The sequence below is a fragment of the Nitrospira sp. genome (genome assembly GCA_024760545.1).
GTDB lineage: Bacteria > Nitrospirota > Nitrospiria > Nitrospirales > Nitrospiraceae > Nitrospira_D.
The window spans coordinates 346,029-573,498 of record CP060501.1; the positions used below are offsets into that span (position 1 = coordinate 346,029).

The 227,470-nt window shown below is 56.2% G+C and carries 230 protein-coding genes, 1 tRNA gene and 2 pseudogenes (2 of these 233 only partly in view); 117 read left to right on the forward strand and 116 right to left on the reverse strand.

What is annotated here, in order from left to right:
* Positions 1-1,026: the 3' portion of a hypothetical protein gene (locus tag H8K03_01590; protein UVT20638.1), read on the forward strand. The gene continues 450 nt to the left of window position 1, outside the view; 1,026 of the gene's 1,476 nt are visible here — the last part of the coding sequence; the start codon falls outside the window, past its left edge; the stop codon is at positions 1,024-1,026.
* Positions 1,027-1,076: 50 nt separating this feature from the next.
* On the opposite strand, the gene H8K03_01595 is transcribed toward H8K03_01590, so the two are convergent.
* The 5 genes from H8K03_01595 to H8K03_01615 all read right to left on the reverse strand — a co-directional run bounded on the left by H8K03_01595 (position 1,077) and on the right by H8K03_01615 (position 3,256).
* Positions 1,077-1,271, reverse strand: coding sequence for a hypothetical protein (locus H8K03_01595; GenBank protein ID UVT20639.1), 195 nt, complete (start codon positions 1,269-1,271; stop codon positions 1,077-1,079).
* Between the two features lie 262 nt (positions 1,272-1,533).
* The gene (locus H8K03_01600; GenBank protein UVT20640.1) at positions 1,534-1,806 is read right to left on the reverse strand and encodes a helix-turn-helix transcriptional regulator; all 273 of its coding nucleotides are present in this window, start codon (positions 1,804-1,806) and stop codon (positions 1,534-1,536) included.
* Positions 1,803-2,087: a type II toxin-antitoxin system mRNA interferase toxin, RelE/StbE family gene (locus H8K03_01605; GenBank protein ID UVT20641.1), complete on the reverse strand. Its 285-nt coding sequence runs from the start codon at positions 2,085-2,087 to the stop codon at positions 1,803-1,805. Before H8K03_01605 ends, H8K03_01600 begins: the two co-directional genes overlap by 4 nt.
* A gap of 123 nt (positions 2,088-2,210) precedes the next feature.
* Positions 2,211-2,399 (reverse strand): type II toxin-antitoxin system HicB family antitoxin, encoded by a 189-nt coding sequence (locus H8K03_01610; GenBank protein ID UVT20642.1) that lies wholly within the window; start codon positions 2,397-2,399, stop codon positions 2,211-2,213.
* A gap of 170 nt (positions 2,400-2,569) precedes the next feature.
* Positions 2,570-3,256 carry a hypothetical protein gene (locus H8K03_01615; protein ID UVT20643.1) on the reverse strand — a complete coding sequence of 229 codons (687 nt, stop codon included), beginning with the start codon at positions 3,254-3,256 and terminating at the stop codon, positions 2,570-2,572.
* A gap of 128 nt (positions 3,257-3,384) precedes the next feature.
* On the opposite strand from H8K03_01615, the gene H8K03_01620 reads away from it, so the two are divergent.
* The 4 genes from H8K03_01620 to H8K03_01635 all read left to right on the forward strand — a co-directional run bounded on the left by H8K03_01620 (position 3,385) and on the right by H8K03_01635 (position 4,999).
* Positions 3,385-3,783, forward strand: coding sequence for a YjbQ family protein (locus H8K03_01620; protein UVT20644.1), 399 nt, complete (start codon positions 3,385-3,387; stop codon positions 3,781-3,783).
* A 177-nt stretch (positions 3,784-3,960) separates the two neighbouring features.
* Positions 3,961-4,212 carry a DUF433 domain-containing protein gene (locus H8K03_01625; protein UVT20645.1) on the forward strand — a complete coding sequence of 84 codons (252 nt, stop codon included), beginning with the start codon at positions 3,961-3,963 and terminating at the stop codon, positions 4,210-4,212.
* 3 nt (positions 4,213-4,215) lie between these two features.
* Positions 4,216-4,572: a DUF5615 family PIN-like protein gene (locus H8K03_01630; GenBank protein ID UVT20646.1), complete on the forward strand. Its 357-nt coding sequence runs from the start codon at positions 4,216-4,218 to the stop codon at positions 4,570-4,572.
* A 136-nt stretch (positions 4,573-4,708) separates the two neighbouring features.
* Positions 4,709-4,999 (forward strand): BrnA antitoxin family protein, encoded by a 291-nt coding sequence (locus H8K03_01635; GenBank protein UVT20647.1) that lies wholly within the window; start codon positions 4,709-4,711, stop codon positions 4,997-4,999.
* Between the two features lie 86 nt (positions 5,000-5,085).
* Here the strand turns inward: H8K03_01635 and H8K03_01640 are convergent, their stop codons facing one another.
* The gene (locus H8K03_01640; GenBank protein ID UVT20648.1) at positions 5,086-5,772 is read right to left on the reverse strand and encodes a zinc metallopeptidase; all 687 of its coding nucleotides are present in this window, start codon (positions 5,770-5,772) and stop codon (positions 5,086-5,088) included.
* Positions 5,773-5,922: 150 nt separating this feature from the next.
* Between H8K03_01640 and H8K03_01645 the strand changes: the two genes are divergently transcribed.
* The 3 genes from H8K03_01645 (at position 5,923) to H8K03_01655 (ending at position 8,180) form a co-directional block, all read left to right on the forward strand.
* Positions 5,923-6,675 carry a dienelactone hydrolase family protein gene (locus H8K03_01645; protein UVT20649.1) on the forward strand — a complete coding sequence of 251 codons (753 nt, stop codon included), beginning with the start codon at positions 5,923-5,925 and terminating at the stop codon, positions 6,673-6,675.
* 5 nt (positions 6,676-6,680) lie between these two features.
* Positions 6,681-6,911 (forward strand): hypothetical protein, encoded by a 231-nt coding sequence (locus H8K03_01650; protein UVT20650.1) that lies wholly within the window; start codon positions 6,681-6,683, stop codon positions 6,909-6,911.
* A 75-nt stretch (positions 6,912-6,986) separates the two neighbouring features.
* Entirely contained in the window at positions 6,987-8,180 is a 1,194-nt protein-coding gene (locus tag H8K03_01655) for a geranylgeranyl reductase family protein (GenBank protein ID UVT20651.1), read from the forward strand.
* Between the two features lie 42 nt (positions 8,181-8,222).
* On the opposite strand, the gene H8K03_01660 is transcribed toward H8K03_01655, so the two are convergent.
* Positions 8,223-8,951, reverse strand: coding sequence for an outer membrane beta-barrel protein (locus H8K03_01660; GenBank protein UVT20652.1), 729 nt, complete (start codon positions 8,949-8,951; stop codon positions 8,223-8,225).
* 270 nt (positions 8,952-9,221) lie between these two features.
* Here H8K03_01660 and lepB point away from each other — a divergent pair, with 270 nt between their 5' ends.
* The 7 genes from lepB (at position 9,222) to H8K03_01695 (ending at position 15,361) form a co-directional block, all read left to right on the forward strand.
* Positions 9,222-10,172: a signal peptidase I gene (lepB, locus tag H8K03_01665; GenBank protein ID UVT20653.1), complete on the forward strand. Its 951-nt coding sequence runs from the start codon at positions 9,222-9,224 to the stop codon at positions 10,170-10,172.
* A 190-nt stretch (positions 10,173-10,362) separates the two neighbouring features.
* Positions 10,363-12,693: a SpoIIE family protein phosphatase gene (locus H8K03_01670; protein UVT20654.1), complete on the forward strand. Its 2,331-nt coding sequence runs from the start codon at positions 10,363-10,365 to the stop codon at positions 12,691-12,693.
* A 97-nt stretch (positions 12,694-12,790) separates the two neighbouring features.
* Positions 12,791-13,135 (forward strand): STAS domain-containing protein, encoded by a 345-nt coding sequence (locus H8K03_01675; protein UVT20655.1) that lies wholly within the window; start codon positions 12,791-12,793, stop codon positions 13,133-13,135.
* 201 nt (positions 13,136-13,336) lie between these two features.
* Entirely contained in the window at positions 13,337-13,720 is a 384-nt protein-coding gene (locus tag H8K03_01680; GenBank protein ID UVT20656.1) for an STAS domain-containing protein, read from the forward strand.
* 93 nt (positions 13,721-13,813) lie between these two features.
* On the forward strand, positions 13,814-14,386 hold the full coding sequence (locus H8K03_01685; GenBank protein UVT20657.1) for a hypothetical protein: 573 nt from the start codon (positions 13,814-13,816) through the stop codon (positions 14,384-14,386).
* A gap of 8 nt (positions 14,387-14,394) precedes the next feature.
* Positions 14,395-14,829: a hypothetical protein gene (locus H8K03_01690; GenBank protein UVT20658.1), complete on the forward strand. Its 435-nt coding sequence runs from the start codon at positions 14,395-14,397 to the stop codon at positions 14,827-14,829.
* Between the two features lie 211 nt (positions 14,830-15,040).
* Complete coding sequence (locus H8K03_01695) at positions 15,041-15,361, forward strand: hypothetical protein (GenBank protein ID UVT20659.1); 321 nt, start codon at positions 15,041-15,043, stop codon at positions 15,359-15,361.
* Positions 15,362-15,465: 104 nt separating this feature from the next.
* On the opposite strand, the gene H8K03_01700 is transcribed toward H8K03_01695, so the two are convergent.
* Positions 15,466-15,678, reverse strand: a complete 213-nt coding sequence (locus H8K03_01700; protein UVT20660.1) for a hypothetical protein — start codon at positions 15,676-15,678, stop codon at positions 15,466-15,468.
* Here H8K03_01700 and H8K03_01705 point away from each other — a divergent pair.
* The 5 genes from H8K03_01705 (at position 15,670) to H8K03_01725 (ending at position 22,353) form a co-directional block, all read left to right on the forward strand.
* Positions 15,670-17,400, forward strand: coding sequence for a DEAD/DEAH box helicase (locus H8K03_01705; protein ID UVT20661.1), 1,731 nt, complete (start codon positions 15,670-15,672; stop codon positions 17,398-17,400). The genes H8K03_01700 and H8K03_01705 overlap by 9 nt on opposite strands.
* Positions 17,401-17,458: 58 nt before the next feature.
* Complete coding sequence (locus tag H8K03_01710) at positions 17,459-18,718, forward strand: FAD-dependent oxidoreductase (GenBank protein UVT20662.1); 1,260 nt, start codon at positions 17,459-17,461, stop codon at positions 18,716-18,718.
* Positions 18,719-18,795: 77 nt separating this feature from the next.
* The gene (locus H8K03_01715; protein ID UVT20663.1) at positions 18,796-20,772 is read left to right on the forward strand and encodes an oligopeptide transporter, OPT family; all 1,977 of its coding nucleotides are present in this window, start codon (positions 18,796-18,798) and stop codon (positions 20,770-20,772) included.
* 37 nt (positions 20,773-20,809) lie between these two features.
* Positions 20,810-21,946: a ribulose 1,5-bisphosphate carboxylase large subunit gene (locus H8K03_01720; protein ID UVT20664.1), complete on the forward strand. Its 1,137-nt coding sequence runs from the start codon at positions 20,810-20,812 to the stop codon at positions 21,944-21,946.
* A 101-nt stretch (positions 21,947-22,047) separates the two neighbouring features.
* Entirely contained in the window at positions 22,048-22,353 is a 306-nt protein-coding gene (locus H8K03_01725) for a DUF1232 domain-containing protein (GenBank protein ID UVT20665.1), read from the forward strand.
* 32 nt (positions 22,354-22,385) lie between these two features.
* On the opposite strand, the gene H8K03_01730 is transcribed toward H8K03_01725, so the two are convergent.
* The 5 genes from H8K03_01730 to hrpB all read right to left on the reverse strand — a co-directional run bounded on the left by H8K03_01730 (position 22,386) and on the right by hrpB (position 26,385).
* Positions 22,386-22,568 (reverse strand): hypothetical protein, encoded by a 183-nt coding sequence (locus tag H8K03_01730; protein ID UVT20666.1) that lies wholly within the window; start codon positions 22,566-22,568, stop codon positions 22,386-22,388.
* Positions 22,569-22,626: 58 nt separating this feature from the next.
* On the reverse strand, positions 22,627-22,938 hold the full coding sequence (locus H8K03_01735) for a hypothetical protein (protein UVT20667.1): 312 nt from the start codon (positions 22,936-22,938) through the stop codon (positions 22,627-22,629).
* A gap of 158 nt (positions 22,939-23,096) precedes the next feature.
* Positions 23,097-23,399 (reverse strand): hypothetical protein, encoded by a 303-nt coding sequence (locus tag H8K03_01740; protein UVT20668.1) that lies wholly within the window; start codon positions 23,397-23,399, stop codon positions 23,097-23,099.
* Positions 23,400-23,405: 6 nt separating this feature from the next.
* Positions 23,406-23,663, reverse strand: coding sequence for a hypothetical protein (locus H8K03_01745; protein UVT20669.1), 258 nt, complete (start codon positions 23,661-23,663; stop codon positions 23,406-23,408).
* 202 nt (positions 23,664-23,865) lie between these two features.
* Positions 23,866-26,385 (reverse strand): ATP-dependent helicase HrpB, encoded by a 2,520-nt coding sequence (gene hrpB / locus H8K03_01750; GenBank protein UVT20670.1) that lies wholly within the window; start codon positions 26,383-26,385, stop codon positions 23,866-23,868.
* 93 nt (positions 26,386-26,478) lie between these two features.
* Between hrpB and H8K03_01755 the strand changes: the two genes are divergently transcribed.
* The 3 genes from H8K03_01755 to H8K03_01765 all read left to right on the forward strand — a co-directional run bounded on the left by H8K03_01755 (position 26,479) and on the right by H8K03_01765 (position 29,739).
* Positions 26,479-26,676: a hypothetical protein gene (locus H8K03_01755; protein ID UVT20671.1), complete on the forward strand. Its 198-nt coding sequence runs from the start codon at positions 26,479-26,481 to the stop codon at positions 26,674-26,676.
* A gap of 109 nt (positions 26,677-26,785) precedes the next feature.
* Positions 26,786-28,252, forward strand: coding sequence for a glucose-6-phosphate dehydrogenase (gene zwf / locus H8K03_01760; GenBank protein UVT20672.1), 1,467 nt, complete (start codon positions 26,786-26,788; stop codon positions 28,250-28,252).
* A 47-nt stretch (positions 28,253-28,299) separates the two neighbouring features.
* Positions 28,300-29,739 carry an MFS transporter gene (locus H8K03_01765; GenBank protein ID UVT20673.1) on the forward strand — a complete coding sequence of 480 codons (1,440 nt, stop codon included), beginning with the start codon at positions 28,300-28,302 and terminating at the stop codon, positions 29,737-29,739.
* Positions 29,740-29,775: 36 nt separating this feature from the next.
* Here H8K03_01765 and H8K03_01770 read toward each other — a convergent pair whose 3' ends face one another.
* Positions 29,776-30,549: a TerC family protein gene (locus tag H8K03_01770; GenBank protein UVT20674.1), complete on the reverse strand. Its 774-nt coding sequence runs from the start codon at positions 30,547-30,549 to the stop codon at positions 29,776-29,778.
* 589 nt (positions 30,550-31,138) lie between these two features.
* Here H8K03_01770 and H8K03_01775 point away from each other — a divergent pair.
* Together H8K03_01775 and H8K03_01780 are read left to right on the forward strand one after the other, a co-directional pair.
* On the forward strand, positions 31,139-32,218 hold the full coding sequence (locus tag H8K03_01775; GenBank protein UVT20675.1) for a sigma-54-dependent Fis family transcriptional regulator: 1,080 nt from the start codon (positions 31,139-31,141) through the stop codon (positions 32,216-32,218).
* Positions 32,219-32,828: 610 nt separating this feature from the next.
* Positions 32,829-33,059: a hypothetical protein gene (locus H8K03_01780; GenBank protein ID UVT20676.1), complete on the forward strand. Its 231-nt coding sequence runs from the start codon at positions 32,829-32,831 to the stop codon at positions 33,057-33,059.
* Between the two features lie 247 nt (positions 33,060-33,306).
* Here the strand turns inward: H8K03_01780 and H8K03_01785 are convergent, their stop codons facing one another.
* Positions 33,307-34,143, reverse strand: a complete 837-nt coding sequence (locus tag H8K03_01785) for a hypothetical protein (GenBank protein UVT20677.1) — start codon at positions 34,141-34,143, stop codon at positions 33,307-33,309.
* A gap of 140 nt (positions 34,144-34,283) precedes the next feature.
* On the opposite strand from H8K03_01785, the gene H8K03_01790 reads away from it, so the two are divergent.
* From H8K03_01790 to H8K03_01815, 6 genes are all read left to right on the forward strand, one after another.
* Complete coding sequence (locus tag H8K03_01790; protein ID UVT20678.1) at positions 34,284-34,592, forward strand: hypothetical protein; 309 nt, start codon at positions 34,284-34,286, stop codon at positions 34,590-34,592.
* A 21-nt stretch (positions 34,593-34,613) separates the two neighbouring features.
* The gene (locus tag H8K03_01795; GenBank protein ID UVT20679.1) at positions 34,614-34,814 is read left to right on the forward strand and encodes a hypothetical protein; all 201 of its coding nucleotides are present in this window, start codon (positions 34,614-34,616) and stop codon (positions 34,812-34,814) included.
* A 421-nt stretch (positions 34,815-35,235) separates the two neighbouring features.
* The gene (locus tag H8K03_01800) at positions 35,236-35,769 is read left to right on the forward strand and encodes a hemerythrin domain-containing protein (GenBank protein ID UVT20680.1); all 534 of its coding nucleotides are present in this window, start codon (positions 35,236-35,238) and stop codon (positions 35,767-35,769) included.
* A 42-nt stretch (positions 35,770-35,811) separates the two neighbouring features.
* Entirely contained in the window at positions 35,812-37,413 is a 1,602-nt protein-coding gene (locus tag H8K03_01805; GenBank protein ID UVT20681.1) for a peptide chain release factor 3, read from the forward strand.
* A 258-nt stretch (positions 37,414-37,671) separates the two neighbouring features.
* Positions 37,672-38,961, forward strand: coding sequence for a sel1 repeat family protein (locus H8K03_01810; protein ID UVT20682.1), 1,290 nt, complete (start codon positions 37,672-37,674; stop codon positions 38,959-38,961).
* A gap of 281 nt (positions 38,962-39,242) precedes the next feature.
* Positions 39,243-39,476 (forward strand): DUF202 domain-containing protein, encoded by a 234-nt coding sequence (locus H8K03_01815; protein UVT20683.1) that lies wholly within the window; start codon positions 39,243-39,245, stop codon positions 39,474-39,476.
* Positions 39,477-39,486: 10 nt separating this feature from the next.
* Here H8K03_01815 and H8K03_01820 read toward each other — a convergent pair whose 3' ends face one another.
* The 6 genes from H8K03_01820 to H8K03_01845 all read right to left on the reverse strand — a co-directional run bounded on the left by H8K03_01820 (position 39,487) and on the right by H8K03_01845 (position 45,843).
* Complete coding sequence (locus H8K03_01820; GenBank protein ID UVT20684.1) at positions 39,487-40,083, reverse strand: VOC family protein; 597 nt, start codon at positions 40,081-40,083, stop codon at positions 39,487-39,489.
* Between the two features lie 13 nt (positions 40,084-40,096).
* Entirely contained in the window at positions 40,097-41,629 is a 1,533-nt protein-coding gene (locus H8K03_01825) for an aldehyde dehydrogenase family protein (GenBank protein UVT20685.1), read from the reverse strand.
* The gene (locus H8K03_01830; GenBank protein UVT20686.1) at positions 41,626-42,714 is read right to left on the reverse strand and encodes a saccharopine dehydrogenase NADP-binding domain-containing protein; all 1,089 of its coding nucleotides are present in this window, start codon (positions 42,712-42,714) and stop codon (positions 41,626-41,628) included. Before H8K03_01830 ends, H8K03_01825 begins: the two co-directional genes overlap by 4 nt.
* Before the next feature lie 76 nt (positions 42,715-42,790).
* Complete coding sequence (locus tag H8K03_01835) at positions 42,791-43,111, reverse strand: hypothetical protein (GenBank protein ID UVT20687.1); 321 nt, start codon at positions 43,109-43,111, stop codon at positions 42,791-42,793.
* A gap of 133 nt (positions 43,112-43,244) precedes the next feature.
* Positions 43,245-44,117 carry a nuclear transport factor 2 family protein gene (locus H8K03_01840; GenBank protein ID UVT20688.1) on the reverse strand — a complete coding sequence of 291 codons (873 nt, stop codon included), beginning with the start codon at positions 44,115-44,117 and terminating at the stop codon, positions 43,245-43,247.
* A 190-nt stretch (positions 44,118-44,307) separates the two neighbouring features.
* Positions 44,308-45,843 (reverse strand): FAD-dependent oxidoreductase, encoded by a 1,536-nt coding sequence (locus H8K03_01845; protein ID UVT20689.1) that lies wholly within the window; start codon positions 45,841-45,843, stop codon positions 44,308-44,310.
* A 228-nt stretch (positions 45,844-46,071) separates the two neighbouring features.
* Here H8K03_01845 and H8K03_01850 point away from each other — a divergent pair, with 228 nt between their 5' ends.
* The gene (locus H8K03_01850; protein UVT20690.1) at positions 46,072-46,905 is read left to right on the forward strand and encodes an aldo/keto reductase; all 834 of its coding nucleotides are present in this window, start codon (positions 46,072-46,074) and stop codon (positions 46,903-46,905) included.
* Between the two features lie 21 nt (positions 46,906-46,926).
* A complete protein-coding gene (locus H8K03_01855; protein UVT20691.1) occupies positions 46,927-47,301 on the forward strand; it encodes a DUF488 domain-containing protein in 375 nt (124 codons plus the stop codon).
* 173 nt (positions 47,302-47,474) lie between these two features.
* Here H8K03_01855 and H8K03_01860 read toward each other — a convergent pair whose 3' ends face one another.
* Positions 47,475-49,109, reverse strand: coding sequence for a peroxidase (locus H8K03_01860; protein UVT20692.1), 1,635 nt, complete (start codon positions 49,107-49,109; stop codon positions 47,475-47,477).
* Between the two features lie 287 nt (positions 49,110-49,396).
* Between H8K03_01860 and H8K03_01865 the strand changes: the two genes are divergently transcribed.
* On the forward strand, positions 49,397-50,641 hold the full coding sequence (locus H8K03_01865) for a TIGR03862 family flavoprotein (protein ID UVT20693.1): 1,245 nt from the start codon (positions 49,397-49,399) through the stop codon (positions 50,639-50,641).
* 31 nt (positions 50,642-50,672) lie between these two features.
* On the opposite strand, the gene H8K03_01870 is transcribed toward H8K03_01865, so the two are convergent.
* The gene (locus H8K03_01870; GenBank protein ID UVT20694.1) at positions 50,673-51,383 is read right to left on the reverse strand and encodes a hypothetical protein; all 711 of its coding nucleotides are present in this window, start codon (positions 51,381-51,383) and stop codon (positions 50,673-50,675) included.
* Positions 51,384-51,604: 221 nt separating this feature from the next.
* On the opposite strand from H8K03_01870, the gene H8K03_01875 reads away from it, so the two are divergent.
* Positions 51,605-52,195: a hypothetical protein gene (locus tag H8K03_01875; GenBank protein UVT20695.1), complete on the forward strand. Its 591-nt coding sequence runs from the start codon at positions 51,605-51,607 to the stop codon at positions 52,193-52,195.
* 6 nt (positions 52,196-52,201) lie between these two features.
* Here H8K03_01875 and H8K03_01880 read toward each other — a convergent pair whose 3' ends face one another.
* Together H8K03_01880 and H8K03_01885 are read right to left on the reverse strand one after the other, a co-directional pair.
* On the reverse strand, positions 52,202-53,173 hold the full coding sequence (locus H8K03_01880; protein ID UVT20696.1) for an acetyl-CoA carboxylase carboxyltransferase subunit alpha: 972 nt from the start codon (positions 53,171-53,173) through the stop codon (positions 52,202-52,204).
* Positions 53,174-53,230: 57 nt separating this feature from the next.
* Positions 53,231-56,695: a DNA polymerase III subunit alpha gene (locus H8K03_01885; protein UVT20697.1), complete on the reverse strand. Its 3,465-nt coding sequence runs from the start codon at positions 56,693-56,695 to the stop codon at positions 53,231-53,233.
* A gap of 312 nt (positions 56,696-57,007) precedes the next feature.
* Between H8K03_01885 and H8K03_01890 the strand changes: the two genes are divergently transcribed.
* From H8K03_01890 to H8K03_01910, 5 genes are all read left to right on the forward strand, one after another.
* Positions 57,008-57,433 (forward strand): OsmC family protein, encoded by a 426-nt coding sequence (locus H8K03_01890; protein UVT20698.1) that lies wholly within the window; start codon positions 57,008-57,010, stop codon positions 57,431-57,433.
* Positions 57,434-57,438: 5 nt separating this feature from the next.
* Positions 57,439-58,140 (forward strand): HAD family hydrolase, encoded by a 702-nt coding sequence (locus tag H8K03_01895; protein ID UVT20699.1) that lies wholly within the window; start codon positions 57,439-57,441, stop codon positions 58,138-58,140.
* A gap of 57 nt (positions 58,141-58,197) precedes the next feature.
* Positions 58,198-59,457: a sulfite dehydrogenase gene (gene soxC / locus H8K03_01900; GenBank protein ID UVT20700.1), complete on the forward strand. Its 1,260-nt coding sequence runs from the start codon at positions 58,198-58,200 to the stop codon at positions 59,455-59,457.
* A gap of 28 nt (positions 59,458-59,485) precedes the next feature.
* Complete coding sequence (locus H8K03_01905) at positions 59,486-60,022, forward strand: cytochrome c (GenBank protein UVT22347.1); 537 nt, start codon at positions 59,486-59,488, stop codon at positions 60,020-60,022.
* A gap of 145 nt (positions 60,023-60,167) precedes the next feature.
* Positions 60,168-60,887 carry an SDR family oxidoreductase gene (locus tag H8K03_01910; GenBank protein UVT20701.1) on the forward strand — a complete coding sequence of 240 codons (720 nt, stop codon included), beginning with the start codon at positions 60,168-60,170 and terminating at the stop codon, positions 60,885-60,887.
* A 92-nt stretch (positions 60,888-60,979) separates the two neighbouring features.
* Here H8K03_01910 and H8K03_01915 read toward each other — a convergent pair whose 3' ends face one another.
* Positions 60,980-61,465 carry a hypothetical protein gene (locus tag H8K03_01915; GenBank protein UVT20702.1) on the reverse strand — a complete coding sequence of 162 codons (486 nt, stop codon included), beginning with the start codon at positions 61,463-61,465 and terminating at the stop codon, positions 60,980-60,982.
* A 333-nt stretch (positions 61,466-61,798) separates the two neighbouring features.
* Between H8K03_01915 and purH the strand changes: the two genes are divergently transcribed.
* From purH to H8K03_01930, 3 genes are all read left to right on the forward strand, one after another.
* A complete protein-coding gene (gene purH / locus H8K03_01920) occupies positions 61,799-63,352 on the forward strand; it encodes a bifunctional phosphoribosylaminoimidazolecarboxamide formyltransferase/IMP cyclohydrolase (protein ID UVT20703.1) in 1,554 nt (517 codons plus the stop codon).
* A gap of 191 nt (positions 63,353-63,543) precedes the next feature.
* Entirely contained in the window at positions 63,544-64,815 is a 1,272-nt protein-coding gene (gene purD, locus H8K03_01925) for a phosphoribosylamine--glycine ligase (GenBank protein UVT20704.1), read from the forward strand.
* Between the two features lie 297 nt (positions 64,816-65,112).
* The gene (locus H8K03_01930; GenBank protein ID UVT20705.1) at positions 65,113-65,535 is read left to right on the forward strand and encodes a hypothetical protein; all 423 of its coding nucleotides are present in this window, start codon (positions 65,113-65,115) and stop codon (positions 65,533-65,535) included.
* A gap of 17 nt (positions 65,536-65,552) precedes the next feature.
* Here H8K03_01930 and H8K03_01935 read toward each other — a convergent pair whose 3' ends face one another.
* The 4 genes from H8K03_01935 to rsmD are packed head-to-tail and all read right to left on the reverse strand — an operon-like array spanning position 65,553 to position 68,203.
* Positions 65,553-65,912 carry a hypothetical protein gene (locus tag H8K03_01935; protein UVT20706.1) on the reverse strand — a complete coding sequence of 120 codons (360 nt, stop codon included), beginning with the start codon at positions 65,910-65,912 and terminating at the stop codon, positions 65,553-65,555.
* A 46-nt stretch (positions 65,913-65,958) separates the two neighbouring features.
* Positions 65,959-67,152, reverse strand: coding sequence for a pyridoxal phosphate-dependent aminotransferase (locus H8K03_01940; protein ID UVT20707.1), 1,194 nt, complete (start codon positions 67,150-67,152; stop codon positions 65,959-65,961).
* Complete coding sequence (gene coaD / locus H8K03_01945; GenBank protein UVT20708.1) at positions 67,149-67,637, reverse strand: pantetheine-phosphate adenylyltransferase; 489 nt, start codon at positions 67,635-67,637, stop codon at positions 67,149-67,151. The genes H8K03_01940 and coaD overlap by 4 nt, the downstream gene beginning before the upstream one ends.
* Positions 67,634-68,203, reverse strand: a complete 570-nt coding sequence (rsmD, locus tag H8K03_01950) for a 16S rRNA (guanine(966)-N(2))-methyltransferase RsmD (GenBank protein UVT20709.1) — start codon at positions 68,201-68,203, stop codon at positions 67,634-67,636. Before rsmD ends, coaD begins: the two co-directional genes overlap by 4 nt.
* Positions 68,204-68,840: 637 nt before the next feature.
* Between rsmD and radC the strand changes: the two genes are divergently transcribed.
* A complete protein-coding gene (gene radC / locus H8K03_01955) occupies positions 68,841-69,563 on the forward strand; it encodes a DNA repair protein RadC (protein UVT20710.1) in 723 nt (240 codons plus the stop codon).
* A gap of 82 nt (positions 69,564-69,645) precedes the next feature.
* A complete protein-coding gene (locus H8K03_01960; GenBank protein ID UVT20711.1) occupies positions 69,646-71,748 on the forward strand; it encodes an elongation factor G in 2,103 nt (700 codons plus the stop codon).
* A gap of 5 nt (positions 71,749-71,753) precedes the next feature.
* On the opposite strand, the gene H8K03_01965 is transcribed toward H8K03_01960, so the two are convergent.
* The gene (locus H8K03_01965) at positions 71,754-73,139 is read right to left on the reverse strand and encodes a Do family serine endopeptidase (GenBank protein ID UVT20712.1); all 1,386 of its coding nucleotides are present in this window, start codon (positions 73,137-73,139) and stop codon (positions 71,754-71,756) included.
* Between the two features lie 42 nt (positions 73,140-73,181).
* Positions 73,182-73,829: a TrkA C-terminal domain-containing protein gene (locus H8K03_01970; GenBank protein ID UVT20713.1), complete on the reverse strand. Its 648-nt coding sequence runs from the start codon at positions 73,827-73,829 to the stop codon at positions 73,182-73,184.
* A 205-nt stretch (positions 73,830-74,034) separates the two neighbouring features.
* Between H8K03_01970 and H8K03_01975 the strand changes: the two genes are divergently transcribed.
* The 4 genes from H8K03_01975 to ilvD all read left to right on the forward strand — a co-directional run bounded on the left by H8K03_01975 (position 74,035) and on the right by ilvD (position 78,532).
* The gene (locus tag H8K03_01975; protein UVT20714.1) at positions 74,035-74,970 is read left to right on the forward strand and encodes an adenine nucleotide alpha hydrolase family protein; all 936 of its coding nucleotides are present in this window, start codon (positions 74,035-74,037) and stop codon (positions 74,968-74,970) included.
* 82 nt (positions 74,971-75,052) lie between these two features.
* Positions 75,053-76,114 (forward strand): DnaJ domain-containing protein, encoded by a 1,062-nt coding sequence (locus H8K03_01980; protein UVT20715.1) that lies wholly within the window; start codon positions 75,053-75,055, stop codon positions 76,112-76,114.
* 112 nt (positions 76,115-76,226) lie between these two features.
* Positions 76,227-76,841, forward strand: a complete 615-nt coding sequence (locus tag H8K03_01985; GenBank protein UVT20716.1) for a periplasmic heavy metal sensor — start codon at positions 76,227-76,229, stop codon at positions 76,839-76,841.
* Positions 76,842-76,858: 17 nt separating this feature from the next.
* Positions 76,859-78,532 carry a dihydroxy-acid dehydratase gene (gene ilvD / locus H8K03_01990; protein ID UVT20717.1) on the forward strand — a complete coding sequence of 558 codons (1,674 nt, stop codon included), beginning with the start codon at positions 76,859-76,861 and terminating at the stop codon, positions 78,530-78,532.
* A gap of 212 nt (positions 78,533-78,744) precedes the next feature.
* Here ilvD and H8K03_01995 read toward each other — a convergent pair whose 3' ends face one another.
* From H8K03_01995 to H8K03_02035, 9 genes and pseudogenes are all read right to left on the reverse strand, one after another.
* Complete coding sequence (locus H8K03_01995) at positions 78,745-79,506, reverse strand: ABC transporter permease (GenBank protein UVT20718.1); 762 nt, start codon at positions 79,504-79,506, stop codon at positions 78,745-78,747.
* Entirely contained in the window at positions 79,506-80,471 is a 966-nt protein-coding gene (locus H8K03_02000; GenBank protein ID UVT20719.1) for an ABC transporter ATP-binding protein, read from the reverse strand. Before H8K03_02000 ends, H8K03_01995 begins: the two co-directional genes overlap by 1 nt.
* Before the next feature lie 12 nt (positions 80,472-80,483).
* On the reverse strand, positions 80,484-81,419 hold the full coding sequence (locus tag H8K03_02005) for a hypothetical protein (GenBank protein UVT20720.1): 936 nt from the start codon (positions 81,417-81,419) through the stop codon (positions 80,484-80,486).
* 552 nt (positions 81,420-81,971) lie between these two features.
* Positions 81,972-82,130, reverse strand: a pseudogene (locus H8K03_02010) (prepilin-type N-terminal cleavage/methylation domain-containing protein).
* A gap of 337 nt (positions 82,131-82,467) precedes the next feature.
* Positions 82,468-84,177: a tetratricopeptide repeat protein gene (locus H8K03_02015; GenBank protein UVT20721.1), complete on the reverse strand. Its 1,710-nt coding sequence runs from the start codon at positions 84,175-84,177 to the stop codon at positions 82,468-82,470.
* A gap of 213 nt (positions 84,178-84,390) precedes the next feature.
* The gene (gene dnaB / locus H8K03_02020; GenBank protein UVT20722.1) at positions 84,391-85,743 is read right to left on the reverse strand and encodes a replicative DNA helicase; all 1,353 of its coding nucleotides are present in this window, start codon (positions 85,741-85,743) and stop codon (positions 84,391-84,393) included.
* On the reverse strand, positions 85,740-87,128 hold the full coding sequence (gene hisZ, locus H8K03_02025; protein ID UVT20723.1) for an ATP phosphoribosyltransferase regulatory subunit: 1,389 nt from the start codon (positions 87,126-87,128) through the stop codon (positions 85,740-85,742). The genes dnaB and hisZ overlap by 4 nt, the downstream gene beginning before the upstream one ends.
* Before the next feature lie 22 nt (positions 87,129-87,150).
* The gene (locus H8K03_02030) at positions 87,151-88,734 is read right to left on the reverse strand and encodes a phosphoglycerate dehydrogenase (protein ID UVT22348.1); all 1,584 of its coding nucleotides are present in this window, start codon (positions 88,732-88,734) and stop codon (positions 87,151-87,153) included.
* 32 nt (positions 88,735-88,766) lie between these two features.
* Entirely contained in the window at positions 88,767-89,909 is a 1,143-nt protein-coding gene (locus tag H8K03_02035; GenBank protein UVT20724.1) for an alanine--glyoxylate aminotransferase family protein, read from the reverse strand.
* A gap of 269 nt (positions 89,910-90,178) precedes the next feature.
* Between H8K03_02035 and H8K03_02040 the strand changes: the two genes are divergently transcribed.
* On the forward strand, positions 90,179-91,453 hold the full coding sequence (locus H8K03_02040; protein UVT20725.1) for a transglycosylase SLT domain-containing protein: 1,275 nt from the start codon (positions 90,179-90,181) through the stop codon (positions 91,451-91,453).
* 58 nt (positions 91,454-91,511) lie between these two features.
* Here H8K03_02040 and H8K03_02045 read toward each other — a convergent pair whose 3' ends face one another.
* A complete protein-coding gene (locus H8K03_02045; protein UVT20726.1) occupies positions 91,512-92,288 on the reverse strand; it encodes a tetratricopeptide repeat protein in 777 nt (258 codons plus the stop codon).
* Positions 92,289-92,441: 153 nt separating this feature from the next.
* Here H8K03_02045 and bioF point away from each other — a divergent pair, with 153 nt between their 5' ends.
* The 3 genes from bioF to H8K03_02060 all read left to right on the forward strand — a co-directional run bounded on the left by bioF (position 92,442) and on the right by H8K03_02060 (position 95,983).
* On the forward strand, positions 92,442-93,602 hold the full coding sequence (gene bioF, locus H8K03_02050) for an 8-amino-7-oxononanoate synthase (protein ID UVT20727.1): 1,161 nt from the start codon (positions 92,442-92,444) through the stop codon (positions 93,600-93,602).
* Positions 93,603-93,721: 119 nt separating this feature from the next.
* Positions 93,722-94,780 (forward strand): type IV pilus twitching motility protein PilT, encoded by a 1,059-nt coding sequence (locus H8K03_02055; GenBank protein ID UVT20728.1) that lies wholly within the window; start codon positions 93,722-93,724, stop codon positions 94,778-94,780.
* A 27-nt stretch (positions 94,781-94,807) separates the two neighbouring features.
* Complete coding sequence (locus tag H8K03_02060; GenBank protein UVT20729.1) at positions 94,808-95,983, forward strand: PilT/PilU family type 4a pilus ATPase; 1,176 nt, start codon at positions 94,808-94,810, stop codon at positions 95,981-95,983.
* A gap of 15 nt (positions 95,984-95,998) precedes the next feature.
* Here the strand turns inward: H8K03_02060 and H8K03_02065 are convergent, their stop codons facing one another.
* The 3 genes from H8K03_02065 to H8K03_02075 all read right to left on the reverse strand — a co-directional run bounded on the left by H8K03_02065 (position 95,999) and on the right by H8K03_02075 (position 97,900).
* A complete protein-coding gene (locus H8K03_02065; protein UVT20730.1) occupies positions 95,999-96,373 on the reverse strand; it encodes a hypothetical protein in 375 nt (124 codons plus the stop codon).
* 217 nt (positions 96,374-96,590) lie between these two features.
* Complete coding sequence (locus H8K03_02070) at positions 96,591-97,454, reverse strand: SUMF1/EgtB/PvdO family nonheme iron enzyme (protein ID UVT20731.1); 864 nt, start codon at positions 97,452-97,454, stop codon at positions 96,591-96,593.
* Between the two features lie 35 nt (positions 97,455-97,489).
* Positions 97,490-97,900 carry a DUF937 domain-containing protein gene (locus tag H8K03_02075; GenBank protein UVT20732.1) on the reverse strand — a complete coding sequence of 137 codons (411 nt, stop codon included), beginning with the start codon at positions 97,898-97,900 and terminating at the stop codon, positions 97,490-97,492.
* 247 nt (positions 97,901-98,147) lie between these two features.
* On the opposite strand from H8K03_02075, the gene H8K03_02080 reads away from it, so the two are divergent.
* The 4 genes from H8K03_02080 (at position 98,148) to H8K03_02095 (ending at position 100,894) form a co-directional block, all read left to right on the forward strand.
* Positions 98,148-98,810: an outer membrane beta-barrel protein gene (locus tag H8K03_02080; GenBank protein UVT20733.1), complete on the forward strand. Its 663-nt coding sequence runs from the start codon at positions 98,148-98,150 to the stop codon at positions 98,808-98,810.
* A 13-nt stretch (positions 98,811-98,823) separates the two neighbouring features.
* On the forward strand, positions 98,824-99,555 hold the full coding sequence (locus H8K03_02085; protein UVT20734.1) for a Slp family lipoprotein: 732 nt from the start codon (positions 98,824-98,826) through the stop codon (positions 99,553-99,555).
* A gap of 48 nt (positions 99,556-99,603) precedes the next feature.
* Positions 99,604-100,338, forward strand: a complete 735-nt coding sequence (locus tag H8K03_02090) for an intradiol ring-cleavage dioxygenase (protein UVT20735.1) — start codon at positions 99,604-99,606, stop codon at positions 100,336-100,338.
* A 190-nt stretch (positions 100,339-100,528) separates the two neighbouring features.
* Positions 100,529-100,894, forward strand: coding sequence for a hypothetical protein (locus H8K03_02095; GenBank protein UVT20736.1), 366 nt, complete (start codon positions 100,529-100,531; stop codon positions 100,892-100,894).
* 178 nt (positions 100,895-101,072) lie between these two features.
* Here H8K03_02095 and H8K03_02100 read toward each other — a convergent pair whose 3' ends face one another.
* Positions 101,073-102,305, reverse strand: coding sequence for a HEAT repeat domain-containing protein (locus H8K03_02100; protein ID UVT20737.1), 1,233 nt, complete (start codon positions 102,303-102,305; stop codon positions 101,073-101,075).
* 45 nt (positions 102,306-102,350) lie between these two features.
* Positions 102,351-102,722, reverse strand: a complete 372-nt coding sequence (locus tag H8K03_02105; protein ID UVT20738.1) for a hypothetical protein — start codon at positions 102,720-102,722, stop codon at positions 102,351-102,353.
* Between the two features lie 45 nt (positions 102,723-102,767).
* Here H8K03_02105 and H8K03_02110 point away from each other — a divergent pair, with 45 nt between their 5' ends.
* Positions 102,768-104,171, forward strand: coding sequence for a tetratricopeptide repeat protein (locus tag H8K03_02110; protein ID UVT20739.1), 1,404 nt, complete (start codon positions 102,768-102,770; stop codon positions 104,169-104,171).
* A gap of 20 nt (positions 104,172-104,191) precedes the next feature.
* Here the strand turns inward: H8K03_02110 and H8K03_02115 are convergent, their stop codons facing one another.
* The 3 genes from H8K03_02115 to H8K03_02125 all read right to left on the reverse strand — a co-directional run bounded on the left by H8K03_02115 (position 104,192) and on the right by H8K03_02125 (position 107,198).
* The gene (locus H8K03_02115; protein UVT20740.1) at positions 104,192-105,037 is read right to left on the reverse strand and encodes a D-alanyl-D-alanine carboxypeptidase; all 846 of its coding nucleotides are present in this window, start codon (positions 105,035-105,037) and stop codon (positions 104,192-104,194) included.
* Positions 105,038-105,047: 10 nt separating this feature from the next.
* A complete protein-coding gene (locus H8K03_02120; protein UVT20741.1) occupies positions 105,048-105,827 on the reverse strand; it encodes a DUF4412 domain-containing protein in 780 nt (259 codons plus the stop codon).
* A gap of 303 nt (positions 105,828-106,130) precedes the next feature.
* On the reverse strand, positions 106,131-107,198 hold the full coding sequence (locus tag H8K03_02125) for a P-loop NTPase (GenBank protein UVT20742.1): 1,068 nt from the start codon (positions 107,196-107,198) through the stop codon (positions 106,131-106,133).
* 50 nt (positions 107,199-107,248) lie between these two features.
* Here H8K03_02125 and H8K03_02130 point away from each other — a divergent pair, with 50 nt between their 5' ends.
* Both H8K03_02130 and pyk read left to right on the forward strand, forming a co-directional pair.
* Positions 107,249-107,398 (forward strand): hypothetical protein, encoded by a 150-nt coding sequence (locus H8K03_02130; GenBank protein UVT20743.1) that lies wholly within the window; start codon positions 107,249-107,251, stop codon positions 107,396-107,398.
* A 111-nt stretch (positions 107,399-107,509) separates the two neighbouring features.
* Entirely contained in the window at positions 107,510-108,958 is a 1,449-nt protein-coding gene (gene pyk, locus H8K03_02135) for a pyruvate kinase (protein UVT22349.1), read from the forward strand.
* 16 nt (positions 108,959-108,974) lie between these two features.
* Here the strand turns inward: pyk and H8K03_02140 are convergent, their stop codons facing one another.
* Complete coding sequence (locus tag H8K03_02140; GenBank protein ID UVT20744.1) at positions 108,975-111,302, reverse strand: 6-phosphofructokinase; 2,328 nt, start codon at positions 111,300-111,302, stop codon at positions 108,975-108,977.
* A gap of 483 nt (positions 111,303-111,785) precedes the next feature.
* On the opposite strand from H8K03_02140, the gene H8K03_02145 reads away from it, so the two are divergent.
* Together H8K03_02145 and H8K03_02150 are read left to right on the forward strand one after the other, a co-directional pair.
* Positions 111,786-113,261: a B12-binding domain-containing radical SAM protein gene (locus tag H8K03_02145; protein UVT20745.1), complete on the forward strand. Its 1,476-nt coding sequence runs from the start codon at positions 111,786-111,788 to the stop codon at positions 113,259-113,261.
* A gap of 46 nt (positions 113,262-113,307) precedes the next feature.
* Entirely contained in the window at positions 113,308-113,724 is a 417-nt protein-coding gene (locus H8K03_02150) for a hypothetical protein (GenBank protein ID UVT20746.1), read from the forward strand.
* Positions 113,725-113,742: 18 nt separating this feature from the next.
* Here H8K03_02150 and mtnA read toward each other — a convergent pair whose 3' ends face one another.
* From mtnA to ccsA, 37 genes are all read right to left on the reverse strand, one after another.
* Positions 113,743-114,774: an S-methyl-5-thioribose-1-phosphate isomerase gene (gene mtnA, locus H8K03_02155; GenBank protein UVT20747.1), complete on the reverse strand. Its 1,032-nt coding sequence runs from the start codon at positions 114,772-114,774 to the stop codon at positions 113,743-113,745.
* 41 nt (positions 114,775-114,815) lie between these two features.
* Entirely contained in the window at positions 114,816-115,982 is a 1,167-nt protein-coding gene (locus tag H8K03_02160; protein UVT20748.1) for an undecaprenyl/decaprenyl-phosphate alpha-N-acetylglucosaminyl 1-phosphate transferase, read from the reverse strand.
* On the reverse strand, positions 115,979-117,040 hold the full coding sequence (locus H8K03_02165) for a DegT/DnrJ/EryC1/StrS family aminotransferase (GenBank protein UVT20749.1): 1,062 nt from the start codon (positions 117,038-117,040) through the stop codon (positions 115,979-115,981). The genes H8K03_02160 and H8K03_02165 overlap by 4 nt, the downstream gene beginning before the upstream one ends.
* Before the next feature lie 14 nt (positions 117,041-117,054).
* Entirely contained in the window at positions 117,055-117,702 is a 648-nt protein-coding gene (locus tag H8K03_02170) for a PIG-L family deacetylase (GenBank protein UVT20750.1), read from the reverse strand.
* Between the two features lie 11 nt (positions 117,703-117,713).
* Positions 117,714-118,421: a WbqC family protein gene (locus tag H8K03_02175; GenBank protein ID UVT20751.1), complete on the reverse strand. Its 708-nt coding sequence runs from the start codon at positions 118,419-118,421 to the stop codon at positions 117,714-117,716.
* A 15-nt stretch (positions 118,422-118,436) separates the two neighbouring features.
* On the reverse strand, positions 118,437-120,020 hold the full coding sequence (locus H8K03_02180; GenBank protein ID UVT20752.1) for a hypothetical protein: 1,584 nt from the start codon (positions 120,018-120,020) through the stop codon (positions 118,437-118,439).
* Entirely contained in the window at positions 120,013-121,200 is a 1,188-nt protein-coding gene (locus H8K03_02185) for a glycosyltransferase family 4 protein (protein UVT20753.1), read from the reverse strand. Before H8K03_02185 ends, H8K03_02180 begins: the two co-directional genes overlap by 8 nt.
* A 10-nt stretch (positions 121,201-121,210) precedes the next feature.
* A complete protein-coding gene (locus H8K03_02190) occupies positions 121,211-122,434 on the reverse strand; it encodes a glycosyltransferase family 4 protein (GenBank protein ID UVT20754.1) in 1,224 nt (407 codons plus the stop codon).
* Positions 122,431-124,362, reverse strand: coding sequence for an asparagine synthase (glutamine-hydrolyzing) (gene asnB / locus H8K03_02195; protein ID UVT20755.1), 1,932 nt, complete (start codon positions 124,360-124,362; stop codon positions 122,431-122,433). Before asnB ends, H8K03_02190 begins: the two co-directional genes overlap by 4 nt.
* Before the next feature lie 4 nt (positions 124,363-124,366).
* Positions 124,367-124,618 (reverse strand): hypothetical protein, encoded by a 252-nt coding sequence (locus H8K03_02200; GenBank protein UVT20756.1) that lies wholly within the window; start codon positions 124,616-124,618, stop codon positions 124,367-124,369.
* A complete protein-coding gene (locus H8K03_02205) occupies positions 124,615-125,505 on the reverse strand; it encodes a class I SAM-dependent methyltransferase (GenBank protein UVT20757.1) in 891 nt (296 codons plus the stop codon). The genes H8K03_02200 and H8K03_02205 overlap by 4 nt, the downstream gene beginning before the upstream one ends.
* Complete coding sequence (locus H8K03_02210; protein UVT20758.1) at positions 125,502-126,677, reverse strand: glycosyltransferase family 4 protein; 1,176 nt, start codon at positions 126,675-126,677, stop codon at positions 125,502-125,504. The genes H8K03_02205 and H8K03_02210 overlap by 4 nt, the downstream gene beginning before the upstream one ends.
* On the reverse strand, positions 126,674-127,519 hold the full coding sequence (locus H8K03_02215; protein UVT20759.1) for a class I SAM-dependent methyltransferase: 846 nt from the start codon (positions 127,517-127,519) through the stop codon (positions 126,674-126,676). Before H8K03_02215 ends, H8K03_02210 begins: the two co-directional genes overlap by 4 nt.
* Positions 127,516-128,808 carry a glycosyltransferase family 39 protein gene (locus H8K03_02220; GenBank protein UVT20760.1) on the reverse strand — a complete coding sequence of 431 codons (1,293 nt, stop codon included), beginning with the start codon at positions 128,806-128,808 and terminating at the stop codon, positions 127,516-127,518. Before H8K03_02220 ends, H8K03_02215 begins: the two co-directional genes overlap by 4 nt.
* A gap of 35 nt (positions 128,809-128,843) precedes the next feature.
* Positions 128,844-129,584, reverse strand: a complete 741-nt coding sequence (locus H8K03_02225; protein ID UVT20761.1) for a class I SAM-dependent methyltransferase — start codon at positions 129,582-129,584, stop codon at positions 128,844-128,846.
* A gap of 11 nt (positions 129,585-129,595) precedes the next feature.
* Positions 129,596-130,579, reverse strand: coding sequence for a glycosyltransferase family 2 protein (locus tag H8K03_02230; protein UVT20762.1), 984 nt, complete (start codon positions 130,577-130,579; stop codon positions 129,596-129,598).
* Positions 130,576-132,048, reverse strand: coding sequence for an oligosaccharide flippase family protein (locus H8K03_02235; GenBank protein ID UVT20763.1), 1,473 nt, complete (start codon positions 132,046-132,048; stop codon positions 130,576-130,578). Before H8K03_02235 ends, H8K03_02230 begins: the two co-directional genes overlap by 4 nt.
* Positions 132,049-132,090: 42 nt before the next feature.
* Complete coding sequence (locus H8K03_02240; protein ID UVT20764.1) at positions 132,091-133,302, reverse strand: glycosyltransferase family 4 protein; 1,212 nt, start codon at positions 133,300-133,302, stop codon at positions 132,091-132,093.
* Complete coding sequence (locus H8K03_02245) at positions 133,256-134,443, reverse strand: glycosyltransferase family 4 protein (protein ID UVT20765.1); 1,188 nt, start codon at positions 134,441-134,443, stop codon at positions 133,256-133,258. Before H8K03_02245 ends, H8K03_02240 begins: the two co-directional genes overlap by 47 nt.
* Positions 134,440-135,822: an O-antigen ligase family protein gene (locus H8K03_02250; protein UVT20766.1), complete on the reverse strand. Its 1,383-nt coding sequence runs from the start codon at positions 135,820-135,822 to the stop codon at positions 134,440-134,442. Before H8K03_02250 ends, H8K03_02245 begins: the two co-directional genes overlap by 4 nt.
* Before the next feature lie 24 nt (positions 135,823-135,846).
* Positions 135,847-137,985, reverse strand: a complete 2,139-nt coding sequence (locus H8K03_02255) for a polysaccharide biosynthesis tyrosine autokinase (GenBank protein UVT20767.1) — start codon at positions 137,983-137,985, stop codon at positions 135,847-135,849.
* Between the two features lie 27 nt (positions 137,986-138,012).
* Positions 138,013-138,801: an SLBB domain-containing protein gene (locus H8K03_02260; protein UVT20768.1), complete on the reverse strand. Its 789-nt coding sequence runs from the start codon at positions 138,799-138,801 to the stop codon at positions 138,013-138,015.
* A 10-nt stretch (positions 138,802-138,811) separates the two neighbouring features.
* Positions 138,812-139,765, reverse strand: a complete 954-nt coding sequence (locus H8K03_02265) for an HD domain-containing protein (protein UVT20769.1) — start codon at positions 139,763-139,765, stop codon at positions 138,812-138,814.
* Positions 139,766-139,804: 39 nt separating this feature from the next.
* Positions 139,805-139,981: a hypothetical protein gene (locus H8K03_02270; protein ID UVT20770.1), complete on the reverse strand. Its 177-nt coding sequence runs from the start codon at positions 139,979-139,981 to the stop codon at positions 139,805-139,807.
* 229 nt (positions 139,982-140,210) lie between these two features.
* Positions 140,211-142,727, reverse strand: a complete 2,517-nt coding sequence (locus H8K03_02275; protein ID UVT20771.1) for a DNA internalization-related competence protein ComEC/Rec2 — start codon at positions 142,725-142,727, stop codon at positions 140,211-140,213.
* 29 nt (positions 142,728-142,756) lie between these two features.
* On the reverse strand, positions 142,757-144,106 hold the full coding sequence (locus tag H8K03_02280; GenBank protein ID UVT22350.1) for a phosphoglucosamine mutase: 1,350 nt from the start codon (positions 144,104-144,106) through the stop codon (positions 142,757-142,759).
* Positions 144,099-144,908 carry a dihydropteroate synthase gene (gene folP, locus H8K03_02285; protein ID UVT22351.1) on the reverse strand — a complete coding sequence of 270 codons (810 nt, stop codon included), beginning with the start codon at positions 144,906-144,908 and terminating at the stop codon, positions 144,099-144,101. The genes H8K03_02280 and folP overlap by 8 nt, the downstream gene beginning before the upstream one ends.
* Positions 144,909-145,143: 235 nt before the next feature.
* Positions 145,144-146,973, reverse strand: a complete 1,830-nt coding sequence (locus H8K03_02290; GenBank protein UVT22352.1) for an ATP-dependent metallopeptidase FtsH/Yme1/Tma family protein — start codon at positions 146,971-146,973, stop codon at positions 145,144-145,146.
* Positions 146,974-147,054: 81 nt separating this feature from the next.
* Positions 147,055-147,600 (reverse strand): hypoxanthine phosphoribosyltransferase, encoded by a 546-nt coding sequence (gene hpt / locus H8K03_02295; GenBank protein UVT20772.1) that lies wholly within the window; start codon positions 147,598-147,600, stop codon positions 147,055-147,057.
* Positions 147,601-147,618: 18 nt separating this feature from the next.
* Entirely contained in the window at positions 147,619-149,055 is a 1,437-nt protein-coding gene (tilS, locus tag H8K03_02300) for a tRNA lysidine(34) synthetase TilS (GenBank protein UVT20773.1), read from the reverse strand.
* 16 nt (positions 149,056-149,071) lie between these two features.
* Entirely contained in the window at positions 149,072-150,019 is a 948-nt protein-coding gene (locus tag H8K03_02305; protein ID UVT20774.1) for a bifunctional riboflavin kinase/FAD synthetase, read from the reverse strand.
* 6 nt (positions 150,020-150,025) lie between these two features.
* Complete coding sequence (hemB, locus tag H8K03_02310) at positions 150,026-150,997, reverse strand: porphobilinogen synthase (GenBank protein UVT20775.1); 972 nt, start codon at positions 150,995-150,997, stop codon at positions 150,026-150,028.
* Positions 150,998-151,005: 8 nt separating this feature from the next.
* Positions 151,006-151,398 carry a CBS domain-containing protein gene (locus H8K03_02315; GenBank protein UVT20776.1) on the reverse strand — a complete coding sequence of 131 codons (393 nt, stop codon included), beginning with the start codon at positions 151,396-151,398 and terminating at the stop codon, positions 151,006-151,008.
* A gap of 46 nt (positions 151,399-151,444) precedes the next feature.
* Positions 151,445-153,007, reverse strand: a complete 1,563-nt coding sequence (cobA, locus tag H8K03_02320) for a uroporphyrinogen-III C-methyltransferase (protein ID UVT20777.1) — start codon at positions 153,005-153,007, stop codon at positions 151,445-151,447.
* A gap of 5 nt (positions 153,008-153,012) precedes the next feature.
* A complete protein-coding gene (gene hemC, locus H8K03_02325; GenBank protein ID UVT20778.1) occupies positions 153,013-153,960 on the reverse strand; it encodes a hydroxymethylbilane synthase in 948 nt (315 codons plus the stop codon).
* 29 nt (positions 153,961-153,989) lie between these two features.
* Positions 153,990-155,381, reverse strand: a complete 1,392-nt coding sequence (locus H8K03_02330) for a glutamyl-tRNA reductase (protein ID UVT20779.1) — start codon at positions 155,379-155,381, stop codon at positions 153,990-153,992.
* A gap of 18 nt (positions 155,382-155,399) precedes the next feature.
* Positions 155,400-156,203: a cytochrome c biogenesis protein CcsA gene (gene ccsA, locus H8K03_02335; GenBank protein ID UVT20780.1), complete on the reverse strand. Its 804-nt coding sequence runs from the start codon at positions 156,201-156,203 to the stop codon at positions 155,400-155,402.
* Between the two features lie 101 nt (positions 156,204-156,304).
* On the opposite strand from ccsA, the gene H8K03_02340 reads away from it, so the two are divergent.
* Positions 156,305-157,018 carry a 16S rRNA (cytidine(1402)-2'-O)-methyltransferase gene (locus H8K03_02340; GenBank protein UVT20781.1) on the forward strand — a complete coding sequence of 238 codons (714 nt, stop codon included), beginning with the start codon at positions 156,305-156,307 and terminating at the stop codon, positions 157,016-157,018.
* Positions 157,019-157,032: 14 nt separating this feature from the next.
* On the opposite strand, the gene H8K03_02345 is transcribed toward H8K03_02340, so the two are convergent.
* From H8K03_02345 to H8K03_02355, 3 genes are all read right to left on the reverse strand, one after another.
* The gene (locus tag H8K03_02345; protein ID UVT20782.1) at positions 157,033-157,293 is read right to left on the reverse strand and encodes a sulfurtransferase TusA family protein; all 261 of its coding nucleotides are present in this window, start codon (positions 157,291-157,293) and stop codon (positions 157,033-157,035) included.
* Positions 157,294-157,428: 135 nt separating this feature from the next.
* A complete protein-coding gene (locus tag H8K03_02350; protein UVT20783.1) occupies positions 157,429-158,193 on the reverse strand; it encodes a hypothetical protein in 765 nt (254 codons plus the stop codon).
* A 268-nt stretch (positions 158,194-158,461) separates the two neighbouring features.
* Positions 158,462-158,548, reverse strand: a tRNA-Leu gene (locus tag H8K03_02355).
* A gap of 160 nt (positions 158,549-158,708) precedes the next feature.
* Here H8K03_02355 and H8K03_02360 point away from each other — a divergent pair.
* From H8K03_02360 to alr, 12 genes are all read left to right on the forward strand, one after another.
* Complete coding sequence (locus tag H8K03_02360; GenBank protein UVT20784.1) at positions 158,709-158,990, forward strand: Fe(2+)-trafficking protein; 282 nt, start codon at positions 158,709-158,711, stop codon at positions 158,988-158,990.
* A 148-nt stretch (positions 158,991-159,138) separates the two neighbouring features.
* Positions 159,139-159,594 carry a bifunctional nuclease family protein gene (locus H8K03_02365; GenBank protein UVT20785.1) on the forward strand — a complete coding sequence of 152 codons (456 nt, stop codon included), beginning with the start codon at positions 159,139-159,141 and terminating at the stop codon, positions 159,592-159,594.
* Positions 159,595-159,610: 16 nt separating this feature from the next.
* Positions 159,611-160,099, forward strand: a complete 489-nt coding sequence (locus H8K03_02370) for a bifunctional nuclease family protein (protein UVT20786.1) — start codon at positions 159,611-159,613, stop codon at positions 160,097-160,099.
* A 44-nt stretch (positions 160,100-160,143) separates the two neighbouring features.
* Entirely contained in the window at positions 160,144-160,572 is a 429-nt protein-coding gene (gene rplM, locus H8K03_02375) for a 50S ribosomal protein L13 (GenBank protein ID UVT20787.1), read from the forward strand.
* Between the two features lie 33 nt (positions 160,573-160,605).
* On the forward strand, positions 160,606-160,998 hold the full coding sequence (gene rpsI, locus H8K03_02380; GenBank protein UVT20788.1) for a 30S ribosomal protein S9: 393 nt from the start codon (positions 160,606-160,608) through the stop codon (positions 160,996-160,998).
* Positions 160,999-161,098: 100 nt separating this feature from the next.
* Positions 161,099-162,151, forward strand: a complete 1,053-nt coding sequence (locus tag H8K03_02385; protein UVT20789.1) for an N-acetyl-gamma-glutamyl-phosphate reductase — start codon at positions 161,099-161,101, stop codon at positions 162,149-162,151.
* Positions 162,152-162,207: 56 nt separating this feature from the next.
* Complete coding sequence (gene argJ / locus H8K03_02390) at positions 162,208-163,413, forward strand: bifunctional glutamate N-acetyltransferase/amino-acid acetyltransferase ArgJ (protein ID UVT22353.1); 1,206 nt, start codon at positions 162,208-162,210, stop codon at positions 163,411-163,413.
* A 211-nt stretch (positions 163,414-163,624) separates the two neighbouring features.
* Positions 163,625-164,398, forward strand: coding sequence for a 30S ribosomal protein S2 (rpsB, locus tag H8K03_02395; GenBank protein UVT20790.1), 774 nt, complete (start codon positions 163,625-163,627; stop codon positions 164,396-164,398).
* 62 nt (positions 164,399-164,460) lie between these two features.
* Positions 164,461-165,057, forward strand: coding sequence for a translation elongation factor Ts (gene tsf / locus H8K03_02400; protein ID UVT20791.1), 597 nt, complete (start codon positions 164,461-164,463; stop codon positions 165,055-165,057).
* On the forward strand, positions 165,054-165,779 hold the full coding sequence (locus H8K03_02405) for a UMP kinase (protein ID UVT20792.1): 726 nt from the start codon (positions 165,054-165,056) through the stop codon (positions 165,777-165,779). The genes tsf and H8K03_02405 overlap by 4 nt, the downstream gene beginning before the upstream one ends.
* A gap of 20 nt (positions 165,780-165,799) precedes the next feature.
* Positions 165,800-166,363: a ribosome recycling factor gene (gene frr / locus H8K03_02410; protein UVT20793.1), complete on the forward strand. Its 564-nt coding sequence runs from the start codon at positions 165,800-165,802 to the stop codon at positions 166,361-166,363.
* A gap of 29 nt (positions 166,364-166,392) precedes the next feature.
* Positions 166,393-167,526, forward strand: a complete 1,134-nt coding sequence (gene alr, locus H8K03_02415; GenBank protein UVT20794.1) for an alanine racemase — start codon at positions 166,393-166,395, stop codon at positions 167,524-167,526.
* A 76-nt stretch (positions 167,527-167,602) separates the two neighbouring features.
* On the opposite strand, the gene H8K03_02420 is transcribed toward alr, so the two are convergent.
* The 5 genes from H8K03_02420 to H8K03_02440 all read right to left on the reverse strand — a co-directional run bounded on the left by H8K03_02420 (position 167,603) and on the right by H8K03_02440 (position 173,943).
* Positions 167,603-169,102 carry an outer membrane protein transport protein gene (locus H8K03_02420; GenBank protein UVT20795.1) on the reverse strand — a complete coding sequence of 500 codons (1,500 nt, stop codon included), beginning with the start codon at positions 169,100-169,102 and terminating at the stop codon, positions 167,603-167,605.
* Positions 169,053-171,911 (reverse strand): response regulator, encoded by a 2,859-nt coding sequence (locus tag H8K03_02425; protein ID UVT20796.1) that lies wholly within the window; start codon positions 171,909-171,911, stop codon positions 169,053-169,055. The genes H8K03_02420 and H8K03_02425 overlap by 50 nt, the downstream gene beginning before the upstream one ends.
* Before the next feature lie 285 nt (positions 171,912-172,196).
* The gene (locus H8K03_02430) at positions 172,197-172,505 is read right to left on the reverse strand and encodes an MTH1187 family thiamine-binding protein (GenBank protein ID UVT22354.1); all 309 of its coding nucleotides are present in this window, start codon (positions 172,503-172,505) and stop codon (positions 172,197-172,199) included.
* 8 nt (positions 172,506-172,513) lie between these two features.
* Positions 172,514-173,176, reverse strand: coding sequence for a bifunctional precorrin-2 dehydrogenase/sirohydrochlorin ferrochelatase (locus H8K03_02435; protein ID UVT20797.1), 663 nt, complete (start codon positions 173,174-173,176; stop codon positions 172,514-172,516).
* 221 nt (positions 173,177-173,397) lie between these two features.
* The gene (locus tag H8K03_02440; GenBank protein ID UVT20798.1) at positions 173,398-173,943 is read right to left on the reverse strand and encodes an HNH endonuclease; all 546 of its coding nucleotides are present in this window, start codon (positions 173,941-173,943) and stop codon (positions 173,398-173,400) included.
* 155 nt (positions 173,944-174,098) lie between these two features.
* Here H8K03_02440 and H8K03_02445 point away from each other — a divergent pair, with 155 nt between their 5' ends.
* On the forward strand, positions 174,099-174,431 hold the full coding sequence (locus H8K03_02445; GenBank protein ID UVT20799.1) for a Rieske 2Fe-2S domain-containing protein: 333 nt from the start codon (positions 174,099-174,101) through the stop codon (positions 174,429-174,431).
* A 51-nt stretch (positions 174,432-174,482) separates the two neighbouring features.
* On the opposite strand, the gene H8K03_02450 is transcribed toward H8K03_02445, so the two are convergent.
* Positions 174,483-174,965 carry a hypothetical protein gene (locus tag H8K03_02450; protein UVT20800.1) on the reverse strand — a complete coding sequence of 161 codons (483 nt, stop codon included), beginning with the start codon at positions 174,963-174,965 and terminating at the stop codon, positions 174,483-174,485.
* Positions 174,966-175,153: 188 nt separating this feature from the next.
* On the opposite strand from H8K03_02450, the gene H8K03_02455 reads away from it, so the two are divergent.
* From H8K03_02455 to H8K03_02465, 3 genes are all read left to right on the forward strand, one after another.
* The gene (locus H8K03_02455; protein UVT20801.1) at positions 175,154-175,597 is read left to right on the forward strand and encodes a gamma-glutamylcyclotransferase; all 444 of its coding nucleotides are present in this window, start codon (positions 175,154-175,156) and stop codon (positions 175,595-175,597) included.
* A gap of 110 nt (positions 175,598-175,707) precedes the next feature.
* Positions 175,708-176,034: a (2Fe-2S) ferredoxin domain-containing protein gene (locus H8K03_02460; protein ID UVT20802.1), complete on the forward strand. Its 327-nt coding sequence runs from the start codon at positions 175,708-175,710 to the stop codon at positions 176,032-176,034.
* Positions 176,035-176,159: 125 nt separating this feature from the next.
* Positions 176,160-176,672, forward strand: coding sequence for a MogA/MoaB family molybdenum cofactor biosynthesis protein (locus tag H8K03_02465; GenBank protein ID UVT20803.1), 513 nt, complete (start codon positions 176,160-176,162; stop codon positions 176,670-176,672).
* A 210-nt stretch (positions 176,673-176,882) separates the two neighbouring features.
* Here H8K03_02465 and H8K03_02470 read toward each other — a convergent pair whose 3' ends face one another.
* The 3 genes from H8K03_02470 to H8K03_02480 form a co-directional block, all read right to left on the reverse strand.
* The gene (locus H8K03_02470; protein UVT20804.1) at positions 176,883-177,317 is read right to left on the reverse strand and encodes a CBS domain-containing protein; all 435 of its coding nucleotides are present in this window, start codon (positions 177,315-177,317) and stop codon (positions 176,883-176,885) included.
* Positions 177,318-177,507: 190 nt separating this feature from the next.
* Entirely contained in the window at positions 177,508-178,536 is a 1,029-nt protein-coding gene (locus H8K03_02475) for a zinc-binding dehydrogenase (protein UVT20805.1), read from the reverse strand.
* Positions 178,537-178,736: 200 nt separating this feature from the next.
* Positions 178,737-179,666 carry a PhzF family phenazine biosynthesis protein gene (locus H8K03_02480; GenBank protein UVT20806.1) on the reverse strand — a complete coding sequence of 310 codons (930 nt, stop codon included), beginning with the start codon at positions 179,664-179,666 and terminating at the stop codon, positions 178,737-178,739.
* A gap of 131 nt (positions 179,667-179,797) precedes the next feature.
* Between H8K03_02480 and H8K03_02485 the strand changes: the two genes are divergently transcribed.
* Entirely contained in the window at positions 179,798-180,052 is a 255-nt protein-coding gene (locus tag H8K03_02485) for a hypothetical protein (GenBank protein ID UVT20807.1), read from the forward strand.
* Between the two features lie 3 nt (positions 180,053-180,055).
* Here H8K03_02485 and H8K03_02490 read toward each other — a convergent pair whose 3' ends face one another.
* Complete coding sequence (locus H8K03_02490) at positions 180,056-182,005, reverse strand: radical SAM protein (protein ID UVT20808.1); 1,950 nt, start codon at positions 182,003-182,005, stop codon at positions 180,056-180,058.
* A 19-nt stretch (positions 182,006-182,024) separates the two neighbouring features.
* Entirely contained in the window at positions 182,025-183,923 is a 1,899-nt protein-coding gene (locus H8K03_02495; protein UVT20809.1) for a radical SAM protein, read from the reverse strand.
* Positions 183,924-184,745: 822 nt separating this feature from the next.
* On the opposite strand from H8K03_02495, the gene H8K03_02500 reads away from it, so the two are divergent.
* The 6 genes from H8K03_02500 (at position 184,746) to H8K03_02525 (ending at position 190,840) form a co-directional block, all read left to right on the forward strand.
* Positions 184,746-187,259, forward strand: coding sequence for a response regulator (locus H8K03_02500; protein UVT20810.1), 2,514 nt, complete (start codon positions 184,746-184,748; stop codon positions 187,257-187,259).
* A 144-nt stretch (positions 187,260-187,403) separates the two neighbouring features.
* Positions 187,404-187,967 carry a GAF domain-containing protein gene (locus H8K03_02505; GenBank protein UVT20811.1) on the forward strand — a complete coding sequence of 188 codons (564 nt, stop codon included), beginning with the start codon at positions 187,404-187,406 and terminating at the stop codon, positions 187,965-187,967.
* Positions 187,968-188,368: 401 nt separating this feature from the next.
* The gene (locus tag H8K03_02510; protein UVT20812.1) at positions 188,369-188,920 is read left to right on the forward strand and encodes a hypothetical protein; all 552 of its coding nucleotides are present in this window, start codon (positions 188,369-188,371) and stop codon (positions 188,918-188,920) included.
* Complete coding sequence (locus H8K03_02515; GenBank protein ID UVT20813.1) at positions 188,913-189,458, forward strand: hypothetical protein; 546 nt, start codon at positions 188,913-188,915, stop codon at positions 189,456-189,458. Before H8K03_02510 ends, H8K03_02515 begins: the two co-directional genes overlap by 8 nt.
* Before the next feature lie 69 nt (positions 189,459-189,527).
* Positions 189,528-190,373: a hypothetical protein gene (locus tag H8K03_02520; GenBank protein ID UVT20814.1), complete on the forward strand. Its 846-nt coding sequence runs from the start codon at positions 189,528-189,530 to the stop codon at positions 190,371-190,373.
* A gap of 98 nt (positions 190,374-190,471) precedes the next feature.
* Positions 190,472-190,840, forward strand: coding sequence for a DUF4160 domain-containing protein (locus H8K03_02525; protein UVT20815.1), 369 nt, complete (start codon positions 190,472-190,474; stop codon positions 190,838-190,840).
* A gap of 226 nt (positions 190,841-191,066) precedes the next feature.
* Here the strand turns inward: H8K03_02525 and H8K03_02530 are convergent, their stop codons facing one another.
* From H8K03_02530 to H8K03_02540, 3 genes are all read right to left on the reverse strand, one after another.
* Positions 191,067-191,774 carry an outer membrane beta-barrel protein gene (locus H8K03_02530; GenBank protein UVT20816.1) on the reverse strand — a complete coding sequence of 236 codons (708 nt, stop codon included), beginning with the start codon at positions 191,772-191,774 and terminating at the stop codon, positions 191,067-191,069.
* A 936-nt stretch (positions 191,775-192,710) separates the two neighbouring features.
* Positions 192,711-193,259 (reverse strand): Slp family lipoprotein, encoded by a 549-nt coding sequence (locus tag H8K03_02535; protein UVT20817.1) that lies wholly within the window; start codon positions 193,257-193,259, stop codon positions 192,711-192,713.
* Between the two features lie 1,257 nt (positions 193,260-194,516).
* Positions 194,517-194,912, reverse strand: coding sequence for a hypothetical protein (locus H8K03_02540; GenBank protein ID UVT20818.1), 396 nt, complete (start codon positions 194,910-194,912; stop codon positions 194,517-194,519).
* A 586-nt stretch (positions 194,913-195,498) separates the two neighbouring features.
* On the opposite strand from H8K03_02540, the gene H8K03_02545 reads away from it, so the two are divergent.
* A complete protein-coding gene (locus tag H8K03_02545) occupies positions 195,499-196,443 on the forward strand; it encodes a PilZ domain-containing protein (protein UVT20819.1) in 945 nt (314 codons plus the stop codon).
* A 49-nt stretch (positions 196,444-196,492) separates the two neighbouring features.
* Here the strand turns inward: H8K03_02545 and H8K03_02550 are convergent, their stop codons facing one another.
* A complete protein-coding gene (locus H8K03_02550) occupies positions 196,493-196,981 on the reverse strand; it encodes a VOC family protein (GenBank protein UVT20820.1) in 489 nt (162 codons plus the stop codon).
* Between the two features lie 293 nt (positions 196,982-197,274).
* On the opposite strand from H8K03_02550, the gene H8K03_02555 reads away from it, so the two are divergent.
* From H8K03_02555 to H8K03_02570, 4 genes are all read left to right on the forward strand, one after another.
* Positions 197,275-197,727 carry a phage tail protein gene (locus H8K03_02555; protein ID UVT20821.1) on the forward strand — a complete coding sequence of 151 codons (453 nt, stop codon included), beginning with the start codon at positions 197,275-197,277 and terminating at the stop codon, positions 197,725-197,727.
* Between the two features lie 31 nt (positions 197,728-197,758).
* Complete coding sequence (locus H8K03_02560) at positions 197,759-198,211, forward strand: phage tail protein (GenBank protein UVT20822.1); 453 nt, start codon at positions 197,759-197,761, stop codon at positions 198,209-198,211.
* 141 nt (positions 198,212-198,352) lie between these two features.
* The gene (locus H8K03_02565; GenBank protein ID UVT20823.1) at positions 198,353-199,099 is read left to right on the forward strand and encodes a hypothetical protein; all 747 of its coding nucleotides are present in this window, start codon (positions 198,353-198,355) and stop codon (positions 199,097-199,099) included.
* A 96-nt stretch (positions 199,100-199,195) separates the two neighbouring features.
* Positions 199,196-199,663 (forward strand): CreA family protein, encoded by a 468-nt coding sequence (locus H8K03_02570; protein UVT20824.1) that lies wholly within the window; start codon positions 199,196-199,198, stop codon positions 199,661-199,663.
* 100 nt (positions 199,664-199,763) lie between these two features.
* Here H8K03_02570 and H8K03_02575 read toward each other — a convergent pair whose 3' ends face one another.
* Positions 199,764-200,228 (reverse strand): hypothetical protein, encoded by a 465-nt coding sequence (locus tag H8K03_02575; GenBank protein ID UVT20825.1) that lies wholly within the window; start codon positions 200,226-200,228, stop codon positions 199,764-199,766.
* Positions 200,229-200,482: 254 nt separating this feature from the next.
* Between H8K03_02575 and H8K03_02580 the strand changes: the two genes are divergently transcribed.
* The 5 genes from H8K03_02580 (at position 200,483) to H8K03_02600 (ending at position 202,591) form a co-directional block, all read left to right on the forward strand.
* Complete coding sequence (locus H8K03_02580; GenBank protein ID UVT20826.1) at positions 200,483-200,656, forward strand: hypothetical protein; 174 nt, start codon at positions 200,483-200,485, stop codon at positions 200,654-200,656.
* A 249-nt stretch (positions 200,657-200,905) separates the two neighbouring features.
* Positions 200,906-201,418 (forward strand): sel1 repeat family protein, encoded by a 513-nt coding sequence (locus H8K03_02585; GenBank protein UVT20827.1) that lies wholly within the window; start codon positions 200,906-200,908, stop codon positions 201,416-201,418.
* Between the two features lie 27 nt (positions 201,419-201,445).
* Complete coding sequence (locus tag H8K03_02590) at positions 201,446-201,658, forward strand: DUF2132 domain-containing protein (GenBank protein ID UVT22355.1); 213 nt, start codon at positions 201,446-201,448, stop codon at positions 201,656-201,658.
* 14 nt (positions 201,659-201,672) lie between these two features.
* Positions 201,673-202,212 carry a YaeQ family protein gene (locus H8K03_02595; protein UVT20828.1) on the forward strand — a complete coding sequence of 180 codons (540 nt, stop codon included), beginning with the start codon at positions 201,673-201,675 and terminating at the stop codon, positions 202,210-202,212.
* Between the two features lie 205 nt (positions 202,213-202,417).
* On the forward strand, positions 202,418-202,591 hold the full coding sequence (locus tag H8K03_02600) for a hypothetical protein (GenBank protein UVT20829.1): 174 nt from the start codon (positions 202,418-202,420) through the stop codon (positions 202,589-202,591).
* A gap of 57 nt (positions 202,592-202,648) precedes the next feature.
* Here H8K03_02600 and H8K03_02605 read toward each other — a convergent pair whose 3' ends face one another.
* A complete protein-coding gene (locus H8K03_02605; GenBank protein UVT20830.1) occupies positions 202,649-202,912 on the reverse strand; it encodes a carbonic anhydrase family protein in 264 nt (87 codons plus the stop codon).
* A gap of 95 nt (positions 202,913-203,007) precedes the next feature.
* Between H8K03_02605 and H8K03_02610 the strand changes: the two genes are divergently transcribed.
* From H8K03_02610 to H8K03_02640, 7 genes are all read left to right on the forward strand, one after another.
* Positions 203,008-203,586: a TetR/AcrR family transcriptional regulator gene (locus H8K03_02610; protein ID UVT20831.1), complete on the forward strand. Its 579-nt coding sequence runs from the start codon at positions 203,008-203,010 to the stop codon at positions 203,584-203,586.
* A gap of 70 nt (positions 203,587-203,656) precedes the next feature.
* On the forward strand, positions 203,657-204,361 hold the full coding sequence (locus tag H8K03_02615) for an NAD(P)-binding domain-containing protein (protein UVT20832.1): 705 nt from the start codon (positions 203,657-203,659) through the stop codon (positions 204,359-204,361).
* Entirely contained in the window at positions 204,358-204,825 is a 468-nt protein-coding gene (locus H8K03_02620; protein ID UVT20833.1) for a RidA family protein, read from the forward strand. The genes H8K03_02615 and H8K03_02620 overlap by 4 nt, the downstream gene beginning before the upstream one ends.
* Before the next feature lie 54 nt (positions 204,826-204,879).
* Positions 204,880-205,275, forward strand: coding sequence for a translation initiation factor (locus H8K03_02625; protein ID UVT20834.1), 396 nt, complete (start codon positions 204,880-204,882; stop codon positions 205,273-205,275).
* 149 nt (positions 205,276-205,424) lie between these two features.
* Positions 205,425-206,717 carry an NAD(P)-binding protein gene (locus H8K03_02630; GenBank protein UVT20835.1) on the forward strand — a complete coding sequence of 431 codons (1,293 nt, stop codon included), beginning with the start codon at positions 205,425-205,427 and terminating at the stop codon, positions 206,715-206,717.
* Positions 206,718-206,790: 73 nt separating this feature from the next.
* Complete coding sequence (locus H8K03_02635; GenBank protein ID UVT20836.1) at positions 206,791-207,291, forward strand: hypothetical protein; 501 nt, start codon at positions 206,791-206,793, stop codon at positions 207,289-207,291.
* 28 nt (positions 207,292-207,319) lie between these two features.
* The gene (locus tag H8K03_02640) at positions 207,320-207,781 is read left to right on the forward strand and encodes an isoprenylcysteine carboxylmethyltransferase family protein (GenBank protein UVT20837.1); all 462 of its coding nucleotides are present in this window, start codon (positions 207,320-207,322) and stop codon (positions 207,779-207,781) included.
* A 71-nt stretch (positions 207,782-207,852) separates the two neighbouring features.
* On the opposite strand, the gene tmpT is transcribed toward H8K03_02640, so the two are convergent.
* Positions 207,853-208,491 carry a thiopurine S-methyltransferase gene (gene tmpT, locus H8K03_02645; protein UVT20838.1) on the reverse strand — a complete coding sequence of 213 codons (639 nt, stop codon included), beginning with the start codon at positions 208,489-208,491 and terminating at the stop codon, positions 207,853-207,855.
* A gap of 161 nt (positions 208,492-208,652) precedes the next feature.
* Between tmpT and H8K03_02650 the strand changes: the two are divergent.
* A pseudogene (locus tag H8K03_02650) lies at positions 208,653-209,015 on the forward strand (glyoxalase).
* A 61-nt stretch (positions 209,016-209,076) separates the two neighbouring features.
* Here H8K03_02650 and H8K03_02655 read toward each other — a convergent pair.
* Positions 209,077-209,889 (reverse strand): hypothetical protein, encoded by an 813-nt coding sequence (locus H8K03_02655; protein UVT20839.1) that lies wholly within the window; start codon positions 209,887-209,889, stop codon positions 209,077-209,079.
* Between the two features lie 1,270 nt (positions 209,890-211,159).
* Between H8K03_02655 and H8K03_02660 the strand changes: the two genes are divergently transcribed.
* The 4 genes from H8K03_02660 (at position 211,160) to H8K03_02675 (ending at position 216,761) form a co-directional block, all read left to right on the forward strand.
* Entirely contained in the window at positions 211,160-212,935 is a 1,776-nt protein-coding gene (locus H8K03_02660; GenBank protein UVT20840.1) for a tetratricopeptide repeat protein, read from the forward strand.
* A 187-nt stretch (positions 212,936-213,122) separates the two neighbouring features.
* The gene (locus H8K03_02665; GenBank protein ID UVT20841.1) at positions 213,123-213,941 is read left to right on the forward strand and encodes a YggS family pyridoxal phosphate-dependent enzyme; all 819 of its coding nucleotides are present in this window, start codon (positions 213,123-213,125) and stop codon (positions 213,939-213,941) included.
* A 94-nt stretch (positions 213,942-214,035) separates the two neighbouring features.
* Entirely contained in the window at positions 214,036-214,788 is a 753-nt protein-coding gene (locus tag H8K03_02670) for an SDR family oxidoreductase (GenBank protein UVT20842.1), read from the forward strand.
* An 8-nt stretch (positions 214,789-214,796) separates the two neighbouring features.
* On the forward strand, positions 214,797-216,761 hold the full coding sequence (locus H8K03_02675; GenBank protein UVT20843.1) for a serine hydrolase: 1,965 nt from the start codon (positions 214,797-214,799) through the stop codon (positions 216,759-216,761).
* A 41-nt stretch (positions 216,762-216,802) separates the two neighbouring features.
* Here H8K03_02675 and H8K03_02680 read toward each other — a convergent pair whose 3' ends face one another.
* On the reverse strand, positions 216,803-217,036 hold the full coding sequence (locus H8K03_02680) for a hypothetical protein (GenBank protein UVT20844.1): 234 nt from the start codon (positions 217,034-217,036) through the stop codon (positions 216,803-216,805).
* Between H8K03_02680 and H8K03_02685 the strand changes: the two genes are divergently transcribed.
* Both H8K03_02685 and H8K03_02690 read left to right on the forward strand, forming a co-directional pair.
* Complete coding sequence (locus tag H8K03_02685) at positions 217,035-217,787, forward strand: class I SAM-dependent methyltransferase (protein ID UVT20845.1); 753 nt, start codon at positions 217,035-217,037, stop codon at positions 217,785-217,787. The two genes, H8K03_02680 and H8K03_02685, sit on opposite strands and share 2 nt — an antisense overlap.
* 35 nt (positions 217,788-217,822) lie before the next feature.
* The gene (locus H8K03_02690) at positions 217,823-218,539 is read left to right on the forward strand and encodes a VIT family protein (GenBank protein UVT20846.1); all 717 of its coding nucleotides are present in this window, start codon (positions 217,823-217,825) and stop codon (positions 218,537-218,539) included.
* 706 nt (positions 218,540-219,245) lie between these two features.
* On the opposite strand, the gene H8K03_02695 is transcribed toward H8K03_02690, so the two are convergent.
* The gene (locus tag H8K03_02695) at positions 219,246-219,602 is read right to left on the reverse strand and encodes a hypothetical protein (GenBank protein UVT20847.1); all 357 of its coding nucleotides are present in this window, start codon (positions 219,600-219,602) and stop codon (positions 219,246-219,248) included.
* Between the two features lie 281 nt (positions 219,603-219,883).
* Between H8K03_02695 and H8K03_02700 the strand changes: the two genes are divergently transcribed.
* Positions 219,884-220,291 (forward strand): PilZ domain-containing protein, encoded by a 408-nt coding sequence (locus H8K03_02700; protein UVT20848.1) that lies wholly within the window; start codon positions 219,884-219,886, stop codon positions 220,289-220,291.
* 47 nt (positions 220,292-220,338) lie between these two features.
* On the opposite strand, the gene H8K03_02705 is transcribed toward H8K03_02700, so the two are convergent.
* From H8K03_02705 to H8K03_02715, 3 genes are read right to left on the reverse strand one after another with little or no spacing between them, the layout of a single operon-like run.
* Complete coding sequence (locus H8K03_02705) at positions 220,339-220,659, reverse strand: hypothetical protein (protein ID UVT20849.1); 321 nt, start codon at positions 220,657-220,659, stop codon at positions 220,339-220,341.
* Between the two features lie 51 nt (positions 220,660-220,710).
* A complete protein-coding gene (locus tag H8K03_02710) occupies positions 220,711-221,076 on the reverse strand; it encodes a cupin (GenBank protein UVT20850.1) in 366 nt (121 codons plus the stop codon).
* Between the two features lie 47 nt (positions 221,077-221,123).
* Positions 221,124-221,807 (reverse strand): inorganic pyrophosphatase, encoded by a 684-nt coding sequence (locus tag H8K03_02715; GenBank protein UVT22356.1) that lies wholly within the window; start codon positions 221,805-221,807, stop codon positions 221,124-221,126.
* 964 nt (positions 221,808-222,771) lie between these two features.
* Here H8K03_02715 and H8K03_02720 point away from each other — a divergent pair.
* The 4 genes from H8K03_02720 to H8K03_02735 all read left to right on the forward strand — a co-directional run bounded on the left by H8K03_02720 (position 222,772) and on the right by H8K03_02735 (position 224,989).
* The gene (locus tag H8K03_02720; protein ID UVT20851.1) at positions 222,772-222,981 is read left to right on the forward strand and encodes a hypothetical protein; all 210 of its coding nucleotides are present in this window, start codon (positions 222,772-222,774) and stop codon (positions 222,979-222,981) included.
* A gap of 151 nt (positions 222,982-223,132) precedes the next feature.
* Positions 223,133-223,468, forward strand: coding sequence for an HNH nuclease family protein (locus tag H8K03_02725; GenBank protein ID UVT20852.1), 336 nt, complete (start codon positions 223,133-223,135; stop codon positions 223,466-223,468).
* A gap of 345 nt (positions 223,469-223,813) precedes the next feature.
* Positions 223,814-224,542, forward strand: coding sequence for an MBL fold metallo-hydrolase (locus H8K03_02730; protein ID UVT20853.1), 729 nt, complete (start codon positions 223,814-223,816; stop codon positions 224,540-224,542).
* Positions 224,543-224,620: 78 nt separating this feature from the next.
* Positions 224,621-224,989, forward strand: coding sequence for a VOC family protein (locus tag H8K03_02735; GenBank protein UVT20854.1), 369 nt, complete (start codon positions 224,621-224,623; stop codon positions 224,987-224,989).
* 40 nt (positions 224,990-225,029) lie between these two features.
* Here the strand turns inward: H8K03_02735 and H8K03_02740 are convergent, their stop codons facing one another.
* Entirely contained in the window at positions 225,030-225,851 is an 822-nt protein-coding gene (locus H8K03_02740) for a methyltransferase domain-containing protein (GenBank protein ID UVT20855.1), read from the reverse strand.
* 200 nt (positions 225,852-226,051) lie between these two features.
* Between H8K03_02740 and H8K03_02745 the strand changes: the two genes are divergently transcribed.
* Both H8K03_02745 and H8K03_02750 read left to right on the forward strand, forming a co-directional pair.
* Positions 226,052-227,056, forward strand: coding sequence for an AraC family transcriptional regulator (locus H8K03_02745; protein ID UVT20856.1), 1,005 nt, complete (start codon positions 226,052-226,054; stop codon positions 227,054-227,056).
* A gap of 383 nt (positions 227,057-227,439) precedes the next feature.
* Positions 227,440-227,470: the beginning of a hypothetical protein gene (locus H8K03_02750; protein ID UVT20857.1), read on the forward strand. 419 nt of this gene lie beyond the right edge of the window; the window shows 31 of its 450 coding nt (coding positions 1-31); the start codon lies at positions 227,440-227,442; the stop codon falls past the right edge of the window.

Here is a 227,470-nt window from a genome sequence, read left to right on the forward strand (position 1 = left end):
GTAGCAGTCGGTACTAATAGCCTCTCAACCTATATCGCACGTGTCTGTTGGAATACCAAAAACTGGATACAGCCTAGTGGAGATGCATCTGAATCGGAAGCGGATGGAACATATGCCTCAGAGAATGGTTTCGGTCATGAAGAGTGGTTATTCAACTTTCAATGGATGATAGACGGATGGAAGCATGGTTTCCTCCAGCCTATTAACAGATCGATCCAGAAACTGAAGGGCTCTAATATAAACTTACGACTATTTACCATAACGGCTGATAGGAATAGACAATATATAGGGGAGATCAATCGCTGCACGGTCTTGAATGACGCGCAAGCTTCGGATGCCGTAAGAATATACAAAAAGAGCGGATGGTTGAGCCAAATGCGGCGACAGATTCATGCAGTATCCGGCGATACCTCCGCTCTCCAATGTTCACCACTTGAGTTGTTCAATATCCGTTTCAAACCCGAGGATGCTACGCTGTACGCCCCTCCTATCCCCGTAAAAAATAACGACTATGTGAACAGGCTGAACCGGTATTCCCTGGTATCGCTAACAGGCAGAAGAGCTTCGGTGGAAAAGCAATGGAGAGGACGAGTTGGATCCACGAAAGACAAGCCCACAGGCAAGCAAAAAAGGACTGGGCGTGGAGATACGCTCGTGGACTTAGTCCACAACGAACTGCAAAATGAGCTGGCCTCCTTATTAAAAACAAAATACGGTAGGAAGGCCGTTGTCGTTGAAGAAAACTTTGTCGATATTTGCCTAAAGGTAAAAAGGCGGGTCGTCTTTATAGAGGTTAAATCCGACCCGAGAGCAGTACAGGCAGTTAGGCAAGCTATTGGGCAACTTCTCCAGTATTACTTTATTGCAAAAACTAATGGCGGTCCCCCGACTGAATTAATCGTTGCAGCTCCGGGCACAGCAAATGCTGAAAAACAGTTCGTTGATCACCTCCGCACAAAATGGAAGTTGCCCATCAGATACGTATGCTTTAGAAGCGGAATGAAGGAGTCGGAAATCGATATTTAAAGCGAATCGTCTTCCGCTTGATTAAGACAACAAAGGGTCGGGAGTCTTTGTTACGGGGTGGCTGGGCGCAATTCCATCGGCGCTTCGCGCATGTCGTTTGCCAAGTCGGGATGGCTTTCGGTGAGCTTCGCCAAATCGGCTTGTTGGGCATTCTGCAGCGTGAACCGGTAGGGACGGTCGTGCGAGAGATACCGGGGGACCAGGATATGGAGCCGCCCGATGTAGCGGACCGCGCCTGGTTCCACCTGTACTTATGGGTCTGCAAGCCGGATTGCCGGCGTTGTATTTTGATGTGATGTCGGGTCGAACGCGGGAGGACTCAGACCCCGCCCACTGACCGGCGTTTCGAAACTTGGTGTCCTATCGACCCTGTGAGGCAAATCGGGCTATGACGACCTGTCGTTGCCCGACTCCACCATGGCTATGGAATAGGCAGACGAACGGGAGTAGCCGGGCGCAGAATGCGACCAGAGCCCCTCGACCTGCTCCGATAGTTCCGCGGTAGACCTAAGCTGCGGTCTGTTTGCTCTTTCTGATGTCCCATCCTGGAAACACCAGGACGGCGGGATGGCACTGGAGCGCGCGCGCCAGCGTCTTGGCTCGTTCGAGGCCAAGATTGATGGTGTTGTTCTCGATGGCGGAAAGCGTGGATTGTGGAATCTTAGTCAGTCTGGCCAACTCGCTCTGTGTGAGTTCCTGGAGCTCGCGAACGATCCGGACCGATTCTCCCACCGATACGGTGATCCGTCTTCGTGCCGGACGAACGTCTTTGGTCTTCATGATTTCCTCCGGTAATCGTGAGCGGTCACATCCATGACCACCACCGCCAGGCCCTGTTCATCGATCTGATAGATCACCCGATACTGTTCGCCAAGCCGGGACGACCGATGTCCTCTCCATACTCCTTGAAGGAGTTCATCGTGGAAACCCTTGATCAGGCGAAGCCCTACGGGGCCGGAGATCTGCACGATATCCTTCCACTTCTCATACCGCTTGAGGATTTCTTTCGGGAGACGATCCAGCCGCTTGGCAGCTCGGCGGTGTTCGTAGATCTCCCACATTCCACTTATGCCATACCATATTTGGTATGGCTAGGCAACCGCCGCACGCCGCGCCTCTTCCGCTGACCGCACGACTACAAAAGTCGAACAAAGGGACCGGGAGTCTTTTTACTCGACAAACACCTACGTGTGGAGGCGGCGTTCGAGTTCGGCAGGATCGGCGCATTCGAGAAAGAGTTCGACGGCTTCTTTGAGATTGGCCGTAGCTGATTCGACCGTATCTTCCTGGCTAGCCACGTCCAGTTCAGGACAGAGGGCGACGTAGCCTGAGCCTTCCTTTTCGACGATCGCCGTGTAGCTCGTTGTCGCCATCGCACCATTCCTTGTTGCTCAATGCCATCAAATGCTCACAGGCCGCAATATAGCCGATCCCTTTCCCAATGCCCAGCATGTCGTGAACTACGGCCACGAGAGGCAAGAAACGAGGGGGATTGCGGAGAAAACAAAGGGGTCGGGAGTCTTTTCCGCTCGTCACATAGCCGTTACGGGGTGGCCGGGCGCAATTCCATCGGCGCTTCGCGCACAGCGCTCGCCAAGTCTGGATGGCTTTCGGCGAGCTTCGCCACATCCGCTTGTTGGGCATTCTCCAGCGTGAACCGATAGGGACGGTCATGCGAGAGATACCGGGGGACCAGGATATGGAGCCGCCCGATGTAGCGGACTGCGCCTGGTTCCACCGTGAACACGGCTTTGATGTCGCCGCCGAGTCCCATGAAGCCTGACGCCTGGAAGGAGCGAATGAGGTAGCGGCCGGGACGCAACCGCGAGACGAACAGTTTGGCTTCATCGGCCTTGCTCGTCAGTTCATACGTGTCGGCATAGGGGCTGAGCCCTTCGGGATCGCCGGGCTGAATCTGGACGACATTGAGGATGAAGGTCTCGTTGGCGAGGGGCTGGATGTTCGACGGCCTCTCGGGCTTTTCTGGTTCGACCTCCACCGATCCAACGACCACGCCCCATTCGTTACCCGGCACGGCGATGCGGTCGCCTGACATGTCGAGGGACTTCGCGCACGAGGTCGAGACCAGCAGGCCGGCGACCAAAACGATTCTGCCCCACCGCAAAGTCGCGCGACCAGCTGTTACAGATGACGGAATGTAGTCGGTCCTCATAGCGTTGGCATTGTCTCTCGGTGGATTCGCTGGAATCAATCGTTTTGTCAGTTGCATGGTCTCATAGTCTTCCTATAGACCGTGGAGAACTCAGAGGTCGTAAGTTTTTAGGTCGCCGTTCACTCTTGCCACAACCCTTTCAGCTTCCTAGAATGAAACTTCTCCATCTTTGAGGGTGTGCTCCCATGGCCGAAGTGCTCCGCATCAAAACCTCAGCTCCCAAAGAGGTCGTGGATTTGACCGATCGGCTTGAGGCGATAGTCCGGAAAGCCAAGCTGCAGGACGGAGTCTGCGTGCTGTTTGTCACGCACACGACGGCGGCCGTGACAACGGGGGAGATTGGGGAGGGGACGGAGCAGGATCTGTTACAAGTCGTCGAGAAGATGATCCCACGCATTCAGTTTCAACACGCGCATAATCCCGCGCATGCCTGGTCGCACATGGCCTCGTCGATTCTCGGTCCGTCGCTGACGGTGCCGGTCTCGGGCGGGAAGCTGGTGCTCGGCACGTGGCAATCGGTGATGCTGGTCGAACTGGACGGCCCGCGCGAGCGCACGGTGCACGTGACATTGATGCCGGCGTGAGGTGAACCCAAGGCACAAGAGCAATTAATGTCTTCAACTCAAGGATTGAAGGCTGGTGACGTCCAATCGGGTCATCCAGATGGGAGGCTGTGTGGTGGTTGAAGATGATGGCGACTGACTGTCTGCGACTGCTTAAGTGTGGTATGCTACGCATGTTTGACGTTTCGGGAGCCTCTCATGACTACACATCGAATTGAGATGAACTCCAAAGTGATGATGGGCAAGCCTGTCATCCGGGGCACGCGCATTCCCGTCGAGCTGATCCTTCGAAAACTCAGTGAAGGGGCAACAGAAGCCGATCTGCTTGATGCCTACCCTCGGCTGACCAAAGCCGATATCCAAGCCGCCATCGGCTATGCAGCCGATACCGTAGCACATGAGGAAACGGTGATGGTGGGTGCCCCATCGCGCAAGAGAACCAAACGCTAATCCGTGCGCTTCCTAGCCGACGAAAGCTGTGATTTCTCCGTTGTGCGGGCGCTTCGGTCCGTTGGCCATGATGTGGTGGCGGTGGCAGAACTGTCGCCGGGCTCTGATGACGCGGCAGTTATGGATCTGGCGCATCGTCAAGGGCGCATTCTCCTAACGGAAGACAAGGACTTCGGACAGCTCGTCTACGCACACTCGCAAATGTCTCACGGCGTCATTCTCTTTCGTTATCCTGCAAACGCTCGAAAGATTCTTCCAGCGGCTGTCGTGAATCTCGTCGCCGAGGCTCAGGATGAGTTGCCTGGAAGCTTCATTGTGATGAGCCCGGGTCGCATTCGAATCGGCAGGAGTAAGCAGTAGCACTCACTATACAGGGGGGGGTGAATTGAAGGGCTCTGGGTAGGATGCTGCCGGAGAATTGATCGGGATCGCGGTGAGCGCGGAATGACAGAAATCCCTGCGCGCGACATGAGTCCTAAGGAACGGAGAACCTACCATGCGCAAGCTCAAAAGCAGACCGACGTTCAAGACTGAGCAAGCGGAGGCCGCTTTTTGGGCTTCACACGATTCTACGGCGTATGTCGACTACTCCAAGGGACGCCGGCTGTTGTTCCCGCGCCTGAAACCGTCGACGGAAACTATTTCCCTCCGCCTGCCCAAGTCGCTGCTGGACCAACTCAAGACCTTGGCCAACAAGCGCGACGTACCGTATCAAACCCTCTTGAAGCTGTTTGTGCTTGAACGCGTACAGGCTGAACTTCGCCCGCGACCTGCCAAAGCTTCGTGACGCCGGTCCTCTCCTCACGCCTGGAAGGCGAACAATCACCGGCGAGCTCGATGCCGTTTTGGACCAAGTTCGAGTGAGTGGCCTGCTTATCGCCGCAGGAAGGCGATCCAGCGCCACAGGTTCAGCAGGCTGGCTAGGGAAGCCGCCACATAGGTCAGTGCGGCTGCGGTAAGAATGCTGTGTGCCCCTTGCTCATCTTCAGGTGTCAGGTAGTTGCCCTGCCGGAGTACGGGAAGGGCGCGCCTAAAGCTGGCATCCCACTCGACTGGGAGCGTGACGAGGTGGACCAGCGTGGCGATCCCCATCGTCGCCATTCCGGCCATCATGACGACGACACTCGCGACCGGGGTTCGGGCTACTGCTCCCGCGATCGGAATCCCCATCATCAGGACCGCTCCGACCTTCTCCGCGCTCTGCGCGACTTTCACGAGCTTGGTGCGTTCCGCGAGCGGCTGGTACCCCAGGTGGTCTTGAATGGCGTGCCCGACCTCGTGGGCGGCGACCGTAATCGCCGTGAGAGATTTCCCATCGAAGATCGCGGGTGTCAGGCGGACTGCTTTGCTGAGAGGATCGTAGTGGTCGCCCTTCTCGGTCGGTTCGACTTTGATGTGCTGCAAGTCGAATCGATTGAGCAGGTGTCTGGCCAATTCGCCCCCGGTTCCCGGATAGTCGTCGCGGGGCGCGCTATGCTTGGCAAACACCCGCCTGGTCCACAGTTGCGGTCCGACGAGGACCAGGGCAGCCACGATCAAGAATAGGATGAGACGCACCATGGATCAATCTTCCCCTCTGGTACAGGCTAACACAATTGAAGACAGGAACTGAAAATTTGGCTACAATCCCTCGCCATTGAGCGATCAACGAGTTCCTTGCATGGAAGATTTGTAAGGACCTCGAAATTCCAAGACCGTCACTGAGAAAGCATGACCATCACTGACAGCGAATCGGCTGATATTCCCACCCCGACGGGGTCTATGCGAACCTATGTCTTTCGCCCTGTGGCAGGGGGCCGCTATCCGGGACTGATCTTGTACTCCGAGATTTTCCAGGTCACGGGACCTATCCGGCGCATGGCGGCGATGCTGGCGGGCCATGGCTTCATGGTGGCGGTACCGGAGATTTTCCACGAGCTGGAGCCGGCGGGTACGGTCCTCGTCTACGACGAGGCCGGCGCGGCACGTGGGAATCGGCATAAGATCACCAAAACTCTGGCGAGCTACGACGGCGATGCGCGCGCGGCGCTGGACTATCTGGCGTCGTCACCGCACTGCACGGGCAAGTTGGGCGTGGTGGGCATTTGTATCGGGGGGCATCTGGCGTTTCGCGCGGCGATGCAGCGTGATGTGCTGGCCGCTGCCTGTTTCTACGCGACCGACATCCACAAGCGCAGCTTGGGGCAGGGCATGCATGACGACAGTTTGGACCGGATCGGCGAGATCGCGGGCGAGTTGCTGATGATCTGGGGCCGGCAGGACCCGCACATTCCCCGCGAAGGTCGGGCGCTCATCTACAACGCGCTGAGCGACGCCGGCGCGCATTTCCAGTGGCATGAGTTCAATGCCGTGCACGCCTTCATGCGCGACGAAGGTCCCCGGTACGATCCCGCCGCGGCCCGGATCGGCTACGACATGGCGTTGGAGTTATTCCACCGTCGGTTGGGCGAAGGGGGAACATAATCTCCATGTCTGGTGGATCCGACTTCAGCTTTTTCGAATCACTGACCGGCGACCACCGCCGCCGGTTCTACGAACGCCATCGGAGGCTTGCGCTGCTCATGATTGTTATCTTGTTGCTCGCTCCGTTTGCCGGGCTGTACGTGACGGGCCTGCTCGGATCGGTGGTCGGCGTGCTGCTGTCCGTCGCTGCCTACTATCTGACGCCCCCTCTCTGGATCATGCTCGATCTCCAATAGCCTTCTCGTGTCAGATAGGTTCTGGAGGTAAGAAGGTGTCAGGATCTTTCCTCATAATAGCCACATGCGTGATGCATGAACTTCGCATATGACGTCATTGTCGTCGGTAGTGGACCGGCTGGTGCTCTCGCCGCGTGGAGGCTGGCGAAGGCGGGTGTGGCAGTCGCCGTGATCGAGAAAGCCGCGTTGCCGCGGTACAAGACGTGCGGCGGCGGGATCGTTGGACGGGCCATGCAGGCGCTTCCTGTGGACATGCGCCATGTGATCGAACAGGAATGTCATACTGCTCAGCTGAATGTTCTTCCTCCGGGATTGTCGTTCACCACACGTCGACCGTCTCCCATCGTCTCCATGACGATGCGGTCTCGGTTTGACGGTACCCTTCTTTCAGCCGCTCAAGCAGCCGGGGCTGTCCTCCACCAACGCTGCGCGCTCGAGGACGTCTCGCTCCACGACGGTGTCGTTACGGTTGCCACCAACGCGGGCCCGATGCGTGCCAAGTTCGTGGTGGCCGCCGATGGAGCGCTCAGCCCGGTCGCGCGAAAAATGGGTCTCGCCGATGGACGCACACTCATTCCGGCGCTCGAGTACGAAGTGACGGTGCCCCATACCCGGTTGGATAGCTTTCACGGCACGGCGAGATTTGATTTTGGATTACTCCCCCATGGGTACGCGTGGGTCTTTCCCAAGAAGCATCACGTGTCGGTCGGGGTTCTGTCGATGGCACAACGGAGAAGCGACCTCAAGTCCTCGATGGCGCGCTATCTCGACACGCTCGGCTGTGGTTCCGTCATGTCGATCGAGCCACACGGCTTCGTCATTCCCATCCGGCCCCGCAAAGGACCGTTTGTCGACAAGCGCGTCGTGTTGGTCGGTGATGCCGCAGGGTTTGCCGACCCCGTCACCGGAGAAGGCATTTCGTTCGCCCTTCAAAGCGGCCTGATGGCAGCACAATCCTTGCTTGATGGGAATCTTGAAGAGGAGTCGGTCAGAAGCACATACACCAGCGCGCTGGCTGATACGATCCTTCCTGAACTGCGAACCGGACAAGTGCTGGCCCGGCTGCTGTACCACTTTCCCCGCACACGCTCGTGGGTGTTTTCGCGGCAGGGTCAGCGGCTCTGTGAAGCGGTCACGGACGTGATGACCGGGAAGCGGACCTATCGAGACCTGGCGTTCAATCCGCGAACTCTGTTCCGGATGCTGTCGCCTCACTCCTTCACGCACTCTGGGTACCGTCCTGCACGGCCGCGCGATGATCAGGCATGACCGTGCAGAACAGGTCCCGGCAGGCTTCTCGTGCCATCGGAATCAGAAGCGAAAGGACACCCCCGCGATGGCGTGATGGGAGTCGTAGGTCGTTTTGAATGTTTCTGTGGCCGGGGCCGGCGTGGTGTTCTGAAAATCCAATTCGCTGGTGAAATGAGTGAAGCGATATTGTGCGAATGCCCCGATCCGTTTGGTGATCATGAAGGTCGCTCCGGCGTCGACCTTCACGCCGAGGGACACGTTGGTGGAGCTTTGTCCGCCCGGCTGAACGAACGTGTTCTGGCCTGCATAGGTAATGAATATGGTCGGCCCGGCGGCGAGAAACGGCTGGACACGCCCATGGACGAATTGTTCGTCTCGAAGGAGCGGGAGCCGCAGACGCAGGACATCAAAGCCGATTCCCCAAGCCGGCAAGCTCCAATGGGCGGTTTGTACGGTGCTGCCCCCGGTACCGGTCACGCCCACCTGTTGTCCCGTGGGCGTCTTGAGGTGAAAGAAGAAGACGTCCAACCCGAATCCAAGCCAGTCCATTTTTGGATTGTCCAGCCAGTACCCTCCACGCGCGCCGGCCGTCCAACTATTGTTCACGCCGAGGTTGTGGTACGTCGTCGTGGTCCCCAACGAGCTCGTGACCGTAAGGTCCGGGCTCGAGGTCACGACTGCCCCGGTGTAGGCATCACCATACCATTCAGCAGATCCATCGCTTGGATATACGATAAGCCCCGTGCACAGCGCGAGACTCAGAACGCCGATGATCGTTCGACAGGTCATGATCGTGCTTCTCCCTGGTGAATAAATCTTCTTACCCCCAATTACATACCGGCTGCCGCTTCTTGGCCAGCACTATTCGATTTTTCGAACGTCGCATGTCATGCATGGAACACGGTTTTGGCCCTCTGTGTTCGAGATGGCTTTCCCATTGAGTCCTCCTGCGGTATCCTATCCTCATCCACAAGCCGGTAGAGGTGCTGACTGAACTGCAAGCTTCTCACGCGTGCGCCCCGCATCTTCGGGACATCTTCGAATCGCACAGTTGTCTCCGTGCTCGCCCTCTGCATCGGTCTCTGGGGTGGATGCGGCACGGCCCCTGTCCCTGTTGGTTCCCCCGATCGGGAGCCCAGAACTGCCTTTCAGCGACTCGCCCAGCTGGAGGTGTCTTCCGACCGTCTGTTCCAGGCGGTCGCCGATCAAGCCGATGTGGCGGGGTTCAGCCATCAGCTTCAGCTCCAGTCTGATCTCGCCGACCCGCTCACCCCCTTCGACATGGAGCGAATCGCGCAGTCGTTTGTGGGCGCGCTAAAAATTATGCTGTTCGATCTGGCTCCGGCGCACTTCTGGGAGCACCATCTCGCGCAATACTATGTCTCGACGCTGCAGGCCGATGAAGCTCAGGTGCTGGCCGATGGATATGAGAAGGAGCTTCTTATGGAATCGTCCAGACTGCGGGAACTCCGCCGGGATTTTGTCAACGAGCGTCTGCAGGCCCTGTTACCGGCGGCACGAGCCCAGTCACATCTGTTCGAGGTCTCGAGCCCGGCGATGGTGCCCGCTTTTTTGCCGGGCGATCATGTCATCGTGAACACGGCCGCCTATCGTGCGGCCCGACCCCGGCGGGGGGATGTCGTCGTCTTCCGTTATCCGGACGATGCGGGACAGCTGTTTCTCCACCGCGTGATCGGGGTTCCCGGTGATCGAATCGAGATCCGTAACCAGGTGGTCTCTGTGAACGGTCAGGCATTGGCGGAACCCTACGTCCAACATACGGATACCTCCATCATGGCGGGGAATGTGCGTGATCACCTTGGGCCGGTGACGGTGCCGCCCGAGTCGTACTTTGTCATGGGGGACAACCGGGAGAACAGTTTGGATAGCCGTTTCTTGGGATCGGTCGGTGAGAAGTACATGCTTGGACGGGTCGTGTTCATTTACTGGTCGGTGGATGCCACCACGAAGACGCCGCGCTGGGATCGCCTGAATCAGCGGGTGCCGTAACCGCGGTCCGCTATACGACGAATCTTCCCATCTCCCGGCGGCCGTCAGCTTGCGAGGTAGAGGTCAACGTGATAGGAGTTTGCGATTGTCCGATTTCTGACCGTGCCGGGTCCGATTATCCAAAGCCCGTGGCTGTTTGAGATGATGTCCAATCCGCGTATGTCGAGAACGTCCCGACAGGAGTTTTAGCTTGCTCGGAGTTTGCGATTCGGTCCTTGCCTTCTCGGCGATGCTGCTCGGCGGCCCCGCCGCCTACGTGATCGTCAGCATCGCCGAACGGATGCGCGCGACGGACCAAAGCCGTGTCAAGATGCAGTGGCTTGCGATCGGCGCGGTTGCCGCCGGTCTGGAAATGTGGGCCATCCACTTCATCGGCAATTTGGCGTTCTGCCCGCCCATTCCGGCGGCACAAGACGTCGCGTTCGCCATTATTTCCATCCTGTCCGCCGGCACAGCCGGAGCCGTGGCCATCTATCTGATCAGCACCCATGACGGGAGCGAGCTCCGGCTCGTGTGCGGCGGCATGATCATGGGCGCGTGCATCATCATGACTCATTTCACCAGCTTGATGGCGATCCATCAGTTGGTGGATCTCAACCAGGACTGGTCCAGCTTTATCCTGTCGAATGTGGTGATCGTTGGGTTGGGCGTCATGGTTCTTGTGATCGGCGGCTGGAACGCTACGTCCGGGGGCTGGCGGGTCATGGAAAAGGCGACCGCGATGGGGGTCGCGATATCCGCCGGCCACTTCACCGGGATGGTCCCCGCGTATAGTATGTCTAGCGTGCTGACCGGTAGTCCGCCCCCGGGGATCGAAGTCGAGCTGCTCGCGGTCGTCGCGGTGTCGCTTTCGACGCTCCTGGCCATCATCGATCGCCATGTGACGATCGCATCACGCCTGGCGCGAGATAGTCAGGCTCGGATGATCGAGGCCATCGAAAGCGTCCCGCAAGGGTTTTCGCTCTTCGACGTGGACGACCGTCTGGTGATCTGTAACCGCAAGTACCGCGAGGTGGTGTCACAGCCTGGCGACGAAGTTCAACCCGGCGACTCGTTCGAATCGATCATTCGCCGCATTGCGAAACGGGGCGACATACCGGCAGCGATCGGGGATGTCGATGCCTGGGTGAAGATGCGCCTCGACATGCACCGCAATCCCCAAGGACCGTACATTCAACACCGGTCCAGTGGAGAGTGGGTCATGATTAACGAGAGGAAGACACAAGATGGCGGCACAGTTGCGGTGACAACCGACATTACGGCCCTGAAAAACGCGGAACAGGCCGCAGAGGACGCCAAGGCGCGGTTGGCCGGCTCGTTGGCGTTGGTGAAAGCCGCGAAAGCCCGCATGCAGGAAGAACTGAATGTCGGCCGCGATATTCAGAGGAGCATGCTGCCGCGCGTCTTTCCGGCCTTTCCGGATCGGAAGGAACTTGAGCTGTATGCCGTTCTTGAGCCGGCCATGGAGGTTGGGGGCGATCTCTACGATTTCTTTATGGTCGATGACCGCCGGCTCTGTTTCGTGGTCGGCGATGTGTCCGGGAACGGGGTTCCCGCCGCGCTGTTCATGGCGATGACCAAGATCATGGTCAAAACACGGGCGGCGTCTGATCCGTCTCCAGCCAGCATCGTCACCCATGTGAACGACGCGCTCAGCCAGGACAACGATTCCTGCATGTTTGTGACCTTGTATCTGGGAATCTTGAACCTCCGCGACGGCACGCTCGTCACGACGAACGCGGGTCACAATCAGCCCTTGCTGAAGCGACGGAGCGGGCGGTTCGAGTGGCTGACGGCCCAAGACGGCCCCCTGGTCGGTCCCATGCCGGGCATCGCTTACAAGGAAAGCACGATGCGATTGGGGCCCGGGGATGAGCTGTTCTTGTACACCGACGGGGTCACCGAAGCCGATAACAGGAAGCGCGAACTGTTCGGCAACGACCGGTTGAAAATGGTCCTCGACCAATCCGGAAATGTCTCGGTCGTCGATCGCCTCGGTGCGGTCATGAACGCGGTCAAGACCTTTTCCGGCAACGCGCCGCAGACGGACGATATCACGATGTTGGGGTTGCGGTATCATGGCGTTGTTCCGTCCGAGTTGCCGGCCGAGGCCTTCCGTCAAACGATGACCAACCAATTGACGGCCATTCCGGACCTGCAGATGGCCTTTGAGCAGTACATCACACAGTGGGAAAGGGCCAGGCCGCTGATGCCCACCATCAACATGGCACTCGATGACTTGCTCAACAATGTCGTGCAATATGCCTTCCCCAACGATCCGGGAGAGCATCCCATCCAGGTGGAAGGCGAAGTGCGCGATGGGTACGTCGTACTGACCATTACCGATGACGGCATTCCGTTCAACCCCTTGACGGTCGCGCCTCCGGATCTGTCGCTGCTGCTGCATGAACGTGAGATCGGGGGATTGGGAATTCACTTGGTGCGCTCCATGTTTGATGTGGTGACGTACCATCGTGCCATAGGACACAACGTCCTGACGGTGAAAAAAAAGCTGGCATGAGGCGCCGCTCTCATCAGACGCTCCGGCAATATCAGATCAGGACCACCCATCCCGGGAGGTTCCTGCGAGGGTCAAGGAAGACAGAAGGAGGAGAGACATGACTGTCGTATCACGTCAGAGCGGTACCGTAATGATCGTCACCCCCCAAGGCCGGTTCGACACCAACGGCGCGCCCGAAGTTGAGCGTGTCCTGATGGAGCACATTGAACGCGGAGTGAAACAGATTGTGCTCGATCTCTCCAATGTAGAATACGTGTCATCGATCGGATTGCGCGTGATTCTCAAAGCCGTGATGGCGATGACCCGAATAGGCGGGAGAGTGGTGCTCTGCGATGGGAACGACCACGTCCGCACGGTGCTCCAGTTGAGTGGGGCGATGATCATGGCCCTCCATGCCTCCACGCTGGACGAAGCCATCTTGAAGGTACAAGCGGCCGGCTAATGCCTCTCCGGGAGGAAACATCCCGGGCATCTCAGGACCTCCTCGCTGGGACGAGGTTACCTTTCAGCGTCGTTGATATTATCGGACGATCTGTGGCATAAGCGTTTCCAGCCGTCATGGGCCCGACGGCCTCGGAAGGGATCATTAAGAGCTTTGCGGTTACGACTAAGGGGAGTTTTCTTACAGTAAAGGAGCGACACAATGGACCAAGGGACTCGACATACGTTGTTGGTGTCTTCCCATGAGAACGCCGGGATCACGTTCGTCAATATGCACGGCAGCCTCGCGGCCACGACCGCCGAACACGGGACTGAAGAAATGAAAAAGGTCGTCGATGGCGGCGCGAAGAAGGTCATCGTCAACCTGGCGGATGTCGACTATATCAGCAGCGGAGGCATACGGGTCCTGATGCTGGCGCATAAACAGCTCAACAATGTTCAGGGTGAGATGAAAATTGCCGCCGCGAAGGGCATGGTCAAGCAAGCCCTTGAGGCAAGCGGCTTCAATCTCCTGAACCGTGTGTACGGAGGCAACATTCAGCTCTGCAATACGGAAGAGGAGGCAGTGGCCGCCTTCAAAGCATAGCTGCGTCGCACCACCACCCCGATAGCGGTTGAGCCCAGCGAACACATCTTGGAATACCATGTCCTGCGCCTATCGTCATCCAGTGAATCCCTGATGGCTTCTCCTTCCGGCACTCCCAGACCAGATTCCTTTACGCAACGCTGCCGCGATCTTGTGCGTACGTGTACCTATAAAGATATCGTGGGGTGCATCATCTACGCGCCGCCGATCGTCTTCATGATCGGCCCTGCTTCCATCGTCGCCGATGCGCCTATCATTGCCATCGTCGTCCAGAGCCTTGTGGGCTTTGCGCTCAGTTGCGTGTTGCACCACATGGGACATCGATTCCTGACGGCAGTGGCGAATGAACCGCGCAGGGTCTATTTGTCCCGGTCCCGGTGCTTGCCTGGAACGTTCACCTTGACGCAGTTTTTGTGGATGATGGAACTGATCGTCGGCGCGGCGGTATTCAGCGCGATCCTGGGGAAACGATGCATACAGGCGGGCGACATGGTCGGCCTACTGGGGGGCCTGAGCCTGTTCGGGTTCGCGCTCGTTCTGTATTTTGTTCCCGTTCATCTGGGGCGGCTGTGGATCAGCCGTCATGATCCGGCCATGACGCTCGTGGGTCCGACTGAAGAGGTCATCAAGACGTCGCTTCCCGGAATACGATGGATGTCCAGGTAACCTTCATCATGCCGCAGATTCATGTAAAGGATTCCATCTCTTTGTGCATCCGGCGTTCGCTCCGGTTTGGGGCCGTGGCTCCGATCGTCCTCTTGATGTTGGGCTGTGCTACGGTGGCGAAGGTGACCAATCTTTCGGATGAGCCCTGCAAGGCCTCGTTCAGCCGCCAGCTCTCATCGGTTCTGAAGGCCGAGGGGGAAAAGCCTGAGGCGGCGGACGCGCTCGCCACGAAAACCGTCTCGACTCTCACCACGTATGACCTGGGACCGAGGCCCTTCGCCATCGCGGCACCCTCCGGCACGGATTACCGTTTCTTCGTGGATCGCAAGGGAACAGACTGTGTGCTGACACTGTATGGCCGCCGGAAAGGTTTCGTCTCCTACACCAACAACTTGACCTACATTGCCACTGAACCGCTTCCTGACTGTACCTGCGCCGACTAATTCCCGGTTCTCATTCTTCGCATCACGTGCTGGATTGTCCGGCGATGGTCAATTTCTTGTTACATGAATGATTTTTCATGTTCTCCTAATCGTGTTTTCATGTTGCTGGATTATAAACAGAGGCCAGAGAGTTGAGGCTGTCGGCGCTGGAGGCGCTGCGGTCGCAATGCTTGGGCCATCATTTCGGCGGAGAGCACAAGGAGGGGGCACCATGAAGGAAGCGACGAAAGGATTGACCGTATCCACGTCCCTGATTCCCACACCTGTGAGACGGGGACCGAAACGGTTGTCACCCCGACATCTGTTGGAGCTGGCGACCAGGCTGTTCATCTTCAAGGCAGACCGCTGGAAACGGCGAGCATTGTTCTACGAGCGGCATCGAGATTATTTTCCTCGGTTGTCTGCCGGCCGATTCGTCGATCGGTGTCGCGAGTTGGAGGCGACATATCGGGCACTCGCACAGATCATGCTGCTCATGCCGGCACAGGATGAGTTGGTTCCGGTCCGCCAATTGGCCTTACCGAGGCCGTGAGAGTAAGAGGTCCCCGGGTCTGATTCACCGGCCTTTTCTGGGCGGACGGGTAACGGATATCCTGTCCGCCCGCTGACTTGGGAAACGAGTCCTCACGAAGTCTCCTATTCGAAGAACTGCGAATGCATTTCTGACCAGCGCGCGCCGCATACCATCACTGCCCGCATACCTGATCGGCGGCTTACGGATTCGGCGCGACCTTGCGCTGCCGCTTCAATTCCACGTAACATCGAGTCCTCAGCGAACCATCGTGTCACGCTCTGCACGGTGCCTCGCGTATCTTTATTAGAAAGGCAGCCGTCTACTTTATGAAACATGGCCATTCTCCGGTATCCGCCGCTCCAACTGCGACCGGTTTTTCACCGGGCTTCGCGTCGTTAGGTCTCGAAGCCTCTCTTCTCGCGACACTGGAGGCTCTGGGCTACGAAGAACCGACGCCGATCCAGCGTGAAGCCGTTCCGCCGCTCCTCGCAGGCCAGGACGTGCTCGGGCAGGCGGCCACTGGGACGGGCAAGACCGCCGCCTTTGCCTTGCCGATGCTGCAGCGCATCGGCCATGGAACGAGGGCGCGTCCATCGGCGCTCGTGCTCGTCCCGACCCGTGAGTTGGCGATCCAAGTGGGAGAAGCGGTCCAGCGGTATGGAAAGGAATTGCGGGTCAGCGTGTTGGCTGTCTACGGAGGACAGGCCATCGGCCCGCAGTTGCATGCGTTGAAGCGGGGAGTCGATGTCATCGTGGCGACACCCGGTCGGGCGCTGGACCATATCCGTCGCGGCACTCTGAAGCTCCAAGATGTGAAGGTCGTTGTCTTGGACGAAGCGGATGAGATGCTCGACATGGGGTTTGCGGACGATTTGGACGCGATTCTGGAACAGACCCCGAAGACCAAACAGACCGCCTTATTCTCGGCCACGATGCCCCCGAGGATTCGCTCGATCGCTCACCGGCACCTCCATAATCCGGTCGAGATTACGATCGCGAAAGAGCCGGTCAAGGTCGGCACGGCTCCGCGGGTCCAGCAAACGGCGTATGTGGTGACGAGGCCGCACCGGGCGGCGGCGTTGGCCCGAGTGATCGACGTGGTCGGCGCGAAGTCGGCGTTGGTCTTCTGCCGAACCAGGCTGGAGGTCGATGAGGTGACTGCAATGCTGGCGGGCCGCGGGCATCGAGCCGAGGCCATCCACGGCGGTATGAGCCAAGGGCAGCGTGATCGTGTGATGCAGGCATTCAAAACCGGGCAAACCGAATTACTCGTGGCAACCGACGTGGCGGCGCGCGGCCTGGATATTCCGCAAGTGTCCCATGTGATCAACTACGACCTTCCGTCGTCGGCCGAAGTCTATGTGCATCGAATCGGCCGGACCGGTCGAGCCGGCCGCGAAGGTGCGGCGATTACGATCCTCGACCCTCGCGAACAGCGTCTGCTGCGGAGTATCGAACAGCATACGAAGGCCCATGTTGCTGTCCAGCCGCTTCCCAGTGTGGCTGATCTTCGGGCCAGACGATTGGATCGTGTCCAAGCCGCCGTGGAGGACATCTTGCAGGCCGGACAGCTGGATGCCTTCCGGTCCCTCATCGAACGGCTCTCCGCCGCACATCCTCCGGCCGACGTCGCGGCGGCGGCGATCACGCTTCTGATTCGCGCACAAGGCGGCGACCGCCCTGAGCAAGAAATTCCTCTGGCCCCCCTCAGACAGCCTGAATTCGGACGGCCGATTCGGAATACCAGCCGCTCTGGCGGCCCGCCTCGCAGCGGGTTCACCGAGCGTCAGTCGGTGGGACGGATGGGGCGTGGCAGGACCGGCATGGCTCGGGTGTATGTCGGGGCGGGGCGTGAGGCGGGCATCCGACCGGGCGATCTCGTGGGAGCCATCGCCAACGAAGCGAAGGTCTCATCCAATGTCATCGGGGCCATCGAAATCGAGGAGCGGTTTTCCCTCGTGGATGTTCCGGAAACCATGGCTTCCGGGATCATCGAGAGCCTCGGCCGCGCGCGCATCAAAGGCCGCAAAGTGCCGGTGCGATTGTTTCGCGATTAGCCTTGTGAGAGGAGCGCATGGTTTTCTTTTCCATCACGCCCCACTACAATAGCTGAGCATGACAGCGACTCCTCACGTGCTCGTCATCGGTGCGGGTCTGGCGGGGCTGGTCTGTGCGCGTCGTCTGACGGAGGCCGGTGTGGCCTGTACGGTCCTTGAGGGCTCGGATGGTGTCGGCGGCCGCGCTCGGACGGATCGTTTCGAAGGATTCCAGCTTGACCGCGGCTTCCAGGTGTTTCTGACCGGTTATCCGGAGGCTCGCAAGACGCTGGATTATTCTTCCCTGCATCTCAAACCGTTTCATTCCGGAGCGCTCATTCGCTATGGCGGCCGGTTCCATCTCGTCAGCGATCCCCTCCGGCGACCACAGGATTTGCTGCAGATCTTGTTCACCCCGATCGGGTCGCTTGCCGACAAGTTCTTGGCGCTGCAACTTCGCCGGAACGCGTTACAGCAACGTCTCTGCTCAGTGGCTGGTGGGTCTGCGCAGTCGACCCATGATATGCTACCGGCCTATGGCTTTTCGGACTCCATCCTGACACGCTTCTTCCATCCTTTCCTCAGCGGTGTGTTTCTGGAAACCGCATTGACCACCCCCTGTTGGATCTTCGAGCATGTGTGGGCCGCATTCTCACGAGGGAAGACCGCTCTGCCACGGGACGGCATGGGAGCGATTGCGCAACAACTCGCGGCGGGGTTGCCTGCGGGGGCGGTACGTCTGAATCAGCCTGTGCGGCAGATTGAGGGGGCGAAGGTCGTATTGGAATCCGGCGAAACGCTGACGGCAGATGCGGTGGTCGTGGCCACGGACGACCAAACCGCCTCCCGTTTACGTGGTGAGCGCGTGTCTCATATAAACGGGCGCCGATCCACCACCGTGTATTTTGATGCTCCAGCGGCTCCGCGAAGCGAGCCTTGGTTGATGGTCAACGGAGACGGAGACGAACTGGTTCAGACGGTGTGTGTGTTGAGCGAAGCGGCGCCGTCCTACGCACCAGCGGGCCGTGCCTTGATCTCAGTGGCTCTGGCGGATCGTCCGGGTACGGCCGACGGTGATCTTCCGGAGGCGGTGCGTACGGTTCTTCGATCCTGGTTTGGCCGACAAGTCAACGACTGGCGCCATCTCAAAACCTATCAGATCCCGCGTGCCTTGCCACCGGTCGAGCTGTTGCCGTCTTCACAGAGCGGGACATCTGCGCGCGTGGCTCCCGGCGTCTACCTGTGCGGAGATTACCGCGAAAGCGGAACCCTCGATGGAGCACTCGTCTCGGGTCGTAAGGCTGCTGAGGCGGTCCTGGCCGATTACCCGCTCTCGTAACGCACGATGATCCCTGAGGCCTCAGCGCTTCTGTTGGTTGGAATCCCCGCAGAAACCGTCCAGCAACCGACACCACGATGAAGGATTCGGATCCCGTCGTCGCCGCTACGGTCAGACTCCCTGAAATTACCGTCAAAGCGGTGGTGTTGTCGGTGATCCTGGCGGCCGTCCTGGCGGCGGCCAACGCGTATTTGGGCTTATTTGCCGGAATGACGGTGTCCGCGTCCATTCCAGCCGCCGTCGCCTCCATGGCGATTCTGCGGCTGTTCCGCCGATCGAACATTCTGGAAAACAACATCGTTCAAACCGCGGCCTCATCCGGGGAGGCGCTGGCCGCCGGCGTCATCTTTACGATCCCCGCGCTTTTGCTGGTCGGGTATTGGTCTGAGTTCGACTATTGGCAGACCGTTCTGATTGCCACGGTCGGCGGATTACTGGGCGTGCTGTTCACCATCCCCCTACGGCGAGCGCTCATCATCACGGCGCGATTGCGGTTTCCCGAAGGAATCGCGACGGCTGAAGTTTTGAAGGTCGGCGCAGCGGAACGAAGCGGGACCGGAGCGCGCGAATCGACGCGGGATTTTCAGTCGCTCCTATCCGCCGCGTTCCTTGGTGGTCTGGTGAAATTCGGGGAGAGCGGCCTGCGATTGTGGTCAGAATCGCTGGAAGGAGCGGTGCAGCTCGGACGCACCGTCCTCTATGCCGGCCTCAATCTCTCGCCGGCGCTGCTGGCAGTGGGGTTCATCATCGGTTTGCGGACGGCAGTTGTAGTCTTTTTAGGCGGAGCCATTGGATGGCTGATCCTGATGCCGGCCTACGGCCTCATCAACGGACTACCGGCCGATCATACCGGATTGGCGGCGGCCATGGCGATTTGGAGCGGTCAGATCCGCTACGTGGGGATCGGCGCAATGCTGACCGGAGGGTTGTGGACGCTGACAAAGTTGCGCGAACCGGTCTGGAAAAGCCTGCAGACGCTCCGAACGAGTTATCGCGCGTCGGGATCACCTGAAGGGAATGCGCGATCGTTGCGCACGGAACAGGATGCGCCATTCTTGTGGATCATCGTCCCCTTCGGCCTCTCGCTCCTGCCCATGGCTGTAATTTATTCGCAAGTCGTCGGTAGTCCGATCATCGGCATCATCATGACCATGGTTATGGGGATTGCGGCGTTTCTGTTCTCATCCGTGGCGGCCTATATGGCTGGTTTGGTCGGAAGTTCCAGCAACCCTGTGTCAGGCGTGACGATCGCCACGATCATGGTTGCGGCTCTGCTGCTCGTCTTACTCATGGGACCTGGGCATCCGGCCGGGCCGGCGGCAACTCTGGTGATCGGGGCGGTGGTTTGTTGCGCCGCTGCCATGGGGGGCGACAATCTCCAAGATCTCAAGACGGGTCATCTGGTCGGGGCAACGCCGTGGAAGCAGCAAGTGATGCAAGTGGTCGGCGTGCTGACCGGCGCGCTGGTCCTTGTGCCGGTACTGTCGTTACTGCAGGCCAAGTATGGGATCGGCGAACCGACGGCGGCGCATCCCCATCCACTCAGCGCGCCGCAGGCCACCTTGATGGCCAATCTGACGCGCAGTGTATTCGGCGCCGGGTTGCCTTGGCCTCTCGTCGGATTGGGGGCGGTCATCGGCGTTCTTGTCATCTTGGTGGATCGACGGCAAGAGCGCCGTGGGAGCGACTTTCGTTTGCCTGTACTCGCTGTGGCGCTGGGGATCTATTTACCGTTGAAACTCTCGGCCGCTATTGTTTTGGGCGGGGTGATTGCAGCGTTGGCGAACCGGGAAGCCGGGAGTGGCGATCAGATGTCTCAACGGGGGCTGCTCGTTGCCGCCGGGTTGATCACCGGTGAAGCTCTGATGGGTATTATCCTGGCGATGCCGATTGCATTGGCAGCCCTGTGGCCTGGTCTGAGCGGTGATCCGTTTGCCATCTTTACGGCCCCTCCCTTAGGAGGGTGGCCCGGGCTGATCGTGGTCGCGGGAGTAGGGTTGCTTCTCTACCGAATGGCGGCGAGGTCAGGCCGGACGAGCCATCATACAGCGTGAACCCTCGTTGCGATCTGCAGGAAAGTGAGGCCGCATCATGACTGTCGCATTTTCCGATTCGCCGGAATTTCTTACCGCTGTGTATGCGATTGATGGACCGGAGTCGCCGGCCCGTGCGGAAGCGGAGCGCATTTGTTTCGACCAAACGATTGAAGCCGAAGACCATCTGTTGCCTCCGGCTCTCCGGTCAATCATCGTCGGCCAGCTCGAAGCTCTTCGACAGACATCTGATGGCAGATTCGAGGCCACCATCCGCTTTCGAGCCGACCTCCTCAGCGGTGATTGTACCGACCTGCTCAACGTGTTGTTTGGGACAAGCAGTCTTCGCGGAGACGTGACATTGCTGTCATTTTCGATGACGGAAGGACTGCTTTCTTCATGGCGCGGACCGCGGTTCGGCATCCAAGGTCTCAGACGGGCGGTTGGTGTCCGCCATCGGCCGCTGCTCTGCGCGGTGCTGAAACCGCTTGGTCGGAGCCCGCAAGAACTGGCGGAATTGGCGGCTCAGTTTGTGGAGGGCGACGTCGACATGATCAAGGACGATCAGAGTCTGGTCGATCAGCCCTGTTGCCCATTCGAAGAACGGGTCGCTCGCTGTGCTGAAGCCATTGGAGAAGCAAGCGCACGGCGAGGGAGATCATGCCTGTATTTCGCGCATGTCAGCGGGGCCTTGGATACGATGCGCCGGCGGGCTACGCGGGCCAAGTCCCTCGGTGCGACCGGTCTTCTCGTGGCTCCGGGTTTGACCGGCTTTGATGCGATGCGGACGCTCGGTTTGGATGAGGGGCTCGCATTGCCTATCGCAAGTCACCCGGCCTTACTCGGTGCGGCCGTGAGCCGTGATAAGAGCGGGGTTGCCCCGGCCGTGCTGTATGGACTCTTACCTCGATTGGTCGGTGCAGACGTAACCGTCTATCCCGCGTTCGGCTCTGACTATCCGATGACACGAGCAGACTGTCTGTCGGTAGCCGACCACTGCCGACGATCTTTGAGCACTCTCGAACCGATGATGCCTGCGGTCGGTGGACGAATCGGACCGGAACGACTCGCCGAGTTGGGTTCGTCGTTGGGGCAGCATACTGTTTTTGTGTTGGGCAGCCGTGTTCAGAAGGATGTGGAAGGTGTCGCTGCGGCGATGAAGAAATTTCACCGTGTGCTGGCAGAGTCATTCTGAGCCAGATGGCCATCCGACTTCTAAAAAGGCCGGGTCTTTGGTATCCTTAACGACATCGTCCAAGGCGTGTCTTCCGAGAGAAACATATTCTGGAGGCAATAATGAAGATATCCACGAGGTTCTTCGAAGTGCTCCGCATGATCGGCCGGCTCTGGTCCGACTTTCCATTATTGGTTCGTCTGCTCAAGGCATGGAAAAATGGAAGCTACCGAGGACTCTCCTTGCGCACCCTTGCCTCGCTGGCGGCAGCCATCCTTTATGTGCTGAGCCCGGTGGACTTGATCCCGGACTTTATTCCCGGGATCGGATTGATCGATGACGCGGCAGTGTTGACGTTTCTGCTCCACAACATGGCGCAGGATCTGGCGGCATTTCGAACCTGGGAACAGAGCCGCGTCACCCTGTGAGTGCTTGACGTGCGCTCGATCAACGATCGAGGCTACGCTGCGCTTTTCTTGGGAACCTTGGCGCCTTTGCGTCTGGCTTCTGAAAGTCCGATGGCAATGGCCTGTTTGCGGCTGCGTACACGTTTGCCACTCTTGCCGCTTTTCAGTGTTCCCTGCTTTCGCTTGTGCATCGCCTGTTCGACCGATTTCTGAGCACGCTTACCGTATCGCGCCATAAACGCTCTCCTTTTGATTCTGTTGTCATTCCGTCATGAGCGACGACGTTATCGATAATTAGTTCACACGTTCCAAGGTGGTCGTATGACCTTGGTCGGTCACATACGCCTTGACCACGTCGCCCGGCAGCACTTTATCCAGCTTTGTGCTCTTGTCGACATGGATTCGTTGTTCTTTGCCGTCGTTGTCCTTGATGTAGTAATACTCGCCTTCCATCTTCATCAAGGTTCCCTTGATCGTATCTCTGGTCAGACGTTCCTTCAGAGTCGGCGAGGCTTCTTTTTCTCCCATCGGATTGGCGGAATAGGCCGCCCCACCTGCGGTCAGCAATAAACCAGCTACGAAAATCGACAACAGTGCTGCTTTCATGAGTACCTCCGTTTTGTATTTTCAACTGAACCTATTGTTACGTGAGGCACCTGAATGGAGAACTGGGAAAGCGCCTTGGACATTCGGCGACGGGACGGAAATGGTGTGGAAGAAGAATCGGCGAAGAATGCACGCGCGACCGGGGCAAGAGGGGAGGTTTATCCAACCAGGTCGGAATGAAGCTGATTGAGTGGTCGTATGGAACGAGCGGTCACTTCGTTATACACGATGAATCGACCCTCTTTCCGAGGACGGGTGAACATTCCCTCGACGATAATGCGGTCCCCATTGTGAACTCGTGTCCGGCTGATGACTTTGAGCGCACCCACTCCATCGGCGAGACGAAACTTGAAGCTCCGTCGGCCTTTTCGACCGGTGACTAATTGAACACCTTTGACTAAGCCCATGAGCACCACTGCGTTGTGATCATAAACTTCGGGATGCGCGATAAAGTTAGCCATCTGGGTTTATCGATGTGATGAGTTGACGCCTGGCTTTTGATCGGTCCTGTTGTCCGAATATGGTACGGTTCCGGTTTTCTCGATATTGGACATCTGTTCGGTAGCCATATGGGCCGATCGAGCTGGCGGTCCTTCTCCCGCACTGTTCTCGACTCCGCTTCCTGCGAACAAGCCGATGCCGATGAGGATTGCAAGCGCAACGGCAATACCCATTTTGTCCACTTTATGAGAAATCTTGTCTTGTAACCAGTGATGCGGCTGCATGGTTTCTCCCGGTGAGTGCGGTGTTGTCTTCTATACCTTGCCGGCACAGAGCCAGCTACAGGGGAGAACCCTAGTGGTCCCTCGATCAATCTTCAAGAAAAACTTAAAAACTGTACCAGGGATGTCATGGGATGAGGGGATCGGCCTCGTCGCTGCTTAACCACAAAGCCCGTCGTTCACCGGGGTGGCCGATCATTCGGTGTCAGATTTTACGTTTTGCCCTGGCCGTCGGGGATGCCTGCAATGGGTCTTCAGGCCAATGATGTTTGGGATATCGGCCCCGCAACTCCTTGCGGACATCATGGTAGCTACGTGCCCAGAATCCACCGAGATCTTTGGTAACCTGTACCGGCCGATTGGCGGGCGAGAGGAGATGCAGGGTCAGCGGAATTTTCCCGTCGGCTACACGCGGTGTCTCCTTGCAACCGAACATCTCTTGGAGACGCACAGCAAGAACAGGCGATTCGGACTGCGTGTATTCGATACGGAGGCGAGAGCCGCTCGGTACGGTGATATGGCTCGGAGCGAGTCGGTCAAGGCGACGGTGCTGTTCATAGGTCAGAAGAGCTTGAAGTGGTGTCGTCAGATCCAATCGTTTGACCCGATCGAGCGTGGTGATCCCGGCTACGTAAGGGCCGAGCCATGTCTCCAATGTCGCCAGCAGTGCTTCCTCAGAAAGATCAGGCCAGTCCGAGTTACTGCCTTCGAGGCCTCGGATCCACATCACTCGAGCCCGCCATTGCTGTAGTTCCGGCGAAAATCTTAATACTTCAAGTCCTGCTTTATGAAGGCCTTGAAGTAACACTTTAACTATTGACTCATTTCCTTTTATATCGAGTGGTTCATCGGCAAGGATCAAGGCCCCTAGCTTCCGACGGGATGATGCTCGAACAGCACCACTCGTGTCGTCCCACGTCACCGATTCCTCAACCAGCAGCTTGTCACGATATAAGGACTCGATCTCCTCTCGCGTAATCGGAGCCGCCAGGTTAATGCCGGCCCACATGTCGCCACCATCCAGGTCGGCAATGACAAGAAAGGATTCCCCCGCGATGGGATCTGGTCTCATGAACCGTGCGCCGCGACCATTGACTAATCGGTAGCGCCCGTCATCACCGGGCTGCCGCTGCGCAATCCGATCGGGATACGCGAGCGCAAGCAGCAGCCCGACTGCCTGTGAACGGTCCTGTCCGCTGTTTTCCGTCTTCATGGATGGAGTGCGGAGCTGTCGCCGCCACAGATGAGCCGTTCGTTTCACTCGTTCAATCGCTGCGCGGTTCACCGTCAGGCCGGTGGAATTGTGCTGTCCCAGAAGGATATCCATCCTGATGCGCAGATCGGCATTCTGCCATTCACGTGGTCCATGAAGAATATCGCGCTCACTCAACAAGGCCGCCACATCGCAAGCCAGATGTGCAAGACCCAACGGGACTGCTCGGATCAGCATATGTGCCAGACGAGGATGGAGGGGAAGCTCGGCCATGCTCCGCCCATGATCCGTGAGACGTCCCTCACTCGAGAGGGCTCCGAGCCGCGTGAGCAATTCCTTGGATTGTGCGATTGCTCCGGGCGGCGGTGGAGTGAGCCAGGACAACTCCGACGGATCCCGGGCGCCCCACTGGGCGAGGTCAAGCATCAGAGGCGCGAGGTCGGCTTCCAATATTTCAGGCGGGCGATGGGCTGTCAGCGCACGCTGCTCCTTCTCGGTCCATACGCGATAACAGATACCCGGCTCGAGACGCCCCGCTCTTCCACGACGTTGTTCAGCGGAATCCTTCGCGACACGAATGGTATTTAATCGGGTCAAGCCTGAGCGGGGGTCGAAACGCGGGGTGCGCAACCAGCCCGCGTCGATCACGACGCGGATTCCGTCGATCGTCAAACTGGTTTCGGCGATCGATGTGGCGAGCACGATCTTTCGCAGTCCTGGAGCGGCCGGTCGAATCGCCGCATCTTGCATGTCCTGCGGAAGCTCACCATGCAAGGGTGCAATCACTATTGATGAACCGAGTTTGGCATCCAGCAGCATCCGTTCGACTCGACGGATATCGGCCATACCCGGAAGGAAGACCAACAGACTTCCGTGATCCTGGATCAAGGATCGCTTGATCAGCTGTGTCACGGTAAGATCGACACGGCCGGTGAGCGGTTGATCAAGATAGCGGGTTTCGACCGGAAACATCCGGCCCTCGCATGTGATGAGGGGTGCGCGGCTCAAGAGTTCGCCGACGGGGCCGCAATCCAATGTGGCGGACATCACCAAGAGACGAAGGTCCGGACGAAAGATGCGTTGCGCCTCGAGACAGAGGGCCAATCCCACATCGGCCTGCAAACTGCGTTCATGGAATTCGTCAAACAGCACCATGCCATAGCTGTCGAGCGACGGATCCTGATGGAGCAGGCGCGTGAGGACTCCTTCGGTGACCACTTCGATTCTGGTCCTCGGTCCGATCGCCGTTTCGAGCCGTATCCGATAGCCGACGGTGTCTCCGACTTGTTCATGCCGCTCCTCCGCCATTCGATGAGCGGCTGCTCGCGCGGCCAAGCGCCTCGGTTCCAATACCAGGAGTTTTTTTCCGTTCAACCAGGGTTCATCCAGCAGAGCCGGTGGAACGCGAGTGGTTTTTCCGGCGCCGGGAGGGGCTGTGAGCAGCGCATTGGGCCCATCTCCCAAGGCGAGACGGATCGACGGCAGCACATCGTCTATTGGAAGTGTCGGCATGACGTGATAGGGTCACAAAGAGAGTTGAGCAGACTGTACCAAAAATCAAAGCCGGGAAGGAATGAGGAAACTGTGCGGAGTCCAGGAGACACGATGTCGATCTATAAATGGAGCTTGGAGGCGCCGACTCGGCCGGGCTGGTACTGGTTCCGGGGCGAAGCGCATGAAAGCGAACCTTTTATCGTGCTGGTGGATGAGGCGGGACAGTTTCAGTGGCCCGATGGAGGGTTTCAGGAGGTCACGCTGGCTCACGGGGAATGGGCTGGTCCGATCGAGGCGCCCGAAGAGTAACGTCTGCATCGATACAGAACGAGTGGTTATGCGTGTGGACAGGCGAGGAGATCGATTGTAGCTTGAGAATGGCGCCTGCCTCTTGGGCGACCATCGTGTCGGTACCGCTATGAAAGAACGAACTGTCGAGCCGCATTTGTTCGTCATTCTGGGAGCGACGGGTGATCTCACGCGGCGGAAACTCCTGCCTGCGCTCTTTCACTTACGCACCTACGGCGAGCTGGAAAAGCAAAATACGCTCATTGTCGGCGCCGCGTTGCCGGAGCTCAGTGAAGAAGCCTTCCGTCTCTGGGCCTATGAAGGGCTGTGCAGTTCCGGCGCCCGTAACGCCCCGGATTTGCGCCAGTGGTGCGAAGATCATGTGCTCTACCACACCCTCCGCGAAGGCACAGTAACGGACTACGAAGCCCTGGCCAAATGTATCGCCCGTCTCGAAGTCGAGCGAAATCTTCCTCAAAATCGGATTTTCTATCTGGCGCTCCCTCCGACGATCGTCCCTTCGACCGTGGAGCTGCTCGATCAAACCGGGTTGCTCAAAAGCCATGGGTGGGTGCGTGTGGTCTTTGAAAAGCCATTCGGTCACGATTTTCGTTCGGCGCGCGCGCTCAATACCCTTCTGCATCGCCACCTGGACGAATCGCAGATTTATCGCATCGACCATTACTTGGGCAAGGAGACCGTACAGAACTTGCTGGCCTTCCGCTTTGCCAATCCCATTTTCGAATCGCTGTGGAATCGCGATACGGTCGAAAGTGTGGAAATCACCGTCGCCGAGGATCTCGGGGTCGAGCATCGAGGGGCGTATTATCAGGAGGCCGGCGCGCTTCGCGATATGCTGCAAAACCATTTGACACAGCTCCTCACCGTCGTCGGAATGGAGGTGCCGACTTCCTTCGAAGCGTCCGAGATTCAAGCCGAAAAACTCAAAGTCTTGCGCTCCATTCAGCCGATCAATCCTCAAGATGTGATCTTTGGCCAATACACCGAATGGAACGTTGCCGGCCAGCGGATTCCCGGATATCGCGAAGAACGGGGTGTGTCTCCGGATTCCACGACCGAGACGTATGTGGCACTGAAATTAGAGATTCATAACTGGCGCTGGAGGGGGGTGCCGTTTTTTCTGAGAACCGGCAAACGGCTTCCACGCAAGATCACGCAAGTGGCCGTCACCTTTCGTCCGGCTCCCATTCAAGTTTTCCGATCATTGGAGCCGGGCAGTCTGAACCCCAACAAGCTGCTGATCACCCTCCAGCCGAGTGAAGGATTCTCCCTTTGTTTTTCTGTGAAAACTCCGGGACGGCCGTTCAAGTTCACCGATCGGGCGTTGCGTTTTGACTATGGCCAGGCATTTGGTGGCGAGCTCCCGGAAGCCTATGAGACGCTGCTGCGCGATGTGATGATCGGCGACCAAACGCTGTTTGTCACTGCGGAATTTACGGAAACGGCCTGGCGACTCTACGACCCGCTCTTGGCCGGTCCTCGGCCGGTGCATTTCTACACGGCCGGATCTTGGGGGCCCAAAGAAGCGGATGCTCTCGTGGAACGGGACGGCCAGAGCTGGCAATTGGGCTGGTAGAGCGTTCCTGTCGGATATTCCCGCCGATTGTCGTGCTACGAGGATGAATGCCTGTCCATCCCGATCCCCCGATCACGACGAATATCCCTCAACGAATGGATCGATTGCCCTGGTCGCGCTGGCACTGGCTGGTTGTCGGGGCGCTGGGAGTCACCTGGTTGCTCGATGGGCTTGAAGTGTCCATCGTCGCTGCTCTCGGCCCGATGCTGACTCATCCCGACGCGTTACATCTCACCCAATCGGAAGTGGGACTCACGGCATCCGCCTATTTGGCCGGGTCAGTCGTCGGCGCGCTGATTTTTTCGTATCTCACCGATCGTCAAGGCCGAAAAAAATGGTTCATGATCACTCTGGCGCTCTACCTTGCGGCGACGGTGCTGACGGCCTTCTCGTGGGACCTCATGAGCTTTATGTTCTTCCGGTTTTTGACCGGGGCCGGAATCGGCGGCGAGTACGCCGCCATCAATTCGGCGATCGACGAATTGATTCCTGCCCGAAATCGAGGCCATACCGATTTGGCGATCAACGGGACCTGGTGGCTGGGAGCGGCGGCGGGCGCGTTGCTGACGCTGCTGTTGCTGAATCCGGCGATTTTTCCTGAATCCATCGGCTGGCGGCTGTGCTTTGTCTTCGGCGCCGTGCTGGGGGTAGCCATCATCATGGTGCGGCGCCTCATTCCGGAAAGCCCACGCTGGCTGATGACCCACGGTCGGATTCAGGAGGCGGAAGCCACTGTGTCCCGGATCGAACGGCGGGTGACACAGGATCGACGAGCATCGCTGACGGAGCCGCAGGGCTCGATTACACTCCGAACTCATCCTCATGCGACGATAGGGACGGTTGCTCGGGAACTCTTCCGGTCATATCCGCGTCGGACGGCCTTGGGCATAGGGCTGATGGTCACTCAGTCGTTCATGTACAACGCGGTGTCGTTCACCTATCCGCTGGTGCTGACCAAATATTATGGCGTGCTCAGCAGCAACATCGGCTTCTATATTCTTCCGTTCGCGCTCGGCAATTTCATGGGGCCGTTGCTGTTAGGGCAGTTGTTCGATACGGTCGGCCGTAAGATCATGATCAGCCTCACTTACGGCATTGCGGGCATCCTCCTGGGTCTGACCGGATATTTATTTTGGACGGAGTCTTTGACGCTTACCACGCACATGATGATTTGGTCGGCGATCTTCTTTTTTGCGTCGGCCGGGGCCAGCGCGGCCTATCTGACGGTGAGCGAGGTGTTTCCGATGGAGATCCGCGCGATGGCGATCGCGTTCTTCTTCATTGTCGCGCAAGGGGCCGGCGTGGCTGCGCCATGGCTCTATGGGATGCTCGTCGAGTCATCGGCCACCAGCGTGTTTTATGGATATCTCTTGGGCGGCGGCATGATGCTGGTCGGCGCCGTGATTGAGCTGTGGCTGGGAGTGAATGCGGAGGGCCGGTCGCTCGAGCAACTGGCGACACCGTTGTCTGCCCGAAGCTCTCCCTGACACTCGGTCCGTCCGACCGGCGGCATAAGTCCCATGTCAGTGGTCTTGGACAGACGAGGCCGCGTTGCCGCGCGAGTACCGGTTATGCAGTTTGCGGGGCGATGCAGGGCGCGCACGGATTCGCAGGTTGATCATCTCAACGGCGACCGAAAAGGCCATCGCAAAATAAATATACCCTTTCGGCACGTGCACATCGAACCCTTCCACCATCAGTGTCACTCCGACCAAAATGAGGAATGAGAGTGCGAGGATCTTGATCGTCGGATGAGCATCGACGAATTCGCCGATCGGACGAGCTGCGATCATCATGACGAGCACGGCTCCGACAATCGCGATGGCCATCACGGAAACTTCATTCACCAGGCCGACGGCCGTGATGACGGAATCCAACGAGAAGACGATATCCAGCAGTGTAATCTGAAACAACATCATTCCCAAACCGGTCGGAGCCGAGGAAGTCTCGTGCTCATCGGTGCCTTCCAAGCTTTCGTGAATCTCATGCGTCGCCTTGGCGAGCAGGAACAGTCCGCCGAGGATGAGGATCAGATCTCGTCCAGAAATCGCTTGATTCAGCACGGTGAACAGGGGAGCCGTCAGTCCCATCATGAAAGAAATCGAGAATAACAAGCCCAATCGAGCGACCATCGCAAGTCCCAGTCCGACACGGCGCGCCAAGTTTCGTTGCTCCTGGGGAAGCCGGCCGACGAGGACGGAAATAAAGATGATGTTGTCGATCCCAAGGACAATTTCGAGGGCGGTCAGCGTGCCCAGGGCGATCCACATCTCGGAATTGGTCATCCAATCGAACATGCGATTCTCCAAGCAAAAAAGTGAGGCGGCAGGATAGCGGGTCTGCCGCACGGTGAGAAAGCTGTTTCTCCAGTGGAGATGCCGCTTTCAATAGTGCCCGCATCATCGGCTACAGGGAACACGTGAATCAATGTCTGCCGCCGCCCCATACCGATAAAGAGCTGGTTGCGAGACGAGTATTCAGATATGCGTATAGTGCTGAAAGAATCTATACCATCAAGTAACGATAGGCCCGTTAGGCACTATCTATCAGATGCATACAGTGCTATTTGTTTAAGAGCCCTATCGCGACCATCCTGTTAAATCATGTGATTTTGTGGGGATTCTAAACAATTTTAAAATGTACAGTATTCAGGATAGAGCCGTAATGCCCATGTATGCTAGAAGATAGAGCCGTATGAGTAGGGCAATGCAGTGCAATATTTTGAGCAGGTTGTTCCATCAACGCATTGGCATGGGCGTGTGCGTAACAATGAGGATGTTCGTGTGTTGAGTTCCGAATCATCTTGGATCTCGAAACCATAGCGTAATTGTGCCGAGCATCTCATCTATGCGCTTCGATTTCTAGAACGTGGTTGGAGGGACGTGGGTGGAAGAGCGCGAAGAAATGATAGGCACGAGTCCGGCGATCTGCACCGTCTTTGATCTGATCCGAAAAGTGTCGGCGACCGAGATGCCCGTGCTGTTGACCGGTGAGACCGGGACGGGTAAAGAACTGAGCGCCCAAGCCATTCACACCCGCAGCCAACGAAAACACGGGCCGTTCGTGCCGATCAATTGCGGAGCCATCCCGGAAACGTTACTAGAGTCCGAACTCTTCGGCCATGAACGCGGAGCCTTTACGGGGGCCGTGCAACAAAAGAAGGGTAAATTGGAATCGGCGGCCGGCGGCACCTTGTTTCTGGATGAGGTCGGTGATTTGTTACCCGCCCTGCAGGTCAAGTTGCTTCGGTTTCTACAGGGAGGCACATTTGAGCGAGTCGGGGGCCAGGAGACTCTCCGCGTCGATGCCCGAATCATTGCCGCGACCAATGTCGATCTGAAGGCCGCCATCGATCAGAATCGGTTTCGGGAGGACCTCTATTATCGGCTCGGCGTGTTGCATATTCATCTCCCCCCGCTTCGGGACCGAGGAGAAGACTTGCTCCTCATGGCCATGGTCTTTCTCAAGCGGGCCGCGGCGATCTATCGTAAGTCGATCCGTGGTTATTCAGCCCAGGCCATCGACGCAATGCGCGCCCATGCCTGGCCTGGCAACGTGCGTGAGCTCAGTAATCGAGTCCGGCGGGCCGTGGTCATGGGAGAGGGAGACGAGATTACGCCGCGGGATTTGGATCTGACTCCGGAGGTTCTTCAACAGGAAGGAAAAGATGCGCTCGATTCATTGCGTACGGCTCACCGCCGAATCGAGGTGGAGTTGCTTGTGCGGGCGATCAGCGTCCATCGCGGCAATTTGACCCGTATCGCGCGCGACCTGGAGGTGAGTCGCTCGACTCTGTACCGGAAACTGCGCACCTATGGGCTCGAAAAACTTGTTCCCGCCACCACACGGTCATCGTCCGTGAGTAATGCCGGACGTACGAGAGTCGCGCGACCTACCACGCAAGAGAGTGACGCTGTGTTGCCTCAATATGCACCGGCGGGTGCGCCCCTTGAGTCTGGGCATTAATCAACCAATTCGTCACGGGAAGTCATGCGATCTTGCAGAACTGTTTCATTTTGAAACATGTTGTGTGAAAAGCCCTGACCCAAGATGTGCGCATCTCCTAACAAGCGTTCGTATTCCATGTGGTGTTGAACTAGAAACACTATAAAAATTGGTCTTCCGTCCTTACGGCAGATCGCTTGCCGACTGTCCCATTTTAGAACAGATCGAAACGTAACTAGAATTCCTACCTCCACTCAAAATCGCTTCAGCAGGGGAGGGATCCCAAAAAACATTGGCAATTGGATGAATTGTCTCATCGGTTTTGGGTGTAGCCGATGTCAGCGAACTTTTATCGGGTCAAGATCGGTGTTCTATAATTGTACAATAGTGGAGATCTTCCACACATCACGTTGCCTGCCTCGTACCTTCATTTCACAAACTACTTGGAAATAAACGTATTTATATCATGGCACTCGAATTGCTGGTCCATGAATACGATGTATTGCGCTGTGTTGCTGGCTGGGGAATCAGTGGATAACTCAGAATCGGCTGATCGAGTTTTTCTTTTTTGAGGTCTGTCAAATTGCTGCATCTTGTATTAGATAATCGCACCTCGAATCACGAGAGTCATATGCCTCAAGACGAGTACCGGTTGGGTTGTACGCCTCCAGGCTGGTGGTTTGACTATTTCGAGCCACTCTGGGGACCGTTTGTTCAAAGACTGTATCGTCATAAGAACGTGAGCGTGAGTGAGTTCGAGTGGGCTGCTTCGAAAGTTCCTGGTCTTACCGGCATCGAGAAAACGATCGCGGTCTCCGCGTTCCGTCATCAACGGGAACATGCTGTAACTCCTTCCCGTTAGACGTGCGCATCTCGTACGATGCATGACTCATCCGCCGTTTAAGCGACTATCCTAAACAGGGAAGACTTCCTGCGGTGACCGGATAGATATGCGCTACGCGAATCCCACCGCGTGTCGCGCATGATTGCCTCTGTCCGGTTAACCGATGCGGGACGCGTTGATCCAGCAAAATCAAAAGCAGCAATGGTGAGGCTTCCGATCCAAGTCACGCGAGCTGTGTACTGAGGCGCGATCGGAGGAGGAGCAACTAATGGACCTTATTCTCGGCAATGGCGTAGTACTGGATCGCACGCTCTTGCACGATGGGAACGGTGGAAGCGGTAGTGGTGTGTGAAGCGGGGGAGTGTTCCGCGGTCGTTTCTTTGATCCAGTTTCCCATATCGTCGTACTCATACGTCGTGATCCATGTTCGTTTCTGGTCCTCGCTGAATATCTCGGTAGTGGCTTGCACGCGCCGTCCATCGGCGTCATAGGCGTTCGTCACACGACCGGTCACGGCACCTTGCGGACCGTAGCTGACGAGTTCTTGTAATCGTCCCCGTTCGTCGTACTGGTGTTTCAGTTCGCTGAATAATGCTCCCTTGCTGTAGCGGGCGGAATAAATGCGACGCCCGAATACGTCGAACAGACTCTTGTAAGCCGTGGTACTGTTGACCCATAACTGCTCCCAGAGATGACCCCGCTGATCGTACACAGAAAACTCGGCATGCTGAAAATGACCATCATCTGAGACCGCCACAGAGGCCGTGTCTCGCCCCTCCGAGTCTTGTACATACACGACCCGCTTTCGTTGCATGAGTCTTCCGCTGGGGTCGAGCGCGAGTTCTTCCTGAAGATGTCCTTCCTTATCGTACTGGAAGAGCGAATAGGTGGAGGTGTTCGCGTGCGCCAGGTCGATGAAGGTCTCGACAAGACGTCCGGCCCGATCGTAGGTTTCCGTCGCGGAATAGCCGACCTTTTTGATCGTGACGCTACGCACCGGCCCAACGAGGTCGTTCTTGACTCTGGTTGTCTGGGCGAAACCCGCAGTAGCCCATGCGCTTGCCGCAACGGTGACCAGTACGCCAGCAATCAATCGACGCATACGCATGATATCCGAGCATTCTATGACCAGTTCTTGAAAACACAAAGCAAGAGATGAAAATCGATCAGGCGCTTGGGGAAGGGGAATCTGCGGTTTTATTTCGACGGTCCGTCTGATGGTGATAGGCTGTTCTCTAGCCTATGCCTCTCTCATCTTTACAGCCTGCAATCACTGATGAATCGGCGGATCCTCCCTCGTGCCGTACCCTCCCGCATGCAGCGGTGACCGCTCTCTGGCGGGGTCGGATCGTCGATGCCGTCAAGCTGGTTCGGGTGGAACAGAACCTCGGATTGAAAGAGGCCGAGGATCAAGTCCATGCTTATCTGCGAGCTCAACCTACCCTGAGGAGCCATATACTCAAAGCTCAAGTTGATGCGAGAGAGGGGTTGCTTCGCTGGCTGATTTTCTTGTTCGTCGGGGCTGCAGGACTTGCGTATCTGCTTACGTAAACAGGGGAGTATGTCGGCCTGATGGATTCCGATCAAATTCTGCTGGCATTAATTGGGGCAGGGGCGTCGTTCACGACATTCTGCCTCATGCGGTTCCCTCAAACCCGACGATTACGATTTCAGCCGTACGGTCCCTTTTCATTCACAGCCTCCTGCTTCGGCGCCTTCACCATCCTCTTCGCCGCCGCCGTGATGGTCTATCTACAAGCCCGCTGGAACTGAAGCACGTTTCCACACAAACAGGGTACAATGCCAGATAGCAGCGGTCCTCCTGCAAGGACTACAGGGCTAACTATGTTCGATCATTGGTCCAGCATCGGAGTTGTCGCAGCCATCGGGCTGATCGTTGTCGGATTTTCCACATTCCTCGGTAGATTGATCACCAAGCTCTTCAGCAGAGAGTCGGACAGTTCACAGACCTCGCAGAGCGCACATTAGCGGCGAGCGCGTATTGAGGGGCTCCTGTCCATCAGCACTCACACCGAGAATCGAGAGCCGTCTTGTGTCCGCTTGACTTGATCGCTTTCCGTAGGCCCTTCGACATCTTGTGTTTTTTGCCGGAATCGTTCATGGATATTTCCTATACATGACGACCTGAGGCTTCCGCTGTTTTTCGGCGGCGGTTGGTCGGCGGAGAGAATAGATGCCTTTGAATGACGAGACATTAGCCGGACCTGTGACCCGTTTTCTGACGGACGATCACCGGCGATTGGAGGCGCTGCTTCAGTCGGCCGTTTCGTCCACGGGACAGGTGAAGCAAGGAGCCTATGATCAGTTTAGAGCCGGACTGCTGCGTCACATCGGCATGGAAGAAAAAATCCTCATGCCGGCGGCTCAGCGACTCAGCAGCGGAGAGCCGCTTTCGATGGCAGCGAAGCTCCGACTTGATCACGGTGCGATCGCGGCCTTGCTCATGCCGACGCCCACCGCCGGTATCATCGCCACGCTGCAGACGATCTTGATGAAACACAATGTCATTGAGGAAGGGCCAGGGGGATTGTACGAGGTGTGCGACAAGTTGGCAGGTGGTGAGACCGAACACCTGATCGCCAAACTTCGCGCCGCTCCGGAGCCGGCGGTGCTCCCGCATTCCGATACGCCGGCGGTCCTTGGGGCCGTCCGCCGCGCCTTGGAGCGAGCCGGTTATGCATATCCCATAGAGTCTTCAGCCTCGTGAAAGCGCTCTCCTTTCAAACCTGATGTGGTATGCTGCTCGACCATGACGACTGAGGCCACGCTACAGGGCGAACTGATCGCCGCCACCGGGCGAAGGCGAACCTTCGCCATCATCAGCCACCCGGATGCGGGCAAGACGACCTTGACCGAAAAATTGCTTCTCTATTCCGGCCTGATCCGAACCGCCGGGATGGTGCGCGGGCGAAAGGGCGGCAAGGCGACCGCATCGGATTGGATGGGAATGGAGCAGGAGCGTGGCATTTCGATCACGGCGTCTGCCATGCAGTTTCCCTACAAAGGAGCCGTGATCAACCTGCTCGACACGCCCGGCCACCAGGATTTTTCTGAAGATACCTACCGCACGCTGACGGCGGCCGACAGCGCCATCATGGTCATCGATGCGGCCAAAGGCGTTGAAACCCAGACGCGCAAACTCTTTGCCGTGTGTCGCTTGCGGAAAATTCCGGTCTTGACCTTGATCAACAAGATGGATTTGCCGGGGCGCCCGCCGCTGGACCTGATGACGGAGGTGGAGCAGGCACTGGACATTCACGCCAGCGCCGTCAATTGGCCGATCGGGTCGGGCAGCGACTTCGTCGGTATTGTGACCCGCGAGGACAGCCGGGTGCAGTTGTTCAGCAAGACGATGCATGGTGGGGCGACCAAAGTGGACACGAACATCCTGCCGCTGGCCGAGCTGCACTCAAACGGCCGGGTATCCCAAGAGACGATGGCGCAAGTTCAACATGATCTTGAGCTTTTGGATATCGCCGGAAACCCCTTCACGCGGGAGCAGTTTCTCCGCGGGGAAGTCACTCCGGTCTTTTTCGCGTCGGCTCTCACGAATTTTGGGATTGAAACCTTTCTCGACGCATTCGTGGCCTTGGCACCCAGTCCCGGCGCGCGGCCTGCGGACCGCGAAGATGGAACCGAGTTCTCGGTTGATCCCATCGAGATGCCGTTCAGCGCCTATGTTTTCAAGCTGCAAGCCAATATGAACCCCAAGCATCGCGACAGCACGGCATTTCTTCGGGTCTGTTCCGGACGTTTTGAACGGGATATGGTGGTGAAACATCATCGGCTAGGCCGCGACCTTCGTTTGGCGAGGCCGCACAGTCTGGTGGCTCAGGAACGCAGCACGGTGGAAGAAGCGTATCCGGGCGATATCATCGGGATCATCAATCCCGGCGTCTTTGCCATCGGTGACACGGTTTCCGCGACCGGCGGCTTCAATTTCAAACCGCTGCCGCAGTTCCAGCCGGAAATCTTTGCGCGTCTCAGACCGACGGATGTCGGCAAGCGCAAGGCGTTCGACAAGGGCTTGTCGCAGATGGCGCAAGAGGGCACGGTCCAAATCATGCGCAGTCTCCATGATGAAGCGTTGATCGCGGCGGTCGGCCGGTTACAGTTCGATGTGCTTCAATATCGACTACGCTATGAGTATCGGGTTGAAACCGTGTTGGACGCTCTGCCGTTTACGTGCAGCGCCTGGCTGGATGGAGACCTTGCGACCTTCAAGCCACCGTCAGCCTCGATGGTGGTGAAGGACCAGCGTGACCGTGTCGTCGTCTTATTCGGCGATCAGCTCATGAAAACCATCGCGCGCGATCGAAACCCCGATCATACCCTCCGCGACATGGGCTAGCTTCCAACCGGTCGGTACGATGCGCGTCGAGGCTGGTCGATAGACCAGGTGCTGCTTTGCCTTCCGCTTATGTCCAGCAAAACATCTTTTGGCTTTTCCCACTGATGAGATGGTTCGAATCGAGAGGCGCCGCATGGCCGACAACCATGAATGGAGGGGGTGGGCGCTGGATTGACACCACATAATGTCAGCAGTAGCCTAACGGCCCATTCCTTCTTGGGAGGTCCCATGACCCCGTACAGGAGATCGCGTGTCTCAATGCGCCGCGCATCCTGCCTGTGGCCACGGGTAGTGAGAGTCTCAGGGGAACTGCTGCTCGCAACCGTGCTCATCGGAGTTTTTGCCGAACGATCTCTTTCTGCCGACAGTTTTCTCGATACAGAATGCCTCCATAAAGCCCCAGCCGGCATCGCACTCACAGGGCATATCGCCAAAGCCAAGTCGGGCAATGTGCAGTCGATGTTCTGTGCGGGAGCGATCAAGTTATATGTGTCGAGGGAACATCGCAACGCGATTCCCTGGTTGGAACAGGCTGCCAATGCCGGTCACATGCGGGCACCGCTTGTGCTGGGAATGCTTTATGAGCAAGGGACCGGCGTAAGGGAAGATGCGGCGACTGCGGCCAAGTGGTATCAGAAGGGAGTCGATAACGGCAATGCTGCCGCGGCGAGGCGTCTGGCCAATCTGTACCATCTCGGTACGGGCGTTCCACATGATGAGGCGAAATCGAACGAGCTCTTGAAGAAGGCGGTCGAGATGGGTGACAAGGCAGCTCCTGCCTTTATTCAGAAGCGCGAGCAGGATCGCAACGACATAAGACCCGGTATGACGCTCAAGGCGGAAGCCTATCGTTTGTACAAACAGAAGCAGTTCGAGAAGGCGGCCAAGTTTTATCGCCAATGCGCGGACATGGGAAACGACGATTGTCAATTGGCCATAGGACAACTGTACGAGTTTGGAGATGGTGTTCCCAAAGACGAGCGCCAAGCCGCAGCCTGGTATCGCAAGTCCGCCGATCAAGGTAACCCTATCGGGCAAAAAACACTGGGACTTCTGTATGAACTTGGAAAGGGCGTTCCAGAAGATTGGGCCGAGGCGTTCCGCCTGTACTTCAAAGGGGCTGAGAAATTCAAGGACTCTGCCTTCTCAGTGGGCCGCATGTACGAGTTCGGGATGTCCGTGCCACAAAACCGCGCAATCGCGATCGAATGGTTCAAGAAATCCGATAAGCTCGGCCATCCTAAAGGCGCCTATTGGGCCAAGTGGCTGAGAGATTACAGCAATTGCATCGGCTTTCGCGATCAGCAAGAACGGAATGCCATCGGCGGCCTTCGCTGCCCAGCCGATCCAGTGAGGGCAGTGTTTCACAACAGCGGCGAACGGACCGCCTATATCAGACGGATGGCCAAGGAGTTCGATCGCATCGAAGCCGAACAGGCAATGGCCCAAGCTGCACTCTCAAGCCAAACGACAGACACTGGATGTACGATGGCCGGCGGCAGATGGACACCGGATAGACAGGCCACCTTCGGTGGTTCCTGCAATTAGCCAGTAGAGTCGGAGAAACAGGGAAGTATATCGACGCCAATTGTTCCTTGGCCTGCCGATGTTTCTTGTTGCCGCGCAAGTGATCGACAGGCAAACCTGAGATGCAGCCGGGTGTTTGCTGACTACCACCTTACTTCTGCAGAACAAAGACGACCATGTCCTGTTCGGCGATCAGCTTCCACCAAAAAGCAAGGAGGCAAAGGATGTGTTAGAAGGGAAGTAGCAGAGGGACTTACGTGGAGAGCGACGTCCGAAATCAATTAGCCCGCCACAGGACGGAGTTGGCCAATGAACGTACGTTGCTGGCCTACATCAGGACGGCATTGGGGTTTGTCATCGTCGGTGTGCCGGCCATGTGGTGGTTGAATCATCCATACCTCCAGGCCTTGGGGGGATTGGCTATAGCAGCCGCTATCGCATGTCTCGCGTTGGGGATACGCCGGTTCCTGGCTGTGAGAACGATGGTTGCGCGTGAATGTGATTTACAGGAGGGAACTACGCACAGCAAAACCTAACAGCCTCGCTCTAACGACCGGCGGAAGATTTCATGAGACTGTCGGCCTGAGGCGGCAGGAATCCTTGGTATCCTCGGTGCCGTTCGGCGAGTTCTAAGACGGAAAACGGCTTCCCGCCGACGGTTTCCGGCGCTGAAAAAATTTGCCTGAGCACCCCACCCGAACCACCGACGATATTGCCGGCAAATACCACGCCTTTTTGCCGTAGTCGAGCGACGGCCTGGTCGATATCTTCGACACGGACGGCGACATGATGAAAGACCTTGTCGCCGAATGCATGGACCCACCCGGGAATGATACTGGTCTTGCCTCGTTCATCCGGATAGGCCTGGTCTACGAAGAGGGCAGGGTACCCGGTCTTTCGGTAGACTTTCGCGTACCAATCGTCGTAATGCAGGGTCTCGTCATACGCATAGCCAAGCTTGACGAAAGGTTCGGCTGCGCGGTCGATATCCAGCGTTCGAATTGTGACGTGATCGATGACCGGCGAGAAACCCACGCCGGAATCATCCAACATGGATTTGAGGATGCCGGCCGCCCGGTTATGTTCAATATAGTCCGCAACCATCTTTTCCATCAAATGATCAAGCTCGTGACTCTGATCCATGATCGCACCTCGTTCAAGAGCCAAACTTAATGCCTTGCGCCAGCGGCAGCTCCGTTCCCCAATTCACCGTGTTGGTCTGACGGCGCATATAGGCTTTCCAGGAGTCCGATCCCGCTTCACGGCCCCCGCCTGTTTCCTTTTCTCCGCCGAACGCTCCGCCGATCTCGGCTCCGGAGGTTCCAATGTTGATATTGGCGATTCCGCAATCGCTGCCGGACGCCGAGAGAAAGCGCTCGCCACGACGCACATCGTTCGAAAACATGGCGGACGAGAGCCCCTGCGGAACGTCATTGTGCATCTTGATGGCCTCGTCGATGGTGTGAAACGTCATGACGTAGAGAATCGGCGCGAAGGTCTCGCGCTGGACAATAGGCCATTGGGTGTTCGCTTTGACGATCGTCGGTTCGACAAAGTAGCCGGGCCGGTTCAAGACATGTCCGCCGCACAGAATCTCGCCGCCCTCTTTTTTGATCTCGTCGAGCGCAGCCCGATAACCTTCAACGGCCACGTGATCGATAAGCGGACCCATGAGCACATCCGGTTCCAGAGGATTTCCAATATGCACTTGGGCGTACGCTTTCACGAGCCTGCCGACCAATTCCTCGTAACGCGACTCATGGATAAGAAGACGTCTGGTCGTCGTGCAACGCTGACCGGCTGTTCCCACGGCGCCGAACAAGATCGCGCGCACAGCCATCTCCAAGTCGGCGGTTTCATCGACGATCACGGCATTGTTGCCGCTGAGCTCGAGGAGGGTGCGGCCCAATCGCTGACCGACCATGGCCGCCACTCGTCGGCCGACCGGTACCGACCCCGTAAACGAAATGAGAGGTAATCGCTCGTCCTGCACCATTTGTTCCGCAAGGGCCGGTTGATCGGTGATGAAGAGCGAGAAAATTCCTGAATACCCCTGTTGTTGCATGACGCGGTTACAAATTTGTTGGACAGCGACGGCGCAGAGCGGCGCTTTCGGCGACGGTTTCCAAATGACGGTATCGCCGGCAATGGCGGCCACAAAGGCGTTCCAGGCCCACACCGCTACGGGAAAATTGAACGCCGTGATGACACCGATCGGCCCCAACGGGTGCCATTGTTCGCTCATCCGGTGGGCCGGCCGTTCGGACTGCATGGTCACACCGTAGAGCATCCGTGATTGACCGACGGCAAAATCAGCCATATCGATCATTTCTTGGACTTCCCCATCTCCCTCCGCCTTGATCTTGCCGACTTCCAACGACACGAGCGTGCCCAATTGATCTTTCTTCTCGCGTAACGCTTGGCCGATCAGTCGGACCATTTCACCGCGCTTCGGCGCGGGAACCATCCGCCACGCGCGGAACGCCTCGGTGGATTCCTTCACAATCCGCTGGTAGTCTTCAAGCGAACACGGATAGACCCCGGCAATCTGCTCGCCGGTGGACGGATTGATCGACGGCAGGAGCGACCCGTCGTTGCGACCTGACCACCAGCCGCCGCCGGTACTTCCTCCGGAATTCACCGCTTGGATGCCCAAATCCCGCAGTGCAGAGTGATGAATCGTGCTCATCGGAAGCTGGCCCCCAATTCATTGTTCAAGAAATCTTTCAAGAGGATGGATTCCTGGGTGACGAATCCATGGTACTGCGAGGGATTTCTCAAGACAAGGTCCATGACACAACAGGCGCTGGAGGCCGTCGTCACTTGAATGGCCGACCAGAGTTTGCCCTTGATGCATTGCGGATAGATCTTCTTCGCGTAATTCTCCTCGAAAAATCCGCCGTCTTTGGTTCCGGTCACCGAGGCATAGATCAGCACGACGTCTTGGAGTGTTTGAGGGATTGCATGCTCGAGTACGCGTTTGAGCGTATCGCGATCTTCGTTCAGCTTGAGGTCTTTCATGAGCAAGTGGATTTTTTCACAATGGCCGGGATAGCGGAGCGTTTTGTAGTTCATCGTGCGCACTTTTCCGGCATAGCTGTCGGCCAAGGTTCCCAATCCTCCGGACGTGTTGAAGGCCTCGTAGAGCAGCCCGTCCAGCTCGATCGTTTCATAGCCTTCGAGCGGTTGCAGCGGGACTTTCTCGCCTTCCTCAATGCCGTAACAGACATTCCCGTATTCGTTGATCAGGCCATCGGTCGACCAGGTGAGCGAATATTTGAGAGCATTGCTGGGATGAACCGGCAAGGCGCCCACCCGCATCTTGACCGTATCCAATGTTTCAAAATGGGTCATCAAATCATGCGCCACGATACTGATAAAGCCGGGCGCGAGACCGCATTGCGGCATGAAGGCATGGTCCGCGCCTGAACTCAAGACCTTGACCTGATTTGTCACTTCCACGTCTTCCGTGAGGTCGAAGTAATGCAGATGATGAGTCAAGGCCAGGCCCGCGACAGTCGGATTGCAGAAATAGGGCAGGCTGGAAAGAATGGCGTCAAATCGATGCGCTGAAAGATAAGTGCTGACGGCGTCGGGATGTCTCACATCGAGCAGGCAGGGAATCACCCGTTCCAAGCCGAGATCTTCGACCAAATGCTTCGGCGCATCCAGGGTGATGTCTCCCAGATGGACCTCGTAGGAGCCACGTTGATTGAGGAGGCAGGCGATGAGAGAGCCGATCTTTCCGGCGCCGAGAACCAGCACACGATTCATGATTGACTATTATACTCCACCGATGACCTCGGAGCACTTGGTTTGGAGAATGTTGCACCTCCACAAGCGTGGCTCGTCAGTTCTTATCCGGAGAATCGACGACATACTGGAGGCGGTCGGTCGGGGGTATCGGGGTCTGGCTGTACCGGCAGCGAGGAATGTCAGCCTGCAGCCTTCGTAACAAGGTCGTCATCTTCATGGTGGCGGGCACTTCGCAGATCCAAACGTGCATACCGGATTCCAACTCGTCAAAATGGCGCTGCACGCGAAAACCGGGCTGTTCCATGAAGTAGGCGGACAGAAAGCCGTTCACGGCCGTGACGACCCAGGGATGCTCCTTGATATAGCGGTAGCTGAGCCGAAGCTCGGTGACCGTGGTATCTTCTTCGGCTTCCATCGCCGCACTCTATCAATTCCGGCTATGAAGCCGCCACTGCCTCAACAGAATGTTTCGCGAGTATCACGCTGGACCGAACGGGTGGTGACTGACTCGACTGCGATTCACCCGTCTCCGCGCGAAATCCGCGGCGTCATCGGACGCTCGTCGTCGGGGTGAGCCGTTTCCATTGATACGTCCCTCCATGCTCACGCGGGGGAATGTTTTTCTGGGTACCGACCCGCGTGTACCACCACATCCCGATGGCACGAGCACCGTCCTCTGAGAGGCGGACTTCAAAACCGCCTTCACGGTCATTCCCAGGCTGCCGCCACGTACCCTGCCAGAGACGATCGGCGATCTTCGTGGTGGTGAAACGACCGCCCTGTTGCGTGTACGGTCCGTTTCCATTTTTGTCCAAGGTCGCCTTGTAGCGTTTGTCATCCTCGACCTCCAGAATTTCCCATTCGCCGCTGAGGTCAGGTGCCGGAGAACCTTGTGAGCCGCCGGCTGGATGGTGCGAAGGCGCTGCGGACGGTGAAGCGGGCGGCCCGCCGAGTTGGGCGGATCGAAACGATTCATGCCACGACAACAATTGCCAGTTGCCGTTGCGGCGTTCGAGCACTCCTGTCTCCCGCATCGGAAGCACGGTCCGTTTGAGTTCGGATCCATCGGCAACATAGCGGATATAGTCGAGTTCCATCGCATACCAAGCCACGTCTCCCTTTGTCCATACTGTGAGCTCACGAATCGGAATCTCGAGTTTCTGGGCGTTGAGGAATTCCTCTCGCATGCCCTCCTCGAGCTCCGTCCAACCGATATATTTACGGCCGGCGACCCCATAACTGATGATGTCGCCATCGTGCGCCATCAGCCGTGAAAGCGTCGGCAGATCTTTTTCGGCGTTGGCGCGCACCATGCGGCGGATCGCCGACTCAGGGTCTGAAGGTTCCGATGCGGTGGCGATGGCCGAGGCACCGATAAACAGGGTCAGGACATACGACGTAAAGAGTCTGAGATGGATCATCGGAGGCTCCCTTCACCAACAAATTCGAAGCGCACGATCTCCGTCAACTTCGATCATCGATACGTGTGACTGGCCACACATCCAATCAGCGTTCCGGTAAGGCGGGCGCAGTCTAGCAATTCTATGCGGTCGTAGGAAGACGGGTGGGGGAAGGAATTGAACACAGATGGGGCCGAGACGGTGACAGTCATTAAGAAGGCTCAACGGGAGCGAGGTCCGTATTCGCAGGCCCGTTGATGACGGTTCCATAGCAGTCGAATCGTGACCCATGACAGGGGCAGTCCCATGTCGTTTCATTTTCATTCCATCGGACGAGACATCCGAGATGTGGACACACCGCTGATCGCTGATGGACCTGCCCCTCCTTATCCCGATAGACGGCCAGTTTGCTCAATCCACTGCGGACAATCGCGCCTTGCCCTGGTCGAATCTCATGAATTGAGCCCACTCCACCCGGCGTCACCCAATCCGTAAATTGTGCGCCGACATTGACGTTCTCGCGGGCAAATTCCATCCCCGCAGAAATCCGCACTCGGGCCGGATCGTACAAGTCAGCCCACGGGTTCTTCCGGCCACGAATCAAGTCGGTCAACAGGATGCCCGCGATCGTGCCGTGCGTCATGCCCATACCGGAGTCGCCCGTGACGATATAGACATTGGGATGATCGCCGGGATTTCGGCCGATGAATGCGAGGCCATCCATTGACTCCATGATCTGTCCCGACCAGGTATACATGGAGGACCCGGCTTGTGGAAACCATGTGTGCGTCCATGCGACCAGGCGTGCATATCGATTGACGGCGTCATCGGCCTGGCCGGTCTTATGGTCTTCGCCCCCCACAAGAAGGAGATCATCGTGTTGGTCGAATGGTTGAAGCCGAACATAATGATACGGATCCTCCGTATCCCAATAGAGTCCATTGGGGATGCTGTGACGAGGAACGCGAAATCCGACGACATAAGACCGGTAGGCGGCCTGTTTCGTGTGCATCGTGACCCAATCGTTCACCGGTGTATTCGTCGCCACAATGAGAGCAGTTGCCGTGACGACGCCTCCCGAAGTGGTCCGCACTCGCACGATCGCTCCTCCCTCGATCGTGGAGGCATGAGTCTGCGTATAGATACGGCCCCTGCGTTTCGTGACGCCGTCGGCGAGCCCGAGAAGGTATTTCAATGGGTGAAGCTGCCCTTGCTCCGGAAACCGGAGGCACGGGCGACCCCATGAGGCCACCGGCGTCGTGTCCAGCAAGGTGACGTCGGTGAGTCCAGCCCGGTGAGCGGCCGCCATTTCCTCATGAAGAACTTGAAGTTCCTGACCCGGCGAGAGAACGAGATACCCTGGCACCCGCGACCAATCGCAGTCGATCTTCTCGTCCTGAATCGTTTGCTCGATCCGCCGGATAGCGGCGGTATGGCTCGCCGCTGTCAACTGAGATCCCTTTTCGCCATGGAGGCGCTCGATATGGGTGTAGCGATCGTCGATCGCATTGGCCAAATGCGCAGTCGTCCGTCCGGTTTCTCCGCTTCCGAGTTCGCCATCCTCCAGCACGACGACCGACACGCCTTCCCGAGCGAGCATGTAGGCCACGCTAATTCCGGCCATGCCACCGCCGACGATACAGACATCTGTGTGAACGGACCCGGTCAGTGAAGGAAAGGCGCGCGCGCTGTCACTCAATAACCAGGCTGAATGATTCTGTCCCGATGAGGAATTCTGTGTTTTCATAGTCAATGGTGCCCCACGCCTAAAGATGTTGAATGGTGTGTCGCCCGTACACATTTTAACGACAACAATTGAAGCCTATTCACTCGGCGAAACCCTGGTTGATATATTTCTAGCCAAGCAAAGATCGTTACGATGGCGCGCGGGCTGTCATCATCGTGCCTACGAAGTGGACATGAACGCGGCAATCGGCTATGAAAGGAGAAAATTAAAGGCGGCCATATGAGGACTATGATGACTTACAATCAAGTTTCCGTTCCTTCCTTCATGTACGGGACGGCGTGGAAGAAAGAGGCGACGACCGAACTGGTGTTGCAAGCGGTGGATGCCGGATTTACGGCTATCGATACGGCCAACCAGCTGGTCCACTACGATGAAGCGCGGGTCGGGGAGGCACTGCTGAAATTGGCTAAGAACGGGATGCCCCGCGAACGGCTGTTTCTCCAGACTAAGTTCACCCCGATCAACGGCCAGGATCATCGTCTTCCATACGATGCGCGAGCGACCATCACAACGCAGGTGCAGCAGTCCTTTGCCAGTTCCCTGGCGCATCTCCATACAGACTATCTCGATTCGTACGTGCTCCATGGGCCTTATTCCCGGCGCGGCTTGGGAACTGAGGATTGGGAAGTTTGGACGGCGATCGAATCGCTCTATGAGTCGGAGAAGACGAAGATGATCGGAATCAGCAACGTGTCGGCCGATCAGCTGACCTTGCTCTGCATGAAGGCCAAGCACAAACCGATGGTGGTCCAAAACCGGTGTTACGCCGCCTTCGGCTGGGACAAAGAGGTGCGGGAAATTTGCCGGACACACCGCATTATTTATCAAGGCTTCTCACTTCTGACCGCGAATCGCGAAGTGTTTGCCGATCAAGAAATTCGAGCCATGGCGGCACGGTATGAGGTCACACTCGCTCAGCTCATTTTCCGGTTTGCGATGCAGATCGGCATGCTGCCTTTGACCGGCACCACGAGCGCCCAGCATATGAAGGAAGATCTGCTATCGGATCGGTTCACCCTGCTGCCGGAGGAAGTCGGACAAATCGAAACCGTCGGCCTCTAACAGGGTGCGTGCCCGCCGGCCATGAGAATCCTGATCAAACGTGTCTACGAGCCGGTGGCCGAGACCGACGGATTCCGCGTTCTAGTCGATAGACTGTGGCCACGAGGGGTTTCCAAAGCTAAAGCAAAGCTTGATCTCTGGCTGCCTGATATCGGTCCCTCCACAGCTCTACGCCAATGGTTCAACCACGATCCCGCTAAATGGACAGAATTCCGCCGCCGCTACCTCACTGAATTGAAAAAGAAGACCTCACTTTTCGCCACGATCAAGAAGCAGGTAAAGGCTGGCTCCGTCACGTTGCTCTATTCCGCCAAGGATGAGCGGCACAACCAAGCCGTCGTGCTCCGGAGCTACTTGTTGAAGCAGTCAGCATTGCTCCGACGTAAACGCCGATAGACTACCGGAGTAGTGCAACGCAAGACGAAATCAAATGTCACGTTGAGGGCAGAGAAAATAGTGGCCGCGGTTCATCGTGATCGTAGGCCCCGGCGAGCGATGACCGTCGGGCCTGATGCCCTGCGAGGGGTACCTTCTGATCAAGGTACCCCTCAACACGGGCAGGGTGAGATCTAGTTGAGCGGAGGAACGACGCCGGCAAACTTCAAAAGATCCGTGATCTCGAAGTCTCCACGTGTCGCAGACGGCAGAGTCGGTTTCCAGTTCCGGTTCACGGACAGATAGGAATCTTTATCAGCTTGTAATAAGCCGATGAACACTTCGCCGACAATGCGGCTTCCAACGGGTCCCAGCCGCTTTCCGCTCTCGAAGACTTCCGCCTCCTTCAAGATGTAATACCAGAGCGGCGTACTCTTCTCCATGCCATAGGGGGCCAGTTCTGCAAGCTGCGCCTGAGTGAGGACCCGAACGTTCATCACACGCGCAATGGCTTGCCCAGAAGGAATACCGAAATTGACATGCCGCATGAGATTACGTGACGCCAGCGACTGGATGCCGTCATCCGGCATGCCGGGCGCCGGTCCGCGCGATCCGAGCAGGTGCATCAAAGGAGATGACAGCTTGCTGTCAATCTCCTTGTTGTTGCGCACGTTCCCGTCCTTGAAATCAAAGAACGTCTGCCAGTCGACGAATCGTCGCGCCGCCCGCTTGCCGCCCCGCATATCGTCGGGATCGGGATCATTCGGATCTTGTGCATCGTCGAAGATAAACATAAAGACCGGAGAACCACCATCGGGGCCGAAGTTTATCCGATAACTCGGCCTCACTTGTGAATGGCCGAACCGGTATGCCGCCACGGCAAACTCCACCGGAATCAACGGTTCACGAATTGCATTGCGGAACAAACCGTCCTGACTTCGATCGGTGACATTGTAAAAACGTGGACCGTTCCGCAGAATCTCATTGACGCGGTCTTGCCCGATCGTCAGCGGCAAGAACTCGTTCACGATGATCCATTGGTAATGCCAGCACACTTGACGCTGCGCCTCGTTGAAGACATCCTTGGCCGAACGGTTGGTGAATGCCGGATCCTTCCGGACGTGATCGGTCACGGCATTGTGGAATTTCAACATGGCCAAATGAAATTGACTGAGGATGATATTCTCATCATTTCGACTGTCCGCGATGATGGCGCTGTTGTTCGAATCGCGTGGGAGATCGTATCGCTCCGCGCCCTTTCGAGACACGAGCGCCGACCCGGGAAGAACGTCGACCTTGAATTTGATGTCTCTGGTGCTGATGTCATACAGTTCGGGCGATCTGTCCGGTCCGTTTCCGTATACGCTGTCGAGATCGAACTCAGCGGTACGAAAATTCGTCGTTCGTCTCGGATTGGTTTGCTCAAGTATCGGCGCTTTTAAAGCCAGTGTAAGATCATGGTCCAAGAATTGACCGAAAAACGTGACACCGGCTGTCATGCTCGTATTATCTGGATTGTTGGGACTGTGGACAGCAGGATTGAGAATCGACTGGATCGGATCGGTCAGAAGATCCTTCGCATCGAGAACCCCTCCCTTCTCACCAAGCTTTTTAGCCTGGTTTCTGGCTTCATCGGTCGGTGGTGCAAAGGGCAGCAACCCGGAAAACATGCGGCTGAATGAATCATCCGGGTTGCGGGGAGCGGTAGGTCTCGTCACATGCAAGTTATTTCTTTTTGATATGTCCTCGGCTGCCATGGCTTGGTCTGCATTGCTGGACAATAAGCCGGCGAGACCGAGTGCAATACAACATGTCGCTCGAACGCGCATCGTGTTTCCTCCTGACTTCTGTGCTGTGCCAACAATACATGGCCAGACGGAAGGATAAAGAGTGTGTAAGAGCGATGGCCATCGCTGTCTCAGGCTTCGAATATTGGCAAGAAGCGGACCTGAAGGACAGCGCGCGAATTGTCTGAAATTGTTACAAGTCGAAGAAATATTTCTCAACGCAGATTGTACAAACGTAGTGAGATTCATACGACGATGGATGGCGTCAAAATATTTCTGGGTTGTAGTATGTGTACTCAAGTGAGTACATCTCGTCACGGACCGTGAGGATGTTGATGGGAACGGTTGTGATAATCGGCGGCGGGCCCGCCGGGATCATGGCGGCAGAAGCGGCGGTCGCAGCAGGCGCAAGGGTGCAGCTCTATGATGCCATGCCGTCGATCGGGAGAAAATTCCTGTTGGCAGGAAAGGGAGGCCTGAATCTTACGCATTCTGAATCGATCGAGCCGTTTCTCTCGCGCTATGGCTCTCATCGTCCCGACATCGAACGTGCCATTGTATTGTTCCCCCCTGATGCGGTACGAGCGTGGGCTCGTCACTTAGGGGTCGAAACATTCGTCGGCACTTCCGGACGTATTTTTCCGACTGATTTGAAAGCGGCTCCGCTTTTGCGCGCTTGGCTGCGTCGATTGAAGCAGGCAGGCGTTCGGTTTTTTGTTCGACATCGATGGTGTGGATGGAGTCAAGAAGGAGCGCTGCTTTTCATCGCTCCACAAGGATCCGTTCATGTCGACGCCGATGCGGTGGTGCTCGCGTTAGGCGGAGGAAGTTGGCCGACATTCGGCTCCGATGGGTCCTGGGTGCGGATCTTATCCGAACGAGCAGTACCCATTACACCGCTGAAGCCGGCCAATTGCGGATTTGATGTCCAGTGGACCGACCATTTTCGTGCGCGGTTTGCCGGACATCCGGTGAAGACGGTCGGCGTCGTTGTGAAAGTCGCGGATGACACCGTGATTCATCGAATGGGCGAGTTTCTCATTACAGAAAACGGAGTGGAGGGCGGTCTTATCTATATGATCTCAGCTGCCGTCCGCGACATGATCGCAACAGCAGGAACAGCCACTGTGTGGCTTGACCTGGCACCGGACCGCTCGCTGGAGCGCCTCACCGAGGAGCTTTCAAGACCTCGGGGCAAACGCACGATCGCAACGCATCTCGCCCGTCATGCCGGGATCGCCGGTGTCAAGGCGGGGCTTCTGCGCGAGGTTGTGCCGAAAGAAGTGTTGGCCGATCCCATTCGCTTGGCTGCGGCGATCAAATCCTTGCCGGTGAGATGTCTCGCGCCTCGACCGCTGGAAGAGGCGATCAGCACGGCCGGTGGCGTCTCTTTTGACGCTCTGGATACGAGCTTGATGCTTCGTTCATTCCCCGGAGTATTTTGCGCGGGAGAAATGCTGGACTGGGAAGCACCGACCGGGGGCTATCTGCTCACGGGATGTCTGGCCACCGGGCGTCTCGTCGGCTCTGCAGCGGCCGAGTGGAGCACAGCAAGAACTTCGCAGAGCAGTTGAGGAAATACGTGTTCTTTCAAGAACGCGCAAGCTAACCAAACAGCCAATTCCAGATCATAGAAAACCAGTTGGCGATTACGCCGATCCACGAGGTGGTTGTCGTAGGGGGCTCAAGATTAACCGGAGATGAAGATACCGCCGGCTTGGCAGGAGTAAGACCCGAAGCAGCCGGAGCGGCTTGTGCGATCTGCGTGAGTTCACTTTCACCGAGCGGAGCGGAAGATACGGAGGCATCCGTGACGGTGGCTGGAGCCATTGCCGGTTGGTTCAGGTCGGCGGCAGCCAGCAAAGGAGATGGAGTTGCCTCCATTTCTTCCTTGTATTGAGCTACCAAGGTTTGTAACGAGGCACGCTCTTGCCTCATGTCTGCTATTTTTCGAGCGAGATGCCAACTCTGATTCATCAATGTCGCGACCTGTACCTTGAGGGACGACAGCCTCTCTTCGGACCGCTGCCTCATGATGGGCAGCTGATCTTCTTCCTGCTGAATAGCCATCCGCAAGTCGCTTACGGCTGCATCCTCGCGGTGGTTGGCGGCATGCAATTCGGCAATCTGCTGATCCAGTGCCTTGACGTCCTCTCGCACCGATTCAAAGGCTTGTGTGTGCTCCGCAGTCTCGGCCTTCGTCCGTTCATAGATGCGCCGACTGACACAGCCGGTCTCCATCAGGAGTACTGCTGCGAGCAAACAAAGACCAACCCGTTGGAGGACCACAGATACGGTGACGGTGGGATGTGTCATGGGGATTGCCTCATGGTTAGCCAAACTGAAATCCTCATACATGGGCTTCCAGTTGGTCCGCTGAGTGGATTTGCGTAGTCTCTCAAAAATCATCGAGCCTGGCAATACGGCTAGGATGTACACAGATGAGAGAGGTCCGTCAACCCTCTCGGCCGTTTCCTTGAGGGGAGCTTGGACAATGCGGTCGCTTTTTCGTACCATAAACGACCATGTCGCCCGATGTGACTACGTCCATTCGGCTCCCACCGGAATGTGAAACGGCTTTGTTGGAACGGTTTCTCAAAGCCGAGGCTATGGCGCTTTGGACGGTGCGGTCGGCTCGACTGCAAGACGTTCCGCCGAACGTCTATGCCTTTCTGCGAAAACATGAAGAGGATGAGCAGCACCATCTGGAGCAATTCGAAACGATGGTCGGCCGCCAGCCTCGTGAACGGGAACGTCTTCCGTCGGTCCCCCGACAATGGCCGGCCCTGGCTGTTCAGATCTATGGATATGAGTCGCTTGGGATGGAATTTGCGCGACTGCTTCTGCCGCTGCGCCCGGATCTTGCCTCGATTCTCGAAGATGAGATCGTTCACGTGGGATTTTTTGAGCAAGAAATTCGACGGATCCTCAGCGTGGAATCATCCGCCGCCGAGCAGGCTCGAATCTCGGCTCTTGCTTGGTGGAGGAAATTACCGCGGACCGTGAATCGATATCTGGAAGCGGGAGAACTCGATCCGTTTCGGCCGATGTTAGCGGGACACATCCTTGCCGCGATCGAACGACGATTTACCGAGTCCGGGCTGCTTAAGAGCAAAACAACGGGCTGAGGCGGATTATGTTTGAACCGGGAGAAGGCCGGTGACGGCCCCCATCTTGCGGTATTTGTGTTCGCGCTGCGTCAGGAGTTGCGGGGGGGCGAGTTCGAGCAGCTCGAACAGTTGGTTGGTCAACGCTTTTCCGACGAGATCATACACGGCTCTCGGCTCGCGATGGGCGCCACCCAGCGGTTCGGGGACAATATTGTCGATCACACCGAGTTCAAAAAGATCGTTCGCGGTCATTTTCAGTGCGGCAGCGGCGTCGGGGACTTTTTCCGGGCTATCCCAGAGGATCGCCGCACACCCTTCCGGTGAAATGACCGAATAGATCGAATGCTCAAGCATGAGAACGCGGTCCGCTACGCCGAGCGCTAACGCTCCTCCGCTTCCGCCTTCACCGATGATGATGGAGATAATCGGGACAGTCAGTCGAGACATGACGAACAGATTGCGGGCTATGGCTTCCGCTTGTCCTCGTTCCTCGGCGCCGATGCCAGGATAGGCGCCAGGCGTATCGATAAAAGTGATGATCGGGCGGTTGAATTTCTCGGCCATCCTCATGAGGCGGAGGGCCTTCCGATACCCCTCCGGGTTGGGCATGCCGAAGTTCCGCTGCATCCGTTCCTTGAGCGTTTTCCCTTTTTGATGACCGATAATCATCACGGGACGGTCGTTGAATCGGGCAAACCCTCCTACAATGGCCCGATCATCCCCAAACAGGCGATCCCCGTGCAGCTCGAGGAAGTCTCTCGTCAGCTCATTGATATAGTCCAGGGTGCTTGGGCGTTGGGGATGGCGGGCCAGCTGAGTTCGTTGCCAGGGAGTCAGATTCTTGTAGAGTTCGTGCTCGACTTGGGCGAGTTTCGTGCGAAGCTTCCGAATATCATTCTGGGAAGCGGATTTGCCGCTGGTCGCAGCGGCGGAGAGTTTTTCGATCTTCTCTTCGATCTCTCGGATCGGCTTTTCAAATTCGAGGTAATCTCGCATAGACCGCTGCTTCACCTGTATGGTAATCAACCGCAACGAATCAGCCGAGCAGACCCTCTAAGATAGCAAAGATAGGGCCCCTTTGCCTAGCACTTCTTCAACATCAGACACAAAGTGGTCGCTCGCGGAAACGGTGAGGTTGGGAAGGGGGGCCGTTTCCGCCTCCAACGTTCCATCGGTTTGAAACAACATCGAAATAGTGGTGCTGCCGGGATGCCGTCGAAGGACGCTAAGCAAGCGAGGCAGCTGCTCTCGCATCTCAGGCTGATCCGTGAGCCGAATACGGACCCGTTTAATGAGCTGCGTCTGCACCTCGGTCAACGGCTCAATCTTGCTGCCGCGAATCTTAGTGCCCTTGTCGCCGCGATCGATCGTGCCGGTGACGCGGACGATCCGCTCCGCCGCGATCAGATCACCGGCAGTCCTGAGCAAGTCCGGAAAGACGATCACTTCGGCGGTCCCCTGCAAATCTTCCACGGTGAGATAGGCCATCCGGTCGCCCTTTTTGGTGAGCATCGATTTCACCGACGCGATGATGCCGCAGAGCTTCACCTCGGCGCCGTCGGCGCAATCTTTTAAACCAACCGTCGTTGCGGTGGAGAGTGCACCCAACGTCGCTTCGTAGCGGGTGAGAGGATGGGCGGAAATATAAAACCCGGTCAGTTCCCGCTCATACTTCAATCGCTGAGCCTGATCCCATTCCGGAAGCGACGGCAGCGGCGGTGTCAGCGAGGTTATCGAGGCGCTCTGCCCGTTGAGTTCTTCGCCGAAGATGCTGATTTGCCCGAGGTCGCGTTCCCGTTGAGCGGCTGAGCCCTCCTCAATGGCTTGATCGAGCACAGCCATGAGTTGCGACCGCTTGGCGCCGGTAGAATCGAAGGCGCCGGTTTTGATCAATCCTTCCAGCATTCGCTTGTTCACTTTGTGCAGATCGACCCGCCGGCAGAAATCAAAGAACGATCCGAAAGGGCCGGCCTGAGAACGTACGTCCAATACCGATTCGACAGCTCCCTCACCGACGTTCTTGATGGCCGCCAGGCCGAACCGGATTGCCCCTTCCGCGACGGCGAAGTGTTTTTGGCTGGCGTTCACATCCGGCCCGAGCACTTTGATCCCGAGGTCCCGGCACTCCGTAAAATAGCCGACGACCTTGTCTTGGTTGCCCATGTCGGTCGTCATGAGAGCTGCCATAAATTCGGTCGGGTAGTGGGATTTAAGATAGGCGGTGTGGTAGCAGACGACCGCATAAGCCGCCGCATGCGATTTATTGAATCCGTACCCGGCGAATTTTTGGATCAACTCATAAAGTTTCTCCGCTTTTTTCTCGGGAATCTTCTTCTGCTTTGCCCCTTCGATAAACTTGACGCGCAACTTCTCCATTTCCTCGGGCTTCTTCTTTCCCATCGCGCGACGGAGAATATCGGCTTGGCCCAGCGAGAAGCCGGCCACCTTGTTGGCGATCGCCATGACCTGTTCCTGGTAGACGATCACCCCATAAGTGTCCTTGAGGATGGGTTCCAATTCCGGAACCTCGTAGGCAATCGTTACCTTGCCCTGTTTTCGCTTGATGAAGTCGGGAATCAGATCCATCGGTCCTGGGCGATACAACGCAATAATGGCGATGATGTCTTCGAACCGGTCCGGCTTCAATCCCGTGAGGAGGTCTCGCATGCCGGAGCTTTCCAACTGGAATAATCCCGTTGTTTTCCCGGAACTCAGCAGCGCGAATGTGGCCGCGTCATCAAACGGCACTTGATCGATCACCAGCGGTGGCGCGGTGGGATGAGTTTCGTTGATCAGGGTTTCGGCCCGTCGAATCATCGTGAGAGTCTTGAGCCCGAGAAAGTCGAATTTGACCAATCCGATTTTCTCGACGTCTCCCATCGAGTATTGAGTCACAATTTCGTCATTGGCGCCCTTGTAGAGGGGCACATGGTCGGTGAGCGGTCCTTCGGAGATCACGACGCCCGCAGCATGGGTCGAGGCGTGACGGGCGAGCCCCTCGAGCGCCTGCGCGTTGGCCATCAGCTCTTTGACCTTGGGATCCGTCTCCACCAGCTCGCGTAAGCGAGGCTCGGTCTCCATGGCTTGCTGGAGTGTGATGTTCAATTGAGTGGGAACGAGCTTGGCAACTTTATCCGCATCGGCGTACGCCATTTCCAACACGCGCCCCACGTCGCGGATCGCGGCCTTGGCTCCAAGGGTCCCAAAGGTTATGATCTGGGCGACATGGTCGGTACCATATTTCTCTACCACATAGTTGATCACTTCCCCGCGGCGATCCATGCAGAAATCCATATCGATATCGGGAAGAGAGACACGCTCAGGATTCAAGAAACGCTCGAACAATAGGGTATAAACCAGTGGATCGAGATCGGTTATGCGCAAGGCATATGCGACGAGACTGCCGGCGGCTGAACCGCGGCCAGGTCCCACTGGGATGCCCTGGGATCGGGCAAAGCGAATGATGTCCCAAACAATGAGGAAATAGCCGGCAAACCCCATCGAGCAGATGACCATCAGCTCTTCTCGCAGCCGCTGTTCGTAGAGCGCGGACGGTTTATTGCTGGGCCGCTCCTTGAGCCGCTCTTTCAACCCCGCCACCGCGAGATATTCCAGATACGACTCACGATCCTTGAATCCTTCCGGGATGCGATATTGTGGGAGATAGGTCTTGTTCAGCGGAAGGTCGAGATCGCAATACTCAGCGATGCGGCAGGTGTTAGTCACTGCATCGGGGAATTCCGCGAAGGCCGGCGCGATTTCTTCTGTCGACTTGACGTACAACTCGTCGGTGTCGAATTTCATCCGGTTCGGGTCGCTGACTGTCTTCCCGGTCTGCAGACACAACATGAGCTCGTGGGGACGCGAGTCTTCCTTCTTCAGATAGTGACAATCGTTCGTACCGGCCAGAGGGATTCCAAGCTTTTTATGGATCTCAATGAGGCCGCTATTGGCCACCCGCTGGTGATCAAGCCCGTTAGCCTGCACCTCAAGGTAGAAGTGATCTTTCCCGAATATCTCTTGAAATTCGCCGGCCACCGCCATCGCGCCATCCATATCTTTCTGGCCGATCAAATACGGAATCTCTCCACTCAGGCAGCCGGAAAGGGCGATGATCCCATCGTGATGAAGCTTTAATAGTTCCTTATCTATTCGTGGTTTATAATAGAATCCTTCAAGATATCCTTTACTGACAAGCTTGATGAGGTTTTGGTAGCCGGTGAGGTTTCTCGCTAACAGAATCAAGTGGTAATAGTCATTATGGGCGAGTCCGCTGTCTTTCTTGGCATGTCGACTGCCCAACGCCATGTACGCTTCACACCCGATGATGGGCTTGACCCCTACCTCTTTCGCCTTACGATAAAACTCGACCGCGCCAAACATATTCCCATGGTCGGTCATCGCGACCGCCGGCTGATTGAAGGACTTGATTTGCCGGACCAGCGGTTCGATCTGATTTGCACCGTCGAGGAGGCTGAACTGGGTGTGGAGGTGAAGATGCACGAAGGATGAAGCCATGGCGGGATTCTAGGGAGACGAGGAGGGGAAGTCAAACGGCGCTTGATAAGGTTTGGTTATGTTTTTGATTACGGCTTCATCGAACGGCCACAGCCCTTACATGCGATCATTGTCAAACAGGATAGTTGGTTTAGAGGTACAAAAGACTAGTAAAGCTGGTCTGTGGATTCTCGGGATAACCCTAGTTGATTCGGATGATGCCCCAGACTCAGAATGCTGAACAATTTTTTATCACTGTGGAGACGCAGTCGGTTAAAGTTGAGGTGGATCTTCATGCCCACTGACTACAATCATTAACTCAGGGAGAATTATATGAAACGAGCAGGATCTGCAGTATGGCAAGGTGATTTGAAGACCGGCAAGGGCACCGTTTCCACGGAGAGCGGGGTCCTGTCACACACCCAGTACTCATTTTCCACACGGTTCGAGAACGGGAAAGGCACGAATCCCGAAGAACTCGTGGCCGCCGCTCATGCCGGGTGTTTTTCCATGGCGCTCTCGGCTCAGCTAGGCGAGGCCGGCTTGGCTCCGGATAAAGTGGAAACGACGGCTACCGTCACGTTCGATAAGACGGAGGCAGGATGGACCGTGACCGGCGTGCATCTGAACGTGAAAGGCAAAGTACCCAAGGCCGATGAAGCGGCCTGGAACAAAGCCACGCAAGCAGCCAAGGCCGGCTGTCCAATTTCTCGGCTGCTCAATACAACCATCACGATGGATGCCAAGTTGGAACGTTGAGCATCGTGACCGCCCGCTCTGATTCCGATGTGTTGGCGTTCCTGTTCGACCTCGATGGAACGCTGGTGGACAGTGTGTATCAGCACGTGTTGGCCTGGAGAGAAGCCACACAGGCAGTCGGGATCGAATTACCCGTATGGCGCATCCATCGCCAGATCGGGATGAGCGGCGGGCTGATGCTCCATGCCTTGCTCCGTGAAACCGGCCGGCCTGTCTCACAAGAGGACGCGCAGCAGATCCAGCTGGTTCACCGGGAAGCTTTTGCCAGGCAAGCCGCGTCCCTTCGTGTCTTGCCCGGAACGCATGATCTCCTCGCAACGCTGACCCGCCATCGAGTTCCGCATGCCATAGCCACGAGCGGCCGCCTCGAGAACGCTCGCCACGCCCTTCGCCTCCTGAATCTTTCCGATGATGTGCCGGTGATCACGAGAGACGATGTCCGGTTCGCGAAACCCGATCCCGATCTTTTTCTTACGGCAGGGGAGCGGCTGCATGTACCGATGAGTCGGTGTATCATTGTGGGTGACAGCGTCTGGGATTTATTGGCCGCGCGACGCGCGTCTGCGTTGTCGGTGGGCCTTCTGTCGGGAGGATATGGCGAAGATGAGCTGGAGCGGGCTGGTGCGTACCGCGTGTATCAGGACCCAGCCGATCTCCTCAAGCATCTCGATGAGATCGGTCTCCGGTTGGCATCTGAGAAGCTATAAGCGTATAACGATCCGGCAGAGCCGTTGGAACCTGGACGGACAGCGGAGCCATCCTTGATGGGCAAGGAAGCGCGGGGTGACAACGAGACATCGCATCACGCACCGACTTCTTCATCGTTGACACGGCGTCAGCTGCTGGTCGGTGGCGCGTCGTTCCTGGCGATCAACGCGTCGTCGTCGCTATCCGGCGCCCAAGCTGACGAGCGAAGTGAAGCGATCGATCCCATGCGCGTGCCGGGAGTCGTACCTCGCCCCTATGGGGAGCGTTCGCCTTTCGAAAGACAGACACGATCGATCACCGCTACCTCATCGACCACTCCGCTCCAAGACTTGCAAGGAATCATCACCCCTTCCTCCCTCCACTTTGAACGGCACCATAACGGTGTACCCGCGATCGACCCGGCCCGCCATCGTTTGCTGATACATGGTCTGGTGGATCGTCCCATGATCTTCACCATGGAGGAGTTCATGCGCTTCCCGTCCGCGTCGCGCATAGCCTTCGTGGAATGTTCGGGAAACAGTCGGGACGGGTGGGACGAGGCGCAAGATGCAACCGCGCAGGCCCTGCATGGTCTCACCAGCACCAGCGAATGGACCGGTGTCAAACTCGTTACATTGCTGGAAGCGGCGCGCGCGCAGCCGGAAGCAACTTGGATGTTGGCTGAGGGGGGCGATGCGGCTGCATTGGCGCGCAGTGTGCCGCTCACAGACGATGTCCTGAACGAAGCGATTGTCTGCTATGGCCAGAACGGCGAAGCCTTGAGGCCGGAACAGGGATATCCCCTGCGGTTGCTCTTGCCCGGCTTCGAGGGCAACATTAACGTGAAATGGCTAAGACGATTGAAGCTGGCAACGGCCCCATTCATGACGAGATGGGAGACGGCGAAATACACGGATCTGATGCCGGATGGGAAAGCCTATCAATTCACCCTCTTTATGGACGCGAAGTCCGTGATCACGAAACCTTCCGGACAGCAACAACTTCACCCGGGCTTCCACGAAATCCAGGGACTGGCCTGGAGCGGGCGAGGATGCATCACGACAGTCGAGGTCAGTGTTGACGCAGGTAGGACCTGGCGAGCGGCACGACTACAAGAACCGGTGTTACCCAAGTGTCATACCCGCTTTCGTCTGCCATGGAGATGGGACGGTCAAGAGACCATTATTCAGAGTCGCTGTACCGACGACACGGGATATCATCAGCCCACCCGCGAATCGCTCATCAAGGTCCGTGGAATCCAGTCGAGCTACCATTACAACGGAATTCAGAGCTGGAAGGTCGAACGGAGCGGGGCAGTGAAGAACGTCTATGCATAAATCTCTGCCGGTCTTTTCTGCCGTCTTCATGGGTTTCGCGTTCTTAATCACACCGGCGGTCTGGTCGGCTGACCAAGAAGAGGCGCCGCTTGGATTGGGTCGCTCCGCGACGGACAAGGACATCCAGCCATGGAATATCGATATTTCGCCGGACGGACAAGGCTTGCCCCCGGGACAGGGCTCAGTCAAACAGGGAGCGCAGATCTATGCGATGAAATGCGCCGGTTGCCACGGTCCGACGGGAAGAGAGGGACCACATGATACGTTGGTCGGTGGCCACGGAAGTTTGCAGACCGCCAAGCCCCGCAAGACCATCGGCAGCTATTGGCCCTATGCGACAACGGTCTACGACTATCTCCGTCGTGCGATGCCGTTCACCGCGCCGCAATCACTGACTCCTGATGAACTCTATGCGCTCGTCGCCTGGCTCCTGCACCAAAACGGGATTGTCGGTGAGGATTCGATCCTCGACGCCCGCAATCTTCCAAGAATCGACATGCCGAACCGAAACGGGTTCATTCCCGATCCTAGCCGGATGTGCCCTAAATCAGGCCAGACTCGTTGACGCACATGTATCTGCACATGCAATGTGTCAAAAGACTCAGACGTCGATGGCTCGTCAGTATGGCGAGGCTCCCCATGATGTATCCGTGTGTTTCCATGACAGCGGCGGTCACGGCCGATTCCACTGGATCTTAACAGTGTCATCCATGCCACGACTCAAGAACAAAGTCGCCATCGTCACGGGGAGTAGCAGCGGAATTGGAAAGGCGATTGCCCTGCGGTTCGGTCAGGAGGGAGCAAAGGTGGTCGTCGCCGCAAGACGGTTCTCATTGTGTGAGCAGACCGTTTCGCACATCCGGAAGCAGGGTGGGGAAGCATGGCCGATCCAGACTGATGTGGCCGATGAGCAACAGGTCGAGCGATTGATGGCCGACACGGTGACCCGTTACGGCCGGATCGATATTCTCGTCAACAATGCCGGTATCGGAGGGGGGAGTCGCTTAGCTGAGACGAGTACCCAGGCATTCGATATGGTCATGAACGTCAACCTACGAGGCACATTTTTTTGCTGTCGAGCGGGCTTCCGCCACATGAAGCAGCAGGGCGGCGGTGTCATTATCAACATGTCGAGTGTGGCCGGAGTGCAAGCGTGGGAAGGCACGGGGACCTACAGCGCTTCAAAACATGGGATCATGGCGCTCACCAAATCATTGGCCGACGAAGGTCGTGCCCACCACATCAAAGTCAGCGCCATCTGTCCCGGGGCCGTGGCGGACGAGTTGGTGAACGCGTCTCCTGAGGACATCGAGTGCAGCGAAAAGATCGATCCATTCGACGTCGCGGAAGCGGCGGTCTATCTCTCAACGCTCGGCAAATATGCAGTGATTCACCAGATTATCATCGATCGGTGGGGAGCTGAATGGTAATGCGCCTGGTTCAGTGGCGGTAGCTGTGGGCCCACGCTTGCGCGATGAGCCCGTCAAGAGAGCGGTAGGTACGAATCGTATTCGTCAGGCCGTTACAAATATACTTTCTTAGCGTCATCTTTTCGTCGGCGGAGATTCGTTCCGATACGAGTGCGTTCACTCTCGTAGCCGACAGCGGTGAAATAGAGGGCACGATCGAAGAATTGATTGAGGAGATGCATCAGTTCCAGCTCTCCATGTAGTTCCATGGCGCTTTCGGACAACCCTTCCCGCTGGACAAAGGCGCACATGTGCTCCTTGGTGGCGGTGATGGCCCAGAGAAAGTGGCTGTAGGCCACGCCTTGTCCCGCACGCCGCGCGCCCAGCTCCGTATAGCGCCGTTCGATTTCGGCCTCGGTCATGTCCATCAACCAGTTGTTCAGGTTCTGATAGATTTCACGAGTCCGGGCTCGGAGTTCGTCCGGCGGGACTTTGTGGAGATCGCTGCAGCGAGGAGAGTTCCAGACCTTTTCACTGAGCTCACGGGAAAGCTGTTCAGAGTTCTTCTCGATGAGCCGCACCAACCGGCCAGCCATCATAGCGCACCTCCATACATACAAAAGGTTATGTAACGGAATGCATGCTCCCCATAGTGGGCAAACGTTACCCGATTGGTGGCCTTAACGTCAATGACACGTTTGTCGGGGCGGCGGTGCCGGAAGTGCCATATCACCATTGAAACTCAGCGCTGAGGGAAGCGCCGGCTTCGGTTTCAATGAGTAGGCCGACACAGATGCAAAAGGCTCCGTTCCGCATATTGAGAGGGATGCACCCGTCACCTTGAACTTGCTCCATCCATTTGTTATTCTTCGCCGACTCTTCGTCGTCAACGTATCCATTTCATATCACATACGATTCTAAGGAGCATACACATGGCCGGCATCAAGCGGGCGCTGATCAGCGTTTCGGATAAGACCGGAGTCATCGACCTGGCCAAGGCACTTGAAGCGCTTGGCGCGGAGATTTTGTCCACCGGGGGTACGGCGAAAGCGCTGCGCGACGCCGGAGTCAAGGTGACGGATGTCGCCGCCTATACCGGTTCTCCAGAAATTCTTGATGGCCGGGTCAAGACATTACATCCAAAGATTCATGGAGGCTTGCTGGGCCGGCGCTCGCTCCCGGCGCATATCGAGCAGATGACCCAACATGGAATCGGCCCCATCGATGTCGTCGTCGTGAATCTCTACCCCTTTGAAGCAACGATTGCCAAACCTGATTGCCGCTTCGAGGATGCCATCGAAAACATCGACATCGGCGGACCTTCGATGTTGCGATCCGCGGCCAAGAACCATGAGGATGTGCTGGTGGTCGTCGATCCGTCGGATTATTCGCGAGTGTTGGATGCCGTAAAAGGGAATATGGTTACACAGGCGCTTCGCCAAGAGCTGGCGATGAAGGTCTTTCAACACACGGCGCGTTATGACGGACTGATCGCCGGATATTTGGAGAAACAGGTCCGGAGCGGAGAGGTCAAGTTCCCGAAAGTGTTGTCGCTGCAGTTCGAATTGGCGGAGACGCTGCGTTACGGAGAGAACCCTCACCAGCAAGGCGCCTTCTACCGTGAGTTGACGGGCAAAGAACCATCGGTCTCGCGAGGCGAGATTCTGCATGGGAAAGCGATGTCCTACAATAACTTTCTCGACGCCAACTCCGCGCTCGAGTTGGTCAAGGAGTATGACGAGACGGCCGTTGCCATCATCAAGCACAACAATCCGTGCGGCGCGGCGCTCGGGACAACGCCGGTGGAAGCCTACGTCAAGGCGAGGGAAACCGATCCGGTATCGGCCTTCGGCGGTGTGATTGCGTTCAACCGGCAGGTCGATCTGGCGGCGGCAAAGGAAATTACCTCCACGTTTGTTGAGGTCGTCATTGCCCCCGGGTTTGCCGAAGATGCGTTGGCTGAACTCAAGCGAAAAAAGGACCTACGCCTGTTGGACGTGGGATCCTTGACGAAGGTGAAACAGGAAGGGTTCGACCTGAAGAAGCTTGTCGGAGGACTGATCGTGCAAGATCGCGACCTCGGTGTCCTGACCGACCTTCGCGCGCTAGCCGTGCCGACGATTCGGAAACCCACGGATGAAGAATATGCCGCCTGTGCGTTTGCCTGGAAGGTCTGCAAACACGTCAAGTCCAACGCCATCATCTATGCCAAGCCGGGCCAGACCGTTGGAATCGGAGCGGGACAGATGAGCCGGGTGGATTCCGTGAAGCTGGCGGCGATGAAAGCGCAAATGCCGGTGAAGGGGTGTGTCATGGCCTCGGACGCATTCTTTCCGTTCCGTGACGGTCTTGACGCCGCTGCAGAAGTCGGCATTACGGCCGTGATTCAACCCGGCGGGTCAATCAGAGACGCCGAAGTGGTGAAGGCTGCCGATGAGCATGGAATGGCGATGATTCTGACGGGGATGCGCCATTTCCGCCATTGATCGGATGCTGAAACAGGTCTCTCGCGGCGTTCTCGGTCGTTCGTCCACCTCACCGTACACGAAACGTACGCCTCGGTGTCCGAGCTTCCTGCAGCCTTGCGACAGACCCTTTTGATCTGCCGCAAACAGTAGTCGAAGATCCAGATCCTTTGCAGATAACCCACGGAATTGTCGGCTTGTCATAATTCCACATGAAGATTCTTGTAGTCGGCAGCGGAGGGCGCGAGCACGCGATCGTATGGAAGCTTGCGCAGAGTCCGCGAAAGCCTATCCTCTATTGCGCCCCAGGCAACGCGGGTATTGCCTCATTAGCGACCTGCGTTCCCCTTAAGTCGGATGACATTGCCGGACTGAAAGACTTCGCACTTCACGAGCACATCGATCTGACGGTGGTCGGACCTGAAGTGCCGCTTGCGCTGGGCATGACCGACACCTTCCGCAAAGCCAAGCTCAGGATTTTCGGGCCGACCAGGAACGCGGCGCGCTTGGAGGCCAGCAAGATCTTTTCCAAAGATGTCATGGCGCAAGCCAAGATCCGAACGGCACGGGCCAAGAGTTTTGAGAAGGTCGCAGACGCGATGGCTTATGTCGACCAGCACGAATTGCCGGTCGTGATCAAGGCAGACGGGTTGGCTCAAGGGAAAGGGGTCATCATCGCGACGACCCACGAACAGGCTCGGCATGCGATCGTGGATTCGATGGAAAAGGCCGTCTTCGGCCAAGCCGGGAAGAACGTGCTGATCGAACAGTTTCTCGACGGGGAAGAACTGACGATCATGGCGTTTACGGACGGCAAGACGGTGGTGCCGATGCCGCCTGCGCAGGATCATAAGCGGGTCGGTGATGGCGATACCGGCTTGAACACCGGTGGTATGGGCGCATACTGCCCTGCGCCGCTTGGAACTGCCGAACTTCAAGATCGTGTTACTCGCGAAGTCTTGCAGCCGATGGTGGATGCCATGGCGCGTCTCGGTTCACCATTCCAGGGGGTTCTCTATGCGGGACTCATGGTGGTCAAGGGAACACCGTACGTGCTGGAATTCAATGCTCGTATGGGCGATCCGGAAACACAGGTGGTGCTGCCCCTGCTTAAAACGGATCTCCTCGAGGTCATCGAGGCTGTGGTCGAACATCGTCTTGACCAGCTCACGGTTGATTGGCATCCGGATGCGGCTGTCTGTGTCGTGATGGCGGCCGGAGGATATCCCGGCTCTTACCGACAAGGCACCCCAATCAGCGGCCTATCGTCGGCGGCTTCTTCGGAAAACTCTATGGTTTTTCATGCGGGAACAGCTCGACAAGAAAACGACATCGTAGCGACTGGAGGCCGTGTGCTCGGCGTTCTCGGTCGGGGATTGACCTTATCCGAAGCGCAACGCAATGCCTATCGAGTCGTCGGAACGATCTCCTTCGAAGGATGCCACTTTCGCACGGACATCGCGTACCGTGCGCTCAAGGCCTAGAACGGGTACCGTCAGCCATCTCAGCGAACCAGGATACTAAATAGGTCGATCGCACTTGAAGGCGCGTCCGTGTTACCGGTGTTGTGCAATCTCAAGAGCGAAGTGTAGATCCAAACAGCCTGAGCCGATCTTCTTCGATGAGAATTCAGCCTGATCTGCTAGAATGCCTTCACTCGACAGCCATCGGAGAACATGTTAGAGACAAGGCAGGAATTTCGTGAATCCGTCATGCGTGTCGACGACTTCCAATAAACAATGAAAAGGGGAACTGAGAATATGGTGATAAGCAGTCATCCGATGAAGGTCCTCGGCACGGTCTGCGGTCTCGGCCTGATGCTGAGCCTGGTGGGATGCGACTATTGGCCCCCGGCGTTGCAGGCCCAGATCGAACAGTTGCGCTCTGAAATACAAACGCTCACGATGGAGAAAACGCAGCTTCAGGCGCAGGTCTCCGACTTTTCGAAAACCAGGCAGGAACTCCAGGGGCAGGTGGACGAACTAAGCCGGATGAATCGAGAGAAAATGTCCATGATCACCGGTCTGCAAAACCAGTTGGACGCAACGCGTGCGAGAGCATTGAAGGCGATGTCTCCTAAAACACCGACTCACAAGGCGACGGCAAAATCCACTGCGAAGCCGGCCGCCAAATCGGCAACCAAAACCACTCCAAAAACGACGGTCACCAAGAAACCAGCCTCGAAAACTGCCGGGGTCCGATAGCCCGCTCGCCGAACGCCTTACGAAGAGGAGGAGGGTGTCGTGCCTGAGGCACTTGTCGATGAACCGGTTGATGCCGGTGCCGGCGCCGCTGCAGGGGCGGGAGATGCGGCGGTCGAGGGAGTCGCCGCTGCAGATTCCTTCTTCTCTCCCGTGCTCGTTCCACCGGTTTCCCCACCGGCGCTCGATGGGGGCTTGAGTTTATCCGAATAGTCGGTGACGTACCACCCACTCCCCTTAAACATGATCCCGGACGAAGAAATGAGTCGTCTGATCGCTTTTCCACACCGTTCACATGTCGAGAGCGGATCGTCCTTGATGCTTTGTTTCACTTCAAAGCGATACGAGCAGCTGTCACACTGATATTCATAGATCGGCACTTGTTCCCCCTAACTCTTTCCCATTCTTGGGACGAGCCGGCGCGGCTCACACGAGCTTGGCAAACGCCTGTCCGAGGCGTTCCAGCCCTCTGGTAATATTCGTCATACTGGTGGCATAGGAAAGCCGGAGATGCTCTTGGCTTCCAAACGGTTCGCCCGGCACAACCGCAATGCGGGCTTCGTTCAACAGGAAATGGGCCACGTCATTCGGTGTCTTCAGCATACCCGAGGGGCTCCGTTTTCCCAACAAGCCCTTGATATTGGGAAACGCGTAGAATGCTCCGCGTGGCATCCGGCAGGCTACGCCGGGGATCTTGTTTAGTCCGTCGACGATTGTGTTCCGGCGATGGGAAAATTCTTCCACCATCTTCACCGTGAACGGCTCCCCAAGGCGCAAAGCGGCGACTGCGGCTTTCTGTGAAATGGAGCAAGGATTGGACGTGCTCTGACTTTGAATATTGGCCATCGCAGTAATCAGGTCCTTCGGGCCGGCCGCGTAACCGATCCTCCACCCCGTCATGGCGTAGGCTTTTGAGACTCCGTTGATGATGACTGTTCGTGCCGCAATCTCCGGCCCGAGCGAAGCGATGCTGATGTGCGTGGTCCCATCGTAGAGAATCTTTTCATAAATCTCGTCGGAGATCACGATCAGATCATGCCGGACCGCCACCGAGGCGATCAGCTCGAGCGTCGCTCGATCATAGGTCGCTCCGGTCGGGTTGCACGGGCTGTTGACGATGATGGCCTTGGTTCGTGGAGTAATGAGTCGTTCCAACTCGGCAGCATGGACTGCGTAACCGTCTTCCTCCTTTGTCGAGAGCAGGATCGGGGTTGCGTCGTTCAAGAGCGCTTGATCCAAATAGGAAACCCAATAGGGGATCGGAATGATGATTTCGTCACCGGCCTCGAGTAAGGCTTCGGCCAGATTGTACAGCGAGTGCTTCGCACCACAGGAGACCAGGATTTGAGATTTCTCATACCGAAGCCCGAGTTCAACCTGAAGCTTGTCGACAATCGCTCCACGCAGCTCATCGATCCCTGACGCAGGCGTGTATTTGGTAAATCCCGCGCGAATGGCCGCTTCCGCCGCAGCCTTGACCGGTTCCGGTGTGTCGAAATCCGGCTCTCCAGCGGAAAAGTCGACGACATCCAGTCCCTGTGCGGCCATGGCCTTGGCGGTTGCAGCCATGGCGAGCGTCGGGGAGGGCGCGATGCGGCTGACACGAGCGGCGAGTTTCATGACTTCAGACTCCGGATACGATCTTGTAATCGGCGAGCCACTTCTGGGTGGAGAAACTCGGTCAAATTTCCACCGTGGTGCGCCACATCCTTGATGATCGTCGAAGACAGATACGAATATTCCTCGCTGGGCATCAAGAACACCGTCTCCACGTTCTTGGCAAGTTTTCGGTTGACCAGAGCCATCTGAAACTCGTGTTCAAAGTCTGAAATAGCGCGCAACCCACGGATAATGGCGTGCGCACCTGACCGCTCGACATAATCGACCAGCAATCCCTCGAATGCTGTGACATCGACTTGATGAAACTCTTTCATGACCAGTGTCACCATATCAAGACGCTCCGGCAAATTGAAGAGCGGATGTTTGGAGGGATTCGGCGCTACGGCCACGACCACTTTGTCGAACACACGAAGGCTACGGGTAATGATATCGGTATGACCATGAGTGATGGGATCAAATGTGCCGGGGTATATGCCGATTTTCATGGCTGTTGTGTACGAGGACAGGAATAGAGCGATATAGTGGTGTCACCGTAACGGTATTGCCGCAACAACTGAGTGTGCCCTAATGACATGGGGAATGTGGTCTTTGCGGCATGCTCGATGACCAGCCAAGCGTCAGCGGCGAACAGGTGATCGGTCCTTGGCTCCTGGAATAACGAGAGAAGTTCGTGTGACTGGGCGTAGGGTGGGTCGGCAAAGACGATATCATAAGGACCATTCCACTGATCGGGGCGGCTGAGAAACTGTTCGACCTTTTGGGCCTTAACCTCTAATTGCTGACCGATATGACAGAGCTTTACATTCTGCTGCAGAAGTTTCAAGACCTCCCTGTTCCATTCGACGGAGGTCACATGTTCAGCTCCGCGGCTGATGGCTTCGATCCCGACGGCCCCTGTCCCGGCGTACAGGTCTAAAAACCGACAATTCGTCAGCCGATTACCGAGAATCGAAAACAGAGCTTCTCGAACCCGGTCGGAGGTTGGCCGAAGAGCGAGTTCTCGCGGCCCATGGAGTCGCCGGCCTCGGTGGGTACCTGCGATGACACGCATACGAGACAGCATCGTCGTGCAAGGCCAGACTCTAACATAGCGTTTTTGCTATGGTCAAGAAATGCAACTGCGAGGGGAAGCACGTAGGCACGTGAGGAGGGGAGAGGAGATGAACCGCGAGCGACCTAGTAAAAGATCTTCAGTTCTTTTTTGACCGTCCTCCCGGAGAAGACTATAATGTGATCGTCGGTCTCGCACTCGAATGGAGCGCGCATGATCACCAGACAGTCCCGACGTAACCCTGACGGGCTCGGTTTCCGAGCCCGATCCATTGAAACTCACCGAGTGGCAACTGTCTGGGATTCTTTGGCAGCAAGGCTCTTTCTGCGGTTGTTGGAGATGGTGCGGTCGATAATCGCGCCACAATTGATGCATTTCCATGCGTAGAAGACGAGAAAGAAATCCGAGAAGCGCTCCAACATCATCATTCCCTTACACTTCGGACATTCCATTGCTCCCTCCCAGGGTGGCTACGTTCACAGCTGTTGGCGAAGGAAAGCAAGAGCTGCACCAATTTGTCATATGTCAGTATTTCAATAAGTTATGAATTACGTATTTGCCTTAGGCGGGTAATTCTTTCGTATTTGCTAGTACAAAAGAGTCCGGCCCGTCAATTTTTTGTCACCTGATGGGAATCATGGCGCCTAAAGGTCCGGGGAAGGGCATCGCGTACTGGCCCAAGACCGAGCGTCCTCGCGAGCGTCTCCTTGCGAAGGGCTCTGAGGCTCTTTCTGATGCCCATCTTCTCGCGATTCTGCTCAGAACCGGACGACGCGACTCTTCCGCGGTCCAAGTCGCGATCGAACTCCTTGACCGAATGGGAGGGCTTGGAGGATTGGCGGTGTGCGGCGTCGAAGAACTCTGTGCCGTCCCAGGCGTCGGTCCTGCAAAGGCCGCTCAACTCAGAGCTGCTCTGGAGTTGGGGAGACGTTCCCTCGCCGTTCCACTCTCGACCGGCACACGTATTTCCTCGAGCGCCGATCTTTTCAAACATTTCCATCCGGCGCTCCGGGATCTGAAACATGAAATCTTCAAAGTGGTGTTGCTCGACGCTAAAAATACCGTGGTCAAAGAGACTACCGTTTCTGAAGGAAGTCTGACGCTCAGCATCGTGCATCCACGCGAAGTCTTCGCCCTTGCCGTACGTGAATCGGCGGCTGCCGTCATCTTCCTTCACAACCATCCGAGCGGAGATCCTACTCCAAGCCAGGAGGATCGCCGATTGACCGAACGGTTGGTGGCCGCCGGCCACCTTCTAGGGATTCGTGTGTTGGACCATGTCATCGTCGGAGATGGCCGATATGTGAGTTTTGCCGATGAGGGATGGTTGACGGGGCAGCGCGACACCGACGACCGGTAAGGTGATATGCGCAATAATCCGGCATCCGAAATGTGAGGACAGGATGGTCTAAATCGCCATATTCAACCAAGGAGGGCATGCCATGGAAGCAGCCCGTGTGGAGCCCGTCAGAAATGTCGCGATCGTATCCAGCGCCGGTGCGGGCAAGACCTCTCTCAGCGAGGCCTTACTGTATGTCGGTGGAGTGATTCCTACGCTCGGTTCTGTAACGCAGGGGACCACCGTTTCGGACTTCGAGCCGGAAGAAATTCGTCATCGCAATTCGACCAGCACCAGCCTCCTCCAGTTCACGTGGAATCAAACCCATATCAATCTGATCGACCCACCAGGCGCGCTCGCGCTTCTTGGTGAACCCCTTGCCGCCTTACGAGCCATCGATGGGGTCATCCTTGTGGTAAGTGGAAGTATTGGGGTGAGGACAGAACTGGCGCGGCTTTGGACGAGAATCAAAGAGCTGGATCTCCCATGTCTTCTATTTGTCAATGGCCTGGACAAAGAGGGTTCATTGTTCGAGAGCGCTCTTGAGACCTGTCGCAAACAATTCGATTGTGCTCTGATCCCTTTGACGATACCGGTCAGGCAGGGGATGAATATGGATGGCGTGATTGACGTGCGATACGAGAAAGTTATCCGTTCTGGACCCGCCTCGCCCAAGATTGATCAGCTACCGATTCCAAGTGATTTTGATGGTATGTTCAGGGAAGCACACAAGCAGCTCGTGGAGGCGGTTGCAGAGACCGGAGACGCCCTACTGGAGACCTATCTCACCCAGGGTGATTTGAACCAAGAAGACCTTCTCCAGGGACTCAGACGCGATATTCACACGAGACAATTCCTTCCGGTGTATTGCGGATCTGCCGCTCAAAACGTGGGGGTGTGGTCGCTGCTCGACGCAATCGTTGCCGTATTACCTTCACCCAGCGAGCGTGGTGTGGACCATCCATGGCACGGCATCCAAGCGGAGACCGGCGAAGCCTGCGAGCGGAAGGGGAGCGGAGAAGAGCCGTTTTCTGCCTATGTGTTCAAGACCCTCATCGATCCTTTCGTGGGCCGGCTGTCCTATTGCCGTGTGCTATCGGGAACCGTCCAAGCGGACGCGACGGTGCTGAATGCGTCAAAACATGTGCGGGAAAAACTCGGCCATTTCTATAGGGTGCTGGGCAAACGTCACGTGGCCGTCGATTCAGCCAAGGCCGGGGACATCGTTGCCATCGGAAAACTCAAAGATACGCACACCGGTGACACGCTCTGTCACGAACATGACCCCATCTGCTATCCAGGGCTGAGTTTGCCGAAACCGATCTTGTCCTTCGCCATTGAAGCCAAATCGAAGGCGGAGATCGATAAGGTCAGTCTCGGCTTGCATAAACTCATCGAGGAAGATCCCACGCTGGAGTTCGCGCGCAATGCCGAGACCAAGGAGATGGTGCTCAGTGGTATGGGGCAGTTCCACATCGATTTGGCCCTCGAGAAACTCCACCGCAAATTCGGCGCCGACGTGACCTTGCACACACCGAAGATCCCTTACAGGGAGACGCTCAAGACAAAATCACAAGCACAAGGCAAATACAAGAAACAAACCGGCGGGCATGGACAATACGGAGATTGTTGGCTTGAAGTGACCCCGCTGCCGCGCGGCAATGGGTTTCTGTTCGAAAATCGTGTGATCGGGGGGGCGATTCCTCGCAATTTCATTCCCGCAGTGGAAAAGGGCGTGATCGAAGCCATGCACGGGGGGCCGCTAAGCGGCTTTCCTGTCGTCGATGTGCAGGTCACGGTCTATGATGGATCCTACCATGTCGTTGATTCCTCTGAAATGTCGTTCAAGATCGCGGGATCGATGGCGTTTAAAAAGGCGATGGAGACGGCCCACCCGGTGCTGCTGGAGCCGGTCATGACGGTTGAAATCGATACACCCACCGACGCGGTTGGGGCGGTCATGGGAGATTTGAACGCCCGTCGCGGGCGAATCGTGTCCGTCAATGCACAAGACCACGTGGAACAGATTAAGGCGACGGTGCCGCTGGCAGAGTTGCTCAGGTATGCCACCGCCCTCAATGCCATGACGGGTGGACGGGGAAGCTATGTCATGGAGTTCGCGCAGTACGACGAAGTTCCTCGAGAGCTGACGGCAAAGATCATCGAACGGCATAAGGCGGAGGGACAGGCCGTCGCGGCCCACTGAGATGTTCAATCGGAAGATTTGAGCACAACGAAAAATGCGCGGTTTTCCCGAAGCACGCGCAGCAACACGGTATCGCCGTGTCGGGATCGAGAGATCGCCGCTTTATATTCTGCGACGGAAGAGACCTCCGTACGGTTGACTTCCTTGATCAAATCACCTTCCCGGAGGCCTTCGGCTTGAGCCAAACTGTTGGGCTCGACCTTGGCGATCAAGACTCCTTTTGACTCGCGCAGTTTGAATTTCTCCGTCAGACCGGCCGTCAGCTCTTGAACGTCGAGGCCAAGTTTGACTTCCAACTTCTCCTCTTGAGGAACAGCTGCGGCGACGGCCGCCTCGCGTCGCTCCGTAAGTGGGACCTCCACCGTCAGGTACTTCAGATCGCGGACCACCTCGATCTTTGCGGCCGCGCCGGGGGTCAGTGATCCGATTAGGCGAGAGAGTTTGTTGGGTGAATCGACGACCGCTCCGTCGATTCGGACGATCACATCGCCCGGCTGTATCCCGGCGGCAGCAGCCGGATCCTTTTCGAAGACTTCATTCACGAGGACCCCTTCACCCTCAGCTACGCCGAATTTCTTGGCCAACTCGGCTGTAAGAGGTTGAATACCCACGCCGAGCCACCCGCGAACGACTTTGCCCTTGGCCAGTAGTTGCTCGATGACCTGCCTGGCCATGTTGGACGGAATCGCGAAGCCGATCCCTTGGGCAAAATTGATGATCGCGGTGTTGATGCCGATCACCTCGCCGCGGAGATTGAAGAGTGGGCCGCCGGAATTGCCTGGATTGATCGACGCATCGGTTTGAATGAAGTTTTCATACCGTGAGAGGTTGATGTTTTCACGGCCGATTCCGCTCACGACGCCAAGGGTCACCGTACGGTCCAGCCCGAACGGATTCCCCACCGCCAGCACCCATTGGCCGACTTTGACGCCGGTGGAATCCCCAAACCGTGCGCTCGGCAAAGGCCGATCCGCGGTCACTTTAAGCAGGGCCAAATCCGTGTCCGGATCTTTTCCGATCACATGAGCGATGAGTTTTGTTTTGTCTGAAAACCGGACTTCAATTTCAGCGGCGTCTCCGATGACATGATTGTTCGTCACAATATGACCGTCGCTGTCGACAATCAGCCCAGACCCTGAACCCGAAGCATTCGGTGTGCGCTCGCCGGAGCCTTCACGAGACCGACTTGCGCTGGTGATGGGGAAGAGATTGACGACTGAAGGCTTGGCTTGCTCGGCCAGCTCGGTAATGACGGCTTGTATCTCTTCCAACATACGAATGCCGGGAGAGTCGGCAGAGAGCGCTTCGGCACGGCTCATGCCTATCAGTGAAAACAGGATGACCAGGGGAAAAACCAGAACACGTGAAGAAAAGAATGCCATCGTTGCCATCGGTTGCTATTCTATCCGATCCACGTCGATGTGCCTACTATCCTAAGCCGATCTCGTGAGCGTAGTTGTGAGAAGGCGTTGGCCGGTGAACCACGAAGTGAGTCGGTCCAGTTCCGCCTGAGGACCGATCACAATCACAATGTCACCTGGGCGCAGGAGGAGATCGGTGGCTGGAGCCAGCAGAAATGGCCCTCGCAGAACCGTCACGATATGTGCTGAAGGGGCGTGAGGAAGCGCACTCAGTGGTTGTCTGGCCGCTGCAGCACCTCGCATGACCGTGAGCCGCTCAAGACCAGCTGAGCGAAGAGCCAAATCACGTTGAAGCGTCAGCAAGTCTTGGTGAATCGCTTCGAGCTTGAGTTCACGGATTTGGGCATCGACACGGGTCAATGACTGCTTGAACTCCTGAATATGAGTGAGGGCATCGGCGAGCGCCTCATCAATCACCCAGACCACCGAATCAGGAGGATAGTTCCGGTGTACCCGGTCGGAAACCTGCGTGACGATTTGCTGTCCGACCTTGGCCGTCACATCATCGATTCGCTGGAGCAAGGTGGACGCCTGCCAGTGCAGTCGAATGATCTGCACCTTCCGATTGACCAATTCCGACACGGCGAGAACCGTCTCATAGAAAGCATGTCCGGTGATCGAAAGTTCCTTATGGACGCGGCCAAGAAGTTCAAATGTCATGTTCTGATAAGCTGGATTATGTTAACTTATACTCCTGCCGACTTGATTTGGGAGCGATTGAGTTTATTCTGATTCCAATCTCACGCGCTCTCCCCTCCTTCATAGCGGATCGTGGCTCTGAGGTCAATTGCGTCTGAAGTTTCGTGACGGCCGACGACGGTTGTCAATTTGCAATTAACCTGACGTCGCTCGTATGATCGCGCCCATGAACTGTACGAAATGTAAGACCAAAGCCGTTATGCGGTTACCCCGCCACAATGCGGCGTTCTGCAAAGGCTGCTTCAATGGGTTCGTGCACGATCAGACCGTTAAGGCCATTCGGTCTCAGGAGATGTTCGTCAAGGACGATCGCATCCTCGTCGCCGTTTCTGGCGGCAAGGACAGTTTGGCCCTGTGGGACATTCTCCTCAAACTCGGGTATCGGACCGATGCGCTGTATGTGAACCTGGGGATTGGCGGGTATTCCGAGTCATCTCACGAAAAGGTTGTACATTTTTCAGAAACGGTGGCCGCTGCACACGGCTCGGTGCTGCATGTCCACACAGTCGAGCGTGAGGAAGGAGCTGGAATTCGTGAGCTTGCGATGCTGGTCCACCGTCCGACGTGTTCGACCTGCGGCACGATCAAACGCTATCAATTCAACCATGTCGCAATCCAGCATGACTATGATGTGATGGCTACAGGACATAACTTGGATGATGAAGCCGCCCGTCTGCTCGGCAATGTGCTGCACTGGCAAGATGAATATCTTGAGAAGCAAGGGCCCAGTCTTCCTGCCTCTGTAGAGGGTTTTGCCAAGAAAGTGAAGCCGCTCTACCGATTAACCGAACGTGAATTGGCGGCTTATTGCGTCCTGAATAAGATCGACTATGTCGTCGAGGAATGCCCTATGGCGCAGGGAGCGCGCACCCTCCTCTACAAGGAGGTCTTGAATCGCTTGGAAACCGAATCGCCCGGGACCAAGCAGATGTTCTACTGGGGCTTTCTCGAGAAGCACCGAACGACTGTAACGCCCATCGACATGGCGGAGAAAGACCGTTCGGCTTTGCACCCCTGCTCCCTCTGCGGTCAGCCGACCACCGCCGAGACCTGTTCGTACTGTAAGCTGATGGCCCGAGCGAAAACGTCGAGCCCTCATTGAACCATTCGGCCCTTGCAAACTGCTTCCACACTCCGTAAGCTGACCCCATTCACTTTTCCATTGCTTATTAATCGGACCTCGTATGGCGGCTGTCCCGCGCGATTACTATCAAATTCTCGGCATCCCTCGCACTGCCTCTCCGGATGACATCAAGAAGGCCTATCGCCGCCTGGCCCGGCAGTACCATCCGGATCTCCACGCGGGGGGCAAGAAGGCCGAGATGGAGAAGAAATTCAAGGAACTCAACGAAGCACAGGAAGTGCTCACCGACCCGGACAAACGCAAAAAGTACGATCAGTTTGGAACAGATTGGGAACAGGCACAGGCCTTCCAGAGGGCCCGCCAGCAGTCAGGAGGGCGAGGCGGGTTTGGAGGACCATGGGGGTTCGATGGAGAATCCGGCAGCCAAGGAAGTGGCGGTTCCGGAGGTGAGCAGTTTTCAGACTTTTTCGAGAGTATCTTTGGAAACCGCGGCCGTAGCGGAACTGGACGTAGTGGGTTCGCGATGCCGGGCGAAGACCTTGAATCCGAAGTCCAGTTGACACTGCGAGAAGTGCTGACCGGCGTGATCAAGCGCGTCAACCTGCGTGAACCCCAAACATGCTCGACCTGTCAGGGCAGTGGCTCCATACGAGGCCGATCGTGCGGCACCTGTCAGGGAACCGGCATGACCAGCGAGTATAAAACCATTGAGGTGCGGATTCCGGCCGGCGTCCAAGATGGAACGAGGGTCAGGGTTGCCGGAAAGGGCCAGCCTGGAGCGAACGGCGGCAAACGTGGCGATCTGTATTTTCACGTGGTGATCCCTCCAGATCCGATCTTTCGTCGACAAGGCTCGGACGTGCATGTCACGTTGCCGATCTATCCCTGGGAAGCCGCATTGGGAGCTGACGTGACGGCTCCTACCTTGGCAGAGCCGGTAAAAGTCAAAGTGCCACCGGGCAGCAAAGCCGATGGTAAACTACGACTGAAGGGCAAAGGGCTTCCCTCTGCGACCGGCTCACATGGTGATCTGTTCCTGACGCTCCAAATCGTGATGCCGACAACCGCAACCGAAGAAGAGCGGGTGTTATACGAACGTTTGAGCAAGCAGCGACATCCAGATCCCCGAATGGAGCTGCTCTATACCGCCCAGCGACGTTGATTTGAAGTGTGGTCGACTCCTGTACTTCGCTTTTGAGTCGACGTGCTTGCTTGCGTTGCGATGACTGCTATGGCAAGCTTTGAACCCAGATGTCTCAACCAAGGAGGAATTCATGAAGTCTGTAATGAGGGCCACCACTGCCTCTGCGGTCGCTTCGATCTGTCTGTTGGTGTTGGGCGTACCCAGCCTCTGGGCGAATGATCCGAGCTATGGCCATGCCGGAGGAGGACATGGCTATGGAAAAGGGATGATGCACAGCGGCACCGGGCATCTGATCCGGCATTTGCTCAAACACGAAAAGGATATCGGACTCACCGCCGACCAGGTCACCAAACTGAAAGACATTCAGCTGAATCTTGACAAAGCACGGATTAAGGCGGAAGCCGATATTCAAATCGCTGAACGTGAACTGAGAGCGCTGACGGAGAGTGAGAAGTCTGATCTCACCGCGATCGAAGCAAAGCTCAAGCAAAGCGAAGACCTGCAGGTCGGGCTGCGCATGACTTCCATCAAGACCCGCCGTGATGTGATGGGCTTGCTGACTCCGGAACAGCGTGCAAAGGAAACGTCTGAGCACGACAAAGTGATGGATCAGCACAAAGGCTCTGGATCGCCGCATGGAGGCGCAATGCCGTATGGCGGGAATCCTCATGGCGCCAATCCGCACGGCAAGAACCCTCATGAAGCCGTACCCCCTACACCACCGAGCAACATGTCCGTACAGTAATGCGGTCAGGAAGGCCTATGCACAAGGAACTGAAGTTACAGAGTCATGATCTTCTCGTCGGCGCCGGCCGGGCCCCGGCTCGAGCCATGTTAAAAGCCGTTGGGTTTACCGACGATGACCTGTCGAAACCTCTCGTCGGCGTTGCCAACACATGGATCGAGGTCATGCCCTGCAATTTCCATTTGCGGCGGCTTTCAGAGCGAGTGAAGGCCGGGATTCGAGCGGCCGGTGGAACTCCAATCGAATACAACACCATCGCAGTGTCCGACGGGATCTCGATGGGAACGGAAGGAATGAAAGCGTCGCTGATCAGCCGCGAGGTGATCGCAGATTCAATCGAGTTGGTGGCCCGCGGACATTTGTTTGATGCGGTGGTGGCTCTGTCGGGTTGTGACAAGACAATCCCTGGCACCGTCATGGCGCTCGCCCGTCTGAATCTCCCATCGATAATGCTCTATGGGGGATCGATCATGCCTGGCCGTTTCCAGGGCCATGACGTGACTATCCAGGACGTGTTTGAAGCAGTCGGTAAACATGCGTCGGGTAAGATGAGCGACGCCGAGCTGAAAGACTTGGAAGATCATGCCTGCCCGGGACCGGGTGCCTGTGGAGGTCAGTTCACCGCAAACACCATGGCCATTGCGTTCGAGTTTCTCGGTATTTCACCGATGGGCCGCAATGGCGTTCCGGCCATGGACGACCGAAAGGATGATGTAGCGTTTGAATGCGGCAAGATGGTGATGGATCTCATCAAGCAGGATCTGCGCCCTCGTCAGATCATTACCCGAAAGTCGTTGGAGAATGCCATCGCCGCAGTCGCCACGACGGGTGGATCGACCAATGCCGTTCTGCATCTGCTCGCCATTGCCCGTGAATCCGGGATCAAGTTGAGCATCGACGATTTTGACAAGATCAACCGCAAGGTTCCCCTACTTGCCGATCTCAAACCAGGGGGACGCTTTGCCGCGGCGGACCTCTACGCCGCTGGTGGAACGATCCTGGTTGCCAAACGATTACTCGATGCCGGACTCCTCCATAAGAGTCAGCCCACGGTCACAGGGCGAACCATCGGCGAAGAGGCATCGAACGCCCGTGAGACTCCTGGCCAACAAGTCCTGCGTCCCCTCTCCGATCCTATTAAACCGACAGGCGGTCTTGTGATTCTCAAGGGCAATCTGGCACCGGAAGGCTGTGTGGTCAAGGTGGCTGGACATTCCATGATGAAATTCCAGGGGCCGGCGAAGGTCTATGACCGGGAAGAAGATGCATTCGTGGCGGTCAATGCAGGCCAGATCAAGCCGGGCGATGTCGTCGTCATTCGGTATGAGGGTCCGGCCGGTGGACCAGGGATGCGTGAAATGTTGGGCGTGACGGCCGCAATCGTGGGGGCCGGACTTGGCGACTCTGTCGCCCTGCTGACCGACGGGCGTTTCTCCGGTGCGACACACGGATTGATGGCGGGCCATGTCGCCCCTGAAGCCGCCAAAGGCGGGCCCATCGCGTCCGTTAAAAACGGCGATATGATCACCTTCGATATTCCCAAACGCCGTCTGGACGTCGCGTTATCTCAGAAAGAAATAGTGTCTCGGCTGAAAAAGGTCAAACTACCCGTACCACGCTATACCTCGGGTGTGATGGGGAAATATGCCAGACATGTCTCATCCGCCTCAGAGGGCGCCATTACGAGCTGATCATCCCGACTCTATTGTGCTTGCTTACACTCACAGGAGCCCCACAGGCTGTTCAAAAAGGCCGCCGTCTTTACCCACCCAGCCCCAGCGCGCCAAGACGCGCTGTTCCACGAGCAAGGCCGCAACGAGCGAAGAGGTGAAGCGTACTCTTCCCGTATGGTGAATCTCTGAGCGATGTGAGAACGAAGCTGGAGGCGTTTTTCAACAGCGTGCTAGCGGAAATCTCGCCGTTGGAAAATGAGGGACGCGAGCATCAGAAGAAGGGTGGTATAGGCCAGTCCATAGGCCGCGATCAACAGCAAATCACCGGTCGGTACATCAAGTTGATGAGTCACGTGTCCTTTCAGATTGAATCGATCCAGGTTCGGCAGGATATAGTACATCCCCTCCAGTACGGTACGGCCTGCCCCTTCCATCTTTTGGCCGAACGCCTTTAGATCAGGCGTCAGGTGGCCGATCACATAAATCGCCAGGGTAAAGATCGCGCTGAGTGTCGCGCTCGAAAAGGTCGAGAAAAGCAGCGCGACTGCCGTGATCACCATGAATTCCAAGACAATCATCCCAAGCGCCTTAAACAGCACGGCATGAACAGGAACGTCTTGAAGGGAAAGCACCGCCAGTAACCCGGCTGCCATGACGGCCGTATTGATGACCAGCGTGAGACTGAGTCCCAAATATTTTCCCAACAGGAACTGAAACCGGGCCACCGGTTTGGAAACGATGGTGTAGATGGTTTTCTTCTCGATTTCCTTGCTGACCAGGCCGATACCGACGAAAATGGCGATCAGCACTCCGAAGAAATTGATGCTGCCGAGGCCGATATCCAAAATGAGACGATGAAACTCCCCAAGCGTCAACCGCATCAATATCAGCGAACTGCCGATCATGAGAAGCGCGAAGATCAATAGGTTGTAGAGCAGTTTGTCACGAAGGTTCTCACGAAACGTATTCAGTGCAATCGAGAGCACCTTCATCAGACTCGCGCCTCCACTGCTGGCTGTGTCCCTTTGGCTTCACGTATAAAAAGATCTTCGAGCGACGCCTTATGCGGGGTGAGCGAAACCAATTTGGCCTTGGCTGACCGAATGACATCGAGCGCCTGATCGACATCTTGCTGACTGGTCAATACGATCATGACTCGCTCTCCTTGCAGGACAATTTTAGCGGTCAGGGGTCTGATCCGTTCAAGCGCTTCCGGAAGCAGACGATCGATCACCGCTTCTACTTCATGAGTCGTGTTTCCCGCGACCAATTCCGACACATGCCCGCAGGCGACGAGCCGTCCCTTCATAATCATGGCGACCCGATCACAAAGTAACTCAGCATCATGGAGGATGTGCGAACTGAACATCACGGTCTTGCCGGACTCCTTGAGCCGCAGAATGAGATCGCGCACTTCCTTACGCCCGATCGGATCCAGGCCCGACATGGGCTCATCCAAGACGACCAGCTCTGGATCATTGATCAAGGCTTGCGCGATCCCCACCCGCTGGAGCATGCCCTTCGAAAACTTTCGTAATTGCAGATCGCGGGCATGTGTCATACCGACGAGCTCCAATAACTCGTCAATACGTTTTTCGAGCGCAGATCCCAACAGCCCAAACAGATGACCGTAGAATCGCAGGAATTCTCGACCCGTCAGATAATCATAAAAATACGGCGATTCAGGAAGGAACCCGACTTTGGCCTTGGCAACTGGATCGCCAACCGACCGTCCAAACAGTGTTGCAGTTCCCCCACTCGGATAGATGAGCCCCATAAGCATCTTAATCGTCGTCGTCTTCCCAGCACCGTTTGGTCCGAGAAAGCCAAAGACTTCTCCTCGCTGGACCTCAAACGACAATCCATCAACAGCCGTCACTCGTCGCCCCCAGAAGCCGACTTTGAAAATCTTATAAAGACGATCAATTTGAACGACCTTTTCGCTCCCCGCATCCATAGAATCCTCAGGCTAGACGCCCCCCTTTAGATCCAAACGAAATACCTTTAATCGAGTAGGATGGGTGCTGCTTCTGACCTCTCCCGTCTGAGCATCGAATAGGTAAGACCCGCCAAACGGTTCATGAGGAACTCGATCGAGATACCCTTCGGAAACGAGATCCACGAGTACTCTTGGAAAAACCTGATGCTTGATGCGATATTGTTCGATGGCCCGCTCGAGTATCCTCAGGTCACGCTCGATCATCACTTCTTTAGCTCGAGTCTCTAACTTCTCTCGTACGACGAGATCCGGGTTTTCTTTCCACAACGCTTCAAGAAATTGAAGGGCGACCTCAGGGTTCCCCGATTCTGCATGCATGCGTGTTGCCAACCCAGGAAGAAAGTCAGGAGCTCCTGGAGTGCGTGCGGCGCGCCCGATATACTCCGCTCCCGTTGTCGCGTCCCCAAGAGCGAAGTAATGATTGTAGCCAAGTAAAAATGGAAGATTCCATTCACCGGGATTTTCGCGATGCCCTTTTTCAAGAAGACGATTGCTTAAATCGGGTCGGTTCGCATAGTTTGTGAGCGCAACACCGCCGACGTAGTAGGCATACGCATATCGCGGGTCCAGCGTCGTGATTACGTCGAGAGCGTGATAAATCCATTCGTATTCGTTGTCGGTATTCTTTTTCTTGCCCCAGACTTGCAGTAGCCGCAGCCACAGAAGATCAGCGCCGAGGTGATGATAGCCCAATAGAGCAGGTTTGAGATGTTCTCCCCGTGGCAACTGCGCCAACTCTTCTATTCTGACTGTCGTTCGGTCAATGCGACGATCCAAGATCTGTTGTAGAAGGACAATGGAAGCCAAGAGACCGGCTGTCACCAAAGTAACAGCAATCCGCAGGATATGACTGGAATGCTGGGTGACACTATGAATCGGTATCTCGAGAGAGGAGTATCCTGGCATGGATGATCTCGCCTAGACGTGAGAAGTCCCGCCGACTGTTTCCAGTCGGCGGGACGCTCATTCTACACAGAACCTACTAACCTCTTAGAACACACCGGGTACGCAGTCACCTGCACCGGTGCTATCAGCAGAGGCCCAGACGGAAAGGACAGGGTCACCATCCAGGTTGCTCGCTGCTGTCGCCCTGAATCCAGCGGCAGTCGGGCCGACATCCGTAGCACCAGTTTCCGCAGTAATCAAGGCCGCTGGGGCCGCAGTCGGTCCTAGACAAGAGGTGTGCGAAACTGCGTAGGTCCCCGTCGCGTACTGATAAAGGACGTTACCGGTAGCCTGAAATCCAAGATTAGCAAATGTGCCTAAAGACACACCGGCGCCGCCACCACCGACACACCATCCAGTAGCGGCTGCGGGAGTGGGAGTGAGCCATGCCGAGCCGGCCGCGTTCCAATTCTGCGGCTGCATCTTGGTACCGGCTGCGGGCGCCACTGCCGGCGCCAGAGCAACCGTCAAGAAGCACCCACGTTCACCTTGCCATGACACTTCGGACGTCTTAATCGCACCAAGGTTCGTCTTCGCCTCCGACTGCCGAGACTTCATCTGATACTGCAGGAAGTTGGGGATGGCGATGGCCGCCAGGATCCCGATGATCGCCACGACGATCATCAACTCAATGAGGGTGAAACCCTCTTGTTTACGGAGCGACTTAAACATCGTACTGCCTCCTTGTTGATGGTTCACTGACGGCCCGGTTCGTAACCTGCGGCGCTCATGTTGCCGCCTACCTGTGCCTATAGCAGGTTTGGTGCCGATCAATGACAAGGCCTAGCGTACCATTGATCCCTGATGACGCAACAACTTACGAGAAATCAGCGCGCGGCAGGTCGGTAATAAGCCCCTTATCTTTCCGCAATCTGCTTCGGAGTGCCGAGAATTGGCACTTTATTGGGCTCGGGCCGGTACGGGATGTTTCGACGCCAATCCTGGTGCAGGAACTTCCTGAAGGCCGTCAGGAGAGCCGGAGGTATGGGGAAATAATCGTTGGAAGAGTTTAGGGCGTGGCTTGCTGAGTCTGAGTCTTCTCTGAAACGCGGCGTTTGGCCTGTTGAATTCTGTCTTCATATGCAGGATTGGCCATGCCCTGCTCGCGGAAGCGCTGGAGCAGCTTTTCGTTGGAGGGGTCGATTTCGAGCGAGTGGAGCCACGCTTCACGAGCATCAGCAGTTTTCTGCTGCTTCATATAGATTTCTCCTAGATGCTCGTAGATAACGGGATCATCACCGACAAGACTCACAGCCCGCTTGATTTCCGTGAGGGCTTCGGCCAGCATGCCCGATTTGTAGAACGCCCATCCAAGACTGTCCACGTAGTACCCGTTTTCCGGCTTGAGCGCCACGGCCCGTTTCGTGAGGGATAGCGCCTGATCGATCTTGATGCCCCGTTCCGCGTAACTGTAACCAAGATAGTTCAAGGCATCGGCGTGATGTGGATCGAGAGAAAGCGCGGTTTCCATGGCGCGTTCCACGTCATCAAACCGATTGAGTTTGTCGTACGCTGTTCCAAGGTTGAAATGCAGATCCGCGTTCTTCGGATTGTGCCGAATCCCCTCCTCGAAAGCCTGTGAAGCCTTGTCAAACTGCTCGCTCTGGAGATGGGCTAAGCCCAGCACGATGTGCGGTTCAGGCTGCTTCGGCATCAGCCGAACAGCTTCATTGAGATGTGTGACGGCTTCCGGAAACTGCTTGAGCCGGTAGAGGAGCACTCCCAAATGAATATGACTGTCGGCAAATCGCGGGTCCAGATGAATATTGTACCGATAGGTCTCCATAGCCTTGGGGAAGTCCTTCATCTCCTCGTACAAATATCCAAGATAATCTCTCACTTTAAGTTCAGCCGGTTTGGCCTTCAAAATGTCTGTTAATTGGCTGATCGCCTTCGCGAACTCTTTTTTCTCTCCATAGATGAGCGCCATGCGCAATTGTGCGTCGAGATCGCCGGGATTGTCCTCCAGCATCTTTTCCAATTCCGCGAGACCTGCGTCGTAGTCTTTCGTCGCGATATACAACTGGATCAAATGCTGACGAATATCTCTATTCCGAGGATTCACTTGAGAAAGATATCTTTTGAGGACCGCGACGGCTTTGCCCTTTTCTTGGCGTGATTCATAGACCGAAGCTTGAGCCAAATACGCCGGCTCGAAAGACGGGTTTACGGCGATGGCGCGCTCAAAGCTTGCCAAGGCTTGGTCGATATTTCCGGCTTCAACAGAAATGCGGCCCAAATAGTAGTACCCGACCGGCGAATCAGCCGTATAGTGCAAGCCTTTCTTCACAACTTGCTCGGCCTCGGCCAGTCGTTTTTGGTTCAATAAGATGAGCCCTTTAGGAAAGTAGGACTCTCCCCTTTCCGGAGCGCTCTCGATCGCCTTGTCCAATAACGCCAGCGCACGCTCGTGCTTGCCGGCGCTGGCAAGGATCCCGGCCATGTGCGTCAGCAATTGGGGATCTTGTCCGGTTCCTTGCCCGACTTCTTCTGCGTATTGCACCGCCTGAGTCAAATCGCCGAGGGCGAAATACAGCGCTGCCAATCGGGATTTGACTTCACGTGACTCGGGATCGGCCTTCAACGCTGCCTGATACTCCTTCAATGCAGTTTCGAAATCCTGGGCAAGTTCGGCTTGATGCCCCATCATGAAATGGAGCGTGGCATCAGACTCGGGGGTTGCCGGTGGAGGCTGTTGTACGGTGGCGATGGATGACACAGGTGTTTTGTGTGGTTGAGGTGCTGTGGTGCTGCAAGCCACGAGAGCACAGGGCAGGAACAGGAAGAACCACCTCGCTGCCGCCATAGGAAAACAACCCTCGCTTGACACTCGAGTGTCTACCATCATCGGGATTCTCACCTCGCCCTTCTTCGGAATGAACACACAGGAGGCAGGAAGATTATACCGAGTGCTGGAACGATGCGCAAACCGCTATGCTTCGCGGAGGTCAAGGCTCTCGAATTTGGCAAATCGGTCCTGAAAGAACAATTCTTTCTTGCCGATGGGTCCGTTCCGATGCTTACTGACGATGATGTCGGCAATCCCTTTGCGTTCAGAATTCTGATCGTAGACATCCTCTCGGTAAATAAACATGACCACATCGGCATCCTGTTCGATGGCCCCGCTCTCCCGTAGATCGGCCAGCATGGGAATAGGCGGCTTGCGCGCCTCTACGGCACGGCTCAACTGGGAGAGTGCCACCACGGGCACATTGAGTTCCTTGGCCAGAGCCTTCAATGATCGGGAAATATCGGAGATCTCTTGCTGACGGGACTCGGAGTCACTTCGCCCTTGCATGAGCTGGAGATAATCCACGATGAGAAGGTCGAGTCCCTTCTCCGCTTTGAGCCGGCGGGCTTTCCCGCGCATCTGCTGGACCGTGATACCGCCGGTGTCGTCGATGTAGATGGGCGCTTGTTCCAAGCGGCCGGCCGCCTCCGCCAATCGCCACCAATCTTCTTTTTGCAGCTTCCCCGTTCGTAGCGCGTGCGAATCGACCCGCGCTTCAGAACTCAGCATGCGGAGAACGATTTGCGGTTTGGACATCTCCAAGCTGAAGATGCCGACCACGGCATTGGCGTGAATCGCGGCATGAGTGGCAAATCCCAGTGCCAGGCTCGTTTTGCCCATACTCGGCCGCCCCGCCACGACCACGAGGTCCGAGGCTTGAAGCCCGGCCGTGATGTCGTCGAGGTCATAGTAGCCGGTCGGGACTCCGGTGATGTGTTCTTTTCGTTTGGAGAGCTTGTCGATGACATCCAAACTCTCTTTGATGACCTGACTGATCGGACTGAACGACCGTTCTAATTTGCCTTGAGCAATGCTGAACACCGATCGCTCGGCAAAATCGAGCAGATCGTCGATGGCGGATGTTCCCTCGTAACCCCTGGTCAGCACCTCCGTCGATGTGCTGATCAGGAGACGGGCCACGGCCTTGTCTCGGACGATCTTGCAGTGGTATCGAATGTTGGCTGAACTCGGAACGATCTGGACAAGTTCCGCCAGATAGGCGGCGCCCCCGATTGCTTCAAGTTCTCCTCGAGATTTTAGCCGTTCGGTCAGTGTGATTTGATCGATCACTTCGCCCGTGTCAGACAACTCCAGCATGGCTTGATAGACTTTTTTGTGGGCCGTTCGATAGAAATCTTCGTCCACCAGCAGTTCCATGGCCTTCGGCATGGCGGTGTTATCCAGGAGGATGGCCCCCAGTACCGACTGCTCCGCTTCCAGGTTCTGCGGAGGAAGCTTGGGTTGAGAGAGATCGACGGCGCCGACCGATTTCATGACATACCCCTGTGGTTGGCGCGTAGGCTTGTGACGAGGTCCCCCATAGACATCGCTTGCTTATCGAGATCGGATGGGTCAGTCGGTCCACCGGTCGGCTGTCGGGTATTCCGTCGCAGCACAATGACACGCCCAGGGCTGTCTGTGACGACCACAATAGTGGTATGGATGTCTGCTTCAAGGCCGGCTTTGGCTGCAATACCGATCACGCCTCGTCCCGATGCCGGAACGGCTCGTTGGACGACGCGCACGCCTACCTCACGCAACTGTCTCGCCACAGAAACGAGTTCCTTCGACAACCCAAGCGGTGCGACGACAAGCACCTCGGACTGCACCGGCGTTGTCGTGTCGGAAAGATTGAGTCCGCGGAAGAGTCGGTCGACGTTGAGCGCAAATCCGGTCGACGGGATGTCCCGACCGAACCGTCCGATCAAGTGGTCATACCGCCCGCCGCCGCCTAGCTCGACTCCTATGCCGGGAGTAAATACGTCGAAGATGACACCATCATAATAGTCGAATCCTCTAAACTCTCCTAAGTCCAGCAGCACGACATCCTGAAACCCAGTCGCGCAGAGCAACTGATAGACTGCCTCCAATCGGTCCAAAGCTTGTAGCAGCGGTTTCTCACCCCTGGCCAATATTCGCCCTTTCGAAAGCACCTCAGCTTGGCCACAAAGCTCAGGAGTTTCTAGGATGGCGCGAGCTGCATTCTTGCCGACCCGCTCGTGCCAGAGAATCTCTGCAAGCCGGGGCAAATCTTTTCTGGCTGCGGCCTGCTCGGCCCGCTTCTGACCGTCCGGCGACAGGCCGGCGCGAACAAGAAGCCCCTTGAAAAAACCGACGTGCCCCAGTGAAACCTTGAACGAATGCAATCCAACCTTTCGTAGAGATTCGATCATCAGCATGATGATCTCACAATCGGCGGAGGGATCATTAGCCCCGATCAGTTCGGCACCCACCTGAAAGATCTCTCGATCGCGACCGACGTGCTCAGGTTCATAACGAAAAACGGTCGCGCGATACGACAAGCGCAACGGCAAGTGAGCGCCCACCATGCCCATGGCTACAGTGCGGGCGATCTGCGCGGTCACGTCGGGCCGCAACAGCAGAATACGGCCGGTTGTTCGGTCAACGATCTTATAGCAGTTCTCCAACAGGGTGGGCTCAAGACCCGGGGCAAGTACGTCAAGATATTCGAACGTCGGCAGAATAATCTCATCATACCCATAACGATTGAAGTACGTGAGCAACTCGGATTCCAAATGTCTGACGTGGCGTGCAGCTTCCGGAAGGATCGTGGCCATCCCGACCGGAACCAGAGAATGCTCGCGCAAAGAAGGAAACTGCCCCGAAGTAGGGTTGAACATCGGAGGAGCAGAGGACATAGCAACCTGGTGGCGAGATTGATTACGAAAGGTTTGCGACCTTCACCGAGAGAATGTTCGAGCTGGACTTAATTTGGTCCAATACCGCAGTTGGGAATTCGGTATCGGAGCCGATGATCAACAGTGCATCCCCTCCCCGCTTCTCCAGCGCGCACTGCATTCGCACAATGTTGATCCCGTGATCTCCCAAGACGTTGCCCACCATGCCGATGACTCCGGGGCGATCGACATTGTGGATAAACAGCATATGCCCTTCGGGCACGACTTCGACCTTGAATTGGGCGATCTCCGTGATCCGGGCTTCTTTCTTGTGATACAGCGTTCCTGCGACTTGGTGTGAGATTTTCCCTGCCTCGACCCGTACCCGGATCAAACTCGTGAAGTCTCCGGCATCCGTACTCTTCACTTCTTTGACTTCGATGCCCCGCTCCTTCGCCACGATCGGCGCGTTCACGTAGTTCACCGGATGCTCCATGATCGGAGCGAGCAGGCCTTTCAACACGGCAATCGTCAACGGCGCAATCGACAGTGTGGTGACTTCTCCGCTGTACTCCACCGTGACTCGTTCGATTCCCCCTTGAACGAGTTGCGTCTGGAGCGAGCCGAGCTTTTCAGCCAGTGTGAGAAAAGGTTGTAGACGAGGCAATAATTCCGGAGCGACTGAAGGGATATTGACGGCGCCTTTCGCCACGCCCTTGGTGAAGTAGTCGACAATCTGCTCCGCAATCCCAATCGCGACGTTTTCCTGTGCCTCTGTCGTCTGGGCTCCGATATGCGGGGTGCAGATGAAATTGTCCAATGCCAGTAAGGGATTGTCTTGTTTGACCGGTTCTTCCTCAAACACATCGAAAGCGGCGGCGGCGACCCGTCTTGTTTTCAAGGCCTCGCACAAATCGCTCTCGTTGATGATGCCGCCGCGGGCGCAGTTGACGATCAACACGCCGGGCTTCATCGTGGCGATTGCCTGCGCATTGATGATCCCTCGTGTTTCCGGTGTAAGCGGCGTATGGACGGAAATGATATCTGCTCTTCGGAACAGTTCATCGAGATCCAGCATCGTCACGCCCATGCGTTCGGCCCGCTCAGGCGTCAAGTAGGGATCGAACGCGACGACGCTCATTCCAATCCCCTGCGCCATCTTTGTCAGATGACTGCCGATCTGTCCGGCGCCGATGATGCCGAGCACCTTGTTGTAGAGCTCGACGCCCATGAACTTGTCTTTCTCCCATTTGCCTGCTTTCACCGAGGCGGTGGCTTGCGGAATGCGACGGCTCATCGCGCAGATCATCGACATCGTATGTTCGGCGGTGGTGACCGTATTGCCGCCAGGCGTATTCATGACGACGATGCCTCGACGGGTCGCAGCGGGGGTATCGACGTTATCCAGGCCGGATCCGGCTCTTCCCACCACTTTGAGTTTCTCGGCTGCAGCAATGAGCTCCGCCGTCACCTTGGTGCCGGATCGCACGATCAGTCCATCGGCATCCTTGATCTCCCTGAACAGCTCATCTTTCGGCATCTTGGATTTCACCACGACGGTAAATCCGGCTTTCTCGAGCGCCTCGACGCCCTGTTTCGATAAGCTGTCGCTGATCAAGATTTTCATTCCCGCTGCTGCCATGTGCATCCTCGCGATGGTTACTTCGCCAATAAGATTTCTTGCGCTTTTCCGACACCCGTTCCTAGTTTTATGGGATGACCGAGTCCTTTCAGAACCATCTCGGTCGCGGCCAACGCGGCGATCACATCAAACGTATCCGCATACCCCATATGAGACAATCGGAATACTTTCCCCTTGAGGTGATCCTGTCCACCGGCAGCTGTCATACCGTATTGCACACGAAGATTCTTATAAATCGCCTGCCCGTCAATTCCATCCGGCGCACAGACCGCCGTCAAGGCATCGCTGGGCGATTCCTTTGGAAATAACGCCAGCCCGGCAGCCTTCACCCCTTCGCGCATGGCATGGGCCAACCGTCCCTGCCGTGCAAACATCTTCTCCAGTCCCTCTGCCCTCATCATTCTGAACGCCTCTTGAAGGCCGATCACAAGCGAAACGGCGGGTGTGAAGGCAGTCTGATTCTTGACCTGATTTTCGCGTTCCTTTTTGAAGTTGAAATAAAAGGCAGCATTTTTGGCTTTGTCGGCCAATGCCCATGCCTTGTCGCTGACACTCACAAATGCCATACCAGGGGGCAGCATCAGGGCCTTCTGGGAACCGGTGATCACGACATCGAGCCCCCATGCATCAGTCTTGATGTCAAATACACCCAAGGCTGTAATGGCATCGACCACCAAAATTGTATTGTCGTAGCTCTTAATGATCTCACCCAGCGCCTTGACATCATGAGCAACAGCCGTCGAGGTTTCGCTGGCTTGCACATACACCGCTTTGATCGAAGGATCTTTTTTGAGAGCATCGGCAACTTGCTGAGGATTGACCGCATGTCCCCATTCAACCTTGATCTCGGTTGCTTGTACTCCGAAGGTCTTGCAGAGTTTGCCCCAGCGCTCTCCAAATTTACCCCCGTTGACATAGAGGGCCTTATCGCCTGGAGACAAAAAGTTCGAGACCGAGCCTTCCATGCCGCCGGTGCCAGACGCCGCCAACATCAGCACGTCATTTCGTGTTTGATACAACCATTTCAGTCCTTCGCGCACCTCCGCGAATATCGGATCGAACTCAGGTGCGCGATGATGGATCATCGGGCGAGCCATCGCCAGTAACACCTCCGGGGGTACGGGCGTCGGGCCAGGTGCCAAGAGATACCGCTTCAACATTGATCGATCCTCCTTCACGATGCCAATATTGTGGGATGGGCGCTCGAAGAGGTGGTACGCTACCATCTGTGTCAGGAGGCTGTCAAGGAATTGAACGACGCAACTGAAGACGTCATCAGGATTTTCTCATCCATGAAGCGCTCGACACCGCGGCATAATCCGATGCAGCAATTGTCTTCATTTCGTGCCCTCTTTGCATGAGCGTATCAGCGCCTTACCTACTCAATTTCTTGACAAGTATGCGATGGATCGATAGGCTGGCTTCACGAATGCTACCGACGATGCTGAAACTGGCCAAACCATGGAGTGTTGAGGCGACGATTGTCGCGGTGTTGGTGATCAGCGCCGGCGCGCTCATGCTCCCGCGAGTGAGCTGGGCACAAGATGTTCTTCCTGCTGAATCAGAATCCCTCCAGGAAGAAGATGATGTGGACCCCAATCTGGTCCCGCTGGAGCCCGAGTTGACGGTCTCTCCTCCGGACCTCCCATCAGCCGAAGGCAAGATTGAGCAGCCTGAAGATGCAGTCGTTCAAGCGCCTCCGAACACGGCGAGCACCGATCCTCAGAGCACCACGTACAATATTCCTATCGTCATTGATCCGACAGTAGAAAGCCATATCCATTTCTTTAATACGTCAATTCGAAGCCGGTTTGAACAGTGGCTCCTGCGTCTCAACCGCTATCGTCCGCTGGTCGAACACATCTTTGCCGAATTCGACCTTCCCAGTGATCTCGTGAACCTTTCTCTCGTTGAAAGCGGCTTCAACCCCTACGCATATTCGCGGGCCAAAGCCACCGGGCCATGGCAGTTTATGAAAGGGACCGGGAAGTTGTATGGGTTACGTATCGACCACTATGTTGATGAACGACGTGATCCCATTAAATCTACGGTCGCGGCGGCTCGCTATCTGCGGGACTTATACGACTTATTCGGGGCATGGCCCTTGGCAATGGCCGCCTACAATGCCGGGGAAGGGAAAGTGTTACGGGCCCTGCATAAGGCCCAAGCGGAATCCTTTTCAGAGATCTCAAGAACAAAACTGATACGGCGGGAGACGAAACAATACGTTCCCCGGATCATGGCCGCCACGATCATCGTGCGAAACCCGGATCAATATGGGTTTAATCAGGATCCTGTCCCACTCCACCAGTTTGAGGAAGTCGTCGTGACCCGCCCGTTGCATTTCCGGGCTATCGCCAACGTGACGGGTATTCCGTACAGCGAGCTGCGGCTATTGAATCCGGAATTGCGGCGGGATGCCACACCTCCGGACGACTTGGCGTATCATCTGAAGGTTCCCATAGGCACGAGCGCCAAAGTCGTAGAACTCATCGACAGAGTCCCCACGTACAAGTTTCCTCCCCTGCGAGCCCAACCTCAGCATGTCAAAACGGATGCGGCGCGTAAGTACCGGGTTCGCATGGGTGATACGCTGGAAAAAGTCTCTCGACGGTTTCGTGTGCCCCTCAAGACCCTCAAAACACTCAACAATCTTTCCACTCCCACTATCAAGGCCGGCGAACTTCTGATTATTGCCCGGTAGCAAACGCCTGTACGTAGCGTAAGCGTTCCGCCACTCCGTCGGCAACGGACTGGTATGTCTACGGTTTGGATGGCTTTGAAGGAGCGACTGGAGCGGAAGCTGCGGCGGCTGGTGCGGGCTCCGGAGTTTTCTTGGCCTCGATGACTTTGACACGCATCGCAGCCTCGCCTGTCAGAGGGGAATTTGGGTACGTCTTGATCAGATCCTGATAATGCTTCAGAGCTTCATCCGGCTTGGATCGATTCTCTTCCAGTCTGGCGATTTCAAAGAGGGCAGAATCCCGGTTCATGGCTCCAGGGATTTCCAGTATCGTCGCATAGGTCTTGGCGGCTTGCTCAAGATCTCCCTTCAGAAGATACGCATAGCCCAGTTTTTGATGAACCAGTCCGAGAAGCGAGATATTAGATCCATACGTGGCAATGAACCGCTTGTAAGTTTCGATGGCTGAGTCTAGATCGTTCGACTGAAGGAATGCATTTCCAAGACTGAACTGGGCCAGAGGGGCTGTCGGGGTTCGCGGGTATTCCTCCAGTATCCTTTTGTACAGGGCAATCGCCTCCTTGAGATTGGCTGCTGCCTTCTGAGGATCGTTGGGCGGACGATTAAAGAAATGAAGGGTGGCTTCTCGTTCAAGCTCTTGAGCCTTACTGGCATTTTGCGCGTCATACCAGAAGACTCCCCAGAGACCGCCTGCCATGACGAGCAGAAGAACGAATCCAACCAGGAGTGACCATCGATAATTCTTCAGACCGAGCACCCAGTGCTCCAATCCACTCACAAGGTGCGCTTCATCGACCGGCAATGTTCGAGGCGGTACTTTAATTCGGTATGTCATCAGGGACCTTTACATGATTTCTCAACTAAGAACCGGCTTTCAGCTCCAGAACCGTTGCTTTATACTAAGGATGATTTCCCTTGTCAATGCGATCGATGAGACCGCATCGCAAGGGAGAACCACTGCGACGGCTTAAGGACTTTGCGACGCGGTATGTTTCGAACGAGACTCCAGCAGCTCGCGGACCAATCGTTATTGCGCAGCTTATCGCCATTGGAATCGGCCACGGGACCGACCGTCCGATATGCCGGACGTGAGATCATCTTGCTCTCCTCGAATGACTACCTCGGACTTTCAACACATCCGGAAGTGATACGCGCCGCAATCGAGGCCACCGAACAATATGGCACCGGGTCAGGAGCGTCGCGCCTGATCAGTGGAACGCTCCCCCCCCATGCGCGCCTGGAAGCCGCTCTCGCAACCTTCAAAGGAACCGAAGCCGCCCTCCTCTTTGGGGCCGGTTATTTGGCGAACCTCGGCGTCATCCCCAATCTCATCGCACGTGGAGGCCTCATTCTGGCGGATCGATTGTGTCATGCCAGTCTGATCGATGGCTGCCGGTTGAGCCATGCTGATTTCCGCGTATTCCGCCATCTCGACTGTGCTCATGTCGAGTCATTGCTTCGGCGACGAAGCACGAATCGCCCCACGCTCATCATCACGGAGGGGCTGTTCAGCATGGACGGCGACCTTGCGCCGTTACCCGACTTGGTGTCACTGGCCGAGCGATACGGCGCAATGTTGTATGTCGACGATGCCCATGGGACCGGCATCATAGGGCCGACCGGTCGAGGCACGATCGAACATTTCGGCCTGGAACAACGGATCCCCTTTCATATGGGGACGCTCAGTAAGGCGCTCGGCAACCACGGCGCCTACGTGGTCGGCCCCAACGACCTCATTCAGTATTTGATCAACACAACCCGTCCGTTCATTTTTACAACGGCTCTTCCGCCGGCCATCGCGGCGGCCGCGTCGGCTGCGTTGGATGTCATTCAACATGAGCCGGAACGTCGGGCGCGGCTCTGGTCGAATCGACAACGGTTGTTCAATGGACTGTTGCGCCTCGGTTTTCGTATGACTCAGACTGTCGGTCCCATACTGCCTGTTCTGGTGGGTGGTGCGGCCAATGCGTCCGCGCTAGCCGAACAGCTACTCTCTCACGGAATTTACGCCCCCGCCATTCGCCCCCCGACAGTGCCCGACGGAACCAGCCGGATACGATTCACGGTGACGTCGGAGCATACCGCCGATCAGATCGACGAAGCGCTTCGCGTGCTGGACATCACGGGCCGCGCGACAGGGCTCCTGTAGTCTTCATCTCAACCGGCTCGCACCTTCCGCCTATTTTCTTGCTTTCCGGGTTTGCTATGGCATGATGCACAAGAGATTTTTGTCGCGCGTTCTATCCATATCACTGAGGATTTCGGGCAATGGATATTTCCAAGCTCCTTACGTTTTCCGTCAAGGAGGGCGCCTCCGACTGCCATATCAGTGCCGGAGAACCTCCCATGATTCGTATTCACGGCGATCTGAAAAAGCTCGATCACCCTTCCCTCACCCCCGATGAAACGCATGCGCTGATCTACGACATGATGAACGATTCCCAGCGGAAGAACTTCGAAGAAAAGCGTGAATGTGACTTTTCCTTCGAACTCGGCGATATCGCCCGTTTCCGCGTCAACGTCTTCGTGCAACAACGTGGATTGGGCGCCGTGTTTCGGAACATTCCGACCACCATTCTTCCGCTGGAAAAACTGGGGATGCCGCCGATTCTTCGGCAACTCTGCGATAAGGAAAAGGGGTTGATATTAGTCACTGGACCGACGGGCTCCGGTAAGTCCACCACGCTTGCGGCAATGGTGGACTACTTAAACAACACGTTCGAAGGCCACATCATCACGATCGAAGATCCGATCGAATTCGTCCACAGGTCCAAGAAGTGCCTGGTCAACCAACGAGAACTCGGTGTCCACACCTTGTCCTTCGCCAACGCTCTGAAATCGGCGCTTCGTGAGGATCCCGACATCGTGTTGGTGGGCGAAATGCGGGATTTGGAGACCATTCAGCTGGCGTTGACTGCCGCGGAAACCGGACACTTGGTCTTCGGGACCCTCCACACATCGAGCGCGCCCAAGACGATCGACCGTATCATCGATGCCTTTCCACCGGCGCAGCAGGCACAAATCAGAACACAGCTTTCGGAGGCGCTGGAAGCCGTCATCACACAAACGCTGTTGAAGAAAAAAGCAGGCGGACGTGTCGCGGCGCTGGAGGTGATGGTGGCGACGACCGCAGTCCGGAATCTGATTCGTGAGGCCAAGCTGCACCAAATCCCCGGGATCATGCAGGCAAGCCAAAAAGACGGCATGCAGACGATGGACATGGCGTTGGTCGATCTCGCGACACGCGGCGTCGTGCACAAGGCCGAAGCTCAATCTCGCAGCATGAACCCCAATCTTTTCGGTCCGTCGGTTGCCGGAGCAGCGTAGAAGCCTGAACAAAGGCGACATCTCACCATGGAAGTTCGAAGCCTGTTAAAAGTGATGGTGGACCGGGAAGCGTCGGACTTGTATTTGACCGTCGACGCTTCGCCGATTTACCGGGTCCATGGGGCGACCCAGCCAACCGATGCGCCGCCTTTCAACAATGAGCAACTCGAAGCCTTGGCGTTGGCGCTGATGCGAGGTCAGCAACGGAGCGAATTCGAAGAAAAGATGGAGATGAATCTGGCGCTTTACTACAAGGATTTAGGCCGTTTTCGCGTCAACATCTTCAGGCAAAAGGGCAACGTCGGGCTCGTCTTCCGCCATATCAAAGCCGAGATCCAGACCGTTGAGCAGTTGCAGCTTCCTTCGATCATCAAAGATATCGCCATGACGAAGCGGGGTCTCGTGCTCGTCGTCGGCGCCACTGGTTCAGGGAAATCGACCTCACTGGCGGCCATGATCGACCACCGGAACTCGATTCACCCCGGCCATATCATCACGGTTGAGGATCCCATCGAGTTCGTGCACCAGCACAAAAAGTCGATCATCACCCAACGCGAAGTCGGGTTCGATACCCTGAACTTTCAGAACGCCCTAAAGAATACCCTGCGCCAGGCTCCCGACGTGATCCTCATCGGCGAGGTTCGGGATACGGAAACGATGGAAGCCGCGATTACGTTCGCAGAAACCGGGCATTTGTGCATCGGAACCCTGCACTCGAACAATGCCAACCAGGCGATCGAACGCATCATGAATTTCTTCCCTGTTGAGCGTCACGCCCAGATCTATCTGCAACTGTCCCTGAATTTGCGCGCGATCATCTCACAACGATTGATTCCATCGGTCGACGGCAAACGAGTCCCGGCATTGGAAATCATGCTCGACACGCCGCGCGTCAAAGACTTGATCAAGAAAGCCGAGGTCGATACGTTAAAAGAAGCCATGGAGCAAGGCGTCGACGAAGGCTGCCAGACGTTCGATCACGTATTGTTTCAACTGTACAAGGCCAATAAAATCAGCCTCGAACAGGCATTGATCAACGCCGACAGTGCGAACAACCTTCGCTTGAAAATCAAGCTCGAGGGGCTGAAAGGCGACGACGCGGTGAATGCCTTGCTGGATAAACAGATGGATAGCCACGCGACGGATGCCTTTAAGATCCAAGGGGGCGCTTCCGGAAACGTGACTCCGATTCGCAAACGGTAGCCCCACCGCTCACCTTCACGGGTTCGAACTCCCTTCAGTCTGACCTTCAAGATACGACGCCATCTTCTCCAGAGCCAGGGCACTCAGCCTGGATCCGTACCAGGTCGGCATCGTATGTTCGGGATAACCGCGCACCACAAATCGCTGGGGTTCGAGCACGGACTCAACGATATACTCGTGCACCGTCTTGGCGTCCCCATGATATTCAGGGTCGCTGATCCGTTGCTTGCCGGTGGTGCCTAGGATCAACGGCGGTCCGACTTGGCCATAGGCTCCGGGAATCCCAGGAATGATGTGGCAGACCGGGCAACCAGGACGTGTAAACATCTCGGTGAGAGGCTCGTCCCCCGTGACCACCGGAATGGCTTCCGGCTTGAGTGCAGCATCCATGGATTGGTCCGGTTGTCTGTGAGAGACGGAAGGATCACGAAGCGCCCAAAGCACCGATAGTAGAACCAGCACGATAGCTGTTAGAACTACGACCTGTTCGCGGGAGCGGGGCGCAGTGTTTCGGACGGGTACTGAAGACTTAGCGGAATCCCGTTCAGTGCTCAAAGATCACCCTGCCTATTGATGAGCAAGGAGTACGGACAAGAAGGGGGAGAGATTAGTTCCCAACATCCGCCGCGCATCGGAACCCGATTGTGCGATCCTCAAAATCCGGCTCAGCCGAAAACCGAGCAGTCACACGGAGCGCGATCGGCAAGTCAGCCCAGGACCCACCTCGCAGCACGCGCTTTTCTCCGGTTGGGGGACCGGTCGGATTCTTTTCTGGACTCCGAGGATAGTATTCACGATCATACCAATCACCCACCCACTCAGCCGCGTTCCCAGCCATGTGGGAGAGCCCATAGGGGCTCCTGCCGCCGCTCTTCAGTCCAAATCGTACGCTCATCCCCTCAAGCCCACTTCCGACCGGAACCAGGGTCACCGCGTCACTCACCCATACGCCTCGATTGTAATTCGCAATGTCGACGAATGGCTGCATATGCCCCCAAGGGTAGCGTCGGCCGTCAGTCCCTCGAGCAGCCTTTTCCCATTCTGCTTCCGAGGGCAGACGTCTCCCAGCCCACTTGCAGTATCTGGCCGCGTCAGTCCACGACATCCCAACAGCGGGAAGCTCCTTGAGGCTCTGATCGGCCCCATCGTCCCACATTGGAGGCAAGTTGCGGCTCGCCGATTCAACGAACTTCTGATAGCGGCTAGCTGTGATTTCAAATTGATCGATGTAATAGGCGTCGAGCGTCACGTGATGCTCCGGTTTTTCATTCGGCAGTCCATCGTTGCTTCCCATCAGAAATGCTCCGGCAGGAATACGGATCATCGGGGCTCCGTCCTTCCCCCTGATCGTCTCAGCAGGAGCGCCGGTTTGTTGTCCCTCGTCCGATATCGCGGCAACTGCAAGGCCTGCCCCATTGACTGACACAATCAGAAACAAGGCAGTGAGCCACGTGTATGCTCTGGTCAGCATAGGGAATTCTGGAAAGGGCGATGCAGAGTGCTCCTTCAGACAGACATCTTCCCTTGAACAAATTTGAGGAGCTGATCGAGGCCACCAGCTTCGATTTTGCCGTTTGGTGTCAACTTGTCGACTAGATCCGGCAGGAGGCCGGCAAGCTGCGAACTGGCCGCTCCAGACGAGAGCCCCGCTTTGGCGGCCACTTGTTTGAGGATATCGCTTCCAAGTCCTTGCTCAACCTGATTGGGCGTCACCGGAAGATTGTGCCCCGTGCTCACCCACGAATTCACGATCTCCCCGAGACCATTCTTTTGAAATGCTTGGACGAGGCCGCCTAGCCCACCGATGCCGCCATGTTGACTAAGCAGACCTATCAAAGCCTGAAGGAGAGGATTCTGGCCGTCTTGCCCGCCCATCATTCCACTTGCTGCTTGGCCCAATTGATCCATTAATCCCATGACGAACTCCTTCTGTGTATGGGCAGTCGAATATCAACAGGTATGTGAATCCGGTCATCTCTGGGATGAGGATGTACCACAGACACAAACGACAATCCAATGGACACTTTGGATGCATCCTGGCCCGAGTTGAAAAAACTAGCTTGCACATCGTGAATGGAGAAAGCTGAGGATCGGATTCATTGTGAGGGGTATAAAACCCTCAAACTTTTGGTATGATAATTTGCTGGTTAAAGGAGTCATGCGCATGCCAAAACTCAATTGGTCGATTGCTGGCTTGTTCCTTACAGGGATTTTGCTTGTTCCGCTCAATAGCCCGCCTCAAGCATCTGCAGAAATGTATGTCGCTGGATATGGGGGCGTAAACTTTGCGGACCGTATCAACAGTATTGCAGGGACGGGATCTCAAGCTGGAGTTCCGGGTCCGTTTGCCGATTTTGATCTTCAGAACTCGATCACCTACGGTGGCAAGGTCGGATACTTCCCCGGACACAGCTGGTACGGAATCGAGGGAGAAGTCTTTACTACCACTCCGCATATTAAGAGCGTGCCGGCCACCGCGGCTCTTCCTGCTGATCCGGGCATCCATTTTCGAGTCACCACCGTCGGTGTAAACTTTATCGCGCGTTATCCGGGGCGCACCTTCCAACCCTATGTCGGTGCCGGCGTAGGAGCAGGGATTGCCCACATCGGGGATACCGCGACCGTACGAGGCGACAGTGATGTGGCTGCGGCGTGGAATGTGTTGGCTGGTTTGCGCGCATTCGTCACACCCAAGATCGCCGTGTTTGGAGAATATAAGTACACCGGTGCGACGTTTGCGTTCGATCAGGCATTCGGTGACCTAGGAGGTTTCAGTGGCAATTACAGGGCACAGCATATCCTTGGTGGGCTGTCGTATCACTTCTAGCGGAGGAGAACTCATGTCTCGCATGCCCAGGTTCGCTCCCCTGATTGGTGCGGCACTCATGTTATCCGCCTGCGCAGAATCGATCCATCAGGTACAACGCGATACGGAGCTGCTCGGGGTTCCTCTTGGGCTGGAAAAGGAGATCGATGCCAGTGTCAGTTTTGCGGAGCTGAAGACAAGTCCAGGTGAGTATGTCGGTCGAACGGTCATGATCGGCGGGAAAGTCATTCGAGCCAAACGGACGCAGGCGGGAACCGAGTTGGAAGTCTTGCAGCTGCCGACAGCGAAGGAAGGGCCACAGACAGAAGATGGACTTCGATCAGAAGGAAGATTCTTGGCGATTCAAGAAGCGTTTCTCGATCCCGCCAGCCTCCCGGAAGGTACACCTATCACAGTAATTGGCACCGTCAAAGGTGAAACCACAAGACCGTTGGATGAGAGTGACTACACCTATCCTCTTCTTGAGGTCAAACACATTATCGATTGGAATAGTATCGCCGCACAAAACCCGAGGGGCAGACCCTATTATGACCCCTACTATCCGCCCTATGGTTGGAGTGGGTTTGCTCCCTATAGTGGGTTCGGTCCCTATGGTGGTTATTGGGGTCCATTTGGTGGCTTTGGTGGCTATTGGGGCGGGCGTGGATTCTATGGGGGCCCTCGCTTTTTTGGCCCACGCGGACCATCTCATTCCTCCCCACCGCCCCCTCCGCGAAGCGTTCACCCGCGACTCAGAGGCAGGTAGCAATCGACGGCATAAGATGCTGTCATATGGCGACGAAGGCCTGACCGAATGAACGAGAACGATGAGCACATCGGAAGACTTCTTTCTCGCCGTGAAGCACTTGTGGTGATGGGTGCGGCCGGCGCCGGCTTCCTGATGGGTAGTCGACCCCAAAAGTCACAGGCCGATTCCGGTACACCTCGATCCCTTTGCATTGTCCGACCCGAACAAACCGAAGGTCCGTATTTTGTGGACGAACGATTGCACCGATCCGACATCCGCACTGATCCGGTCAGCGGACAGGTGAAGCCTGGGACACCGTTGGCTTTGACCTTTCGGGTCATGCGCTTGAAGGCGGGAGCCTGCCAGCCGTTGCCCGACGCTCAGGTAGATATCTGGCACTGTGATGCCCAGGGAATCTACTCCGATGTACGTGATCCAAGCTTCAACACGCTCGGCCAGAAATTTTTGCGTGGACACCAAATGACCGATGCACAGGGAGAAGCGCGCTTCCTGACCATCTACCCAGGCTGGTATCCGATTCGAACGGTGCATGTTCATTTCAAGATTCGTACGGCGCCAGCGACCCAAAAGGCCTTTGAATTTACCTCGCAAGTGTATTTCCCTGATGAGTTCACCGATCGTGCCTATGCAAGCCTCCCCTACTCTTCAAATGGCCCACGCAAGGTAAGAAATCGGCATGATTTCATTTTTCGGCAGGGTGGCGAACAGTTGATACTGGAACCATCGGCCACAGATAGCGGCTATTCGAGCACCTTTGCGATTGCGCTGAAGCTTCCTTGAAGAACTCGTTCTCACCCTCTTGACTCCGGTGTCAAGCGGGAGCCAAACTAAACGAGATCAATGGTGGCAGCCATGGATCCGGGGTAGCCGCATTTTCCCCTACCTATCGAAGTGTCCCTCGTTGGACAGGGTCTGTAGTCATACCCTTCACGCATAACGTTTCTCTTTTCAATGCCAAGGAGGTTGGATCATGAAGACCTCGCTTATCTTTTTGACCCTCTGCATCGGTCTGTTGACCACAGAGTCGACGATTCTCGCCAACCCGGAAATGTTACCGAAACATCCCGGCTATCCTATGGGCAAGGCCGTCGACCCCGTCATGGGGCAATCGCTGGCGAATGACCCTGGCCAGGTCAATACCAATAGCGAAGAGGCACTTTCCCACGCGGCGATCATCGATGATAGTCACTCAAAACAGAGCCTCTTGTTTAATCAGAATGACGCGCGTCTGCTGGAAAAGCCCGGGGCAGGACTGCTCCCAAAGGTGGAAGGGCCGAATGTCAGGATCGAGCCGCCGGTCAAGAAAGCGACGGAGGCGAATGCGTCACCTCAGTGAGAACTGGAGCAAGAACAAACCCAAACCGCGTGGTGGGATCCTGAATGTATTTTCTTCGGGATGTGGTGGTTGAGTGTCGAGGCATTGACTGAGGACGCAACCACCCTTCCGTACCAGTTCGTTCTAACGCTGGGTGGACAGATCTGCGTTCTTGCTGCGCTCTTAGACTTCCTTCGGTTTAAAAACCGAGTTCTTTCTCAAGATCATCCTGACCCTTTTTGAACTGTTTCTTCTCCGCCGCGTCTTTTTTCTTGGTGAGCGCGTCCAGCTCCGCTTGCTTTTTCTTCATGGCCTCACGTTCGGCTTTATTCGCCAGCTCTTCCTTTTCCTCATCGAGCGAGGTTACTTGTGCCGTCTTGATGGCGGCATCTGGCACCGTAGTCCAGGCAAGTCGATACCCCGGCCACTTGAAAGCCAGCTCTTGATAGACGACGACGTAACGCGTGGGGTAATTGCGCTGGCCGATCCGACGTTCCTCCAAGACATAGACCGTCGGCGCGCCGTAGAGATTCGGCTGATACGTATCGAAGAAAATCCTGCCCGTACTTCCCTGCATGGACACCGATTGCAGTTTTTGCATGTGTGCCATGAACGCTTCCATGTTCGTTGTCGGATCGGGGGCCTTCTCGTTCTCTAGATGTTTTCCTGCCGCTTGTTGCAGTTGGTCGAGTGCTTCATCCTCGTCTTTCAGTTGGAAACGGTACTGCTCTTTGAATTGCTCCCATGTAAATGGACCCTTTTGGGCCTTGGCTCTAAAAAATCGAGCGGGGTCGGTGTTGCCTCTTGTGACATAGGAGAGACGACCCTTCGTCGCATCGCTCGAGTCGAAGAGATAAACGCTGTCCGGTGCGACCGGCAGCCCCAGCTTTGAAGCGTCCGCCGGTTTCTCCGGCGCTCGCCCCGTTCGCACCGGCATCGTGCGCTGTTTTAACAAGTCGATGGCGTTACCCTTCCCGTGCGAAAGCATATTCGAGACGGCCTGCCTGACATCCGGCACCGGATCGTTGGTCAAGATCGCCAGCATCTCCACATCGCTGTCTTGGGGTCCGATCATGCCGATCGAATCTGCTGTGGCGATACGTAATTCAATCTCCTCGCTTTTGAACATTCGGACAATATGAGGCAAATAGACGCGGTCCGCTGTGGAGCCCAGCGTTAGCAGATCTTCCTTCAGGATAGCGACTGCGCTCGCCCTCACTTTTTCGCAATCAACCGCTTGAGTAGGTTTGCGCAGGCAACTCACCATATATTTCTTCACGAGCTCCTTCATAGGATAGGACTCTTGAGCCACTCCCGACGGCGTGCCCTGAGTGGATGAGGAGGTCGCAGAAGCAAGAGGCGGAAACCCAACAATCGACAGTGCAAGCAGACCGGTGGTTATCGCAGGCACAGGCAGTTGAAATGATTTCATGGATTGTCCTCCTGACCGGTCATACTTTTTCATTATCTTTGTCCGCTATCTTCCAAGCTCGTTTCCGACTCCCGACACATTTGCGTCCGCGCTTCCGATTTTGTCTTTCTGCGCTTTGATCTCGTTCGCCATTCTGTCCATGCTTCCGGCGAGTTTAGGACAATCGCGCTTCGCCTCCATCAGCTTGTCGATAGTCGCCTGGTTCTTGGGCACTTTGCCTTGTAACCATTTATTCCAGAGGTCATCGCCGAGTTCATCGCACACGCTGGACATGCCGGGGATTGCAGGAATATTAGGCACCGGAGCGGGTCTTGCTGCCACATTGTAATCTTCAGGCGAGAATCCGTTGGCGGATGGCGTCCACAACGCAATCGCTCCTAACAACAGTCCACACATTGGTAACCGTGGAATGGTCATTATCTCCCCTTTCCCCTCTCGGTGTGATGCAGTATAACCACGCCGGTGAATGCCACGATTGGTTCCCTCAAGCTGTTCATCCTGCTCAGCGCATTGACGGGATCCGTGTATTTCGCGGCCTTCCAAGGCGGCTTTCACTATGACGACTCATGGACCATCCTCGAGAACCCTCATCTCGACCGATGGCGGACCTTTGTCGGCCATCTCGACCACATGGTCCGGCCTGTTCTGTATGGCACCTTTCTGCTGGATCGTTCGCTCTATAGGACGAACCCGGCCGGATATCATTTGCTGAATGTCCTCCTGCACCTTGGTTCCGGAATTCTGATCTATCTGATTCTGACCCGCGCGGTAACAGAACGACAATCTTCTGTCCCTTTCTGGACCGCGTTACTGTTCCTGATTCATCCCATCGCGACCGAAACCGTCACGTACCTTTCAGGGCGCACGTCGGGTTTGATGACCTTCTTTTATCTTTCTGCGTTCTTGCTCTACGTCAAAACCCTGGAGCCGTCTGGAACCGTCAAGCTGCGCCGGCTCTATCTGTCAGGAGCCGTCGCTTCCTTTGCGCTTTCGATCGGTTCCAAGGAAACAGCCGTCACGCTTCCGATCATGTTCCTGCTCTGGGATATGGTCATACGCGGCTTGAAAGGTCCGTCTCTGCAATCTGCCGTCCTCTCTCGCTACCTGCCTTTTGGGGTCGTGCTCTTGTTTGCCGTTGGATGGGCCTGGAGCCATCCTCGCTATGCCGGCCTCGCCCAATTCAGCCTGACTATCCGTCCCCTTTGGGACAACCTACTGAGCGAGTTGCACGCCTGGGCCTATGCGTTGGCTCTGTTCTTCACTCCTTGGAACCAGAACTTTGATCATGACCTCCCTGTATTCCACTCACTGACTCAATGGCCCCTTCCGCTCGATCTGCTCTTGCTCTCTGCAACGTTCGCTGCAGGCCTATTTTCGTGGCGACGATTCCCCTTGGCGGCCTTCGGTCTGGGCTGGTTTTTCATTCAGCTCCTGCCGACCAGTCTGATTCCCCGTAACGACCTATTGAGCGAACGGAACCTCTATCTGCCCTCGATCGGACTTCTGTTGGCCATCGTCACGCTAGGTTCCTATCTTGCCCAACGTCTCGCGATGATCGTTTCGAGACCCCGGCTCGTTCAGTTCGCCTCCATGAGTGTCGCGACAGCCTTCGTCATAGTCCTGTGCCTCTTCACGTTCCAACGAAACCAGCTCTACCAGAACAGGGTATCGTTCTGGTCCGACACGGTCCTGAAATCCCCGAACAAAGCGCGGCCGCACAATAACCTGGGCTATGCTTACGCTCTCGAAGGCGACTGGGACCGCGCGATCGAAGAATTTCGGACGGCTGCCAAGCTCGATCCTGATTTCATGATCGCTCAACAAAACCTCCGAGATGCCTACCTCCATCGCCTTGGGCGGCAATAGCAATCCGTCGGGCGCGTCTTTCAACTGTTCCCTTGCAACACAACCTGCCCGTAGCGGAGCAGCCGAGAGGCTTGTTCCCATTGGTCAGCCAGATTCAATGCGACAAGCAACAAGCGATGCCCATCCTTGAACATGCTGGCGATCAAGCAGCGTCCGGCTTTGCTCGTGTAACCGGTTTTCACGCCGTTCACATCCGGATCGACCAGCAACTCGTTCGTGGTGTGAATCGACATCTTCCTGGCTCCATCCACCGTGGAGATGTCACGGGTCAGCGTCCGGACCATCATGGAGATGACGGGCACCCGAAGCGCATGGTCTGCCAGGTGGGCTAAATCCGCTGCCGTCGAGTAATGTCCCGGAGCATCGAACCCGCAGGGATTGGCGAAGTGCGTGTCCTTTAGCCCCAGCATGCGAGCCCGCTCATTCATCCTCGCGACGAATCGCTTATCATCTCCTCCGATGTGCCAGGCAATGGCTTCACAGGCATCGTTCGCGCTTGACACCAGCATTGCCGTCATAAGGTCGCGCAGCAGAAACTCTTCTCCAGGCTGAAAATTGTAGGACGAGTGATGCACGATCGCTCGCCTGTCGATCTTCACCACCTCTTGGAGAGGAGCAGCGTCCAACGCCACCACGGCCGTCATGATTTTCGTGAGACTGGCCGGGGGAAGACGGCGGGTGGCGTCCTTCTCCAACAGGACCTTCCCTGATTGAAGCTCGACCATGTAGAGAGCGGACGCCTTAACAATCGGCGGCTCCTGCTGGCCAAGGGCATTCTGGACAGCCGAGATCCAAGTCAACGCCGCCGTGAGAGACAGCACCGCCACGGCGGCCGGTGATGATTGACGACACAGCCGCCTTTCCATAGCGATGATCCTATCGGCCGAATATACCCTTCATCAGGTTACCCGCCTTCTCTACGTCCGAGGGCTCCTCCTGCGCAGGCGGGGCATCGGGAATCGGTTCAGCCGGAACCGGCACCGTTCTTCCAGTTTGAGGCCTGGATTTCTGTGGCATGCCGCGCTGTCCCATACCCTCGCGTCCCATCATTCCTCCTCCCATCATGCCGGCCATATCAAATTTCGTGAAGCCGTCGGGGATCTCAAACAACGCGGGGTCTTGCTTGCCAATCTTGAGGTTACTGAGTTCGATCAACATCCTCTTCTTGTCATTGCCTTCCTTGTAGAGCAAATCTTGTTTGAGGTTGATGCCCTCCTTGGTCCGCCAGGAGAACCCTCCGTATTTTTTGCCGTCCGTGCTCGTGGCGATGGTCTTGTACTTGGTGACGTTGACACCGTTCAGCGTTTCGTCGCCTACGACGGTGTCTTCGTACGTCCATTGCGCGGGGTCATCGCGCTGGGTCTGACGTCCTGTCATGGAATGCTCCATATACATTTTCTCCGACGGCATCAGAATCCACATGACTTTCGTGTCGAACCGGAAGATTTGTACTCCCCCATCGCCGGCGCCGGTCAGCATTTCCTTTCGCTCCTTGGTCGGGGTGACAAAGATCTTCTGTTGCATTGCCCCAGTCTCTGTTTGGATCATGGAATCGGCCGAAAATTCCACCTTGGGTCGCTCCATGAGGGCCGCGCCGACCGGCTGGGAACCGAATAGACTGAAGAGAACAATCAGTGCCACAGAGAGGTACATCATGAGATGCTCCTTATATCTGCGTGAGATGAGTGGCTGTGTGGTTGGTCTGATGGCGTTCAAATTGTCCTCTGACCATTGAAGCCGGGCAGAGAGTATCGTGTGCGTAGACAGAAGTAAAGTGGCCTTCTTGCACGATGAAGTTCAACCGATACTGGATGATATTTCCGAGGTTTAGGGAGGCCGGGGCGGAAATCTAGTCCTTGGTGCGCCCATGAATTCAGGTGGCAGATACGTTGACAACCGGATATCCGGCGCGAGTATGTCGTGGCGGGCTCGCCAAGAGCCGATGGTGACGATATGGTCTTAGGCGACTAACCGGCTGGGGTTCTTGACAGGATCTGCACAGTCAGGCGGCCTCAACTCATACGCAGATGATGGGGCCTCGGGCGTCGATGGGTTGGAAGAGTGGAAAGACAGAGTCACTTCCGTCGTGGGTGAATTCGTCCCGTTTTCACTTGCTTGTGTCTTCTGCGTGTCTCCACTTCCGGTACATGCCACGACCAGTCGCTCGACCGCTGCAGAGACAGCCATCAGACCTTTCGCGGCCGAGGACTCAGGAGCGGCCTCGATGACGGGCAGAAACTTTCGAACGGCCTGGCTCACGGCCGAGTCGTCGGGGATTTCACCGAGCAGCGTCAGGTCACCGCCCACATATTCATGAAGAATCTTGCGAAGGTAGAGGACGTTGACTTGAGAGCGGCCGGTGACGCGATTGATGATAAGGCTGGGGCGGAACGATTGTAACGCTGAGGTGGCCGCGTCGCGCCCTTCGCTGTCGGCGGCGCCCGCAACCTCCATGACTTCCTCCACACTGGTGAAGTCCCGATTTGAGAGCGCCTCAGCCATGGAGCTGCGTGCGAGAAAACAGGCCAACACGCGGCGAATCGCAGCTAATTTGATGAATCGGTAGAGGTCCAGCACCGAAGTCGGCTCTGGAGTAGCCACAGCTAAATGGATGTCGGCCATCAGGAAGAAATCCAGGGAATGGTAGTTAGTGCCAGCCCCGATGTCGATAACGACCACATCAGCCTCGAGATCTTGGAAGTGTTTCATCAATCGCTTTTTACGGGCATACACCATATTGGCCGTTGCCAAGGTGTCGCCGGTACCGGCAATCAAGCGGAGGTTCGGGTGGAACGTAACGGGAATCGCAACCTCCTCCAGCCGGGCAACCCGCTTGTTCAGAAAATCCGTCAGCGTCACCGGTGGATTCAACTCCCCGAACATGATGTGGGCATCAGCCCCACCCACGTCGAGGTCTGCCAGGAGAACGTTGCGCCCGGTCTTTGCTAACGCCAGGGCAAGGTTGGTTGAAACGATGCTCTTGCCTACGCCGCCTTTGCCGGATGCCACTGAGATGAGGGTCGCCATGGTGTTTGCCGTTTCGTTAGTGGGAAGAGGGGCCCTTGGAGTCTCTCGGAATGCAGACTCTTGTGATGACGTCATTGTACGGGCTGAGGGCAAAAAGAAAAGGAAAATACGGGATTGTCGCAGCGATCTCCTTCCCATTCGCCTTACCCAACGGTGTCGTGCTCGTGTTGAGCAACATCGGACCGCATAGTGGTCAATGATAGAGGACGTCCTTGTAACCGACCTCCGCTAATAAGACATCCGATGAATGAATCTGTGGTATCCTCTCTCTTTCTTGGTGGGATCCAACGGAGGTGATGATCGGCGTGACTATGCGAAGAGCCAAGATCGTCTGCACCATCGGCCCGGCCAGCGAGTCGCCTGAAATCCTAGATCGGCTGATCGAGAGCGGGATGAATGCCGCCCGATTAAACTTCTCGCACGGAAGCCACGCCTCGCACGCCGTTGCCATCGCGGCGATTCGTCAGACGGCGGCACGCCGTGGTACGGCGGTGGCGATCATCCAAGATCTGCAAGGTCCCAGAATTCGAGTGGGGCTTCTCCAGAAGGATGGGATCGAGGTCACTTCCGGCCAGAAGGTGCACCTAGGTATACCGGTTCGGCCTGGTGAGCAAGGCCATGCTCAGAACGTCGCCCCCACTTCTGTTGCCGAAATTCCAGTGACATATCCGATGCTCGCGCGCGATCTTCATGTAGGCGCTCGAGTCTTGATCAATGATGGGCTGATCGAACTGCTCACTGATCGCATTATGGATGATGTTGTGGAGTGCACCGTCATGACCGGCGGCAAGATTACGTCGTACAAAGGCATCAATCTGCCGGATACCGCCGTCAGCGCCCCTACGCTGACCAAGAAAGATCGGGAAGACATTCTATTTGGCATAGAACAGCGTGTGGACTATCTGGCGCTCTCCTTTGTGCGTGGCCCACAGGACATCGATGAGGCTCGGACGCTATTGGCGGAGCACGGAAGCGGCATCCGGATCATCGCCAAAATCGAGAGACCCGAAGCCGTTGCTTCATTGGACGATATCTTGGAACGAGCAGACGGTGTCATGATCGCGCGTGGAGACTTAGGTGTGGAGATGGGTCCTGAAGCCGTGCCGGTCCTCCAGAAGCGAATCATTGCAGAAGCCAATCGCCGACGTCGCGTGGTCATCACCGCCACCCAGATGCTGGAGTCTATGACGAACGCCATGCGTCCGACCCGCGCGGAAGCCTCAGATGTTGCGAACGCTGTGTTCGACAGCAGTGACGCGCTCATGCTCTCGGCTGAAACAGCCATCGGTGCTCATCCGATCGAAACGGTCCAAGTCATGGATCGCATTATCCGAGCAGCAGAGCAGGAAGCCGAACCCAACCTGATCCTTAAACGCCAAACCGATCTGGAAAACCTGTCTTTTCCAGAAGCCATCTGTATCGCTGCTTTTTCCGCGGCCAAAGCGGTTGCCGCACGCGCGATCGTCGCCTTCAGCGAAGGCGGAGCCACCGCCCGATTGATTTCGAAACAACGTCCGTCCTCTCTCATCATCGCGTTCACGCCGTTTGAGCCGGTCAGACAACAGATGGCGCTCTATTGGGGCGTACGCCCCTACACGATGCCACAAATTGAGCAGACCGATGCGCGAGTGGAAGAAGCGGAACGACGAGCGAAATCGGAAGGGCTGGTCAAGACGGGGGAAAAGATCGTCATCTTGTCAGGAACCCGCGTAGGGCAAGTAGGGGGGACTAATCTGATCAAGCTGCATGAGGTGAGGTAGTGCTGTCCTGACGATCTCAACCGTCAATCATCCGAGTCTCCTGTCCATGCATGCGCGAAAAGATTTCCCAATCGAAGGGTTTGGAAGTCAGCGCGTGTAATGGAATGGTTTCAATCGAGCCCGGCTCGCGATACGCGACCATGCAGCCGACGATGTCGTCCGGCTGTTCCACCAAACGTCTCACGGTTTCGTACGCCAATTGTTGTGCGATGGCTTTGTCCTCGGGTGTCGGAGGGGCCCCACGGAGCGTATGTCCCAGAATTGTTGCTTTGGTGGCGGGAGTGAGCGGATAGTGGCCCGGCTGCGGACAGACCTGCGGCCATTTCGAAATTTCACGGGCCACATAGTCGGGTAATCCGTGGATGCCTCCATCAGGGTGATGTTGATGGGGGGTCCGCTCGGCGACAATGAACAAATGGCTCTTGTTGGGTACCCCCAGCGATCGCTTCAGGGTTCCAAGAATCACGTCATTGATGTAGGTATCAGGGTCCGGATGTTCGTTGACCAATACCCCTTCCGCTCTCGCCTGATAGGCGCATGCCAACGCAAGGTGACCGGACCCGGCACCCATCAATTCGACAAAAAAGATGCTGCCCATCGCGGAGCTCGTGGCCTTGAGCGATTCGATGGACTGATCCGCCAGCCGAAGGGCCGAGTGGAACCCCAACGAGACGGTCCCGCGAATGTTGTTGTCGATCGTACCTGGGATCCCTGCCACTTGGACGCCGAACATTTCATACATCGCACGCGCGCCGCGTAAACTTCCATCGCCTCCCAATACCACCAGTGCGCCATCTCGCAGATACGGCTCCAGATTGCGGACGGCTGCCTGCTGCACCTGTTGATCCTTGAAATCCTCGAACCGGCTGCTGCCGATCGGGCTGCTGGGACGGCTGCCCATCATGCGCGTGTCCTGTTCCGAGACCTTTTCAATCCAGTTGTTGGCCAACCCCAGAAACCCGTGCCGTACGAAATAGACCTCCAGGCCGAACCGGTTGCCGGTCACCCGCAACTCTTTCAATGCCGCCCCGCCGCCCGCAAAGTCTCCGCCCGAAACAAGCGCCACCAACCTCTTGATCTGTCTAGGCTTGAGTGTCACCCGATCCCGTCGTTCCTTCTCCACTGTCAGCCAGGCATCCCGTTCCGTCCGCTCGCGTTGCGACAACCCAACTGCCGTCGAGTAGCCGGACAACTGTCCGTGCTCATAGGTCAACAGCACGACATTGTCTTGCCCTTCCTTGTATTCGCCGAACTCGGCGAAAGCCTCACTGAACGGTCGGGGGTCGAGAAAAATCACCAGCGCCCGCAACGTCGAACTGTGCGTATAGAGACAGGCGACGGAGCCGTGATGGTCGTCTGCGAGCCGATGCACCCCGTCTACGACATTCACATACGTGTCGAAGAAGGAATTGCCGCCCGGATAACTGTAGAGCGGATGTTTGATCAGCTTCTTAGCCGTCGCCCCATCGACACCGAAGGCCTGTGCCGCTGCTTCCGCTTCCACCGATTTCTCGATGCCTGTCACCCATCCGAAATCTTGCGATTCGAGAGCATTCGCTTGTTGCGGCGCAGACGACTCCGAACCGCCGGGCGCGAGAGCTGCCACCACGCGGTGATACAGTTGGGTCGTGTTCGGGCTTCGGCTGACCAGGTGAATGAAGGTCCGCGGGTCCAGATAATTGTGGACTTGCAGATAGTCGAGCTGTTTGCCCACTACTCCGATGATCTTCGCCAAGGCCATCCCGACTGCGTCCGCCTTGACAATCCCTCGCTCCGGATCCAGACGATTGGCGAGCCGGCATCCGACACGATGCGTCTTGCTCTCTACCTGGGAGACACCGTGCCGCATGGTGAAAAGCAGAGTCCGCTGCCCCAGATCTCTCGGCAGCAGCCAAAAACGATCATCGCCGAGATCGAGGACGATCCGCCCCTCCGCCAGCTGTGGCGTCAGTTGTGTACGTGGAACGATCGCCACCGGCCGGCGGACCGTGGGCTTTTGACTGTGTCCGATCGCGGCACGAAGGAGCGGCGCGAGCTCTCCCGCCGCCAACAGTTTGTTCCATGCGGCATAGAAGACCAGTGCATCCCCGCCACAACTCTGATCGATCACCGTTTGTCGAGCCGCCTGATATTCAGTTGCATCGGCAAATCCCTTATGGGCGCGCTGGACCAACGACAGGATGGCCGACATAGCCGCTTCGGCCCGCTCGATTCGATCCGAACTCGCCGGGGCCGGAGGTGGAAGCGTGGGATCGCCGATGCGTGCTAACCGCATCAAGGCTTCTCCATACGCAACCAGCTTTTCAAGCGTGACAAAATTCAACGTGGCGGCGGAAGACGGCATAATCACCCAGGCGGCTGTGCGGATACAAAACGAACGTCTATCTTTCTTGAACTTTCCATAAGACGATGTCAAGCCGGAGCGGTCAGTCGAATGCGATCGAATACGAGCGTGTGAAATGCGGAAGCCCATGCGTGCGTGATTGAAGTGCTGCGGGGATCAATGTGTCTGGATGGTCCACCAAGAAAAGCACAAGAGAGGGACGGCAAGACCAAATAAGGTACAGGAAGTTGGACGATTCAATCAAGCACCTTTCCATGGTGGTGTTCAACACTGTTGATCTCCCATCTCCAACAGGCTACTCTCCGGCAAACACAGCGTATCTATTTCTTATGCGATTGACCGTCCCAGCCGTGAACAATCTTATCAATGTTGTCGGAAGCTAGGAATTTCCCGAGTCCTCTTTTATGAATTGGCTTGGTACAAGGACGCATGCAGGAGGCAAACCTTAACAAACCTTAGTCACAACTTCTGGAGGATGATGCTATGGGGCACTATAAGATCGGTCTCATTATTCCGCATCCCGAAGATCAGAAATGGGACTCGGTCTGGAAGTTGTTCCGCACACCCAATCTCAATCTCCCTACCCTCGCCGCGTTGATCCCGGAAGACGAATGGGACATTGAGATCCAAGACGAGATTGTCGGTCCCCTCGATTTTACCCGCGATTATGATTTGGTCTTTATCACCGTCACGACCGTCGTGGCCATTCGGGCTTACGAGGTCGCTCGACTCTTCCGTGACCGCGGCGCCAAGGTGGTGCTCGGCGGAATTCATCCGTCAACGATGCCGGATGAAGCGATCCAGCACGCCGACTCAGTCGTGATCGGCGAAGGAGAGTTGACTGTGCCGAGGCTGATCGAAGACTTCAAGAAAGGCAAGATGCAACCGCAGTACCGAATGCCATACATGGTTGAACAGTGGGATGCGAAGCCGCCCCGTTGGGATCTCCTGCCTCCCGGCTATATGTTCAGGGATGCACTGACGGCGACCAGAGGGTGTAATTACCGCTGCACCTTCTGCTCTATCCATTTGGCGTTAGGAGGCGGTCAGTATGGATTCCGGAAAAAACCACCGGCCGATGTTGTGAAGCTCGTCGAGAAGATGAACGGGCCGATGGTGATGTTTTGGGACGACGACTTGCTCTCCGATCCGGCCTATACACGAGAGCTCTGCCAGGCTATGAAGCCTCTCGGAAAGAAATGGATGAGCCAAATGAGCGCAACCTATGTCGCTCATCATCCCGAGTTGCTCAAGACATTGAAAGAGTCCGGTTGCTCGGCGATGTTCATGGGGATTGAATCCATCAACCAGGATTCGCTTAAGTCCGTCGACAAACAAAATCAGGCGAAGCTGTATGAGGAGATGATCAAGCGCATTCATGACCAGGGCATCGATATCCATGCAGGCTTTATCTGTGGCTTGGATCATGAGGATGTCTATGACTTCGAGCGCACGGCGGAATGGGCGACCAAGATGGGGTTGGCCGGGGCGCTTTGGCGTATCATGACTCCCTATCCTGGCACCAAGCAGTTCGCCGAGCTCAAGGCTGCCGGCCGCATTCTCACGGAGAACTGGACCGCCTACACCGGCGAGCACGTCGTGTACAAACCGGCCAAGATGACCGTCGAGCAACTGTACTGGGGGCACAAGTGGGCCAAGGGCCAGTTCTATTCGTTTCGTTCCATCGGACAGAGAGCCGTCCAGAGGGCATCTCAGAACGGCTTTGGCGAGCTCCTCAATATCACCGGATGCGGGTTGGGTTATCGCTCCATGTTTCACCTGGCGGCGGATTCTGCTCCCGTCAATGTGTACCGGGATATGGATCACTTGCCGCCTCAGGAGGAGCCGATCGCTTACCGGTTCCCCTATCCGCCAAAGAAACGGTTCAGCTTTATCACCGATCGCCTGGATCAGGTCCGCTCAAAGATCCAACCGCGACCGAGGGTCAATAAGTGTTGAGTGGGTATCAGCCGGGTCCTCTGCTCGCGAGGACGTGATCGTATATATGTCCCGGTCAGGTTTCTGGCTTGCCATTGTGATGCTCGCCTTGGTGCATCAACCCACAGAGGCCGGGTGGGTGGCAATCGATCGGCAATACCAATCACCAGGCCTACAAACCGTCTATGTCGATCCCGACAGCGTCCGTCGAGAAGGCAATCTCGTGACCCTCTCCGCACTGATTGATTGGACCTGGATGCAGGGAAACCGGTCTCCGACCCGATTTTATTCCACCAAGTTCACCAAGCAATTTGATTGTGCCGAGCAACAAGTTCGAACCCTGGCCGCCACAGATTTCTACGGCCATATGGGAACAGCGCACCCGGTTGGAGGTACCGGTCTATCCAGTGAAGGACACTGGTCCGCCATCCAGCCGGAAAGCGTCAATCAAGGCTTGTGGGAAGTCGCCTGTGGAAAGGGGTAAGCGTACGAATCCGATCTCTTATCTGGTGAAATGTTCACCGATCTCACGAGGTTTGAAGACGCCTCGCTCGGTGATGATCGCGGTAATGAGCTCGGCTGGTGTCACATCAAAGGCAGGGTTGTAGACAGCGACATCTTTGGGTGCGACCGGATGGCTGCCGTGAATCATGGTCACTTCGGATGGATTCCGCTGCTCGATCGGTATCTGCTCGCCGGATTTCGTCTTCAGATCGATGGTCGAATAGGGGGCCGCGACATAGAAGGGAATGTTGTGCGCTTTGGCCAACACCGCGACTGAATAGGTCCCGATCTTATTGGCCACATCGCCATTCGCCGCAATTCTATCGGCTCCGACCACACAGAGATGGATTCTCCCCTGCTTCATGAGTGTGCCGGCCATATTGTCGGTGATCAGTGTGACCGGTATCTGATCCTGCATAAGTTCCCAAGCTGTCAGTCTCGAACCTTGAAGTACAGGGCGAGTTTCATCGGCAATCACTTTGATTTTCTTACCTTGTTCCCATGCAGCACGGATCACCCCTAATGCGGTTCCATAGCCGGCCGTCGCAAGCGAACCGGCATTACAGTGAGTGAGAATCGTCTGCCCATCCAGAATAAGTTCGGCTCCGTGCCGACCCATGGCCTTGCAGAGCTCGATATCTTCTTCAAGTATAGCTTGAGCTTCACCAATCAGTGCGTGCTTTATGGATGCGATGGGATGAGCCTGTAATGACTCAAGCTTCCGTCTCATCCGTTCAATGGCCCAAAACAGATTCACCGCAGTCGGCCTCGTCGAAGCCAGATCATCGCAAATCCTGTGAACCTCCTGCGCGAAGGTAGGATAGTCGGTTGCGTCGATTGCTTGAGCACCGAGAGCGACGCCCAGGGCGGCCGTCACGCCGATGGCCGGCGCCCCACGGACCTTCAATGTGCGGATGGCATCCGCCACTGTCTGGTAATCACGGCAGTCGAGGAACTCCACCTGCTCTGGAAGCCGTGTCTGATCGAGCAAACGGACACTGCCATTTTTCCATTCAACGGTTGGAACCATAGAAGAATCTTCTAGCGGGAATGGAGAAGGAGTGCAAGCCCTTAGAGGCGGCGACCACTGACCTCCAGGACGGTGATCATCGCGGCAATCAACCCGGCTTGAATGAGCAGGACCACTGCCTCCATCGTGCCGGCGTGCCGAAGGGCCAGCGCAGCCAGCCCAAGACAGATCGTGAAGAGAAAAATCATGGCGACGCTGGCTTGGCGCGAGCCAAGAGCGCGCTCCAGGCGGTGGTGCAGATGGTCTTTCCCGACATAGTCCAGCCAATCCTTCACGGATTTGACCTTTCCGGTGACGATACGCTCCACGGTGATATGAATCATGTCGTAGATGAGCACGCCGAAGATCAGCAAGGGATTGCTGAAGGATACAATCGGGCTGGAATCGGCCCAGTTGCCCTTCACGGCCAAACAGGCCAATGTGAATCCGATGAAGGTCGATCCGCCGTCACCTAAGAAAATGACGGCCGGCTTTGCCCCTCGAAAATTGTACGGCAGAAACCCAAGACCTGCTCCGATCATGGCAATCGCGAGCCAACCCAGCCCTGCTTGGTTCGTCTCAAATGCGACGACGCCCATGAACCCGGCCATCAGAACGGCAAGGCCGGTGGCCAGTCCATCCATGCCGTCGAAGAAGTTGAACGCATTCGTAATGCCAACGATCCAGAGAAGCGTCAGGAAGATATTGGCCATATCACCCGGCAGTCCGGCAGGACAGAGCGTCAAGACTTTGCCTGAAGCAATGACGATTCCCGCAGCCAGCAATTGTCCAAGCAGTTTGACTGAAGCCGGCAGCTCTCGAATATCGTCGAGCACTCCGATGACGAGCAGCAGAGACCCAGCCGCCAGAATCGCCACCATCCAATCAGGCACGATGGAGTTGAGGAGTATCGATCCGACAAAGCCGGCATACAGAGCGAGCCCGCCAAGCCGCGGAGTCGGAACCACATGAATCTTTCGATTGGTTGGTTGATCGACAAGATTCCATCGATGGCCGATCCATACCATCAACGGCGTCAAGGCTCCGGTTCCAAGAAACGCGAACAGAAAAATATAGAGCCACCGGAGGCCTTCGAGTTGGAAGAGGTCTCGAACAGCGGGAATCGCCAGCGCGACGGTGCCCAGCGCCGCGCCGGAAATCAGCGGAGTAATCCAGCGCCAGGTGGTGGCTGTAAATGGAATTGCCAGGTCCGATTGGGTTGCCTTCATAACCACTCCGACCGTAATGCCACATGCACCTGGGCCACTTCCTCGTCGGTCATCGCCGGAAACAGTGGGATGGAGAGTGCGGTCCGTTCCGCCTCTTCTGCGGAGGGAAACCCATCCAACCCAAGATAGCGATGAAGCGACCGGAATACCGGCTTCCGACATTGGATGCCTTGGGCCTCAAATCGAGCGATCACCTTATTCAGTCCATCCACCTGCTCTGCCATCCCAGGCAGACGTACGACAAAGCGATAATAGGCATGAGTGTACCCGGTCGGTACGATCGGGGGAACCAATTCTGCGCTCGCCAGCGACGTTCGGTAATCGTGAGCCAGCCATTTCCGCCGCTCAAGGAAAGATCCTAACCGCCCCAGCTGCGCCAAACCGATCGCAGCCTGGAGATTCGTCATTTTTAAATTTGTCGAGCCGGGGCGGAGAGATGGTGTTTCGTCATACTCTCTGAGCCTGCGGGCTCGTTCCAACAAGCCTTCATCCCGCGATAACACCATGCCACCCTCGCCGGTGCAGAGCAACTTCGTGGCATAGAACGAACAGACCGTCAAAATCCCAACCGACCCTACGGATCTCCCCTGCTCCATTGCCCCCAGCGTTTGCGCACAGTCTTCAATGATAGGAATTCCCAACTCCTGGAGCGCCGTCAAATTGGCGGGCAGCCCGAACAGATGCGGCACAATCAACGCTTTGGTCTTCGAGCTCACGGCTTTACGCGCCGCCGACGGATCGATATTAAACGTATCCAGTTCGATGTCCACTAAGCGTGGCCTGGCTCCGACACGCTCGGTTGCCAACATCGGCGCAGCACAGACATAGCTTGGGAGGAGCACCTCATCGCCCGGGCCAATTCCCAATACTCGGAGGGCGACTTCCAATGCGGCCGTTCCGGAGGTCACCGCCACTCCACCGGACAGGCCGAAATACGCCGCCATCCCCCGCTCGAACTGCTCGACGACACCTCCTTGAGCGAGCTGGCGAGATTGAAGCACCTCAACCGCCGCACGAATGTCGTCCGCTTCAATGGAAGGTCGTGAATGTGGAATCATCGTTCTAACGTCAATCAGACCCCGATGTTGATAAACAATCGCAGAGGGAGAAATCCTTCCGCTGTCCGCACGCGGCCTTGGATACCGCGAAAATGCGCCGACGACCTGACCAGATCGGCGATGCTCAGCCCTTCGATGTTGGTCTTCTTCACCTGCGAGGCATGCGCTTCCAGCGATTGAATTTTGCGGTCCAACGCCTGCTGAATATCCACAAAGACCGTCGGCGCAAAATTTTGCGTGGTCGGTCCTTCATAAAACAGGACGTTCTTCGTGTATCGTGTGGCGGTAATCGTGCTCATCGCCAAATGCCGATGGTCTTGATGCGTATCATCATGGTAATGAACAAAAATAAAATGAGGTTCGATCTTTCGCACAATCTCCTCGACGGTTTGGATCAGTTCACGCCCGAGAGGAACTTCGGTATCCTCGTAGCCTCCCCAGAACACTTCTTCGGCTTGAAGCAATTTGGCCGCACGCTCTTGCTCCTGCTTGCGCACCGCCGTCTGACCACCGGCTCCACCTTGTGTCATAACCATGAGAAAAATGCGATGGCCATTCTCGGCATACTTGATCAATGTCCCGCCGCATCCTACTTCGATGTCGTCCGGATGGGCCCCCAGTGCGAGAATGCGCATCGGTTCTTTGACATCGGTGCTCCTCATGCCTGTCCCTCCTATGCGGTCATCATACAGCGAGACCTCGATCGCACACCGCGTACCGTCGCGAGTGCCTCAGCCCCTTGTATCAACAACAGATCAAGTGCGGACAGATTCGGTTCAAACGGCTCGTACATCTGGCGATAGATCGGGTGTTTGAACGCTTGCGTTTCAAGTCGAATGCCGGAAGCCTCAAATCGTGGTGTGTCCATGTAGTGCTCGGCCCCTGGCCCGGCGAGGTACTGCGTCGCACCCACCGCCCGACACAGATCGATCAGCCGATCCGTCGGCTCTTCACGGGACAGATGATCGGACGCGTTCTGCACCGGCGTGGTGATGCCGTACGCCTTGAGCAGCCATTGGACGATAGCCTTGTTGAGATCGCCGAGCTTGGTCCACGGCACCGAGTAGAGTTCCCGCAACTGGGATAGATAGTGATGGCGGTAGGGAGCCTTGGCGTAATGCATCTCCAGCGCTCGGAGGTGCTGAGCTTTCCATTCGGATGTCGGATTGATCAGGACATCGTCGATGCGTTGACCAAAATGGTGTAGTACGGGCACGGTCAGCCATTGCCATCCCTGGGAGGTGCGAATGCGGTTGCGATTTTGCCACTCGTTTTTCTTGAATTGCACAGTATCCAGCACAATAAAGAGGTCGGCTTGATCGATCTTGTCCAGGTACCCCAGCCAGGGCAAGAACTGTGGTTGATGAATGGTTACACGCATTCTCTCTCCAAACGGTCAGCCGAGGGCTTTCACGTTCTGATCAGCATTCTCCGAAGCGCCGGCCCCTAGCTCACGGCTGCTCTGGATTGCGCCGCGTGTCGGTGCGACATAGATCGGGTTGGTCAGCAATTCCCCGCTTTTGCCCACAACCTCCACACGATAGTTCAGCCCTGGTCCATACCGAGCCTCTCGATCCACGAGTTCCAGCTGTATGGGAGTCTGGCCCTCGACTTGTCTAATGACGGCTCCGGATCGAATGACACGGAGTGTAGCCGCGCTCGGCCTTTCATCGATGGTCGAAATCCCAACTCGGATAAGGATGCCATCACTCGTGCTTCCGTCAAGTATCTCGCCGATCTCCGCCGATTTGCCCCCGCTCGATACCTGAAACTCGTCAAGCCGAAGCAAGACGTTCTGTTCACCTCTTGCTACGGCATAGGCTCGACCGTTCCGGAGCGCGGCCACAATACCGGCGACGGTTCGCTCAGCGGGCTTGATCACGGTGTACACCCGGTCGAGGTCCTTTCCCGCATCGGTGGTTCCATGAAACGCGACTTCCCCTATCATGATAGGGAACTCTGTCCGGCCGGTTGCCATGTTCATTCCCAGCAACTGGTCCCACACCCCACCAGGGGCCACCACCCGCCTGGTGTCTTGGTAGAGTCCGCCGAATCCGGTATAGCCCTGCGTCAGGATCAATGCTTCGGGATGAGGCTCTGTCTGAATCGTGACTGTTCCTAATGGGCCGAACGAGTGCCGGCTGAAGTCTCGAGCCTCCGTCATCGACCAAAATACCAGCGCACCGCGCTCGACCGCTGTATCTATCAAGGCTTGATAAGGCCTATACCCGACCCCGCTCTCATAGGAACTATATGCAGGCACCCTGACGGGCCAAGCATTGGCCATCAGCACAAGACACACGGCCAGGAGGGTGCCGGCAAGAACGTGCCGACGGCTGGATTTGGGCTCTATCTCTTCAACGCATCTCCTGCTCTGCGGTTTCCACAACCACGCAACCGGAACCAATAGGAGAAGCGGGAGGCCATTGAGCACGCTCCGCCAGCTCCACACAAAAGAGAGTGAATTCCCTCGTGAAGGAAGATCCTCATAGTCTTCGACCCTTTCAAGGCCGATCACCAAGAGATTCCGCTGGGCGTTGTGCATGGTGAGGTCACCATGGAAAAGCGACCCAGTCCAATAATAATACGGAGCCACCTCGACTCCTGGGATAATGATCAGATTCGGATGGAGCCGTTGAACCGTGCGAACCTCATCAAGAAATCGTTGTAGCCCGTATTCCATGACGGATGGGAATGTCACGTGATAGCGCAGAAGTCCTTCCAACGGATGGAGACCATAGTCGTATCGCAGCGTAAAGTTCTCGGAGAGAATCAAGACATCCAACTGTTGTTGCTCGGCTCGTCTCGCCAATGATTCCAGGTTCAGCGATCCCGTGCTCATCGTACTATGCACGTGAATGGCCGCCCGTAGCGAGATCGGCGTCTGCGCCGGCCCGGCAGCAATACCTGCGACGGCTGCCGTCAAATGGATCGTCCCCATAAACAGCATGGTGGTGATCCAAGAGGTGGTTTTACGCATGACCGACCGCACCCTCTCTATAAATCGACTCGATGGCTTGGACCATAGCCGGGATGCCATGGCTTGCTCCAACACCTTTCATGGCCCTCGCTCCGAGTTCACCGGCCCGCATGGGATCATCGAGTACACGCCGTATCGCAACGGCCAATGCTGCACTATTTCCCGGCGGAACAAGGAGGCCGTTCCTCCCATCCTCAATGAGAGCGGGAATCCCGCCTACTCGGCAGGCAATCACGGGAAGCCCCGCCGCCATCGCTTCAATCAAGGCCCGCCCCATCCCTTCATTAAGCGACGGCAATACGAAGCAATCCATCCCCGCCAGACACATTTCGACTTCCTCTCGATAACCGACAAAATGCACACAGTGGCTGATTCCACGCTCCTGCGCCCGGTTCAACAACGCATCGTGTTGATCACCGCTGCCGACAATGACGAGATGCAGATGGGGATACTCTTGTTTCAAGAGGGCCACGGCATCGACTAAGAATCGATGCCCCTTGATATCGGTAAGCCAACCGACCGAACCGATGACCGTCGCGGCCGGTGGACAGCCGAACCAATCAGGCGCCAGTTTTCCTCCCATGCGAGCATTCTTGAAACGGTCGATGTCGATCCCGCTTGGAATCACGGCAAAGCGATCAGTTCGCCCAACACCTCGCTCAAGATGTTCACGTGTTTCCGCGGTGGTGAGCCCAATCAATTGATCGGTAATCCCGGCCAACACTCGTTCGATCTGAAGAAACACCCATGAGGACACCGGCCCAAAATGGCCATAGAACACGTGCCCGTGCGGAGTATGAACGACCAGCGGAACCCCCGTGATCCAAGCAGCCAATCGTCCCAATACTCCTGCTTTAGATGTGTGCGTGTGCACGACTTGGGGCCGTTCCTGTCGTAATAGGGACACAAGTTTCCATAGAGCGCTGAAATCAGACCCTGGGCTGATGTGACGAACCAGAGACGGCACTACGTAATAACGAATCGACTCCTTCTCTAAGAGACGGAGATTGTCCATGGTCGCCGCTGCTCCCCCCTGAGCGTCCCAAGCACGAGCGTCACCCGCGATCACAACCGGTTCGAACTGGGTGCGGTCTTGCCCCAAAACTGTCAGCATGGTGTTCCGAGCAGAACCCCCTTGATCAAGCCGAGTGATGATGTGAACGACCTTTTGAGCTGTCATCTGTCCTGTTCTATGCCGCCATCCGAAAGGCCATTGGGTTGTCCAACATTCTGACCAGCTCAGTGCAATGCTGGGTCCAATTGTAGCGATGCTCGATCAGAGCTCGACCCTTCTTAGCCAGCCGCACCGCCTCGCCTGGTTCCTGCAAACGTCTCAAGACCCGTTCAAGGGCCTCAGCGATCGAACGACCATCAACCCCTTGAGCAACCAAGATGGGGTCGACTTGATTCAAGACTTCAGGAATGGCGCCAACCGGCGTTCCCAGGACTGGTGTTCCACAGGCCAGCGCTTCAACCATCACCAGCCCAAATCCCTCCAATTGAAGGCTCGGCATCAGAACGAGATCGGCTGCCTGATAGTATTGGCGGAGTTGGGATTCGGGAATGAACCCTACGAGGCGTACGGCGTCATGCAACCTTTTCCGCCGAATGTCGGCTTGAAGCTGTTCGCGGAGCGGGCCTTCTCCGCCGATCACGAGCACGAATCGATGCGCGGTGGTATTCAGCATCTGTATGGCGCTGAGCAAATTTTCCAGCCCCATCCTCGGCACAAGATTTCGCACCGTGAAGAGGATCGTGTGGTTTTCCGGCAGGTTGAGCGCGGCTCTTGCGACGTGACGCTCTCCTGAAGGCATAAAGGCCTGCGGATCAACCGCTCCCGGGATCAGTCCTATGCGATCGACCGAGATCCCATGTGCTCCTATCACCCGCTGGCGCATGAACTGGCTGAGGACAACCACACGGTGGCATCGAGACAGGACGGCATGTTCCACCGAGCGCCTGGCTCGAAGGTTGGCATGTCGACGCAAGCTCGTGATGGTCGATCGAGCCGGGGCCTGTCTCGTCTCATACTCCTCGTGAGCAAGAGAGTGGCAAATATAGATCCAGCGTGACGCCGCATGACGGCGGGACAGAATCGGTCCGAGTCCGGCCATGGACTGATGCACGATCACGGCATCCAGCGGTTCGGTTGCGCGAAGACGATCGAAGTACTCGACCGATCGACGCACCGAGGACCAGAGAAACGCCGCTTCATGCTTCCGGCTGACGGGATAACGCCATTCCCGAAGACCATCCACCTCGATCACGCCTTCCGGCTCATTCTCCGGAGCTCGCGCGAGCAACTCCACCCGATGTCCGAGCGCTGCCAACCCCAAGGCTTGATTGCGAAGCACGCGCTCTGCCCCGCCGATCACCCGTTGTGCCGAGACTTCGGCCAGTAACAGTATGTTCATGCGCTCGTCACGACCTCCGTTCTGTCATGGGAACCGGCACGCAACTGTCGATGCCAGAGTTCCAGCACGATCAGCGCATAGAGTTGATCCGAACAGTTTCGACGGCCGGCGTCATGCTCTTCCCATAGCCATCGTACGTAGCGCGGTTTGACGTAGCCCCGTTTCCTGATCACATCATCCGACAATAGATCGTGTGCCATCTCACGAAGGTCCTCCCGAAGCCATCGAGCCATCGGCACCATGAACCCTTGTTTGGGTGCATGAAGAATCCGATCAGGCAAGATGCCTCGCAACATTCGGCGCATGAATCCCTTTAACCGCCAACCGGCAAACCGCATCGAAGAGGGAATCCGTAGCGCCGCGGTCAACAGTTGCTGGTCGCAAAACGGAACGCGCAGCTCGAGGGAATGCACCATGCTCATTCGATCTCCCATGCGCAGGAGATCATCAGGCAGATAGCTCTGGAGGTCTACGCCCATGGCACAGTTCATGGGATCGGTTGAGGCCCACTGGTTGAACAACTCGTGAGCAAGTCCTCGTGGCCTCTCACCGGCAAACATGGCCTCCAGTTGGTCTCCCCAGAGAGCGCCGTCCCATTCGGCAGGAATAAACGTCGTCCAACGGCAGTACTGCTCTGGAAGCGGGAGATGGCCACCGTGGAGAAATCGTTTCAGGCGGGCAACCTGATCGCGGCCATTTCCTCGTTCGCCGATGGATGTACTCCATTGGGCAATCCGTTCACGGAGCTTCTGTGGGAGGCGTTGATACTGTGCGGCGGTGCGCACGCCCAGATATCGAGGATACCCTCCGAAGAGTTCGTCTCCGCCGATTCCGGAGAGTGCAACCGTGACGGTTTGACGAGCGACTTCAGAAACCAAATAGGTGGGAATGGCCGATGAGTCGGCAAATGGCTCGCCCATCCCCTCGACCACCTTTTTGATGAGGGCAACCGCATCCGGTTTCAGAATCGTTTCGGTATGAGTCGTCCGGAAATGAGCCGCCAGAAAGCGAGCCGATGCCAGTTCACTGAACGATTGGTCAGCAGGATGCTCATATCCGATTGTGAAGGTCTTGATGGGGTCTGTCTGATATTTGGCCATGACAGCCAAGAGGGACGCGGAGTCGAGGCCGCCTGAGAGGAATAATCCCAAGGGCACATCGCTCACGAGATGAGCGTGCACGGTCTCCTCGAACGTACGTAAAACTTCCGGTACGGCCTCTTTGCTCGTCCACTGGTTGTCATGGTGAAGCTCATCCTCCAGGCGATAATAGCGCAGCAATTCCGTACGTCCATCCGATACCTTCAACGCCTCGCCGGGGCGCAGCTGATGCACGCCGGCGACAGCCGTGGCAGATCCTGGTATGTATAAATGCGTCAAATATTCGGCGATGCTTTCGGGATGGAGCTGCCAATCGGGTAAGGCCTCGAGTAGTGAGGGAATCTCCGATGAAAATACGACACATGTTTCCCCACCGGCTTCGGGGCGGCGGATCGCATAGTACAGCGGTTTGATACCAAGATGATCACGGATCAACCATGCGCAGCGACGCTCCTGATCCCACAAGGCAATGGCAAACATGCCTCTCAATCGGCGAAACGCATCAAACCCTTCATCTTCATACAAATGGACCAGGACTTCCGTATCGCACTGATTCGTCAGGTGGTGCCCTCTGTTCAACAGCTCTTTCCGCAATTCTCTGTAGTTATAGATCTCGCCATTCATGATGGCCCGCACGGTACGCGTCTCATTGCTGACCGGTTGCCGGCCACCTTCCGGATCGATCACTCGAAGTCTCCGCGCGCCAAGCGCAATTCCAGATTGCCGATAGACTCCTTCTTCATCCGGTCCGCGATGGACCAGTCTTCGAAGCATTGCGTGGACCGCCGTGCCGTCATTCTGCCCTATGACTCCGCAAATGCCGCACATGGAACTATTTCCCTTTGTCGAGCACGGCACGATCACGACGCTCCAACTCTTGCCGCTCGCGTTCGTGTTTTGGCGATACCGATTGCGGTGGAACGTCCACCGGCTCATATCGCGTATGCTTCGCGCTTCCGACTGATTCCAGGAGTGCGCGCACACCGAGCGCCGCCATGGCGCCGAGGAAGCACAACAACAAGATTGCACCCCATCCGCGTAGTGTCCGTTTCCAAGACCGCTTGTGCGCCAAATAGGCACTCATGGTCCATGTCCTGGTCGCTGGGCGACGATTTCAAACGAGGGAGCGCACAGGAGACGACCGCTCGTTGCGTAGTACACAGTCTGAGATAGCGGCCACAGTACTGTTCGGCTGACTGTCCATTTCAATCGGCTCACCCAGGGGTGCACGGGAGACAAGGGACCTCGGCTGGGCCTGGAATTGCGCAGGCTGATGATGCTGAGCCCGGCCTGTTCCATTAAGGTGGTCAGCGCCCTAGCGGTGTACAGATACCAATGGAAGGCTTGGTCATATTGGGAACCGATCCAGCGAGCGGGGTGTCGCATCGACAGATGGAACAGTCCGTTTGTCGCGCGCACCAGCATCAGTCCCTTCGGTGCGAGGAGGTTGCTCGCTTGCTGAAGCATGACTGACGGGTCGGCCACGGTTTCCAGCACGTTGATCAAGGTCACGACATCGAATCGCGGCACCTGTTCACCACCCTCAAGCGTGTGGGGCGGTAACATAGGGAACCCTTTCTGCGCGGCTCGAAGCGCGGCCTGTTTGGATAGTTCGATTCCCGAGCAGTTCCATCCGCCCTCTCGACAGAGCAACAGGAACCCTCCATCTCCACACCCGATATCAAGCAGGGTACCTGAGGGCGATCGATACGAAGACAGGTGCTTCAACACACTTCGAAACACCGGCTGACGATCATCTAAGGCTTCGACGGCTCCATAATCCCCATCGTAGCTTTCACGAAAATAGTCTTCGACTGACTCGCGTGCCGGGCGAGGAGAGCGAAACACGAGCTCACACGTGGGACACTGAACATACCGCCTGGTTGGAGTGTGAAATACCTCGGTCGGCGGTTCCAGAGTTCCGCAGGGACATTCGCTGGAAGCTTCTTGGAGAGCGCTTGCCGCGTTCATGCCGCTTCCTTCTGCACCTCTGGAGGTGCAACCGCGGATGAGCTGCGCAAGGCCGGCATAGCCTCTTCAAATACCTTGACCGTATCTTGAACCATTTTCCCTGCCGTAAACCGCGCTGCCACTTCTTGTTGCCCTGTCTTGCCCATTCGCGCGGCCCAAGTCGGATCCCGAAGCATACTCCGAATCGCCGCTTCCAAGGCATGGGAGCTCCTCGGGGGAACCAGTAGGCCGTTGCTGCCGTGGCGGACGATCTCCGGCACACCATTGACACTCGTTGCAACAACGGGCCGGCACATGGCCAACGCCTCTAGGACTACAAAGGGAAACCCTTCCGACAGGGAAGGCAACACGACCACATCTGCTGCGGCATACCAGTCTCCCACGTCGTCCCGAGCGCCCACAAACCGACAGGACTGCTCAACTCCCTTCTCTCTCGCCAAGGTCCTGAGGACTTCCCGACATTCACCTTCCCCAACAAACAAGCAGACAAGTGACGGCCATTCTGCCAGAAGACCGGGGAGAGCACCGATCAAAAACCGATGGCCCTTTTCCTCCGTGAGTCTCGCGACTGTGAGGAGCGCGAGCCCATTACCTACACACCATTCTCTCCTGATCTTGTTGCGATTTCCTGAGCCGGAGAACGAGGCCAGGTCAATCCCGTTCCGAACCGTCGTCGTTCTCGCAGCGGCGGCGGGGCAGTCGGCAAGGACATCCCGCTTGATGGCATCGGAGACACAAATCAGTCGATCGGCCTGTGGAAGCAGAGCCCGCAGGATCGCGATATAGAAAGACCGTTTGGCCGGGTTGATTTCGTAATCTCTGATGGAGTTGTGTATCGTCGCCACCACGCAAGGCACTCCGGCCAACCATGCTGCCAGGCGCCCATACACGTTCGCGCGCGCCCCATGCGTTTGGAGAACAGTCACCTTGTTCTGCTTGAGTACGTATGCCAGCCGCAGGAGCGCTAACGGATTGAAGAGCGGGGTCAGGGGGACGACGCTGGTCGGAACCTTCTTCGATATCATCTTCCCGACAAACGGACCCGGTTCCGGACAGATCAGGAGCGGACGAAAACGGGTGCGGTCCAATCGATCAAACAGCAGTTCCAGATACCGCTCACCTCCACCATACCCGGCTGAGCCGGCCAGTTGCGCCAGAACGACCGGCTTCATGGTTTCCTCCCGACGATCAACAGGCTGCCGCGCAAGTGAGGCACGACATAGAACGGCCATTTGGCCCAATCGATGCCATGTTGCTTGACGGACTGACGGCAGTCTTGCGTGTCTTCGCCGAGAAAATACCGGGATTCCGCGATGCAAAATCCGGTTTGGCGCAGCATGTCGGTCAATTCGTGCATGGCATACTCTCGGGCATGCGGCCGCCATTCATCATCGGGATTCTTGTATCCCGGTGGAGCAAGGCGATCGTTCAGGGTACGACCGATCAAGAGCTTGAAGATGTTCCCGATCCGAGTGACGTTCGGCGTCGTCAGCACCACATGACCGCCGGAACGAAGAATTCGAAATGCTTCCTCGAGCAAATGAAACGGCGAAGTCAGATGTTCGATGATTTCCAGCGCGAAGACCAGTTGAACCGAGTGATCCGGAAGAGGGACCTTATCGGAATATCCCTTTGCCTGAAAGTGACCGCCCAAGGGATCGAGGTCGACCGTCATGATGTCCGCATGGATGTCTCGCCGCATGAACTCTACGAAGTCCTCGGAGATCATCAGCCCGGCTCCGTACAACTGTGCCGCTTTCGTATAACCGATGCGACGGAGCAGCCTCAACAGGCTGCCGGGGAAAGGCCCTAAGTCAACGATCGACTGTGTCTCGGGCGGCAGCATACGCAAACCACTCCGCAATGCCACATGCAAACGGTCCCGGCATTTCATCGCATGATGCATGGGAATCTTGAACCGGTCATCTTTCTGCCCGAAGGACTCGTAGGCAGACGGCTGGTACGTTTTCAGGACGTCGAAAAAGTGATCTCTGGTCAATTCGTAAGCCATCACGCGCTTGTCATATGTGAATAAACCGGCCGCCTCTGGAGAATCGCTCGACGCATCCTAAAATGGGGAACTGCGGCGACTGATAGCATCATGAGACACGGTAATACGGGTAGTGCATAGCGACCGGCCTCCACAGTGAAGGGCACATACCCCGCCGTCAGGCCAATCGGGAACAGATAGAGAGGAAGAAGGGTCTTCCAGTGCTCTCGATGAACCCAGCCACTGAAGCAAGCCATGACAATGAGACCAGGAACAAGCAACAGCCGCTTGACCAGACTATACGTGGCCACGGCCAAACCCCTCTCCTTGAGATCCTTCTGCAGCCCATGCATGAACCCTTGTCCTTCATCTGACAAGTAGTACGCGTTGCCGACCCAGAAATCCCAAATCCTTCCACATGTCAGTGCCGCGTAATTCAATGGATCGGCCACGATTCGATCTATCCCCTTTTTACGAAGCAGTTGATCCGTCGACACGTCATACATTGCATACGCATAGGGCAGCGGGGTGATCCCGGCACTCTCCCATATGGCTTGTTCTCGTTCCTGCGGCATCGGCCAACTGCCTCGAGACGAGGGATCACTTCCCATCCACAGTCCTGCGCCCACACCGGCCGAAACCGGAATGATGTGATGAAAAGACATGTAGTTCCGCACGGACCACGGCAGCACGAGCACGAGACACGTCGCTCCGTACACCACTCCATACTTGACCCGTTGTGAGAGCTGATCTGTGTCTATCCATATGAATGCCATCAGACACATGGCCAACACCAAGACCACCGGTTTACACAGGATCGTCAGACCGGCAGCGAGCCCCATCAGGGTGAATTGACGGCTGGACGGGACCTGCGCAGATCTGACCACCGTCCAGAGCCAGACACTGATTAACAGTGTCAAAAGGGCTTCACTCCGGATCCTTGGGTCATAGGTCCAGTAGGCCGGATAGAGGAATACGATGGACGCGGTCCACGCCCCTACTCGGGAATCCCACAATGCAGTGCCAACTCTATAGAGGCTCCACGCGGCTCCGAGATCGAAGAGTATATGAAGCATCGGCACCCAGTCCGGTCGATGGCCGACCAAGAAATAGAAACTTGCGAGGACGGCCGGATAGAGAGGGGCCACATGGGCGGCAGGATCGACCCCATCCAGAGTGAACCGTCCCAGAGTCACCAGATTCCATGCCAGCGTATCAAACAGCTGATCAACGGCAAACGAATGCCCTGGCGCCGTCCAGATAACCCAGGCTCGCGCAAGCAGACCCAGACAGATTGCCGACAGGACAATCATTCCGGTATTGAACCTCAGTCTATTCGGGCGGCCGATCATTTAACGCAGACCCCGATCAAGTTGGTGTCTTCGGCAATCCCTTCGCCGTATTCAATATCCGCAGGAACGATCTCACTTAATGAAGGCCCCCCATGCCATCGACTGATCAGTCCACCGATCCAATGACGGATAGGCCGTGGAACACAATTACGGAGTCCTGATGGATCCCACTGACGGACGCGCTCCATCGATTGTTCGACCGTTTTCAACCGCAGACCTTGGCGCCGGCCGTACCAGCGAATAGTCGAAAAGTATGGCGCCAGGAGCGCTTTGAACTCATCCGCGGTGTATTCACGAACGTGGTAAGGATCACCTGGAATGACTCCCCTGCCCTTTCCGTGGGGCGTAAAAATGATCAGCATGCCTCGAGGTTTCAACACGCGAGTGAGCTCAGCTACGAAACCGTGGTCATCTTGGATGTGTTCAATGGTATCTTGTGAAACGATGCAGTCGAACGATTCATCTCGAAATCCGAGGGCACATCCATCCATCGCAAGAAAATCGACATTGCATCGAGGATAATCGGTTCGGCTCTTGGCGACAACGCTCGGAACGCAATCGATCCCGACGATCCGACCCGCCCTCGCGCCAAGGTAGTCGGCACCGTACCCGGTTCCGCAAGAGAGATCCAAAATTCGACGTTGTCCCAGTGAGCCGACTTGATGGGCCGCCCACACATATCCCGATAAGTTCACCATGTGCTGCGTATCGGTGGGATAGGCGGATCGTCGTTCCACGAATGTGTCCTTTATCCTTTACTCTGACTGGACCAGGCCAAGTCAGCCTGTGTCGGCCGTCCTCCGCTCCATAAACGACGAACGATCGACAGATAGGTGTCGAAAGATATGTCTGTCGCGGCCGACTGTGATCTGCCGAACGCCCCAATGAGGCGCACCATTGCTCCAACGGCGATCCAGCCTTTCATGATCCAACGTTTGAGCCATGAAAAGTGTTTTTCCACATACCTGATTCGGCTGAACTCCCATATGATGTTCAAACGAGCTCGATCATTCGTTCCACTGCGGCCGAGCAAATGTACGATATCTGCATCGGCCAGATGCCGAATTCGATACCCACGCCGCCGGATTTCTCGGCACAGATCGACATCCTCGAAATACATGAAATACCCTTCGTCCAACCCACCGCACGCCTTCATCAGCTCGCGGCGCACCAGGAGACACGCCCCATTGATCCAGTCCACATCCTGTGACTGCGAACAGTCGATGACCTGCCTGGCCGCCAGGGAACCCTGTAACCTAGGAGCCCATCGTCGGAAGACCTCGGCATAGGTCAGATGATCCCGAATCGATGGAAAGGGATAACAAGATTGGTACAGGAGGCCATCCCCGGTCCACTGTTTGCACCCCACGGCGCCGATCGTTGGTTCTTGATCAAGACAGGCCAGCATCCGATCCAATGTCTGCGGCCGTATACGTGTGTCGCTGTTCAACATGAGAAAATATCGCCCGCGGCTCACTGCGAACCCTTGGTTGACCGCTTTGGCAAATCCCAGATTCTCTTGATTCACGATAAGGTCGATCTTGGGATACGTCATTTGCACGGCGGGTACCGTCGCATCCTGCGAGTTGTTGTCTACGACGATGACTTCAAATCGAATCGCATCCGTAGATTCGAACACCGACTTGAGGCAATCGAGCAACAACGTTCGGGTGTTGTAGCTGACGATGGCGATCGACATGTCCACTAAACCCCCTGAATCTCCTGATGTCATGCTCTTGCACCCTGTGCTTGATAGTTCCAGAGCGCATTGAGGCGTGGACGCTCAATCCACCACAGGTACCCACCGAGCATTCCAGCAGCAAGCAGAGCAAGGATCTCGGGCGTCCAGGGAATCGCGACTTGATGCTCTCCCTGTATTGAGGAGAGAAGTACGCCCGCGATGAGACCAATGATCCCTGTTCGGCCGAGTGCCACGAAGGTGGCATGGCTGGATGAGCCCAGAAGTCGGTGTGTTTCCAACGCTTGCAGTACAACGCCGAGTATGAAGCTGATTGTCAGCGAGAGAGCGGCGCCGAGTACCCCCAACGAGCTCGTCATTGGAACAATGATGGCCAGATACAATGCACACTGCCCGACCCAACTCCTCATTTGAAGGTCGGGACGTCCCATTCCAAAGTGCAACGAGGCCATCACAGCGGCATATCCGCTACAAACGGTATATACACAAAGCACTTTCAGCGGGTCGACAATACCGATCCATTGCGGGCCAAACACGAAGGGCACAAGAATAGGCGCCAAGGTACCAATCATCACCGCCAGCGGAATGTAGGCGATACCCACAAGTCCCGCTTGGAGGTCGAAGACACGGGCAACCCCAAGCCGGTCCTGCTGCAATGAAGCATAAGTCGGTACACTGATTTGCTGCATGAGCGATGTGGCTCGAGCGCCCAACAGCAGCGGGATGGCGAGCGCCACCTGATAGAATCCGAGCGCTTCCGCTCCGAGTTCCCGACCGACGACCAGTTCTCCACCGGTCATGACCCCGAAGGCACACAGCGTCGTGATGTTGAGACGGCTGCCGTACCGGACAAAGTAGGATACTGATGAGCTTTTCAGGGACCACCGCGGAGTAAAAGGCGACACCAGAAAAGACAGCACACATCCAACCACCAGGCCGGCCAGCTGCCCGATGACGAGTGCCCAGACGGTCCGGTAGAAAACTGCAACGATTACGGTTACGGTTGCTTCCACAATTCGACGGACAACATCCAGTGTCACGCGACGCTTCAGGTCGAGTCGTTTCATCATCATGGCCAATGCCGGGCTTTGGACTCCCTGTACGATCAAAGCCAGGGCGTGCACACGCAACAGGGACTCAAGCACCGGCATACGCATCAGATCGCTGATTATCCCCGCCAAGACCCAGATTCCTGCCGCCATCACCAGCCCCCGGAGAGCCGACAGTGTCCATGCCGCGGCCAGATCTTCGTCAGTCACGTGTTCTTTCGCTATGAGAGCCGAATCAACCCCCAACTCACTGAGGGTCAACATCGCCAGTAACACGGCGGCCGACGCGGCCATGATTCCGAAATCCACCGGTGTCAGGATTCTTGCGAGGACAGCGAGTTGTCCCGCCGCAATCACTTTGTCGAGCAGAAATCCTCCACCAGCCCACCAGCCAGCGCGAAGGATCCGGTGACGGAAACGCGTCGGTCCCGATTCATCATCCTGCATAGACATGGTTAGTCGACTGTCACTTTGCTTGTTATTCAGTCGCGCCGTTCATGCCGCAAGCGCTGTTTTAGCGATGACCTGATGACAGACCTGCTCGAGTTGCGCGGCCCGTGCCGACCAGGTATGGGATCTCATCACGGCAGCCCTCCCGCGCTCTCCCATGCTTCGTCGGAGAGGATGGTCGCCCAGGAGCGTAATGAGTTGCCGAGCAAGATCGTCTGGATCGTCGGCTGCGGTCGGCAAACCGCAGCGCAGCTCAGATACTGTGTCTCCGTAGCCGGACCCTGCCGTTGCGACGACCGGTCGCCCACAGGCCAAATATTCCCATAGCTTCATTGAATCCCCGGGATAAGAGCGAGTCTGTCGATGGAGAACCACACAGACATCGCAGGCCGCAATCCATTGGGGCACGGCATCGAAGCCGACACGCCCGGTGAAACGGATGTAGGGAGAAAGTTGGAGGCGATCAACCCGTTGTTCTAGTGCGGCCTTTGTTTGCCCGTCTCCGACCAAAAGGCATTGAACCGTTGGAAATGATTTCGCAACGACGGCCATCGCATCGACCAAGGTATCCAGACCATGCCACGGGAAAAAGCCTCCGACAAATCCGATGTACGGTCCTGAGCTACCAAGCCTCAATTCCTGTCTGGCTCGTTCATGCGATCGGGGACAAAACCGATCTGGGTCAACCCCATTCCTAATGACGAAGCATTTCTTGGAATCGACCGGCTCAAGGCTTTTGAGACCAACCAACACCTCGGGGCATACACTCACGACAGCCTTCGCTCTCCTTGCTGCATGGCGAAGGCCATACGTTAACAGATCAAGAAGCGGTCCAAGTCGCCACAGGCCTCGTACTTCCTCAGCGGGAAGTCCGTTGACAAAGTATACGACAGGACAGGAAGCGTTTCGCAGAGCCCAGAGCGGGGCCATCTGACCGGGTGAATCGAACCACAGCAACAGATCCGGTCGGGTTGTGCATAAAAGTCTTTCGAGTGTACGGATCGAGTTCACGAGAAATGAAATAGGACGCATTCTTCCCCACCTGACCACAGGAACCCACTGCATGTGGATCTTGGCCGGTACTGAAAAGCCGGGTTCGTTTTGATGAAACTCCGGAGCCACCACGGTGATGTCATGCCCTCGTAATGACAATGCTTGGGCAAGTTCCAATACCTGCCGCGAACCACCAGCCGCCACCCCGAGATCTTCGTCACAGTACGTGAGAATGTGCATGATGCGAGGCGGTGATATCTTCATCGAGCCATCGGCGAAGTTGTCCCACGATGGCCATCCAAGAAAATCTGCTTTCTACGAAGCGGCGACCCTGCGCACCCATGACTCCGCATTGCGCCGAGTCATTCAAGAGTGCGCCGATCGCATCCGCGAGCGGGTGCGCCTCATCCGGCGGCACTAATTGCACGCCGCTATCAGCCGTGAATATCGAGACGACGGACGGGATGGCGCTCGCCACCACCGGCCGGCCACAAGCGAGATAGTCAAAAATCTTCACGGGTGAGGTCTCACCTCGATCGCCGCGAAACGGAGCCACACAGACACTCATGGCACTGATCCAAACCGGCACCTCCCAGTATGGAATACGGCCCGTCCATGTAATGCTGTCCTCCAGACCCAGTTGCGCTGCCTGTTGCTTGAGTGCTTCAGTCGCCTCCCCATCGCCCACCAAAATGAGCTGTGCCGTCGGATGCACCTTCCTGACCACCATCATGGAATTCAGCAGAGCATCCAAACCCTGATAACGATAGAAGCTTCCGACAAATCCAACGTACGGGCGGGAAGGCGAGAGACCCAGCTCCAATCGAGCAGCCACCGCGTCACGCGGGACAAACAATTGCACATCCGTTCCGCTGGGAAGTATTGCCATGCGATCAAGCGGAACGTCATAGCGCTCATGGAGCAACGACCGCAATCCTTCCGTCAGCACGACGATGCGGTCACAATGCCGCAATGCCAGTCGGGCCAAGAGCCGCTTGAGACTTTGTACGACTCGCGTTCGATCATCGAGCCATTCGGGAACCGGCTCCCCGTTCACCTCGCAGACACACGGCACGCCAAGAAGCTTTGCCAGAACCAATGCGTGTGGACTGTCCATCCATCGGTAGTATACGACATCCGGCCTGCCGAGCATGGCTCGCATCAGCCCCTGTATGAACGAAAACAGTGCATACGAAATCGGGCGGAGCCACCGCAGGTGGATGAGCCGAATGGGAACGACGGTGCAGACACGCCGTCTCAGCGCGGACCGATACCGCGGGGGAAAGAGCGTGACTCTATCTCCAACCCTGGTGAGCGCGTCCGCCAAGGTCCACATTCGGACCAATCCAACCGGATCACGAGGAGCATCCGGCTCATACCAATAGCAAAAGAGAAACCAAGTCACACAGCCTCCTGGGGCCTGACCGGCGACTCAATCTGAGCCGACAGAGTCGGCAATAACATGACGAGCCCGGCACAAAGCCAAAATGGCTCCATAATGCGGATGATGATGAAGGTATTGGCCCCGATCCCGTGGGCAAGCAAGGCGAGCAGGCCCAAAAGCAATCCATGGGCCAACCCTTTTGCAAAAGGATCGGTTTGAGACAGAAACGACTCACGGGCACAGCGCCAGAGTCGATAGATGATGAATCCGAAGGCGACGAGCCCCGCAAGGCCCGTCTCGCCGAGGATCTTGACGTATTGGGCATCCGCCCAAGCATATCCCGTGATTCCACGCCCTAAGATCGGATCGTGAACCCAGTCTTTCAAGACGTACGCCCATGACTTCAGGCGTTCAGTCGTCGAAAGATCCAGTCCCACCTTGCCGACCTTGATTTCTCCCCCATACTGGCGCCCGAAAAACGTTTCATTCACTCGTTGTTTCACATTCGCAGGTGCCAGCAGTGGGATCAGCATCATGATGACGAGCAGGAGCGTGACGACACGCGGCCGCCGCCACTGGGTCAACCCTACCGCCATGAGCAGGACGGCGCCGGCGAGGTAGGACGAACGCGACAACGTAGCCATGAGCGCCAGGATCGCAAAGCCGCTAAGCACCAGCAATGCAATGCGGATCGGGCCGATCTGAATATGCAACAAGAGACCCGTCATGATGGCCAGCAGAAACACTAGGTAACCGCCGAGCGTATTCGGTTCACCGCTTTCTCCCTCGAAGGGAGCGGATGCGCGTTGGCCGCTTGGGATTTGATAAATCGCATACAAGCTCACGATCAGACCCACGACAAGCAGAGCCGACACAAGTCCTACGACCTGCTCCTGTGACCGCACATGGTTGACGACCATGAAAAACACGAAGAAATATTCGAAGTATTTCAGGACGAAGAAAAAACCTGTCATAGGTCTGACGTGGCCATTTAAGATGCCCAATAGAGTGGAGACCACACAGATCACCATGTACACGGCGATCGGTCGGTTAAGTGGCGTCTCGCGAAAGAGGGCCAACTCCCGATAGATGATATTCTTGACCAACCAGCTCGCTCCGATGATGACCAGGAGGATATCGTCCATTCGAAACGACAGTTCCCGTCCACCTACGCCGCGGCCCTCGACCCGTCCGACCGCAATTTCCGGCGACAACAGCATCGACGCGATCAGGAGATAGAGCGCAGCAGACACGGAGGTAAAGGCCGTCAGAACGATCAAAAAGCCGACGACGGCTTGCATACCGATGGCGGGTGTTGTCAGGGTCAGGCCGAGTGCGATGGCGACCGCAAGAACCGAAATAACGAGGCTGTCTTGTGCACTGACGGCCGTGTGCTGCATGATGCGGACGCTCCTGGAATCACGTTAACGATACTCGTAGCGATAGAGCCCGTACTCCGGCGTGACTTCCGATTTCACGTTGGTCAGGACCACTCCAAGAACATTCGCCTGTGCATGGTCGAGCAAGAACTTTGCGCGTTTAAGCGCATTGCGCCCGATCCGACCGACCTGGTACACGAGAATGGCTCCATCCACGCGGGAGCTAAAGGCGACCGCATCCGTGACCGGCAGAATCGGCGGAGTATCGATCAACACGATGTCGTACTCTTCTTGCATTTCGGATGTCAGCGTTTTGATCTTATTGATGTTCAAGAACTCGTTCGGATTTCGGGATTCTGACCCGCTGGTGAGCACATGGAGATTGTCCAGCCCCGGGGTATTCATCAACCGATCAACACCGACCGTCCCAAGCATCAGATCCGTCGCCGAGCGAACATAGGATCGCCATGAGGTCGCCCCCAGCAAGGCATCGACCAGTCCTGGCTCGCGCTCTAAACCCAATCGTTGATGCACGATCGGCTTGCGGAGGTCGGCATCGACCAACAGCACCTTCATCCCCTCTTGCGCCATGGTGATTGCCAGATTGATGACGCAGGTACTCTTGCCTTCACCCAGAGCGGCACTCGTGAAAATGATCGATTTGACTCTCCGATCCATGCTGGCGAACTGGATATTCGTTCGAAGCGACCGAAGGCTTTCTGACAAGACAGACTTGGGATCGAGCAGGCACACCAGCTTCGACAAACTGTCGGCTACGGAAGGAGGTGTATCCGGAGGCAACACTTCCACGGCCATGTCTTTGAGGACGTTTTGATCGAACTGTGGAATGATTCCCAGGACGGGCACTTTGAGAAACTCTTCGACTCCTTCGATCGTACCGATCGAGGTGTCGAACGATTCACGGCCAAACGCAAGCACAATGCCGAGGAAGCATCCCATCAACGCCCCGATCATCAGATTCAATGTGACGTTTGATGCATTGATGGGACTCCTGGGAGTCATGGCTGGGGCGATCATCGTTACTTCCTCGATCCGCTCCGCTCCCTTGATCAACAACTCCTGATGCTTTCCTTTCAGCGTTGCGAGGAGATCCGTATTCACTTTCACCTCGCGCTCCAATCGGCTCATTTGAATCGCGGCGCGAGGGTATCCGAGGTAGCGCTTCCGATAGTGATCCCGTTGTTCTTGCAGTGCCTCTTCGCGATTCATCAGCGTGGCAACTTTGGACTTTAACTCTCGGATCATTTCAGATTTGACATTGTCTATCTTCTTTTGCTGTTCCGTCACTTGAGGGTGATCAGGCGTGTAATTGATGAGTAAGGTGTCTCTCTCCTGGATCAAATCCAGCAACCGTTGGTTCAGGATCGTGAGAAGAGCATTTTGTTCCTCGGTAAAGATCCGGCCCGTCTGATTCCCGATGATCGCATCCGATCGTTTCAGCACGGCGATCTGGCGTTCGCCTTCAGCGCGCTTGCGCAAGACTTCGTTGTACTGTTCTTCCAGTTTGGTAAAGGTATCCAGCGCGGCTCTCGCTTCGTCCGACAGAAATACCCGGCCTTCATTTTCCTTAAAGCCGCGCAACGCTTCCTCGGAATCATTGAGACTCTTTTCCAAGTATCCCAACTGTTCTTCCACGAACCGTCGCGATTCGTTGACGAGGCGATTCCGCGCAGCGATATTTTCAACCCGATAGGCAGACGCCGTGGAATTGGCCATCCGTTCCGCTTGCTCGGGCGCGGCGGATGTGGCTGAAATACGAATGATGTTGGTATCTCCCTCTCGCTGCGCCGTAATCTCTTGGCCCAAGTTGTAGATGATGTTCAGGTAGGCAGCTGATCGTTTCTCCTCCTCGGATGCATCTCGGGCGACGCGCTCGAGATCCATGGCCACCCGTTCCATGACCGGAAAGCTCCGAATAAACTCGATCTGTGTGCCAAGATCGTTGACATTGGAGTATGAGAGGGACTCCAGGAGTTGTTGAGCCATCGTCGTACTACGTTCGAACTTCACACGCGCGGAGGCTTCGTAAATCGGGTTGGGTTTGAGGAACTCGGAAAACAGGAATGTAAAGATGACCACCATGACGGCGGAAAGCAGGATCAGGTACTTGCGCTTCTTGAGAATGAGCCAGTAATCGATGACGTTCAGTTCGTACTGTGCCATGAGCAATCCTGGTTTTAAACCATCGGTCTAGGGCCTGGTCGTAAATGCCGGAATCAGATACGCCGGATAAATCGGCATGATTGCAACCTGAATAATCGGCATAATCTTCTTTGCCGCCTCGGTCGCATCCCCCAGGTGTTCGCGCGGGACAAAGACGACATCGTTCTCTTCAAGCGAGATATTTCGTGAGAGGTCTCCATATGTAAACAGGCGCGCCACATCGGCGGTCAGAATACGCGGTTTTGTGAAATCCCCTCCCCGCACCACTCGAATCTCTTCCAAAAGCGCGGTCTCCTGAAAGTTGTCGGCAGCGGCCAACGCCTGCAAGACCGTCATGTTGCGCGCCATGGGAACGACCCCTGGTTTTCTGACATCTCCGAACACGAACACCCGCTTGACCTTGAGCAGTTTTTTCTTGAGCGCGATCTGAACGCGCGGGTCCCGCATGAAAGGCTTGGCCGCTTCCTGAACACGCTGCTCGGCCTCAGCCACGGTGAGGCCGCCGACGGCCACTTCCATGAACCCTACGGATACGGACCCGTTTTCTCGTATCAAACTGCTGAACTTTTCTTCTCCCGCACCTCTCCGGATAACAACTTCCAACGTATCTCCTGTTTCGATCGGCGTCTCCGCGGTTGGAACCGTTTCATCGGCATACACATCACCTTTCGGCAACGGAGGAAGCGAATAGGGAATAGTGCCTACCGCCGAAGGAGGCAATGTGGATTGCCCAGGGTTTCGACAGCCTGTTAGAAGCAGCACGACCCCCATCGCCACGACACCGATCGCGACCGGTTCTCTTCTGAGCCACCGCATACAGTCTCTCCTACGATGCCGCCATGGGTTGCAGGACCTCCGCGATATGCGACGACATACCTTGGGACAAATCCAATTCGGTCATTGCTCCGAACTTGGAGAGCGCGACCACTGGACGCAGCGGATACCGCGGATTGACCCTGCTCACGGTTCCGATCTCTCCTGTACTGAGACGTATCCTTGTTCCAACCGGATAGAGAGTGATCTGATCCCCCACCGCCTTTAAAACACGGAGCGAAAATGTCGTCTTGGCGTGGAGCAGCAGGTCTCGGATTGCCTGGTGAGGTGTGAGGCTTTTTCGATAGGGCCTCGCCGTTGCCATAGCATCCAGTGCATCGACAATGCCGATAATCTGCGCCGGCTCCGTGATCTGGTTGCCCTTTAAACGGCATGGATATCCATTGCCGTCCCACCGTTCATGCTCCTGCGCGCTTATCGTTGAAACCCATTCAAACACGCTGCCATGCCCGGCCAGAATCCGCCGACCTCGTTCAGGGTGAGTACGAAGAAGATCTCGCTCGTCGTCTGAGAGGGATTCACTCTTCTCGACGAGTGATGCGGGCAGGGTCCACATACCGATGTCGTGCAGCAGCCCCGCCAACGCCAATCGCTCCAAGTCTTCCTCGGAGTACTGCAACCCCATCCCCACCTTGGCCCCCAACACGGCGACATGCAGTGCATTGTCTACGAGATAATCCTCGGTATGACCGTCCAAGACCCATCCGATGAGCTCGTCGCTGCGCCGGAGTAGTTGCACCAAACGACTGGCCAGATCAGTGCATCCTTTGAGCGGCGGCGCTTTGTTCGAACGAACCGCCTCTCTGACCCGCTGTAGCTCCTGCCTCGCCGAAATATACCAACAGCGATCGGCATCGAGGGATAAAGCCGCGGCCTGAGGCCGAGGAGGCTCGCCCCTTTTTGGATCAGAAGTCTGCTCCCGGATCAGATCAGACAGCCGTGCCACCCTTGCGCTTCCTCCTGTGGGTTGCGACTCTCAACAACCTCATTTGTGCACGACCTTTCTCGTAGTGGAGTCCGGCCGTGGATCGAGCTTGTTAAGCTCCCGTTCCAATGTGGCACGAATGAACCCACTCGTCGTGTATCCCTGCTGCTTCAGGGCGTCGAGCTTCTCCTTGAGCTCGACCGGAAGTTGAATAACGATGCGAACGAGCCTAGGCATGATTGTGACTCCCTTTAGACAGAGTGCTGGTCTGGCAAGGGGCTTCTGCACGTGCTATGCCTTGCTAGCATTTCGTTAAAAGTGAGAAAATACTGATACTTCTGCTGTGGTCTCTCAGCATTTCTGCAAAAAAGCGCCAAAAACTGTCACTCCTTACCGATCTTGTACAGTCAGGTGACAGCGCAGCGGATTCCGTGAGAAAGCGGTCGGCCCGATAAGTGTCGGCCGATCAGGACAATTGGAGGAAGAGCCGGCGCCAATTCTGGTATTCACAGCGCCAGAGACAGTTGGGAAGATCGACCGGTTGCACGAGAAGATCTCTCATGCGGGTCACGGTCAATTCGGGACTCGTCAAACGTCCTGTCACCCAGATCGCTCCATCACGATCCGTACGATAGACAGTCACATGCTCATCTTCATAGGCTTGGAGCACTGATTCAACCGGGTGTCCATAAGGGTTGGTTGCGCCAACCGAGACGACTGCATACTGTGGGTGGAGTTGCCGGAGCCAGTCCCGATCCAGTGAGCTGCGCGCTCCGTGATGCGGCACTTTCAGTATGGTGACCGGCCTTCGTCCCTCTTCTGTCAATCGACTCACCGCGCCGGTCTCGATGTCGGCGGCAAAGAGAATGGAATGAACTCCGCACTGTAATCGCGAAACAATGGATCCATTATTCAATGATGATCCACTGTGGAATCGGGCCATCTCAGATATACTGGTCGACTCAGGCGGATTAAGAATGCTCAACTGACAGGGGCCGGACGGTAACAAGTCTTTCCCGCGCACGGCGGTTTGTTCATCGATGTGCCGATGGCGCAGGGCTGCGTTGAGGTCTTCGACGAATCGCTCAGACCGCTCCGTTCCCACTCCCCAATACTGACCGACTGACATGTGTCGGAGCACCCAAATCAACCCGCCGACGTGATCCAGTTGCAAATGTGTGCCGACGACATGATCAATATGATGGATTCCCCTATTCCAGAGAAATGGCGCCACCACCCCACGCCCCATATCAAACCGCTCATATCGAGATCCACCATCGATAAGCACCGTCCGACCATCCGGCAGTTCGACAACGGCACTATCCCCTTGTCCGACATCGAGGAACGTGACGCGCCAGTGATCACCATCCCTCGGCAATCCTGGAACGACAAGCCACCAACTGATCAACACCATCGCCATACCGGCGCTCGCAACCCGGACGCGCAGCGGCAGTGCATGAATACATGCCACGATCAGCCCTGAATAAAATAGCGCCATCATCGGTATTGACGGCGCAGCCACATGCCATTCCCCTCCTGGAAGGCCTGCACACCATCGAAGCGCAAGAATCATCCACTCGAACAAGCGCTCCAAAGCTGAGCCGTAGATCAAGGAATCAGCGCCGGACATGATCGTCCACAGAGCGGCGAGTAGCCCCAGCGGAACTAGGACGATACCCGTAAACGGGATGGCAACGAGATTGGTGACAACTCCCATCCATGGAACCTGATTGAAATAGAATGCGACGATGGGGAAAGTGGCCAACGTCACAGCCCCGCTCATTGACAAGGCCTTGAGCCCATGGTTCACGAGGCGGGATCTCAGCCCTCCGTCAGCATGTTCCTCTTGCTGGTTCCATGATTGTGCAAACGAGATCATGTTGATCATCACGAGTACGGACAGAAACGAGAGCTGAAAGGAAATATCAAAGATCGCCCGAGGATCGTGTAAGACGATCGCCAAGAGAGCCGTCGCCATCATGTGACCGAGATGGCGTTCGTGCCCAAGCCAGACCGCAACCATGGCCAGCGTAATCATGACAAGCGAACGCATGGTCGCTAATTCAGCTCCCGCCAGCAACGCATACAGCGCGACAGCCGGCCATGTGAGAAGAATCGCGACCTTCGAAGGCGTGAGCCGTCGAGAAAGGGCCAACAAGAGGTTGGTGGGAAGCCGCAAGATGCCTTGTCTTATCACCCAAAACACGGCCACGGCGACAAGCCCGAGGTGTGAGCCGGAGATCGAGAGCAGATGAACGGTTCCGGTGACCATGAACCACTCTTGGAGATCTTGCTCGAGGTATCCACGCTCCCCAATGATCATGCCGAGAAATACTCCCAGGGCTGGCTGGCTCAACGTGCGGATCGCGGCATCCCGTATACCCGCCCTCCAACGATCGATGTGATTCGACCAACTCCATAGTCCACTATGGGGCTTCTCCAACAGCGTCACCGCCTGAGTACCGCTAATAGTGGCGACAAGATCGATGCCTTGCTGCTCTAAATATGCGGCATAATTGAATCCTCCGGGGTTCAACGATCCGTTCGGACGGTGAACGTGTCCGTGAAATAGGATACGGTCGCCATTGTGAAGCGTGACACCCGGATCACGCCACACGAGTCGTATGCGCCTTGATTGTGAAGCCGCGTCTTCAGTTTGAACAAGAAGTGTCTGGCGCCCTATACTATGCTGAACAGGTGCCACAACCCGAGCCGTGAACGTGGCTTGAGTAGTGTCATGCAGCGCCGGTAAAGAAGCGCGATCCTGTGGCGGTGGAGCTGTGACGGTCCAATAGACTACCCCGGAAAGAACACTGACATACAAGAGCAGCGTGGACCGTGCGTCTAAATAGCCGGCTCGTTCGAGGGCACTGAATCCAATGGCGACGCCGACCAGCAAACCAATGAGAGAAAGCGGGAAAAAAGAGAGTTTCGATCCACACAGAAGACCGAGGAGAAACGCTGCCGTAAGGGAGGGGAGCATGCGCGTCACTTATGCGCGAGAAGGAACACTCAGCCGATATGTTCTCGTACGACCCTGGCCAGATCTTCAGCCACTTCTTTCACGACAGTAGACTGCTCGCCTTCCACCATGATCCGCAATAACGGTTCAGTCCCTGAGTATCGAATCACCACTCGACCGCTTCCGTTGAGGCGACGCTCATTCTCTTGTATCGCCCGATCGATATCGGGAATCGACTCCAAGACCGGCTTTCGCTTGACTTGAATATTGACTAATACCTGTGGCACAGCGGTCATCGCCTTCGCCAACTCGGATAAGGGTTTTTTGGTTCGTTTGATTAATGACAGCATTTGCAGAGCTGAAATGAGGCCGTCTCCGGTCGTGTTATGGTCGAGAAATATAAAATGTCCCGATTGTTCGCCGCCGAAATTAAAGCCCTCCGCCAACATGCGTTCGAGCAAGTACCGATCACCCACCGGTGTTCGAATCAGTTTGATACCTGCTTTGGCCATCGACAACTCAAGTCCGAAATTGCTCATGACGGTTCCAACCAAGGTTTGCTTGGCGAGCAGGCCATTGTGATGGAGATCGAGACCCAGCGCGGCCATGACATGGTCTCCATCGATGATCATCCCCTGTTCGCAGACAAAGACCGCTCGATCGGCGTCGCCATCCAAGGCGATCCCGATGTCCGCTTTGTGGCGTCGCACCGCCTCCTGAAGGATTTCGGGGTGAACGGCGCCGCACCCTGAATTGATGTTCATGCCGTCAGGTTTGTTGGCGATGACCTCAACTGTCGCTCCCAATTCCTTGAGAACAGTCGGCGCCACTTTGTATGCTGCCCCATTGGCGCAGTCTACGACGAGCTTGATCCCTTGGAAATCCAGGTCCTTGGGCAACGACCGCTTGGCAAATTCGATGTAGCGTCCTTCCGCATCGTCGATACGGTAGGCTTTGCCGATAAGATCCGCTGTCGGTCTGAGATGCCGAATCTCATCCGACACGATCAGCTCTTCAATACGGGCTTCCACGTCGTCCGGCAGCTTGAAGCCATCGCTTGAAAAGAATTTAATTCCGTTGTCTTGGTAAGGATTGTGCGACGCCGAGATGACGACCCCTGCATCTGCGCGGAGACTCCGAGTCAAGAAGGCAATGGCCGGCGTCGGCATCGGTCCGACTAACAACACATCGACGCCCATTGAACAGATTCCCGCCAATAAGGCAGACTCCAGCATATAGCCTGAAATCCGGGTATCTTTACCGATCACGATCTGATGGCGCCCTGCCCGTCGCATGAAGATATGCGCGGCTGCTCGCCCTAACTGCATCGCCATCTCGCTGGTCATGGGGTCGAGATTCGCGACGCCTCGGACACCGTCCGTGCCGAATAACTTACGCATCATACTCCTGTCCGCAAGACGACCAACGAGGGCTCAACGCCGCGGCCATCTTGACTACATCGATCATCATGGCAACATCATGAACCCGCACGATGTGCGCGCCTCGGTCGACAGCCAATGCAACAGCCGCTGCCGTTCCCCATTCACGTTGGTCAACAGGCCTGTCGACAATGTGCCCGATGAAACCTTTCCGCGATAGACCGACGAGCAAGGGACACTCCAGCATGGCCAAAGATGTCAGTCCTCTAAGAAGCTCAAGATTATGCAACAACAGCTTACCAAAACCGAATCCAGGATCAAGAATGATGTTGGTTCGAGGTATCCCAGCGAGAAGGGCGGTTTCTACACGTTCCTCAAAAAACTCCAACACTTCGGCTCCGACATCCGAGTAATGCGGCGCGAGTTGCATCGTTTGGGGAGTTCCTTGCATGTGCATCAGGACGACGGCCGCGCCTGATTTGGCGATCACGGAAGCCATTGCCGGATCTTGCCGCAGCGCACTCACATCATTAATAATCGATGCTCCAATATCCAGCGCAAGCCGAGCCACTTGTGACTTCGTAGTATCGATCGAGATGGGGATTGTCACACGGTGGACTAATCCTTCAACCACCGGGAGAATGCGAGCCAGTTCATCTTCTTCACTGACTGGACTTGAACCAGGCCTCGTCGACTCTCCTCCGATGTCGATGATGTCCGCACCTTGCTCGACGAGTTCCAATGCATGCGCGATCGCCCGTTCGGGCACCACATATCGTCCTCCGTCATAGAAGGAATCAGCCGTGACGTTGACGACGCCCATGATGAGCGGACGCGTCGTCCACCAAATCCTGCGTCCCTTGGCTGAAAACCAATTTCGGATGGGAATCTCCTGTGAGGTGACGTGTCTCAACTCTTGCACCAAGGCATTCGATATCTCATACGCAGATCGCTACTGTAGAATTGCACGCCACTGATCCACCAGTAGCATCCATGGGGTTCGGTAATATGGATATGGCGGCTCCTATCTTTATAGGAGCCGCCACGACACTCTCATTCTAGGCAGGAACTGTTTGAGAGGAAGATTGCAACAGAATCTGATCGATTTCCGGCGCGTCCAGCACTTCTTTTTCAAGCAGCGCTTCCGCCAATGCCTTCAGACTTGTCATCTGTTCAGTCAGCACGCGCTTGGCACGTTCATAGTTTTCCGTCACAAAGCGCTTGATTTCAAGATCGATCTCAAGTGCAACTTGGTCACTGACATCCCGTTTGGTGGTGAAGTCCCGACCAAGAAATACGGAATCTTCTTTTTGTCCGAATGTCAGAGGACCCAGCTTCTCGCTCATTCCCCATTCACAGACCATTTTTCGGGCAAGGTCCGTGGCACGTTCCAGATCGTTGCCGGCCCCGGTCGTGACATGCTTAAACACAAGTTCTTCTGCGACACGTCCACCCATGAGAATTGCCAAGGTGTTATAAAGGAACTCCTTGGAGTAATTATGCCTATCATCGGTGGGCAACTGCATCGTCACACCGAGAGCCCGACCTCTAGGAATAATCGTCACTTTGTGGACCGGATCGGTTCCAGGAAGAAGCTTGGCCATCAAGGCGTGGCCGGCTTCGTGATACGCCGTGACCCGCTTTTCCTCCTCGGTGAGAATCATGCTCTTTCGTTCGGCACCCATCATGACCTTATCCTTGGCCATTTCAAAGTCGATGCTTTCAACTTCCTTCTTGTTCTGGCGAGCCGCCCACAGCGCCGCCTCGTTCACGAGGTTCTCCAGATCAGCTCCTGAAAATCCAGGAGTTCCTCTGGCGATCTTTTCCAGCTCCACATTAGCGGCTACAGGAACCTTTTTTGTGTGAACTTTCAAGATCTCAGAGCGTCCTCGAAGATCCGGGCGGTTGACGACCACCTGGCGGTCAAACCGACCGGGCCTCAGCAAGGCCGGATCGAGCACGTCAGGACGGTTTGTCGCTGCAACCAATATCACACCCTCGGTGGTGTCGAACCCGTCCATTTCGACCAGCAACTGATTGAGCGTTTGTTCTCGCTCATCATGGCCACCGCCGAGGCCTGCGCCTCGCAATCGGCCAACCGCATCGATCTCATCGATAAAAATAATACAGGGGGCATGTTTCTTCCCCTGCTCAAACAAATCACGAACCCGCGAGGCTCCCACGCCGACAAACATCTCGACGAAATCAGACCCGCTGATGCTGAAGAACGGCACCCCGGCTTCTCCGGCAATGGCTTTGGCCAGAAGAGTCTTCCCGGTTCCAGGAGGCCCGACCACCAGGACACCTTTGGGGATGCGCCCGCCGAGCTTTTGAAATTTCCGAGGGTCTTTCAAGAATTCAATAATTTCAAGGACTTCTTCTTTCGCCTCATCGACACCGGCCACATCGGAAAATGTGACCTTTTTTCTTTCCTCTGTCAGCATACGGGCCCGGCTCTTTCCAAAAGACAGAGCTTTATTCCCACCAATTTGCATCTGGCGCATCAGGAAAAACCAGAGACCGAGGAAGAGGATAAACGGCCCCCACGTGACGAGGAACGTGATATACCAAGGACTTTCGTCCGGTGGCTTGACCTCGATCTGAACGTCCTTTTCGCGAAGAACTTTGACCAGGTCAGGGTAGTCGGCTGAATAGGTACGGATGCGAGTCTTATCCTTCAAGACCCCGCTGATGTGATTGCCTTTTATAATGACCTTCTCAAAGTCTCCCTTATCGAGCTTCGCCATAAAATCGCTGAATATCACTTCTTCTTCAGGCGCATGTGTCGGCACACTGAACAAATTAAATAGGAGAATCATGAACAAGCCGACGACCACCCAGAAGAGCAAGTTCTTGACCCGGGAATTCATCCAGTTCTCCTTCGCGATAACGTTGAACGGAACGTACTCATAAATCGAGGTGATGTTAACACAGCCTGGCGCACCTTGACAACAGCTCCTTACAAAACTCTACTCATCTTGTTGCGCACTCAACTGGTCCAGAACCGCCAGGTAAGGAAGGTTACGATACTTCTGTTGATAGTCAAGTCCATACCCGACAACATACTGGTTCGGTATTTTGAAACCGATGTACTGTACCTGTACATTGATGACCCGGCGCTCCGGCTTACTCAGCAACGTGCAGACCTTGATGCTTCTCGGCTTCTGTTTTGCCAACGCCTTCGTCAGATAGTGAACCGTCAATCCCGAATCGACAATGTCCTCGACAAGCAGGACATCCTTGCCCTTGATCTTTTCGGTCAATTCGGTCACGAGTTTCACGGTCCCGGAGGTCCTGGCCCGTGTTCCATAACTCGTCACGACGATAAAATCTACCCGCACTGGAATTCGGATGGCTCGTGCCAGATCGGCAAAAAACGCAAACGCCCCCTTTAACACTCCGACAAGGACAAGATCCTTGCCGGCATAGTCGGCGCTGATCTGTCTTCCCAACTCGCGGATACGGCTCCGCATTTGTTCCTGGGTAACGATCGGTCGTCCAAACATGCGTTCCATCTCATCCAGTTCCTTCCCTTAAGAGAGCCCATCCACGGTCAAGACCAAACAGCGTTCTGTGGTAGCAGTCGGCATCCAGCGTTGATCCTGTCGATAGCCGACGATCCACACGATCCCCTCGGGCGCTGCCACCACTGGAATACGGGAGCGCGCGGCGACCGGTATTTTGAGATCCGTGAAAAAGTCTTGCAGTTTTTTCGAATGACCTTTCATACCAGACGGGTGAAATCGGTCGCCTGGTGACCAGGGCCGCACCAGCAGCGGCTGAGAAACTCGATCGGCATCCACGACGATCCGATATTTTCCCAGAGGCGCAGCAACCTGGTCGCGCGCCACACGTTGTACCTGAAGTTGTTGACCGGTGCTAGGCCACACGAGCGTACCGGGCACAGTCAGCCGCTCTGGAGGTATGACGTGCCCTTGTCGGTCAGGAGCAATCACCTGTGTTTTTAGTGAAATAAACCGTACCTCGTCGCGGCCGACAATGATGCGCCCTCTTGCCACATCAAGGCTTGAAACGCGTCCCCGCTTCGAAACCAGACGAATGACTCGATCAATGGTCCGCAGACCGGAGGAGCGATGTTGGGCATGATTCTGACGGAGGAGGCCGCGGATGATACGCCGTTGCAGAGCAGACGGAAGGTCCAGGAGAACACCACGATCGATCACCCAGCCCCCGGCAGATTCCCATTTCACAGTGGAAGAGGACAAGGCCGTAGCCTGCTGCTCCAGATAGCGATCATCCTCCCTGCAAATATCGGCAAGCCTGCAGAGCGCATCCGTGCTCGAAGGCACCAGCCGATTCAGAATCGGAACGATTTCCTGCCTGATTCGGTTCCGCAAGTAGAGCGGCTTGGCATTGCTCGAGTCTTCGCGAAAGGATATTCCTGCCTTGCGAAGATACGTCGAGATCTCCCGCCTGCTGGCCTCATACAGCGGCCGAATAACCTTGTCGTCTCGGAAAGCCGGCATGCCGGAAAGACCGGTGAGTCCCGACCCACGGAGCAACCACAACAACACTGTCTCCGCCTGATCATCGGCTGTATGGCCTACGGCGATCCGGTCCGCTCCGCATTCTTCAGCAATCTCGTTGAAGGCCCGATAACGAAGATCGCGAGCCACCGCTTGCAGAGATGAATACCGCGGACTATCGTGAAGCTGGAACCTTCGAACATGGAGGGGGATATTCCGTTCTTTGCACCGAGCCCTTGCGAACTCTTGATCATCGTCCGACTCCGATCCGCGCAATCCATAATTGCAGTGAACAGCCGTCAGCGTCAGCGACCAGCTCGAGCGAAGACAATCCAGAAGCGACAGCAAGGCTATGGAATCAGCACCGCCGGAAACGGCGACCAATAGGTGCTGTCCTGGTTGGAAGAGATTCCTCGATCGAACCGTACGGACAACCCGATGCAGCAGAGAAGGCCACGCCGTTTTGCCGAGAGATTTTTTCATGACCGGGTGCAATGAGTCATCGACCTCCGATTGTTAGATGATGTCGACGCAGCATGCTCCTTGCCGACTCCGTGTCGGACGCGATCTGCCGGCTCAGAGCGTCTTCTCCGTCGAATCGAACGTCACCTCGAATACGCCCGATGAACTCAACAGTGAGCAATCGTCCGTACAACTCGTGCGTTCCGTCTAGGATCGATACTTCCAATCGGCGCTCTCCTCCATCAAAGGTCGGTCTTGTCCCAATATACGCGACCGAATCGTGCCGCTCCTGATCGATGATCGTGATGGAGGCATAGATTCCGTCGGCAGGTGCCACGCGCTCAGAAGGTAGTCGCAGGTTTGCCGTTGGCCATCCCAGGGTCCGCCCCCTCCCCTCGCCGGTCGATACGACACCGTTGAGCGCATACTGGCGGCCAAGCAAAACAGCCGCTTGATCAACCTGTCCTTTAATAACGAGCTGTCTGATTCTTGTCGAGCTGACGACTCCTCCATCGATGGTCACAGGAGGCATGGGATGGACGAGGAAATCAAACCGTTCGCCGAGCGTGATCAAATCACTGATTTTCCCCGCTCGCTTGTGTCCGAAGGCAAAGTGTTGTCCGACGAAAATCTCCTTCAGCCCAAGGCCCTTGGATAGAATCCGTTCGGCAAACTCCTCCGGAGAAAGTGCGGCAAATGTTTCGGTAAACTCCAGGAAGACCACCTCATCGATTCCTGCTCGTTCAAAACGAGCGAGCTTCTCCTCCTTATCGGTCAAAAACCGTAGGTCAACATGAGGAGCCAGGATTTTCGCCGGGTGAGGATCGAAGGTCAGCACTACCGCCGTGCCCTGGGCTCGGCGCGCCGAATCGACCACCTGTTTCAAGAGGGTATGATGCCCGATGTGATGCCCATCGAAGTTCCCGATGGTTCCCACGGGATACGGCCGCACGGTCTCGTCCGAATATCCACGGGTGACTTTCATTTTCGATCAATGAAGCAGCCTGACGGCGTCCTTCGCGAAATAAGACAGGATCAGGTCAGCTCCCGCCCGCTTGATCGCCAGCAACGACTCCATCATCGCGCGCGCTTCGTCGAGCCAACCCGCCCTCGCGGCCGCTTTGATCATGCTGTACTCGCCGCTCACTTGATAGGCGGCGATCGGACGGAGCGTACGCGCGCGCGCGGCCGCGATGATGTCCAGATAGGGCAACGCCGGCTTGACCATGACAATATCGGCTCCCTCTTCGACGTCGAGGTCAATCTCGAGCATCGCCTCGCGCGCGTTTGCCGGGTCCATTTGATACGATTGCCGGTCTCCGAATTGAGGGCTGGAGAAGGCCGCGTCACGAAACGGGGCATAAAAACATGAGGAGAATTTGGCGGCATAGGCCATGATCGGCGTATCGGAGAATCCCGACTGATCCAATTCGCGCCTGATTGCGGCAACACGACCATCCATCATATCCGATGGCGCAACCATGTCGGCTCCGGCTTCGGCATGCGTACGGGCCATGGTGGTGAGACATTCGAGAGTCTCGTCGTTGAGAATTTTCCCTTCCCTGACGATCCCGCAGTGCCCATGGTTCGTATATTCATCAATGCACACATCGGTAATGACCATCAATCCCGGCACCGCATGCTTGACCGCCCTGATCGCCCGCTGCACGATCCCGTCAGCGTCCCATCCCGAGCTGCCGCGCTCGTCTTTGTGCGCCGGAATACCGAACAAAATAATCGCCGGAATCCCCAAGGCGTGAATGTCGCCGGCTTCTTTGACCAGCAAATCGATCGACAGCCGGAATTGACCCGGCATCGACGCGATTTCCTCGCGGCGATCCTGGCCTTCGACCACAAACAGCGGATAGATGAAGTTTGCGGGAGAAAGCGTCGTCTCACGCACCATTCGCCGCAGCGATTCATGTTGTCTCAGCCGCCGAAGTCGCTGAATAGGAAACGCCATATCTCGCCTTACTTTCGCGGGAGGTTCGTCAAGAAGACGACGAGATCGCGAACAGAAATGATCCCGACCATCTTCCCGTCGCGCGTGACGCCGAGATGGCGGAGATGGGATTGTGCCATCAAATCGTTGGCATCGAGCAGCGTCTTGCTCTCTTCAATGGTCATGATCGGCGCCGACATGATTTGCTCGACCGTCGTCTTGGTGGCATCCGCTCCAGCTGCAACCACCCGGCGCATCATGTCCGTATCCGTTATGATTCCGATAATCTCGCGATCGTTGGTCACGAACAAACTGCCGATCCCGCGGTCGCGCATGATGCGGGCGGCCGTCTGTGTATCCGTATCACGCGGCACCGTCACAAACTTTTCTCGGGGAATCATAAAGGATTTTACAGGAACCATTTCACCGTCCTCCTTTCACATGACAACCATACACGCCGCATCCTCATCACTGCTGCAGCGCTCCCATGGGGGCTTCCTCGCGGCTACCGTAATGGTGGGCGATCGCGTCCACCAGAGCCGGAATCGTATTTTCTCTCGGCATGATCGAGACCGTCAAACCATATTCTTCCACTGTCTTGGCCGTGATGGGTCCGATACATGCGATCGCGACGGATCGCAAGAGCGGTTGGACGGTTTCGATACCGCCCAGCATCGCGACAAAATTGCGAACCGTGGAAGAGCTCGTGAACGTGACAATATGGATCCGGCGATCCATGAGCTCTTGGCGCCACCCTTCGGCATCCTGGGTGGGGATGAGTGTTCGATACACAGGGACCACATCGACTTGCGCGCCACAGTGACGAAGCTCGTCCGGCAAGAGTTCTCTGGCCACCTCCGCACGTGGAATCAGGACGCGGACTCTCGACAGGTCTTGCTGCTTCAGGACTTCCAGGACGCCTTCGGCCTGATAGTCCGTCGGAACCACATCAGCTCTGAGACCGAACCGCTCCAGTTCCTGAGCCGTGCGGGGTCCGATACAGCAGAGCCGGCGGCCGGCCAAGCAGCGTGAGTCCAGCCCTTGAGCCAACAGCCGAGTCATGAAACGGTCCACTCCATTCACGCTGGTAAAAATAACCCAATCGTACGTGCCGATCTCGGAGATGGCGCGATCGACCGCAGTCCATTCTGCAGGGCGGGCAATCGTGATGGTCGGAGCCTCGACCGGTTCTGCTCCATAGCCGGCCAATCGGCCAGCTAAGTCACCGGCCTGTTCTTTTGCCCGCGTCATCAAGACTCGTTTTCCGAACAGTGGCCGCTGCTCGAACCAGTTCAACTGCGGCCTGAGCCGGACCACTTCACCCACCACGATGACGGTCGGCGGTTCCATCCGTGCCGCTTCAGCTTTCTCTGTGATGTCCGCCAACGTGCCGACGACAGTGTGCTGTGCGGCTCTCGTTCCCCAGCGAATGATCGCGACGGGCGTGCATGCCGGCCGCCCTTCCGCCATCAAGTTGGTCACGATCGCAGAAAGATTTTTCATCCCCATGAGAAAGACCAGTGTGCCTTGGCTCGTCGCGAGTCGTGGCCATTCCAAAGCCGTCGACGGTTTCTCGGGATCTTCGTGCCCGGTGACGATCGTCAGTGTGGAAGCCAAGGTCCGGTGCGTGACGGGAATGCCGGCATAGGCAGGCACTGCGACCGCGGCGGTGACCCCTGGGACGACTTCAAATTCAACTCCCGCTGACGCCAGGACTTCCGCTTCCTCCCCTCCCCGTCCGAAGACAAACGGATCCCCTCCTTTCAATCGCACGACCACGTTCCCGGCCCGTGCCCGTTCAATTAGGAGGCGATTGATGGATTCTTGTTCCGGATATTTCCCTTTGCCGCGCCGGCCGACATACACTCGTTCGGCGTGATCCGGGACGTGCGCCAGCAGCGCGGGATTCGCAAGATAATCGTACAGAACCACGTCGGCTTGCTCAAGACACTCTTTTCCACGAAGCGTCAAGAGCCCCGGATCCCCGGGACCTGCGCCGACCAAATAGACCTTGCCTTTGGTTCGCTGCATCGTGCTCACGCCGACCCGTAAATTTCACGGAGGATCTTGTCTCCCCCCCGCGTCAACAGTCGTTCGGCCAAGCGCACGCCCAGAGCATGGGCCTGCTGGCGCACGCCTTCGATTTGTTCGCGAATGATCGTCTTGCCGTCGACACTGGCGACAAGTCCATCCAATACCAGTCGTTCACCGGACAACATAGCATGCGCTGCGATCGGCACCTGACAGCCCCCCTCTAGACGATGCAGAAAGGCCCGCTCAGCCGTCACGGTCGTATGGGTGGTCTCATCATTGAGCCGCAACAAAATGGAGCGAACGAATTGATCATTGGTCCGACCTTCGATCCCCAGCGCTCCTTGTCCGATCGCCGGTAAACTGAGGATGGGTGGAAGATATTCCGTGATGCTCTGAGACCACGCCAACCGATGCAGACCCGCGGCCGCCAACACGATGGCGTCGAATTGTCCCTCTTTGAGTTTTCTCAGTCGTGTATCCAGGTTGCCGCGCAGCATCGCAATCTTCAGATCCGGCCTGGCGTGTAACAACTGGGCTTGGCGCCGGAGGCTCGCTGTTCCGACCGTTGCTCCCAAGGGAAGATTACTGAATGAGTGCCCTTCTCGGCTGATCAAGGCATCGCGCGCATCTTCGCGTGGAGGGACGCAGAGAATCTCGAGCCCGTCGGGCAGTTGCGCGGGAACGTCTTTCATGCTGTGAACGGCGAAATCGATTTCACCGGTGAGCAACGCATCTTCGATTTCTTTGACGAACAGGCCCTTCCCCCCGATTTTCGCCAATGGCACATCGACGATCTTGTCACCGGACGTCTGAATCTTTCGCAGCATGACACGGATTTCCGGCGCGACCTCCTGAATCTTGGATTGAAACCATTCGCTTTGACATAGCGCCAACTTGCTCCCGCGCGTTCCAAGAACCAGGGTTGAGCGTTGACCGTTCTCCGTCGACACCAGAGGCTCCTTTTCCTTTCACCCGCAGATCAGCGGGCTCGCTTATGAATGGTCGTTTCCCGAGCCGGATCCTCGGCTTCCAATTCTGCTGGATTTTCGGTGAGGCAACGCGACGGCTCCGTATAGTTTTCGGGTTGCGGGAGGGAAGAGGTAGGCCTGTCGAGGTGAAAAAATCGGCGTGCGGCCTCCACGAATGCGGGCCCGTTCGAAGAATTCACTTCGGTCTTGAGCGTCACCATCGTGCGATGGATCAATTTGTTCACGATCGACGAGGCCAAACCTTCGACCAGTTCGCGGTCTTGGGGCGAGAGATGACCCAACCGGCCCAGCGCCTTTTCAACTTCCACCCGCTTGATATCCTCGACCCGATTCCGGAGCGCGACGATCGTCGGCGTGACCTCCAAGGATTTCATCCAGTCAAGCATGGTGGTCACTTCTTCGAGCACCATTCGCTCGGCCTTCTCGGCCTCCTTGACCCGTTCGGATCGGTTCTGTTCCACTCGATGTTTGAGGTCGTCGATGTCGAAGAGAAACGCATTGTCGACATGGCGAACGGACGGATCGATGTTCCGAGGGACTGAAATATCGATCAGAAACATGGGCCGGTTCATTCGTTCGTTGACCGCCCGTTGAACGTCCTCGGCGCCGACAATATAGTGCGCCGCGCCGGTTGAGACCAAGACGATGTCGGCCGAAGCCATGTCGTCCTTGAACTGATCAAACGGAACCGGCGTTCCGCCGAATTTGGCGGCGAGATCGACGGCATGTTGCGCGGTCCTCGTCGTGATGCGTACATGCCCCACTCCATTGGCGATCAAATGCCGAGCCGCCAATTTGGCCATTTCACCCGCGCCGACCAGCAACACCGTCTTCTCGTGAAGGTCCGAGAAAATTTTCTTCGCCAACTCGACTGCCGCATAGCTGACTGAAACCGCCATTTCAGAAATCTTGGTCTCGGTCCGCACACGCTTGGCGACCGAGATGGCCTTCTTGACGACCTTATTCATGATCACGCCGGTCGTCTTGTGCGCCAGCGCGACTTCAAATGCATCCTTGAGTTGTCCCAAGATTTGTGACTCTCCGATAATCATCGAATCGAGACTGGCGGCCACCCTGAACATATGGGCAATCGCCCGGTCTCCGGTGTGCCAGTACAGATGGGGCGTCAGTTGTTCGGATGAAAGAGAGAGATGCGTGTCGGCAAGAAACTCTTGGATGCGCCCATATCCGGCTTCGATGTCGTCGACAACCGAATAGACCTCCACTCGATTGCAGGTCGAGAGCAGGACGCCCTCTTTTACCCCGGGATACGAACAGAGTCTGGTGAGGGCTTCGCCGAGACGACTTTCTGGAACAGCCAGTCGCTCGCGAATCTCGACCGGGGCCGTCTTGTGGCTCAACCCAACGACGATCAGATGCATAGGACCATCAACCGCATGTTACGACAAGGCACCATGCCCCTTCAGCACCACGCCCACCAATGTGAGAATTACGCAGGCAAATCCGATGACCGTGAGATAGGCCGCGCGTTTGGCTCTCCACCCTATCGTCAACCGCCCCAGCAACACGACAAAATAAAAGAGCCATGTGACGAGCGCCCAGGTTTGTTCAGGATTCCAACTGACGTAGGACCCACGCGCAAAGTCGGCTGAGATCGCTCCCGTCACGATGCCCAATGTGAGTAGCGGAAAGCCCAATACAATGGACTGTTGATTGAGATGATCGAGAAAATCGAGCGCAGGGAGCTTGCTGTAGAGGACATTGAACCGTTTCGACTTGAGGAGCCGATCCTGAATCAGGTACATCACACCCGCAACAAATGCGACGGTAAAGCCCACCGTGCCCAACATGCTGAGCGTGACATGGAACCATAAGGTTTTGAGTACAGGCTGAAGTGTGGGCACCGATTCAGGAAGAGCCGCGGCGGAAATCAAGGAGACGAGGGCAAAGGGCACCATGAAGGACCCAAGTACATGAATTTGATGTCGAAACTCGACGACCAACAATACAAGAATGATCATCCAAGAGAAGAAAGAAAGGGCGTCCGAGAAGCTAGGGGGCGACGATGATGAGACGCCCACCATTCGAATGATGAGGGCGATCGTATGGAAACCGAAACCGGCGGCCGTCACACTCAACGACACTTTTGACAACGCTTCTGAGCGCCGCAACGAATAAGAAAGAAACGACACCGTGCCCACGATGTACAGGACGATGGTGATCATGAAGCAAACGGCTGCCATCGGGGATTTCCCTATGGGACGCGGAATGTGACTGCCAACGAGATAAGTTTGAAATTATATCGATGCAGACCAAACGGAGTCAACAAAACGTAGGAGCTGCAATGACTTCGGATGCTCAGCCGCAACGGCGTGGCACGCTCTATGTCGTGGCCGTCCCCATCGGACATCCCGATGATGTGACCGTGCGTGCCATTCAGATTCTTGGAGAGGTAGACGTGATCGCCTCTGAAGACCCGAAAACAACACAACGATTCCTCACGCATCACGATATTCAGGCCACTGTGACCAGCTACGGACCCAGCAATCTCAAAGAGAAAGTGGGGGTTCTTCTGCAACGATTACAAGGAGGTATGGATATTGCCATTGTCTCGGATTGTGGATCTCCCATCATTGCTGACCCTGGACATCTCCTTGTGGCGGCGGCCCATGCACATCGAATCCCTGTGGTCCCCGTTCCCGGTCCTTCCGTCATTGTTGCGGCACTCACGATCGCAGGCTTCCCCTGCGACTCATTTCATTTCCTCGGGCATTTTCCTAGGACAGCCTCACATATTCGTCAATGCCTCATCGATTCCTTGAAGAGAAAGGTTCCCATGGTCGCGTTCGGTACCGTGACCTCGGTCGCACGTGCACTGGAGACACTGAACACCATCGCTCCTCGACGCCTGGTGGTTGTCGCATGCGACTTGACGAGACCGAGCGAGCTCATCATTCGCGGCACGGCGCTTCAGGTTCATCGGGAGCTGCGCCGGATCAGCGGGAGAGAGATCACGCTCGTGCTTGCCGGAAGCGGTGGGAGAAAACCGAATGACTGACGCCTGTCGTGAATTCAGTCGTTATCTTCTCGACGGATCAACACTCGATACGCCTGGTCGACTCGTTCTTTCGATAAGACGGTATGGCCTTCATTCTCGACGCTACGAGGCACGTTGCGGATAGGGTCTCCATCGTCGAGAAGAACCGACAGCACCTGCCCTTCCTTCATGGTCTCAAGTTTGAGCTTCGTCTTCACAAAATTATAGGGACAAATCACCCCGCGAAGATCCAGTTCAACGTCGGAGCTCTCGGACGGAGGCTGATGCTCGGTCATATGTATTTCAACTCCGTGTTATCAGGTTCACGTACATTCGCATGGCCATCAGGAGTGAAATTCTAGCACACGGCGAAGTTCAAAAAAAAAGGGGCAGCCTTGGCTGCCCCTTTCGCAAAATCGAATCTTAAAACCTCAGTTGAATCCCTTCACCAAATTCGGCTTGGCCGCATCCGTCCCGTAATCGGACTTGTTCGGGACCTTGGTTTCCGGCGCCACGGTCTGATATCCCCATCCCGGTTGGGGTTCGCAATTCCAACAAGGAGCCGAACCGGTGAACTCGCCGATCGTGGTGTCTATGGTTCCGGTGATCTTGCCGGGCAACACGGATCCCGCCACTCCACCGGTCGTACTGCCGCTGCTGGTCTCGATCCCCCGTTCAGTCGAAGGATTCGGGCGCTGACCCAATCCGCCGAATCCTGCGAGCTTTTCATTACCACGCAGCAAGTAGACCTCGCGGACGATCTTTCGGCCGATGCCATACTGCTGATTGGGCGTGACCGCTTCTACTACCTGGAGAGAGATATCATCGCCGCTGTTCAAGACCTTGAGCTGGTCCATGCTGGTTCTCTCATCGAAGTACACCGTCATGGAGCTCATGGTTCCTGACCCGGCACGGCCTTCGTCATGAGAGCTTCCGCCGGTTTCCAGGAGCAGTTTCCCTGAAGGAAAATCAACGGCCAGGACGCGTCCGTAGATCGTCTCTGGGAGAGACAGGCGATCGAGGAATGCATTGCGATCATAGGCCTGGACACGATTGGCGTTTCCGGACACATCGCCAACCCCGGTACCCACACCCATTGCAGACCCACCGGATTGCTGTAGTCGCTCTTGAGCCACTGCAACATTCATAGAGCCGACACAAAGTATCGCGGCCACTAGTGCCAACACTTTACGCATGTGCTGCCTCCTTAATGATTTGGACAGGTGACGCTGTTGGAAGATTTCGAACGATCATGTTTTAGAATTTGGACATATCTTGGCTGATCGCGGTCTATCACTTCTGGTTCAGTTATACACCATTGAGAAATATAGGAGAAATTAGGCTAATAGCGCGGCGCTGTCAAGGGGTGTTTGCATCGTAAAGTTTGAAGCTCGACCACTGCCTCGCCGATCAAGACCCGATGGCATCGTTCAAGCCATGGGCCACGTCGGCTTGACGTGGAATTGGTGCCCAGAGGGAGGGTCGAACTCCCACTCTCTTGCGAGAACCGGATTTTGAGTCCGGCGCGTCTGCCAGTTCCGCCATCCGGGCAAAGCCATCCACGGGTCGGCTTGTGGAGCGCATTTCTAGCATGTCGTCAGGACAGGGTCAATTGCGTGACCCTGTCTTTCTTTGGTTCGAACATTTCTGTTAGAATAAAAATTCGCTTAGTGATGGTTGAATCGTAATTTGACAAAGGAGTACGGTAGTTATGGCAGAGTTATCGTGTGTGACTTGCGGGCAAACCGGCGAGGCGATTACGGCTCCCCTATTTCTCGGCAAGCTTGAGTCAGAGGTGAAGAGCAAGGTCTGCGTGAACTGCTGGAAAAAGTGGGAAGGCATGCGCGTGATGGTCATCAATGAATATCAAGTCAACCTCGGTGATGAGAGTGGTCGTGAGCTCGTTCGCAAGCAGATGAAAGCCTTCTTGAAGCTGGGGGAGCAGGTAGACTCATCAAAGGTCGCAGAGAATTATCGCCCGCCAAGTAACTGAGTAGACGATCCTCTCAAGAAGCGAGCTGGGAGACTAACCTGGAAGTTTCCTCTGCATTGTCGCTGAGTTCGTTGACATCCTGAATTCGAAAGTGTTACGGTGGGCTGCTATCCGTTAAGTAGAAATGTGTGGTGAAGCAGGTGGGCAGATGATTACGCAGATGCAGGTCAAGGGGCTCATGTTTGACCCCTACAATAATGCGTATATCGTCATTCTTCGGGACGATGAGCAAGCGGAAATGCTTCCTATCTGGGTTGGAAAATCGGAGGCCAGTTCGATCAGCCTGGCGCTTGAAAATGTCGCTCCGCCTCGCCCGATGACCCATGACTTCATGAAGTCGTATCTGGACGCATTTAACGCCAAGATCATCAGTGTGGTCATTACGGATCTGAGCGAGAACACGTACTTTGCCAAAGTGCATTTGACCTATGCGGATTCCGAATATACCGTCGATTCCCGTCCAAGTGACGCCATCGCCCTTGCGCTCAGGACCCAAGCTCCCATTTTTGCGAGCGAGTCCGTGATTCGAAAACAGAGTTCGGAAGAACTCGATCAGTGGTTGGAGAATCTAAAACCTGAGGACTTTGGAAAGCTGGATTCTTGACGGATTGTCTGGTTTTATGGAAGAACAATCGCCTCAATCGCCGGAACCGTTAATTCAGCTCACCGTCAATCGCGTCGTTGAAGACTCGAATACGGACACGAGGATCGTCGTGTTGGCCCGAACGGACGGTGGATCGGAACAGTTCATGGTGTGGGTCGGAGCATCCGAGGGTGAAGCGATCAGACGCGCCTTGGATACGTCGATGACCCCACGACCCATGAGCCACGATTTAATCAAGAGTTTCGGAGAACATCTGGGCATCAAGACGGAGCGAGTGGTTCTGACGGATGTGAAGAGTAGCACCTACTATGCGACCGTCTTCCTCGAAAACAAAGGAGTGGCACGAACGATCGACTCTCGGCCGAGTGATGCCATCGCCTTGGCTCTTCGATGCCAAGCACCTATTTATGTCACTCAGGATGTGTGGAAACGGCGAAGCGGCCAAAATCTCGATGCCTGGTTGTCGAGGCTGGAAACGAAGAATATCGGTGCTGGGGAAGTCTAACTCCTTCTTAATGTTGCAACGTTAACGCAGTGGAGAAGAAAACGATGATGACGTACTTGGAAAAACCGACAGAGGTGAAAGAAACGTGGCATCTTGTGGATGCCGACGGGAAAACCCTGGGCCGGCTGGCCGCAAGGGTGGCGAGTGTCTTACGGGGGAAGCATCGGCCGACATTCACCCCGAATGTCGATCTGGGTGATCATGTGGTCATCGTGAATGCGGAGAAGATCCAGTTGACCGGCGGAAAGATGGAAACCAAACTCTACCGGCGTCACACGGGATATCCGGGGGGTCTTAAGACGGCTTCCGCCGAGCACCTGTTTCGTAAAGACCCTACACAACTCCTGACCAAAGCGATCAAGGGTATGCTTCCCAAAACGCCGCTTGGCAATGGTATGGCGCGAAAACTCCGTGTCTATGTCGGACCTGACCATCCGCATCAGGCGCAGCGTCCTGAGCCTATTGCTCTCTAGAGATTCATTTCATAACAGAAGGAGACGAGTCGTATGGCAGTGGTGACACAGTACGCAACAGGACGGAGAAAATGCGCAATCGCCAGAGCCTGGGTAACGGGAACCGCGGGCGACATCACCGTGAACGAGAAGCCGTTGGAAAAGGCGTTTCCTCGTCTTACCCTTCGGCAAATCATCCAGCTGCCGCTTGAAATGGCCGGTCTCATGGGCAAATACTCGATCAGCGCCACAGTCTATGGAGGCGGACCGACCGGACAAGCCGGTGCGCTCCGTCATGCCATCGCGCGAGCACTCGTTGCGATGACCCCCTCGACACGCAGCCCATTGAAAAAGGAAGGGCTGCTCACTCGTGACTCACGGGTGAAGGAACGCAAGAAGTACGGGCAGAAAGGCGCCCGAAAGCGATTCCAGTACTCCAAGCGCTAGGCACAGGAGCCAACGTTCCAAAAGGGGAAGGCTCCATGCCTTCCCCTTTTTTGTGTCTTCGTCAGATGGGTGGGCGTCGGTTCTCGCTGGATTCTAACTGATGACCAAGAAATTCCGAATCGCCATTGCGGGTGCCAGTGGATATGCCGGCGCAGAGCTTGTTCGGCTCGCTGCAGGCCATCCCTATTTTACGATCACCGCAGTAACCTCTGAAAAGTCGGCGGGACAGTTGATCTCCTCGGTCTTCCCCAGCCTGAAGGGAATCGTGGAGCATCGATTCGAAGCCATGGAGCCGGCAGCGTTGGCGGAGCGAGCGGACGCCATTTTTCTGGCGCTTCCGCATACCAAATCTCAGGACGCCGTGGCGATCTGTCTCAAGGCCGGCAAACTGGTCGTTGACCTCAGCGCGGACTATCGGCTGAAGGACGTCGGCACCTATGAAAAATGGTATCAGGCTTCGCATGCGCATCCGCAGCTGTTGCAAGAAGCAGTGTATGGCTTGCCGGAACTCCATCGCGCCGCAATCGCCAAGGCGAAGTTGGTCGCCTCACCGGGATGTTATCCCACGGCGGCGGTCCTACAATTGGCCCCTCTCTTTGCTAAAGGACTCGTACAGCCCGGGACGGTTGTGATCGATGCAAAGTCCGGCGTGTCGGGCGCCGGTCGGAGTCCAGCTCTTGCCTATCATTTCCCCGAAGCGCATGAATCCTTGGAACCCTATAAAATTGGGCAACATCGTCATATTCCTGAAATCGAACAAGAACTTTCCGGATTCATGGATACAGCCGAACCCGTAACCGTGACATTCACGCCTCATCTTGTGCCGATGAATCGAGGCATCCTGAGTACGGCCTATTGCAAGTTGACGGAGCCGGTCGACCTTTCAGATCTTCGGAATCTGTACCGAGAGTTTTATAAGGGCGAACGGTTCGTCCGGTTCTACGAAGAGGGTGTTCCCAATCCTCGCTATATCAAGGGGACGAACTACTGCGACCTCGGTGTCTACACGGACGTGCGGACCGGACGGGTCGTAACCGTCGCTGCCGTCGACAATCTGGTTAAAGGAGCCGCCGGTCAAGCTATTCAAGCCATGAATCTGATGCTGGGTATTCCTGAAGATACCGGCCTTACGGCGCCGGGCAGTTATCCCTAGTCACAAGGCCCCGACGATCGCCGCCCTTAGCCCGCAACTCTAACCAAGAAATTATGATGAGACAAAAGCGCGTGGGTGTTACAGCACCGCTGGGATTCCGAGCAGCCGGTATGCATTGCGGGATCAAAAAGCCGGAGCTTCTCGATCTCGCCCTGTGCGTGTCCGATGTCAGCGGACCGATCGCCGGAGTCTTTACGAAGAATCGAGTCGCTGCCGCCCCGGTTCTCGTGGACCGACGCCATCTTCGGTCTCATCATGGACGGGCTATCATCGTCAACAGCGGCAATGCCAATGCTTGCACAGGAGAACAAGGACTGGTCGCGGCACAAGCCATGGCCGCAGCGGTGGCGCAGCAGCTTCGCACTCCGATTCAGCAGGTGTTTGTGGGGTCAACCGGCGTCATCGGTCGAGCGCTGCCGATTGATCGCATCACGGCGGCTATTCCGACCCTGATTTCACGCCTCAGTGTTCAGGGAGGCGGCCAAGCAGCTCAAGCGATTCTGACCACGGACCTGCGACCGAAAACGGTCGCTCTCCAATCCAAAATAGGCGGTCGCGTGATCACCATCGGGGGCATGGCCAAAGGTTCTGGAATGATCCATCCGAATATGGCGACCATGCTCGCGTATCTGACAACCGATGCAGCCATTGCTCCGCTCGCACTCCAGCGGGTGCTGAAATCCGCCGTCGATCAATCGTTCAACTGCATTACCGTGGACGGTGATACCAGCACGAACGACACCGTCCTCTGTCTAGCGAACGGTCTCGCCGAGAATCGGGCTCTCCAACAAGGCACCCGACCCTATCGCGACTTCGAACGCCTCTTAACCGAAGCCGCACAGACGTTGGCTCTCATGATTTGCCGTGATGGAGAAGGGGTCACCAAAGTCGTGAAGATTCTGGTCGAAGGGGCCTCGACGGCGGCGGCGGCGAAACGGGTGGCCGAAACCGTCGCGACATCCAATCTGGTCAAAACGGCCATGTTCGGCGAGGACGCGAATTGGGGAAGAGTCATGGCGGCCCTCGGCCGATCCGGTATTGCAATCGATCCGGGCAAAGTCACGGTACGCTTTGACGATGTCGTGATGGTGAAACGAGGGGTCGGACTGGGGCTTGAAGCCGAGAGCAAGATCGCTCAAGTCTTCAAGCGGAAAGAGTTTACCGTCGCCGTCCATCTCGGGCAGGGCGCGGCCTGCGCGCACATGTGGACCACGGATCTCTCGTATGATTATGTCCGCATTAATGCAAGTTATCGATCGTAGGTCGCAAGCCGCTTTGCAGCTTGAAACCTCCGCGGGACTATGGTAGCGTTCCCGGTCTGGGTCTGACAGGGGCCGATTCGCGGTAAATGGAACCGGTCCATTTCAATAAAATCACTATCAGCGTTAGGCACGCTGCACAGCTTGAGAATAAGGGAAGCGATTCCCTCGCCCTGATATTGGGCGCTCTGCAAGCTTGAAGGGAGGTGAAGGCATGGGAGTGGTGGCAATCAAAGAATTGTTGGAAGCCGGCGTTCATTTCGGGCACCAGACGAACCGCTGGAATCCCAAGATGAAAAAGTTTCTGTTCGGCGAGCGGAACGGGATCTATATCATCGACCTGCAACAAACCCTCGCACGGATGGAGCAAACCTATGCCTTCGTCCGAGATCTTGTCACAGCCGGAGAATCGATCCTGTTCGTCGGGACGAAGCGGCAGGCGGCGGAAATACTCGAAGAAGAAGCCAAGCGAGCCAATATGTTTTTCGTCAACCAGCGATGGCTGGGTGGGATGTTGACCAACTTCCAGACCATTCGACGCAGTATCGATAAGATGAAGAAGATGGAGACCACCCTCCTCAACCCCAGCGAGCACGGTCTCAAGAAGAAAGAGATCCTTCTTATGCAGAAGGATATCGCCAAGCTCCAAAAGTACTTGTCCGGCATCAAGAACATGCGCGGCCTTCCGGGAGCGGTGTTCATTCTCGATACGAGAATCGAGAAAATTGCCGTTCAGGAAGCGAAACGGCTCGATATCCCGGTCATCGCCATCTTGGACAGCAATTGCGACCCTGATGACATCACCTACCCGATTCCCGGAAATGACGACGCTATTCGCTCGATCAAGCTGATTACGTCCAAGATCGCGGATGCGTGCATTGAAGGCGCGCATGTGAGAGTCCAGCGTGAAGAAGCCGAGTTTCAATCGGCTCCCGCCGGCGGGGAAAAGAAACCAGGGATGCGCGTCGAAAGCGTTCCGGTTTCGTAAGGTAGTACGATCGATTCCATCAATGGCCCATCCTCATCGAACGTGTGAAGGAATAACGAATCATGGCAGGATCCAGTCAGCTCGTGAAAGAACTTCGGGAAAAGACAGGGGCAGGCATTCTGGATTGTCAGAAGGCCCTCACGGAGAACGGTGATGACGTCGAAAAAGCGGTCGACTATCTGCGGCAGAAAGGACTCGCGGCGGCGGCCAAGAAAGCCGGGCGCGAAACCAATCAAGGGCTGATTCATTCCTACATTCACATGGGTGGAAAGATCGGCGTCTTGGTCGAGGTCAATTGTGAGACCGACTTCGTCGCGCGCAACGAAGAGTTCAAAGCCTTCGTCAACGATCTCGCTCTTCAGATCGCCGCCGCAAAGCCTTCATTCGTCAAGCGCGAAGATGTTTCGCCTGCGGTCGTCGAGAAGGAGAAATCGATCTACGAGGGGCAGGCTAAGGAAATGGGCAAGCCTCCCGCCGCATGGCCCAAAATCATCGAAGGGAAACTCGAAAAGTTCTACCAGGAAAACTGCCTGCTGGAGCAGTCGTTCATCAAGGATCCGGCCGTCACCATCAAGGATTTGCTCGCCCAAAAGATCGCCAAGATCGGCGAGAACATGATTATCCGTCGGTTCACCCGCTATCAGTTAGGCGAAGCATGAGCTCAGCGAAATACCGCCGCCTCCTTCTGAAGGTCAGTGGGGAGATGTTGGCCGGTGAGCAGGGCTACGGCATCCAACCGTCTATTCTTGAAAACCTTGCCGAAGAAATCGCCTCCGTAGTCGCCCTTGAAATTCAAGTCGCCATCGTCATCGGCGGCGGCAATATTTTTCGAGGGATCGCAGCAAGCGCCGCCGGGATGGAACGGGCGTCTGCCGACTATATGGGAATGCTGGCGACCGTGCTCAACGCCCTGGCCCTCCAAAATGCGCTGGAACGGGCCGGGATCATAACCCGTGTTCAATCCGCCATCGAGATGCGCCAACTGGCCGAGGGGTACATCCGCCGAAGAGCCATCCGTCATCTTGAAAAGAACCGTGTGGTCATCTTTGCCGGCGGGACGGGAAACCCCTATTTTTCAACCGACACCGCCGCCGTGCTGCGCGCCATGGAGATCAGCGCTCAAGTGATCATGAAGGGCACGAAGGTGGATGGGATCTATGACGCCGATCCCGTCAACAACCCGTCGGCGAAGAAGTATGAGAAGATTTCTTTCTTGTCCATCCTGAATCAGAATCTCAAGGTCATGGATTCTACCGCCATCAGTCTGTGTATGGATAATAAATTGCCTCTTACCGTGTTCAATTTGAAAGTGAAAGGCAACTTTAAACGTGTGGCTATGGGCGAGCCGATCGGCACGTTGGTGACGCTCGGCGATCACTGACCCTAACACGAGGTGCTCTCATGTCCAATGCAGCCCCGGTTCGACAATCATTCATCGCCCGCATGGATCAGGCTCTCGAGCACCTGCGCAGAGATTTATCCGGCCTTCGCACCGGAAGAGCTTCCGTGGCCCTCTTCGACGGAGTCCGCGTCGACTATTATGGAACCATGACCCCGCTGAAGCAGGTTGCCAACATCGCCACCCCGGAAGCACGGCTGGTCACCATTCAACCCTGGGAACCGAAACTGATCAAAGAAATCGAGAAGGCCATATCCTCTTCCGGATTGGGTGTCACGCCGTCAAACGACGGGAAGTTGATTCGCGTCCCACTCCCACCGCTGACGGAAGAGCGCCGCAAAGAGTTGACCAAGGTGTGCAAGAAGCACGGCGAAGAAACGAAGGTACAGATTCGGAGCTTCCGGCGGGAAGCGAACGAAGAGTTGAAGAAACTCCAAAAGGATGCGAAGCTTACCGAGGATGAACTGCGCAAAGCCGAGCAGGACACTCAAAAGCTGATCGAGCAATACGGGCAAAAGATCGACGACGTGATCAAGAAAAAGGAACAGGAAATCATGGAAGTCTGAGTCCGGCTTCCTGATTCTCTCTTCATCGCGTGCCGATTCCTTCCACTTTCCAACCGACCGTTGCCACCATCGATCTGACGGCACTGGCCTATAACCTTTCTCAATTTCGGCGGATTCTTTCTCCTGGATGCAATGTCCTGGCGGTCGTCAAGGCTAACGCCTATGGCCATGGGGCGATTGAAGCGGCACACACGTTGATTCGGCATGGTGTCACTCGCCTTGCGGTCTTCTCGACCGACGAGGGAATCGAGCTTCGGCAGGCCGGCATCAATGTGTCGATTGTCGTTCTAGGCCCGGTTTTTAAAGAGCAATTTGGGGATCTCTTTACCCATCAACTCACTCCGGTGGTGAGCGATCTTTCCATGCTCTTGGCATTAGGCCAAGCTGCGGCTGCACGTGCCGTCCCCTACCCGATCCATCTCAAGATCGAGACCGGCATGGGTCGGTTGGGGCTGACGCAGGACGAACTGGAGACACTGGTCAACGCCCGTCAGTTCCCCGCTGCTCTACAGTTGGAAGGACTGATGTCTCATCTGGCCGATAGCGACGGTCTCGCCCCGGATGCGACCGAGGAACAGATCAACCGCTTCAGCCGAGCTCTGAAGGTCGTGGTTGGGGCAGGGTTCCGCGTTCCCCTCATTCACGTCTCCAATAGCTGTGGAGCCGTCCGTTTTCCTTCCGCCCACTTCACCCTCGTTCGTCCCGGTATCATGCTCTATGGATACCATACTCTTCCCCGTTCCGTTCAAGCTCCCGACCTCAAACCCGTTCTCTCACTCAGAACATGTATCGCGCAGATCCGAACCGTCCAGCCGGGAGGAACGGTCAGTTACAATCGGACCTTCACTGCAAAGAGCGTCACTCGAGTGGCCGTCCTTCCCATTGGGTACGCCGACGGGATCAGCCGACATCTCTCGAATCGAGGCCATGTGCTTATCCGAGGACAGCGGGCGCCCATCGTGGGATTGGTCTGCATGGATATGGTGATGGTGGATGTCACGACCATTCCGAGCGCCGCCGTCGGGGATGAAGTGGTGCTGATCGGGCAACAGGAGAACGAGCGGATCACAGCCAGTGATATTGCGGAATGGACCGGAACCATCTCTTACGAAGTGCTGTGCGCGATGAGTCCGAAGATTCCCAGACTCTACCTTTCCTCGTAAATACTTTTCTCACAACTCTTACGGTGTTTCGCGAAAACAAGTAGGAATTTAAGCGCGTAGGTTGGAAGCGTCACGGCTAGAAACTGACGCGGACGGAGAACCCGCCGGCGTGCAGCGTCGTATTGTACAATCCGTTCACCGCAGCGCGAAGCCCCGTATTCCCTGAAATCGTCCGCGGCTCATAGAGGAACGCCTGATACGAGAGGTCCACGCCGATAAGTTTTGCTTTGACCGATCCTATTCCCAAACCACCACAGGAGAATAATCCCAAGAACGACCCATTGCCTTTGCACTGCAGTCCAATGCCTGTTGAAATAACATGGAGATCGGCCGATGGCACTCCCGGATTGAAATTGAGATCCGGCACCTGTGCTTGCTGATTCGTATAGCCGCCCCGCACGGCTATCTCCCAGCCGGGCAACCGATCGACTTTGAGCCACCGATACTCGGTCCCGGCCAAAATGGCATACGTGCTTTTCCAGTTTTGCGGCTGAGGGATGATCATTCCGTTGGCCAGTCGGATATCCAGGTTTCGCACCGACTTCCAACCGACGTAATCCACATTCAACTCGAGCTTCCATTCGCGTTCCGTATCTCGAATCGGCCACAAGGCGATCCCGCCGGTAATGACCTGCGGCAACACCAGCGTTGTGGTGGCATCTTGGATTTTGACGCCATTGGCCATCAACGCTCCATCCAAATGAAGTGTCGCCTGGCTTCTATACACCACGGCCAGATTCGCAACCGGTTGTCCATCTCCATTTCGCAATGCCGTATACAACGCGCTGACGTTGAACCCGGGAGCCGTGTCTTTGCCGTGAAATTCCAGCTTACTCCCGGCGGGTGCCAATCCACCGGGTGAGACGGACTGCAATTCAGCATGACCCTCTCCAAAGAAACTCGCAAAGGTGTAGATGTCCGCTCCCGCTCCAATGGAGAAATCCGGATGGAGCTGGTATGCGAGCGTCGGCTTGATGTCGAACAACGGCAATGCGCTGAATGTTGAGATGGCCCGAAATGGACTGTCGTCAGGCCATCGCATGATCGACCCGAATGGAGTCGTGACTCCAATCCCTACCGTCAGCTTGCCAAACAGGGAGACACCAAGGTCCTGGAGATTCGCCGTGATATACCCATGACCCGGACCGGGCCATGCGAACGCACCATCATGATCTCCAACTGTCGTGACTCCACTCGGACTTCTGAAATCGGTTGTCCCTCCGACAAGGATTCCCCCCGCCATCATTTCCACACCACGAAGCTGCGTCATGCCGGCTGGGTTGTAATGGAGGGCGGATGCATTGTCGGCCTGGGCCGCGAAGGCATTGCCCATCCCCGACGCAGCCGCTCCCTGTCCATAGACACGGGGAACCTGGGCCGATACAGGGGAAGAACTACACACGATGATGACACAGGTGAGAAGGGCGAGCGCCCAACTCGGGTGAATTCGGACATCACTGAGGGTGAAGCGGCTTCGACACCCTTCAGGTCGTGTCCGATGACCGAGAGCGCGTGTCGTCTGCGGGTCACGCACGTTGGAACCAACGATCCATGGCCTGCTGAAGTTCGCCGGCATCGAACGGCTTGAGCAAGTAGGCTTGCGCCCCCATTCCAATCGCCTTGACCGCCAGTTCAAGGGATCCGGATGCCGTGATCATGATGATGGGGAGTTCCTGATTTGTCATGCGGACTCGTCGCAACACTTCCAAACCGTCGATCTGGCCGATCCCGATGTCAAGAATCATCCCATCGAATTTCTGCGTTTGCAGGGTGTCCAACGCCTGACGACCGTCGTACGCGGAATAGGTCAGGTATCCCCCTGCCCTCAACCGGTCATGAAGCAGTTGCTGAATGTCGGTGTCGTCGTCCACGACCAGGATCTGCCGGCCGACGAGATGCGATTCGAGCACAAGCGGCGTCTGAACCGCGTAGATCGGAATGGTGAAGGACAGTTCTGCGCCGCCGGTTGGGCGGTTGCGGGCCGTCACGTCCCCTCCTTGCAATTCCACCAACGTTTTCACGATGGAAAGTCCCAGTCCCAATCCCTTGGGTCCGGTGCGTTGGCCCTCCTGAATGCGGAAGAACGGGTCAAAAATCTTGTCAAGGTGCACGGGAGGGATGCCGGGGCCTGTATCGCGAACCAGCACGGTCGCTCTTCGGTGATTGGTCAGTTCGCAAGTAACCATGACGCTTCCACCGGCTGGAGTGAATTTGATGGCGTTTTGCACCAGATTCACCACGGTCTGAATCAAACGGTCCCGATCCGCCCAGACGACGATGTCGGAGTCGGTGCAACAGAATTCCAATGTTTGCTGTTTCACATGGGCGAGCGGTTTCAACTGTTCGATCACGTCGGCGAGGCAAGGTTCCAGGTCGACATTGGCGGGATGGATTTCCAAACGCCCGGTTTCGATCCGGGTGCGATCGAGGAGATCTTCTATCATACGCACCAGCCGATCCGAGTTCTCCGACATCCGCACGAGATAACGCTGCTGTTTCTCATTCAACGGCCCGGTCAGTCCGTCCAGCAAATTCTGGATGAATCCTTTGATGGACGTAAGCGGTGTTCTCAGTTCGTGTGACACGTGGGAGAGGAACTGCGCGCGCAGACGATCGGCTCGTTCCAGCGCTTCCGTGCGCTCCCGCACTTTGAGCTCCAAGCCCGCATTCCACTCTTCGATCTGCTGGTAGGCTGATGCGTTGTCCAGTGCGATGGAGACCTGACTCGCGACCGTCGTCATCAGCTCCAAATCGTCCTCAGTCACGCTTTGATTGTGGGAGCGATCGACCGTCAACATGCCCCACATGCAGTCTTTGGTCTTGATGGGCACCACGACCAGAGCCTTGGTTTTACTCAATTCGGCCAATCGCTGATTGAGCGGATGGAGACTGTGCCGTATCGATTCGATATCCTTGACCAGGAGCGGCCGTCCTTGCAAGACCACCATCCCCTCGGGACTCTCGGGATCATTGATTGGGATGCGGCAGGATCGAGCGAATGCTTCAACCTCCGGCGGCGCGCCGATGACACGGATGTGTTGAACGGTATTCTCTATGGGATCGAACATGGAGACCATGGCGCTGTTGTAGCTCAGTTCGTGCGTGAGCGCTTCCAATACTTGATGCAGCAACGCGTCTCGTTCAAAAGTCGAGTTGAACGAGAGTCCCGCTCGATGAAGCGCCGTGAGCTGGGCCACCTTTCGGCGTAACTCCACCCGCATCTGTTCTTGCTCCAAATAGGCCGCGCGCAATTCTTCATGGCGGGATTCGACGAAAGAGATCTGTTCCTGAATCAGGGCCTCGCGACGCTCGCTCTCACGGAGGAGCCGGCGGTTGACGATGATGCCGACCGCGAGGATAGGGCATACTCCCACCAGCAATACCTCGCCGAGGCTGACGTTCGGGTTGAAGATGCCGACCCCCGCCATAAGGGCGATCCCCGACAGACCTCCCCACAGGAACCACGTGAAATGCCGAGGCGCGTGAGTGGGGGGAATGACACGCCCGGTTGTCGCCGGATGGGCGCTGTGCTCACTCGTTATTTCGGCCGGTGCCGGCTCGCTCGGGAGAGTCGGTCGCGGTTGTTCCAGCGGCGACGTGGTCCGCCAGAATCGTTTTCGATGCCCCTTATCTTCCTGCCACCGAATGGTCCACTGGCACCACTCATCATCATTGCCGATGCAGGAGGTCTCCATCGCTTCCGCCTGAGAAAGGCCATGGATGCGATCAGCCATCGCGACCATGATACCTTGCGCGGATTGACACACCAGACAGGCACACCGTCTCCGGTAGGGCCCGAATTGGCGAAGCGTACGCTCGGTGAACTGCATCGCCACCACAGCGGTGCTGCTCGTGACTTCCACCACTCGGAATTCAACGGAGCCGGAGGTAAACTTATTCCCGAAGTAGGGAAACATCGTGTAGATCTGTGACAGGGAAAATGGCCGGGTCAGCGCCAACATGATTGGGGACACCTTTTCCGCCCCTGCCTTAAACGCGAAGCGCCGGTCTCCGGAGATCCGCTCGCAAAACTCATACAGGTAGGAGGTGAATTCGTACGAGTAGCTGTTCCAGGGATTCTTCAAAAATTCCGGCGTGACATGATAGACGGGATCTTTGATGCGATCATTCAAGAGACGGCACAACTCCTCCACGGCCTCTTTCCCCGCCGGTGCTCCCCGCTCAGACGCTACCAGCTTCTCCAGAAAGACGGTGACCGCTCGAATGCTGACCCCGCTGAGGTCTCTGATCGTCTGACCGTGTTCATCCAGCCCGAACGGGCGAAACACCATCGCGCCCTGCTCAAGAATCGTGTGATCCTTGGGCAAGAGCTCCATCGCCGGTAGGGATTTGGTCTCGACGCTCTCCGTCGCGCTGCTTGTCATGCCATTATTCTCTGAAACAACGTGAACATCGGAAGAAGGGCGGCTGGTTCGGAATGCGACCTATCTCAATGCCCGCCGAGAGACTGCGCATTTCACCCATAGTAATACCTCGTACGGGTTGCAGTATATAGACGAAGGAGAAAGTTTTCAACACAACGGCTCGCCTGCTTGTGACGGAGGAAGCGAGCACGCCTAAAGATGGGACAGAGATCTCAACATGCAGACCTTGCCCGAACGAGTCGGCCTTCTCGGCTTGCCTGAACGACGATGAGGCCTCACATCGCCCTATTGTTTGACCGGTCGTTTCAACGTCTTTTCGATGCTGGCGACTTTACTCTGGAGACGACCGGAATGGCCCTTTCGATAGTCGACTTTGATCGTGCAGGAGATACGGTTACAATCCTTCTTCATCCGCTCGTAGCATTGCTGCACGACGCCGAAGACCTCTTCCCATTCTCCCTCCAGGACCGTCCCCATCGGGTTCAAGCGATACGGCACTCCGCTCTTATCGATGATGTCGAGGGAACGGGCCACATATTTTCCGACACTTTCAGTCTTTCCCAACGGGGACATGCTGAATTCCAGTAGAACCATCATTGCTCCTATTGTTTTTCCATATCCGGTTGCGCGCTCGTGACCGCTTGAGATCGTCGTTCCAACCAGACTTTGGGGTACTGCACGCGGCCAAGCAAACGGAAACCGTCCAACGCGTCATGGAGAAGCGCGCGCCGTTTCTCGGCATCCGGCTCGTTCGCTTTGGCCTGTTCCCGCAATTGCCCGACCCACTCGACGAACTCGATGAACTGGGTATCGAGGACATGTTCCAGATCTTCCTTGATGAATCCGGAGAGGGCCGGCGCCACTCCGCTTGTACTGATCGCCACACGGACGTGTCCCGCCGCCACCACCGCCGGCATCGTGACACTGCTCGCTTCCGGATAGTCGACCGACCAGAGCAGCACGCGCTTCTCCCTGGCTTTGGCCGACAGCATCTGCGCGAAATCGCGCTCCCCTCGGAGCGTGTTGAGAATGAGAATGGCGTGTTCAAGGTCCGCGTCTCGAAAATGGCGGCCGCGATGGATGATCTTGCCCGAAGCCGCCAACTGACGCAGCGATTCGTTCAGCGTAGGGCTGATCACAGTCACACGCGCGCCGGAATCGAGCAGGCGTTGGGATTTTTCCGCCGCCTCCTCATCGCCGCCGATCACCAGGACCAGCCAGCCTTTTACGTCCAGGACAAGAGGAAAGCCAGGATTCGCAGCCATGATGGTACTCCCGTTTCGACTGAGGGGGCCAGTATCCGAGAATGTGCCTCGGCATGCAAGAGGCTTTTGGACGGAATGTCCCGACTCCACTTTTGATCGAGGCCTGGTTATAATGCGGCGCTCTCGATCGGGCGGGAGAGGTGAGGGCGAGGCTTCAAACTAGCAGGACGTGTGTGAAGACACGGGATGTGAAGCACAGATGATTCAGCCGGGAACGACCCTCACGTGTCGGCGGGATCCGCATCCAACTCCATGTTCCAGTACAGATAGTCACGCCAGCTTTCCGGCGTGTTGCGAATGCCGATGGTGATGGTAATGACGGGGCTCCACCGGGGTTTCACCGGCCGCTTTTTCAACCGCATGCCGGCTTCTTCCGGAGTCCGCCCGCTCTTACGATTGTTGCAGCGCCAGCAGGCGGTCACGATATTTTCCCATGTCTTTTTTCCGCCTTTGGCGATGGGCACGACATGGTCGAACGTCAGTTCTTCGGTTCGGAATCTGTGATTGCAGTATTGGCAACAGTAGCCGTCTCGCGTAAAAATATTGATACGGGAAAACTTGACCGCGCGATGACTGTCCTTCAACTTCACCAGCTTCAAGAGCCGCATCACGGCCGGAAGTTTGATCGACAGCGAGATCCCGTGGATCTCCCGGTCGTAGACCTCCAACACTTCGACTTTTCCTTGCCAGAGAAGCGCGATCGCTTTTTGCCAATGCACGACCCGCAGGGGTTCATAGGTCGCGTTCAGCAGGAGGGTCATTTCCATGCAGAAACCTCATCCCCATTCGGGCCTCCAAGAGGGTCGTGGAGCGTGTCCGCGGGGCAGGACTACTTGGTGATAGTTCTATGCCATAAGGTGGCTGTTAAATCAAGCAAGCGCCCATCTGATGCCGCATACGGCGGACCCCCGGAACGATGACCATGACGAACGATTTCGTCAAAGCAGCCTTCACGCACGAGATTCCACCCGGCACGGGACGAACCGTCGAAATCGACGGGATTTGGATTGCGCTCTTCAACGTGGACGGAATGTTTTATGCGGTCGACAACACCTGCCCCCACGCGGGCGGTCCGCTTGGGGAAGGAAAGCTCTGCGGACCCGTCGTCGAATGTCCCTGGCACGGCTGGAAATTCAGCGTCATGTCAGGCGAACGAGTCGGGAACTCCAACTTCCAAATCACCCGTTGTGAGGTGCGCATTCAAGGGAATGAAGTTCAGATCGCCATACCACCGGCGCTCAGAGAGCCGGTTTGAGACAGCTGCCGCACCGTCGATCGGAGAACATCGCTTTCCAGCACCGACAATCTAACTCTGTGACGGACCCGGTGGCGATGGAGCAGGTCGCTCATCGGCATCGGCCGCTTTCGGGGTCACGCCGTCCGCCGGCAACGAGGCGGCGTTGACCTTCTTGAGTTGAAGATGGGCATGCCAGATGAACTCCCGCTCGAACCATTGACCATGTACACCTTGATCGCGAAGTTGCACGCGGATTTCGTAGATATCGCCATCGACGTGCTTGACGCGCCATTCTCCGAGCCGAACCCCCTGCCCGCGTTCCTTCATCATACGGACATGTTCAGTCATGGCTTGCAAGATCGTGGGATGTCCGATCGCAGGATGGTTCTGCACCAAGGTCAAGGCTTCAGCCTCTTGCTGCCCTCTCGGTGGAGTCGCCGACGGCAACGTGGACCACGCATAGTACAGTCCGGCCAGCAGCAGAAGAAGGACGACCGCATAGTTGACGACACGCGCGCCGAGCGATCGGGAGATGGTGGCACTCTCAGTCATGACGGGCATTGTCTCCGTCGAAATGATTCATGTTCGGAAGCGTTCAGGTTAAAGCATCTTAGGAAGGCTCGGACATCATGTCAATGCACGCCCGACGCACGGGACGAAGGCCGCTTGTTTGGTGAAAAGCCGGTGTGTTACAAGTACCAACACAGGTTGTCACAGTCGGCGGCAGATGAGTCGAATGCATGAAGTTCTTCTTGTACGGCGATCTCCTCAATCCCTCACAACTTAAACGGCGTGCCCCGGAACACAGATTTCTGGGCCTCGCGACTCTGCCGGACCATACCGTCAAATTTTGCCGCTGGTCGGCGCAATGGCGGTGTGGGCTCGTCAGCATCGTGCCGTCCCAAGGTGAAAAGACCTGGGGTGGGCTGTTCGAACTGACGGATGAAGACGTGAAGATCATGGATCAGTTTGAACAGGATGTTCCGCAAGGCGCCTACCGGCACCTGCAAGTCACCGTCGCAACGGAGACCGGGGAAAAAGAACTGGTCACCACCTATGCGGCGAATCCGATCGGCAAGTTCAAACCGAAAGATCACTATCTGGACTGGGTGATCAAGGGCCTCAAACAGTGGAAGTTTCCGGAGGAAGTGATCCAGCAATGGGAGTGCTATCGGCCACGGTGATGCGCGATCACATGGCCGACAGCGTTCAGCGATGACTCGCGAACCAATTTCACGTGTGAGCCGACGGCTGATGCTGACAGCCGATCGCTCGATTGACTGAAGGAGACCTCATGCCAAAACCCCAATATCATATTCTCGTCTGCACCAATTCCCGTCCACCGGGCCATCCCAAACCATCATGCGGATCGGCGGGTGCCGCGCAGCTGCTCATGGCCTTCAATATGGGGCTGATGCAGCGGTCGGTTCCACCGGGCCAAGTGTTGGTGAGCGCGACAGGCTGCCTCGGCCCCTGCGAACAAGGCCCGACGGTCGTCGTATACCCGGACAACACCTGGTACTCCAAGGTGACCGAAGCCGACGTCGCCGCGATCCTCGATGAACATGTGGCGAAAGGAACCCCGGTCGCTCGACTGAATCCCGACGCAGCGTGGAAGTAATCAGCACATGACGGACGAGTCACGCCTTACATCCGACAGCGTGCGCAGAGGAGACTATTTGTTCGTGGAATTGACGGTTGATTTATCACCCGGCATTCCTGCATGTTCATCATAGCGCACACGATATGAGTGATCCCACCCATCACGAACACAAAGCCCAAGCACCTGGATCCATCGGGGCCATGGTGATCACGAGCAGCGATACCCGCACGCCGGACACCGACACCAGCGGCCGGCTGATTCACAAACTGCTCGAAGGACACGGCCATACCGTCGTCGCCTATCACATCGTCAAGGACGAGCCGGGACAGATTCAGTTTCGAATCGCCCAAGGGACGGTGAATGATGCAGTCCAGGCGATCATCATCAACGGCGGCACGGGAATCTCACGGCGTGATTCGACCTACGAAGCGGCCGCCGAAATGTTGGAGAAGCGGTTGGATGGATTCGGTGAAATCTTCCGCTATCTGACGTATCAGGAGATCGGTTCGCCGGCGATCATGACCCGCGCCCTCGCCGGCATCGTCAAGGGCCGCGTGCTCTTCTCCATCCCCGGCTCGGAGAATGCCGTCCGCCTGGCGATGGAAAAGCTCATTCTTCCAGAGCTTGGCCACCTGCTGCAGCAGCTCGCGAAATAGCCTGACAATCAACAGCTGCCCGTTTGAAACGCACCTTAGCGAGGAAGGACGCTCAAAACGGTTATCCCCGAGGCCGCAAGGAGTGTGAAGACTGAGGCGTATTCTTCTCACCCTCCCGCCCCGAGCTGCCAGATCAACTCTCTCCCGGTAGGGTACGTCGCAAGGACACACACGACTGAGAACAAAGTTGGTGGCCGTTTTCAGTGTCCGTTAGTCCTGAGTAATCTTCGGTTCGTCGTACGTCACGTCCGTCGAAATCTTCGATTGCGCGTAGCGCTTATAGTGCAGCAGCAGGTCGCGCACGGAGACGACGCCGGAGATCTCGCCGTTCTTGGTGACGCCGAGATGGCGCACGCCCAAGTCCGCCATCATGTCCTGCGCGTCATCGACCGATTGACTCCCCTCGATCGTGCAAATCGGAGCCGTCATGATCTTCTCGACGGTAAGTTTTCCCAGCGGCTTCCCGGTTGCCACGGCCCTCCGCACGATATCGGTATCCGTCACGATTCCCACCAATTTCTTGCCCTTTTTGACCAGCAGCGATCCTAGACGCGCCCGTAGCATCGTCTTGGCCGCGCTGGCGATCGAGGTCTTCGGCCCGATGGACTTTGGACGCTTGTTCGCAATCTGACTCACGGTAGCCATTCATTCCTCCCTATTAGATTCATCGTATCGCGATGGATTGCCGACATTCGCACTCCGGTATCGTTCAATCGAGCGTAGATTATCACGAATGGTCAGACACGTGCGAGGCTGTTTACACTCATGGCAGAATGTTCGTCACAAGATTCTGGTTGGCATAGCGAGACAGGTGCCGTGACCCGACAATCGAAACTTAGCAGACCAGCACGATCTTGCCGAAAAACTTCCGGCTGGCCATCAGCTCTTGCGCGGCACGAGCCTCCGGGAGCGGAAACGTACGATCGATCACGGAAATCAACCGCCCTTGCCCCATGAGCTCCGCGGCTTTCACCAGCTCCGCCCGCGTTCCCATATAGGAGCCCTTGATGGTCAACTGGCGGGAATAGACGTAGCGCAGATTCAACGTAACCTCGCCACCGGTCGTTGCGCCACACGTAACTAATCGCCCGCCTTTGGCGAGGGATTCGACACAGGTGTTCCATACCTCCGGTCCGATGTGTTCGACGACGACATCGACGCCCCGGCCTTCCGTCAGCAGCCGGACTCGTTCCGCCACATTCTCCTTGCCATGATGAATCACAGCATCGGCTCCCAAAATCACGGCCTTGGGAATCTTGTCATCGCTCCCGACCGTCGTCAGCACTCGCGCTCCGGCCAGCTTCGCCAGCTGCACGGCCATCATGCCGACACCGCTCCCCGCTCCCATCACGAGAATGGTTTCCCCATGCTGAAGTCCCGCCAATGCGAACAGCATATGCGAGGCCGTCACCGAGACCAGCGGGAACGCGGCGGCTTGCTGAAACGACAGATTCTCGGGTATCGGCAGCACATTCTGAAACGGAACCGCGACATACTCTGCATACCCGCCGTGCCTCATGGCTCCAAGAAGCCCATAAGTCCGGCACATATTGTCGCGGCCTGCCAGGCAATACTCGCATCTCCAGCAACTCATGCCGGGCGACACAAAGACCCGTGCCCCGCGAGCGACCCCTTCGACTTGGGCTCCTATTTCTTCGACCGTTCCGGAGACATCGGAACCAAGAACATGTGGGAAGGGAACGGTATAGGCAGGACTTCCCTGTCTCACCCAGATGTCGAGATGGTTCAGCGCGCAAGCCTGTACCCGAATCAAAACTTCCTGCGGCCCGATCTTCGGCATCGGCAGCTCGTCATACGAAAGCTTGTCCGCTCCACCATGCTCGCGAAACACCACAGCCTTCATCTCTCCACACCCTCCTCTTACATGAAGTTTTGAAACCACGGGACGGTCGAACGCACCGAGGACGGTATGATTGATCCTCGATTGCGCGCGTTGAACGAGCACCGCCCTTGACTTACATATATAAATGGAACTTGTGTGCCGCGTTCGGCGAGCAGGAGGACAACCATACCGGCCTCTCTAAATAGGCTCGGCCTGCCGTTTCAAAACTTCAATGTCCCCTCCACCACCATCACACACTGACCGCCCACCCTCACGCCCTGGATGACCTCGTCATCCGACTTCACCTGCACAAGAATCCTGGAAGGCCGATCGATCTCATACCCTTGCTCGATGAGCACGTCCGTGGTGGGTCCGACTTCCACCACGCCGTTCTGAACCAGATAGGCGCCCAGTGCTCCGCCGGCGCTCCCGGTGGCGGGGTCCTCCAGGATTCCGATCTTCGGCGCAAACATTCTCGCGTGGACGGAGGCGAACGATTCCACCGTCACCGTCGTGAAGACCAGGATGCCGTTGGCGCCGAAACGCTCGCAGATGTTGATGATGGCCGACGCATCGGGATTGATCGACCGTACGGCCGTCAACGTACGCACCGGCACGATCAAGACCGGCAACCCGGTCGATACGACTTGGATCGGCCATTTGGTGTCGACAATCACGTGCTTCGGCAAGCCGAGGGCACTTCCGACCAGATACACGTCGTCGATCGCATCGATGGGGTCGAGAAATTCCGGCTTGGGTTGCGACATGATGACTCGCACCACGCGGCCTTGCTCCGAGTGCAATTCCAGGGGAAACAGCCCGATGTTACATTCCTGCATCACGCGCGTGATGCCGTCTTGCATTGGGATTCGCTTCAAATGGGCCAATACGTAAAACGTGCCCAACACCGGATGACCGGCAAACGGAATTTCCTGCGTCGGGGTGAAAATGCGCAACCGCGCAACCGCGGCCGGGTCGGTCGGCGGGAAGACGAACACCGTCTCAGACAGATTCATCTCTCGCGCGATCTGTTGCAGCTCATCGTCGGTCAGACCGTCCGCATCGGGAAACACGGCGACAGGATTACCCCCAAACGGCTGAGCGGTGAAGACGTCTGCCTGATAGAATTTGAGAGACCGCTCTTCAGCCATGATCATTTCGGGAGCCGTTCACTGTTTCCCCTCCTTGGTGTTCATTTCGGATATCCTGACGACACAAAAAAACTATCGGCCTGATTTGACAGGTCGAATCCAATTTTGTCAGACTCGGCCCCGTGGACCACATGACCGAACAAGACATCGCCCACGCCCTGGAGGTTCTGGAACTCACCTTCCCCATCACCTCCGAAGACCTGGAGCGGGCGAGACGTGTGCAGCTGTATACCTGGAATCCTTCGCGCTATGCCGGCCTCACCAACAATCCTAAGACCTACATGCAGATGTTTCAGAAAGCCGAAGCCATGACTCGGACAATTGAAGCCGCCTACGCGTTGCTCTCGGCTGTCCTCGTCCCGGATGACGAACCCACCGCCCAGTAGCCTTCAGCCGCCGACCTCGTGACTTGTGACGCGCGACATCCCTTCGTCCCCTTGCGAATGGGCCACCGGCCAAGTAATCAACCCTGATACCCCTTCGGGCGAACCGACCGGTTGTGCCTGCCGCGCATAGATTTGCGGCAACCGGTTCGTCCCGAACTTCGAGATATAGAGAAACACGTGCTCGCGCGAGTTCACGCGTACGGCCCAGGGATGAAAATCGTGCTTATAAAATTCTTCACAGAGCTGCATCGCGTCGAGACACGACAGCGTGCTCGGGTCATTCAACGTATAGTAGTAGTCCAACGGGAGATCGTACTCTTCCTGCTTGTGAATCGTCATGCCGAATTGTTCCGGGCGCCGCACCATCGGCGTGTGGCGATAGGCGACGAAGTAAAACAGTTCCAGGGAGTGGATCACCGGCTGGTTCTCTAGGACGAACCCGCGGGTTTCCATCGCCTCCTCGAGCGTTTCACCAGGGAATCCGTAGAAGGCCATCACATGGTTCCAAATTCCGGCCTGCGCCGCCATCACGAGATTACGCTGGATGACACTCTTCTTGGCATGCTTGTCCATGAGGTTCAAGACCCGCTCGTTCGCCGACTCCATCCCATAATAGAGCGTGCAGCAACCGGCCTTGGCCGCGAGGTCCCAGGTCGCTTGATCTTGAAGTGTTTCTTCAAAGCGAATGAGCGTCGTCCACTTGATCCCGACGTCTTGGTCGACTAATAGCTGCGAGACCTTCTTGAACAAGGCGGGCGGATAGGACTCATCGCTGAACAAAAAGTGCCGGCAATGGTACTTGTCGCGCAGCGCCTTGATCTGATCGATCACCAGTTGGGCCGGTATTCCGCGGTACTGATCGAAATACCCCTGGCCATGGTCGCAGAACGTACAGCGGCCCCAGTAGCAGCCGCGTGTCGCCAAGTAGGGAATGATGAGTTCCGGAACGAAGTAGCGATCCAGCGGCATCCCATCAAAATCCGGTAACGGCAGCGCAGCCGTCTTCTCGGTGTAGATCTCCGGATTGCGGTGAAGACCTGACGCATCGCGATAGATCAAGTTGGGGACGGAAGCGAGCAGCCGCTGACCGTTCAACGCTTCGATGAGCCACAACAATGCATGCTCACCTTCATAAAGAATAGCTGAATCAAAGACTTCAGTGAAAAATCTCTCGTGATTGACGAGATCTTCGTGCAGCCGGGTGATGATGTTGCCGCCGACCACCACGTGCACGTGCGGGAAGGTTTCTTTGATCATCTTGCCGAAGGTCAGACCGGCCAACAGCTGCATCTGTGTTCCGATGGAAATCCCGACCACATCCGGCTGCTCCCTCGCCACGTCCGGCATGACCAGCTGATTGCAGAGATCCCGATAGACGTTCACCTGCTCGTCTTCCAAACAGGCAAACACTTCCTTCGAGACACCGGGGCGATATCCGAGATTGCTTTCCATCGGATAAAACACGAGCGAAGCGGGATAGTAGGCCGCGGAGATATAGGCCATCGTCTCGCGAAACGTATTGAGCGCCCCTTCCAGCGTCTCGGCCTCATAGAAACGCTCGCCGCGTACGATCCGCTTGGCATCCTCGGCTCGATCCGCCAGATCGAAAACGTCGAGGATATAGGCCTGCTCGATGACCGCCATCTGACTGATGTCCCGCTCGGTCAGAGCTCCCGCCTTCTCTTTCTCTTGCAGGGCCTTCAGCTGCATGCCCAATCGAGCCTTCACCCAAATCAGAAACTCCATGCTGAAAAAGTGATCCCACATCCCGATGTTGATATCGCGCTGGATGACCGTATGACCGGCCTCGCGCAAGACAGCGGTGAGCGAAGGCAGGGCGAGATATGGCGCCGTCGGCACCCACTCGGGCGGAAAAATGAGCATGACCTTGGAGGTCTTGCGCTCTTCTTGCTTGATTGGAGTTAATCCGCTGATTTGAACAAGTCCGCTCATGACTCAGCTTTCATTCTGCTCACATTTTTCCGGCGAGCGTCGGCGTCACGCCAACCGTCTTCACCGATCGATACTGCAGATCGTGAAGCTTTCCTAAACCAAATCTTGAGATATAGAGAAAGATGTACTCCCGAATATAAAGGCGCAAATCCCAGCCGGGATTATGGTTGCGTTCGAACTGCTCGAACACCCGCTCCGCCTCTTCGATGCTCATCCCGTTCTTCACCGTATAGTAGTAATCCAGCGCGAGATCCCAATCCGGATTTTTGTATGCCGTCACGCCCCACTTCTCCGGGTGTTTGGCCACTGGATTATGCCGGCCCAAATCGAATGTCCCGAACCCCAGCGAATGGACATGGTCCTTGTTCTGTTCGAGGAATTGCACCGACTGCCAGGCTTCCTCCTTCGTCTCGCCGGGAAACCCGAAGAAGCCCATGCAGTGATTCCAGATCCCCGCCTCCGCCGTGAGCTTGAGGTGCTTCGTCATGACCTCCGCCGTCGTCGCCTTGTCCATCAGCTGCAAGACCCGCTCGACTCCCGACTCGTAACCGAAATGCAGATAGCGGCAGCCCGACTCCTTCGCATCCTGCCAAACGGCGTCTTCCAACAGACTCTTCTCGAACCGCATGTGCGTCGTCCAGAAGATGTCCATGTTGCTCTCGACCAATCCTCGCGAGAGCTTGCGAAACAGCGCGGGCGGATAGGACTCGTCGGTGAAATGGAAATGTTTGACGCCGTACTTGTCGCGCAGATAGGTGATGTCGGCGAGTATGTCCTGGATCTTCTTCGAGCGATAGCCTGCGGTGTAGCCCTCGCCATGGTCGCAGAACTCGCATCGCCCCCAGTAACACCCCCGCGTCGCCAGATAGGGCAACACACGGGTGGGAACGAAATACTTTTCGAGCGGCAATCCGTCGAAGTCCGGCGGCGGCAGCGCGGCCATATCTTCCGCATAACTCATCGCGGACACATGAACGCCCGTCTCGTCCTTATAGATCGTGTTCGGCACATCGGCCAAACTCTGCTTGGCGCCGACCGCTTCCACCAGTTGGGTGAACGCCGTCTCCCCTTCATAGACCACGGCGCTGTCGAAGTAGTGAAAGAGAGGTGACTGAGGCAGCACGTCGCGCAGGCGCGTCACCGTATTGCCGCCGATCGTGATGTGGATGTGAGGGAAGTGCTGTTTGATGAGAGCGCAGAAGGTCATCGACGAAAACATCTGCTGCTGCAGCACGATCGAGATGCCGACCACGTCCGGCTGCTCGGCCTGGATCACCGGCTTGACCAAATGGTCGAACACGTCCCGGTACACGTTAACCTGTTCATCCCGCACCGCATCCATCACCTCGGCCGAGACGTACGGCTTGTACGACAGATCCGTCTCCATCGGCGGCATGCAGATCCGCGCCGGAGCATAGACTAAAGAGGCGATCGATGCGATCTCCCGAAAGACTTGAAGTGCCCATTCTAACTTATCGATATCGTAGAACTTCTCATTTCTTACAATATGCTTCGCTTCCGCCGCATCACGGATCAATTTTTCCATCCGCGGGCGCGACACATCGCAGAGCGCGAGCTGCACATCCATCTCCCACTCAGCGAGATCGCGCTTCTTCGCCAGCTTGCGGAGCCGATCCAATTGCTGTGGCACCTTGCGCAGAATCTTCTTTAGAAAATCCTCGCTGAAGTACCAGTCCCACATCTCACAATTGATGTCTTTTTGGATGACCGTGTGGCCGGCTTGGCGGAGGACGGAGGTGAGTGAGGGAAGGCTGAGATAGGGTTCGGAAGGATACCAGTCCGGCGGGAAGATCAGCATGACCTTCATCTTCCGGCCGCTGGCCTCGAAAGAGCTCCTGCGGTGGAGCTGAATCAGCTCCTTCGACGCCCGGTTCCCCTTGGAATACTCGACTTTCATCCCGGCCTATCTGTCCTCGTCAAATTGCTCAAACGACTGGAAAGCCAATGAGTTAGGCCCGAAAACGATATTGTACGGGGGCTCGAGATTGATATGCAAGGGTGGGAGTGGCGCTTTTGGGTCCTGTCGCCGATCCAGCCCGTTCGTCCTCGCTCCACCCATCCCCCAATGGGTCCCTTACGCTACGGCGAACAGGCACCCGGATCGGCACCACCCAAAAGCGCTGAGAGAAAAGGATGTGGAGAAGGGACCATCTGACCACTCCTTAAAGAGAAAGGAAGATTTGCGGAATCAGATTGGCTTTGCAAATCTAGCCGCGTGGTCACGCACGGGGCAGTCAGGTACTTTCCTCCGCTCGCTGACCGCGCACACAAGAGCGGGTCAGACTTTTAGATTTCGGGAGGTGTTCGGTCAATGCGCGCAACAAGGAAAGCACCTGACTACCCCGTATAGAAAAAGAGAGCGGAGAAGAAATTCGCCCGAATCGGCACCACCCAAATTGTCAATATCCTGGCTGCCTCCGGGAGGTTTCTCTCTTTACTTCTCGAGCCAACAGTGGCAATGTGCGCCCCATCTCCAGCTTTTTGGCGATGCTGTCGTATCAACACATATTAGGGCGCAACTGTTGAACGAGTCTATGTCACAGTTGCCCGTTGCCGCACCCTTCGGAAGCATCGACCTCCTCCTGTGCCATAGCTACCGCCGACATCATCCCCCTCTCATGGCGACGAACAACTACTCCAGCGCCACGAGGACGGCTCGTGTCTGAAGGAAAGCTCGTCGCTTGCCCATGTGAAGCACATCACCACAGCGAGGGTAAGCATGTTTAGCCTGACCAACTTCACGCTATCGGAACTGACGGACAATCTCACCATGCTGCGCAAAATCGGCGGCGGGGCCACAAGCATGGAAGAAGCCGCAGGTCGAATGGTTCGCCACTTCTACGACCGCTTTCTGATCAAAGGAACCGCGCAGCGTTCTTGCGCACTGGTGCGGTTGTTCATCACGCAGCCGTTCGGCAGGCTGGATACTGACTTGCAAATGCGCGCACGGCGGATGCTCGGGAACATCCAGGAATCTGCTGCGCATAAGTGCCTCGTCCTGTTGGGAACCGTCGGGGACGAACCGGAGTGGAATGCGAGACACCTGTCGAGAGGCCATCAAGTCATTCCGCTGCCGAGCGAACAGGTTCTCACCACTATTCCCATGATCTCGCAGCTCATCAATCAGCTGGGAGTCGATGTGAACTGTGTCCTCCGGCCGACGCCGAGCATGCTCCTCGCGGCTGAGCAGAAAACGTACAACGTCTTCCATGTGTCCGATGCGGCCGGAAGTCCCTACATTCCGGCGAAGGACAATTTTGTCATTCCGTTCGGTATTCAATCTGTGCTCGGGTTTGGGGGGCTGCTGCCTTCGGGAGAGTTGTTTGCCCTGATTCTGTTCAGCAGAAGCTGCATCCCTGAGGAAACCGCGGGGCTGTTCAAGCCTTGCGCGCTGGCCGCGAAGGTGGCCTTGCTTCCGTTTGATCGGCCGGGAGCCATTTTTTCCCACCCCTCTCCGGCGGCGAGGCTTCCGCATCCCCCGGCCGCACCGACCGCCGATCAGCTGCGCTCGGAAACACTGGTGCTCGACCAGTTGATCGATGTCTATGAGCGCACCGTTCGTGAGCAGTCGGCGCGCCTTGACAAGGCATTACTCGATGCCCAGGCGGCCGCGCGAGCGAAGTCGGCGTTCCTGGCCGTCATCAGCCATGAAATCCGCACGCCCCTGAACGGCATCATCGGAATGACCGGACTCTTGCTCGATACGGATTTGACGACTCAGCAACACGACTACGCCGAGACCGTGCGGCGATCCAGTGATTCTCTGCTCGATATCATCAATGACATCCTGGATTTTTCAAAATTCGAAGCGGGCAAGTTGACCTTGGAGATGATCGATTTTGATCTGCGAACCATGATCGAAGAAGCCTTAGACCTCTTTGCCAGACCGGCGCAGAGTAAAGGATTGGAGTTTGGGTGCCTGGTTCATGCGGATGTGCCCACGGCGCTTCGCGGAGACCCAGGCCGGTTGCGCCAAGTGCTCGTCAATCTAATCTCCAATGCGCTGAAGTTTACGCAGCTGGGAGAGGTCATGATTCACGTGACCCGTGGCACAGAGACCGCGCAGCAAGCCATGATACAGTTCGCCGTGTCCGACACAGGAATCGGCATAGCTTCGGAGATCCGGACGATGCTGTTCAAGCCGTTCTCCCAGGCAGATACTTCGACCACTCGCAAGTTCGGCGGGACCGGCCTGGGTCTGGCCATCTGCGAACAGCTCGTGGAACAAATGGGCGGGACGATCGGATTCGACAGCCAACCCGGCCATGGCAGCACCTTCCGTTTTACCGTGAGATTGGACAAACAACCGGCACAGCCTCTGCACCGGCCGATGCTCAAGGGTTCCCTCCTGGGACGACGCCTGTGTATCGTCGACGACAATGCCGCCGCCCGGCGTATCCTCGAACACTATGCCCTGGAATGGGGGCTACAGAGCGTCAGCGCTTCGGACGGTGCTCAAGCCTTGGCGATCCTTAGAGACGCTGCGGCGAAAGGAGAGGCCTTCGAGATCGCAGTCCTCGACCTGTTCATGCCGGGCATGGATGGGTTCGAACTCGCGCGCGCGATCAACGCCGACCCGGCCCTGGCCTCGACCCGTCTCGTGCTATTGACCTCGATCGGCATGCGAGGGCAGGCGGAACGCGCCAAGGAAGCTGGGATCGTCGCCTACCTGACGAAGCCGGTGCATCGCGCACATCTCTACGAGTGCCTGTCCGCCATCATCGACCTGCCGGTCAACTCGGCCCCCGATGGAGGAGAGGACGGCACACGAAGCCGGTCCCACGATGTGCTGCTGACGCGGCATGTGCTCAAGGAAGCCGAGGTGGCCGAGAAAGCACGGATTCTGGTGGCGGACGATAATATCGTGAACCAGAAAGTGGCGGCCTGCCAATTGGAAAAACTCGGGTATCGAACCGACGTCGTGGCCAACGGGCTCGAAGCCGTCGAGGCGGTGTCCCGGATCGACTACGCGCTGATCTTAATGGATTGCCAAATGCCTGAGCTGGATGGATTTGAAGCGACGGCGGTGATTCGTAAGGAGGAACGAGACCGCAAACGCCGGAGAGTTCCGATCGTGGCCCTCACCGCAAATGCCATGAAGGAAGATCACCAAAAGTGTTTGGATGCCGACATGGACGACTTTCTGAGCAAGCCCGTCAAAAAAGAAGATCTCACCGCAACCATCAAAAAATGGGTGCCGGATAACTCCGGCCCAAAGACATCCGGAAAATAGATAGCCCCGTTGCCTGTCCGGCACTCGGATGACGGGCGATGAGAGGCGTATGATCGAGAAGAGCCCAACCCTTACCATTGCGGACGCGGAGGCCACGCGGTAGAATGATGCCCGTATCCGCTCAGGGTTGATGGAAGGCAGTCGATGCACACACAAGAATCATCTACCGTTTCTCCCCTCCCCGAAACGCAAAATAATGCATTCATCTTGGCGGCAACTACCCATGTGCAGCAGATGTTGGAGGCCGGCACGCCGAGCCAGGAGATACTGACCCGTCTTGCGAAGGCCGGAGAAGTCTTGGCTGGTCCCGGATCGTCGGTGTCGATTTTGGTGATTGATAAGGACGGTTTGCTCAGAAACGGCGCGTCACCCAGCCTTCCGGCAGATTATCTCACCGCAATCGATCGGTTGAAACCTGACATCGGAGTCGGCACGTGCGCGGCTGCAGCGGCAACGGGATGCGTCATCGAGACCCCCGACTTTCGGGCCGACGATAAGTGGGCCGAACTGCGTCACCTGCCGTTGTCACTGGGCTTCATGGGTGCCTGGAGCATGCCGATCAAATCCGTGGCCGGAACCATCCTCGGCACCTTTGGGACGTATTTCCGCGACCACCGCACCCCTACCCAGGAAGAAAAGACGGGCGTTGAGCATCTAGCCGCTGCAGCAGCACTCGTCCTGGCCAAAGCCTGGCCGAGTCTCCTTTAACTACATCCCTGACATAGGGTCGCTTTCCGATGACGTTCCTGGAGAGCACCTCTCCCCTCTACTGCACCAACCGGTAGCCTCCCAGATCCGGCAGTGAAGCTGAATCTCATCACCCGCTCAGATCAGATTCTCAAGACCGCCTTTAGATTCCAATGAGTTAGGCTCGATGAAAGCCCTCATACGAGGCTGGAAGCCAGAGGTAGGGGGGATGACCAACCAAGGTCAGAGACATCCGTGAGACGGCAGAGTAGACAAAGAATACACGCCTTATAGGAGTTATTACTGGGATTATCCATTAAATATTGTTGATTTTCAGTCACGCTCGGCGTAGGAATTCAAACCGTTGTTAGATTGGCGAAGAGGATCGTAGCATCTTTTCACCTACGTAATCGAGGCTAGCAATGGCAAAAGCATTTTTAAAGATTCCAAATGGACCCTCGGTAACTCTTGAGGGGACTCCCGAAGAAGTAAAACAACTTCTACAACTGTACAGCGAAAATCCATTGCCATCTGATAAACCTGCGGTGAGCGAAAGACACCGCCTTGGAGTTCACAAGGCGGCCATAAAACTGCCAGAAGAGAAAGCAACTGATGCTGGTTTCGACCTGAATCAAATCGTCACACTTGCCAAGGACTGTGACGAGGCGGAGGCGATCGAAAAACAGATTCTAGATCGGACTGCACAAGTGGATCGAACGCTCCTCCCGCTTTATATAGTCCATGAATACCTTAGTAACGAATTTTGGTTAACATCTGGCGATATAAATAGGATCACTACTGACTTGGGCATTCCTATCTCCCAACCGAATGCCTCACGCGCCTTATCTGGCACGGGTTCAAAATATGTCATTGGCGATAAGGTAAAAGTCAAGGGCAAGCCCGTCCGCTACAAGTTATCGCGACGAGGAGTTAGATACATGAAGGAGGTGCTGGCGGGGAACTCCAATGGTTGACCGCCCAACCTTTTCCAAGAGTATTGCCTCTCTAAATCTATCGCATGCAGACAGAGCAATAGCCTTATTATGGTACTACCGTCAAACTCAAGAGTTCGAAGAGCGAACCGCTTTTGACCTTGCAAACGACCTCCATGACGAGGATTTCCCAAAGCCAAACGTAACTCGCCTTCATGATGACCTGACGAGGAGCCGTCTCACCATAAAAGGAAGGCGATCTGGATCATTTCAAATTGATCTGCGACGCCTCTCCGAGCTTGAACAGATATATGGACCATTCCTAAAGATCAAAAAAGTTAAAGTTCAGGATCTTGTAGTCCCAGATGAATGGGTCAAGGGAACACGAGTATACCTTGAACGGCTAACTCATCAGATTAATGTTGCGAACCGGATGCTCAAGGGTCAACAGCAGCTACCCCCTCTTCCTCCAGGGTATAAAGACTGGGCATACGTCATAATGGCATTCGCTCGGCCCCTTAAGACTGAAATAACAGCGCTTAGGAGAAAGCTCAATAAAATTAGCAAGCTTGTATCCTAATGGAGGCGAAAGAGAAATATGGCCACGATATACCCGTTAAAACCCCGATGATGGCAAAGGCTTAGGCACATGCCAAACGAGATCTCAGAAGTCACACGTCGAGCGATTTTCGATTATTTAGCGGGTCCATCCACAGATTGGGCTGGCAGGCTCTCAGAGGAGGATTTCTTAGCTAGACTGTACGATCTTTCCAATATGCCATCGACAGACACACGGATGGCAAATGCTGCTGGGGACATCCGCCAACATAGAAGCAACTGGAGAGACTGGGACAATGATTGGGTATTCTATGATTCTCGCTTTAATCTTTTATGGGTAGAAGACAATGATTTCTTGAAGTTTCTTTGTGAAACAGTACACCCCGTCGTCAGACCAGAGATTGCGCAGGCAAGAAGCTTGGTTGAAGCATACAACTCCCATCTTCGAGCTGACGGATGGCAAATCAAAGAAGCAAGACCTAATTCAGGAAAGCCTGTGTTTATTGCGGGCCGTATTGGAGCACGAACTGAGATATTTGAAGAGCCCACGGGATGGCAAAAGGTCGATGGCCAGTTTCAGGAAGTTCGGCTTCGGCTAGATACTGCTGTCTCTGAGGAACACTTCCAAACGGTTGGCTTGCTTTGCCGAGAAGTTCTTATAACAGCTGCCCAAACAGTCTACAACGCGAATTTACACCCAACAATTGATGGGATTGCACCTAGCGCAACGGACGCCAAGCGTATGTTGGAGGCAGTTTTCGAGCGAGAATTGTTCGGAAGCGCCAATGAGGAATCCCGGGCACATGCCAAGGCCGCTCTTAAACTTGCTCTGGCATTGCAGCATATGCGGACTGCAAACTTTCGGACTGCGGCATTGTGCGCTGAAGCAACAGCTTCAGTTGTAAATCTGCTGGCCATCTTAGCTGGACGACGGTAGTTACGAGTCAATGAGAAACAGTAGCGGTATTCTAAAGTCTTTCGGGACAAAATCTCATTCTCACCGACGAGGTTCCTTGATCTAATAGTTAAAAGAATATGGTTAACGAATGGGTAGTTGAAGCAACCGAACTGGCAGAATCCCTCGCTTCTGATTTCCAGCAAGGACCTCTCCAAAACGATCAAGGTCAACGCCTTTTAGGGGAAGAGCTAGTTGATCATCTTAATGGCTTAAGAATCGAAATTTTTTCAAACGAACATCCGCCACCGCACTTCCGAGTTCGCTATGCTGGTGAAACAGCAAACTTTACGATCAAGGACTGCAGAAAATTGAATGGAGGACTAGATAAGTGGGAACGAAACATCCGTGCTTGGCATAAGGTACACAAAACCTGTCTTATACAAGTCTGGAACCGTACTAGACCATCAGACTGTCCGGTGGGCGAATATCGTGAGTACGACACGTAAACAGGGGGTCACGTCTTGTAATTTAGCACCTCGCGACAGGCGCAGGAACAAGAGCCCTCATGAAATCCAAAAGCACACAGGCGTCCTCACTGCGGCAGCAGGCCAGGACTTTGCCGTAGAGGTAGTCTCAATTTCAAGGGCAGGAGGAAGGTCTTCATCCGAGGAAATGCAAAAGCCCGCTTTTGTCCTGTCAGATAGCGATACTATAATCGCTGTTCGCAATCGCCTAAAAATGCCAGCCGATGCCGCCGACTGCGATGTGTGACCCGTAACGTCCATCTCCCCCACTGGAGGCTGAACCGAGAAGGAACTGGTCAAAACTGAAACTGAATTGATTGTATTTCCACTCCCCGAACACGGCAAGATGCTCCGTCACCCTCCATCGCAGCCCTGCCTTCCCAATAAAGCCCACGTTCGCGTTGCTGGATGTCGTTGTATCAGTGGCGGCGTCATGGAAGTGGAGAAAAGAGAGTGACAATCCCACGCCAAAATACGGCTCTACCGGACCGATCTGGTATCGAACCATCATACTAATCGGGGCCCAGGTGGTGACTCGGCCGGTTTTATCAGAGATCACCTGGGAGGAAGGGGGAACTCCTCGTTGAGTAACCTCAAGACCCTGCTGCTTAATATGCTGGGTCGATGTGTACGCCTCCATCTCGAATCCCAGCCATCGCCACGCCGGGTCGTCGAAATAATATCCGACCTTGCCTCCATACAGAGGCGATGCATGAAGCGCGAGATTTGAGTACTGAACGGCTCCTGCGCCAGAGGCCGGCACCTCGTCAAGTTGTTTCAAGTTGCCTCCAAAGGCAACTCCCCCCTGCCCAGCTAGATACCACTCAGCTTGGGCGGGGTGGCTGAAGAGCGCAAACACAGACATCGCAATCGTAAACGAATAGGCACCAATGACAACATGCAACCGACTCATCATGGTTCTCTCCTTTCACCCGCGGTTCCACTGGCGAGAACTCCCCTGACCACTCAGTCATCGAAGGAAGGCACTGTGTCTGGTCTGCCTTGAGCAGCTTGCTTGTCAGGGGTGGGTCTGAGACATGTCCTCTGCAGAGGAAGAACAGGCTGGAAAGGCATACGTCCACCCAATTAACACAGCCTAGGTATCATTACACCATGGGATATGTGCTACCGAGACAGACATCTGAGCGCAGATGACAGGGAGAGCAAACCAAATGCCATCCACGAGGACACCGATGGTGCGTTTCAGCAATCGGAAGAAACACAATGCACTATACGTAATTACTGGCTATTTCATAGGTCATCAGTAATTGGAACCTTGTCTCTTGGCGTGCATTGTGCGGGAACACACAACGCGACCGGTGCAGCATCGCACGCTGCTCAGATCGTCGGTGCAGTGCCGACATGCGAAAGGACACGGTGATGTTGATACAGCGAATTAACCGTGAGGTCAGGTCTTGTAGTTTAGCACCTCGCGACACGTGCAGGAACGAGAACCCTCACGAATCCAAAAGCACTAAAGCTTCGGATCTTCGATCAAACATTGTCCTTCTTGCGCAGAGCCTCGAACCCACCATTCCACGAGACGGCAATATAGACGATGACAACTTGACGATCATCGCTGATCCCCGGAGCGGCATTTGCACCTGTAACCCCCCAGATCTGTAGCCTAGTCCTCTATCAATTGGGCTATGGGTGCATGGGGCTAGGCGGAAACTCCAGAGGTAACGCTGCCCGGTAGCACGCCTGCTGTGGGCGCAGGATGTCGGGGGTTCAAATCCCCCGCCCCGCAGTAGTGGGGTAGAGATACGCTTAGGATCGGCTCCTTTCCCGATTGTAGCCCTGCATCTCAACAGCAATTCTTCTTGCAGCCACCGATGGACTGTAACCTACCTTAGCCTTCGTCACAGAAGGTTTCTTCTGCCCGAACGGTTTTCGATGGCATGTCTCCATATGGAAACCTCTGAAGTTCAGCTTGATTAATACTCCAGATGTGCAGACATTGCGCATTGAGGTGTGGCAGAACGGTCGGAACTCCGGCGATCATTTCTGTGCTGGCTTTGTCTGTCGTTCCTACCACGACGAGTTTATTACCTGTCCGCAACATCGAGGCCTCTGGGAAGCCTTTGAAGGCAATCGCATAGATGAATGAGTCTACCGGTTCAGCACTCACGGGGCCATACGCACGATATTTCTCGAAAGGCTCCTCCATGACCAGAAGGACCACACCATCTGATTTCGGAATGATCCTCATAATTTGCCCCCCCAATTCCACTTTGTGAGCAACGAGGTTGGCGCTGGATAGGGATGAAGCCTGGTTTTTCCAAGCCTTGACGTCGAAGGTATTCATTTCGACACCCTTCATAATCTCTAGAGGAAAGACTGGTGGGGTCGTGCAGGCCGCTACCCATACCCCTATCGCAAAAAGTACGATGAGACGCATGGTGAATCTCCTTTGTGTAAGGCCTGAAGAAATCTACACCACACATAAAATTCGCATAGGCAAGACGGACAGCGCATCCATATGATGAGAGGTTGGAAAGCATGTTAAGTGCCATGCTGTAGGAAGCCGGGGCACTTCCTCTGCAGTTCGGAATCACTTAGATAGGAAAATCTGAGCAATACGTAAGAGTTGTATCAATGTTCATCTGGCCGACGCTCGGGAAGAATTGGACCTTGATGTTGCGTTTTGAACGGCTCTGCGCGGAAATATAGATGCGGGGCTGTTCACCAGCGCACCTTCTGTACTGAGCATGCATCGATGTCTCCGTATACGCTGGTTCGAGCACGATGCTAATCACAAACAAATCCACCTTGCGCAAGGTTTGAATACCTCTCCCGAACGTTACGCCGCGATGTGTCAAGAACTCCTCGCAGAAACCTGTGAGGACCAACCACACGACGAAATCATGAATCCGGCATTCGGGCTAGCCATAATAGAGCCGTTTTCCTGGCCCAAAGCCCTTGACAGAAACAAAACCAGCTGTTCATGCGGTATGTCATAATCCACAGGTAAGTCTTAATCCTGTGGAGAGCCTTTGGAATGGTTGCAGCACTAAGGCCACGGGGGATGGTCATCAATTTATGTCAAGGGAAATATGTCTAGGAATATGCAAAAAGGAACGAAATCCTATCTCGAAACCTCTATTCCTTGGGGTTCTGTCTGGCGAGGGCATATGCCTAAAAAATGAGCAATCTGATAAATACGCACGCTATAGGCCTTGTTCGATGCCGAATCCAGTAACTTGTTCACATGGTTATCCACAGAAGATGGGGAAGGAATCCGGTAATAGATCATCCTGCTAGGGAAGCAGGATGTCGGAGGTTCAAATCCTGTCGCCGAACTACCAGACACTAATAAATGGACATGGGCCGCCCGCGCCCGAGACGTAAAAGCGCATGGCGACACGGTTTGGATGGAATCCACGTTACGGTCACGTGGACGACCGAAGGGCTCCTAAGCAAAGACTCGGGACCATTTGTTATTTCGCCTGGTGATGGCTTAGTTTGAGCAATCGCAGGGAATGAATCTCCTGGCACCATAGATGAAATGCCATTTATGACCATTCGCGCACTCGAAATGTTTTATATGATGTTCCTTATCGGACATCCTTACTGCATGGCTTTTCGAAGCAACGTCTTCTTCGTTACAGATGTCGCATTTCATGGAGACTGTCCTTCAGTAGCATCTAGGTTCTAGTCAGGAAATTCTCAGATGGCCGTCTCTCCACTCGCCGATCGTGCGGTGATTTATCCATTCGAGTATGGGAAAATTTACGTAACCGCGTCTTCCCTTCACCACATAACAGTTGACTGTCTCCACTAGTTCTTTCTTTGCCTCGAACGGAATCCTAAAGAATTCCCTCCCAACGACGACCTTCGGAGTTCTGGGGGGCTTCCACTCAAAATCGGCGAGGAGCCCGAGATGTCGTGCCTGGGCCAATTTGTCACGGCACTGTTCGAAGAGACTGCTGGCCGAGGCCTCACTCAGGTTGACAAGAAGTATTGACGCGGTGAGCAGAAAAAGGATGGCATTGTGGGTCGCTATCGGACGCCTGCTACGGAGGAGACGGAGAACGAAGATGCGCCTTCCCATCGAGCCTCCTGAGCGACTCACACACCTTCTGTTGGTCTTCAAACCACCACAGATGCAGCTGTTGTTACCAGTCGATAATGATTACTGCCCTTTGATGATCACCTTCAGCTTTTTATCGTGTTGTCCAACCGTATCTGTAATTGATTCCTTACCGTGACCGCGTACGTCGATGATAACCCTATCTGCCGCAGTAAGGGCACCTGGCATTTGCGACAAAGCTACAGCAGGGAGTATCCGTAATCAAGCGGTCATCCTCAGACTCATACTATCGTCTGCTGTGTAGTCCACTGGGACCCAGAACAGACCAAAATGGAAATTGATGAGATTTTGTAGACTTATGAGAAGGGGTCGGGAGTCTTTTCTTAACAGCGATGCATCGACTTCGTGAGAAGCTACGGCATGCCTCGTCCTTATTTCGTTCGAAGGGCTGTTGCCGGTGGACATCCCGACGCGGGATAATGTGTCCCTGAACGAACAACGCGCACGGGATCAATCAGGGTGCAAGAACAAATACCCTCTCCCCCTATCTCTTTCTGAGGGGTGAGTGACGGGTCCTAGTGATGAGAAGACGGAGGGCCGATTAGTCATGAATCTGAAGGCAGAGGATCAGCGGACTGCGCCCAGAATTTGTGTGCAATTGCGCGCCATGGTGTCGGGCTCCGTACAGTCCGAAGGGACAGGCACCATTCTCGATCTCTCAACGAGCGGGTGCCGGCTGGAGAGCCAGCTCCTTATGTTGCCCGGCCTCTCGTTGGAGCTGCGCATCGCGGTCCCCGGCTTGGAGTGGGCGCTGATGATCGATGGGGCTGATGTGCAGTGGGCGAACGAGGACACCGCCGGGCTGGCGTTTGTTCGCATGAGAGAGACCGAACGGCAGCGACTCGACGACGTGATGACCGCTCGGTTCGCGAGGACGTCTGAGGACGGCGACGGCGAACAGGCCGAGCCGGTGCCGTTTGAGTTCCAAGGGCTGGAAGCCGTGCTGTCCAAAGATCCTGAACTCGCCGTCAGCAAGGGACTGGCGTGGTTCGCTCAAGACCGGGCGGAATTCCGCTTTCGAGGCGGGAGCCTGCTCAACAGAGCGTTCCCCACCTGCACGCCCGAGTTCGCGGCTGCGCTCGGCGAGTTGGTCAACGCCGGCGGCGACACGGAGGCAGAGTTCGCTCTGGCGCTTCTCCAGAACTATCTTGGTTCGACATCCACCGACGGTGTCTTGAAAGAAATTGTGTCGCGATTTCCACATGACGATCGCACAATGGGCGGAGTCCGGAATTGCATCAATAGCCCCGGCGTGGTCTCCGGTGAATTCGGACTGGCGGAAGCCTGGCGGGTTAGGAAGGAGTCGCTGACGCGCTGGCTCACAGACGAACGACAGACTGTCCAAGCGTTCGCCGAGCAGCACATTGCCGAGCTCGACCGAATGATTGTGGCGGAGCGGCGCCGTGTGGAGGCCGAACGGGAACTGCGCGAGCGGAGCCGCCATGCGGACGAGTCAGGCCACGATCACGGGTACAGGCCGAAACCCTTCTGATCGCAGAAAAGGATGTGGGGTCGGCGCCGTTCACGCGTAAGCCCCTACGTTATCCGCGCCGGGCGGCCTCGATCTGAGCGATGTCGATCTTGACCATCTCCATCATCGCCTCCATCACGCGCTTGGCTGAGGCCTTGTCCGCGCCAGTCATGGCCTCTATTAGTACGCGCGGTACGATTTGCCAGCTGAGCCCAAATTTGTCTTTGCACCAGCTGCAGGCGATGGCTTGTCCGTCGTTGTTGACGATCGCGTCCCAGTAGCGGTCCGTCTCCTCCTGGGTGTCAGTAAATACCTGAAACGACACGGCCTGATTAAAGGCACAGTCGGGACCACCGTTCAAGCCGACGAACGGCTGACCCAATACGGTGAACTCCACCGTCAGTACATCGCCCGCCTTGCCGTTGTGGTAGTCGGCTGGGGACTTGTTGACTGCGGTGACGTGGCTGTTGGGGAAGGTCGTGGCGTAGAACTTCGCCGCCTCTTCGGCATTCTTGTCGAACCAGAGACACGTGGCCATCGGAATCTTCGGGATCGGCATATCGGGGTCGGTCTCCTTTCCGTGGGGTTTGCTGTACAACAAGTATGCGTGGGACTACCGCAACACTTACCGGCTTTTTTGAGCGATTGCAAATTACCCGCTGTGCTGTCTCTTGGTTTTCGTGTCAGGGCGTAGGAACCCACAGGACGTTGCCGGCGCGAAGCAACGTGCGGGCTCAACTATTCCTTTTACCGGAACTTTTACTGACATTTTCGGTTTGTCCTGTTGATTTTCCGTTGCGCTCGGCGTAGGAATTGGCACCGACGTGCAACTCTAAAGGAGAGGAGATACGTATGGCGATTTTGCGCGATCGTCCCTATGGCCAGTTCAACTTTCTGATCGACCTTGGCAACGGAAACACCCAGGGGCCGCAGGCAGGCTTCCAGGAGGTGAGCAACATCGGCATGGAAGCCGTGGTGGTCGAATACCGCAACGGCAACTCCAAGGAAAACAATGTGATGAAGCTGACAGGCATGAACAAGACCAGCGATGTCACACTGAAACGCGGGATCATCGGCTCGCTGGATCTCTATGCATGGCTCGACCAGATCCGCAACGGCGACCAGAACGCCGTGAGAACCGTGACCATCCAGCTGCAGAATGAAAATCGCACCGACGTGGTACAGACCTGGAAGCTCTTACGCGCGCGCATCATCAAGCATACGAGCGGTCCACTCAACGCAAAGGGGACCGACGTCGCGATGGAAGAACTGGTGTTAGCCTACGAGCGCCTGGAAATGGAGTAGTGCCCAGGTTTTTCTCTGGAGTGAAGACATTATGGCTGTCGTCAGTGAACGACCTTACAGAAATTCAAATTTTCTCGTGGATTTTGGGCGAGGAGACAGCGCTTCGAAGCTTGCAGGCTTTGCCGAGGTGATCTTCCCGGATTTCATCATCGACCAGCCCGAGGGCCATCCGCGTCCTCACACGGTGCCGCAGCCTGTGGAACAGGCTCAAGTTGCTGCTGCCAATCGTCTTGTCCTCAAGCGAGGAGTCATGGGGTCTATGGATCTCTATGCCTGGTGGGATGAGACTCGGAAGGGAAGAGCGCCTAGACCGCGCACCGTAAAAGTTGAACTTCTGGGAGAGGACCAGTCAACCGTGGTGCTGACCTGGCGCTTCGACAATGTTCGTCCGGTGAGTCTTTCGTACTCGCCCTTGCGTGCCATGGACAGCGGCATCCTCATGGAGACGCTCATCTTGGAATTTGGCAGGATGGAGATGCTGTGAAGAGCGGAATCCCGGGTCACTACAATCACCCAGACCTCTTTGTACCATCCGACTCTTTTTAGACCTCCGTAAGTGATATTGACCTCGGGCGATCCGTCGTGCTCTATTCAGCCGAGCCCATACCAGTCCCGGGGCAGTCTCGTGGATCCTTTTTCATCAGCCATCCAGTCACAGTTCAGCCCCATCGGGGTTCTCGGGGGGTCTGGGCCGGACGCCGCTCTCAATATCTGCGCATCCATTGTCGATCAGGCGCGGAAAGTTCTCCCGGAAACGCTGCGCGGTGACCAGACGGCGCCGTTGATTCTCTTGCGCTCCGACCCCCGGCTCGGGGCATCCATGAATCTCTCGTACAACAGACCCTATGTTCTGAATGCCTTGATCGAAGGGCTCGATGCCCTTTCAACCAATTGCGAGCATATTGCCATCGCATGCAACACCCTGAACCTCTTCGGTATGGACACGACTATACGGGGCAAGTATCCCAAGGTGTTGTGGTTTCAAGACGTGCTTTCTGAACAAATGGCGTTATTTCCGGGAAAACAATTTGATATTTACGGAGTCCGCTCAGTGGTGTCCGCTCCGTATCAGTATTCACCGTACAGAGACATTTTCTTGAGAGCGCCTGATCGCGTACGAGGCGTTGACGTCTCCGACATGATTACGGAAATTAAACAGGGCTATGTCCAATGTGCGCAGGAACGATTCCGAGAGTTGTTGGCCCTGAGCGCCGATCGCATTGCGGTGTTGGCATGCACTGAACTGGCCTTGATGAATGTAAATGGTGACCGCAAAGCCGACAATGTCATTGATATGAATGTGTGTGTGGCCGAAGCGATTGTGCAGGCTGCGCGCAAGCGATTTAGTGCGCTCTCCCCTTCAATCCCCTGAGACCTCCGTGCCGGCAGTCAGACGCCCTTGCGTTGCACCTATTCCGACCTATACCTTACCTATAGTGCAGCCCACCTAGAACGGGAGAAAACGTAAATGAAGACACACATATTGGCGACCATGTTGCTCTGTTGCTCGATGATCGTTTCAGCCAGTTATGCCGAGGAAATTGGGAGTGTCGACACGGAATTCAAAGTGCTGGGGCCGGATCACAAAATTGTGGTTGAAGCGTTTGACGACCCAAAGATTGAAGGCATCACCTGTTATCTGAGTCGATCCAAAAAAGGCGGCTTGAAAGGGATGGTCGGATTGGCAGAGGAAACCTCGGATGCCTCCTTGGCCTGTCGTCAAGTCGCTCCTATTCGCGTGGTGGGTGAGCCGAAGGAAGGGGAAAGGGTCTTCAGTGAGAGCCGGTCCTTGATTTTCAAGAAGCTCCAAGTTGTCCGATTTTTCGACAAGAAACGCCAGACCTACGTGTATCTCGCCTATAGCGATCGAGTGATCGAGGGTTCACCACAGAATGCCATCTCCACCGTGCCGATCCAATCCTGGTCAAGTCAATAAGGGACAGAGGACAACGTAACTCAACGGATCTCCGATCCCCTTGGTGTTCCTCCGTTCTACACAGGCCAACAGATCAAGCCGGCTCTGAGGCCTGGAGAGCTCACATGCTTTTCCCGGGCTGTTGGCTCATGGAGAGACCTGCCTTTTCGGCAAGATCTTCCTTCAATCGTTCAAGCTGTCGTTCCTCTACGGGATTCACGCGGATACAACGTTCGGCTGGAAGTCCGGACAGGTCTTCCTGAATGTCGTCAATCCAGAACCAGGGTCTACCGTTGAGCTTGGACACCGCTACACGAAGCCATGTTTCTTTATTCGCATAATTTGTCCAGTTCCCATACGTTGAGGATTTCATAATATCCTCAAGATACAGGGATCGAAGCAAACCGTGGACACGATCCATTTCCCAGGCGGTGAGCCATACCAGGTCAAAGTGCTCAGAAACCCATCGTAACCAGGAGCTCACCCCTGGTCGAAGTTGATATTCACCCGCGTACGCTCCAAACAAGACCCCATCGATGTCATGAAAGAGGATCGGCTTCATCTTAGTAAGTGTAGCACTCGGCACACCTGCTTCATTTCGAAGGGATCACGCCGGAACGTAGGTATCGTTACGCTCAGTTACTACCCAACGCGTTTGTCTTGCGCAAGCCGGCAAAACGTTGACGGCTTAATCCCACTTTAACCGTCAATTTGTTGAACATTACTGACCAAGGTTAACTACGTATAGCATCAATACTTGCAATACTGGCCTTTCCATTTGGGCGCGGCTCTTGCTTAGGTTCGTCATCAGCTGTGAACGTACCCACCTGGGAGGGATCAATGAATTGTCCAAAGCGCAAGGGGATGATGATGCTGGAGCGGTTCTCGGATTTCTTTCTCGTGTTTTACGCATGGAAATGCCTCAATTGCGGCGCCATCATCGACCGCACCATTTCGACTAATCGCCGGAAGAGTCTCGCTGCCCGAGACTCCATGGCTGTTGCCGCGCGCTGAGAAGATCCTCACTCGGAGATTGAGGCACTCCGGCTCAGCGTGCAACGCGGCCACCCGCTTGGTGATACAGTCTGGGTGAACCGCATGGCAGCGCGGTCCCGTTCCACCCCTACCATCGCCTCTCAATAGGCCGCGCTCTTCAAAGCCATAGACCTGCCGGAATCCACAAAGTACAATGATCTGTTTCTCTTCCAAGCCTTGAGGCCATACTTTTCTGTTTCGATTGGTCTTGGTGAAAGGATGATGTCGATGCGGCGTTGTGTCTTTGCCATGCTTGTGATCCTGGTCTGCGCGTCAGGGCCGAACCCAGAGTGTGTTGTTGCAGCACAGTCCACTGAAGAGGCGGAATTTGCGTATGAGCGTGGCGACTATACACAAGCGGGCCGTCTCTTCAGTCCCCTGGCGGAACAAGGAGCGGCATCGGCCCAGTTCTATCTGGGCCTGATGTATGAAAAAGGCCGGGGCGTCCGGCAGGACCACGCCACGGCACTGACGTGGTTTCGCAAGGCAGCGGCGCAGGGGTACGCCGGCCCCCAGAACAATCTGGGTCTGATGTATGAGCGGGGACGAGGCGTCCGGAAAGACGTCGTTCGCGCATTTATGTGGTACACCGTGGCCGCCGCCATGTTGACTGCCGATGAGAAGGAGACAGCTCTGAAGCGTCGAGACCATCTGACTTCGCAAATGACCGCCGCGCAGATCGAGGAGGCGCACGAAATGGCGCGGCGCTGTCAGCAGTCACAGTTTAAAGAGTGCGACTAGGCGCGCGGTATGAACCACCCGCACTCCATGGCACATCCCCATGATCCCTTGCATGGAATCACCTTGGAAACCATTGTCACAACCTTGGTCGCACGGCATGGATGGGCGACACTTGGCGCACGAGTGCCCATCCGCTGCTTTCGCCATCACCCGACGATCAAGTCGAGTCTGACGTTTCTGCGCAAGACGCCGTGGGCGCGAAAGCGGGTTGAACAGATGTTTATTGCCGAACTCCCCTAACGCCCTCTGGCACGATGGCTTCCAACGCGACCATCTATAAAGCCGTGCTGCAGATCGCGGATCTGGATCGCCAGTACTTCCAGGATCATGCACTTACGCTGGCGCGCCATCCGTCGGAGACCGAAGAGCGCATGATGGTACGAGTGCTTGCCTTCGCGCTCCACGCACACGAGGCCTTGTCATTCGGCCGCGGGGTGAGCACCGAAGATGAACCGGCCCTGTGGCAACGGGATTTCACCGGCTCGATCGATCTCTGGATCGAGATCGGCCAGCCGGATGAGAAGACTCTTCGGCAGGCGTGCGGCCGCTCCAAACAGGTCATCGTTTATGTCTATGGAGCCCGCAGCGCGGAGGTATGGTGGGCGAACCAGAGTTCGTCGCTCGACCGGCTGAAGAATCTCGCCGTGACGCTGCTCCCGGTGGAGGGCATTCGGGCCCTCGGGTCGATGGCGAAACCCAGCATGCAGTTACAATGGACTATCCAAGACGGGCATCTCTGGATCGCAGATGGTGCCCAGACCCTCCATCTCGAATTACTGCGATTGAAGGGCTGACGACAAAGACTCCGCCCTTCACTTTACGGATGCCGACAAAACATTGACGGGTTCATCCCCCTTGCACCGTCAATGTTTTGGACATTCACTACCCACGTGTAACTACGTAACATCAAAATCATTGGCATTCTGCAATTGCACATTTTGGTGCAACTCTTGCTTCCCTTCGCCATCAGCTGTGAACGCAACCACCTGGGAGGGCTCAATGGATTGTCCAAAGTGCAGGGGGCTGATGCTGCTGGAGCGGTTCTCGGATTTCTTTCTCGTCTTCTACGCATGGAAATGCCTCAATTGCGGCGCCATCATCGACCGCACCATTTCGAATAATCGCCGGAAGAGCCTGGCTGCCCGGGAAGCCCAGACGGTTGCCGCGGGGTAAGACGATCCTAACAGGGCAACACCACATGAATGACGCGGCGATCGCGTGACGCAGTGCCTAATGCTTGGGCCCGTCGAAATCCCAATGATGGTCCCGATCGATGTGCACTTGTTTATGAATTGTTACCGTCCGTGGAGCGTTAGAGTTGCTGTAATTCGTGTTTTGCACGATGCGACTGTTCGACGAATAGAACTTTCCGAGTTGCTCAATCTGGACAGGAGCTACTCGTAGCGGTTCGGACAAGATATACCAGCTCACCCCTTCGCTGCATGGCGGCGTGGTTAAAGAGCCTGCATAGATAAACACGTGCTCACTATCCATCGGGATCCGTCTCGTTGGATCTCCCTCCCAACCTCGGTCTGTCGCCACAAATATTTTCCTTGACAGAATACCTACCTACTAGTAGGATTCTCACCATGTCTCGATTGGATACCAAGACCGCGATCATGGACGCCGCGCAGTCACTCATCCAGCGCGGCGGTGCCAATGCCATGAGTTATCAGGACATCAGTGATGCGGTTGGGATCCGGAAGGCAAGCATCCACCATCACTTCCCCACGAAGGAGCACCTGATCGGCGCAGTGATTGAACGATACACGGCGTATTTTCTTGGCGTGGTGGACGGCATCGTCACCTCTGAGCAGGACGCTGCAACGAAGGTTCGCCGGTATGCCGCGCTGTTCGAGGCGACACTCTGCGATGGCAAGCAAGATAAAGCCTGCCTGTGCGGCATGCTGGGAGCTGAACTTTCGACCTTGGGAAGCCCGTCCGCGGCGGGTGTGCGACGGTTCTATCGGGAAAACGAGATTCGGCTGGCTCGCGTCCTGGAGGAAGGTCGAGAAAACGGGCAGTTTCACTTCAAAGGGGACGCGAAGCTGGTGGCGGCGATGGTGTTCTCACTCCTGGAAGGAGGCGCATTGGTCGCGCGGGCAGAGGGTGGGCATAAGAGACTCCACGCCATGGTGGAGCAAACCTTGAAGCTGTTGCAGCGATAGAGCATTTTTTTATCAACGAGACCTACCTACTAGTAGGTTTTCTATTATCCATAACAAGGAGGAGATGGTCATGACTACAATAGGTATTCTGGGAACGGGCCGAATGGGCGTGCGGTTAGCAGACGCGTTTGCCAAGGCGGGTCATGAGGTTGTGCTGGCATCGCGGGACTTGGGGCGAGCGCGGCACATAGCAGAGGGATTAGGCCTGCCAGGCATTCGCCCGGGCACGTATGAGCAAGCAGCCGACGCTCCATTTGTCTTGCCTGCCATGTTCCTGAGAGATGGGCTGGTCGCGACACTGCACGCCTATCGACATCAGATGGCAGGAAAAATCTTGATCGACATTACGAATCCGTTCAATGACGACTACTCCGATTTTATTCTGCCTTGGGACACGAGCGGTGCAGAGGAACTTCGGCGGCACTTTCCTGAGACGAGACTCGTGGGAGCATTCAAGAATGTCTGGTGGGAAGTCTTTGATGCTCCGACCTTCGATGGAACCGTGAGCGACGTATTCGTCGTGGGCGACGATCAGGACGCCAAACATGCATTCATGAAAATCGCCGAGCCCATGCCGTTCCGCTTTATCGATGCCGGCCGTCTGGCCAATGCCCGTATCGTTGAGCGGATGACGTTGCTGAGCGGTGAACTCGGCCAGCGCTATCATTACTTTCCAAGAATGAATTACCGTTTCGTGGGAGAACCGTGGACTCCAGGGCGCGCCGATCGTCATAATCATCTCATTCAACGTTCACAGGAAGGCATGACTCCATGACACACGATGCTGTGCTCAAGGAATTGCATATCGTCTTGCCGGAGCCACCCAAACCTTTGGGCGCCTATGTGCCCGCTGTCGAGGCAGGCGGCTTGCTGTTCATCAGTGGTATGCTGCCCGTCAAAGACCAGCGACCATGTTGGACCGGTCGAGTCGGCGCAGAACTGACGGTTGAGGCGGGCCGAGACGCCGCACGACTCGCCGCGCTTAATGGGTTGGCGGTGGCCCGTGCCTACCTTGGATCGCTGGATCGCATTCATCGTCTCGTACGGCTGACAGTGCATATTGCCGGTTCGCTTGATTTCGAGGCTCATGCGGCCGTCGCCGATGGAGCATCCGAGGTTCTGGAGGCGCTCTTCAAGCGTGTCGGCGGACACGCTCGCCTGGCGTTGGGGGCCGCGTCGCTGCCAGGGCACATGCCGGTCGAAGTGGAACTTATCTTCGCGGTCGCACCTGCACGTTGACAAACGGGTGCTCTCGGACTGGCGAATCGCAAGAGGAGGTACTGTCGTAATTCTATGAAAAAGAAGATCCGCCTCCCCACTGATGGTGGACCGATCAAATGGACCAGCCCGTTCGCCTCACTGAAGCAGGCGGATCTCCCCTCGCCTTCACACACACCACCCGGTTCCGATCAGACGAACCCGGTGCCCGTTGCAGCCAAGAAGCATCGTGGCCGGGTGGATATCATTCGCCAGACAGCGCATCGCGGCGGCAAGACAGTCACGGTGGTCACAGGGTTTGTGGGGATCGGCCAGTCAGAAAAAGAGCAGCTCGCCAAGCAGATGCAGAAAGTCTGTGGAGCGGGAGGCACGGTTAAGGACGGACGGATCGAGATTCAAGGAGATCAACGCGACGTGGTCGCCCGCATTCTCACCGAGGCAGGATTTCGTCCGGTCTTCGCCGGAGGCTAATGTCCTGACCGATGCGTATGCCCGACACCGGGAAGGACACTCTCACAGACCTGTCAGCCGACGTTCCCTCGCAGCATGGCGTGTGGGGGCGGACATGAACCAGCTCAGCGCAGACGGTCCATCCTTACCATAGCTATGGAGAACATCTGATGCAGCGGGACAAGAAGGGCATTGCCATTGTAGGAGCGGGGCTCGCTGGTCTGACCGCTGCCTACTTTATCCGGAAATGGAGAAGGACGCTGCCCATCACTCTATTTGAAGCAACGGAACGCGAGGGTGGCCGACTCTATACTGCTGGAAGACCTTCAGGAGAACATGGGGCGAGATATGTTTTGGGCAGTGAGTTATATATCAATCCAGGCGGTGACTATGGGCGAGATTATTCACTCCCTGACGGGACGACGATCGGTGAACTCCTCGAGGATTCTAGGGTGCCACTCTCTGCATGGGAGAAATGGCCGCATTGCTGCATTCTAAGCACACGCATATTTAGGAGGGTGACCCCAACCGGACGTGAACTGCAAAAAGATTTTCCCGGAGCTGCGAAGGTCATTCTGCAGCTTCAGAATTCATCACAGGCCGCGACGGGCACTTTCCCAGATTGGGTGAAGCAGAACCTTTCGACCGGCACGAATGAGCGTGAAGTTCGAGATTCTCTCAAGATTATTAAGATGGTTCTTGCCGGCGAGACCTGTGCTCCATGGACACATCTTTCAGCTCAATATGCGCTTGAGTGCCTGGCGTCCGCGGTGAATGCCGGAGAGAAATGGTACATCATCCGGGATGGCTCAGAACGTCTCATCACGGCGCTATCGAGGCCTGTCGCCAAGAGTATTCAGCGAAAGCATGATTGCCTGAAGATTTGGAAGAGCCCGCGAAAGAGAGTGGCCGTACGGTATAGAACGGCTACAGGGGTTCACACGTCATATTTCCAGGGTGCGATTGTGGCCTCCCCGAACGGCGACGCCTTGGTCGGGCGCCGTTCGGCTAAACGTCATTTTCATTCATACCTCAATATTCTCATTGGCTTTCATACGAAGCCGACGCTGACGGACAACCCTCACGTTGACCTCGGTGATGGGCTTTATACCGATGACCCCTTATTGAACTACCTTGAGGTTGAGCGCAAGAAGCACACCTGGGTGCTCCGGATACTGACTCCGGATGCACAACGTTTTGCACAGTGGCGCGACAGCCAAATTATCGAGCGCTGCAAAAAAGTGTTGACCAACCTTGGCGTTGCGAACAAGTGGGTTGGATCGCCCAGCATCAGACGTTGGGAGTATGGCCTTCCTTGCGGCGGCATCAGCAAGAAGTTTGATAAGGTTTCAGATGGCATGTACCTCTGCGGAGACCGGTACGGACGCTGGCCCTCGATGGCTGGAGCCATTGTCAGCGGCGCGCGCGCGGCCGATGCGCTGCTGAATGATTTAGACCTCTGAGAAATGGACAGTGAACCGCCCTTGTACCTTCCTGTTGACTCTTTGCTAGAATGCAGCCTTTAACGAGGCGTCTATGCCAAACGTTACCGGCATCAGCCTTTCTTTCTGTGCTCTCCTTCTCCTCCTTGCATCGTGTGCAGATCCCAATTATCAGATACAACAACCTCAGGGATATGGAGAGATGCCCCCTGGGGAAACCTGGGTCGCCGCCGATCCGGCGTACCAATCCCCATCACGGGAAACGGTGTACTACGATCCCAAAACGATTCGCCGGGACGGAGATCGCATAACGCTGTGGCAGTTAACTGACTATAAGTGGATGCAAGGGAATGCGCCGTTTGGAACGTTCATGATGGGCCCTCACCGGTTTTTGTCGACGAAGACGCATAAGGAATTTGACTGCGCGCGCAACAGTGTTCGGGTGTTGGCGTCCTCTGAATTCTCCCGGCATATGGGCACTGGAATTCAAAATGCGGTGGCGGTCGAGCAAGGCTATGGGCAGCCCGTGGAACCAGGCAGTATCAACCAGGCGCTATGGGAAGTGGCCTGCGGGGTGCCCACAACCCCCAGATGAGCCTGCCTGCCCTCGCCTCCTGACTCACATGCTCAATGCTCTGGAACTAAAAGTGCCCCCTCTTGTGCTTGTATTCGTGTCCGGCGCGCTGATGTGGCTCGTCTCTGCCAGTCCTACGTTCACCTTCGCACTGCCATGGCGTTCGACGTTTGCACCCATTTTTTATACAGTCGGATCAGCGATCGTGGTGGCCGGCGTCTTGACGTTTCGCCGAATGAAAACCACCGTCAATCCACTTACGCCGGAAGCAACCACGACGATGGTGACCTCGGGCATCTACCGCTTCACCCGTAATCCGATGTATCTGGGATTCTTTTTGGTTCTGATTGGATGGGCGATTTATCTCTCTAACTGGCTGGCCTTCGCAGTTCTACCGCTTTTCGTATGGTACATGAATCGTTTTCAAATCCTACCCGAGGAACGAGCCTTGAGCTCCAAATTCCCAGAGGCCTTTACAACATACAAGCGCTCAGTTCGCCGATGGGTATGATGGCTCAATTCTCAGCCATCCGCGCTTGATGCTCGTGTTCGAGATAAGCAGGTTGCAGGAAAGCTCGATGCTCATCTTCTCTTCAGCAGCCAGACATTCTCCTTGGCCGGTCCTTTCCCCTTCAACCCACCTGGAACGTCGGTGCTGCTCAGGAGGGTGAGGTCATATACCGTAGCATAGTGCCGGTGGACTTCTTCGTTACTCACGGCAAACGGGGGGCCTGCCATCAGGCTCTGGTCATAGTCGTAGGAAATCAGTAATTGTGGCGCCTTGCCGGTGAGCTCCGTGAGGTGGGCGGTATAACGCTTTCGCATGTCTTCAGGGAAGGCCACCAACGCCGCTCGGTCATAGACGGCATCGACAGGGCCGAGCATATTTTTAGACACCGCAAAGATATCACCGACAAAGATATCGAGGTTGTTCGCGCTCCACTGCTCGACGGTACCGACGGTTGCGATCTCCGGTTGCAGTCCAAGATCAACGAATAGTTGCTCGATGGCGAGCTGACTCAATTCGGCTCCGGCGACACGGCAGCCACGGGACAGCAGCCATGAGATATCCAGCGTTTTGCCGCACAGGGGGACAAAGATCCGGCGGCCTTTGGCTAAAGACAGCTCATGGAAATGTTTGACCAGAAGCGGATTCGCTTTGGCTTCATGGAAGGCGATTTCATTTTTTTCCCACCGTTGGTGCCAAAAACTTGGGTCCATATTCATCCCCTTTTCGCATGACAATGGAATAACCGATCGACCTTATACGCACACCGGGGTGAGATATTCGGGGTTGGTTCATCAATAGTCAAGCATCATGGGGTTCCGCTTCGTCGCTCGCTCACCCTCTACGCTACGCTCCTTTGTTATAATTTCGCTCTGTGCGACGGCGATACGATCATATGGATGTGCGGGCGCGCAGCCTGACCGAGGTGCGGTAATTTTATATGACCCTCTTGCCGGCGTTGGGATTCACTCGCCAGATCGATAGCAAAGGTTGGTTGCAATTTGTCGCGCCTGATACCGGTGAATTCTTTGGCGTCACCGAATCCGCACTGCATATGCCGAATGAGTGCCCGATTGCCATCTGGGCAGAGAGCACCGGAGAGGTCGATCGGCTCGCGAAGATCGCGATCCAGATGGCGGCTCAACATGTCGAAGGGCCGGGGTATTATGCGGTGTTTTTTGAGGATCCCAGCGGCAATCGCCTCGAAATCTGCCACCGAGCCGAAGGGGTCACGTAAAAGGTTGGCTCAAATCTGAGCAGGGTCTCGCGCCGGTTAGAAGGGACGGGTACGCCGACCTCTATATTTTCCGTCCTATTATTGCTCCCAACTCCTCCTTGCTGAGAGAACGGTCATACTTGTGGGTGAGATCTTCTAGCAATTCGCCTCGTATGTCATTCAGTTGTCTTCGAGCGTTGCTCACAAGCTGGGTACGAGTGCTGATCGTACCTCCATCCCTGTTGCTGGAAGACTGAGAAAGTCTGGGACGTACACTGAGGATCCATTCCGGGTACGGGAGCGACTGAGCCCCGTTCAACGAACGCTTCAGGGGTGAATCTCGTTCTGAGAAACAATAGGCAGAAACGGTCCTCAATGTGTCTGCAACCTGGTTGGCATGCCCGAACGATTCAAATCCGAAACTCCAAAACTTTCTGGCGCCCAATTCCAGATTTGTGAGTTCGATATGACAGGCAGTCTGAGGGCTGGGGTCATTTCCACGCACTTCACTCAGCTTTCCCTGGTCGAGAGAAAACTTCCTGAGACGGCGTTGCTCACGAACCTTCACCCATCGATCATGTTCGAATAGAGCACGGACATCCTCATCCAGCTTCGAGGCTTCATGCGACCATTTCAACCAAAGGCGTATGCGTGCCTGTGTGCACTCGGTAAAACGATGAGGATCCGACGATTTCTGGAGCGACTCCACATCGAGCGATCCTTCTCGGAGCGCGAAGCCGACCGGGGTCGCGTGATTGAATGCCAAATATAAGTAGTCGTGTTTGGAATCCTCAAACATCAATTTGCTTCGCTTGAACCATATCATCAGGCTCTCAGGAATCGGTCCTTCACAAAACCAATGGACTTCGGCGCTGGTTGTTACAGGGATAAGCATCGGTTCACCCAATAGTTCAGATCAAACGGTCTCATACACTGCTCTCCAAAGAGTCAGGACTCACAAAAATGCTCATGTCCGATTTCAATGTGATTTGGTGTAACGCTGCAGAGATGTCTTGACGATGATGACTTCTGTCCCGGCTGGTAGTATCCCAACAGGCGGCCTTCACCCCGCGGCTTTCATTAGTGAAGTAACTCTCATGGTTTCAGAACGGATCTGAATGCGGATATGGTCCTGACTTTCAGATAGGCAAGTAATGCGCCTGAACGAGAATGTAGTATTGTCGCGGAGTTCCATCGGCATCGGCAGAATCAAGTTTGATTCAGTGAATACAAAACAATCCTAGGATGTATCGATCAGATTCATACCGTCCGGTTGGCCAGAAATGCAGTGAGAGCGACAATACGAATAACCGTCGAGAGCGGGTTTCTCTCGAAACGGATCCTTGTGTCGGAAGAATAAGTCCGATAGCATTTGTGTGTCCGAGTGAGGAAAGACAAGGTCAGTACTCAGGTCTACGAGGGCAGTGAGCGATGCCTGCCAGTGGTATTCGTGGCACTCATGGAATTCCTCTGAGGTGGCATCTCTGCCGCCGAATCATGAAGCAGTTCTCTGTCAGACGCTTTGGCTGCCTCCTCGCGCTGATGATCGTGAGTCATGCGGGAGTGGTCTGGGCGCAGGAGAATGCGGAGACCATGGTCTCCCTCAAAGGACCGTCTCCAGTCATGACAGCCGTGGAGCAATGTCCTGAGGGAATGAGCGCGCAACGGCTTTCCAACGATGGCGTTTTGGTCGCAGAGGACATTCGATGCCGGCAGTGCCGGGGCAAGTGTGCCGCCGATAATCTGAGATGCCGGAGTCAGTGCCTGGGTAACGACGCTTGTCTGACTCAGTGTGACGAGCAAAAGAGCACGTGCGAAGCGAGCTGCAAGCAGCTTTTCTCCTGTGAGTGACCGCTCTATTCCTTTCCCCTCACCTGATTCCAAGTTGCCGCACTTTCAATAGCTCGTGCTCTGTCCCTATACCGATATCGATGCCGCTGTAAAAACTCTGCCGGGGTCATTCAGGCGTTTCGAGAAGTGAGTTCAGACGCCGGAGTAAGTGAAGCAAGCTGGCACACCTGTTAAGAGAACCAGACTCCCGGATAAGACAGCAACGCAAATGCCCCTTATAGTGGAGGCTGTCGATGTGCACTGAAGAAGAACGATCAAACATACAAAGGAGATTAGATATGACGACGACCCTGCCATTAACCGACGTGAGTACTTTGAGGAACCGTGTAAGGCAAATTTCTGCCTTCACCTTCGGTTCTGTCCGCGATAGGATAGCTCACCTTAGCGGTATCATCCGACGGTCCGACCCATTGCATTCCGCGCATGACAGCGGAAGGAGGCACGTCATGAAGTCCGCCTACATCATTGGATTCGCCGCGGCAGCTCTGCTGACCAGCGGTGCACCCACCTTAGCCACAGAGTCGACGGAGGCGCCCGCTCCTCCGAGCCCGTCCGGCACGGTGCCCCTTTATACAGACCTCGGCTCTCATCACAAACGCATTTCCACTCGAGTCCCGGCCACACAGAAGTATTTCGATCAGGGCCTGCGATTCGTCTATGGGTTCAATCATGCGGAAGCGATCCGCTCGTTCACTCGCGCCGCAGAGCTGGATCCCACCTGCGCCGTGTGCTACTGGGGGATTGCCCTCGCCTATGGCCCGCACGTCAACGCTCCCATGGATTCGGCAAGCGGACTCGCGGCCTACGCGGCGGTACAGAAGGCGCTGGCGCTCAAATCTCACGCCACGGCGCCTGAGCGCGCGTACATCGAGGCGCTCGCGCAGCGCTACGAGGCGGACCCACCCGCCGATCGTGTCCGGTTGGACACCGCATACTCTCGCGCGATGGAGCAGGTCACCAAGACGTACCCTAAAGACCTCGACGCCGCAACCCTGTACGCGGAATCGCTGATGGACCTTCGCCCATGGAACTACTGGCAACCCGACGGGACTCCCTACCCCGGCACGAAGGAAATCGTCCGCCAACTCGAAAGAGTGATCTCGCGCAATCCCAATCACCCGGGCGCCTGTCATTACTACATCCACGCAGTTGAAGCCGTGAATCCGAAGGCTGCGGTGCCGTGCGCCGAACGGCTCGCTCGGCTCATGCCGGGTGAAGGACACATGGTCCACATGCCCGCGCATATTTATATCCGCGTCGGACGATGGAACGACGCCGTGCAGGCCAATCACCATGCCATCCACAGCGACGAGGTGTTCATCGACGGACAGCACCCGATGGGCGTCTATCCGCTCGCCTACTACCCGCATAACATCCACTTCCTCGCCTTCGCCTCCACGATGGCGGGACGAAGTGCGCAGGCGCTTGAAGCGTCCAATACGCTCACTTCTAAAGTGAACCTCGACGCCGCGCGCCAGGTCGGGATGCTGCAAGAGATGCTGCCGTACCATGCGCTCACGCTCACGACGTTCGGAAGATGGGACGAAGTGCTAGCCGCGCCCCTTCCGCCCGAAGACATTCGCTTTTCGTATGCCATGGCCTCCTACGCCCGCGGCGTGGCGCACGCCGCCAAAGGAGAGTGGCCCGAAGCGCAAGCCGCGCTCGACACGGTGACGGCGGCCGACGCCGCGACGGCCGAAGGAGCCGAAGGCAAGACCGCACTCTCGATTGCCGTGCATGCGCTGTCCGGCGAGATTGCAACCCGCCGCGGCGACCTCGACGCGGGTATCAACCACTTCCGTGAGGCAGCCAAGATCGAGGACGGAGGACTGTACTTCGAGCCGCCCAAGTGGTACTACCCAATTCGGCACTCACTCGGCGTCGCGCTGATCAAGGGGGGCCAACATGCCGAGGCCGAAAAAGTGTATCGCGAGGACCTTCGCCGCTTCCCGGAAAACGGCTGGTCACTGTTCGGCCTCGCGCAGGCGCTCCGTGCGCAGGGGAAGGACACTGAAGCGGCCGCAGCGGAAGCGCGCTATCGCCGGGCATGGCCGGACACAGACGTGACGCTGACGGCATCGAGGTTCTAGCAGACTCCTCCTCACTTTTTGCTAGAATACGTTCTCTGGCCCGGTATCGAACGGACCAAAGGCGGGAGAAAAAAAGAGGACAGCTCAGCCTGTCCTCTTTTTTTTCTGCTTAGTACAATGCTACATCCATGCGTACGCCACCGCGTCTTCTAGACGCCTTGGACTTTCAACACGTGAGGCTCTTACCATGAACGTAGATCCTGCCGACTCCTCGACAACCTTACACGAACAGCACGGACGCTGGCCGCGAGCCGAATCCGTGGAAGACTTCCGTCGCAACCTCGCGGCCGTCCATGCACGCATCGCAGCGGCATGCCAGCGGGCCGGGCGCGATCCTGCGAGTGTGCGTTTGCTGCCCGTGAGCAAGACCGTGGATGAGGAGCGCATTCGCATGTCCTATGCTGCGGGCTGCCGTTTTCTCGGCGAAAACAAGGTTCAAGAGGCGCATCGCAAATGGAACGCCATGACCGACCTCACTGACCTGCGCTGGTCGGTGATCGGTCATTTACAGACCAACAAGGCGAAGTTGGTGGCGCGTTTCGCGGCTGAATTTCAGGCACTCGACAGCCTACGGGTAGCCGAGGCACTAGAGCGGCGCTTGCAGGCCGAAGGCCGCGCACTGGACGTGTTCGTTCAGATCAATACCTCAGGAGAATCCAGCAAATATGGCTTGCCCCCTGAGGAGGCGGCCGCCTTTCTGCAAGCTCTGCCGACCTTCTCGTCGTTGCGTGTTCGCGGTTTCATGACGCTGGCGCTGCTGTCCACCGATGCTGTGCGGGTACGCCGATGCTTCGTGCTGTTACGCGAGCTGCGCGACCAACTGCGGCAGACGGCGCCAGATGGGGTCTTGCTGGACGAGCTGTCGATGGGTATGTCCGGTGACTACGAGATCGCCATCGAGGAAGGCGCCACGATCGTGCGTGTGGGTCAGGCCATCTATGGCGCACGGTCTACGCCCGATACCTATTACTGGCCGGCGGCTGAAGATGAAGAACCGCGTTCATGAGTTTATTTGATATTACGTCTGTCACATGCCCACTACCGGTCGATCCACCAAACATGGGGTCAACTGCCGGTACCAGGTAAAAGGAGCTGCAAACATGGCACCGATTTTCACAGGAAAAGTGGCGCTCGTGACCGGCGGCAACAGTGGAATCGGTTTGGCCACCGCACTCGCGTTTGCGAATGCAGGCGCACGCGTCGTGATCACGGGACGCGATCAACTGAGCCTCGACCAAGCCGCGGCTCAGTTGGGGAAGCACGTCATCGCCGTGCGAAGCGATGCCGGGAGCGTCTCTGATGGAAACAAGCTTGCCGCATTACTCCAACAGCAGGACGTGAAACTCGATGCCATCTTTCTCAATGCGGGCATCAGTAGATTTACTCCGATCGAAGCCGTTGAAGAACAGACGTGGGATATGACCTTCAACATCAACGTCAAAGGTCCCTATTTTCTGATCAAGTCCCTGCTTCCGATCTTGAACTCGGGTGCGGCGATCGTGCTGAACGGCTCGATCAACGCCCACATGGGGATGCCCAATACAACGGTATACGCCGCGAGCAAGGCGGCGCTGATCTCGTTGGCAAAGACACTGTCTGCTGAACTGTTGCACAGAGGCATTCGCGTCAACGTGGTCAGTCCTGGTCCTATCCGCACTCCGCTCTATGACCGCTTGGGACTCCCCGCGGGACAAGTCTCGGAAGTCGCCTCGCACATTCAAGCCCAGGTTCCGCTCAAGCGATTTGGGACGCCCGAGGAAATCGCGAACGCTGTCCTGTATCTCGCCGGTCCCGAATCCGCATTTGTCGTGGGCACCGAACTGGTGGTTGACGGGGGCATGAGCCAGCTCTGAAAGACGAAATGGACTTCATCGCCTACCACGACCGCAGCAGTTCGGACCACCAGGCTCAGTTCAACAGGCTGTTCCCTCAAGGCTACCGGATAATTTCTTTGAGCGTGTACCAGCCGAACAACCCGCTGTATGCCGCAGTGTGGGTGCGGCGCAGCGGACCGGATTGGTCAGCCGTGCACGGGTTGGACGTGGCGCAGTACCAGACAGCCTTCAATAATGCCGCCGCGGCAGGATTCCATCCGATCATACTCAGCGTCGCGGGTTCCCGCAGCAATCCGATAGTGGCAGGCGTCTTTGAACAGCGCCCAGGAGGGACGCCGCTCACCCGTCTCGGCCTTGTGAGTGGAAACGCCACCGACCCCGGTACGATCCAGCATTGGGACAAGCAAGCCCACGACCAGGGTTGGATCATGGCCGGTGGAGCGATCTACGGCGATCCTGGCACACCCACATACGCGGGTATCTGGCCGGTGAACGGCGACCGTGTTCCCTGGAGTGCGGACGGTATCCTGGACGACCACGATGACTATCAGCAGCGCTTCGACGCGCAAATTAGCGGCAACGCCCGCCTCGCTTACGCGGCGGTGTCCGGCGACGAACACTATCTCTCGATCTACCGTAGCGACCAGATCGGGCCGTATCTAGCGAGGCACGGACTGACGAGCGCAGGCTACCAAACGGAGTTCAATCGACTCGTCCCCTTGGGCTACTATCCGATTAGCGTACAAGCCGGCGGCAGCGGCTCTGGGATACGATTCACCGTTATCTTCGCAAAGCAAGAAGCTCCGTTGCTGCGGCAATGGACGGTCACCGGCGTTGGGCAGTCATCGGCAGCCGCAGTCGACGACACCATGCGTGGGGTGTTACAAGCCGCTGGCGTACGTAACGCTTCATTGGCTGTGGTCGACAACACCCGTCTCGTCTTTGCACGGGGCTACACCTGGGCCGAACCCGGCTATCCGATAGCCTTGCCGACGACTCTGTTCCGCATCGCCAGTGTTTCGAAAACCTTCGCTGCAGTCGCCGCTCACCAGCTCATTGATCAAGGGCTCCTGCACTTACACGACACCGTGCAGGGCATCCTTGGCCTGACCACTCCGACGGGTTTGCCGCCCACCGACCCAAGCTTTGCCGCGATTACAGTGGAGGACCTTCTGTTTCATCGCAGTCGGCTCAACCCGGATTTTTACTGGTCAGATACCGCAGTCGCTGCGGCGTTCGGCGTCTCCCTCCCGGTTACCGAAGCACAGCTCGCCTCCTTCAAATGCAGCGAGATGCTGCTGGCCACCGCTCCGCCCTATAACAACTGGGGCTATGCCTTACTCGGCATGGTGGTGGCGCGTGTGCGGGGCGTCGCTTCCTTCTTCGACGCAATTCGCAGCAGTATTCTCCAGCCCTTGCAAATGACACGCGTGCGTACCGCAACTTCGCTGGCCGGAGCTAACTTCGCCGACGAGGCTCGCTATCACCGCAGTGGCGAAACCGCGCTTACGCTGGCGGTGGGACGTAGCGTAATGACCGCCGACCAACCGCTGGTAGCCGATGTATACGGCAATCTACACCTCGAAAATGGCGCGAGCGGTGGCGGCCTGTCCTGCGCTGCCGTCGACCTGGCCCGTTTCGTGGCGGCATTCAATGTCAATCGTGCCAACCCGATGTTGCGCCGATCCGCGATCGTCGCCATGCTCAATGCAGCGGCCCACTCGGGACTGCCGCGCGCAGGCAACGGGTTCGATGGCGTCGCAGTCACAGGCTCCAGTTTTCGCTGCGACAAAGGCGGTTACATCTGGACTTCGCAGAATGCCATCAGCTTCGACCTCGATGGCCTGGGCATCGTCGTCTGCTACAACGGCGTCAACGACGCGGCGTTATTCCAGACCGGATGGCCCGCCATTCGCGCTGCGATCGAGGCCGTGCCTTGGTCAAGCCATGCGAACTACTTTCCTGATTTCGGGATGCCTGCATTCACTTAAGGCCACTCGTGCCGCAAGGCTCCCCAGTCTCACATGACGTCTTAGTCTTCGTTGTCCTCGTCTTCCTCGTCGTTGTCCTCGTCACCGCCATCTTTTTGAATCTCGAAGATGGTGATGGTGTTACTGACCTCGTGCGAGACTACCAAGAGAGGCCTGTGGGTCGGGCTATCCTTTTTCTTGATGAAGATCATGCCTTCTGAATGGCTATACCTCGGGCTTTTCAGTAGACTGATCTGCAATGGCTGACTGAGACCGATTATTTTCGGAGGTTTCATGCCTTCATCCCATGTACAAAATTGGCATCCCGCTCAATATGCCGCAAACGCCCGGTTTGTCTCGGATCTCGGCATGCCCGTGTTGGAGCTCCTGTCCTCGAAACCAGGGGAGCGAATCCTTGATCTCGGCTGCGGTGATGGTGTGCTGACCCGTAAGATCGTGGAGTCTGGGTGCGCGGTGGTCGGGATCGATGCAAGCCCGGATATGGTCGCTGCGGCCCGATTGCAAGGACTAGATGCTCAGGTGATGGATGCGCACACGATGTCCTTCAGGAATGAATTTGACGCCGTGTTTTCAAACGCCGCACTACACTGGATCCAACAACCCGATCGGGTTATCGCCGGCGTCTGGGAGGCGCTCAAAGGCGGCGGTCGTTTTGTCGGTGAGTTCGGTGGATACGGCAACGTCAACGCCATTGTGAACGCACTCGAGTCTGCACTCCTTTCGCGAAACCTCGAGGCGATCAATCCTTGGTATTTCCCGCGCCCGGAAGAATACGGAGCACTGCTTACAGCGAAGGGTTTTGTCGTCACAAGCCTTGCCCTCATTCCACGCCCCACTCCCCTGCCCAATGGTATGCGCGCCTGGCTTGAGACATTTGCGCAGCCGTACGTGTCGGCATTGCCCATCGACCAAAGACCGGAGTTTATTTCCGAAGTCACTGACGCATTAGCGCCCATGCTCCGCGATGCCAACGGCGACTGGCATGCAGATTACGTTCGCTTACGGTTTTCCGCAATGAAACCATAACCTTGACCACACTCTGACTCGAGGATACTCCCCCTATGTATTTGCGCCAAGAAACGGACGCGGTAAGACATCGCGAACCGCACAGGATTCATCGTGCCGGCTGGCTGCGCGCAGCGGTGCTTGGTGCGAATGACGGTATTGTGTCCACGGCCAGTCTCATATTGGGCGTGGCGGCGGCAGGCGCAAGTTCACAGAGCATTGTCGTTGCCGGTGTGGCCGGACTTGTAGCCGGCGCCATGTCCATGGCGGCCGGGGAGTATATTTCGGTCAGCTCGCAAGCTGACACCGAACGGGCGGATCTGGATCGGGAACAGACGGAATTGGCCGCTGATCCCGAGCGAGAGCACGCGGAAATGACCGCTATGTATGTCGCGCGTGGAGTCGATCACGGCCTCGCCTCTGCTGTCACGACCCAATTGATGACCCATGATGCACTGGGCGCGCATAGCCGTGAAGAGCTGGGTCTCACTGACACAGTGGCTGCTCGACCGGTTCAAGCCGCACTCGCGTCGGCCGGCACGTTTTCGGTTGGTGCACTCCTCCCGCTCCTGATTGTCGTGGCGGCGCCGAAATCGATGATTCTGTGGGCCGTGTCAGGCAGCTCACTCTTCTTTCTTGCATTACTCGGCTCGCTGGCCGCGCAGGCCGGTGGCGCGCCAATCATGAGAGGTGCCGCGCGAGTTACTTTCTGGGGTGCCTTGGCCATGGCGGTCACGGCTGGCGTTGGAGCCTTGTTTGGAGCAGGGTTCTAAGATGGAGCGGTCGAGATTTTGGCACAACAGACCGTCATGCCCATCGGCAAGCCGAGCGCGGCACCCTCATTAGATTCGTATCGACCTGCGGTTCAACGGTTCGCGTTGAGTCGTACGCCGACGCAACCTTCTCGGCAAACGGGGAACCCTCAATACAGTGGAGCTTGAGGGCCCCATCGCAATCCGGCGAGATCCGGGTCCTCACCCTCTTGGCCAGGCCGGTCGCGCTTATTGGCTTTGCGCAGCGCGCGGCGCTCTTCTTTTTCACGCTGCTTCTGAATGCGGGCTTTTTCACGGTCTCGTTTTGCGAGCGTAACTTTACCTGGTCCTCCGATGATGCCCTCCTTCAGCTATGGCGTAGCTGCGCGCGAGTGATCCTATGTAAGGGCCTCGCCTTTTCGAGTTGATCCGGATACCTTGACAACTTTTTTACGGGATGCGCCGTTCATATGAGAACGAGAGAGCGTATCGGGACTCAAACCGTGGCTTGACGCTGAGATAATCTGACGGCGAATGTCTTCTATCGAAGGTGCGGACGAGTTGCTCGCCGGATCTTGAAGTCCGAGCAGATCCCAGTGAACTCTTGTTCTACGAATGGCTCGTTTCCGTCTAGGTGAGGCTTTGGTCCCCCAGGACATATCTGACTCCTCTCTGATTCCAAACGTCTCGATCGTAGGAAATGCGTGACCGGATTGTTTCGATCGCGTTACTCGCTGGGTAATACGGAACCCTTCTTGCCGATTCTTACAAACCGATCTTCCGCAAAGACCGACCGTAGCCGGTCGGTGACGGACCGACGATACAGTTCGGATTCGCGGCCGACCAGAATCAAATTATCCTGATCGAGCAGAATATTGAGATGGTTCTCCGATACGAGCAACCGCGTGCTGTCACCCACATTCACGCGATACTGTGTCTTCCCGTCAGGGTTGCGCTCCGAATTGGACACGATCTCGGTCAGTCCGTCAATGATGCCTTCATAGGCTTCAGATCGATGACGTACTTTCGTGCCGTCCGGGATTCGGACCCAACGGTTCTCAGATGTAGATGGGTTCTGCTTCATCGCGGTTTTTCTCCTTGCCTCGAACACACACGACGCATCGGTCCGGGGCGTGATGGCTGACAAAAAAGGCCTTTGCCCGACGACCTTACTGCACACCGATCAATTCAATCGCGCAGGGACGGAACCAGGAGGGAAGAGCGCGAGGATTAAAATTCGTCTGTGATGATTGTACCATACTCACGTGCACATTGTGAATGGTGGCAACTCCGACACGACGGGACTATGCTGCTCCATCCGGTATCGCACCAGCGCCCTCCCAATGTAGGATACCGCGACGAGTCGTGACGAGATACAATCGGCGCCATCATGGGGAGATGATGATGGCGCGCTTTTCTCACAAGAGAACCTACCAGCGGTATCCCTTCCATGCTCCACTGATGATCGGCGGAGAGTCGTTCGTCGAGGAGGGCACGCTCCGAAATCTTTCGATGCACGGGTGTGCGATGGAATGCGATCGGGAATTACCCATCGGCAGCAACGTCAGAGTGAGTCTGCTCTTACCCGATCAGACGTCCGCACTACCTATTGAACTGGGCCGGGTAACCTGGGTGCAGGGAAATGAATGCGGGATTGAATTCGTGCAGCTGCCGCTCCAATCGCGTCAACGTCTCAATCGCACATTGCGTATCGCCCTCATGCAGTTCCTGAACGCTCGCAAGAATCGGGAATTAGAGACGTGCAGCGCTTAGCGACGGCCGTGACCGATCTAAGTTGCGACTCGTCCTCCTTTACCCTCTCACTTCGTGCGGACCTTCACGATGACCGCGGCAATTTCCTCCAACTTCACCGTGGCGTCGAAGAATTCCATCCCCGCCAGTTCCGTCAGTTGAACCGCGTGGGAGCCGACCTTCGCAACTTTACCGTCCAGGTCATGGCCTAATTCCAACTTGACCTTCACCCGCTTTCCGACCTGTTGCTCGAGCGCCGACTTGATGGCATCGGGGCTGCTCAAGTCCACGGTCGGTTCGTCCGCCGACACCATTGTCGGCATTCCGGCAAGCCAGAAACTAAAGATCAATGCCATGGCACAGACCACCATCGCCATCCATCGATTCATGAAGTCCTCCTTAGTAAGTGACAAGGGACGATAGAGTAACGGAAGCACCGACTAAGCACTATCGCGATGAACCGTTCCCGGTGAAAACGCCGGAATACAAATGGCGAGATACTCGGCTCCGTCCGGACCGGGCGTGCTATACCGCACCCATTCTCCGCGCGCGGTCATCACGGCCTGTCCAGCCTGTACTTCCAGTACGTTCTGCTTCGTCTCCACCCGCAGCATCCCGCGCAAAACCACCGTGTATTCGTCGAACTCCGGCATTTGCCCAGGCTCCTGCCATCCCGTTGGACTCTGCATGCGGGCAATACTCACCCCTGAAGTGCCGGAATTCACTCGGCCGATGAACTCGTCGATCAGCTTCGGTTTGTTCCCCGCCGCCGGCACTCGCGTTGGACGTTCGATTAAAATCGCCATCGGTTCTCCTTGCCGTCCGGTTGCTCAGAACTCCTCATCCGCGCAAGCTACAACTTTCTCGGCCACAAGGAACTCAGTTCAGGATACTTCGCTCGGTAATCGGCGTGGCTGGCACGGATGACCTTCAATGCTTCTTCCCGTCCGTACACGCTGGTGATTTCCACCTTGTGATGTGTCGTCCCGGGGGCGCTTTTATACGTCAGAAAATAATGCTGCAACCGATCCATGAGCGCCGCCGGACATTGTGAAATGTCCGTGAAGTTGCCGTACACGGCATCGTCCCGCATCACGGCGATGATCTTGTCGTCTGCGTCACCGCCGTCGGCTAGGCTCAATCCGCCGATCGGGAGCGCAGTCAGCAGGATGTCGCTGTGCGGAATGCTCTTTTCCGACAACACGCAGATATCGAGCGGATCACCATCCCCCACCATGTCCTTGCGGCGCGCTCGCTTGCCGAAGATGGCGGCCACTTGTTCTCCGGAATAGGTCTGCGGAATCAGTCCATAATAGACCGGGCAGAAGTTGGAAAACCGCTGCGGCCGGTCCACCTTGAGAAAACCGCTGCTCTTGTCCACTTCATATTTGACCGTGTCGGTCGGGACGATTTCGATGTAGGCGGTGACTACGTCCGGGGCTTCTTGCCCGATGGATACGCCGTGCCACGGATGCGCCTTGAACATCAGCCTGAGCAGGCGTTGGAAGGGATCGCTTCCTCCATATGCGTCAGCCATGTTGTCTGCGTCTTCGTCTCCCTTTCCCTTCCCTCTCTTCTCTCTCATAGCTCCTCCGCATTGCTGCCGACCATTCCTGAGATATCCGTCTCTCCTCGATTGGGCGCTAGTATCTCTCAGGAACTCGATCAGGGCAATGGTTTCCAACCTTCTTTTATGGTCTCTCCCAACGTCGGGATAGAAGCAGGTCGGACGCGTTTGCATACGAGGGATAATTGGCTCTGGAATATCTATGGATATCTTTGATACGGAAACCGGTGTCGGGCGACAACTCTCGGCGGATGCGCCGTCCGGCTAGGCAACTCTTTTCTTACGGGAGCACCTTTGAATGCGCAGGCATGGGACAGGCTTATCATCCAACTGAGAGGGAGTTCAGAGAGCGCATCTCGTTTTCAGGTTGCACGTTTCGCGAGATGCGCTCACGAGACATAGCAGAGGGACTCTACCTATTACAATACACGCTCACGTTCCTTTCTTGTAGACCCATATGCCAACACCCACAAGTCCCAGCAACGCTGCTGCCAATGTTAAGAGATTCGCATCCATGGTGGCTCCTTTCTTTAGATTTATTGCCTTACTTAGACCATAGGAGCTTCTCTGCAACTTAGCGAGCTTTATAATGTGCCCCAACGCAGGGGCGCCTCGGTTCCATCTCCTTCTTCATGGCTTTCACCACTTGACCAGCCCCAATTCCGGACACGTATCGAGCCCTGGGCTGCACGGTTTCCTTCATTTGGCGAAACGCGAATTCATGAGCATGACGGCTTGACCACGTAACCTCTTGGCGCGTAGCATATATACAAGGCGTTTCTACTACGCCGTCTGGTTCATCTTCGCGCATCTCTGCCTCGTTTAGGCAAGCGATCGTTCTCGTTCAGGCCCCGCTGCTTCAACGCTAGAATCGTCCTGCGCATCCTCGGCAAGATAGTCTCGGCTCGGTCAACTCGAACAGGAAGGAGTCGTGATGGGAGAGCAGAAGCCTATTACCGGCCGGATCCTCGAATCGCTCCAAGGTTCTTCTGAATGCGAGTTCGAGACCTTGGTGACTCGCCTGCCGCAATTTACCTGGAACGAACTGTTTTTCGAAATATCTCGCTTGAGTCGAATGGGTCAAATCACTATTACGAGAGGTGTGGGGACCTTCACCATCAGGCAGATTGCCGCACTCAAATGACCGAGCTTCTTCCCGGCCCATGATGAGCCTTGAACTTTGGATTGGGACGAGGAAACGGTATCAGGAATCGATTTTGCCGAGAGATGGTCAGGTTTCACCAACTTGGTGTACAATACCCCTGTGACGAGTCGCCAATCTCTGGGAGACTCTCATGGCACGGAACCACCCGTCTCATCGCGAAGAGACGTATAGGGCTCGCGCGCTCAAACTCTTTCCATGGATTTGCGCGCACTGCGGACGAGAATTTGACGGCAAAAAGCTGAACCAGCTCACCGTCCATCACAAGGATCACAATCACGACAACAATCCACTCGACGGCAGCAACTGGGAGTTGCTGTGTCTCTATTGTCATGACAATGAGCACCAGCGATATCTGGTAGCTGACACGCCTGGTGAGACCCCGCCGAGCCGGGAGCAGGAACGGCCTTCGACCTTCACACCCTTCGCCCATCTCGCGGGCTTGTTGAAGCGCAAGGACGTAGCCTGATAACACGTCGCTCGACCCAGGTACCGGCACCCCACAGACTGCAGAAATAGTAGTCGAAGTCGCGCTTCACCGCAAAGAACCTCACCTCCGAATCCTAACGAACGGGTGCTTTCTCTCGATCTATCGGTGTCCAAGGCATTGGCACTATGAGCGTTTTTCAGTCTGACCGCTTGAATCAATTGGACTTTCTTGCGTGAGGCCGGTCCATAAGTCCACGGCGGAACTACTGTTTTGTTGTGCAGGCCGCCCTCATGGCGCTCGGCCCTGCGACGGTCTCCTCGGTCGATTGCAGCCCGCTGTCGTCCTGTATTACGATGCCGGCGCACGCTATACCGAGAGGGCTCTATGACGACGATTACCGAGGTGGCGCCGGACCTCTTCCGGATCACAACGTTCGTGAAACCATTCGACATCCAATTCAGTCAGTTCCTCGTGCGCGATGAACAGCCTCTCTTGTTCCACACAGGACCGCGCGCGTTGTTCTCGGCGACAAAAGACGCCGTGATGTCGCTGCTCGATGTTCGGACCTTACGATGGATCGGATTCAGCCATTTTGAAGCCGACGAGTCCGGCACTCTGCCTGAGTGGCAGACCCTCGCGCCACAGTCTGACGCGGTATGCAGTGTGGTCGGAAAACTTGTGAGCGTCGATGATTGTCTCTCACTTCGGCCCGCCAAAGGCATGACCGATGGGGAGGTGTTGCAGACCGGACGGTATCGCTTTCAATTCCTCTCGACGCCGCATGTGCCGCACTGTTGGGAAGCGGGATTGTTGTTCGAGGAAACACAACGGACTCTCTTGTGCTCGGATCTCTTCCATCAAAACGGCGACGTGGAACCCATCACAGAATCGGATGTCATCGAGCGATGCAGGACCACCCTCGTTGAGTATCAAAAGGGTCCGCTGGCGAATTATGTGCCGTATTGCACGTTGACGGACACGACGCTGAAACGGTTGGCTGCGCTGCAGCCAAAGACACTGGCGACGATGCACGGTTCCGTGTATGTCGGGAATGGGAGCCAAGCGCTGCTTGATCTTGCGGGGGTATGGCGAGAGGTATTGGGGCCACGGTAGACGCTACGGCACAGAACGGTACCATCTCACCGTTTTGTTAGTCACCTCGGCCACCTACGCACGGGAGATGCCGTCGTCATGCGGATTGCCGAATTTGCCTTCATTGTCTATCCTGCCACAGACAAGGCACGGTCCCGAGCGTTCTACGAGGGTGTGCTCGGACTCACCCCTGCCATGTCCCTCGACATCCCGGATGGTTTTTGGATCGAGTACGAGATCGGGCCCCATACACTCGCCGTTGGAAAGGAACCATTCCTCAAACCCTCAGGTGATGGTCCCCACCTCGCCATGGAAGTGGAAGACTTCGACCAGACGATCGAACATCTCCAACATCACAATGTGCAGTTCGCCCATGAGCCGTTCGACTTGCCCGGCTGCAGGGCGGCGATCATCGTCGACCCCGACGGCAACAAGCTCGGCATCCACCAGCGAAAAGTGAAGGGCTGATGGACCGGGATGCTCTCGCTGAGAAGTTTCCTGTTTCCGTTCACGCTCGAATACCGATGACCTCAAGATATTCTCCATACACCATGGTACAGTTCGGCCCGGATTGATTGTGCCGCGTCCACAAATCCTCCAATTCTTTCCGAAGGCGTCCCTGGCCGTCCTGGTCGAGCGAGGCGAACGCTCGATTGGTCGGCCCATAGTAGAGACGAAAGAATTCGACGACCTCAGACGGCGGAAATGGGTATTCGAAGCGATACTGTTGTCTGGTCAAGTTGAGTTCTGAGAGGCCGCGGCCCAGCCGCTCGCGGACGGTGGTCTCGTCACCCCACAGGACCGGCGCCGGCATTCCAGATGGCGCAATGAATCCCGACACGGTCTTGAACATTTGTCCGACAAAACCCTGTGGCGTCCAATTGGCCATGGCGATCGTACCGCCCGGCACACAGACACGGAGCAATTCGTGCGCAACACGATCAGGTCGAGGCGCGAACATGGCGCCGATGAGGCTTGTCACGACATCGAATCGGGCATTCGTAAAGGGCAGCGCTTGAGCATCTCCTTCCTCGAAGCGAGCGGACAGTCCTTCCGCCTCTGCCCGCGACCGGGCACGCTCCACCAGATTCCCTGCGATATCCACGCCGGTAACCTCTGCGCCATCACGCGCTGCAAGCAAAGCCAGTTGACCTGAGCCACAGGCGACGTCCAGGAACTGACAATGAGGGGTCACGTTGAGTCGCTCGTAAAACTCGCGGGCCCCTCCTTCCATGTACCGGGAAAAGCGATCGTAGTCCCCGGCCGTCCAGATTGCCTTGAGGCGTACCATGACATCCTCCCCTTCAAGCACCATTGCACGTGTCTCCATTGCGCACCTCCTTGTATCTATGGTTTACCGTTCATCCTGATGGGCTGCTGTGTGTCGATGGGGCCACTATAGAAGAACCAAACGTGGGCGTCTTAGCCTGGCGTCTGGCTCTCTTAGCAGCAGAATGATAAGCTACCAGCCCGATTAGCTGGGCGTCCGAAATCGTTTGCTGACTGTCTACCTGCAGAAGGAATCCTTGCATGGACGTGCTCTCTGAAGTGCTGAAAGCCGTGAAGCTCGACGGCGCTGTGTTCTTTAACGGCGAATTCTCTGCACCCTGGTGCGCGCTTGAGCCGGACTCGTGCACCATGGCCGGGTACCTGTCCGCCCATTCCGCGCATGTGATCATTTTTCACCTGGTGACCGAGGGACGGTGCTATGCGCGCGTGGAGGATGATGGCACGCCGCTGCCTCTGGAGGCCGGCGACATTGTCATCTTTCCCCATGGTCACGCACACCGGATGGGAAACGGCCTCGCCGTGGCGCCAATGAATAGTGCACAGACTCTACGTCGCGTACTCGCGGAAGGCCTCAAACTTTCTCAATTCGGCGGGGGCGGAGAACTCACAAAACTCATCTGTGGCTATATGACCTGCGATCTTCAGCTCAGTCGCATGTTGCTGGCCGGTCTCCCGCCGATCGTGAAGATCAATATCCGGGATAATGCGGCCGGGCGTTGGCTGGAAGACACACTCCGCTATTCAGTGGACCATGCCGAAGCCTCTGGTCCCGGCGGGGCGGCCGTAGTGGCAAAACTGTCCGAAGCGCTCTTCGTGGAAACGTTGCGGCGGTACATTGCGGGGCTGCCCCCGACGCAGATAGGCTGGCTCGCCGGTGTCCGAGATCAGGAGGTCGGGAAAACATTGGCCCTGTTGCATCGAGAGCCGGCTCGACCCTGGACAATCGCCACATTGGCGAACGAAGTCGGTATCTCTCGCTCCGTGCTCGCCCAGCGGTTCCGCAATTATCTCTCAGACACCCCGATCGGGTATCTGACACGCTGGAGAATGCACCTCGCCGCACAACTGTTACAATCGACATCGAAGAGTGTGGCCGAGGTAGCCGGGGATGTGGGATACGAGTCCGAACCCTCCTTCAACCGGGCCTTCAAGCGAGAATTCAAACTTCCGCCGGCGCGGTTTCGCGCCGATACACGATCCCGCGTTCGAAGCACGGCTCCATCGCCGGTTTTGGTTGAATCCTAGACGCTCATTCATTGAAACGCTGTTTGCCGCTGCACTAACCAAGACCCAACTACTCACCGTACAGTCTCACTCGTTGTCTAGTTATTTATGACACTTCCTTCCAGCCTGCAAAAACCCACCGGTTCGTTTCTCCCTTCGATCTTGTATTGACCGTCAACAAGACGACGGAGTCCGCGCCGCTACTGACCACGGTTATTTTCTCCAGCAGTCATACCTCTCGTCCCCAACCTTCCCCACTTGCCGATTCTTCTCGGCCGTCGCTTTGTACCTGAGAATGGATGTGTCTGTGATTTTCGGCTAGACTGATTTATCGGAGGTGGCGACGGCTCTCCTAGGCATGAGACGCCGCGCCCTCCGACTAAGGTGATGCGACGACAAGTCCCGTGACTTCCTTGCCCGACACGACGCACGACG

What these genes read in the sequence shown, in the direction of transcription:
- H8K03_02685 (UVT20845.1), top strand. Translation starts at nt 217,035, where the DNA reads ATGCCTTCATCCCATGTACAAAATTGGCATCCCGCTCAATATGCCGCA.
- purH (UVT20703.1), top strand. Translation starts at nt 61,799, where the DNA reads ATGGCCGGCATCAAGCGGGCGCTGATCAGCGTTTCGGATAAGACCGGA.
- H8K03_02635 (UVT20836.1), top strand. Translation starts at nt 206,791, where the DNA reads ATGCCAAACGTTACCGGCATCAGCCTTTCTTTCTGTGCTCTCCTTCTC.
- H8K03_01840 (UVT20688.1), bottom strand. Translation starts at nt 44,117, where the DNA reads ATGATCCATCTCAGACTCTTTACGTCGTATGTCCTGACCCTGTTTATC.
- ccsA (UVT20780.1), bottom strand. Translation starts at nt 156,203, where the DNA reads ATGGCAGCCGTTTGCTTCATGATCACCATCGTCCTGTACATCGTGGGC.
- H8K03_01910 (UVT20701.1), top strand. Translation starts at nt 60,168, where the DNA reads ATGCCACGACTCAAGAACAAAGTCGCCATCGTCACGGGGAGTAGCAGC.
- H8K03_01725 (UVT20665.1), top strand. Translation starts at nt 22,048, where the DNA reads ATGAAGATATCCACGAGGTTCTTCGAAGTGCTCCGCATGATCGGCCGG.
- H8K03_02270 (UVT20770.1), bottom strand. Translation starts at nt 139,981, where the DNA reads ATGCCTAGGCTCGTTCGCATCGTTATTCAACTTCCGGTCGAGCTCAAG.
- H8K03_02655 (UVT20839.1), bottom strand. Translation starts at nt 209,889, where the DNA reads ATGCTTATCCCTGTAACAACCAGCGCCGAAGTCCATTGGTTTTGTGAA.
- H8K03_02725 (UVT20852.1), top strand. Translation starts at nt 223,133, where the DNA reads ATGGCACGGAACCACCCGTCTCATCGCGAAGAGACGTATAGGGCTCGC.
- H8K03_02595 (UVT20828.1), top strand. Translation starts at nt 201,673, where the DNA reads ATGGCTTCCAACGCGACCATCTATAAAGCCGTGCTGCAGATCGCGGAT.
- purD (UVT20704.1), top strand. Translation starts at nt 63,544, where the DNA reads ATGAAGATTCTTGTAGTCGGCAGCGGAGGGCGCGAGCACGCGATCGTA.
- H8K03_01820 (UVT20684.1), bottom strand. Translation starts at nt 40,083, where the DNA reads ATGGATCAGAGTCACGAGCTTGATCATTTGATGGAAAAGATGGTTGCG.
- H8K03_01765 (UVT20673.1), top strand. Translation starts at nt 28,300, where the DNA reads ATGCCTGTCCATCCCGATCCCCCGATCACGACGAATATCCCTCAACGA.
- H8K03_02455 (UVT20801.1), top strand. Translation starts at nt 175,154, where the DNA reads ATGAAGTTCTTCTTGTACGGCGATCTCCTCAATCCCTCACAACTTAAA.
- hpt (UVT20772.1), bottom strand. Translation starts at nt 147,600, where the DNA reads ATGGAACGCATGTTTGGACGACCGATCGTTACCCAGGAACAAATGCGG.
- H8K03_02445 (UVT20799.1), top strand. Translation starts at nt 174,099, where the DNA reads ATGACGAACGATTTCGTCAAAGCAGCCTTCACGCACGAGATTCCACCC.
- H8K03_02555 (UVT20821.1), top strand. Translation starts at nt 197,275, where the DNA reads ATGGCGATTTTGCGCGATCGTCCCTATGGCCAGTTCAACTTTCTGATC.
- H8K03_01785 (UVT20677.1), bottom strand. Translation starts at nt 34,143, where the DNA reads ATGCGTCGATTGATTGCTGGCGTACTGGTCACCGTTGCGGCAAGCGCA.
- H8K03_01680 (UVT20656.1), top strand. Translation starts at nt 13,337, where the DNA reads ATGGACCAAGGGACTCGACATACGTTGTTGGTGTCTTCCCATGAGAAC.
- bioF (UVT20727.1), top strand. Translation starts at nt 92,442, where the DNA reads ATGTTTCGAACGAGACTCCAGCAGCTCGCGGACCAATCGTTATTGCGC.
- H8K03_02735 (UVT20854.1), top strand. Translation starts at nt 224,621, where the DNA reads ATGCGGATTGCCGAATTTGCCTTCATTGTCTATCCTGCCACAGACAAG.
- H8K03_01715 (UVT20663.1), top strand. Translation starts at nt 18,796, where the DNA reads ATGAAGGATTCGGATCCCGTCGTCGCCGCTACGGTCAGACTCCCTGAA.
- H8K03_02610 (UVT20831.1), top strand. Translation starts at nt 203,008, where the DNA reads ATGTCTCGATTGGATACCAAGACCGCGATCATGGACGCCGCGCAGTCA.
- H8K03_01770 (UVT20674.1), bottom strand. Translation starts at nt 30,549, where the DNA reads ATGTTCGATTGGATGACCAATTCCGAGATGTGGATCGCCCTGGGCACG.
- H8K03_02100 (UVT20737.1), bottom strand. Translation starts at nt 102,305, where the DNA reads ATGAAATCATTTCAACTGCCTGTGCCTGCGATAACCACCGGTCTGCTT.
- H8K03_02035 (UVT20724.1), bottom strand. Translation starts at nt 89,909, where the DNA reads ATGTTGAAGCGGTATCTCTTGGCACCTGGCCCGACGCCCGTACCCCCG.
- H8K03_02330 (UVT20779.1), bottom strand. Translation starts at nt 155,381, where the DNA reads ATGCATCTGATCGTCGTTGGGTTGAGCCACAAGACGGCCCCGGTCGAG.
- hisZ (UVT20723.1), bottom strand. Translation starts at nt 87,128, where the DNA reads ATGTCCTCTGCTCCTCCGATGTTCAACCCTACTTCGGGGCAGTTTCCT.
- rpsB (UVT20790.1), top strand. Translation starts at nt 163,625, where the DNA reads ATGGGAGTGGTGGCAATCAAAGAATTGTTGGAAGCCGGCGTTCATTTC.
- H8K03_02540 (UVT20818.1), bottom strand. Translation starts at nt 194,912, where the DNA reads ATGGGAAGGCGCATCTTCGTTCTCCGTCTCCTCCGTAGCAGGCGTCCG.
- mtnA (UVT20747.1), bottom strand. Translation starts at nt 114,774, where the DNA reads ATGGTTCCAACCGTTGAATGGAAAAATGGCAGTGTCCGTTTGCTCGAT.
- H8K03_01695 (UVT20659.1), top strand. Translation starts at nt 15,041, where the DNA reads ATGAAGGAAGCGACGAAAGGATTGACCGTATCCACGTCCCTGATTCCC.
- H8K03_02120 (UVT20741.1), bottom strand. Translation starts at nt 105,827, where the DNA reads ATGATGTACCTCTCTGTGGCACTGATTGTTCTCTTCAGTCTATTCGGT.
- H8K03_02205 (UVT20757.1), bottom strand. Translation starts at nt 125,505, where the DNA reads ATGAACGCGGCAAGCGCTCTCCAAGAAGCTTCCAGCGAATGTCCCTGC.
- H8K03_02075 (UVT20732.1), bottom strand. Translation starts at nt 97,900, where the DNA reads ATGGGATTAATGGATCAATTGGGCCAAGCAGCAAGTGGAATGATGGGC.
- H8K03_01790 (UVT20678.1), top strand. Translation starts at nt 34,284, where the DNA reads ATGCCTCTCTCATCTTTACAGCCTGCAATCACTGATGAATCGGCGGAT.
- soxC (UVT20700.1), top strand. Translation starts at nt 58,198, where the DNA reads ATGGGCAAGGAAGCGCGGGGTGACAACGAGACATCGCATCACGCACCG.
- H8K03_02315 (UVT20776.1), bottom strand. Translation starts at nt 151,398, where the DNA reads ATGGTTCCTGTAAAATCCTTTATGATTCCCCGAGAAAAGTTTGTGACG.
- H8K03_02625 (UVT20834.1), top strand. Translation starts at nt 204,880, where the DNA reads ATGAAAAAGAAGATCCGCCTCCCCACTGATGGTGGACCGATCAAATGG.
- H8K03_02530 (UVT20816.1), bottom strand. Translation starts at nt 191,774, where the DNA reads ATGATGAGTCGGTTGCATGTTGTCATTGGTGCCTATTCGTTTACGATT.
- H8K03_01915 (UVT20702.1), bottom strand. Translation starts at nt 61,465, where the DNA reads ATGATGGCTGGCCGGTTGGTGCGGCTCATCGAGAAGAACTCTGAACAG.
- H8K03_02305 (UVT20774.1), bottom strand. Translation starts at nt 150,019, where the DNA reads ATGAAAGTCACCCGTGGATATTCGGACGAGACCGTGCGGCCGTATCCC.
- H8K03_01810 (UVT20682.1), top strand. Translation starts at nt 37,672, where the DNA reads ATGCGCCGCGCATCCTGCCTGTGGCCACGGGTAGTGAGAGTCTCAGGG.
- H8K03_02145 (UVT20745.1), top strand. Translation starts at nt 111,786, where the DNA reads ATGGGGCACTATAAGATCGGTCTCATTATTCCGCATCCCGAAGATCAG.
- H8K03_02340 (UVT20781.1), top strand. Translation starts at nt 156,305, where the DNA reads ATGACTTCGGATGCTCAGCCGCAACGGCGTGGCACGCTCTATGTCGTG.
- H8K03_01965 (UVT20712.1), bottom strand. Translation starts at nt 73,139, where the DNA reads ATGGCAACGATGGCATTCTTTTCTTCACGTGTTCTGGTTTTTCCCCTG.
- H8K03_01905 (UVT22347.1), top strand. Translation starts at nt 59,486, where the DNA reads ATGGGTTTCGCGTTCTTAATCACACCGGCGGTCTGGTCGGCTGACCAA.
- H8K03_01610 (UVT20642.1), bottom strand. Translation starts at nt 2,399, where the DNA reads ATGGCGACAACGAGCTACACGGCGATCGTCGAAAAGGAAGGCTCAGGC.
- H8K03_02560 (UVT20822.1), top strand. Translation starts at nt 197,759, where the DNA reads ATGGCTGTCGTCAGTGAACGACCTTACAGAAATTCAAATTTTCTCGTG.
- H8K03_02470 (UVT20804.1), bottom strand. Translation starts at nt 177,317, where the DNA reads ATGGCTACCGTGAGTCAGATTGCGAACAAGCGTCCAAAGTCCATCGGG.
- H8K03_01675 (UVT20655.1), top strand. Translation starts at nt 12,791, where the DNA reads ATGACTGTCGTATCACGTCAGAGCGGTACCGTAATGATCGTCACCCCC.
- H8K03_01835 (UVT20687.1), bottom strand. Translation starts at nt 43,111, where the DNA reads ATGGAAGCCGAAGAAGATACCACGGTCACCGAGCTTCGGCTCAGCTAC.
- H8K03_02345 (UVT20782.1), bottom strand. Translation starts at nt 157,293, where the DNA reads ATGACCGAGCATCAGCCTCCGTCCGAGAGCTCCGACGTTGAACTGGAT.
- rplM (UVT20787.1), top strand. Translation starts at nt 160,144, where the DNA reads ATGATGACGTACTTGGAAAAACCGACAGAGGTGAAAGAAACGTGGCAT.
- H8K03_02505 (UVT20811.1), top strand. Translation starts at nt 187,404, where the DNA reads ATGCACACACAAGAATCATCTACCGTTTCTCCCCTCCCCGAAACGCAA.
- H8K03_02180 (UVT20752.1), bottom strand. Translation starts at nt 120,020, where the DNA reads ATGCGTAAAACCACCTCTTGGATCACCACCATGCTGTTTATGGGGACG.
- H8K03_02080 (UVT20733.1), top strand. Translation starts at nt 98,148, where the DNA reads ATGCCAAAACTCAATTGGTCGATTGCTGGCTTGTTCCTTACAGGGATT.
- H8K03_02710 (UVT20850.1), bottom strand. Translation starts at nt 221,076, where the DNA reads ATGGCGATTTTAATCGAACGTCCAACGCGAGTGCCGGCGGCGGGGAAC.
- argJ (UVT22353.1), top strand. Translation starts at nt 162,208, where the DNA reads ATGAGACAAAAGCGCGTGGGTGTTACAGCACCGCTGGGATTCCGAGCA.
- H8K03_02370 (UVT20786.1), top strand. Translation starts at nt 159,611, where the DNA reads ATGGAAGAACAATCGCCTCAATCGCCGGAACCGTTAATTCAGCTCACC.
- H8K03_02535 (UVT20817.1), bottom strand. Translation starts at nt 193,259, where the DNA reads ATGCGTCTCATCGTACTTTTTGCGATAGGGGTATGGGTAGCGGCCTGC.
- H8K03_01640 (UVT20648.1), bottom strand. Translation starts at nt 5,772, where the DNA reads ATGGTGCGTCTCATCCTATTCTTGATCGTGGCTGCCCTGGTCCTCGTC.
- H8K03_02520 (UVT20814.1), top strand. Translation starts at nt 189,528, where the DNA reads ATGCCAAACGAGATCTCAGAAGTCACACGTCGAGCGATTTTCGATTAT.
- H8K03_02170 (UVT20750.1), bottom strand. Translation starts at nt 117,702, where the DNA reads ATGAGGAGCACCGATGTCAAAGAACCGATGCGCATTCTCGCACTGGGG.
- H8K03_02480 (UVT20806.1), bottom strand. Translation starts at nt 179,666, where the DNA reads ATGGCTGAAGAGCGGTCTCTCAAATTCTATCAGGCAGACGTCTTCACC.
- H8K03_02630 (UVT20835.1), top strand. Translation starts at nt 205,425, where the DNA reads ATGCAGCGGGACAAGAAGGGCATTGCCATTGTAGGAGCGGGGCTCGCT.
- asnB (UVT20755.1), bottom strand. Translation starts at nt 124,362, where the DNA reads ATGTGCGGCATTTGCGGAGTCATAGGGCAGAATGACGGCACGGCGGTC.
- H8K03_02590 (UVT22355.1), top strand. Translation starts at nt 201,446, where the DNA reads ATGGCACATCCCCATGATCCCTTGCATGGAATCACCTTGGAAACCATT.
- H8K03_02230 (UVT20762.1), bottom strand. Translation starts at nt 130,579, where the DNA reads ATGACATCAGGAGATTCAGGGGGTTTAGTGGACATGTCGATCGCCATC.
- H8K03_01685 (UVT20657.1), top strand. Translation starts at nt 13,814, where the DNA reads ATGGCTTCTCCTTCCGGCACTCCCAGACCAGATTCCTTTACGCAACGC.
- H8K03_02485 (UVT20807.1), top strand. Translation starts at nt 179,798, where the DNA reads ATGACCGAACAAGACATCGCCCACGCCCTGGAGGTTCTGGAACTCACC.
- H8K03_01755 (UVT20671.1), top strand. Translation starts at nt 26,479, where the DNA reads ATGTCGATCTATAAATGGAGCTTGGAGGCGCCGACTCGGCCGGGCTGG.
- H8K03_01700 (UVT20660.1), bottom strand. Translation starts at nt 15,678, where the DNA reads ATGTTTCATAAAGTAGACGGCTGCCTTTCTAATAAAGATACGCGAGGC.
- H8K03_01870 (UVT20694.1), bottom strand. Translation starts at nt 51,383, where the DNA reads ATGACACATCCCACCGTCACCGTATCTGTGGTCCTCCAACGGGTTGGT.
- H8K03_02670 (UVT20842.1), top strand. Translation starts at nt 214,036, where the DNA reads ATGGCACCGATTTTCACAGGAAAAGTGGCGCTCGTGACCGGCGGCAAC.
- H8K03_02450 (UVT20800.1), bottom strand. Translation starts at nt 174,965, where the DNA reads ATGACTGAGAGTGCCACCATCTCCCGATCGCTCGGCGCGCGTGTCGTC.
- H8K03_02280 (UVT22350.1), bottom strand. Translation starts at nt 144,106, where the DNA reads ATGCGTAAGTTATTCGGCACGGACGGTGTCCGAGGCGTCGCGAATCTC.
- H8K03_01615 (UVT20643.1), bottom strand. Translation starts at nt 3,256, where the DNA reads ATGCAACTGACAAAACGATTGATTCCAGCGAATCCACCGAGAGACAAT.
- H8K03_02690 (UVT20846.1), top strand. Translation starts at nt 217,823, where the DNA reads ATGTATTTGCGCCAAGAAACGGACGCGGTAAGACATCGCGAACCGCAC.
- H8K03_02720 (UVT20851.1), top strand. Translation starts at nt 222,772, where the DNA reads ATGGGAGAGCAGAAGCCTATTACCGGCCGGATCCTCGAATCGCTCCAA.
- H8K03_02495 (UVT20809.1), bottom strand. Translation starts at nt 183,923, where the DNA reads ATGAAAGTCGAGTATTCCAAGGGGAACCGGGCGTCGAAGGAGCTGATT.
- H8K03_01830 (UVT20686.1), bottom strand. Translation starts at nt 42,714, where the DNA reads ATGAATCGTGTGCTGGTTCTCGGCGCCGGAAAGATCGGCTCTCTCATC.
- H8K03_01970 (UVT20713.1), bottom strand. Translation starts at nt 73,829, where the DNA reads ATGACATTTGAACTTCTTGGCCGCGTCCATAAGGAACTTTCGATCACC.
- H8K03_02115 (UVT20740.1), bottom strand. Translation starts at nt 105,037, where the DNA reads ATGGAAAGGCGGCTGTGTCGTCAATCATCACCGGCCGCCGTGGCGGTG.
- H8K03_01620 (UVT20644.1), top strand. Translation starts at nt 3,385, where the DNA reads ATGGCCGAAGTGCTCCGCATCAAAACCTCAGCTCCCAAAGAGGTCGTG.
- H8K03_02045 (UVT20726.1), bottom strand. Translation starts at nt 92,288, where the DNA reads ATGACATACCGAATTAAAGTACCGCCTCGAACATTGCCGGTCGATGAA.
- H8K03_02255 (UVT20767.1), bottom strand. Translation starts at nt 137,985, where the DNA reads ATGGCACAGTACGAACTGAACGTCATCGATTACTGGCTCATTCTCAAG.
- zwf (UVT20672.1), top strand. Translation starts at nt 26,786, where the DNA reads ATGAAAGAACGAACTGTCGAGCCGCATTTGTTCGTCATTCTGGGAGCG.
- H8K03_01985 (UVT20716.1), top strand. Translation starts at nt 76,227, where the DNA reads ATGAAGTCTGTAATGAGGGCCACCACTGCCTCTGCGGTCGCTTCGATC.
- H8K03_02350 (UVT20783.1), bottom strand. Translation starts at nt 158,193, where the DNA reads ATGCGTAAAGTGTTGGCACTAGTGGCCGCGATACTTTGTGTCGGCTCT.
- H8K03_02200 (UVT20756.1), bottom strand. Translation starts at nt 124,618, where the DNA reads ATGAGTGCCTATTTGGCGCACAAGCGGTCTTGGAAACGGACACTACGC.
- H8K03_02425 (UVT20796.1), bottom strand. Translation starts at nt 171,911, where the DNA reads ATGACAAGCAGCGCGACGGAGAGCGTCGAGACCAAATCCCTACCGGCG.
- H8K03_01650 (UVT20650.1), top strand. Translation starts at nt 6,681, where the DNA reads ATGTCTGGTGGATCCGACTTCAGCTTTTTCGAATCACTGACCGGCGAC.
- H8K03_01705 (UVT20661.1), top strand. Translation starts at nt 15,670, where the DNA reads ATGAAACATGGCCATTCTCCGGTATCCGCCGCTCCAACTGCGACCGGT.
- H8K03_02005 (UVT20720.1), bottom strand. Translation starts at nt 81,419, where the DNA reads ATGCCAGGATACTCCTCTCTCGAGATACCGATTCATAGTGTCACCCAG.
- H8K03_02360 (UVT20784.1), top strand. Translation starts at nt 158,709, where the DNA reads ATGGCAGAGTTATCGTGTGTGACTTGCGGGCAAACCGGCGAGGCGATT.
- tilS (UVT20773.1), bottom strand. Translation starts at nt 149,055, where the DNA reads ATGAAAAAATCTCTCGGCAAAACGGCGTGGCCTTCTCTGCTGCATCGG.
- ilvD (UVT20717.1), top strand. Translation starts at nt 76,859, where the DNA reads ATGCACAAGGAACTGAAGTTACAGAGTCATGATCTTCTCGTCGGCGCC.
- H8K03_02140 (UVT20744.1), bottom strand. Translation starts at nt 111,302, where the DNA reads ATGCCGTCTTCCGCCGCCACGTTGAATTTTGTCACGCTTGAAAAGCTG.
- H8K03_01710 (UVT20662.1), top strand. Translation starts at nt 17,459, where the DNA reads ATGACAGCGACTCCTCACGTGCTCGTCATCGGTGCGGGTCTGGCGGGG.
- H8K03_02430 (UVT22354.1), bottom strand. Translation starts at nt 172,505, where the DNA reads ATGGTTCTACTGGAATTCAGCATGTCCCCGTTGGGAAAGACTGAAAGT.
- H8K03_02615 (UVT20832.1), top strand. Translation starts at nt 203,657, where the DNA reads ATGACTACAATAGGTATTCTGGGAACGGGCCGAATGGGCGTGCGGTTA.
- H8K03_02185 (UVT20753.1), bottom strand. Translation starts at nt 121,200, where the DNA reads ATGACAGCTCAAAAGGTCGTTCACATCATCACTCGGCTTGATCAAGGG.
- H8K03_01865 (UVT20693.1), top strand. Translation starts at nt 49,397, where the DNA reads ATGTTGATGGGAACGGTTGTGATAATCGGCGGCGGGCCCGCCGGGATC.
- H8K03_01745 (UVT20669.1), bottom strand. Translation starts at nt 23,663, where the DNA reads ATGCAGCCGCATCACTGGTTACAAGACAAGATTTCTCATAAAGTGGAC.
- H8K03_01995 (UVT20718.1), bottom strand. Translation starts at nt 79,506, where the DNA reads ATGAAGGTGCTCTCGATTGCACTGAATACGTTTCGTGAGAACCTTCGT.
- H8K03_02275 (UVT20771.1), bottom strand. Translation starts at nt 142,727, where the DNA reads ATGCTCCCCTCCCTTACGGCAGCGTTTCTCCTCGGTCTTCTGTGTGGA.
- coaD (UVT20708.1), bottom strand. Translation starts at nt 67,637, where the DNA reads ATGAAAATCGGCATATACCCCGGCACATTTGATCCCATCACTCATGGT.
- H8K03_02365 (UVT20785.1), top strand. Translation starts at nt 159,139, where the DNA reads ATGATTACGCAGATGCAGGTCAAGGGGCTCATGTTTGACCCCTACAAT.
- H8K03_02240 (UVT20764.1), bottom strand. Translation starts at nt 133,302, where the DNA reads ATGAAGATATCACCGCCTCGCATCATGCACATTCTCACGTACTGTGAC.
- H8K03_02160 (UVT20748.1), bottom strand. Translation starts at nt 115,982, where the DNA reads ATGAAGGCAACCCAATCGGACCTGGCAATTCCATTTACAGCCACCACC.
- tmpT (UVT20838.1), bottom strand. Translation starts at nt 208,491, where the DNA reads ATGGACCCAAGTTTTTGGCACCAACGGTGGGAAAAAAATGAAATCGCC.
- H8K03_01980 (UVT20715.1), top strand. Translation starts at nt 75,053, where the DNA reads ATGGCGGCTGTCCCGCGCGATTACTATCAAATTCTCGGCATCCCTCGC.
- H8K03_02570 (UVT20824.1), top strand. Translation starts at nt 199,196, where the DNA reads ATGAAGACACACATATTGGCGACCATGTTGCTCTGTTGCTCGATGATC.
- H8K03_02475 (UVT20805.1), bottom strand. Translation starts at nt 178,536, where the DNA reads ATGAAGGCTGTGGTGTTTCGCGAGCATGGTGGAGCGGACAAGCTTTCG.
- H8K03_02065 (UVT20730.1), bottom strand. Translation starts at nt 96,373, where the DNA reads ATGGATGCTGCACTCAAGCCGGAAGCCATTCCGGTGGTCACGGGGGAC.
- H8K03_02545 (UVT20819.1), top strand. Translation starts at nt 195,499, where the DNA reads ATGAATCTGAAGGCAGAGGATCAGCGGACTGCGCCCAGAATTTGTGTG.
- hrpB (UVT20670.1), bottom strand. Translation starts at nt 26,385, where the DNA reads ATGCCGACACTTCCAATAGACGATGTGCTGCCGTCGATCCGTCTCGCC.
- H8K03_02385 (UVT20789.1), top strand. Translation starts at nt 161,099, where the DNA reads ATGACCAAGAAATTCCGAATCGCCATTGCGGGTGCCAGTGGATATGCC.
- cobA (UVT20777.1), bottom strand. Translation starts at nt 153,007, where the DNA reads ATGCAGCGAACCAAAGGCAAGGTCTATTTGGTCGGCGCAGGTCCCGGG.
- H8K03_02605 (UVT20830.1), bottom strand. Translation starts at nt 202,912, where the DNA reads ATGGATAGTGAGCACGTGTTTATCTATGCAGGCTCTTTAACCACGCCG.
- H8K03_02665 (UVT20841.1), top strand. Translation starts at nt 213,123, where the DNA reads ATGAACGTAGATCCTGCCGACTCCTCGACAACCTTACACGAACAGCAC.
- H8K03_02465 (UVT20803.1), top strand. Translation starts at nt 176,160, where the DNA reads ATGAGTGATCCCACCCATCACGAACACAAAGCCCAAGCACCTGGATCC.
- hemB (UVT20775.1), bottom strand. Translation starts at nt 150,997, where the DNA reads ATGGCGTTTCCTATTCAGCGACTTCGGCGGCTGAGACAACATGAATCG.
- H8K03_02040 (UVT20725.1), top strand. Translation starts at nt 90,179, where the DNA reads ATGCTACCGACGATGCTGAAACTGGCCAAACCATGGAGTGTTGAGGCG.
- H8K03_02550 (UVT20820.1), bottom strand. Translation starts at nt 196,981, where the DNA reads ATGCCGATCCCGAAGATTCCGATGGCCACGTGTCTCTGGTTCGACAAG.
- folP (UVT22351.1), bottom strand. Translation starts at nt 144,908, where the DNA reads ATGGGCGTCGTCAACGTCACGGCTGATTCCTTCTATGACGGAGGACGA.
- H8K03_01800 (UVT20680.1), top strand. Translation starts at nt 35,236, where the DNA reads ATGCCTTTGAATGACGAGACATTAGCCGGACCTGTGACCCGTTTTCTG.
- H8K03_01735 (UVT20667.1), bottom strand. Translation starts at nt 22,938, where the DNA reads ATGAAAGCAGCACTGTTGTCGATTTTCGTAGCTGGTTTATTGCTGACC.
- H8K03_02175 (UVT20751.1), bottom strand. Translation starts at nt 118,421, where the DNA reads ATGCGTGTAACCATTCATCAACCACAGTTCTTGCCCTGGCTGGGGTAC.
- H8K03_02420 (UVT20795.1), bottom strand. Translation starts at nt 169,102, where the DNA reads ATGCCGGCGAACTTCAGCAGGCCATGGATCGTTGGTTCCAACGTGCGT.
- H8K03_02525 (UVT20815.1), top strand. Translation starts at nt 190,472, where the DNA reads ATGGTTAACGAATGGGTAGTTGAAGCAACCGAACTGGCAGAATCCCTC.
- H8K03_02675 (UVT20843.1), top strand. Translation starts at nt 214,797, where the DNA reads ATGGACTTCATCGCCTACCACGACCGCAGCAGTTCGGACCACCAGGCT.
- H8K03_01825 (UVT20685.1), bottom strand. Translation starts at nt 41,629, where the DNA reads ATGAGCACGATTCATCACTCTGCACTGCGGGATTTGGGCATCCAAGCG.
- H8K03_01780 (UVT20676.1), top strand. Translation starts at nt 32,829, where the DNA reads ATGCCTCAAGACGAGTACCGGTTGGGTTGTACGCCTCCAGGCTGGTGG.
- H8K03_02260 (UVT20768.1), bottom strand. Translation starts at nt 138,801, where the DNA reads ATGCGGTGGCTCAGAAGAGAACCGGTCGCGATCGGTGTCGTGGCGATG.
- H8K03_02125 (UVT20742.1), bottom strand. Translation starts at nt 107,198, where the DNA reads ATGGCGACCCTCATCTCAGTGGCATCCGGCAAAGGCGGCGTAGGCAAG.
- H8K03_02510 (UVT20812.1), top strand. Translation starts at nt 188,369, where the DNA reads ATGGCAAAAGCATTTTTAAAGATTCCAAATGGACCCTCGGTAACTCTT.
- H8K03_02745 (UVT20856.1), top strand. Translation starts at nt 226,052, where the DNA reads ATGGACGTGCTCTCTGAAGTGCTGAAAGCCGTGAAGCTCGACGGCGCT.
- H8K03_01690 (UVT20658.1), top strand. Translation starts at nt 14,395, where the DNA reads ATGCCGCAGATTCATGTAAAGGATTCCATCTCTTTGTGCATCCGGCGT.
- H8K03_02695 (UVT20847.1), bottom strand. Translation starts at nt 219,602, where the DNA reads ATGAAGCAGAACCCATCTACATCTGAGAACCGTTGGGTCCGAATCCCG.
- H8K03_02680 (UVT20844.1), bottom strand. Translation starts at nt 217,036, where the DNA reads ATGAAACCTCCGAAAATAATCGGTCTCAGTCAGCCATTGCAGATCAGT.
- H8K03_02705 (UVT20849.1), bottom strand. Translation starts at nt 220,659, where the DNA reads ATGAATCGATGGATGGCGATGGTGGTCTGTGCCATGGCATTGATCTTT.
- H8K03_01885 (UVT20697.1), bottom strand. Translation starts at nt 56,695, where the DNA reads ATGGCTTCATCCTTCGTGCATCTTCACCTCCACACCCAGTTCAGCCTC.
- H8K03_02030 (UVT22348.1), bottom strand. Translation starts at nt 88,734, where the DNA reads ATGAAAATCTTGATCAGCGACAGCTTATCGAAACAGGGCGTCGAGGCG.
- H8K03_01845 (UVT20689.1), bottom strand. Translation starts at nt 45,843, where the DNA reads ATGAAAACACAGAATTCCTCATCGGGACAGAATCATTCAGCCTGGTTA.
- H8K03_01960 (UVT20711.1), top strand. Translation starts at nt 69,646, where the DNA reads ATGGAAGCAGCCCGTGTGGAGCCCGTCAGAAATGTCGCGATCGTATCC.
- H8K03_02090 (UVT20735.1), top strand. Translation starts at nt 99,604, where the DNA reads ATGAACGAGAACGATGAGCACATCGGAAGACTTCTTTCTCGCCGTGAA.
- dnaB (UVT20722.1), bottom strand. Translation starts at nt 85,743, where the DNA reads ATGAAATCGGTCGGCGCCGTCGATCTCTCTCAACCCAAGCTTCCTCCG.
- H8K03_02210 (UVT20758.1), bottom strand. Translation starts at nt 126,677, where the DNA reads ATGAAGCCGGTCGTTCTGGCGCAACTGGCCGGCTCAGCCGGGTATGGT.
- H8K03_02095 (UVT20736.1), top strand. Translation starts at nt 100,529, where the DNA reads ATGAAGACCTCGCTTATCTTTTTGACCCTCTGCATCGGTCTGTTGACC.
- H8K03_02150 (UVT20746.1), top strand. Translation starts at nt 113,308, where the DNA reads ATGTCCCGGTCAGGTTTCTGGCTTGCCATTGTGATGCTCGCCTTGGTG.
- H8K03_01975 (UVT20714.1), top strand. Translation starts at nt 74,035, where the DNA reads ATGAACTGTACGAAATGTAAGACCAAAGCCGTTATGCGGTTACCCCGC.
- H8K03_02085 (UVT20734.1), top strand. Translation starts at nt 98,824, where the DNA reads ATGTCTCGCATGCCCAGGTTCGCTCCCCTGATTGGTGCGGCACTCATG.
- H8K03_01720 (UVT20664.1), top strand. Translation starts at nt 20,810, where the DNA reads ATGACTGTCGCATTTTCCGATTCGCCGGAATTTCTTACCGCTGTGTAT.
- H8K03_02460 (UVT20802.1), top strand. Translation starts at nt 175,708, where the DNA reads ATGCCAAAACCCCAATATCATATTCTCGTCTGCACCAATTCCCGTCCA.
- H8K03_01605 (UVT20641.1), bottom strand. Translation starts at nt 2,087, where the DNA reads ATGTGGGAGATCTACGAACACCGCCGAGCTGCCAAGCGGCTGGATCGT.
- H8K03_01600 (UVT20640.1), bottom strand. Translation starts at nt 1,806, where the DNA reads ATGAAGACCAAAGACGTTCGTCCGGCACGAAGACGGATCACCGTATCG.
- H8K03_02440 (UVT20798.1), bottom strand. Translation starts at nt 173,943, where the DNA reads ATGGAAATGACCCTCCTGCTGAACGCGACCTATGAACCCCTGCGGGTC.
- H8K03_02490 (UVT20808.1), bottom strand. Translation starts at nt 182,005, where the DNA reads ATGAGCGGACTTGTTCAAATCAGCGGATTAACTCCAATCAAGCAAGAA.
- H8K03_02130 (UVT20743.1), top strand. Translation starts at nt 107,249, where the DNA reads ATGCAGACTCTTGTGATGACGTCATTGTACGGGCTGAGGGCAAAAAGA.
- H8K03_02250 (UVT20766.1), bottom strand. Translation starts at nt 135,822, where the DNA reads ATGCAGCACACGGCCGTCAGTGCACAAGACAGCCTCGTTATTTCGGTT.
- H8K03_01740 (UVT20668.1), bottom strand. Translation starts at nt 23,399, where the DNA reads ATGGCTAACTTTATCGCGCATCCCGAAGTTTATGATCACAACGCAGTG.
- H8K03_01805 (UVT20681.1), top strand. Translation starts at nt 35,812, where the DNA reads ATGACGACTGAGGCCACGCTACAGGGCGAACTGATCGCCGCCACCGGG.
- H8K03_02060 (UVT20729.1), top strand. Translation starts at nt 94,808, where the DNA reads ATGGAAGTTCGAAGCCTGTTAAAAGTGATGGTGGACCGGGAAGCGTCG.
- H8K03_01855 (UVT20691.1), top strand. Translation starts at nt 46,927, where the DNA reads ATGAGAATCCTGATCAAACGTGTCTACGAGCCGGTGGCCGAGACCGAC.
- H8K03_01890 (UVT20698.1), top strand. Translation starts at nt 57,008, where the DNA reads ATGAAACGAGCAGGATCTGCAGTATGGCAAGGTGATTTGAAGACCGGC.
- H8K03_01795 (UVT20679.1), top strand. Translation starts at nt 34,614, where the DNA reads ATGGATTCCGATCAAATTCTGCTGGCATTAATTGGGGCAGGGGCGTCG.
- H8K03_01930 (UVT20705.1), top strand. Translation starts at nt 65,113, where the DNA reads ATGAAGGTCCTCGGCACGGTCTGCGGTCTCGGCCTGATGCTGAGCCTG.
- tsf (UVT20791.1), top strand. Translation starts at nt 164,461, where the DNA reads ATGGCAGGATCCAGTCAGCTCGTGAAAGAACTTCGGGAAAAGACAGGG.
- H8K03_02190 (UVT20754.1), bottom strand. Translation starts at nt 122,434, where the DNA reads ATGAACATACTGTTACTGGCCGAAGTCTCGGCACAACGGGTGATCGGC.
- H8K03_02620 (UVT20833.1), top strand. Translation starts at nt 204,358, where the DNA reads ATGACACACGATGCTGTGCTCAAGGAATTGCATATCGTCTTGCCGGAG.
- pyk (UVT22349.1), top strand. Translation starts at nt 107,510, where the DNA reads ATGCGAAGAGCCAAGATCGTCTGCACCATCGGCCCGGCCAGCGAGTCG.
- H8K03_02105 (UVT20738.1), bottom strand. Translation starts at nt 102,722, where the DNA reads ATGACCATTCCACGGTTACCAATGTGTGGACTGTTGTTAGGAGCGATT.
- H8K03_02070 (UVT20731.1), bottom strand. Translation starts at nt 97,454, where the DNA reads ATGCTGACCAGAGCATACACGTGGCTCACTGCCTTGTTTCTGATTGTG.
- H8K03_01730 (UVT20666.1), bottom strand. Translation starts at nt 22,568, where the DNA reads ATGGCGCGATACGGTAAGCGTGCTCAGAAATCGGTCGAACAGGCGATG.
- H8K03_02580 (UVT20826.1), top strand. Translation starts at nt 200,483, where the DNA reads ATGAATTGTCCAAAGCGCAAGGGGATGATGATGCTGGAGCGGTTCTCG.
- H8K03_02435 (UVT20797.1), bottom strand. Translation starts at nt 173,176, where the DNA reads ATGGCTGCGAATCCTGGCTTTCCTCTTGTCCTGGACGTAAAAGGCTGG.
- H8K03_02730 (UVT20853.1), top strand. Translation starts at nt 223,814, where the DNA reads ATGACGACGATTACCGAGGTGGCGCCGGACCTCTTCCGGATCACAACG.
- H8K03_01860 (UVT20692.1), bottom strand. Translation starts at nt 49,109, where the DNA reads ATGCGCGTTCGAGCGACATGTTGTATTGCACTCGGTCTCGCCGGCTTA.
- H8K03_02405 (UVT20792.1), top strand. Translation starts at nt 165,054, where the DNA reads ATGAGCTCAGCGAAATACCGCCGCCTCCTTCTGAAGGTCAGTGGGGAG.
- H8K03_01880 (UVT20696.1), bottom strand. Translation starts at nt 53,173, where the DNA reads ATGCGAGATTACCTCGAATTTGAAAAGCCGATCCGAGAGATCGAAGAG.
- radC (UVT20710.1), top strand. Translation starts at nt 68,841, where the DNA reads ATGGCGCCTAAAGGTCCGGGGAAGGGCATCGCGTACTGGCCCAAGACC.
- H8K03_02585 (UVT20827.1), top strand. Translation starts at nt 200,906, where the DNA reads ATGCGGCGTTGTGTCTTTGCCATGCTTGTGATCCTGGTCTGCGCGTCA.
- H8K03_01645 (UVT20649.1), top strand. Translation starts at nt 5,923, where the DNA reads ATGACCATCACTGACAGCGAATCGGCTGATATTCCCACCCCGACGGGG.
- H8K03_02500 (UVT20810.1), top strand. Translation starts at nt 184,746, where the DNA reads ATGTTTAGCCTGACCAACTTCACGCTATCGGAACTGACGGACAATCTC.
- H8K03_01660 (UVT20652.1), bottom strand. Translation starts at nt 8,951, where the DNA reads ATGACCTGTCGAACGATCATCGGCGTTCTGAGTCTCGCGCTGTGCACG.
- H8K03_01625 (UVT20645.1), top strand. Translation starts at nt 3,961, where the DNA reads ATGACTACACATCGAATTGAGATGAACTCCAAAGTGATGATGGGCAAG.
- H8K03_02000 (UVT20719.1), bottom strand. Translation starts at nt 80,471, where the DNA reads ATGGATGCGGGGAGCGAAAAGGTCGTTCAAATTGATCGTCTTTATAAG.
- H8K03_02600 (UVT20829.1), top strand. Translation starts at nt 202,418, where the DNA reads ATGGATTGTCCAAAGTGCAGGGGGCTGATGCTGCTGGAGCGGTTCTCG.
- H8K03_02055 (UVT20728.1), top strand. Translation starts at nt 93,722, where the DNA reads ATGGATATTTCCAAGCTCCTTACGTTTTCCGTCAAGGAGGGCGCCTCC.
- H8K03_02235 (UVT20763.1), bottom strand. Translation starts at nt 132,048, where the DNA reads ATGTCTATGCAGGATGATGAATCGGGACCGACGCGTTTCCGTCACCGG.
- H8K03_02640 (UVT20837.1), top strand. Translation starts at nt 207,320, where the DNA reads ATGCTCAATGCTCTGGAACTAAAAGTGCCCCCTCTTGTGCTTGTATTC.
- H8K03_02715 (UVT22356.1), bottom strand. Translation starts at nt 221,807, where the DNA reads ATGGCTGACGCATATGGAGGAAGCGATCCCTTCCAACGCCTGCTCAGG.
- H8K03_01940 (UVT20707.1), bottom strand. Translation starts at nt 67,152, where the DNA reads ATGAAACTCGCCGCTCGTGTCAGCCGCATCGCGCCCTCCCCGACGCTC.
- rpsI (UVT20788.1), top strand. Translation starts at nt 160,606, where the DNA reads ATGGCAGTGGTGACACAGTACGCAACAGGACGGAGAAAATGCGCAATC.
- H8K03_02740 (UVT20855.1), bottom strand. Translation starts at nt 225,851, where the DNA reads ATGGAGACACGTGCAATGGTGCTTGAAGGGGAGGATGTCATGGTACGC.
- rsmD (UVT20709.1), bottom strand. Translation starts at nt 68,203, where the DNA reads ATGCGTGTCATCGCAGGTACCCACCGAGGCCGGCGACTCCATGGGCCG.
- H8K03_02165 (UVT20749.1), bottom strand. Translation starts at nt 117,040, where the DNA reads ATGATTCCACATTCACGACCTTCCATTGAAGCGGACGACATTCGTGCG.
- frr (UVT20793.1), top strand. Translation starts at nt 165,800, where the DNA reads ATGTCCAATGCAGCCCCGGTTCGACAATCATTCATCGCCCGCATGGAT.
- H8K03_02515 (UVT20813.1), top strand. Translation starts at nt 188,913, where the DNA reads ATGGTTGACCGCCCAACCTTTTCCAAGAGTATTGCCTCTCTAAATCTA.
- H8K03_02220 (UVT20760.1), bottom strand. Translation starts at nt 128,808, where the DNA reads ATGATTGTCCTGTCGGCAATCTGTCTGGGTCTGCTTGCGCGAGCCTGG.
- H8K03_01635 (UVT20647.1), top strand. Translation starts at nt 4,709, where the DNA reads ATGCGCAAGCTCAAAAGCAGACCGACGTTCAAGACTGAGCAAGCGGAG.
- H8K03_01655 (UVT20651.1), top strand. Translation starts at nt 6,987, where the DNA reads ATGAACTTCGCATATGACGTCATTGTCGTCGGTAGTGGACCGGCTGGT.
- H8K03_01850 (UVT20690.1), top strand. Translation starts at nt 46,072, where the DNA reads ATGATGACTTACAATCAAGTTTCCGTTCCTTCCTTCATGTACGGGACG.